General features: G+C 33.6%; 202 protein-coding genes and 4 tRNA genes (1 of these 206 running past the window's edge). 74 read left to right on the forward strand and 132 right to left on the reverse strand.

Annotated elements, in window-relative coordinates; genetic code table 11:
* The 3 genes from ACN0TY_RS00555 to ACN0TY_RS00565 form a co-directional block, all read right to left on the reverse strand.
* Positions 1 to 73, reverse strand: a tRNA-Asp gene (locus tag ACN0TY_RS00555).
* A 226-nt stretch (positions 74 to 299) separates the two neighbouring features.
* A tRNA-Asp gene (locus tag ACN0TY_RS00560) sits at positions 300 to 373 on the reverse strand.
* Between the two features lie 85 nt (positions 374 to 458).
* Positions 459 to 1,391 (reverse strand): DUF58 domain-containing protein, encoded by a 933-nt coding sequence (locus ACN0TY_RS00565; protein ID WP_417442960.1) that lies wholly within the window; start codon positions 1,389 to 1,391, stop codon positions 459 to 461.
* 147 nt (positions 1,392 to 1,538) lie between these two features.
* Between ACN0TY_RS00565 and ACN0TY_RS00570 the strand changes: the two genes are divergently transcribed.
* From ACN0TY_RS00570 to ACN0TY_RS00590, 5 genes are all read left to right on the forward strand, one after another.
* Positions 1,539 to 2,414: a cell division protein FtsX gene (locus ACN0TY_RS00570; RefSeq protein WP_417442961.1), complete on the forward strand. Its 876-nt coding sequence runs from the start codon at positions 1,539 to 1,541 to the stop codon at positions 2,412 to 2,414.
* A gap of 84 nt (positions 2,415 to 2,498) precedes the next feature.
* Positions 2,499 to 2,762: a DUF3098 domain-containing protein gene (locus ACN0TY_RS00575; protein ID WP_236959440.1), complete on the forward strand. Its 264-nt coding sequence runs from the start codon at positions 2,499 to 2,501 to the stop codon at positions 2,760 to 2,762.
* 25 nt (positions 2,763 to 2,787) lie between these two features.
* The gene (locus ACN0TY_RS00580; RefSeq protein WP_417442962.1) at positions 2,788 to 3,582 is read left to right on the forward strand and encodes an undecaprenyl-diphosphate phosphatase; all 795 of its coding nucleotides are present in this window, start codon (positions 2,788 to 2,790) and stop codon (positions 3,580 to 3,582) included.
* A gap of 16 nt (positions 3,583 to 3,598) precedes the next feature.
* Entirely contained in the window at positions 3,599 to 4,294 is a 696-nt protein-coding gene (truB, locus tag ACN0TY_RS00585) for a tRNA pseudouridine(55) synthase TruB (protein ID WP_417442963.1), read from the forward strand.
* A gap of 46 nt (positions 4,295 to 4,340) precedes the next feature.
* Positions 4,341 to 5,126 (forward strand): hypothetical protein, encoded by a 786-nt coding sequence (locus ACN0TY_RS00590; RefSeq protein WP_417442964.1) that lies wholly within the window; start codon positions 4,341 to 4,343, stop codon positions 5,124 to 5,126.
* Here the strand turns inward: ACN0TY_RS00590 and ACN0TY_RS00595 are convergent.
* Positions 5,109 to 5,720: a thioredoxin family protein gene (locus ACN0TY_RS00595; protein ID WP_417442965.1), complete on the reverse strand. Its 612-nt coding sequence runs from the start codon at positions 5,718 to 5,720 to the stop codon at positions 5,109 to 5,111. The two genes, ACN0TY_RS00590 and ACN0TY_RS00595, sit on opposite strands and share 18 nt — an antisense overlap.
* Before the next feature lie 91 nt (positions 5,721 to 5,811).
* On the opposite strand from ACN0TY_RS00595, the gene ACN0TY_RS00600 reads away from it, so the two are divergent.
* Complete coding sequence (locus ACN0TY_RS00600) at positions 5,812 to 6,396, forward strand: DNA-3-methyladenine glycosylase I (protein WP_417442966.1); 585 nt, start codon at positions 5,812 to 5,814, stop codon at positions 6,394 to 6,396.
* Positions 6,397 to 6,464: 68 nt separating this feature from the next.
* Here the strand turns inward: ACN0TY_RS00600 and aat are convergent, their stop codons facing one another.
* From aat to ACN0TY_RS00615, 3 genes are all read right to left on the reverse strand, one after another.
* Positions 6,465 to 7,094, reverse strand: a complete 630-nt coding sequence (aat, locus tag ACN0TY_RS00605; RefSeq protein WP_417442967.1) for a leucyl/phenylalanyl-tRNA--protein transferase — start codon at positions 7,092 to 7,094, stop codon at positions 6,465 to 6,467.
* A 255-nt stretch (positions 7,095 to 7,349) separates the two neighbouring features.
* A complete protein-coding gene (locus tag ACN0TY_RS00610; protein WP_236959447.1) occupies positions 7,350 to 7,730 on the reverse strand; it encodes a DUF3127 domain-containing protein in 381 nt (126 codons plus the stop codon).
* A 30-nt stretch (positions 7,731 to 7,760) separates the two neighbouring features.
* Positions 7,761 to 8,630, reverse strand: coding sequence for a flavin reductase family protein (locus ACN0TY_RS00615; RefSeq protein WP_417442968.1), 870 nt, complete (start codon positions 8,628 to 8,630; stop codon positions 7,761 to 7,763).
* A gap of 212 nt (positions 8,631 to 8,842) precedes the next feature.
* Between ACN0TY_RS00615 and ACN0TY_RS00620 the strand changes: the two genes are divergently transcribed.
* On the forward strand, positions 8,843 to 9,985 hold the full coding sequence (locus ACN0TY_RS00620) for a sensor histidine kinase (RefSeq protein ID WP_417442969.1): 1,143 nt from the start codon (positions 8,843 to 8,845) through the stop codon (positions 9,983 to 9,985).
* A 21-nt stretch (positions 9,986 to 10,006) separates the two neighbouring features.
* Positions 10,007 to 10,357, forward strand: a complete 351-nt coding sequence (locus tag ACN0TY_RS00625; RefSeq protein ID WP_417442970.1) for a hypothetical protein — start codon at positions 10,007 to 10,009, stop codon at positions 10,355 to 10,357.
* 6 nt (positions 10,358 to 10,363) lie between these two features.
* Here ACN0TY_RS00625 and ACN0TY_RS00630 read toward each other — a convergent pair whose 3' ends face one another.
* Together ACN0TY_RS00630 and trxA are read right to left on the reverse strand one after the other, a co-directional pair.
* Positions 10,364 to 10,753, reverse strand: coding sequence for an HIT family protein (locus ACN0TY_RS00630; protein WP_417442971.1), 390 nt, complete (start codon positions 10,751 to 10,753; stop codon positions 10,364 to 10,366).
* 88 nt (positions 10,754 to 10,841) lie between these two features.
* Positions 10,842 to 11,159, reverse strand: a complete 318-nt coding sequence (gene trxA, locus ACN0TY_RS00635) for a thioredoxin (RefSeq protein WP_236959452.1) — start codon at positions 11,157 to 11,159, stop codon at positions 10,842 to 10,844.
* A 173-nt stretch (positions 11,160 to 11,332) separates the two neighbouring features.
* On the opposite strand from trxA, the gene ACN0TY_RS00640 reads away from it, so the two are divergent.
* Complete coding sequence (locus tag ACN0TY_RS00640; RefSeq protein ID WP_417442972.1) at positions 11,333 to 11,740, forward strand: 3D domain-containing protein; 408 nt, start codon at positions 11,333 to 11,335, stop codon at positions 11,738 to 11,740.
* A gap of 42 nt (positions 11,741 to 11,782) precedes the next feature.
* On the opposite strand, the gene dnaE is transcribed toward ACN0TY_RS00640, so the two are convergent.
* On the reverse strand, positions 11,783 to 16,168 hold the full coding sequence (gene dnaE / locus ACN0TY_RS00645) for a DNA polymerase III subunit alpha (protein WP_417442973.1): 4,386 nt from the start codon (positions 16,166 to 16,168) through the stop codon (positions 11,783 to 11,785).
* Positions 16,169 to 16,339: 171 nt separating this feature from the next.
* Positions 16,340 to 16,789, reverse strand: coding sequence for a ferritin-like domain-containing protein (locus tag ACN0TY_RS00650; RefSeq protein ID WP_417442974.1), 450 nt, complete (start codon positions 16,787 to 16,789; stop codon positions 16,340 to 16,342).
* A 250-nt stretch (positions 16,790 to 17,039) separates the two neighbouring features.
* Between ACN0TY_RS00650 and ACN0TY_RS00655 the strand changes: the two genes are divergently transcribed.
* A complete protein-coding gene (locus ACN0TY_RS00655; RefSeq protein ID WP_417442975.1) occupies positions 17,040 to 17,471 on the forward strand; it encodes a TerB family tellurite resistance protein in 432 nt (143 codons plus the stop codon).
* A gap of 91 nt (positions 17,472 to 17,562) precedes the next feature.
* Here the strand turns inward: ACN0TY_RS00655 and fbp are convergent, their stop codons facing one another.
* A complete protein-coding gene (gene fbp, locus ACN0TY_RS00660) occupies positions 17,563 to 18,570 on the reverse strand; it encodes a class 1 fructose-bisphosphatase (RefSeq protein WP_236959457.1) in 1,008 nt (335 codons plus the stop codon).
* Between the two features lie 114 nt (positions 18,571 to 18,684).
* Here fbp and ACN0TY_RS00665 point away from each other — a divergent pair, with 114 nt between their 5' ends.
* The 3 genes from ACN0TY_RS00665 to ACN0TY_RS00675 are packed head-to-tail and all read left to right on the forward strand — an operon-like array spanning position 18,685 to position 22,296.
* Positions 18,685 to 19,170 (forward strand): GNAT family N-acetyltransferase, encoded by a 486-nt coding sequence (locus ACN0TY_RS00665; protein ID WP_417442976.1) that lies wholly within the window; start codon positions 18,685 to 18,687, stop codon positions 19,168 to 19,170.
* On the forward strand, positions 19,167 to 20,417 hold the full coding sequence (locus ACN0TY_RS00670) for an aspartate kinase (RefSeq protein WP_417442977.1): 1,251 nt from the start codon (positions 19,167 to 19,169) through the stop codon (positions 20,415 to 20,417). The genes ACN0TY_RS00665 and ACN0TY_RS00670 overlap by 4 nt, the downstream gene beginning before the upstream one ends.
* Positions 20,418 to 20,475: 58 nt before the next feature.
* On the forward strand, positions 20,476 to 22,296 hold the full coding sequence (locus ACN0TY_RS00675; RefSeq protein WP_417442978.1) for a GNAT family N-acyltransferase: 1,821 nt from the start codon (positions 20,476 to 20,478) through the stop codon (positions 22,294 to 22,296).
* Between the two features lie 51 nt (positions 22,297 to 22,347).
* On the opposite strand, the gene ACN0TY_RS00680 is transcribed toward ACN0TY_RS00675, so the two are convergent.
* The 12 genes from ACN0TY_RS00680 to ACN0TY_RS00735 form a co-directional block, all read right to left on the reverse strand.
* Positions 22,348 to 22,671: an ArsR/SmtB family transcription factor gene (locus tag ACN0TY_RS00680; RefSeq protein WP_417442979.1), complete on the reverse strand. Its 324-nt coding sequence runs from the start codon at positions 22,669 to 22,671 to the stop codon at positions 22,348 to 22,350.
* A 101-nt stretch (positions 22,672 to 22,772) separates the two neighbouring features.
* Positions 22,773 to 23,132, reverse strand: a complete 360-nt coding sequence (locus ACN0TY_RS00685) for a TM2 domain-containing protein (RefSeq protein ID WP_236959462.1) — start codon at positions 23,130 to 23,132, stop codon at positions 22,773 to 22,775.
* 99 nt (positions 23,133 to 23,231) lie between these two features.
* On the reverse strand, positions 23,232 to 23,681 hold the full coding sequence (locus tag ACN0TY_RS00690; RefSeq protein ID WP_417442980.1) for a DUF1801 domain-containing protein: 450 nt from the start codon (positions 23,679 to 23,681) through the stop codon (positions 23,232 to 23,234).
* A gap of 40 nt (positions 23,682 to 23,721) precedes the next feature.
* Positions 23,722 to 24,657 carry a 2-hydroxyacid dehydrogenase gene (locus tag ACN0TY_RS00695; RefSeq protein ID WP_417442981.1) on the reverse strand — a complete coding sequence of 312 codons (936 nt, stop codon included), beginning with the start codon at positions 24,655 to 24,657 and terminating at the stop codon, positions 23,722 to 23,724.
* 160 nt (positions 24,658 to 24,817) lie between these two features.
* A complete protein-coding gene (locus ACN0TY_RS00700; RefSeq protein WP_417442982.1) occupies positions 24,818 to 25,297 on the reverse strand; it encodes a hypothetical protein in 480 nt (159 codons plus the stop codon).
* A 141-nt stretch (positions 25,298 to 25,438) separates the two neighbouring features.
* Positions 25,439 to 26,794 carry a magnesium transporter gene (mgtE, locus tag ACN0TY_RS00705; RefSeq protein WP_236959466.1) on the reverse strand — a complete coding sequence of 452 codons (1,356 nt, stop codon included), beginning with the start codon at positions 26,792 to 26,794 and terminating at the stop codon, positions 25,439 to 25,441.
* 137 nt (positions 26,795 to 26,931) lie between these two features.
* The gene (rsmA, locus tag ACN0TY_RS00710; RefSeq protein ID WP_417442983.1) at positions 26,932 to 27,798 is read right to left on the reverse strand and encodes a 16S rRNA (adenine(1518)-N(6)/adenine(1519)-N(6))-dimethyltransferase RsmA; all 867 of its coding nucleotides are present in this window, start codon (positions 27,796 to 27,798) and stop codon (positions 26,932 to 26,934) included.
* 183 nt (positions 27,799 to 27,981) lie between these two features.
* Positions 27,982 to 28,293, reverse strand: a complete 312-nt coding sequence (locus tag ACN0TY_RS00715; RefSeq protein ID WP_236959468.1) for a DUF4286 family protein — start codon at positions 28,291 to 28,293, stop codon at positions 27,982 to 27,984.
* A gap of 132 nt (positions 28,294 to 28,425) precedes the next feature.
* Positions 28,426 to 30,213, reverse strand: coding sequence for a tetratricopeptide repeat protein (locus ACN0TY_RS00720; protein WP_417442984.1), 1,788 nt, complete (start codon positions 30,211 to 30,213; stop codon positions 28,426 to 28,428).
* 225 nt (positions 30,214 to 30,438) lie between these two features.
* On the reverse strand, positions 30,439 to 31,707 hold the full coding sequence (gene serS, locus ACN0TY_RS00725) for a serine--tRNA ligase (protein ID WP_417442985.1): 1,269 nt from the start codon (positions 31,705 to 31,707) through the stop codon (positions 30,439 to 30,441).
* A gap of 231 nt (positions 31,708 to 31,938) precedes the next feature.
* Positions 31,939 to 33,282 (reverse strand): HTTM domain-containing protein, encoded by a 1,344-nt coding sequence (locus tag ACN0TY_RS00730; RefSeq protein WP_417442986.1) that lies wholly within the window; start codon positions 33,280 to 33,282, stop codon positions 31,939 to 31,941.
* Positions 33,272 to 34,210 (reverse strand): bifunctional riboflavin kinase/FAD synthetase, encoded by a 939-nt coding sequence (locus ACN0TY_RS00735; RefSeq protein ID WP_236959472.1) that lies wholly within the window; start codon positions 34,208 to 34,210, stop codon positions 33,272 to 33,274. Before ACN0TY_RS00735 ends, ACN0TY_RS00730 begins: the two co-directional genes overlap by 11 nt.
* A gap of 146 nt (positions 34,211 to 34,356) precedes the next feature.
* On the opposite strand from ACN0TY_RS00735, the gene ACN0TY_RS00740 reads away from it, so the two are divergent.
* Positions 34,357 to 38,172: a reprolysin-like metallopeptidase gene (locus tag ACN0TY_RS00740; protein ID WP_417442987.1), complete on the forward strand. Its 3,816-nt coding sequence runs from the start codon at positions 34,357 to 34,359 to the stop codon at positions 38,170 to 38,172.
* A gap of 4 nt (positions 38,173 to 38,176) precedes the next feature.
* Positions 38,177 to 38,881, forward strand: a complete 705-nt coding sequence (locus tag ACN0TY_RS00745; protein WP_417442988.1) for a hypothetical protein — start codon at positions 38,177 to 38,179, stop codon at positions 38,879 to 38,881.
* Here the strand turns inward: ACN0TY_RS00745 and pth are convergent, their stop codons facing one another.
* From pth to ACN0TY_RS00760, 3 genes are all read right to left on the reverse strand, one after another.
* Positions 38,882 to 39,505 (reverse strand): aminoacyl-tRNA hydrolase, encoded by a 624-nt coding sequence (gene pth, locus ACN0TY_RS00750; RefSeq protein WP_417442989.1) that lies wholly within the window; start codon positions 39,503 to 39,505, stop codon positions 38,882 to 38,884.
* 78 nt (positions 39,506 to 39,583) lie between these two features.
* On the reverse strand, positions 39,584 to 40,195 hold the full coding sequence (locus ACN0TY_RS00755) for a 50S ribosomal protein L25/general stress protein Ctc (RefSeq protein ID WP_236959476.1): 612 nt from the start codon (positions 40,193 to 40,195) through the stop codon (positions 39,584 to 39,586).
* 24 nt (positions 40,196 to 40,219) lie between these two features.
* Positions 40,220 to 41,161 carry a ribose-phosphate pyrophosphokinase gene (locus ACN0TY_RS00760; RefSeq protein ID WP_236959477.1) on the reverse strand — a complete coding sequence of 314 codons (942 nt, stop codon included), beginning with the start codon at positions 41,159 to 41,161 and terminating at the stop codon, positions 40,220 to 40,222.
* 269 nt (positions 41,162 to 41,430) lie between these two features.
* Between ACN0TY_RS00760 and ACN0TY_RS00765 the strand changes: the two genes are divergently transcribed.
* The 3 genes from ACN0TY_RS00765 to ACN0TY_RS00775 all read left to right on the forward strand — a co-directional run bounded on the left by ACN0TY_RS00765 (position 41,431) and on the right by ACN0TY_RS00775 (position 43,236).
* Positions 41,431 to 41,676 (forward strand): GIY-YIG nuclease family protein, encoded by a 246-nt coding sequence (locus tag ACN0TY_RS00765; protein WP_417442990.1) that lies wholly within the window; start codon positions 41,431 to 41,433, stop codon positions 41,674 to 41,676.
* Between the two features lies 1 nt (position 41,677).
* Positions 41,678 to 41,759, forward strand: a tRNA-Leu gene (locus ACN0TY_RS00770).
* Between the two features lie 238 nt (positions 41,760 to 41,997).
* Positions 41,998 to 43,236: a site-specific integrase gene (locus ACN0TY_RS00775; protein ID WP_417442991.1), complete on the forward strand. Its 1,239-nt coding sequence runs from the start codon at positions 41,998 to 42,000 to the stop codon at positions 43,234 to 43,236.
* A gap of 270 nt (positions 43,237 to 43,506) precedes the next feature.
* Here ACN0TY_RS00775 and ACN0TY_RS00780 read toward each other — a convergent pair whose 3' ends face one another.
* Complete coding sequence (locus ACN0TY_RS00780; protein WP_417442992.1) at positions 43,507 to 45,156, reverse strand: S41 family peptidase; 1,650 nt, start codon at positions 45,154 to 45,156, stop codon at positions 43,507 to 43,509.
* Positions 45,157 to 45,603: 447 nt separating this feature from the next.
* On the opposite strand from ACN0TY_RS00780, the gene ACN0TY_RS00785 reads away from it, so the two are divergent.
* The 7 genes from ACN0TY_RS00785 to ACN0TY_RS00815 all read left to right on the forward strand — a co-directional run bounded on the left by ACN0TY_RS00785 (position 45,604) and on the right by ACN0TY_RS00815 (position 50,011).
* Positions 45,604 to 45,885 (forward strand): helix-turn-helix transcriptional regulator, encoded by a 282-nt coding sequence (locus tag ACN0TY_RS00785; protein WP_417442993.1) that lies wholly within the window; start codon positions 45,604 to 45,606, stop codon positions 45,883 to 45,885.
* 69 nt (positions 45,886 to 45,954) lie between these two features.
* Positions 45,955 to 47,160, forward strand: a complete 1,206-nt coding sequence (locus ACN0TY_RS00790) for a primase-helicase family protein (protein ID WP_417442994.1) — start codon at positions 45,955 to 45,957, stop codon at positions 47,158 to 47,160.
* 12 nt (positions 47,161 to 47,172) lie between these two features.
* Entirely contained in the window at positions 47,173 to 47,406 is a 234-nt protein-coding gene (locus ACN0TY_RS00795; protein WP_417442995.1) for a hypothetical protein, read from the forward strand.
* Positions 47,372 to 48,235 carry a toprim domain-containing protein gene (locus ACN0TY_RS00800; RefSeq protein ID WP_417442996.1) on the forward strand — a complete coding sequence of 288 codons (864 nt, stop codon included), beginning with the start codon at positions 47,372 to 47,374 and terminating at the stop codon, positions 48,233 to 48,235. The genes ACN0TY_RS00795 and ACN0TY_RS00800 overlap by 35 nt, the downstream gene beginning before the upstream one ends.
* Positions 48,236 to 48,366: 131 nt before the next feature.
* The gene (mbpA, locus tag ACN0TY_RS00805; protein WP_417442997.1) at positions 48,367 to 48,684 is read left to right on the forward strand and encodes a mobilization protein MbpA; all 318 of its coding nucleotides are present in this window, start codon (positions 48,367 to 48,369) and stop codon (positions 48,682 to 48,684) included.
* Positions 48,685 to 48,695: 11 nt separating this feature from the next.
* Positions 48,696 to 49,553: a relaxase/mobilization nuclease domain-containing protein gene (locus ACN0TY_RS00810; RefSeq protein ID WP_417443690.1), complete on the forward strand. Its 858-nt coding sequence runs from the start codon at positions 48,696 to 48,698 to the stop codon at positions 49,551 to 49,553.
* 11 nt (positions 49,554 to 49,564) lie between these two features.
* Complete coding sequence (locus ACN0TY_RS00815) at positions 49,565 to 50,011, forward strand: DUF6730 family protein (protein WP_417442998.1); 447 nt, start codon at positions 49,565 to 49,567, stop codon at positions 50,009 to 50,011.
* A gap of 174 nt (positions 50,012 to 50,185) precedes the next feature.
* On the opposite strand, the gene rhuM is transcribed toward ACN0TY_RS00815, so the two are convergent.
* The 7 genes from rhuM to ACN0TY_RS00850 all read right to left on the reverse strand — a co-directional run bounded on the left by rhuM (position 50,186) and on the right by ACN0TY_RS00850 (position 56,842).
* Positions 50,186 to 51,184, reverse strand: a complete 999-nt coding sequence (rhuM, locus tag ACN0TY_RS00820; protein ID WP_417442999.1) for a RhuM family protein — start codon at positions 51,182 to 51,184, stop codon at positions 50,186 to 50,188.
* A 753-nt stretch (positions 51,185 to 51,937) separates the two neighbouring features.
* Entirely contained in the window at positions 51,938 to 53,071 is a 1,134-nt protein-coding gene (locus ACN0TY_RS00825) for an ATP-binding protein (RefSeq protein WP_417443000.1), read from the reverse strand.
* A gap of 679 nt (positions 53,072 to 53,750) precedes the next feature.
* Positions 53,751 to 53,936 carry a hypothetical protein gene (locus ACN0TY_RS00830; RefSeq protein ID WP_236957175.1) on the reverse strand — a complete coding sequence of 62 codons (186 nt, stop codon included), beginning with the start codon at positions 53,934 to 53,936 and terminating at the stop codon, positions 53,751 to 53,753.
* Between the two features lie 43 nt (positions 53,937 to 53,979).
* Positions 53,980 to 54,141: a DUF1328 domain-containing protein gene (locus ACN0TY_RS00835; protein WP_236957177.1), complete on the reverse strand. Its 162-nt coding sequence runs from the start codon at positions 54,139 to 54,141 to the stop codon at positions 53,980 to 53,982.
* Between the two features lie 134 nt (positions 54,142 to 54,275).
* A complete protein-coding gene (gene fabD, locus ACN0TY_RS00840; protein ID WP_236957178.1) occupies positions 54,276 to 55,151 on the reverse strand; it encodes an ACP S-malonyltransferase in 876 nt (291 codons plus the stop codon).
* A 140-nt stretch (positions 55,152 to 55,291) separates the two neighbouring features.
* Entirely contained in the window at positions 55,292 to 55,807 is a 516-nt protein-coding gene (locus ACN0TY_RS00845) for a gamma carbonic anhydrase family protein (protein WP_236957180.1), read from the reverse strand.
* A 33-nt stretch (positions 55,808 to 55,840) separates the two neighbouring features.
* The gene (locus ACN0TY_RS00850; RefSeq protein WP_417443001.1) at positions 55,841 to 56,842 is read right to left on the reverse strand and encodes a type IX secretion system membrane protein PorP/SprF; all 1,002 of its coding nucleotides are present in this window, start codon (positions 56,840 to 56,842) and stop codon (positions 55,841 to 55,843) included.
* An 86-nt stretch (positions 56,843 to 56,928) separates the two neighbouring features.
* Between ACN0TY_RS00850 and ACN0TY_RS00855 the strand changes: the two genes are divergently transcribed.
* Complete coding sequence (locus ACN0TY_RS00855; protein WP_417443002.1) at positions 56,929 to 57,855, forward strand: NifU family protein; 927 nt, start codon at positions 56,929 to 56,931, stop codon at positions 57,853 to 57,855.
* A 115-nt stretch (positions 57,856 to 57,970) separates the two neighbouring features.
* Here ACN0TY_RS00855 and ACN0TY_RS00860 read toward each other — a convergent pair whose 3' ends face one another.
* Entirely contained in the window at positions 57,971 to 60,235 is a 2,265-nt protein-coding gene (locus ACN0TY_RS00860) for an inorganic phosphate transporter (RefSeq protein ID WP_417443003.1), read from the reverse strand.
* 190 nt (positions 60,236 to 60,425) lie between these two features.
* On the opposite strand from ACN0TY_RS00860, the gene ACN0TY_RS00865 reads away from it, so the two are divergent.
* Positions 60,426 to 60,626: a dodecin family protein gene (locus tag ACN0TY_RS00865; protein ID WP_236957185.1), complete on the forward strand. Its 201-nt coding sequence runs from the start codon at positions 60,426 to 60,428 to the stop codon at positions 60,624 to 60,626.
* Between the two features lie 159 nt (positions 60,627 to 60,785).
* Positions 60,786 to 61,598 (forward strand): mechanosensitive ion channel family protein, encoded by an 813-nt coding sequence (locus ACN0TY_RS00870; RefSeq protein WP_236957186.1) that lies wholly within the window; start codon positions 60,786 to 60,788, stop codon positions 61,596 to 61,598.
* Here the strand turns inward: ACN0TY_RS00870 and tsaB are convergent.
* The 24 genes from tsaB to ruvB form a co-directional block, all read right to left on the reverse strand.
* Complete coding sequence (gene tsaB / locus ACN0TY_RS00875) at positions 61,595 to 62,263, reverse strand: tRNA (adenosine(37)-N6)-threonylcarbamoyltransferase complex dimerization subunit type 1 TsaB (RefSeq protein ID WP_417443004.1); 669 nt, start codon at positions 62,261 to 62,263, stop codon at positions 61,595 to 61,597. The genes ACN0TY_RS00870 and tsaB overlap by 4 nt on opposite strands.
* 21 nt (positions 62,264 to 62,284) lie before the next feature.
* Positions 62,285 to 63,655 carry a TolC family protein gene (locus ACN0TY_RS00880; RefSeq protein ID WP_417443005.1) on the reverse strand — a complete coding sequence of 457 codons (1,371 nt, stop codon included), beginning with the start codon at positions 63,653 to 63,655 and terminating at the stop codon, positions 62,285 to 62,287.
* Positions 63,656 to 63,683: 28 nt separating this feature from the next.
* A complete protein-coding gene (locus ACN0TY_RS00885) occupies positions 63,684 to 64,805 on the reverse strand; it encodes an efflux RND transporter periplasmic adaptor subunit (RefSeq protein ID WP_236957189.1) in 1,122 nt (373 codons plus the stop codon).
* A 133-nt stretch (positions 64,806 to 64,938) separates the two neighbouring features.
* Positions 64,939 to 66,195, reverse strand: coding sequence for an ABC transporter permease (locus tag ACN0TY_RS00890; protein WP_236957190.1), 1,257 nt, complete (start codon positions 66,193 to 66,195; stop codon positions 64,939 to 64,941).
* 2 nt (positions 66,196 to 66,197) lie between these two features.
* Positions 66,198 to 67,427: an ABC transporter permease gene (locus ACN0TY_RS00895; RefSeq protein ID WP_417443006.1), complete on the reverse strand. Its 1,230-nt coding sequence runs from the start codon at positions 67,425 to 67,427 to the stop codon at positions 66,198 to 66,200.
* Positions 67,417 to 68,121 carry an ABC transporter ATP-binding protein gene (locus tag ACN0TY_RS00900; RefSeq protein ID WP_236957192.1) on the reverse strand — a complete coding sequence of 235 codons (705 nt, stop codon included), beginning with the start codon at positions 68,119 to 68,121 and terminating at the stop codon, positions 67,417 to 67,419. Before ACN0TY_RS00900 ends, ACN0TY_RS00895 begins: the two co-directional genes overlap by 11 nt.
* A 170-nt stretch (positions 68,122 to 68,291) precedes the next feature.
* Positions 68,292 to 68,504 (reverse strand): hypothetical protein, encoded by a 213-nt coding sequence (locus tag ACN0TY_RS00905; RefSeq protein WP_417443007.1) that lies wholly within the window; start codon positions 68,502 to 68,504, stop codon positions 68,292 to 68,294.
* A gap of 11 nt (positions 68,505 to 68,515) precedes the next feature.
* A complete protein-coding gene (locus tag ACN0TY_RS00910) occupies positions 68,516 to 69,046 on the reverse strand; it encodes a DUF420 domain-containing protein (RefSeq protein ID WP_417443008.1) in 531 nt (176 codons plus the stop codon).
* A gap of 5 nt (positions 69,047 to 69,051) precedes the next feature.
* Positions 69,052 to 69,729 carry an SCO family protein gene (locus ACN0TY_RS00915; RefSeq protein WP_417443009.1) on the reverse strand — a complete coding sequence of 226 codons (678 nt, stop codon included), beginning with the start codon at positions 69,727 to 69,729 and terminating at the stop codon, positions 69,052 to 69,054.
* A complete protein-coding gene (locus tag ACN0TY_RS00920; protein ID WP_417443010.1) occupies positions 69,719 to 70,396 on the reverse strand; it encodes a hypothetical protein in 678 nt (225 codons plus the stop codon). The genes ACN0TY_RS00915 and ACN0TY_RS00920 overlap by 11 nt, the downstream gene beginning before the upstream one ends.
* 73 nt (positions 70,397 to 70,469) lie before the next feature.
* The gene (locus tag ACN0TY_RS00925; RefSeq protein ID WP_236957197.1) at positions 70,470 to 70,817 is read right to left on the reverse strand and encodes a cytochrome C oxidase subunit IV family protein; all 348 of its coding nucleotides are present in this window, start codon (positions 70,815 to 70,817) and stop codon (positions 70,470 to 70,472) included.
* A gap of 19 nt (positions 70,818 to 70,836) precedes the next feature.
* Positions 70,837 to 71,814 (reverse strand): cytochrome c oxidase subunit 3, encoded by a 978-nt coding sequence (locus ACN0TY_RS00930; protein WP_236957198.1) that lies wholly within the window; start codon positions 71,812 to 71,814, stop codon positions 70,837 to 70,839.
* Positions 71,815 to 71,864: 50 nt separating this feature from the next.
* Positions 71,865 to 72,446 carry a cytochrome c oxidase subunit 3 gene (locus ACN0TY_RS00935; protein WP_236957199.1) on the reverse strand — a complete coding sequence of 194 codons (582 nt, stop codon included), beginning with the start codon at positions 72,444 to 72,446 and terminating at the stop codon, positions 71,865 to 71,867.
* Complete coding sequence (cyoE, locus tag ACN0TY_RS00940; RefSeq protein WP_417443011.1) at positions 72,446 to 73,351, reverse strand: heme o synthase; 906 nt, start codon at positions 73,349 to 73,351, stop codon at positions 72,446 to 72,448. The genes ACN0TY_RS00935 and cyoE overlap by 1 nt, the downstream gene beginning before the upstream one ends.
* A 64-nt stretch (positions 73,352 to 73,415) precedes the next feature.
* Positions 73,416 to 74,198: an energy transducer TonB gene (locus ACN0TY_RS00945; protein WP_417443012.1), complete on the reverse strand. Its 783-nt coding sequence runs from the start codon at positions 74,196 to 74,198 to the stop codon at positions 73,416 to 73,418.
* Positions 74,199 to 74,311: 113 nt separating this feature from the next.
* Positions 74,312 to 75,022: an energy transducer TonB gene (locus ACN0TY_RS00950; RefSeq protein WP_236957202.1), complete on the reverse strand. Its 711-nt coding sequence runs from the start codon at positions 75,020 to 75,022 to the stop codon at positions 74,312 to 74,314.
* A gap of 64 nt (positions 75,023 to 75,086) precedes the next feature.
* Positions 75,087 to 75,461 (reverse strand): VanZ family protein, encoded by a 375-nt coding sequence (locus ACN0TY_RS00955; protein WP_417443013.1) that lies wholly within the window; start codon positions 75,459 to 75,461, stop codon positions 75,087 to 75,089.
* Positions 75,451 to 75,831 carry a glycine cleavage system protein GcvH gene (gene gcvH, locus ACN0TY_RS00960; protein WP_236957204.1) on the reverse strand — a complete coding sequence of 127 codons (381 nt, stop codon included), beginning with the start codon at positions 75,829 to 75,831 and terminating at the stop codon, positions 75,451 to 75,453. Before gcvH ends, ACN0TY_RS00955 begins: the two co-directional genes overlap by 11 nt.
* 72 nt (positions 75,832 to 75,903) lie before the next feature.
* Positions 75,904 to 82,983, reverse strand: coding sequence for a cell surface protein SprA (gene sprA, locus ACN0TY_RS00965; protein ID WP_417443014.1), 7,080 nt, complete (start codon positions 82,981 to 82,983; stop codon positions 75,904 to 75,906).
* 32 nt (positions 82,984 to 83,015) lie between these two features.
* On the reverse strand, positions 83,016 to 83,597 hold the full coding sequence (gene ruvA / locus ACN0TY_RS00970) for a Holliday junction branch migration protein RuvA (RefSeq protein WP_236957206.1): 582 nt from the start codon (positions 83,595 to 83,597) through the stop codon (positions 83,016 to 83,018).
* Positions 83,598 to 83,681: 84 nt separating this feature from the next.
* A complete protein-coding gene (locus tag ACN0TY_RS00975; RefSeq protein WP_417443015.1) occupies positions 83,682 to 85,970 on the reverse strand; it encodes an NADP-dependent malic enzyme in 2,289 nt (762 codons plus the stop codon).
* 199 nt (positions 85,971 to 86,169) lie between these two features.
* Entirely contained in the window at positions 86,170 to 87,105 is a 936-nt protein-coding gene (queG, locus tag ACN0TY_RS00980; protein ID WP_236957208.1) for a tRNA epoxyqueuosine(34) reductase QueG, read from the reverse strand.
* Complete coding sequence (locus tag ACN0TY_RS00985) at positions 87,102 to 88,436, reverse strand: cytochrome P450 (RefSeq protein WP_417443016.1); 1,335 nt, start codon at positions 88,434 to 88,436, stop codon at positions 87,102 to 87,104. Before ACN0TY_RS00985 ends, queG begins: the two co-directional genes overlap by 4 nt.
* Positions 88,437 to 88,470: 34 nt before the next feature.
* Positions 88,471 to 89,493: a Holliday junction branch migration DNA helicase RuvB gene (gene ruvB, locus ACN0TY_RS00990; RefSeq protein ID WP_236957210.1), complete on the reverse strand. Its 1,023-nt coding sequence runs from the start codon at positions 89,491 to 89,493 to the stop codon at positions 88,471 to 88,473.
* Positions 89,494 to 89,598: 105 nt separating this feature from the next.
* Between ruvB and ACN0TY_RS00995 the strand changes: the two genes are divergently transcribed.
* Entirely contained in the window at positions 89,599 to 91,857 is a 2,259-nt protein-coding gene (locus tag ACN0TY_RS00995; protein WP_417443017.1) for an acyl-CoA dehydrogenase, read from the forward strand.
* An 82-nt stretch (positions 91,858 to 91,939) separates the two neighbouring features.
* Here the strand turns inward: ACN0TY_RS00995 and ACN0TY_RS01000 are convergent, their stop codons facing one another.
* The 7 genes from ACN0TY_RS01000 to ACN0TY_RS01030 all read right to left on the reverse strand — a co-directional run bounded on the left by ACN0TY_RS01000 (position 91,940) and on the right by ACN0TY_RS01030 (position 100,028).
* On the reverse strand, positions 91,940 to 92,527 hold the full coding sequence (locus ACN0TY_RS01000; protein WP_236957212.1) for a DUF3332 domain-containing protein: 588 nt from the start codon (positions 92,525 to 92,527) through the stop codon (positions 91,940 to 91,942).
* A 68-nt stretch (positions 92,528 to 92,595) separates the two neighbouring features.
* On the reverse strand, positions 92,596 to 93,603 hold the full coding sequence (locus tag ACN0TY_RS01005) for a phytase (protein ID WP_417443018.1): 1,008 nt from the start codon (positions 93,601 to 93,603) through the stop codon (positions 92,596 to 92,598).
* 95 nt (positions 93,604 to 93,698) lie between these two features.
* On the reverse strand, positions 93,699 to 96,572 hold the full coding sequence (locus tag ACN0TY_RS01010) for a TonB-dependent receptor (RefSeq protein ID WP_417443019.1): 2,874 nt from the start codon (positions 96,570 to 96,572) through the stop codon (positions 93,699 to 93,701).
* 166 nt (positions 96,573 to 96,738) lie between these two features.
* Positions 96,739 to 98,319 carry a tetratricopeptide repeat protein gene (locus tag ACN0TY_RS01015; protein ID WP_417443020.1) on the reverse strand — a complete coding sequence of 527 codons (1,581 nt, stop codon included), beginning with the start codon at positions 98,317 to 98,319 and terminating at the stop codon, positions 96,739 to 96,741.
* 153 nt (positions 98,320 to 98,472) lie between these two features.
* Positions 98,473 to 98,733: a 50S ribosomal protein L27 gene (rpmA, locus tag ACN0TY_RS01020; protein WP_236957216.1), complete on the reverse strand. Its 261-nt coding sequence runs from the start codon at positions 98,731 to 98,733 to the stop codon at positions 98,473 to 98,475.
* Between the two features lie 69 nt (positions 98,734 to 98,802).
* Positions 98,803 to 99,468, reverse strand: a complete 666-nt coding sequence (gene rplU, locus ACN0TY_RS01025; RefSeq protein ID WP_236957217.1) for a 50S ribosomal protein L21 — start codon at positions 99,466 to 99,468, stop codon at positions 98,803 to 98,805.
* 98 nt (positions 99,469 to 99,566) lie between these two features.
* Positions 99,567 to 100,028, reverse strand: coding sequence for a DUF4199 domain-containing protein (locus tag ACN0TY_RS01030; protein ID WP_236957218.1), 462 nt, complete (start codon positions 100,026 to 100,028; stop codon positions 99,567 to 99,569).
* 189 nt (positions 100,029 to 100,217) lie between these two features.
* Between ACN0TY_RS01030 and ACN0TY_RS01035 the strand changes: the two genes are divergently transcribed.
* Entirely contained in the window at positions 100,218 to 101,549 is a 1,332-nt protein-coding gene (locus tag ACN0TY_RS01035) for a M16 family metallopeptidase (RefSeq protein ID WP_417443021.1), read from the forward strand.
* Between the two features lie 9 nt (positions 101,550 to 101,558).
* Positions 101,559 to 103,622: a M16 family metallopeptidase gene (locus tag ACN0TY_RS01040; RefSeq protein ID WP_417443022.1), complete on the forward strand. Its 2,064-nt coding sequence runs from the start codon at positions 101,559 to 101,561 to the stop codon at positions 103,620 to 103,622.
* Between the two features lie 36 nt (positions 103,623 to 103,658).
* Here the strand turns inward: ACN0TY_RS01040 and ACN0TY_RS01045 are convergent, their stop codons facing one another.
* The gene (locus ACN0TY_RS01045; protein WP_417443023.1) at positions 103,659 to 104,558 is read right to left on the reverse strand and encodes a DMT family transporter; all 900 of its coding nucleotides are present in this window, start codon (positions 104,556 to 104,558) and stop codon (positions 103,659 to 103,661) included.
* Positions 104,559 to 104,722: 164 nt separating this feature from the next.
* Between ACN0TY_RS01045 and ACN0TY_RS01050 the strand changes: the two genes are divergently transcribed.
* The 5 genes from ACN0TY_RS01050 to ACN0TY_RS01070 all read left to right on the forward strand — a co-directional run bounded on the left by ACN0TY_RS01050 (position 104,723) and on the right by ACN0TY_RS01070 (position 110,320).
* The gene (locus tag ACN0TY_RS01050; RefSeq protein ID WP_236957222.1) at positions 104,723 to 105,031 is read left to right on the forward strand and encodes a hypothetical protein; all 309 of its coding nucleotides are present in this window, start codon (positions 104,723 to 104,725) and stop codon (positions 105,029 to 105,031) included.
* Between the two features lie 259 nt (positions 105,032 to 105,290).
* Positions 105,291 to 106,271 (forward strand): transporter, encoded by a 981-nt coding sequence (locus ACN0TY_RS01055; protein ID WP_417443024.1) that lies wholly within the window; start codon positions 105,291 to 105,293, stop codon positions 106,269 to 106,271.
* A 19-nt stretch (positions 106,272 to 106,290) separates the two neighbouring features.
* Positions 106,291 to 108,627: a TonB-dependent receptor domain-containing protein gene (locus ACN0TY_RS01060; RefSeq protein ID WP_417443025.1), complete on the forward strand. Its 2,337-nt coding sequence runs from the start codon at positions 106,291 to 106,293 to the stop codon at positions 108,625 to 108,627.
* Positions 108,628 to 108,632: 5 nt separating this feature from the next.
* Positions 108,633 to 109,886, forward strand: coding sequence for a PepSY-associated TM helix domain-containing protein (locus tag ACN0TY_RS01065; protein WP_417443026.1), 1,254 nt, complete (start codon positions 108,633 to 108,635; stop codon positions 109,884 to 109,886).
* Positions 109,887 to 109,897: 11 nt separating this feature from the next.
* Positions 109,898 to 110,320, forward strand: a complete 423-nt coding sequence (locus ACN0TY_RS01070; protein ID WP_236957226.1) for a hypothetical protein — start codon at positions 109,898 to 109,900, stop codon at positions 110,318 to 110,320.
* A gap of 74 nt (positions 110,321 to 110,394) precedes the next feature.
* On the opposite strand, the gene ACN0TY_RS01075 is transcribed toward ACN0TY_RS01070, so the two are convergent.
* The gene (locus tag ACN0TY_RS01075) at positions 110,395 to 111,264 is read right to left on the reverse strand and encodes a hypothetical protein (protein WP_417443027.1); all 870 of its coding nucleotides are present in this window, start codon (positions 111,262 to 111,264) and stop codon (positions 110,395 to 110,397) included.
* A gap of 287 nt (positions 111,265 to 111,551) precedes the next feature.
* Here ACN0TY_RS01075 and ACN0TY_RS01080 point away from each other — a divergent pair, with 287 nt between their 5' ends.
* On the forward strand, positions 111,552 to 113,441 hold the full coding sequence (locus ACN0TY_RS01080) for a PQQ-binding-like beta-propeller repeat protein (protein ID WP_417443028.1): 1,890 nt from the start codon (positions 111,552 to 111,554) through the stop codon (positions 113,439 to 113,441).
* A gap of 58 nt (positions 113,442 to 113,499) precedes the next feature.
* Here the strand turns inward: ACN0TY_RS01080 and ACN0TY_RS01085 are convergent, their stop codons facing one another.
* From ACN0TY_RS01085 to mutY, 5 genes are read right to left on the reverse strand one after another with little or no spacing between them, the layout of a single operon-like run.
* Entirely contained in the window at positions 113,500 to 115,068 is a 1,569-nt protein-coding gene (locus ACN0TY_RS01085) for a hypothetical protein (protein ID WP_417443029.1), read from the reverse strand.
* 24 nt (positions 115,069 to 115,092) lie between these two features.
* Positions 115,093 to 115,650 carry a gliding motility lipoprotein GldD gene (gldD, locus tag ACN0TY_RS01090; protein WP_417443030.1) on the reverse strand — a complete coding sequence of 186 codons (558 nt, stop codon included), beginning with the start codon at positions 115,648 to 115,650 and terminating at the stop codon, positions 115,093 to 115,095.
* The gene (locus tag ACN0TY_RS01095) at positions 115,647 to 116,966 is read right to left on the reverse strand and encodes a gliding motility-associated protein GldE (RefSeq protein ID WP_236957231.1); all 1,320 of its coding nucleotides are present in this window, start codon (positions 116,964 to 116,966) and stop codon (positions 115,647 to 115,649) included. Before ACN0TY_RS01095 ends, gldD begins: the two co-directional genes overlap by 4 nt.
* 25 nt (positions 116,967 to 116,991) lie before the next feature.
* On the reverse strand, positions 116,992 to 117,453 hold the full coding sequence (locus ACN0TY_RS01100) for a single-stranded DNA-binding protein (RefSeq protein WP_417443031.1): 462 nt from the start codon (positions 117,451 to 117,453) through the stop codon (positions 116,992 to 116,994).
* A gap of 58 nt (positions 117,454 to 117,511) precedes the next feature.
* A complete protein-coding gene (mutY, locus tag ACN0TY_RS01105; RefSeq protein ID WP_417443032.1) occupies positions 117,512 to 118,549 on the reverse strand; it encodes an A/G-specific adenine glycosylase in 1,038 nt (345 codons plus the stop codon).
* Positions 118,550 to 118,652: 103 nt separating this feature from the next.
* On the opposite strand from mutY, the gene ACN0TY_RS01110 reads away from it, so the two are divergent.
* From ACN0TY_RS01110 to ACN0TY_RS01120, 3 genes are all read left to right on the forward strand, one after another.
* Positions 118,653 to 118,973 (forward strand): HU family DNA-binding protein, encoded by a 321-nt coding sequence (locus ACN0TY_RS01110; RefSeq protein WP_280985323.1) that lies wholly within the window; start codon positions 118,653 to 118,655, stop codon positions 118,971 to 118,973.
* Between the two features lie 354 nt (positions 118,974 to 119,327).
* Complete coding sequence (locus ACN0TY_RS01115) at positions 119,328 to 120,881, forward strand: Rne/Rng family ribonuclease (RefSeq protein ID WP_236957234.1); 1,554 nt, start codon at positions 119,328 to 119,330, stop codon at positions 120,879 to 120,881.
* A 190-nt stretch (positions 120,882 to 121,071) separates the two neighbouring features.
* A complete protein-coding gene (locus ACN0TY_RS01120) occupies positions 121,072 to 122,124 on the forward strand; it encodes an NAD(P)-dependent alcohol dehydrogenase (protein ID WP_417443033.1) in 1,053 nt (350 codons plus the stop codon).
* A 56-nt stretch (positions 122,125 to 122,180) separates the two neighbouring features.
* Here the strand turns inward: ACN0TY_RS01120 and ACN0TY_RS01125 are convergent, their stop codons facing one another.
* The 4 genes from ACN0TY_RS01125 to ACN0TY_RS01140 are packed head-to-tail and all read right to left on the reverse strand — an operon-like array spanning position 122,181 to position 126,258.
* Positions 122,181 to 123,248 carry a dipeptidase gene (locus ACN0TY_RS01125; RefSeq protein ID WP_417443034.1) on the reverse strand — a complete coding sequence of 356 codons (1,068 nt, stop codon included), beginning with the start codon at positions 123,246 to 123,248 and terminating at the stop codon, positions 122,181 to 122,183.
* A 59-nt stretch (positions 123,249 to 123,307) separates the two neighbouring features.
* Positions 123,308 to 124,411, reverse strand: coding sequence for a D-TA family PLP-dependent enzyme (locus ACN0TY_RS01130; RefSeq protein ID WP_417443035.1), 1,104 nt, complete (start codon positions 124,409 to 124,411; stop codon positions 123,308 to 123,310).
* Between the two features lie 6 nt (positions 124,412 to 124,417).
* Positions 124,418 to 124,879 (reverse strand): RidA family protein, encoded by a 462-nt coding sequence (locus ACN0TY_RS01135; protein WP_417443036.1) that lies wholly within the window; start codon positions 124,877 to 124,879, stop codon positions 124,418 to 124,420.
* A gap of 56 nt (positions 124,880 to 124,935) precedes the next feature.
* Positions 124,936 to 126,258, reverse strand: coding sequence for a gluconate:H+ symporter (locus ACN0TY_RS01140; RefSeq protein ID WP_417443037.1), 1,323 nt, complete (start codon positions 126,256 to 126,258; stop codon positions 124,936 to 124,938).
* 166 nt (positions 126,259 to 126,424) lie between these two features.
* On the opposite strand from ACN0TY_RS01140, the gene ACN0TY_RS01145 reads away from it, so the two are divergent.
* The 4 genes from ACN0TY_RS01145 (at position 126,425) to ACN0TY_RS01160 (ending at position 129,242) form a co-directional block, all read left to right on the forward strand.
* Positions 126,425 to 127,051: a hypothetical protein gene (locus ACN0TY_RS01145; protein ID WP_236957240.1), complete on the forward strand. Its 627-nt coding sequence runs from the start codon at positions 126,425 to 126,427 to the stop codon at positions 127,049 to 127,051.
* Positions 127,035 to 127,322 carry a winged helix-turn-helix domain-containing protein gene (locus ACN0TY_RS01150; RefSeq protein ID WP_236957241.1) on the forward strand — a complete coding sequence of 96 codons (288 nt, stop codon included), beginning with the start codon at positions 127,035 to 127,037 and terminating at the stop codon, positions 127,320 to 127,322. Before ACN0TY_RS01145 ends, ACN0TY_RS01150 begins: the two co-directional genes overlap by 17 nt.
* A gap of 52 nt (positions 127,323 to 127,374) precedes the next feature.
* Positions 127,375 to 128,736 (forward strand): cell envelope integrity protein CreD, encoded by a 1,362-nt coding sequence (creD, locus tag ACN0TY_RS01155; protein WP_417443038.1) that lies wholly within the window; start codon positions 127,375 to 127,377, stop codon positions 128,734 to 128,736.
* An 86-nt stretch (positions 128,737 to 128,822) separates the two neighbouring features.
* On the forward strand, positions 128,823 to 129,242 hold the full coding sequence (locus ACN0TY_RS01160; RefSeq protein WP_417443039.1) for a DUF2809 domain-containing protein: 420 nt from the start codon (positions 128,823 to 128,825) through the stop codon (positions 129,240 to 129,242).
* On the opposite strand, the gene ACN0TY_RS01165 is transcribed toward ACN0TY_RS01160, so the two are convergent.
* Complete coding sequence (locus ACN0TY_RS01165) at positions 129,232 to 130,332, reverse strand: acyltransferase family protein (protein WP_417443040.1); 1,101 nt, start codon at positions 130,330 to 130,332, stop codon at positions 129,232 to 129,234. The genes ACN0TY_RS01160 and ACN0TY_RS01165 overlap by 11 nt on opposite strands.
* A 131-nt stretch (positions 130,333 to 130,463) precedes the next feature.
* Here ACN0TY_RS01165 and ACN0TY_RS01170 point away from each other — a divergent pair, with 131 nt between their 5' ends.
* Positions 130,464 to 130,937 carry a regulatory protein RecX gene (locus ACN0TY_RS01170; RefSeq protein ID WP_417443041.1) on the forward strand — a complete coding sequence of 158 codons (474 nt, stop codon included), beginning with the start codon at positions 130,464 to 130,466 and terminating at the stop codon, positions 130,935 to 130,937.
* A gap of 18 nt (positions 130,938 to 130,955) precedes the next feature.
* Here ACN0TY_RS01170 and ACN0TY_RS01175 read toward each other — a convergent pair whose 3' ends face one another.
* From ACN0TY_RS01175 to ACN0TY_RS01230, 12 genes are all read right to left on the reverse strand, one after another.
* Positions 130,956 to 131,243, reverse strand: a complete 288-nt coding sequence (locus tag ACN0TY_RS01175) for a YciI-like protein (protein ID WP_417443042.1) — start codon at positions 131,241 to 131,243, stop codon at positions 130,956 to 130,958.
* 8 nt (positions 131,244 to 131,251) lie between these two features.
* Positions 131,252 to 132,118 (reverse strand): cupin-like domain-containing protein, encoded by an 867-nt coding sequence (locus ACN0TY_RS01180; protein ID WP_417443043.1) that lies wholly within the window; start codon positions 132,116 to 132,118, stop codon positions 131,252 to 131,254.
* Positions 132,119 to 132,245: 127 nt separating this feature from the next.
* Complete coding sequence (bioB, locus tag ACN0TY_RS01185; RefSeq protein ID WP_417443044.1) at positions 132,246 to 133,346, reverse strand: biotin synthase BioB; 1,101 nt, start codon at positions 133,344 to 133,346, stop codon at positions 132,246 to 132,248.
* A 248-nt stretch (positions 133,347 to 133,594) separates the two neighbouring features.
* Complete coding sequence (locus ACN0TY_RS01190; protein WP_417443691.1) at positions 133,595 to 134,752, reverse strand: beta-ketoacyl synthase N-terminal-like domain-containing protein; 1,158 nt, start codon at positions 134,750 to 134,752, stop codon at positions 133,595 to 133,597.
* Positions 134,753 to 134,842: 90 nt separating this feature from the next.
* Positions 134,843 to 135,652, reverse strand: coding sequence for a hypothetical protein (locus tag ACN0TY_RS01195; protein ID WP_417443045.1), 810 nt, complete (start codon positions 135,650 to 135,652; stop codon positions 134,843 to 134,845).
* Between the two features lie 155 nt (positions 135,653 to 135,807).
* Positions 135,808 to 136,050, reverse strand: coding sequence for a VF530 family DNA-binding protein (locus tag ACN0TY_RS01200; protein ID WP_417443046.1), 243 nt, complete (start codon positions 136,048 to 136,050; stop codon positions 135,808 to 135,810).
* A 124-nt stretch (positions 136,051 to 136,174) separates the two neighbouring features.
* Positions 136,175 to 136,762, reverse strand: coding sequence for an SET domain-containing protein (locus ACN0TY_RS01205; protein WP_236957251.1), 588 nt, complete (start codon positions 136,760 to 136,762; stop codon positions 136,175 to 136,177).
* A 128-nt stretch (positions 136,763 to 136,890) separates the two neighbouring features.
* Entirely contained in the window at positions 136,891 to 138,159 is a 1,269-nt protein-coding gene (gene bioA, locus ACN0TY_RS01210; protein ID WP_417443047.1) for an adenosylmethionine--8-amino-7-oxononanoate transaminase, read from the reverse strand.
* An 82-nt stretch (positions 138,160 to 138,241) separates the two neighbouring features.
* Positions 138,242 to 138,634: a DUF1398 domain-containing protein gene (locus ACN0TY_RS01215; protein WP_417443048.1), complete on the reverse strand. Its 393-nt coding sequence runs from the start codon at positions 138,632 to 138,634 to the stop codon at positions 138,242 to 138,244.
* Positions 138,635 to 138,694: 60 nt separating this feature from the next.
* On the reverse strand, positions 138,695 to 139,315 hold the full coding sequence (bioD, locus tag ACN0TY_RS01220; RefSeq protein ID WP_417443049.1) for a dethiobiotin synthase: 621 nt from the start codon (positions 139,313 to 139,315) through the stop codon (positions 138,695 to 138,697).
* 29 nt (positions 139,316 to 139,344) lie between these two features.
* On the reverse strand, positions 139,345 to 140,538 hold the full coding sequence (locus tag ACN0TY_RS01225; RefSeq protein ID WP_417443050.1) for an aminotransferase class I/II-fold pyridoxal phosphate-dependent enzyme: 1,194 nt from the start codon (positions 140,536 to 140,538) through the stop codon (positions 139,345 to 139,347).
* Between the two features lie 43 nt (positions 140,539 to 140,581).
* Positions 140,582 to 140,998 (reverse strand): putative quinol monooxygenase, encoded by a 417-nt coding sequence (locus tag ACN0TY_RS01230; protein WP_417443051.1) that lies wholly within the window; start codon positions 140,996 to 140,998, stop codon positions 140,582 to 140,584.
* 183 nt (positions 140,999 to 141,181) lie between these two features.
* Between ACN0TY_RS01230 and ACN0TY_RS01235 the strand changes: the two genes are divergently transcribed.
* A complete protein-coding gene (locus tag ACN0TY_RS01235) occupies positions 141,182 to 142,933 on the forward strand; it encodes a M61 family metallopeptidase (protein WP_417443692.1) in 1,752 nt (583 codons plus the stop codon).
* A 100-nt stretch (positions 142,934 to 143,033) separates the two neighbouring features.
* Here ACN0TY_RS01235 and ACN0TY_RS01240 read toward each other — a convergent pair whose 3' ends face one another.
* The 3 genes from ACN0TY_RS01240 to ACN0TY_RS01250 form a co-directional block, all read right to left on the reverse strand.
* Positions 143,034 to 143,738 (reverse strand): SGNH/GDSL hydrolase family protein, encoded by a 705-nt coding sequence (locus ACN0TY_RS01240; RefSeq protein ID WP_417443052.1) that lies wholly within the window; start codon positions 143,736 to 143,738, stop codon positions 143,034 to 143,036.
* A 181-nt stretch (positions 143,739 to 143,919) separates the two neighbouring features.
* Positions 143,920 to 144,816, reverse strand: coding sequence for a metallophosphoesterase (locus tag ACN0TY_RS01245; RefSeq protein ID WP_417443053.1), 897 nt, complete (start codon positions 144,814 to 144,816; stop codon positions 143,920 to 143,922).
* An 18-nt stretch (positions 144,817 to 144,834) separates the two neighbouring features.
* Positions 144,835 to 145,611 (reverse strand): DUF3050 domain-containing protein, encoded by a 777-nt coding sequence (locus tag ACN0TY_RS01250; RefSeq protein WP_417443054.1) that lies wholly within the window; start codon positions 145,609 to 145,611, stop codon positions 144,835 to 144,837.
* A 99-nt stretch (positions 145,612 to 145,710) separates the two neighbouring features.
* Here ACN0TY_RS01250 and ACN0TY_RS01255 point away from each other — a divergent pair, with 99 nt between their 5' ends.
* The gene (locus ACN0TY_RS01255) at positions 145,711 to 148,071 is read left to right on the forward strand and encodes a GAF domain-containing protein (RefSeq protein ID WP_417443055.1); all 2,361 of its coding nucleotides are present in this window, start codon (positions 145,711 to 145,713) and stop codon (positions 148,069 to 148,071) included.
* On the opposite strand, the gene ACN0TY_RS01260 is transcribed toward ACN0TY_RS01255, so the two are convergent.
* Positions 148,064 to 149,236 (reverse strand): Pycsar system effector family protein, encoded by a 1,173-nt coding sequence (locus ACN0TY_RS01260; protein WP_417443056.1) that lies wholly within the window; start codon positions 149,234 to 149,236, stop codon positions 148,064 to 148,066. The genes ACN0TY_RS01255 and ACN0TY_RS01260 overlap by 8 nt on opposite strands.
* A gap of 64 nt (positions 149,237 to 149,300) precedes the next feature.
* Here ACN0TY_RS01260 and ACN0TY_RS01265 point away from each other — a divergent pair, with 64 nt between their 5' ends.
* Positions 149,301 to 153,002: a metallophosphoesterase gene (locus ACN0TY_RS01265; RefSeq protein ID WP_417443057.1), complete on the forward strand. Its 3,702-nt coding sequence runs from the start codon at positions 149,301 to 149,303 to the stop codon at positions 153,000 to 153,002.
* Between the two features lie 63 nt (positions 153,003 to 153,065).
* Positions 153,066 to 155,060 (forward strand): sensor histidine kinase, encoded by a 1,995-nt coding sequence (locus tag ACN0TY_RS01270; protein ID WP_417443058.1) that lies wholly within the window; start codon positions 153,066 to 153,068, stop codon positions 155,058 to 155,060.
* 79 nt (positions 155,061 to 155,139) lie between these two features.
* On the opposite strand, the gene ACN0TY_RS01275 is transcribed toward ACN0TY_RS01270, so the two are convergent.
* On the reverse strand, positions 155,140 to 156,528 hold the full coding sequence (locus tag ACN0TY_RS01275; protein WP_417443059.1) for a dipeptidase: 1,389 nt from the start codon (positions 156,526 to 156,528) through the stop codon (positions 155,140 to 155,142).
* Positions 156,529 to 156,632: 104 nt separating this feature from the next.
* Here ACN0TY_RS01275 and ACN0TY_RS01280 point away from each other — a divergent pair.
* The 5 genes from ACN0TY_RS01280 (at position 156,633) to ACN0TY_RS01300 (ending at position 163,321) form a co-directional block, all read left to right on the forward strand.
* A tRNA-Leu gene (locus tag ACN0TY_RS01280) sits at positions 156,633 to 156,714 on the forward strand.
* 316 nt (positions 156,715 to 157,030) lie between these two features.
* On the forward strand, positions 157,031 to 160,015 hold the full coding sequence (locus ACN0TY_RS01285; protein WP_417443060.1) for a SusC/RagA family TonB-linked outer membrane protein: 2,985 nt from the start codon (positions 157,031 to 157,033) through the stop codon (positions 160,013 to 160,015).
* Positions 160,016 to 160,041: 26 nt separating this feature from the next.
* Positions 160,042 to 161,631 (forward strand): RagB/SusD family nutrient uptake outer membrane protein, encoded by a 1,590-nt coding sequence (locus tag ACN0TY_RS01290; protein WP_417443061.1) that lies wholly within the window; start codon positions 160,042 to 160,044, stop codon positions 161,629 to 161,631.
* 21 nt (positions 161,632 to 161,652) lie between these two features.
* On the forward strand, positions 161,653 to 162,477 hold the full coding sequence (locus tag ACN0TY_RS01295; protein ID WP_417443062.1) for a glycerophosphodiester phosphodiesterase family protein: 825 nt from the start codon (positions 161,653 to 161,655) through the stop codon (positions 162,475 to 162,477).
* Positions 162,478 to 162,529: 52 nt separating this feature from the next.
* Positions 162,530 to 163,321 (forward strand): family 16 glycosylhydrolase, encoded by a 792-nt coding sequence (locus ACN0TY_RS01300; RefSeq protein ID WP_417443063.1) that lies wholly within the window; start codon positions 162,530 to 162,532, stop codon positions 163,319 to 163,321.
* A 63-nt stretch (positions 163,322 to 163,384) separates the two neighbouring features.
* On the opposite strand, the gene ACN0TY_RS01305 is transcribed toward ACN0TY_RS01300, so the two are convergent.
* A complete protein-coding gene (locus ACN0TY_RS01305) occupies positions 163,385 to 163,786 on the reverse strand; it encodes a hypothetical protein (RefSeq protein WP_417443064.1) in 402 nt (133 codons plus the stop codon).
* Between the two features lie 115 nt (positions 163,787 to 163,901).
* A complete protein-coding gene (locus ACN0TY_RS01310; RefSeq protein ID WP_417443065.1) occupies positions 163,902 to 165,146 on the reverse strand; it encodes a 3-deoxy-D-manno-octulosonic acid transferase in 1,245 nt (414 codons plus the stop codon).
* A gap of 97 nt (positions 165,147 to 165,243) precedes the next feature.
* On the opposite strand from ACN0TY_RS01310, the gene ACN0TY_RS01315 reads away from it, so the two are divergent.
* Both ACN0TY_RS01315 and galE read left to right on the forward strand, forming a co-directional pair.
* The gene (locus ACN0TY_RS01315; protein ID WP_417443066.1) at positions 165,244 to 166,389 is read left to right on the forward strand and encodes a DegT/DnrJ/EryC1/StrS family aminotransferase; all 1,146 of its coding nucleotides are present in this window, start codon (positions 165,244 to 165,246) and stop codon (positions 166,387 to 166,389) included.
* Positions 166,390 to 166,432: 43 nt separating this feature from the next.
* On the forward strand, positions 166,433 to 167,449 hold the full coding sequence (gene galE, locus ACN0TY_RS01320; RefSeq protein WP_417443067.1) for a UDP-glucose 4-epimerase GalE: 1,017 nt from the start codon (positions 166,433 to 166,435) through the stop codon (positions 167,447 to 167,449).
* Positions 167,450 to 167,539: 90 nt separating this feature from the next.
* Here galE and ACN0TY_RS01325 read toward each other — a convergent pair whose 3' ends face one another.
* Positions 167,540 to 168,322: an SDR family NAD(P)-dependent oxidoreductase gene (locus tag ACN0TY_RS01325; RefSeq protein WP_417443068.1), complete on the reverse strand. Its 783-nt coding sequence runs from the start codon at positions 168,320 to 168,322 to the stop codon at positions 167,540 to 167,542.
* Between the two features lie 223 nt (positions 168,323 to 168,545).
* Between ACN0TY_RS01325 and mfd the strand changes: the two genes are divergently transcribed.
* Together mfd and ACN0TY_RS01335 are read left to right on the forward strand one after the other, a co-directional pair.
* The gene (gene mfd, locus ACN0TY_RS01330) at positions 168,546 to 171,923 is read left to right on the forward strand and encodes a transcription-repair coupling factor (RefSeq protein WP_417443069.1); all 3,378 of its coding nucleotides are present in this window, start codon (positions 168,546 to 168,548) and stop codon (positions 171,921 to 171,923) included.
* A 42-nt stretch (positions 171,924 to 171,965) separates the two neighbouring features.
* On the forward strand, positions 171,966 to 173,264 hold the full coding sequence (locus ACN0TY_RS01335) for a thioredoxin-like domain-containing protein (protein WP_417443070.1): 1,299 nt from the start codon (positions 171,966 to 171,968) through the stop codon (positions 173,262 to 173,264).
* Positions 173,265 to 173,370: 106 nt separating this feature from the next.
* On the opposite strand, the gene ACN0TY_RS01340 is transcribed toward ACN0TY_RS01335, so the two are convergent.
* Together ACN0TY_RS01340 and ACN0TY_RS01345 are read right to left on the reverse strand one after the other, a co-directional pair.
* Positions 173,371 to 174,030, reverse strand: a complete 660-nt coding sequence (locus ACN0TY_RS01340; RefSeq protein WP_236957273.1) for an aspartate kinase — start codon at positions 174,028 to 174,030, stop codon at positions 173,371 to 173,373.
* 139 nt (positions 174,031 to 174,169) lie between these two features.
* Complete coding sequence (locus ACN0TY_RS01345; protein WP_417443071.1) at positions 174,170 to 174,529, reverse strand: YraN family protein; 360 nt, start codon at positions 174,527 to 174,529, stop codon at positions 174,170 to 174,172.
* A 168-nt stretch (positions 174,530 to 174,697) separates the two neighbouring features.
* On the opposite strand from ACN0TY_RS01345, the gene metG reads away from it, so the two are divergent.
* The 3 genes from metG to ACN0TY_RS01360 all read left to right on the forward strand — a co-directional run bounded on the left by metG (position 174,698) and on the right by ACN0TY_RS01360 (position 179,696).
* Positions 174,698 to 176,794, forward strand: a complete 2,097-nt coding sequence (gene metG / locus ACN0TY_RS01350; protein WP_417443072.1) for a methionine--tRNA ligase — start codon at positions 174,698 to 174,700, stop codon at positions 176,792 to 176,794.
* 70 nt (positions 176,795 to 176,864) lie between these two features.
* Positions 176,865 to 178,991 carry a Tex family protein gene (locus ACN0TY_RS01355; protein ID WP_417443073.1) on the forward strand — a complete coding sequence of 709 codons (2,127 nt, stop codon included), beginning with the start codon at positions 176,865 to 176,867 and terminating at the stop codon, positions 178,989 to 178,991.
* Positions 178,992 to 179,177: 186 nt separating this feature from the next.
* Positions 179,178 to 179,696 carry a ferritin gene (locus ACN0TY_RS01360; RefSeq protein WP_236957277.1) on the forward strand — a complete coding sequence of 173 codons (519 nt, stop codon included), beginning with the start codon at positions 179,178 to 179,180 and terminating at the stop codon, positions 179,694 to 179,696.
* Positions 179,697 to 180,012: 316 nt separating this feature from the next.
* Here the strand turns inward: ACN0TY_RS01360 and ACN0TY_RS01365 are convergent, their stop codons facing one another.
* On the reverse strand, positions 180,013 to 180,348 hold the full coding sequence (locus ACN0TY_RS01365; RefSeq protein WP_236957278.1) for a single-stranded DNA-binding protein: 336 nt from the start codon (positions 180,346 to 180,348) through the stop codon (positions 180,013 to 180,015).
* Positions 180,349 to 180,528: 180 nt separating this feature from the next.
* On the opposite strand from ACN0TY_RS01365, the gene ACN0TY_RS01370 reads away from it, so the two are divergent.
* On the forward strand, positions 180,529 to 182,049 hold the full coding sequence (locus ACN0TY_RS01370) for a GNAT family N-acetyltransferase (protein WP_417443074.1): 1,521 nt from the start codon (positions 180,529 to 180,531) through the stop codon (positions 182,047 to 182,049).
* 115 nt (positions 182,050 to 182,164) lie between these two features.
* Positions 182,165 to 182,515, forward strand: coding sequence for a hypothetical protein (locus ACN0TY_RS01375; protein WP_236957280.1), 351 nt, complete (start codon positions 182,165 to 182,167; stop codon positions 182,513 to 182,515).
* A gap of 22 nt (positions 182,516 to 182,537) precedes the next feature.
* On the opposite strand, the gene ACN0TY_RS01380 is transcribed toward ACN0TY_RS01375, so the two are convergent.
* Positions 182,538 to 182,999, reverse strand: a complete 462-nt coding sequence (locus ACN0TY_RS01380) for a CBS domain-containing protein (protein ID WP_236957281.1) — start codon at positions 182,997 to 182,999, stop codon at positions 182,538 to 182,540.
* A gap of 267 nt (positions 183,000 to 183,266) precedes the next feature.
* On the opposite strand from ACN0TY_RS01380, the gene ACN0TY_RS01385 reads away from it, so the two are divergent.
* From ACN0TY_RS01385 to ACN0TY_RS01395, 3 genes are all read left to right on the forward strand, one after another.
* On the forward strand, positions 183,267 to 185,534 hold the full coding sequence (locus ACN0TY_RS01385; protein ID WP_417443075.1) for a M20/M25/M40 family metallo-hydrolase: 2,268 nt from the start codon (positions 183,267 to 183,269) through the stop codon (positions 185,532 to 185,534).
* On the forward strand, positions 185,534 to 186,346 hold the full coding sequence (locus ACN0TY_RS01390) for an SDR family oxidoreductase (RefSeq protein ID WP_417443076.1): 813 nt from the start codon (positions 185,534 to 185,536) through the stop codon (positions 186,344 to 186,346). The genes ACN0TY_RS01385 and ACN0TY_RS01390 overlap by 1 nt, the downstream gene beginning before the upstream one ends.
* A gap of 415 nt (positions 186,347 to 186,761) precedes the next feature.
* Positions 186,762 to 187,493 (forward strand): hypothetical protein, encoded by a 732-nt coding sequence (locus ACN0TY_RS01395; RefSeq protein ID WP_417443077.1) that lies wholly within the window; start codon positions 186,762 to 186,764, stop codon positions 187,491 to 187,493.
* Positions 187,494 to 187,583: 90 nt separating this feature from the next.
* On the opposite strand, the gene ACN0TY_RS01400 is transcribed toward ACN0TY_RS01395, so the two are convergent.
* The 7 genes from ACN0TY_RS01400 to dinB form a co-directional block, all read right to left on the reverse strand.
* Positions 187,584 to 189,659: a M13 family metallopeptidase gene (locus tag ACN0TY_RS01400; RefSeq protein WP_417443078.1), complete on the reverse strand. Its 2,076-nt coding sequence runs from the start codon at positions 189,657 to 189,659 to the stop codon at positions 187,584 to 187,586.
* Positions 189,660 to 189,757: 98 nt separating this feature from the next.
* Positions 189,758 to 190,291 (reverse strand): hypothetical protein, encoded by a 534-nt coding sequence (locus tag ACN0TY_RS01405; protein WP_417443079.1) that lies wholly within the window; start codon positions 190,289 to 190,291, stop codon positions 189,758 to 189,760.
* A gap of 133 nt (positions 190,292 to 190,424) precedes the next feature.
* A complete protein-coding gene (locus ACN0TY_RS01410; protein ID WP_417443080.1) occupies positions 190,425 to 192,251 on the reverse strand; it encodes a family 43 glycosylhydrolase in 1,827 nt (608 codons plus the stop codon).
* 152 nt (positions 192,252 to 192,403) lie between these two features.
* Positions 192,404 to 193,600 carry an MFS transporter gene (locus tag ACN0TY_RS01415; protein WP_417443081.1) on the reverse strand — a complete coding sequence of 399 codons (1,197 nt, stop codon included), beginning with the start codon at positions 193,598 to 193,600 and terminating at the stop codon, positions 192,404 to 192,406.
* Positions 193,601 to 193,710: 110 nt separating this feature from the next.
* Positions 193,711 to 195,087 (reverse strand): exonuclease domain-containing protein, encoded by a 1,377-nt coding sequence (locus tag ACN0TY_RS01420; RefSeq protein ID WP_417443082.1) that lies wholly within the window; start codon positions 195,085 to 195,087, stop codon positions 193,711 to 193,713.
* Between the two features lie 176 nt (positions 195,088 to 195,263).
* Positions 195,264 to 199,922, reverse strand: a complete 4,659-nt coding sequence (locus tag ACN0TY_RS01425; protein ID WP_417443083.1) for a T9SS type A sorting domain-containing protein — start codon at positions 199,920 to 199,922, stop codon at positions 195,264 to 195,266.
* A gap of 137 nt (positions 199,923 to 200,059) precedes the next feature.
* Positions 200,060 to 201,163: a DNA polymerase IV gene (gene dinB / locus ACN0TY_RS01430; RefSeq protein WP_417443084.1), complete on the reverse strand. Its 1,104-nt coding sequence runs from the start codon at positions 201,161 to 201,163 to the stop codon at positions 200,060 to 200,062.
* 126 nt (positions 201,164 to 201,289) lie between these two features.
* Between dinB and ACN0TY_RS01435 the strand changes: the two genes are divergently transcribed.
* From ACN0TY_RS01435 to ACN0TY_RS01445, 3 genes are read left to right on the forward strand one after another with little or no spacing between them, the layout of a single operon-like run.
* Positions 201,290 to 201,958, forward strand: coding sequence for an NAD-dependent epimerase/dehydratase family protein (locus ACN0TY_RS01435; RefSeq protein WP_417443085.1), 669 nt, complete (start codon positions 201,290 to 201,292; stop codon positions 201,956 to 201,958).
* Positions 201,955 to 202,422 (forward strand): CYTH domain-containing protein, encoded by a 468-nt coding sequence (locus tag ACN0TY_RS01440; RefSeq protein WP_417443086.1) that lies wholly within the window; start codon positions 201,955 to 201,957, stop codon positions 202,420 to 202,422. Before ACN0TY_RS01435 ends, ACN0TY_RS01440 begins: the two co-directional genes overlap by 4 nt.
* 26 nt (positions 202,423 to 202,448) lie before the next feature.
* Entirely contained in the window at positions 202,449 to 202,937 is a 489-nt protein-coding gene (locus tag ACN0TY_RS01445) for a YciI family protein (protein ID WP_417443087.1), read from the forward strand.
* On the opposite strand, the gene ACN0TY_RS01450 is transcribed toward ACN0TY_RS01445, so the two are convergent.
* Genes ACN0TY_RS01450 through greA form a run of 4 tightly spaced genes read right to left on the reverse strand, consistent with a single transcriptional unit; the run spans position 202,929 to position 206,547 of the window.
* A complete protein-coding gene (locus ACN0TY_RS01450; RefSeq protein ID WP_417443088.1) occupies positions 202,929 to 204,212 on the reverse strand; it encodes an APC family permease in 1,284 nt (427 codons plus the stop codon). The two genes, ACN0TY_RS01445 and ACN0TY_RS01450, sit on opposite strands and share 9 nt — an antisense overlap.
* Positions 204,209 to 205,081, reverse strand: coding sequence for a polysaccharide deacetylase family protein (locus tag ACN0TY_RS01455; protein WP_417443089.1), 873 nt, complete (start codon positions 205,079 to 205,081; stop codon positions 204,209 to 204,211). The genes ACN0TY_RS01450 and ACN0TY_RS01455 overlap by 4 nt, the downstream gene beginning before the upstream one ends.
* Positions 205,082 to 205,089: 8 nt before the next feature.
* Entirely contained in the window at positions 205,090 to 206,010 is a 921-nt protein-coding gene (locus ACN0TY_RS01460; RefSeq protein ID WP_417443090.1) for a hydroxypyruvate isomerase family protein, read from the reverse strand.
* 60 nt (positions 206,011 to 206,070) lie between these two features.
* Positions 206,071 to 206,547, reverse strand: a complete 477-nt coding sequence (greA, locus tag ACN0TY_RS01465; protein ID WP_236957298.1) for a transcription elongation factor GreA — start codon at positions 206,545 to 206,547, stop codon at positions 206,071 to 206,073.
* Between the two features lie 215 nt (positions 206,548 to 206,762).
* Here greA and ACN0TY_RS01470 point away from each other — a divergent pair, with 215 nt between their 5' ends.
* Genes ACN0TY_RS01470 through ACN0TY_RS01480 form a run of 3 tightly spaced genes read left to right on the forward strand, consistent with a single transcriptional unit; the run spans position 206,763 to position 208,174 of the window.
* Entirely contained in the window at positions 206,763 to 207,203 is a 441-nt protein-coding gene (locus tag ACN0TY_RS01470; protein ID WP_236957299.1) for a hypothetical protein, read from the forward strand.
* Between the two features lie 11 nt (positions 207,204 to 207,214).
* Positions 207,215 to 207,655, forward strand: coding sequence for a cytochrome c oxidase assembly factor Coa1 family protein (locus ACN0TY_RS01475; protein WP_417443091.1), 441 nt, complete (start codon positions 207,215 to 207,217; stop codon positions 207,653 to 207,655).
* 3 nt (positions 207,656 to 207,658) lie between these two features.
* A complete protein-coding gene (locus ACN0TY_RS01480; RefSeq protein WP_417443092.1) occupies positions 207,659 to 208,174 on the forward strand; it encodes a 5' nucleotidase, NT5C type in 516 nt (171 codons plus the stop codon).
* A gap of 117 nt (positions 208,175 to 208,291) precedes the next feature.
* Here the strand turns inward: ACN0TY_RS01480 and ACN0TY_RS01485 are convergent, their stop codons facing one another.
* From ACN0TY_RS01485 to ACN0TY_RS01500, 4 genes are all read right to left on the reverse strand, one after another.
* Positions 208,292 to 209,047 (reverse strand): DJ-1/PfpI family protein, encoded by a 756-nt coding sequence (locus ACN0TY_RS01485; RefSeq protein WP_236957302.1) that lies wholly within the window; start codon positions 209,045 to 209,047, stop codon positions 208,292 to 208,294.
* A gap of 10 nt (positions 209,048 to 209,057) precedes the next feature.
* A complete protein-coding gene (locus tag ACN0TY_RS01490; protein WP_417443093.1) occupies positions 209,058 to 209,492 on the reverse strand; it encodes a carboxymuconolactone decarboxylase family protein in 435 nt (144 codons plus the stop codon).
* A gap of 71 nt (positions 209,493 to 209,563) precedes the next feature.
* A complete protein-coding gene (locus ACN0TY_RS01495) occupies positions 209,564 to 210,130 on the reverse strand; it encodes a Crp/Fnr family transcriptional regulator (protein WP_417443094.1) in 567 nt (188 codons plus the stop codon).
* Positions 210,131 to 210,246: 116 nt separating this feature from the next.
* Entirely contained in the window at positions 210,247 to 212,628 is a 2,382-nt protein-coding gene (locus ACN0TY_RS01500; protein ID WP_417443095.1) for a TonB-dependent receptor, read from the reverse strand.
* Positions 212,629 to 212,998: 370 nt separating this feature from the next.
* Between ACN0TY_RS01500 and ACN0TY_RS01505 the strand changes: the two genes are divergently transcribed.
* Entirely contained in the window at positions 212,999 to 215,479 is a 2,481-nt protein-coding gene (locus tag ACN0TY_RS01505) for a hybrid sensor histidine kinase/response regulator (protein ID WP_417443096.1), read from the forward strand.
* On the opposite strand, the gene ACN0TY_RS01510 is transcribed toward ACN0TY_RS01505, so the two are convergent.
* The 8 genes from ACN0TY_RS01510 to ACN0TY_RS01545 all read right to left on the reverse strand — a co-directional run bounded on the left by ACN0TY_RS01510 (position 215,476) and on the right by ACN0TY_RS01545 (position 222,039).
* Positions 215,476 to 216,843: a sigma-54-dependent transcriptional regulator gene (locus tag ACN0TY_RS01510; protein ID WP_236957307.1), complete on the reverse strand. Its 1,368-nt coding sequence runs from the start codon at positions 216,841 to 216,843 to the stop codon at positions 215,476 to 215,478. The two genes, ACN0TY_RS01505 and ACN0TY_RS01510, sit on opposite strands and share 4 nt — an antisense overlap.
* A 208-nt stretch (positions 216,844 to 217,051) precedes the next feature.
* The gene (locus ACN0TY_RS01515; RefSeq protein WP_417443097.1) at positions 217,052 to 217,348 is read right to left on the reverse strand and encodes a hypothetical protein; all 297 of its coding nucleotides are present in this window, start codon (positions 217,346 to 217,348) and stop codon (positions 217,052 to 217,054) included.
* Between the two features lie 368 nt (positions 217,349 to 217,716).
* Positions 217,717 to 218,019 (reverse strand): hypothetical protein, encoded by a 303-nt coding sequence (locus ACN0TY_RS01520; protein WP_417443098.1) that lies wholly within the window; start codon positions 218,017 to 218,019, stop codon positions 217,717 to 217,719.
* Between the two features lie 295 nt (positions 218,020 to 218,314).
* Positions 218,315 to 219,877 (reverse strand): DUF4301 family protein, encoded by a 1,563-nt coding sequence (locus ACN0TY_RS01525; protein ID WP_417443099.1) that lies wholly within the window; start codon positions 219,875 to 219,877, stop codon positions 218,315 to 218,317.
* Positions 219,852 to 220,439, reverse strand: coding sequence for an AAA family ATPase (locus ACN0TY_RS01530; RefSeq protein ID WP_417443100.1), 588 nt, complete (start codon positions 220,437 to 220,439; stop codon positions 219,852 to 219,854). The genes ACN0TY_RS01525 and ACN0TY_RS01530 overlap by 26 nt, the downstream gene beginning before the upstream one ends.
* Positions 220,394 to 221,032: a nicotinamide riboside transporter PnuC gene (gene pnuC / locus ACN0TY_RS01535; protein WP_417443101.1), complete on the reverse strand. Its 639-nt coding sequence runs from the start codon at positions 221,030 to 221,032 to the stop codon at positions 220,394 to 220,396. Before pnuC ends, ACN0TY_RS01530 begins: the two co-directional genes overlap by 46 nt.
* On the reverse strand, positions 221,016 to 221,276 hold the full coding sequence (locus ACN0TY_RS01540; RefSeq protein ID WP_417443102.1) for a thiamine-binding protein: 261 nt from the start codon (positions 221,274 to 221,276) through the stop codon (positions 221,016 to 221,018). Before ACN0TY_RS01540 ends, pnuC begins: the two co-directional genes overlap by 17 nt.
* A 127-nt stretch (positions 221,277 to 221,403) precedes the next feature.
* The gene (locus ACN0TY_RS01545; protein ID WP_236957314.1) at positions 221,404 to 222,039 is read right to left on the reverse strand and encodes a 4'-phosphopantetheinyl transferase superfamily protein; all 636 of its coding nucleotides are present in this window, start codon (positions 222,037 to 222,039) and stop codon (positions 221,404 to 221,406) included.
* A 242-nt stretch (positions 222,040 to 222,281) separates the two neighbouring features.
* Between ACN0TY_RS01545 and ahcY the strand changes: the two genes are divergently transcribed.
* Positions 222,282 to 223,598 (forward strand): adenosylhomocysteinase, encoded by a 1,317-nt coding sequence (gene ahcY, locus ACN0TY_RS01550; RefSeq protein ID WP_236957315.1) that lies wholly within the window; start codon positions 222,282 to 222,284, stop codon positions 223,596 to 223,598.
* Positions 223,599 to 224,269: 671 nt separating this feature from the next.
* On the opposite strand, the gene ACN0TY_RS01555 is transcribed toward ahcY, so the two are convergent.
* The 6 genes in view from ACN0TY_RS01555 to nrfD are tightly spaced (at most 46 nt apart) and all read right to left on the reverse strand, a layout consistent with a single transcriptional unit that may run on beyond the window.
* Positions 224,270 to 226,093: a cytochrome c oxidase subunit I gene (locus ACN0TY_RS01555; RefSeq protein ID WP_417443103.1), complete on the reverse strand. Its 1,824-nt coding sequence runs from the start codon at positions 226,091 to 226,093 to the stop codon at positions 224,270 to 224,272.
* A gap of 46 nt (positions 226,094 to 226,139) precedes the next feature.
* Complete coding sequence (locus ACN0TY_RS01560) at positions 226,140 to 227,204, reverse strand: cytochrome c oxidase subunit II (RefSeq protein ID WP_236957317.1); 1,065 nt, start codon at positions 227,202 to 227,204, stop codon at positions 226,140 to 226,142.
* 32 nt (positions 227,205 to 227,236) lie between these two features.
* Entirely contained in the window at positions 227,237 to 228,610 is a 1,374-nt protein-coding gene (locus ACN0TY_RS01565; protein ID WP_236957318.1) for a quinol:cytochrome C oxidoreductase, read from the reverse strand.
* Positions 228,611 to 228,643: 33 nt separating this feature from the next.
* The gene (locus ACN0TY_RS01570) at positions 228,644 to 229,234 is read right to left on the reverse strand and encodes a c-type cytochrome (protein ID WP_236957319.1); all 591 of its coding nucleotides are present in this window, start codon (positions 229,232 to 229,234) and stop codon (positions 228,644 to 228,646) included.
* A 9-nt stretch (positions 229,235 to 229,243) separates the two neighbouring features.
* A complete protein-coding gene (locus ACN0TY_RS01575; RefSeq protein ID WP_236957320.1) occupies positions 229,244 to 229,768 on the reverse strand; it encodes a DUF3341 domain-containing protein in 525 nt (174 codons plus the stop codon).
* A 3-nt stretch (positions 229,769 to 229,771) separates the two neighbouring features.
* Positions 229,772 to 230,686, reverse strand: the 3' portion of a protein-coding gene (gene nrfD / locus ACN0TY_RS01580) for an NrfD/PsrC family molybdoenzyme membrane anchor subunit (RefSeq protein ID WP_417443104.1). Its footprint extends 822 nt past the window's final position; only the last 915 of its 1,737 coding nucleotides appear in the window; its start codon lies off the right edge, out of view — the gene reads right to left on this strand; it ends in the stop codon at positions 229,772 to 229,774.

Genomic DNA, 230,686 nt, shown 5'->3' on the forward strand with positions numbered 1-230,686 from the left:
GGTCTGGACGGGATTCGAACCCGCGACCCCATGCGTGACAGGCATGTATTCTAACCAGCTGAACTACCAGACCTTTTTTAATGCGAGTGCAAATATACACTCTATTATTTATTATGCAAACCTTTTCTTTTAAATAATAGTAGAAACAAAAAAAGCCTTCAACAGCTCGAAAAAATCGAGAGGAAAGCCTTTCATTGGTTTAACTACTAAACCTCCGATAATATTCTCATATCATCGAACAACACAACTATTTTTATGCGAAAAAAGCTCCAATTCTCATTGAAGCTTTTTGCTTTTCGCGGTCTGGACGGGATTCGAACCCGCGACCCCATGCGTGACAGGCATGTATTCTAACCAGCTGAACTACCAGACCTTTTGTTATTGCGAGTGCAAATATACAACCTCTTTTTAACTACACAAGCCTTTTTCTATAAAAAAATAAAATTTTAAATCGGTAATCAAATAATCTTTTGACGTTCAGCAATATAAGTTTGCATGATTTTATTGAAATCTTTCTCAACATCGACCTCAACATACTTAATTCTATATTTTGCACACCTTAATTTGAGTTCTTCTTGAAATTTATGCATTAATTCTTCATAAGATTCCTTTACATTTTCTGCAAACAAGTCAAGATGAGCTCCAGTTTCTACATCTACAAACCTTGTTGGAGTGTTCTCAAACTCAAAGTTCACCTCTGTATTTTTATCCATCACATGAAAAAAAACAACTTCATGCTTGTTATATTTTAAATGCTGCAATGCTTTAAACAATTGCTCCTGATCTGTTTCTGTTTCAAAAAGATCCGTAAAAATAAAAATAAGACTCCTTCTATGTAACTTTTTTGCTATCTGATGCAAATATGTATATGTATTGGTCTTACGCGTAGAATCTTCTTTTTCATTTAAAAGATCTTCTAAAGTATTTAATAATAGATGATGGTGGCGTTCATTTCCTTTTTCTGGTGCATAGAATTCATAAATATCAGAATAAACACTTAACCCTACGGCATCACGCTGCTTCTTTAATAACTTCATTAAGACTGCACTCGCCAAGACGGAAAAACCCAATTTATTTAGATTACCAAGAACGTGCTTCTTTTTAAAAGGGTAATGCATAGAAGCAGAATTATCTATTATAATTTGACACCTCAAATTAGTCTCTTCATCATATTTCTTGGTATATAATTTATCTGTCTTTCCAAATAACTTCCAATCGATATGTTTTGTACTTTCCCCTTGATTGTAAATTTTATGTTCAGCAAATTCTGATGAAAACCCATGAAAAGGACTTTTATGCATTCCACTAATAAATCCTTCTACAACTTGACTGGCTAACAGATCTAAATTCCCTGCCAATTGTAAATTGTTAACTTCTTCTTGTAATTTCATATCAAAACCCTCCTCTTTTCATTATTCTTCTCTTCTTTTTTTAAAATCTACAGCAAACTTTATAATTTCTAACTGCTATTAGTCGTTTTAAATTATCGTGATTAAATTTACTTTATTACTTTTACACATCCAATTATATTATACAGTATGAGCAAATCTTTTGAGCGCTACCAGAAACGCAAACTTATATCATCTTACTTTTCTGTAATCTTAAGTATTGCGCTTGTTTTGTTTCTTTTAGGAGTTTTGGGCTTATTAGTTATAAACACTAAAAAGCTAGCAAATCACTTTAAAGAGCAAGTGGCAATTACTGTATTTTTAAAAGACAACGCTAAAGAGGTTGAAATAAATCAATTACAGAAAAGCTTAGCTATGACCGATTATACTAAATCGGCGGTTTTTGTCTCCAAAGAGGAAGCAGCAGAATCTCATAGTAAAGAAATAGGAGAAAATTTCTTAGATTTTTTAGGCTACAACCCCCTACAGAATTCAATAGATGTGCATTTAAATGCTGATTATGTTGCTACAGATAGTATTCAGAAAATAGCAGACAATCTCTCTAAAAAAGAATATGTTGCTGAAGTTTCTTATGATAAGCCATTAATATCATTACTGAATGAGAATGTGAAAAGAATGAGTTTTTGGATTCTTATTGCAAGTGGTGTTTTTACATTAATTGCCGTTTTATTAATAAACAGCTCTATAAGGTTATCTGTTTATTCCAAGCGCTTTATAATAAAAACCATGCAAATGGTTGGCGCAACAAAACGTTTTATAAGACGACCTTTTATATGGAATAGCATTAAATTGGGAATGGTAGGCGCACTTGTGGCAATCATCGCTATGATGGGACTCTTATATTATGTAGATATGAGAATGCCGCAATTAAACTTACTTTCAGACCCATTTATGTTAATTGGGTTATTTATAGGTATCTTTGTAACCGGTATAATTATCACTTGGATTAGCACTTATATTGCTACCCAGAGATTTTTAAATTTAAAAACTGACGATTTATATTAAAAAGGCTTCAGTTCTATTTAACCAGAATATAAGCGTAATATAATAAACTATTAAGCCCGGCTAGGGATTAAAATATATATTAAAGTGAAAAAAAACAATCAGAATAACACAACTGATAAAGAGTTTATCTTCCAGAAAAAGAATTATACTTTTATGTTCATTGGTTTAGCCTTCATTATTTTGGGCTTTATATTAATGAGTGGTGGTGGAAGTGACGACCCAAATGTTTTCAATCCAGACATATTTAGCTTCAGAAGAATACGTTTAGCGCCTACATTGGTTCTTATTGGTTTTGGAATCGAGGTATATGCCATTCTTTTAAACCCAAACAAGAAGAAAAATAACTAATTTCAATATAATTTAATCTATTTCTATGGATGTAATAGACGCTATTATTCTTGGAATTATTCAAGGTTTAACAGAGTTTCTTCCCGTATCTTCTAGTGGTCATTTAGAATTAGGAAAAGCCATTTTAGGAGACAATTCTCTTCCGCAAGAAAGTTTGCTATTTACTGTTGTACTACATTTTGCTACAGCACTAAGTACGATGGTTGTGTTCAGAAAAGACATCTTCGATATAATAAAAGGGATATTTAAGTTTGAATGGAATGAAGAGCTTAAATTTTCTATTAAGATTCTAATTTCCATGATACCAGCAGCATTAATTGGTTACTTTTTTGAAGAGCAATTAGGAATGCTTTTTAATGGAAACATACTTTTAGTAGGTTTTATGCTTATTGTTACAGCCCTTTTACTTTACCTAGCAGATAAAGCTAAAAATACTGGTAAGCCTGTTAGCAACACTAATGCATTTGTTATTGGAGTATCGCAAGCAATTGCCATGCTTCCAGGGATTTCGAGATCTGGAGCTACAATTTCAACATCAGTTTTATTAGGAAACGACAAAAGTAAAGCTGCTCGTTTTTCTTTTCTGATGGTTGTTCCATTAATTTTCGGGAAAATAGCTAAAGACATTTTAAGTGGAGAGCTTTCTTTTGAAGGACATAATGCACCTGCATTGGGAATTGGCTTTTTAGCGGCTTTTATTTCTGGAATTCTAGCCTGCACATGGATGATTAAATTAGTTAAAAACAGTAAGCTAATCTATTTTGCTATCTACTGCTTTGTCGTAGGACTAATCGCCATCGTTTTAGGATATTACTATTAACAGAAACACTTATTTTATGATATACACAGAAGAGAATATTAAAAGCGGACAAGTACTATTAATTGACAAGCCGCTTACATGGTCTTCTTTTCAGGCGGTGAATAAAATAAAATGGGCAATTAAAAAGAAGTTCGGATTCAAAAAAATTAAGGTAGGCCATGCAGGTACTTTAGACCCACTTGCTACTGGACTATTAATTATTTGCACTGGAAAGTTTACCAAAAAAATATCCGATCTCCAAGGTCAGATTAAAGAGTACACTGGAACCATTACTTTAGGCGCAACCCGTCCCTCTTATGATATGGAAACTGAAATTGATAACACTTTTTCTATAGACCATATCACTTCAGAAAAAATACAAGATGCTACAAAGCAATTTATAGGAGAAATAGACCAATATCCTCCAGTTTTTTCAGCATTAAAAAAAGATGGAAAGCGTTTATATGAATTTGCTCGTGAAGGTATTGAAGTTGAAATTAAATCGCGTAAAATATCCATTGAAACTTTCGAGATTACAGCTATAAACTTACCGGATGTAGAATTTAGAGTTGTGTGCAGCAAAGGGACTTATATACGCTCTTTAGCACACGATTTTGGGAAAGCTTTAGATTCTGGAGCATATCTTTCTACTTTACGAAGAACCAAAATAGGAGATTTCAACGTAGATAATGCAATCACACCAGATGCTTTTACAGATATGTTATTACCATAAAAGATATAATATTTTCTATCTTTAGCATCCAAGTCGATTTTCGATTATGAACCTGAAGCCATATATAAATAAGATAAACGCTATTAATGATACTATTATTAATAGATTAGATGAACTTAGCAATAAGCAGTTAGCGCTAATTATCACGTCTTGTATTATGGGGATTTTTCTATTGACACTACTCAATATTCAACTTTCAGGCCAACAAGAAGAAGAATTCTTATACGAGTTAAGCTTTGATGAAAAGCTTTTAGAAGAGGAGATTCCAGAGGAAAAAATGACGCTCACAGAGCTAGAAACACATAAAGCATATAACGAAGCTGAAAAAAGTGATTATGCTGATGAAATTGATAACTTTAAAACTTTAGAAGAATTAGAACAGGAAGCTCAAGAAGCTGCTAGTCAAAATCCAGATAATTCTGATACTCCTTCTAATAATCCTTCTTTAAATCAAAATAGTGCTTCCAGTAAATATGCAGAAAAGTTAAAAGAGCAACGAGAAAAAATCGAAGCTCTAAAACGACAAGGGGAAGCTCCAAAAATAAATATAAAACGTAGAACAACTATTACCTATTCTTTAATAGCACGTAGTGAAATTAGCTTACCAAATCCGGTATATACCTGCGAAAGTTTCGGGAAAGTTGTAATAAACATCAAAGTAGACGCCCAAGGCAACGTAACTGATGCCAACTTTAATAAGAGTAGCTCAACGACCTCTAATGGCTGTCTAGTTGATAATGCAATAAACTATGCTTTGAAATCAAAATTTACGAGTAAAAGCAATACAACAGATCAGCCAGGAACAATCACCTATTTATTTCAAGGAGAGTAACTCTAATAAATCTTCTATAGTATTTTCACCTTTATTTTTATTATACCACACTTGAAGACTCTCTTTAAATTCTGGAGACAAACCTCCATGCTTCTCTTTATATTCTTGAACTAAATTTGTTGCAACAGAAGGTCTTGGACCCCATACATCAAGAACTTTACAAAGACCTTTGTCAAGCATTATTAATTTAGGAATAGATCGAGATCCATTAGTTAGAAAGTTATCCATAAGCTCCTCATTCTCGTCCCTTAAAACTATTTTAAGATCAATTTTATCGGTAGCTTCTGCTAACTTATTAATTATAGGTAATGTTTGTGCAGCATCACCACACCAGCTTTCAGTAATAACAACCCAAGTAACTTGTTCTTTTAAAGATTGTAGTTTCGTAATCACATCTGGAGATAATTTAGTCGTCTTATCGAGACGTTTCATTCTTTTATGATTTAGCAAACTGTAATTTGTTAGCGCTTCTGTTTGCTCTTTCCCAGTAGACTCACCTTCTAAAACAAGCTGCTCAACTATAGCCCTATAATCTAAATAACTAAAGCCTTCATCTACAGCCTTTCTTATATGTTTTAAAATGTTTTGCTCCATAATTACCTCCATCGTATTAATTCTACAACTTAATTTTATATCTTGGTCGTAAACATAGCTAAAAATTACTAAAATTTAACTGATAAATATCATGCTTATGAAACGATGCGGATGGTGTGTTGGTGACCCTCTTTACGAAGCCTACCATGATAATGAGTGGGGAGTTCCTGTTTATGATGACAGTACTATATTTGAATTTCTAATCTTAGAAACTTTCCAAGCTGGATTAAGCTGGATAACTATCTTAAGAAAGCGTGAAAACTTCAGGAAGGCTCTAGATGATTTTGATTACAAAAAAATAGCTACATACGACGAAAGCAAATACAACTCTTTACTTTTAGATGAAGGGATTATCAGAAATAAATTAAAAATAAAGTCTACAATAACTAATGCTCAACTATTCATGTCTGTACAGAAAGAGTTTGGAAGTTTCAGTGAATATATATGGAGTTTTGTTGACGGAAAACCTCTTCAGAATAAAGTTAAAAATTACAAAGAAGCTCCCGCTAATACAGAAATTTCTGATGCAATTAGTAAAGACTTAAAAAAGAGAGGTTTTAAATTTGTTGGCTCCACAGTAATTTATGCACATATGCAAGCAACTGGAATGGTAAATGATCATGAAGTTAGCTGTTTTCGCTATAACGAAGTTCGCTCTTTATCTAAAAAAGATTAAAAGCTAGTTTTTAATTCTCTAAGTAAGCTAAATCTTGATTACACGATCGGTGTACATAACTTTTGCACTTATAAATAACTAATAAAAACTTCCCTCGGAATTTCTCTTGCCCCAAGAGAATGAAGATGGTCCGTATATAATTGGCAATCTATCAACTTATAATTCTCCTTCTCAAGTTTCTGAGCCAAATATATAAATGCAGCTTTAGACGCATTGCTCATCTTTGAAAACATACTTTCCCCACAAAATATATCACCCAAATCAACACCATATAACCCTCCCATAAGTTCACCATTATACCAAACCTCAACAGATTTAGCAATTCCTTTCCTATTTAATTCTGTATAAGCGGTAATCATATCTTGGTCAATCCATGTTCCTTCTTGTCCATCTCGTTTGATAGAAGCACAATTTTCTATCACTTCTTTAAAAGCTGTATTATATGTTATCTTAAAAACATCCTTCTTAAGAACAGACTTCATACTTTTAGATATTTTTACTTCTGAAGGAAATAAAACCATTCTTGGGTCTGGACTCCACCATAAAATTAAATCTCCTTGATCAAACCAAGGAAAAATACCTTTGGTATATGCCTCCATAAGTCTTTTGGTAGACAACTCTCCACCAACAGCGACCACTCCTTCTGAAGAAGCTAATGAAACTGGAGGAAAATCTATATTGTCAGTAAGAAAAATCAACTTTTCAATCGTTTATTTAACAAATTCAATGATTAAGCATAAAAAACACTCTTTTAACTTGTATATCAAAATTAAATATCACATTTTTGACACTTGCCAATGTAACCAATTATTTTCATCATTGCTTTTTGAGTTTAATGCATTGGCAAAACCTAAAACCACAATACTAAGCTCCGATAAAATCGGAGCTTTTTTGTTTCTTAAATATAAAAAAAGGGAAGCTATCAGCCTCCCTCTTTACATTTTATTTATACCTTAGAAAGGCAGATCATCGTGATCATCCTCTTTAAAATCTTTTGCTGGCTCGAAAGCATCTTCTGGCGGCATCGGTGGCATCTCTGGAGCCCCATTTCCTGCTGCTTGTAAGTTTTCTATTCTCCAACCTTGAATAGAATTGAAATACTTAGTCTCCCCTTGAGGGTTAACCCACTCTCTACCTCTCAGATTAATACTTACTTTTACTTGTTGCCCTACTTGATATGCATTTAAAATATCACATTTATCTTGCACAAATTCAACAAGTATATGCTGTGGATATTGCTCTTCTGTAGTTACAACCAATTCTCTTTTTCTAAAACCATTGTTTCCAAAAGTCTTAGTCTCATCAATCAACTTAATTTTTCCTTGTATTTCCATGCTTCAAAAATATTAAAATATATCTATATATTATGCTAATAATAACTTCCATGCAGAAAGAACGTCATTATTTGCTATCATTTCTTGTGCTTTCTTATGCACTTCCTCTTTATTATCAGTCTTTAATAGCGCTTTAATACTATTAGAACTTTCTGAAAATATTGTCACCTCCTCTTTGGAAGGTAAAGCTGCTACATTCCCTAGTATTCCCAAATCATTACCTGTTAACACCTTACTATATCTAATTTCAGAAGGAATCCCGTCTATTCCTATTCCAATAACGGATAAAGGTTTTGGGACCTCAAACATCCCAAGATTTGCACGACTGTACCAATTACCGCCCATTCTACTCACTAAATCAATCTTAAACTGATCTATAAGCTGATTCTCATCTAAAATAGCCTCAGAAACATGTAGTTTTAAAACTTCACAAACTATTAAATTACCAGCACCTCCTTCTTCTCCCAGAGCTATCACTTCATTTACCCTGCACTCAAATTGAACAGGAGATTCCCCAACACGAAACGGTTTTACTATATCCGATTTCAGCATAGTTAACCCTGTCTTTTCAAATTCATTTACACCTTTAGGATATTCCGTGCTACTTAGAGAGGTTTGCTGAACAATATCGTAGTTTACAACATTAATAACAACCTCTTTAGTTTCAATAACATTCTCTAATGTATGCTTTGTAGTATTATCTCTTACCCTCCTATTTGCTGAAAAAATCATGATAGGCGGATTAGAACTATATACATTAAAAAAACTAAATGGAGATAAATTTACATTCCCCTCTCCATCTATAGTACTCGCAAAAGCAATAGGCCGTGGACCTACAGCCCCTAAAAGATAACTATGGAGTTTTGATGTTGGTACTTCTTTAGGATCTATGGATAGCATTTAATCATTTTCAGCAAAAATAACGTAAATAAAAGAGCCACAAAAATGTTTCGATCGGAATCATAAACTCTATAAATATAAATTTTCAACATGTATTTAAACGTCCTTTTATCTATTTTGAAAATATTCAAATCCAATAGAACAATAAATATGATGCATTTGCTTTATATTTATAGATTCACTAGAAAATATAACCTTTTTCTTCATTTGAAATGAAAAAAACGACTCGTTGGATTTTAATAATATCCTCTATTGTAATTGTAACTTCTATTCTATGGAATACCTATGTGTTCTTTCAGAAGTTTAAAGAAGAGGAACGTACTAAAATGAAGATTTGGGCGGAAGCACTCGGGGAGTTTCTTCAAACCACAGACTTAGATCGTGATCTTGGAAATCTTACACTAGCCGTTATTAAAAACAATACAAGCACTCCTATGATTTATGTTGGTGAGAAAGGGGAAATAAGATCTAACAACTTACCAGAAAACAAAGCAGACGATTCTCTCTACATAGATTACAAAATCAAACAATTTATGAGTGAGAATGCGCCTATTGAAGTTAATTTTAGGACTGAAAAATATGGAACCCTTTACTACGGAAATTCTGATGTTCTAAACAACTTAAAATATTACCCCATTGCCTTAATTCTAATTATTCTATTCTTTGGAGGTAGCGTTTACTTTTTTTACCAAATTTCTAAGGCTGCAGATCAAAATAAATTATGGGCTGGAATGGCTAAAGAAACAGCTCACCAAATAGGAACACCACTTTCTTCACTTCTAGGATGGGCAGAACTATTAAAATCAGAAAACGTTAATCCTACAATCACAGAAGAGATAGAAAAGGATATCGACCGACTTTCCACAATAACCGAAAGATTCTCTAAAATAGGATCCATCCCAAAATTAGAGCGATTGGATGTTATTAATGAAACAAAAAATAGCTTTAATTATATACAAGCAAGAAGCTCCAAGCTCGTTACTTTTAATTTTAAGGCCCCTGACGGGGAGATATACAGTCTTATAAACCCACAATTGTATAGTTGGACTATAGAAAATCTAATTATAAACTCCATTGATGCCATGAAAGGCAAAGGGAATTTAACAATTGAGATCACTCAGGATAAGAAAACAATTAAAATAAACGTTATAGATACAGGAAAAGGTATTTTGAAAAGTGATTTTAATAGAATTTTCGAACCCGGTTACACCACAAAAAAGAGAGGCTGGGGATTAGGTTTATCTTTAGTAAGAAGAATTATTGAAGATTATCACAATGGAAAAGTAAAAGTATTAAGTTCCGTTTTAGGCAAAGGAAGCACCATCCAAATTGCACTTAAAGTTGAAGATTTATAAATTAGCAGAAAAATTAACCAATTGGAAATAAGTCAACATAAAATTAAAGAAGCCACCTTAACAAATAACTGCCCCGAATGTTTTTGTAACGAAGGACTTGTACTTACATTTTATCAAAAGCAAATTAAAAATGCATGGTATCACAATACTACCAAAGAGATTTCTGATAAAATTGAATGTGGAAATTGCAATACTATTATTTATCCCGTACGATGGACAGAAGATATTGAAAGAGTTAGAGAATTCTATTTTAAAACTATCGAACAACCTAAAAGTCGACTTAAACTTACGAGCCTTTCTATATTTACTTTAATTGGAATTGTAATTGTCGCAATTGCTGTTTTTATTGCAATCCAGAAAAATTACATATAAAAGGTATTATAATGCAGCACTTACTTTTGCTGCTATATCCTTAAATTCTTCTTCAGATAGTTTTACTTTCTGCTGAAAAGTCATTTCACTCATTGCATTCAAAGGGATTAAATGTACATGTGTATGCGGCACCTCTAAACCTACAACTGCAATTCCAACTCTTTTACAGTCTATTACCTTTTTGAGAGCCTTTGCTACATTTCGTGAAAAAGCCATTAACCCCATATATGTTTCTTCATCTAAATCAAAAATCTTATCAACTTCCTTCTTTGGCACACATAGAGTATGACCAACTGCATTGGGATTAATATCTAGAAAAGCATAGAAGTTTTCGTCCTCTGCAATCTTATAACTTGGGATCTCTCCACTTATGATTTTTGTAAAAACTGATGCCATATCTATTAGGGGATGTAATTTTTATAACTAAAATAAAAAAGGCTTGACCAACAGCCAAACCTTTTCTATATAAATGTTATAATATAGGTTATAATAACGTATCTATTGCTTCATTATAAGCAGTCTTTGGAGCAACTCCAACTTGACGTCCTACAACTTCTCCATTTTGAAAAACTAAAACTGTAGGTATGTTTCTAACGCCATACTTAGCTGCAAATTCTTGATTTGCATCTACATCTACTTTTCCTACTACTGCTTTTCCTTCATACTCTGTACTCAACTGATCGATAATTGGAGCTACCATTCTACAAGGTCCACACCATGCAGCCCAAAAATCTACCATTACAGGTTTATCACTTTTTAAAACTACTTCTTCAAAAGTAGCATCTGTTATTTCTAAAGCCATCTTATTTAATTTTAATGTTTATTCTACTCTATTGTGCAAATTTAGTCAAATATTTCTCTAAACCTTACAGCCGATATATTAGTTTTGACTATGGTAGCATTTGATTTTCTGATATTATTCTCTAATTTATCACTTTTAAATCAATATTCACTTACTTTTATTAACTTCATTGAATGAAAAAACGTTTTCTTTATCTATTTTTCTTACTTCTGAGTTATATAAATATTGCTCAAGAAATAGATTCTAATGATGATTTATACCAATGGGTGCCATTAGATGTAAAAGCATCTGCATATAATTCAATCCAAAATCAAACCAATAGAAATCCATCCATAGGGGCATGGGGAGATACCTTAGTACCAGGCATGAAAGCAGTTGCTATTTCTAGAGATTTAATGAAGCTCGGAATCACAAAAAACACACCGATTAAAATAGAAGGATACGATGGCATCTACCTAGTAAAAGATAAAATGAATGCGCGTTACCATAAAAAAATTGACATCTATATGGGACTAAAACTCCAAAAAGCTAAAAATTTTGGAATTCAACACCTTAAAATATGGTATGGAATTCCAAAATAAATTTCTTGTCATATAATTTTCAAGTAAAGATAAATTCTAGTTCTATTGATTCAGCTTATAAACAACTTGTTGCGAATCAAGCTCAAAAAGTAATTCATTAGAAATATTTACTTTTTGCTTCCTACTAGGCATATCCAATCTAATCTCATCCTCCATTGCATAAACCACAAAATTCAATAAGTGGTCACCACTATGCATAGAAATTAAATCTTTTAACGCATCAATACGTTGCTCTTCTATTTCTTCTAATTTTAAGTGAATAGTTAATTTCCGAGCATATCTATCCATCACATCTTGAAGCTGCTCCATAGAATTAAACTGAAGTCTAGGATCGCTCCTTTTTCCTGTCTCTCTATTTACCCATCCTTCGCGTACGAATGCTTTTATATATATAAAGGAGTTAATCATTAAAAAATGACGGAATTTAAGATATTCCTCTCCAAACATTCTAAATTCATAAGAATCAGAATAATCTTCAACAGTAAACAAAGCCCATCCTTTTCCATTCTTAGAAACACGATGCTGAACATCTGAAATAACACCAGCAAAAGAAACTTCTCTATTTACTATCTCTTCAAGATTAGAAAAAGCACCTACATTCCCATTACAAAAAACGTCAATCTCAGTCTTAAAATCATCCAAAGGATGCCCAGAAATATAAATCCCTACAACTTCCTTTTCACGCTTTAACTTCTCCATAGTTCCCCATGATTCGCATGGTGGAACTTGAGGTTCTGGAATCTGAACATCACTAGCCTCTCCAAAGAGACTCACTTGCGCAGAATTTTGATTCTCTTGAAATTTAGCTCCGTATTTAACAGCTTTCTCTAAAAAAGTAACTCCATCTCCTTCATCATAAAAATACTGAGCCCTATGTGTATCTCCAAAAGAATCAAAACCTCCTGCCAATGCTAAATTTTCAAAAGCTTTTTTATTTGCTGCTCTTAAATCTATACGCTTAGCTAAATCGAAAACTGACTTATATCTTCCATTTTCTCTACCATCAACAATTGTTGCTACGGCACCCTTTCCTACTCCTTTTACCGCTCCTATTCCAAAGCGAATTGCATTGTCTTTATTTACAGTAAACTTATAGTAAGATTCATTAACATCTGGCCCGAGCACTACAATTCCCATTCGCTTACACTCTTCTAAGAAGAAAGTAACTTGCTTAATATCGTTCATATTATTAGAAAGTACCGCAGCCATATATTCAGCAGGATAATTTGCTTTTAAATATGCCGTTTGGTAACCAATCCAAGCATAACACGTAGAGTGAGATTTATTAAAGGCATAACTTGCAAATGCCTCCCAGTCTTTCCATACTTTTCCTAAAACCTCTCTAGAATGACCTTTTTTCTCCCCTCCATCAAGGAATTTAGGTTTTAATTCTTCTAGTAATGAAAATATCTTTTTTCCCATTGCTTTACGGAGTACATCGGCTTCACCCTTTGTAAACCCAGCCAATTTCTGAGATAAAAGCATCACTTGCTCTTGATATACGGTAATTCCGTAGGTCTCTTGCAAGTATTCCTCCATAGCATCGAGATCATATTTAATCTCTTCATCACCATGCTTTCTTTTAATAAAACTAGGAATGTATTCTAGCGGCCCAGGACGATACAATGCATTCATTGCAATAAGATCGGCAAATACTGTAGGCTTTAAATCTTTCATGTGTTTCTGCATTCCTGTAGATTCATATTGAAAAACTCCTACTGTTTCTCCCTTCTGAAATAACTCATATGTTTTTTCATCATCCAAAGGAAATTTATCAGGATCTAAAGAAATCCCATGCTTATATTTCACCAATTTAACGGTGTCTTTAATAAGCGTTAAGGTCTTCAGTCCTAAGAAGTCCATTTTTAATAACCCTGCATTCTCTACAACCGAGTTATCAAATTGTGTAACATATAAATCGGAATCTTTAGCGATAGAAACTGGAACGAACTTGGTAATATCATCTGGAGTAATAATAACTCCACAAGCATGAATTCCCGTATTTCTCACTGAACCTTCTAAAATCCTAGCTTGATTTATAGTTAAGGCTTCTAAATCGTCTCCTTCAGAAATATTCTTAAGCTCATATACCTTCTCCAGTTCATCCGCCCTTAAACTCCCTTTTAACTTGGCATCATCTAACCCAAATATCTTTGCCAGTTTTAGGTTAGGAATTAACTTCGCTATCCTATCTGCTTCATGTAAAGGTAAATCTAAAACTCTGGCTGTATCTCGGATGGACGACTTTGCTGCCATCGTACCATATGTAATAATTTGCGCCACCTGATTGGCACCATATTTATCAATTACGTACTGCATTACGCGTCCACGACCTTCATCATCAAAGTCAATATCAATATCGGGAAGTGAAACACGATCTGGATTTAAAAAACGCTCAAAAAGTAAGTCGTAATGTATCGGATCGATGTTTGTAATTTCTAAGCAATAAGCAACTGCAGACCCAGCTGCGGATCCACGCCCCGGCCCTACCGAAACATCCATTTGCCTTGCTGCAGCAATAAAATCTTGTACAATTAAGAAATAACCAGGATATCCTGTATTTTCAATTACACTTAATTCAAAATCAAGACGCTCTTTAATATCGTCTGTAATTTCAGGATATCTCCTTTTGGCTCCTTCATAAGTAAGGTGACGTAAGTATTTATTTTCCCCGCGTTTTCCATTATCCTCTTTATCTTCTTCAAATTGAAACTCTTCAGGGATGTCGAAAGCAGGCAACAATACATCTCTAGCCAACTCAAAAGGCTCAATCTTATCTACCACCTCTTGAATATTAAAGATCGCTTCTGGTAGATCTTTAAAAATGGCCTTCATCTCATCGCCACTTTTAAAATAATATTCTTGGTTAGGTAAACCATATCGGTACCCACGCCCACGACCTATTGGAGTGTCTTTTTTCTCTCCGTCCTTTACACAAAGTAAAATATCGTGCGCATTTGCATTCTCTTTATTTATATAGTAACAGTTATTAGTAGCTAATATTTTTACTTGATGCTTATTTGCTAGCTTAACTAAATCACCATTTACTCTATTTTCATCCTCTTGATCGTGGCGCATCATCTCTACGTAAAGGTCTTCTCCAAACTGCTCTTTCCACCACAACAAAGCCTCTTCCGCCTGTACTTCTCCAATATTTAATAACTTACTAGGCACTTCTCCATATAAGTTTCCTGTAAGTACTATTATATCCTCTTTGTACTTTTCTACTACTTTTTTATCAATTCTAGGCACATAATAAAAACCTTCTGTGTATCCTATAGAAGACATTTTTGCCAAATTATGATACCCGCGTTTGTTCTTTGCTAGCATCACGATTTGGTAACCATTGTCTTTTACAGATTTATCCAAATGGTTTTCACACACATTTAAAGTACAACCAACTATTCCTTTTAATTCTATCTCTGTTGGTTCTTCTCCCTTTTCTAGCGCTTCTTTATTTCGAGCTTTTACCCCTTTATTATGGTTTCCTACTTCTTTTACAAAATGAAAAGCTCCCATCATATTTGCCAGATCTGTCAATGCTACTGCTGGCATTTTCTCTTTAGCAGCTGCAGCAACTAAATCTGGAATACTAGAGGTTGCTTGAAGGATAGAAAACTGAGAATAGTTATGAAGATGTGAGAAATGTACTTCTTCAAGTTCTTTTATATTCTGATGTAACTCTTCCTTAGAAATTTCTTCTGAAGGTGCTTCTTTTGCTAATTGCTCACGAATTTCATCTGAAGCCTTTTTTAGGTTAATATGCTTTAAACCTATTAATTCTATCGGCTGCGGATTAGCCTCAGAAAAATCTCTTAAATAAGTAGGAGAAACATCTAACTCTTCTTCTGTAAAAACTTCTTTTCTAATAAGCTCTAAAAAGCAACGTGTAGTTGCTTCCACATCGGCTGTTGCATTATGGGCTTCAGCAAAAGGTTCATCAAAAAGAAATTCATGTAATTCTGTTAGTGTCGGTAATTTAAATTTACCTCCTCTACCTCCTGGAATTTGACATAGCGATGCAGTAGTCTCCGTACAGGTATCTAAAACTGGAATTTCCGTCAAATTACTTTCTACTCCTGCTCTATAGAATTCAGCTCCCATAATATTAATATCGAAGCCTACATTTTGCCCAACAACATGTGTGGATTTACTTAAAGCTATTTGAAATTTCTCCAATACCTCCATTAGAGGCAATCCTTCTTCCGCTGCTAATTCTGTAGAAATTCCATGTATCTTTTCCGCATCAAAAGGAATATTAAAACCCTCTGGCTTAATTAGATAATCTTGATGCTCTACTAAATTCCCCATGTCGTCGTGCAACTGCCATGCAATTTGAATTGCACGTGGCCAATTGTCTACATCTGTAATAGGTGCATCCCAACGCTTAGGTAATCCAGTAGTTTCTGTATCAAAAATTAGGTACATAAAATTCTTATCTATTTAATGTTGAAGTAATTAGTCGTAAAGAGACCGAAAGCTTAAAATTAAGAATAATTTTTAGAGAAAAAAGCAGAAGTTCCTATGAGTTATCAACCATAAAAAAAGGGTCGTTCCGCAACATAAAACAACCCTTTTTCGAATTTAAATCTATCTTGTTTATGATACAATTTGCTCATACCTTTTTGCATTATCAACAGAATTCTTAATTGCATTCCGTTGTCTTGTAAGCATTGCTTTTGTAGAATCTGGCAGAGCAGTTTCTTTTAATACTTTATTATAATCTTCCAAACTAGCTTCTTCTCCTCTTTGAACCTCTTCTAAAACTGCTTCTTCATTGTTTTGAGAGACAGCAGATTTTATATCTATCCAAGCTCTATGCATATCACCAGTAAAACTACCTGAATCGACAGGCTTTTCTCCGAAAGAAATAATTTCTCTTTTTAATTCATCTGAAAAATGTTCTCTTTCTACAGCTTTACTCTTTAAATATGTTTTTAAATTAGTGCTTTTAACATGATCGACAGAATTCATAAAGCCTTTGTTGGCATCATAATTCTTTTCTAATAACTCATTTATTTTTTTCGCAACATCTTCTGTATAACTCATAATTTATTTTTTTAGTGATTCGTATTTCATTAAACTACTAAAAATAAGACCAGTAGGCAAAATTCATCATGCATTTATGTATAATTTAACTCCTTTTCTTAAAAGAAATACAAAACAAAATCAGTAGTAAAATTCCTCATTTAAAAGCATTATTTCACAATAATAAGTGTGAGTTAAAAAAATAGAATAATTTCATTAAAATAATTTAAGGGTTTAATTATCTTTGTGCCCACATTAAAAATATATATTGATGTCAATTTCAGATTTATATTCTTCAGGTTTTAGAGATAGAAACCGCGATCACTTTGCTGCTATTGTTAGAGTTGCTTTGTCTGATGGCGAAATTTCTCCTGAAGAGAAAGCATTTTTAGACCGTTTAGCAAGTAATTTAGACATTACTCCAGAGCTATACGAAAGCATATTAGAAAACCCATCTGCGTATCCAGTTAATCCACCTTCATTATATGTAGCTAGATTAGAACGCCTTTATGACATTGCAAGAATGATTTTTGCAGACCATATTGAAGATGAAGATGAGATGAAAATTATGAGACGCCTTGGTATCGGACTGGGTTTTAGCCCTGCCAATGTTGACCTTATTAATAAAAAAGCAATGGACCTTATTCATGATGGGGTAGATGTTGACACTTTTATTGAAGAAATAAGACACATGAACAGATAATCCTGTTTATACAAAATAATAAAAGGCTGCTTTTCTAAAAGCAGCCTTTTTTGTTTGGTTTACACATCAAGATGTAAACCCCCTCAGTTCGTTATTTATAAATATCTATAAACTCCTCAGCTTTTTCCACCATATTTTTACTTCCGCAGTAAAAAGGAACTCTTTGATGAAGTTCTGTAGGTTTGATATCCAATATAGATCTAAAACCATCACTAGCTTTTCCTCCAGCTTGTTCCGCTAAAAAAGCAATCGGATTACACTCATACAACAACCTCAACTTTCCATTTACAGCTTTACTACTGCTAGGATACAAGAAAATTCCACCTTTAATTAAATTTCTGTGAAAGTCAGACACCAAAGAACCTATATATCTTGATGTATAAGGCCTGTCATCTTCTTCCTCTTGACAATATTTAATAAACTTTTTAACGCCTTCTGGAAAATGAACATAATTACCTTCATTAACAGAATAGATACTTCCATCTTCAGGATATTGCATATTTGGATGTGATAAATAAAATGTACCTATCGCTGGATTTAACGTAAACCCATTAACACCATGCCCTGTCGTATAAACAAGCATTGTTGAGGTTCCATAAACAACATAACCTGCAGCAACTTGAGCACTTCCTGGCTGTAAAAAGTCTTCCATAGTAACCTCTGTTCCTATCGGTGTAACACGTCTATAAACAGAAAAAATTGTTCCTACAGACACATTTACATCAATGTTACTCGAACCATCTAACGGATCGAATAAAACGACATATTTATTCTGATTATTATTGTCATGACTATTTATTGCTACAAAATCATCTTCCTCCTCTGAAGCAATTCCACAAACAATCTCCCTATTCGTTAATGATTGGATAAACTTTTCATTAGCCAATACGTCTAATTTCTGCTGATCTTCACCTTGCGCATTAATATCTCCACTAGCCCCTAAGATATCTACTAATCCTGCTTTACTAACTTCGTGATTTACAACTTTTGCCGCCAACCGGATTGCATTTATCAATTTAGAAAGTTCCCCTGTGGAATAAGGGAAAGCACGTTGGTTTTCGATTATGAACTCACCAAGTGTCTTATTTTTTTTGGTCATAACAGTGATTTGTGTTTTTACGCTCACAAATATCGTGATTTTTGTGAAACTACAACGTTTTCGCTAAATTTCATTTTTATATATTTATAACTATAAGTTATATTTGTAACAGATATGAAGTACACAATTAGAGAAGCACAGAAAGAAGATATGAGTCAAGTTTTGGAACTTATCCAAGAACTTGCAGATTTTGAAAAAGAACCAGATGCTGTAGAAGTTACAGTTGAAGATCTTATAAATGACGGATTTGGAGAAAACCCGCTTTTTAACTGTTTTGTTGCTGAAGTAGGAAGCAGAATTGAAGGCATGGCTCTTTATTACAACCGTTATTCAACGTGGAAAGGCAAAACTATTCATCTTGAAGATCTGGTGGTAAGAAAAAGTATGCGCGGAACAGGATTAGGAAGTGCTTTATTTGAAAAAGTAATAACACAAGGACACCAAGAAGGTGTTAAACGCATTGAGTGGGTAGTTCTAGACTGGAACACTCCTGCTGTTGCATTCTATAAAAAGAATGGTGCAGCTATTTTAAGAGACTGGAATACGGTGCAATTGGACGAAAAAGGAATTAAGAATTTTATAGCAAATACTAATTCATGAGAATTTTTAAATTTGGAGGAGCATCTATTAAAGATGCTGAAGGAATAAGAAACGTAGTTGAAGTATTACAAAGTGTTGGTCATCAAAATACATTATTAGTGGTTTCTGCAATGGGAAAAACCACAAATGCCATGGAAGTGGTTGTAAAAAATTATTTCGAAGACAAGACAGCATTAGATGCTTCTTTTAATGAAATTATTGACTACCATAATGAAATATCATTAGCACTATTCAAAAATGACAAGCACCCTATTTTTGCTGAAGTAAAAGGGTTAATTGAACAAGTAAAAGGGTTCTTGGCTTGGAATAAATCTCCAAAATATGCGTTCGTATACGACCAAGTTGTTGGATATGGAGAACTTATATCTACAACTATTCTTAGTGCGTACTTTAAAGAAGTAGGCATTACAAACAAATGGTTGGATGTTAGAGATTATATTAAAACTAGCGATGATTATAGAGAGGGAAGTGTGAACTGGGAAAATACTCAAAAAAACATAGCCCAAAACATAGATCAAAGTTGCTTAAATATTACGCAAGGTTTCCTTGGAAGTGATGACAATAATTTCACCACTACTTTAGGAAGAGAAGGTTCGGATTATACCGCTGCTATATTTGCTTATTGCTTAAACGCAGATTCTGTTACCATATGGAAAGATGTCCCTGGGGTTTTAAATGCAGATCCTAGATATTTTGAAAATGCAGAGCTTTTAAATAGAATTTCCTACAGAGAGGCTATTGAGCTTGCTTTTTATGGTGCTTCTGTAATCCACCCTAAAACTTTGCAACCGCTACAAAGAAAAGAAATACCTTTACATGTTAAGTCCTTTATCAATCCAACAGAGGACGGAACTGTTGTTATGAAAGGAAAAGGAATCACTCCTAATGTTCCTTGCTTTATCGTTAAGAAAGATCAGATTTTAATGAAACTTTCTTCTTTAGATTTTTCTTTCATTGTAGAAGAAAATATCAGTGAAATCTTCAAATTATTTCATGATAATAAAATGAAAGTTGATCTTATTCAAAATTCTGCAATTAGTTTTTCTGTATGTGTAGAGAATAAATATAATAAACTTGAAGACCTACTAAAGGTATTAAAATCTAAGTTTAAAGTTACGCATTATGAAGACGTTGCATTGTATACAATAAGACATTTTGATGAAAATGCAATAGCTTCTTTACAAGAAGGAAAAGAAATTTTACTTGAACAACGTACGCAAGAAACAATCCAGTTGGTCGTAAAATAAACTAAGAGCTCGCTTTCTTTTTCTATATTTGTATTGATTTGACCTCAATAAGATTTAAATGGGATTAGTTACTGCGAAAGAAATTGCTCAAGTAATAAATGTAGATAAATATGGTTTTTTAGGGACTTTCAGCGGGTGGATCCTTATGAAAGTTCTTAACATATCTGCAATAAACAAGGTATACGACAAACACAAAGACAAAAAGGATTTAGACTTTTTAAATTCCATTTTAGAAGAGTTTGAGATAAATTTTGAAATCCATCAAGAAGACTTAAAAAGACTTCCTAAAGATGGTGCTTATGTAACAATATCCAATCACCCTCTTGGTGGAATTGATGGTGTTTTACTTTTAAAATTACTTTTAGAGCAAAGACCTGATTATAAAATAATTGCCAATTTTTTACTTCATCGTATAAAACCATTGGCTCCTTTTATAATGCCAGTAAATCCCTTTGAAGAACATAAAGATGCAAAAAGTAGTATCGCTGGCTTCAAGCAATCCCTTAAACATTTAAAGGACGGACATCCGTTGGGTGTTTTTCCTGCTGGGGAAGTATCAACGTATCGTGACGGAAAACTTATTGTAGATAGACCGTGGGAAGAGGCAGCTATGAAACTCATAAAAAGGGCTGAAGTTCCTGTTGTTCCTATTTATTTTCATGCTAAAAACAGCAAGTTATTCTATAGACTTTCTAAACTAAATGATACGCTAAGAACGGCAAAATTACCTTCTGAAGTTATTACACAACGCAACAGAGTTATCCGTGTAAGAATAGGGAGACCTATTAGCGTAGAAGCTCAAAAAGAACATGAAAGCTTAGAGGAATTTACTGATTTCCTTAGAAGAAAAACATATATGCTTTCTAATGCTTTTGAAGAAGATCGTTTGTTCGATAAAGTTCCTACGAGCTTTAAATTCCCTCGTTCCCCAAAAGAAATCATTACTCCAGTGAGTAAAGATCTTATGGATCAAGAGGTTTCTCAATTAAGAGAAAATGACTTACGATTGCTACAAAGTAAAAACTACGAAGTTTTCTTAGCTAAGGCCAATCAAATGCCTTACATACTTCGAGAAATAGGAAGACTCCGAGAAATTACATTTAGAGAAGTTGGAGAAGGAACAAATCAAGCAATTGATTTAGATGAATTCGATGAATTTTACCACCACCTCTTCCTTTGGGACAATCAAGAAAAAACACTTGTTGGAGCCTACAGAATGGGAATGGGAGCTGATATTTTTAAAGCTAAAGGAATTGATGGTTTTTACCTTCAAGACCTGTTTAAATTTGAACCCGAGCTATATAAAATGATGAGTGAATCGATTGAAATGGGACGTGCTTTTATAGTAAGCGATTACCAACAGAAACCGATGCCACTATTTTTATTATGGAAAGGAATTGTACATACTACTTTACGTCGCCCAGAACACAAATACCTAATTGGGGGAGTAAGCATTAGCAACCAATTTTCGAACTTCTCAAAATCTCTAATGATTGAGTTTATGAAGTCTCACTATTGGGATCCATACGTAGCACAATATATAAGTCCAAAGAAAGAATTTAAAGTAAAACTTAAAGACGCAGATAAAGAGTTTGTTTTTGATGAAACAGAAGCAGATCTTAATAAGTTTGATCGTTTAATTGATGAAGTAGAACCAGGAAACTTACGCCTTCCTGTTCTGATTAAAAAATACATCAAACAAAATGCAAAGGTTGTAGCTTTTAATGTTGATCCACTATTTAACAACTCTGTAGATGGACTTATGTATATAAAAATTGCTGACTTACCAGAGAGCACAGTTAAGCCTGTAATGGAAGAATTTCAGGAAGAATTGGAGCGCAAGCACATGGAAGATGCCAACGAAGAAAATTTAAAATAACTGATTACAGTTTTTCAAAATATAGTTAAACCGCTAGATAATTAACTTTGTCTAGCTGTTTCCTTGTTGAGTTTCATTAAAGAAAAATCCTACAGACTGCTTTACCTCGTAAAGCTTATCTATATTGATATTATAACAGGTTTTCTTACCTTTTGGAGTTCCTATAATCAAGTCTACCTTTTTTAACTCAATTAAATGTTGAGAAATAGTGGCTTGTGCCAAATCAATGTCTCTAACCATATCATTACAAATACAGTTTGGATTATTGCTTATATATTGAAGTATTGATATTCGAGCAGGATGCCCTAAGGCTTTAAAAGTTTTGGAGAGTTCATTTTGCTCCAGCGTATGCGCTAATATTTTAGTAAACCCCATAATTATAATTTTTTCTTTTTTGCTGTAACAATTTATGAAATGGGGGAAATGTAAATGCTAGTGTCTAGAAACAAACGCTTCTAGACACTAGTAATAATTATTTAGAACCAAGTCTTTTTACCAATTTGGTATGTTTGGAAAAACTCTTCATCAGACTTTGTTAGGTATATAATTCCTTCTATTAGTCCTATAATAGACATTACAGGCGCTAAAATCCCACAAGTAAGGATAGAACCTAATAACATAATTAACCCCTCTTTCTGATAACCTAAAACAAATTTATGGATTCCTAGAGCTCCTAATACTATTCCTAGTACTCCAGCCATTACTTTTTTATTATTCTGAGTTTCAAAAGATGTCTGAGCTTCTCTTGCTCCCTCTTTAAACTCATTTGCTGTTTTCTTAGCTTCTTCAGAAAAATCTTTTGCCTTATCCTCGAAGTTTTTCTCGTTATCGTTCATTTCCTCTTTTTTTAAATTGGTTTAAGCAGCTAAATTACTAAAAATAGTCCTAGCATACCAAAGGCTATCTTTTAATATTTAGGATATTTATTACATTTACTATTTTATTGTTTCTTCATAAAGACCTATCCAAGTTTCAACATCCATTTTACGCAATAATATTGCTATCAACTCATAAGGAATCTGATCCATTTTTCTAAAACGAACACAACTCTTTCCTATATCTAATTTTGACGATGTATACTTTGGATACTCATCAATAAACCATTTATAAATTTCTTTATCTGCATACAACCCAGAATGGTAGAGTGAAATGTAATTTTTCTGGGAAGCTAAATTTATAAAGGGAAGTGGAAGTTCTGGATTGCAGTGATATCCCTTTGGATAAATAGAATGTGGAACTACATAACCAATCATTCCATAACTCAATCTCTCCTCCAAACCTTTCGGTAAATTATCTAAAATTACAGCTCGCAATTTATTAAATGCTGGTCGTCTTTCTAAGGGGACTGTATTTAAATAATCTTCTACTGTATTTGCACTAGTCATAAATGGTGATAATTAAGACATTAGAAACTTTCCTATAAATTTAAGAAAAATCTGCCCTAATTTTATCTACAATTGTTTGTGCCAATTTTTCTTTGCTTTCTATGGTCCATCCTGCAACATGAGGTGTAAGAAGAACATTATCTGCTTCTATCAAATAATTCATGGCTGCTGGCATTTCATCAGTAAATAGATTTTCAAAAGATGATTTTTCATATTCTAAAACATCTAGGCCAGCACCTAAAACTTTTCCAGACTTTAAAGCAGCTACCAAGTCTTCAGTAACTACGCTTTTTCCTCGAGCTGTATTTATAAACCAAAAAGGGCGATCAAAAGAATCTATAAACTCTTTATTTATCATCCCCAATGTTTCAGGTGTTTGCGGGGTATGGATACTCACAACATCTACTCTTTTCTTAAACTCTAAAATTCCCACTTGCCGTGCGTTCTCATCTCCTACTCCTCCAACAATATCATAGCACAATACATCAACATCAAAACCTTTTAGCTTTTTAGAAAAGGCTTTTCCCATATTTCCATAACCAATTATTCCTACAGTCTTTCCTTCTAGCTCTAAGCCTCTATTTTCCTCTCGTTGCCATAAACCGCTACGAACCTCTTTATCTGATCTATTTAAATGATTAAATAAGGAAAGTAACATTCCTAAGGCATGCTCTCCAACAGCATTCCTATTTCCTTCAGGGGCATTATATAATTTTATTCCTTGCTCTTTAGCAACATCCATGTCGATATTTTCTAATCCTGCACCAACACGACCAATAAATTTTAAATTTGTAGCTGCTCTTAAAAACTGAGCATCTATCTTGATTCTACTTCTTATTATGAGTCCATCGTAATCTTTTATTTTCGCTTCCACCTCCTCTTTTGAGGAAGTATAATCTGTATCGTTATTAAATCCTAATGCAGCTAGTTGCTCCAAAAGAAGAGGATGGTTTGTATCTAAATGAAGTACGTTCATTATATATAATTTAAATGCTTTTAATTAAAAAACAGATAAGTTTTAAAGCATACAAATTGCTCAAGTCTTATCTTAATACAAAGATATTACCTTTAGATTTAATTATATAATAAAGAATACTTAAGAGAATGGTCAGTTTATAAAACCCAAGTACAACAGCTTAATTATTATGCAAAACATTACTGGTATGCCTAGCTATAATATTCTTAAGACTTTCAATTCTTTTTTCCTGTCCCAAAGAATGTTTTAGTAGTTTATGCCGTAATTCATCTGGTAGGTGCTCTTCCAATAATTTTAATAACAACTTATTGTTTTGCTCCTCCAAAGCCAAAGCATTCTCAAAAAGATAACCACAACCGTCTTTTTCGATAAATAGAAATAAAGTAATTTTCGTTACATAGAAAGAGTTTCGAAGTCGTGATTTAAAAAAAGAAACATTATGGTTTTTCTCTAAGTATAGACGTATGTCGTTACAGAAATTATATTTAGAAAAAAAGCTCTCCTCATAAAACATCTTTAACTCATCAGGAGTCATATAATATTGGCATTCATTATAGGTCTCCTTAAGTTTACAACTAACGTCGTATAACTTAACAAGTTCTCTCTGTATGTGGCTTTTAAAACTACTTTTTTTCGGCATAAGAAGTCCCTATGAAATTTTAAGGGGAGGGGGTGCTTTAATTTACGCAAAAATAATATAAGTATAGACAAGCAAGAGAATTTAGGCTAGATTTTAACATTAATATTCGTCAAAAGGCAATCTTTACCACACAAACTACACTTAGAAGCCCAATATGTACTTTGCAATTGTGAAATATATTAATATTCCGAAAACATCATTACTTGTTGTAATAAATGGCCCTGTTGCAACAGCTGGATCAATTCCTTTTTTATCTAAAAAGATTGGAACAAAGGTTCCTATTATTGCAGCAATGATAATTACCGTTATTAAAGCTATACCTATGGTTACAGAAACCAAATATGTAGTGTCGAATAAAAAATGACTTATTAAAAGTACTACAAAAGCAATTGCCATTCCGTTAATAAGACCTAACAAGAATTCTTTCCCGAGTCTATGAAGCATTTCTCCTTTTATAGTATCATTAGCAAGTCCTTGCACTACAATTGCAGAAGACTGAACACCCATATTTCCTGCGGTTGCTTGAATTAAGGGTACAAAACTCAATAAAATAGGAAATTTCGCCAATGCACCTTGGAAACTACCTATAATACTAGCTGCTCCTAATCCCCCAAGCATTCCAATTAACAACCATGGTAATCGCGCTTTTGTAAGCTCAACAATACTATCACTAGCCTCTACATCTTGGGTAATACCCGCAGCCATTTGGTAATCTTTTTCTGCTTCTTCACGGATAACATCCACAATATCATCAATCGTAATTCTACCTACCAAGCGCCCTAATTCATCAATCACAGGAATAGCTTCCAAATCGTATTTAGACATCAAACGAGCCACATCCTCACCTTTGTCATTAACGGTTACATAATCAACCTTTGGGATATAAACACTACTAATTTCTGCTTTAGTAGAAGTCGTCAACAAATCTTTCAGTGAAAGTCTACCTTTCAGCTTGTCGTCATTATCAACCACATATATAGAATGTACACGGGTTACATTTTCCGCTTGCTTTCTCATTTCTTTCACACAAGTGAGCACATTCCAGTTTTCATTAACTTTTACCAGCTCTTTCGCCATAAGTCCACCAGCAGAACTCTCATCATAACGTAAAAGTTCAACAATATCTCTCGCATGGTCTTTATCTCCAATCTGAGCTATAATCTCATTTACACGATCATCAGGAAGCTCCGCAATAATATCCGCTGCATCATCGGTATCTAGCTCGCTAATTTCTTCAGCTATCTCTTTAGCAGAGAGATTCCCTAGGATCTGTTCCCTTATGTCTTCATCTAACTCTGTAAGTATATCAGAAGTTTTTTCACTATCTAATAACTTAATAATATAAGTCGATTCTTCTAAATTAAGCTCATGGATAATCTCTGCAACGTCAGCATAATGAAAATCTTCCATCATATGCAATAACGTCGCATCACCGTTGCTCTCAATAAGTTGCTCTATTTGCTCTATGAGCTCCTCCGTAAGTTTAAATGGAACCATCTATCTTTTCTTGTTTTTTGGGCACATAACCATAAAAAATGGTTATCGGGCTATCTGCTATATCTTTTAGTATTACATCCACTTGCTACGCGCTGGATATCATACTAAAAGGATGCCGCTACTATCCCTTGCGCAGGTTACAATAAATCTTTCTCTATATTAACCGTAAGTGTTATAAAATCATCTACACTCATCTGTTCTGGCCTACGGTTAAATATAACATCTTCTCTTAAATTATCTGTTAACTCAAATGTTTTTAAACTGTTACGTAATGTTTTCCTACGTTGTCCAAAAGCGGCTTTTACAACCTTAAAGAACAATTTTTCATCGCAAGGCAACGAATAATCTTCTTTCCTTATTAATCGTAATACTCCAGATTCTACTTTTGGCGGTGGATTAAAAACTTCTGGTGGAACTGTAAAAAGATATTCTGCATCATAAAAAGCTTGCACCAATACAGATAATATTCCGTAAGTTTTATTACCCTCCTTTTCACAAATTCTTGCAGCTACTTCTTTTTGAAACATTCCAGTAAATTCTGGAATTTGATCTCTTAGTTCTAAAGTTTTAAAAACTATTTGAGTAGATATATTATAAGGAAAATTTCCTGTAATAGCAAATTGTTCCTCTCCAAATAATTGTGAAGTATCATATTTTAAAAAGTCAGCTTCTACAACCTTAAATTCACTTTTAGAATTTGCAAGTCCTGGATGTTCTAATAAAAAGTTTTGCTGTAAGTATAAAATAGATTCACTATCAAGATCCATAGCTATAAGATCTACATCCTTTTTAAGTATGTATTTTGTTAATACACCTGTCCCAGGACCAATCTCTAAAACTTTCTTGTAATTATTAAGCGTTAACGTATCTCCTATTCTCTCAGCTACTGCCTCGTCTTTTAAGAAATGCTGTCCCAAATGCTTCTTAGCCTTTACAGGAGAATCATTATCGGCACGTCCCTTTTTATAAGGAGTATGATCGTATTTCTTTTTTTTCTTACTCATAGCAATAGGTATATAATATGCTTAGAAAGCTTTAAGCTATTAATGAAATAGAAATCTTTCTGATCAGACGGGTTAAAATATATATTTCTGGCTTTCAAAAACAGCTGTAAGCAAAGCTAAAACCTCAACGTATATATTCTACAATCTAAACCTTTTCCAAAACTCTAATTCATAAAAATAGATTTAATGCTCGCTTATAATTTCTAACTCCGTTCTAAAAGAAACTAACTGACTCGCAAATTTCTTAAGTACTTTTCCTCTCAACTCTTCTGCGTTTTCTTTATAATAACGGTCTAACGTATCTTTATCTTTAGTAAAATACTGCACAGAATAGGTTATACCTCCCATTTCTTCCTCTACCAAAACACGCGTCATTGTTGCCTTTGTAAATTTTCCCGTTGCTAGCACTTCGGGAATATGAGTCTCTTTCATCCAAGCTACCCATGCTTCATGAGATTGCTCCTCTACATTTGTTGTAACACTATATATATACATACTTTCCGTATTCTTTTATCAATTTATAATCTAACACTTGCTCTTTTACTAAAGCACAAAAAATAATCGGTTCCAAAATTAACAATCTAGATCTTAACAACTCGTATCTATGTTAAAAAACTTCGGCAGTAATTAGTTTACAGCATCTCCACGAAGTTCACGATATTCTTTACGAGCATCAACAAAATAAATACTGTCTTGATGCTCAAATATTATACGCTCTAATAGTTTTTTTGCCTCTTCAGGTTTCGATAATTCATCACTATAAATAGCTGCTAATTTATACAAAGCATCATCCATTAGGATTCCTTCAGGGTAAAACTCAATTATCTTCTGATAATTATATGCTGCCTTCTCATAGGATCCTCCTTTTTCTAATAATTCGGCTTGCATTAATAATGCTTCGTCTTCAATTGGCTCTCCCTTATGATTCTCTAAAATTTCTTCTAATAATGAAATCGACTTTTCATTATTATGCTGATAAGCCATAAGATCTGCTTTCGCATAAAGTTTTAATGCAGTATGCGTTGAATCGTTTACTATATTATCAGAAATTAAAAGTTTTAACTCCAAAGCATCGTTGGCAATTAATTGAGAGGTTGATGACTTTAATACTTTGAGTTGTGTTTCTGCCCAATCAAAATCACCTTTATAAAAACTCGTCTGCGCTACTTTAAAACGCGCTTGCTGACCAACAACATGATTTTTCATGTCCTTTTGGACTTGTGAATAGTAAATTAGCGCCTGATTGAATTTTTCATCATAAACCAAAATATCTGCCATTGCCATTCGTACTTGAGCTATTGAAAATCTATTCAAAGGTAACTCCAACGCATCTTTTAATAGCTGAATTGCTTCTTCACTCCTATCGCGATTAAAAGCTAGAAATGAGGCATATTTTAACTGTACTTCGATCGTTTGTGAGGAAGTTCCGTACGTATCTAAAAGTATCTTAAAATCTTGCTCCACCTGATCATAATCTTTTTTAGTGGCTGTATCTAAAGAGATAGAAATTAATTCCAGATTTGCATATATTAATAATTCTGGATTCTGAGTTTCTGAAATAATAAACTCAAAAATTGACTTTGAAGTTTCTGTATCTCCACTCTCAGAAGCCATTCTAGCTACATTTAGAATAACATTAAATTTAGGTTCTAACGAGCGCTTGTATATTGCTTTCTCTTGAATAAAAGCACTTTTAAAATCTTGCTGCTGAATAAATAGCCAACTCAACAACTCGTTCCAAAGTAAATCTGGATTTGTTTGTGAGCGTCGCAGGAGAATCTTCTTGAATAAAACATTATTTTCACTCGCACTATCTTCACTAATAAAAGCGCTTAGATTTCTTTTTATATTCCCAATTAAATTCTCACGCTCTAACATCAAGTCACAGTACATCTCGTACATGTTTTCGATATCACCCTGCTCCCCGTAGATATACGCTAAGTCGTAGTTAAAATTTAGCTTAGGGTTTAAAGACATTCCTTTTTTATAGGTCTTTACTGCATAATCCAACAATGCTTTCTCCTTAAAAGCACCTCCTACTGCAAACGCAAAATTAGGATTACTATCAAGGCTCGCTACGGCTTTATCATAATATAGATTGGCTTTATCTTCTTGATTCATTAATTGATAATTGTAGCCTGTCTCTATAAAAAGAACTGGATAGATATTTTTATCTTCTAATTTTTTGAGCAAAATCTTTTCTGCCTCTTCCAACTGATTTGCCTGTTGGTAAGAAGCAACTAAACTCATAAAATAGTTTCTATTGTTTGGATTTTGATCATAAAGCTTCTGGAAGTATACAATGGCTTTTTCATAATCTCCCTTCTCAAAATACTGCTGTGCAATAGCTTGGTTCTGAGCAAAAAGATCAGAAAAACTTAATAAAGAAAAGAATATTATAAAAAAGTATTTCACAGATAGATATTATTTATTTTGAGTCGCTTTATAATGCTATCGCATAAATATAATGCTTAGTTCTCAAATATAATCGATTAATAATGAAGAACTAAATAGCTACTAACAAATAGATATATAAAAGCGGAGTCGAAAACACCTTCACCAAAATGATGAAATTTCTCGACTCCGCCCGAAAAGACACTCTTTGTATCTTTTAAAATATTTTAAATACTAATTATAGCATTACGAAATCATATCGAAACCTGTATATGGCACTAAAGCCTCAGGGATTTTAATTCCTTCTGGCGTCTGGTAATTCTCTAATATTCCTGCCAAAACTCTCGGCAATGCTAAAGAACTTCCGTTTAGAGTATGTGCTAAAACACTCTTTCCATTCTCATCTTTAAAACGAAGCTTTAAGCGGTTTGCCTGATATGTTTCAAAATTCGAAACTGAGCTAATTTCTAACCAACGCTCTTGAGCAGTAGAATACACTTCAAAATCGAATGTTAAAGCAGAAGTAAATCCTAAATCTCCACCACAAAGTCTTAAAATTCTATAAGGAAGTTTTAATTCTCTTAGAATTTCTTGAATGTGAGCAACCATTCCATCTAACGCTTTATAAGAATTATCTGGATGTTCTACTCGCACAATTTCCACTTTATCAAATTGATGAAGTCTATTTAATCCTCTAACATGTGCCCCATAACTCCCTGCCTCTCTTCTAAAGCATGGTGTATAACCAGTAATTTTAATTGGCAAACTACTTTCTGAAACTATCTCATCTCTAAAAATATTGGTAACAGGAACTTCCGCAGTTGGAATTAAATATAAGTCGTCTGCCCCAATATGATACATCTGCCCTTCTTTATCTGGCAACTGCCCAGTACCGAAACCTGAAGCTTCATTTACTAAATGTGGCACTTGGTATTCTGTATATCCTGCTGCTGTATTTTTATCTAAAAAATAAGCGATTAGCGCTCGTTGTAAACGCGCTCCTTTTCCTTTGTAAACAGGAAAACCAGCTCCTGTAATTTTTGCTCCTAAATCGAAATCAATGATATCGTATTTTTTAGCAAGCTCCCAATGTGGTAAAGCATCTCCTTCTAATTCTGGAACAGCTCCTTCTTTAAAAATCTCAACGTTATCCTCATCAGAATTCCCAGCAGGAACAGATGGATGCGGGATATTAGGAATTTTATATAATAAACTTGATAATTCTTCAGACTTCGCATTTAATTGCTCTCCTAAAGTTTTAGAAGTCTCCTTTAGCTCTCCTGTTTGTGCTTTTAAGGCATTTGCCTTTTCTACATCACCACTTTTAAAAAACCCACCAATCTCTTTGGACAATTTATTAGACTCGGCCAATATGTTATCTAATTGTGCCTGAAGTGCTCTACGCTCTTCATCCAAGGATATCACTTGCTCGATCATTGAAGCCTCTACATTTCTTACTTGTAGTAGCTTAATTACCTCCTCCTTGTTTTCTCTAATAAACTGTACTTGAAGCATGATTATACTTATTTAATTTATAAAAATGATTTTTTTGCTCAGTAATGCAATTTTCCAGCAAAACTGAAGCACAAATTTAAACGTTTACGGGTGATTAAGAAATGTATTTATGTTTTTTTAATTCACAAGTGAAGACATCTCATTTTTAATAAGAAAAACATAACTCATTCACTATAATACTTGCTCTTTTATTAATAAAAAGCATCGTAAAAGCAGCCACAAAAAAGTGTTTTAATCTTTAATTCGTTTCTCCTCTTTCTCTTTAGGATTATAAGGATAAATCCAATCTGCGTGCTTAAAGTAGTCCCAAGAAACAGTAGCAAGATCTACATCGGGTTTCACAAAAGACATCCATTCACTATTATTCACACTCACCTTACTCGAAGTAGCATACACACTAATTTCCTCTCCCTTTTCTTGATATTCTCTCTTTAAATGTTGAACAAATTGCCAAATAACATCTGGTTTAGTAGCTACAATACGGCGTTGCTTAGGAGATAAATAATCTTTTAGATTTACATAGTGAGTCCTTCCCGTTGTTTTATTAACCAATTTAAAGCTAATTACCCCAGATTTCCCTCTTAGCATCATTCGCCAACTTAATCGGTGTCCTTCTTCTGTCCATAGTACATTATCCTTAATTACCCAATGACGAAGTGGAAGTAGAATTTGAATCGTAAAATACAAACCTCCAAGAATCAGCAATGGCTTTCTGTAGCTAGGAACCACTATTTCATTAGCAGTATACAGCTCTTTTTTCTTCAGAAATAAATTACGAATCGTTTTAGGCTCAAAAAAGAATAAGCTAAATGCGAGCGACATATACGGGAAGATTCCGATCTGAAAAACAATAGAATTAAACAAATGGAAAAAAATCGAAGCAAAAAATGCCCATTTGCGGGTTCTTTTTATCAACAGTAAAGGAACTATTAGGAGATCGAATAGAATTCCGGTATATGTAATAAACACATGAACTGAATGTTGCTGTAAAATATCTCCTATCAAATAATAATGTGCACGAGATTTCATCAACATTTCAACAACAGAAAAATCTAACCAATCTGGGTATAACTTTGCAATAGCAGCATAAGTGTACACTATCCAAACTTGAAGAATTATTATTAGAGAACACCATCTGGGCATCCATATTCTTTTAAAAGAAGGATTCCGAGCATCCACAGAAAAATAACGACTTGCAGGCAATAAAATCATTATCAGGCAAAGTAATAATAGCAGATAATAATGGTTATTATAAGAGTTCTTTTGCATAAAATAAACGCCTGCCCACATAATAGTGAAAGCGCTCATACTATATCTATACTTATATCCCACCATTACTAAGAGCCCAAAAACACCCATAATAGCAAAATAGAAATACATTCCATTACCCTGTAATGGTTGCAAAAAATCTAATCCTATAAAATTAAATGTGAATTTAGGATCTATAAGTGCACGTTTTACCCAACCCGTAAAAATGGCGCCTATAGCTTCCATGAAAATTAAAAAACCAAAAATAACTCTAAACACTACAAGTGCAGAATTATCTATTCTCGTAAATAAAAGTTTATTGAGCATGGTTTTTAGCGATATAGGCTAAAGTAGCCTCTTTATCTTTAATAAGTTGTTCTTTTAGCTGAATTATAGAATCGAATTTAGTTTCATCGCGTAACCTTTCAAGCACTTCTACTCTTACTTCAGTACCATAAAGATCTTCATTGAAATCTATAAAGTGAACCTCTATTGTCTTCTTCTCGCCATTTACAGTAGGATTGAAGCCGATATTCATCATTCCAAATACCACTTTCCCATTGTAAACACTCTTAACAACATAAACTCCAATCTTAGGAATGAGTTTATATTTCTCTTTGATATAAATATTGGCAGTCGGAAAATCTATTTGCTTCCCTAAGCCTTTTCCTTGAGTAATTTCTCCTGTTAGCATATAAGAATACCCAAGAAAAGTATTTGCTGTCTTTACATCTCCCTCTTCGAGAGCCTTTCTAATTTTTGTAGAACTTACAGACACTTCATCAACCTCTTCCACAGAAATTTGTTCAACTTCAAAATCGTATTTTTCTCCAAAATCTATAAGATCATCAATAGTTGCTGTTCTATTTCTTCCGAAGCGATGATCGTAACCAATAATTACTTTCTTTGCATTTATATTATCTACAAGAACGTCTTTTACATATTCTTCCGCAGTAAGTCTAGAAAACTCTTTTGTAAATGGATGTATGATAAGCTGATCTAAGCCAGTTTCTTTTAATATGGAAATCTTCTCGTCTAAAGTATTTAATAATTTTAAATCCGTAGCTTGTTGCAATACCATACGAGGGTGTGGAAAGAACGTTAAGATTGTAGATTTTAAATCGTTTGCAATAGCATTTGCCACCAATTTATCTATAATTTTTCTGTGCCCCACATGAACTCCATCAAAGGTACCAACAGTTACCACCGTATAGTAATTCTCTTCTTTATCAAAAAGATTACGCTTTATAATCACTTAAAAGCATTTAAATTAAACATCATCAATCACAAAATAACGAATTTAAAAGTGAATATTTAATTAAATTAAATAAGTGATTTATTATTTTTTTCGCTGAACAAGGTCAAAAATTGATTATTTTTATTCCCAGCCTATACGTAAAAATGAAAAAAACCACCAGAATCACTCTCCTTTTTTGCATTTTAATATGCTCTGTTTCAGTTTTTTCACAGAACAAACCTCTTTGGTCTGCGACACAACTTAAGCAGAAAAATATTCCTAATCTTCAAGGAAAAGAAACACCAACCTTTACCCTTAATATTCAAGAATTAAAATCGCAATTAGAGAACACTCCTAAAAGAGGAGGTCAACTTTTTAAAAGAAGTGCGAATGTGGCGGTAACTTTTCCTGTTGATAAAAATAAATTCACGCAATTTGTTATAACTGAAAACAATGTTATGGCAGCGGAGCTTGCCGAGAAATTTCCAGATATAAAATCCTATGTAGGAACTTCCATAGAAAACCCTTTAGAAAGAATTTATTTTTCCGTTGACAATTCAGGCTTCCATGGAATGATTAGAAATAAAAACGAGATCACCTATATAAATCCATCTGAAGGTTCTAAAGGCGATTATTATCTAGCTAAAAAATCAGATTTTGATGCCACTGAATATGAATGTAAAGTAGAAGGAGCCAATACGGAAACTAGTTCTAAAAGTGATAGCAATTATGCGGCGCGCCCAGTAGATGACAGCATGTTAAGAACCTACAGAATGGCATTAGCATGTACCGCAGAATATGCTGCTTTTCATATTAATGCTGCAGGAGTAGCAACAGGAACAGAAGCAGACAAAAAATCGGCAGTTCTTGCTGCAATGAATACTTCCATCACAAGAATTAACAGCGTTTATGAAAATGATCTCGCCATACAATTACAGCTTATTGCTAATAATGACGATCTAATATTTTTAAATGAAGAAACTGATGGACTTACCAATGGCGACGGGGAAGCATTAATTAATGAGATTCAAAATGTAATTGATAACGCTTTAGGTTTTGGAAATTATGATATTGGACACGTATTTAGCGTTAGCTCTTCTGGAGGTGATGGGATAGCACAGTTAGCTTCGGTATGTACTTCAGGAAAAGCAAGAGGTGTAACAGGATTTGTTAACCCAACAGGAGATGCTTTTGACATAGATTTTGTAGCACATGAAATTGGACATCAATTTGGAGCTACACATACTTTTAACAACTCTTGTAATTCTAATAGAACTTCTGCTACCGCTGTAGAACCAGGAAGTGGAAGTACAATTATGGGGTACGCAGGAATATGCCCAAGTAACGTGCAAGGAAATAGCGATGCTTACTTCCATGCAATTAGTATTTCGCAAATCTGGGACAATATAACCTTAGGAAATAGCACTTGTGGAGCAACTACATCGATTAGCAACCAACCGCCTGTGGTTTCTCCAATTGTAAATTATAGCATCCCAGCAGGAACTGCTTTTGTTTTAGATGCTGAAGTAACAGACCCTAACGGAGATGTATTAACATACACATGGGAGCAGCAAAATAATGAAGCTTCCACACAACCTCCTGTTGCCAATGCAGAAGATGGACCTATGTTTAGATCTGTACCTCCATCTATTTCTTCAAAAAGATACTTCCCTGAAGAGAATGCCATTCTTAATAATAATTTATCACCAACTTGGGAAGTAATTCCTACAGTCTCTAGGAATCTTAATTTCTCACTTTTAGTAAGAGATAACAATTCTAATGGCGGACAAACAGCAAGAGAAGACCTTACCATTTCAACTATAGACACAGGAAATGCCTTTGCAGTCACCTCTCAAACAACAGAAGAAACCCTCCAAGGAGGCTCTGTATATCCTGTAACTTGGAATGTAGCAGCAACAGACAAGCTCCCTATTAACACCAGCTTTGTTAGTATTCTGCTTATTATCAACGATGATTTAGAAAATCCTATTGTTTTATCTGAAAGCACAAAAAATGATGGAACAAAACAGGTAGTTATTCCTGGAGACATCAATACAGAGAATGCTAGATTAATGGTAAAAGCAGTTGATAATATCTATTTTGCAATTAATGAGGCTACATTAAAAATAGAACCTTCGGACTATGCGTTAATATTTAACACCTTAGAACAAAGCGTTTGCCAACCAAATGACCTTACCATTCCTTTTAAATATAATAGCTATGGTACATTTAACGAAACAATCACACTTACTGCGGAAGATATTCCTACTGGAGCAACAGTTACCTTTAGTGCTACTGAAGTAACTACAGACGAAACCCCAATAAGCATTACCGTATCTGGAACTGCTAATTTAGCGCATGGAGCCAACACTTTTAATGTGGTAGCAACTTCTTCTGGCGGACAAATAAAAAAATACCCCATAGAATTATCGGTTTATTCAGAAACATTCGAAGAGATAAATCTAACGTCTCCTGAAAACACCGCTTTAGAAGTTCCGCTAACTCCAATTTTCAACTGGGAAGAATATACAAATGCAAAATCCTATGAAATTCAGATTTCAAAAACTTCAGATTTCAGTAATATCGCTTATTCAGAAATTACAAATACTAATGAATTTCAAGCTGAAGCATTAGATGAAACTACTACGTATTATTGGCGCGTAAAACCTATAAACACATGTAGTGAAGGAAATTATAGCGCTACCTTTTCTTTTACTACCTTAAATATATCTTGCAACTCCTACACCAATAATTCTACGATATACATTTCCAAAGCGGGAGCATCTACAAACACAGCCACTCTAGATATTCTTGAAGGTGGTACTTTAAATGATATAAATATAACGGTAGACATAACACACTCTTGGCTCGAAGATTTAACATTAAACCTTATCTCTCCATCTGGAACTATTGTTCCGCTACTAACACAGCAGTGTGGAGACGGTAACGATATGCTAGTTACTTTTAGCGACAGTGGCAATAACGTAACATGTACAGCAGCAAACCCAACACTCTCTGGCACTATAAAACCTCAACAACCACTTTCTACGTTATATGGAGAACCTTTAAAAGGAAGATGGAAACTTGAGGTAAACGATGCAAATAATGAAGATGGAGGAAGCATAAATTCTTTTAAAATAAGCTTTTGTATTGATGGAGACTTTGATCCAGACACCGATAGAGATGGTGTTTTAGACACGGAAGACCTTTGCCCAAACACTCCAATAGGATCTAAAGTAGATATAAATGGATGTGCTATTTTTAGTATTGCTGCCAACAACTATGAAATAACAATTACAGATGAAACCTGCTCCAATAGTAACAATGGAAGTATTGATATCACCGCGGAAGAAAACTACAACTATGATGCTACCTTGACTGGAAATGGTGTAAATACCAGCTCTCCTTTTAAAACTGACATAAGTTTTGAAAACCTAAGCGCTGGAAATTATCAATTGTGTTTCACTATAGATTCAAATAGCGGATACCAGCAATGTTTCGATATTAATATTGGCGAACCTGCGCCATTAGCCATTTCCTCCACAAGAAATTCAGCAGCAAACAAAGTAATGCTAGAACTTTCTGGAAGTGACATTTATACGATTGAATTAAATGGAGCTATTTCTAAAACAAACAGAGAATCCCTAGAACTATCCTTAGAAAAAGGAGTGAATAGACTGAAAATATATACTGATAAAGATTGCCAAGGTTTTCATGAAGAACTCATTATTAGTGCAGGAGAAATAGCCGCTTACCCTAATCCGTTTATTAATGAAGTTACCATCTATACAGCATTTCCAAATAGCAATTCGTTACTTACTCTTCATAATACCTCTGGAAAATTAATATTCAGTAGAAATGAAAATAGTGACGACTTAGGAAAAATTAAACTTCAACTAGCAGAACTCCCAAAGGGGATTTACATTTTGAATATAAATAATAAGGAATATACTAAAACCCTTAAATTAATTAAAGATTAATAATATGCAGAAACTACAATACATAACATATTTAAGCTGCTTATTATTATTCTTAAGCTGTGGAGGTGATAGTGATGAACCTGAAGAGCCTAAATCTCCAAGTGCGGCGACTTTAATTTTTCCTTTAGAAAATTCTGAATGCACAGAAGGAGTTATTTCCTCTCCCGATGCAGATATAAGTGTGGTTACTTTTGAATGGAATCCTTCAAACAATACAGATTCTTACCAATTAACCATTAAAGATCTTGGAACTACAAGAACGCAAACATTTGATACTCAATCTGCTTTTCAGGAAGTTACTTTAAACAGAGGGACTCCATATTCTTGGTATGTAGCTTCAGTAAATAGCACCACATTAGAATCTGTAGTCAGTGAAACTTGGAAGTTTTATAATGCCGATGAAGGCGCTATAAGTTACCCACCATTCCCCGCAGATTTAATAGAGCCTACTCCCGGAAGCACCCTGTACAGTAGTAATACAACTATAAGTTTTATTTGGGAAGCAGCAGATATCGATAATGATATTGTAGGATATAATGTGTTTATGGGAAGCAACAATCCTCCCACAACAAGTATTGCTGATAATACTTCTGAAGAAACACTTACGTATGCTACTCCAAGTGCAGGACTATATTATTGGCTAGTAAAAACAACAGATAGCAATGGAAATGTTTCAACCTCTGAAATTTCTCAATTTAAAGTAGAATAATCAGGTGTTATTAAAAGCATTCATTGTATTATTAAGACCTGCTGTTCCAAAAGATTTGATAACCTCTTTAGCTTTCTCCAAGCGCTCTTTCATTTTGCTAGACTCCTCCTCATTCCATTTCCCTAACACATAATCCACCTGTCTTCCTTTAGAAAATTCTGCACCAACTCCAAATCGGAAACGTGGATAATTGGTTGTCCCTAGTTGACCTTGGATATCTTTTAACCCATTATGACCACCATCACTACCTTTACCTTTTACTCTTATAGTTCCAAAAGGTAAGTTTAGATCGTCTGTTATAACAAGGATATTTCCTAATGGAATTTTCTCTTTCGTCATCCAATACTTAACAGCCTTCCCACTAAGATTCATATAAGTACTAGGCTTTAAAAAGACAAAAGTGCGTCCTTTAAACTTATAAGTAGTCGTAGCTCCCAATTTATTAGTCTCGAAAGCAACCGACTCTTCATCAGCAAAGAAATCGAGAATTTTAAATCCTATATTATGTCTCGTATTATCGTATTCGGCACCTATATTACCTAAACCTACTATTAAAAATTTTTTCATTGAATCTACTTCTTCTTCTACTTCCTTTAAAAAAAGTTTCTTTAAATACTGTATCATATCTCTATAACTAGCTGAGATACAAAAATAAAAAAGCACCTCGAAATAGAGGTGCTTTTAAATATATAAGTTGAATGCTTACTCAGCTTTCGCTTTACCAGCAGCTTTTTCTTCTTTAGCAGCCTCTTGAGCAGCTTTCATAGCAGCACGAGATACTCTAACTTGACATACTACTGTATTTTCTGGGTGCATGATTTTATAATCATCATTCCCTACAGCTGTAACGTATAATTTGTTACCAATTTCTAATTTAGATACATCTGCATCTATAAAATCAGGTAAGTTAGCAGGAAGTGCTTTTACCTTAAGTTTACGTTGGTTCATACGTAAAACTCCACCGGCGATAACCCCTGGAGAGTTTCCTACTTTTCTTACTGGAATATCCATTGTTACTTCTTTATCATCAAATATTTGATAAAAATCGATGTGTACAATAGCATCAGTCACTGGGTGAAACTGAATATCCTGTAAGATAGCATTGTATGTATTTCCTTTACCAAATGAAATAACTACTGTGTGTGCGTTTGGAGTGTACACCAAGTCTTTAAATGCTATTTCTTCAGCTGAAAAGTGTAATGGCTTATCCCCTCCGTATAATACGCAAGGTACCTGTCCAGCATTACGTAAGGCTTTAGTTGACTTCTTGCCCACGCTTTCTCTTTGAGATCCTTTAATTGTAATTGACTTCATTATATATGTATAAAATTAAATAATTTACATTAAAAATTTAGAACTGATAGAAGTATTATGATGTACTCTATGCATAACATCTGCAAATAAATCTCCACAACTTAATACTCTTACTTTATCACTCTTTTGCTTTGGCGGAATAGAATCTGTTACGATTAATTCTGTAAGCTTAGAGTTTTCAATTCTTTCGTATGCGTTCCCCGAAAGTAATGCATGCGTACAGATGGCTCTAACGCTTAAAGCGCCTTTTTCCATCATTAGATCCGCAGCTTTTGTTAATGTACCTGCAGTATCTACCATATCATCTACTAACACAACATTCTTTCCTTTAACATCTCCAATAAGCTCCATATGGTCTATTACATTCGCCTTTTTACGTTGCTTGTAACAGATTACCACATCCGAACTTAAAAACTTAGAATATGCATACGCTCTTTTCGAACCTCCCATATCTGGGGATGCTATTGTTAAATTATCCAACTCAAGACTCTTTAAATATGGCAAGAAGATCGTAGAAGCAAATAAATGATCTACTGGCTTCTCAAAGAACCCTTGAATTTGGTCTGCATGAAGATCCATAGTTATTATTCTAGTGGCTCCCGCAGACTCTAATAATTTGGCTACTAATTTTGCCCCTATCGGCACTCTAGGCTTGTCTTTTCTATCTTGTCTTGCCCAACCAAAATAAGGCATTACAGCAGTGATATGTCTTGCAGACGCTCTTTTAGCGGCATCCAACATAAGTAACATCTCCATTAAATTTTCTGAACTTGGATTTGTAGAACCTATTATAAAAACTCTAGCTCCACGTACAGATTCTTCAAATGAAGGCTGAAACTCACCATCACTATATCTAGTAAAAGATACACTCCCTAGCTCTGTCCCAAATGCTTTTGCTATTCTTTCAGCTAAATCTTGACTTTGCGTACAAGAAAAAATCTTTGGATCTGGCACCGAATATGGCATTGTAATATCTTGTTTAGTAGTTAATTATCGTTATGTCATGTAAAATGAGGTGCAAATTTAGAAATTTATTCCAACTCTTAAAGCATTTTGTCACTATTTTTAGTCGGAAGATTAAAAATATTTTATAGTTTTGCAGTCCAAAATTGATATAACGGTCATTATTTACCTGTATCAATTTAATAATAATGCTCGAGTGCCTGCCTACCGATAAGGTAGGGCGAAATTGGTAGACCTGTCTGCCGACAGGCAAGCGCGCTAAAAGAATGCTTATGATTACAGTATATGCTATTTCTAGTTTAAACCGTAATTATATTTATGTCGGAATGACATCCAATCTTGCAGAAAGAGTTAAAAGACATAATACAGGAAGAGAAAGAACCACAAAACCTTATCTTCCATATAAATTAATTTTTTCTGAAGTTTGCAACAACAGAAAAAATGGACGAGCCAGAGAAAAGTACTGGAAGTCTGGAATAGGAAAAGAAAAACTCAGAGTTCTAAGAAACTCTATATAATGCTCGAGTGGCGGAATTGGTAGACGCGCTGGATTCAAAATCCAGTTCTTTCGGGAGTGTGGGTTCGATTCCCACCTCGAGTACTTTTAACATATCAATTGATATTAAAACCCTGTAAAACACCAGATTTTACAGGGTTTTTTAATTCCTTATATTCCTTTAAATTCAATTGAAATCAACTAAAATGTGAATGATTCGGATGCACTTCGGGTCTCACTACAGGTGCGACCGAATAGATGTTAAATTGTTGAATATCAGTGTTTTGTGGTTTTAATATATGATTACTTTCTATTACTTTTGAAAGAGAAAAAGGTGTAACCTATGCAAGATTTATTATCCATCCTATTCTACATCAGAAAGAGTAAAGCAAAAGACTTAGAGCTTGGAACCATTTATTTACGTATTACTTATGGTGGAGAGCGTGCCGAACTAAGCACCTTTTTAAAGGTGAGTTTGGAGAAATGGAATGCTAAGGCCAATAAACTCACGGGCTCTTCTCCTACTGCTAAGGAGGTAAATAGAAACCTGGATATGATTAAAAAAAATGTATATCGGGCTTATCAGGAAATGATGGACAAGCAACAAGATATAACAGCCCTTAAACTTCGCAACCGATATTTAGGAAAAGATGATTCCAGAAAAGACATCCTTGATGTATTTGATGAACACAACTCAAAAATGGCAAAACTGGTCGGTAAAGATTATACTGCCAGAACCCTTCAGCGCTATAAAACAACAAAAAGTCATGTATCCAATTTCAACAAAGCTACTTATTCTTCCATAGATTATTTGGTAAAAGACATTGATGTGAAATATATCAACCACTTTATCTATTACTTAAAGACTACCGTCGACCTTTCCCATAACTCAGCTATGAAATATCTATCGTATTTCAAAAAAATAATTCGTATTTGTCATGCAAACGGATGGATAGAAAAAGATCCGTTTTATAATTTCAAACTACGAACGCATGAAATAGAGAAAGAGTTCTTAACTAAGCAAGAATTGAATAAACTTATTGATAAAGAATTATCAAATCAACGGCTAGAACAAGTTCGGGATGTATTCATTTTTTCTTGCTTTACCGGCCTCGCATATATTGATGTCACCAAATTGACTCATGATGATATTATTTTAGGAATTGATGGGGAACAATGGATTAAGGTGAAACGAACCAAAACCGGCACTATTAGTAATATCCCTTTGCTTCCAGCAGCCAGAAATATCATCGCTAAATATTACAGTGAAAAGCAAGTGGGATCACCTCTGCTTCCCATGTCAAGTAATCAAAAAACCAATAGTTACTTAAAAGAGATTGCAAATCTATGTGAAATCAACAAAAACCTTACCTTCCACATTGCTCGACATACCTTTGCCACTACAGTAACGCTTTCGAACGGAGTGCCTATTGAATCTGTCAGCAAAATGCTTGGGCATAAATCTTTAAAAACTACCCAGCACTATGCTAAAATCGTTGACCGTAAGCTAAGTGATGATGTTCAGAAATTAAAAAAGTTTTTTGGTGAAGGAGAAAATCTAAAGGGGACGAAATCTCTGTAAAAATTTCAATGATAGTTCTACAGGGTTTATATGAATCGAAAACTATCTCTTATTAATCATTTAATTCATTCTTACTCACGAAGAATTTAAATTCCGATTAGAAAATTTAATTATCAAAACCCAATGGAAGTCCTAAAAAACAAATGTTTTGCACTTATGGGTTGAACTCAGCCTTTTCTTAAATAGACTTTAAATGAATAAAATAATTTCATACCCTACAACCTAATATAGAGGACATCATTGTATTCTCCATTATTAATGGAAACGATTCTATTTATTAATAAACTCTATAGCTTTATCTAGAATTTCATCTTCACCATTAATTATTCCTTGAATTGTAGAATTTACTTGAATGTCAATTTTCACTCCTTTTCTTTGAGTTTCTGTATTATCCGGGTAGAAAATTCCAATTCCGCTAATCATCGTTTCGTACCCACCAACCATATTGAATCTGCTGATATTTCCATCTGCCCCAGAAGTTTGACTACCTATAGTAGTTACATTATCTCCAGTTTGTAGTCCCATGGTAACAAACTCCCCTGCACTTCGGGTTTGTCCATTAACTAGTAAAACAACTTTTCCTTTGTATTTTAAACTACCTTCATTACCACATTCCTTACCAGTTTTCCATACAAATTTTCCAGGATAGTTTAAATCAGGATAAATTTTTTTGTAAAAACTCTTCTTTTGAGAACTAATATAATCTGCAAATAAGAATACCACATCATTTGGATATTTTCTAAGGTCTAAAATAATCGCTCTTGTTTTTTTTAAATCTTTCATTACGGGAATTACTTCACTCTTATCTAACATCCCTACATCTACCAAACCTATATTACCATCTAGTATCGTATACTTCTCCTTAGGTGGCTGCCACTTGTAGTTGAATTCTGGAAACCTATAACGCTTAAACAACTTGGTATATGCTTGCCCATCTCTATGATATGTCAAAACTACATTATCTGTAGATCCGTTAAAGATGGCATCATAGGCATTGAATTTCTTTTTAGAGAGATTTGAGCCGCTAATATATTTTTCCCTTTCGTCAAAAACAGACTGAACAGATTGACCATTAACTTTAGTTATTACGTCTCCTTTCTTTAATGCATCCAACCTAGCTATTGAATCGTTGTAAAACCCTGTTACAATAGCTTTTCCTTCTATCAGCTTAAATTTTGCAGGTAGGTAGTAATAACCAAAAAAAGATCTCGTTTGATGCGTTTTAAATAAACCATGGCTATCATTAATACTTGCTATTAATTCTAGCATTGCCATATGAAACTCTATTTCTGTATCAGGATTTATGAATTTGGGTAGCATTTTATCAAGAACTTTGTCCCAAGAGAGGTCTGTTTGATATTTATAAGGAAAAAAATATTCTACTATGTTCCAATAACGGAATAAACTCAAAAGTCTCAAATTTTCATCCTTCCAATCAAAATCGTTGTAATCTATTTCGTTGGTCACTTGTATGTTTCCAATACCATCATAGGAATCAACATAATACTTCTTTCCTAGATGTCTATTTCGTTCAATATATTTTAGTTTCTTAGCTAGATTAGATGTATAGGTCTCACTATCATCCATCCAATTCAAGTTAAAGTTTTTTTCAAAATACTTTATAGTTGGATTCACTTGAACATTGCTGCGGTCCTTTATTTTCCCTAGACTATTAATCCAATTTAAATAAACCTGAGATAATTCTTCCTTTGTACAAGCACTTTTAACTTTTGGCAATACATTAAATAATTGTTCATCCCATTTATAATTTCCCGCTGCTACATCTGGATGATAATATTTAAGAAAACCCCAAATTCTACATAAACTTGATAGTTTTTTTGTTTCAGATAAATGAGTTTTCCCTAAAGATACTTTATGTATTAATATAACAACAAGGACGGTAAAGATTGTTTTTTTCATAATTTCTTAGTTCCTTTTTATAAACTAAAAAGTTAGTTTAAAATTCAAATATAACTAAATTTTTAGTTTATAAGAATTCGCCTTTATAATGATTGTGATATCCCATAACGGATAGGAATGAATCTTCCTAACACCAAGCCTTATGACATTTGATAGGCTATAACAGCTATTTTTTTATTCTTTATTGTTAATAACTCAATCTTTAATATGTTTTAAACAATTTAATTTGCCTACGATTCATATCCTCTAACATTAGATCTAATTAGCTCAATAAAAACTAAATTCACTTGCAATTAAATTGAATCAAATATCTGATAATCAATTATTTGTGAATAATATTTTTTTATTTTTTAAATTTACACCTTCCTTCTTTTTACTTTTATTTCAAGAATTCTACCAAAGAAAACAAAGCGCTTTGTTCATTATCAATCTTTTAAAACAGATACAATGGACAACATTAAATTACAAGAGAAACTAGACAGGATTGAAAGCCTTCTGTTAGGCTCTAAAAAAGTACTCACCTTGGAAGAGGCCTGTGATTATGCGGGTATATCAAGGAGCTATCTCTACAAACTGACCTCTGCAGGGCTCATTCCCCATAGCAAGCCCAATGGAAAAATGATATTCTTCGATATCGACCGTCTTAACGCATGGCTGTTAAGGAATGGCCGGAAATCACAATGTGAGATCAAAAACCAGGCACTGGATTATATACTGAAGAAACCATAAGCTTTGGTTTTATGGTTTAACAACTATTTCAAAGTTATATCCTATCTACAATTTCTAAATTATATTTTTATGAAAAAGATACCGTACAGACGCATCGGCACCACGTATTGGAAAGATATCGAGAGACCCCTTATATCTGGGGACTCCATCTCCATCATGGTCCGGTGGAACAAGGAAACGATCATTGCAGACCACGGAAAGTCCTATCTTTCAAAGATCCCAAAACTGGACGGATTCTGTTGTATCCCTGAGCATATAGGGTACGAGCAAGTGGTCGGTAATTCCTATAACACCTACCACGAGCTGCCCATGGCACCCAAGAAGGGAAAATGCCCTGTTTCCATGGGGTTTGTGAGGCACATCTTCGAGGAACAGGCCGAACTCGGGCTGGATTACCTAAAGATCATTTATGAGAACCCCTCACAGATACTGCCCATCCTATGTTTGGTCAGCAAAGAGCGCGGCACCGGGAAAAGCACCTTTATCAAATGGCTCAAGGCCATCTTTGGCCAGAACATGACCTATATCAAAGGGGACAGTTTTTCCTCACAGTTCAATGCCGATTGGGTTTCAAAGGTGATCGTTGCGGTGGACGAGGTGTTCTTCGATAAAAAAGAGATCACAGAAAGGCTTAAATATTTGAGTACCACCGATAAGGACAAAATGGAGGCCAAGGGCAAGGATCGGGAAGAGGTCGAATTTTTCGGGAAGTTCATTCTCTGTAGCAACAATGAGGATACGTTCATTCTGATAGATTCCAATGAAATCCGCTTTTGGGTAAGGAAGGTGCCCCCTTTCGATACCGAGGACACCGAATACCTGCACAAGCTCATTTCTGAAATACCCGCCTTTCTGCAGTTACTTCGGGACCGTCCCTTCGCCTCTGAAAAGAAAACACGGATGTGGTTCACCCCGGAACAGATCAAGACAAGAGCGCTAAAGAAACTGGTCTGGCTGAACAACAATGCGGTCGAGAGGGAAATGGTGCACCTGCTCTACGAAATGTTCGAGGCTACCGGTGTAGATGAGCTCAGGGTCACGCCAAGGGAAATCGTTTCGAACCTCGGCAAGGTACGCCGTAAAAACTTCGAACCGAACGACATCCGGAGAATACTGAAAAACAAATGGGGGCTTACCCCTTCAGACAATTCAAATTCCTATCAGGGGTACGAGTATACCAGTTATGGTGAGTTTGTCCAGATCAGCCGTGTCGGAAGATATTTTGCTGTTGAAAGAAAAAAGATTTATGGAATTTTTGATGAAATGATGAATTAAGAGTATAAATAATTGATTACCAATAAAATAATTCTTCATCAAAGTTTCATCAAACGTTCATCAAAATTAGATTCCATCAAAAATGATGAAGATCAGCAAAACAGTTTGATGAATGATGAAAAAATGATGAAGTGTGAAGTACCAGTAAATATAGGGGTTAAGAAGGATTCTTCATCATTTTATCAAAATTTTTCAGAAAACCATCCAGCCCATGAAAAAAGAGAAAACAAACAAACTGTCGTGTGAAAAAGCCCGTAGTGTTTGCACCGTGCAGGCACTCGCAAAACTAGGGCATTTCCCCACCCGACAAACGGAGAAAGAAGCTTGGTTTCTGAGCCCCTTCCGGTCAGAAACACAAGCCTCTTTCAAGGTATCCCTGACACTGAACCGATGGTACGACCATGGCGCCGGTATCGGGGGCAATGTGATCGACCTGGTCTGCCTTATAAAACAATGTCCGGTAAAAGAGGCCTTGATGTTTTTGGACAATGAAACTTTGGTTTTTTCTTTTCAGCAGCAGCCCCTTTCCAAAAAGGGACCAGGTATAGAGGTTATGGATGTAAGGCCTATCAGGCACCCTGCCCTGATCGGTTATTTAAGCTCACGAAAGATTAGACCCACTTTGGCAAGGCTTTATTGCAAAGAGGTACATTTCAGGTTGAACGGTAAAAACTATTTTGCCATCGGGCTTGAAAATATATCCGGGGGTCATGAGCTCAGGAACAAATTCTTTAAAGGTAGCGTTTCCCCAAAGGACATCACATTTTTAAGGAACCTATCCCCTAACCTGGTTGTGTGCGAGGGGATGTTCGATCTGCTCTCTTTTGTCAATTGCTACCCTACCCTATCCAAAGAAGCAGACTTCCTTGTTCTCAACTCTGTCGCATTTGTTAAAAGGGTCCCTGATTATTTTAAGAATTATAGTACGGTAGAACTTTATTTGGACAGGGACAGTGCGGGTAAAAAGGCTATGGAATTTTTATTGGGTTCCCATTCAAAAGCCGTGGATAGGTCGGTATTGTATTCAGGTTTTAAGGATATAAACGCATGGTGGACGGGAAAACCGGATGGGTAATTGCGCAGCAATTTCAAGATGTGTTTTTGTTGCCACAAAAACCATCTTGCTTTGCTCCCGGAGGTCGCAAAGGGTGCTGGGCACCTTTGGTACTAAAAATAGAAACACTTCCTAATTCAAACAATTGAACCATGGCCAAAGTCAGAGTCAACATAAAATCCACTTTTGTCAAATTCCGGTGTACCCGGTTTGAAAAAAGACTGTTGCAGGTCAAGGCAAAAAGGGCCAACCTCAGTTTGAGTTCCTATTGCCGCATGGCGGCCATGGATGATAAGATCATTGAACGGTTTACCGAGAAGCAGATCGAGGTCTATAAGGCCCTTGTTCAGTACCACCACCATTTTAAGCGCATTGGGAACATGTTCAAAAAAAGGGACCCAAAGCTGACCGAAGAAGTGTACCTACTTGCTGAAGAAATCAAAGACCACTTAAAAAACTTTAAAAAATGATAGGGAAAGGAATGGCCATAGCGCACACGAGGGCTTCCATGCAATATGGGATGGACCAGGAAAAGGATGCAGAAATTGTCTACAGGGCACACCTGGCCGGGGAAACCCCATCAGAAGTGACCAAGGAGTTCAAGATCGTACAGGATACCAATGCCCGTTGCCAGAAGAACACCCTGAGTTTCGTGCTCAGCCCTACCGTGGAAGATGGTAAGAAGTTAAGTGTAAAAAAGCTGGAAGAACTTACCGGTAGGTTCGTAAAACAGATGAAACTACAGGAGCACCAAGCGATGGCTTTTGTGCACCGGGACAAAAACCACCTCCATGTCCATTTGTACGTGAACCGGATTGGGTTTGATGGAAAGGCCTACAATGATAGTTATATCGGAAAGCACAGTCAATTGGCAGCAGAGAAAGTGGCTAAAGAAATGCATTTAACCACCACTAGAGAGGTGCAACAAGTAAAACAACAATCGCTATTACACATTCGGGCACTTATCAAACAACAACACTTAAAAACTTTACAAACCAGGCCCAAAACCGTAGATCAGTATATAAAACGCATGCAAAAACAGGGAGTTAAAGTGATTCCTGTGATTAATAAATCCAAGCAACTGCAGGGATTTCGATTTACCTATAAATCGCATAACCTAAAAGGAAGTGCTGTCCATAGAGAAATGTCAGGAGGTAAAATACTACAAGCGATTTCTTATAACAATGCAAAAGGATTAAAACTATCAAAAGATAATACACTTAAAATAGTAAATCAAGCAGTAACCCTTAATGCTAATCTAGCAGCATCCATCGCTAAAAAAGTAGCAAAACATGTTATTAAAAAAGCTATTGACACGGGGATTGGGATTGGTTATTAAAATAAAAAACAATGGCGAAATTAGAAGAGATAGCAGCTTTGCTGACGGAGGAAATCGAAGAATTTAATGTATCGGTAGCTAAATTAGAAGGGCTGTCAAAAAAACTTCGTGAAGTAAAAGTAAAAGCTGATACATCACAGATTGAAGATCTGTTGGAAACACATCTAAAAAGGCAAGCGCAATTTGAAAAGATACAGGCTACAAACACAAAAGACTTAATTCAAAGTATGAATAAGTCCAAGCTATTTCCGAAATGGATAGTGGTATGTAGTATTATATACATCGTGCTTTTATTAGTATTGGGTTTTAGCACACTAAGTTATCGACATACGAATCAGCAATTAAAAGATAAAAACGAACGTATAAAAAGACATTATCAAAGTTTTATAAAGGCATCACCTGAAATCGAAGCACACTATTTGAATTGGATGAACCCTCCTAAAAACCAAGCGAAATAGTATTAGTTATGGTAAGATTTGGGGGTATGATAGGTTTATTAATGATGCTATGTAATCTGTAGTTTTGAAATGAAAATAGGTGTACTCTTTTAAGGTAGCTATATGCAAATACATATAGATTTATTGCAATCGCCGTTATTATATGCTTATACATATACTATTAAAAATAAGCTCTTATTTGATATGTGTTCTGGATATGAGGTTGACGATAACTTTAATCATCATATCCTTTTCATTTGGGTTACTTTCCGCTATTAATAACGTTAATGCCACCAATGCATTATCGGGAATGATTTTGCTACCATATTTCGTAAATAACATATTGTTCCTATCCAAGAACCATACAAATAGATAGGCAGCAATTCTTTTATTACCATCGGAAAAAGAATGGTTTTTCACTACAAAATAGAGTAAGTGCGCAGCTTTTTCTTCAGTAGTTCGGTACAAATCTTCACCACCAAAGGTCTGATAAATATTTTCCAGGGAACCTTTGAAAGAGTCGTCTTTCTCCCTTCCAAAAAGTCCTTCGAACTTAGTTTGCCTTCCTAATTCATCAATTGCTTTTCGGGCTTCATCATAAGTAATCTTATACACCTCATAAGTTCCCTGTTCTGGCAAACTCAAGCGTTGATGGTCGTAATCATCCAACAAATCTAATGCCCTGGAATACTGCGCTATGATTTTTATAAGACCCGCTGATTCATCCGTATAAAGTGGATACTCTGAAATTACTTTCTCTTGCAGCTGAATCACATTCTTAAGTTCTTGTAACTGTTGGGTTCGCTCCTGAAGTAGTTTTTCATTGATGGCAAAGCCTTGTAACAAATACTCTTTTAATATTTTTGAAGCCCATTGTCTAAATAAAATTCCTCTTTTAGAATTGACTCTATAGCCTACGGATATAATCATATCAAGATTATAATGAAGCCTGCTTCTAGTTACTTCGCGATTCCCCTCTTTTTGAACTGTTCGGAATTTCCGAACAGTTGCCGCTTCCTCTAGTTCACTGGAACTTAAAATATGTTTAATATGCTCACTAATATTTGCTTTACTAGAGTCAAATAGTGTTATCATTTGTGCCTGAGTTAACCAAACTGTTTCCGCTTTTAACGTAACATCTATCTGTGTTCGACCATTTCCAGTCTCGTATATAAGTATTTGTTCTTTTGCCATCGTAAATACAATATTATAAAATATAAATAAGATATGGACTTATTTCATACCCCAGTAATTAAAGGTTATCAAATAAAAAAAACCCACGCCGTTGTATATGCTATAAGCATTTAGTGAGCGCTTTAGATAAACCTCACCGTACGGCTCAAAATCATATCACGAACAAGTAAAAAGCCTAGAACAAGAGGTGGAACATTTATCAATAAAATTATCAGAGCTATCCACAGCGAGATCAACGAAAAGTAACTTCAACGGTACTAAGGCAAGTTATCAATCCAATGTTCAAACTGAAGATACAGATTCAACTAAGGTTAGTCATTGGAAAAAAAATAAAAAAGAGGAATAGTGCATTAACTCATATCAAATGTAAAGATTTATTTCAACATATGATTAAACCATACATCCAAAAAGAAAGCAAAAAATAATGTTTCATTAAAATGTTAAAGAAATTAACAAAAAAGTTGCACCACCACCCCAAATTTTAAGGAGTGTAAAGTTAAAAAATAGTTAAAGTTTGTCATTCGGGTGCACTCCAAATCGGAAGGCTTCAAACCCTTATTTGGTGCTTGGTAAGCCAAATTTACCAAACTACCACCTCGAGTACTTAAAACCTCTGAAATCAATAGATTTCAGAGGTTTTTTTATTTTTAGGAATACAAATAGGAATACCTCTTTTAATTAAGCGTAAACTACAACTGATATAATTTTCCTAAAGCACATAACTATATGGAGATTAAAATTTGCTTAAATAGACTAAAGCTTTTCTACTTTAAAGTTTAAAAAATCTCTGAAATTATCTCGGCTAACAATTTTAATATCTGTATTGTAGGTTTCCATAAATTTCTTTGGTAATTTTACTTTCGCTTTTGAATTTAATTTTATTTCAAAGCCATAAACTTTTCCTGAATTTTCTTCTACATAATCAATCTCCTGCCGCTGTACCGTTCTCCAGAAATAAGGTTTTGCTAAACTGCTTTGATATTCTATTTGTTTAATTCGTTCAGCAATTAAAAAATTCTCCCATAGTCCGCCTTTATCCTGACGTACTTCTAAAGGATTAAAATCTCCTATTACCATGTTCCGGACCCCTGTATCATAGAAATATATTTTCTGGTTTGTTTTTATTTCATTCCGTAGATTTCTACTAAAACTCGGAAGTTTAAACACTACATATGCTTGAATAAGAATATCGATATAACTTGAAATAGTATTTTTATCAACGCCTATTAATTGAGCAAGTTCATTATAACTCACCTCACTTCCAATTTGGAAAGCTAACGCGCGCAACAATTTCTCCAGAACTTCAGGTTTTCTTACACCCCCAAAAGCAAGAATATCCTTATACAGATAACTATCAGTAAGTTGCTTTAAAACAGCCTGCTCTTCTCCGAAATTATTAATTATATCTGGATACATCCCATATAGAACCCTTAACTCCAATTGCTGTTCTGCCTTAAGATATCCTAAATGATTCTCAAATTCGCCCCATGAAATTGGGAACAACTTATACTCCCATTTTCTACCAGTTAATGGCTCTTGAGTTTGATAACTTAATTCAAAAGCAGATGAACCACTAATAAGAAGCTGAACCTCCTTTATTTGATCGGCAATTAATTTTAGGGTGAGACCTATGTTTTCAATCCGTTGTGCTTCATCAATAAATACTACATCATGCTTTCCGATTATATTTTTAAGCTGTTCGATATTAGGATTCGTTAGAACTCTTCTAACTGTTGGATCATCTCCATTTAAAAACAAAAAATTCCTTCCGTCTAATATCTGACTGAATAAAGTAGTCTTCCCTACTTGGCGAGGACCAATAAGAAATATTGCTTTCCCTCTCCCAAATCGTTTTTCTATAGTGCCTCTAATGGATCTTTCTATCATGTTTAGTGAATGTATTCACCAAATATAATGTTTTTCAGTGAATGTATTCACCAAATATTAAAATAACAATGAATAAAGGTAAGATAATTCCTTCTTTGAACCAATGCTATTAATTTTTGATAAAACATTAAAATAACTACTGATCCACAATCATAATCTCCAGCTTTATATAAGTTTGATAATTTATTGATTGAAAGTCTACCCTATAAATTTAAGTTTCATAATAAAAATCTAGTAAAACCACATAGGCCATGCCATATACCCTTTAACAGGCATATCACCCCTTATAGCGGCTATAGAAGACATTATTTGGGTCGTTTTATGGCCAATCACCCCTATTTTGCCACCCCGCCCCCCTATATGCACCCCCCTTTACCCCTCTCTTTAAGGGGGTCTTTCCCACCTTGAGACACCAAAAAGCGATAGCAAGTGGCAAAAAAAGCCTCATACTATCACTTATAAGTATTAATTTAATGGTTAGAACCCATCTCAACACCCCCTCTGGGGGTAGCTGTATGGGGTAAGACCCCTATGGCAAACCCCCTATTTTTTATTTTATGTATTAGCTTCAATGTCGGGCTAGCCTCGTAAATACCATAAAATAAGGCTGCCTGAAAAACTAAATCTTAATAGATTGAGAGTTTTCAGGCAGCCTTTATATAATTGCTATAACAGGATATTAGTTATCGTCTGTCATATCATCAATTTCATCTTCTACTTCTTCAGCACCTTCTTCAATTTTATCTCCAGCGTCATCTACAGCTTCTTCAACTTGTTCTGCTGGGGTGTCTTTTTTCTCTTTACAGCTTGTTGTGAAAGCTCCTAAAGTGAATACTAATGCAAGGGTTAAAAAAATCTTTTTCATGTTGTTTAGTTTTAATGGTTTATTATTATTGATTATTTGTTATTTACTTCTTCGCTATTCTACCTATTAAAGATATTAAGAATAATACCAAGAAAATAAAGAAAAGTATTTTAGCAATTCCCGCTGAAGCTTCAGAGATTCCTCCAAAACCAAATACACCGGCTATAACTGCTACTATTAAAAAAATGATTGTCCAACGTAACATATATTTAAGTTTTATGGTTATACTCTAATATACGATAATAATGTATTTTCCGACGTCTCTTTGGAGAAATTTAACGCAACTTGTTAAACCGCTGTTAACGCCAAAAAACACATTATTTATTGGATTTTAATAGGTTACGCAGAGGCTACTTCTGCTTCTCTATGGATTTTTTTCACCAAACCTTGCAACACTTTTCCTGGCCCTACTTCTGTAAATAGTAATGCACCATCTGCTACCATATTCTCTACACTTTGCGTCCATTTTACTGGAGCTGTAAGTTGTGCTATTAAGTTCTTTTTAATTTCCTCTGGATCTTCAACTGCTGTTGTAGATACGTTTTGGTAAACAGGACAGATTGGTTTATTAAATGTAGTTTGCTCTATTGCTGCTGCCAATTCTTCTTTTGCTGGATCCATTAAAGGTGAATGAAATGCACCTCCTACTGGCAATACCAATGCTCTACGTGCTCCCTTTTCTTTTAAGACCTCACATGCTTTATTTATAGCTTCCACTTCTCCAGAAATCACAAGTTGCCCTGGGCAGTTATAATTTGCAGGTACTACAACACCTTCAATTTCTTTACAAGCGTCTTCCACAACCTCATCTGCTAATCCTAAAACTGCAGCCATGGTTCCTGGTGTGATTTCACATGCTTTCTGCATTGCCAATGCTCTACGAGAAACAAGTTTTAATCCATCTTGAAAACTCAATACGCCATTTGCTACTAAAGCAGAAAGTTCTCCTAAAGAATGCCCTGCAACCATTGCTGGCTTAAAACTTTCTCCCAATACTTTACTTAATATTACAGAATGTAAAAAGATAGCTGGCTGTGTTACTTTTGTTTGTTTTAGATCTTCTGCTGTTCCTTGGAACATAATATCTGTAATTCTAAATCCTAAGATATCATTTGCCTCTTCAAACATTTGCTTTGCTAAATCGGAATTCTCGTATAAATCGAGTCCCATTCCTACAAATTGTGCCCCTTGACCAGGGAATATATATGCATTCATACTATTTTTTTATTTTATGGGTTGTCAGCAAAAATAGAAATTATATTTAAAGGAAGTAAATCTTAGAACGAAGTAAAAGATAGCCCTTGTAGATTCTCTATATTCTTACTGTATTAATAAACTTTATTTTTTTAAGCACTTTAATCTTCCTTATACCAAGAAGCATACTTCACATAGCTATTTGCAATTCTTTCTATCTCATTCTTACTTAAATCTTCGCTTATTTCTTTAACCTTTTTTGCAGGAACACCAGCATATATAGCATTAGCTTCTACATGAGTATGTTGCGTCACCACGGCTCCAGCTGCGATAATAGAGTTGCTTTCTACCACACAATTATCCATCACAATGCTCCCCATGCCTATAAGCACATTGTCTTTTATGGTACATCCGTGCACTATCGCATTATGACCAATGGAAACGTTATTTCCAATAATTGTAGGGTACTTTTGGTAGGTGCAATGAACTACTGCTCCGTCTTGAATATTTACTTTATCTCCTATTTTTATATAATTAACATCGCCTCTTAAAACAGCATTAAACCATACACTACAGTAATCTCCAAATACTACATCGCCAACAATAGTAGCATTTTCTGCTATAAAAATATCAGTTCCAAACACTGGACTTTTACCGTTTACTTCTTTAACAATCATCTCCTATATATTTTTTACAAAGGTAATTTTAGTTTAGTAATTAACGGCAGGGCACTTACAATTGTAACGCGATTTACCTTGTAAAAAGTTATAGCCAATTGTTATTTGATGAAAACCTCCATCGTCAAATCTTAAATCTCCCTTCTGATAAGAATAATTATATGAGAACATAAACTTATTAAGGTTCACACCAATAAAAGGAGTAAACAATTGAAGCCTCTGCGCCCCTGAAGCTCCTGGTATTTCATATTCTGCTCCATCAAAACTTCTTCTATAAGAAAGACCTCCCCAAATTTGCCCGAAATTCATTTCTCTATAAATCTTACCATTTAAATCTATGGTAGATTCTTCTGTATATTCTGAAAACTGAAATAAAAATGAAGGTTCAAATTGCCATTGTGATTTTCCAAAAACATACCCGGCAGAGAATAAATAACGTCTTAGATTATCAATTTCTTCTACGGAATAAAGATCTCTCCCACTTCCAAGCAGATTCTTAACCGTGAAATGAGCATAGAATTCAAGAAAATTATAAGACATTCCTGCATCTACATTAAAATAACTAACATTATTACTAGCCCCAGTAATTATTGGGTCTGAAGCTGATCCCCCTGATAAAAACTCGGATTCATCTAACCTACTCTGAAGAAAACCTACATTAATTCCAAAAGATAATTGATTAACGCCATCTCGATATTCCGAAAGTTTTATATGATGTGCATAGGTAAGCTTCATCCCCGATTGAGAGTGATACCCATTGCTGTCATTAAAGAGAATTGCACCTATCCCACTTTTTTCTCCCACACGAAGATGCGCACTTAGTGTTTGTAGTGCTGGAGCATTCTCCACATCAAACCATTGTTTTCTTGCTGTTAATCGCACTTTTCCTCCCTCACTAACACCAGCCATAGACGGATGGATTAGGTAATAATTATCTGACAAATAATCAAAATAAACAGGAATACCTTCTTGAGCATAAGAGGATAACGATATAAAGAATAACACAAAAGCAAATAAGCTCTTAAAATTACACATGGGGTTTGTTTAATATTAGTAGGTTATCAATCAAAGATATCGATAAATGACATATGTTTCGTAATTTTGCCTGAAATTAGATGAAAATGGAGCCTTATAAAATACATATACAGACAACAAACAAACCTGCTATAATAAAGTTTGAAGCCAATAAGTTTTTAACTCGTAAACAAAATTATGAGTTTAAAAATGTGGACGAAGCAAAAAACTCACCGCTTGCAAAACAACTTTTTTACCTGCCTTTTACAAAAACAGTATACATCTCTGGGAACTTTGTTGCCATAGAACGATACGATATTGTAGCATGGCCAGATGTGCAAGATGAAGTTGCAGCACAAATTGAAAACTATTTAAACTCTGGAGAGCCTATTATTATAGAAGATGACACAACACCTTCTAAAGTTCCAGTTACCGTTTATGCAGAAAGCACGCCAAACCCTGCTGCCTTAAAATTTGTTTCGAATAAAAAATTAGCATTAGCTACATACGAGTTTAAAAATATCGAAGAAGCTAAAGACTCTCCTCTAGCTACTGGACTTTTTCATTTTCCTTTTGTAAAAGAGGTTTTTATTGATGAAAACTATATCTCAGTTATAAAATATGATATTGCTGAATGGGATGATATTGTAATCGAATTAAGAGAATACATCCGTTTACATATTGAAGAAGGAAAAGAAATTATAGAGGAAGGAGCGCAACAGAAAACGAGTAACGCTACTACTGAAGCTACCCCACAGAACAATAACAAAGGAATAGACACTTCTAACCTTGATGATACTTCTAAGCAGATTATAGATATTCTTGAAGAATATGTTAAGCCTGCTGTAGCTAGTGACGGTGGTAATATTTTATTCCAATCTTATGAAGAAGATACAAAAACTGTAAATGTTATTTTACAAGGAGCTTGTAGCGGTTGTCCATCTTCTACATTTACATTAAAAAATGGAATCGAAACGATGCTTAAAAGCATGTTAGAAGGAAAAGTAAACGAAGTGGTTGCCATTAACGGATAAACCCATTCTCCAAATTGCTAGCAAAAGCTTTAGAGAGTAACAATAATAAGGAAGCTATCTATAAACAACATCACTTGTTTTTTAGATAGCTTCTCTCTTTCATAGCAACTTATTATTATTTTATTCGCTTAAAATCGTCGTGAAAATCTTTAAATAGAGTCAGCAGATTAATTGTGGCAGTTATAAGATCTTTTGTTTCTAGTAATAAACTAAAATATAATTTAGTATTCTTTGGACTCGTTTCCGTACTTCTAATTCTATCTATTTGCTTCTGAATTAATCCACTTACACTGTCTAATAATTCTTTCTGATCTTCAATAATAGCACCAATATCTTCAAAAGTACTGCCATCTAAGTCTACTTTAGTCCTTTCAAAAAGTACTGCTAACTTATCTGCAATCCTCTTTAAATCTCGAATCTGATTAAACTTTAAGTTTTTATGATTGTTATTAACATGAGAATAGCTGTTCTTAGCAATGTAACCAATAGACTGAACCATGTCTTGCAAGTAATCTAAGGTCAAAATATAAAACTTACTGGCTGCAACCGAGTTTTCATCTAAAGATTTAATAAAATAAAAGATATCACTCTTTAAAGTATCAACTTCTCCTTCTAACTTTACAAGTTGCTTCTTAGATTTTTTCAGTTTACTCAAGTCTTGAAGCCCTAAATTATCTACTACATCAGTATATACCTTGTCTGTTCTCCTTATAACCTTAGAAATTGTTTCCGAGCTATCTGTAATAATCTCATTAATAGTTATTAGTGATGTCCGATCTACTTTTACTAATTCTTCTTTTTCCTTTTCTGATTTACGATATGCCAAAAAGCTACGGATAAGTAACAAAGCAGCAATTATTAATAACGCCACCAAAGCAACACCCTTCCCGAAATAAATAATAGTAGCAAATAAGGCAGCTGCAATAAAAGCTACAATCGCTGTAATAAACCAACCGCCAATAACATTAAAAACACCAGCCACCCTATACACAGCGCTCTCTCTACCCCAAGCTTTGTCTGAAAGAGAAGACCCCATTGCTACCATAAAAGAAACATACGTAGTAGAAAGCGGCAACTTTAAAGACGTTGCTACAGAAATTAATATACTTGCAACCATCAAGTTTACAGACGCTCTAACCATATCAAAAGCAGGGTCGTTGTTACTATCTGAAGATCGCTTTTCTTGCGGCTTAGAAAACCTTCTTTCTATTCCCTCTTGAATACTTTCTGGCAATAAAGTTTTTAAAAACCTATTTGCGTTAACGGAAGACCTAACAATTAATCGGGATAGATAATTAGGCTGAAATCGTTCTGACCCCTCGTTACTTCTTGCTAAATTAATTTCTGTATACATTACAGAACGTGCCTTTTTAGAAAGCCATAAAGTAATTACCATAATTAATCCTGCTATAACCAACATATAAGCTGGTGTTGCAACTTTACCCGAAAGACTGCCCATAGCAAACTCACTTGGAAGAACCCCCGTTGCCTGGTATGCACCTTGCCATATTTCATAAGATTGATAGGCTGCAATAGGAACTCCAATAAAGTTTACTAAATCGTTCCCCGCAAAAGCTAGCGCCAGACCGAAAGTCCCAATCAGAATTATAATTTTCAAGAGATTAATTTTGGTATAATTAACAATCACCTGAGATAATACCGTGAAAAAAACCAAACATACCAATACAATAAGTGACTTATTACCATCTACAAAATCCATAAAAGATTGTGGTATCACAGCAACGCCCTTAATCCCTTTGATAAGAATAAAATATACAATGGATGTAATTGCAATTCCCCCAAAAATTCCTCCTACATATTTTATTCGCTTTTGATAATGGAAAGAAAAAATGAATCTCGCCAACCATTGTACAATCGCACCAACAGTAAAGGCTATCACTACGGAAAGTAGTATTCCAAAAATAATTTCCGTCGCCTTATCTCCATTTATATAATTGGCGATTTCTGAAATAGAATGGTCTGCTTTAAAAATTTTTATAAATGAAATTGCTACAGAAGCTCCAAGAAGTTCAAAAACTATAGATACTGTAGTAGAAGTTGGCAGTGCCAGCGAATTAAACAAATCTAAAAGTAATATATCTGTTATCATGACCGCCATAAAAATGATCATGATCTCATCAAAATAAAACTCCCCTGGATTAAATATCCCTTTCCTAGCAACTTCCATCAACCCAGAAGAAAAGATAGCACCCACCGCTACTCCAATGCTTGCTATAATAAGTATTGTTTTTAAAGAAGCTGCTTTAGAACCAACAGCAGAGTTTAAAAAATTGACTGCATCATTACTAACTCCTACCGTTAAATCTACTATAGCCAAAACAAAAAGGGCTCCCAACATTAAAATATAAAACTGCTCCATACGTACTGTTAACTAACAGCAAAAGTCTACTAAGAAATTAAAAACAAGGTTAATTTAAAGTTACCAAAATATTACTTTGAAATTAATAACTCTCTAAAATAGCAATAGTTAGAAGCGTATAAATTTCAAAATCGAATAAAAAAAGCTATCTTTAAGAAGATGAATTATTAATCATAAAAAACACAACATTATGTCAGTTTTAAAAGTAATAGAAGTACTAGCAAGTTCAGAGAAAAGCTGGGAAGATGCCGCAAGAAACGCAGTAAAAAAAGCATCTAAGTCGGTGAAAAATATTAAATCTGTTTATATAAACGAGCAAAGTGTTACCGTAAATAATGGTGATATTGCCAACTTTAGAGTAAACGTAAAAATTACATTCGAAATAGATTAAAAAACATTCTATAAAACATATAAAAGCTGTTTTTAATGATTAAACACCATTAAAACAGCTTTTTATTTGGAAAATTTTATGAGAAAATACGTAATAAAACTTGTAAAATTCTTTCGATTTAATTTTATAGGTTCTAATTTTGAAAAAAATTAAAATTATATGGAAACAGAAAAGTGGTTTGAACAAGGAATGGAAGTTGCAGTAGCATATGCGCCAAAAGTAATCATGGCTATTTTAATATGGATCATAGGTTCTTTTATATTTGGTCGTGTATTAAAGTTGATTAGAAAAATAATGGAGAGAAGAAATTACGACCTTAGCTTAAGGGAGTTTTTAGCTAATCTACTTTATTGGGCGTTTAAGATCTTATTAATAATAGTAATATTAGGAACTTTAGGGATCGAAACAACTTCTTTTGCCGCAATTATTGCCTCTGCTGGTTTAGCTGTTGGTTTAGCCCTTCAAGGTTCTCTATCTAATTTTGCTGGAGGTGTGCTTATACTAATCTTCAAACCTTTCAAAGTAGGAGATTTTATCGAAGCACAAGGACTTTCTGGTACGGTAAAAGAAATTGGTATTATCAATACTGTATTGAATACTTTCGGAAATCAACAAGCTATTATTCCTAATGGTAAATTATCTAACGAAAACATTGTTAACTACAGTGCAGAAAGTACACGTAGAGAGAACATCACCGCAGGAATAAGCTATGATTCTGATATCAAAAAGGCTAAAGAAATTCTATTAGATATTGTTAAATCTAATGATAAAGTATTAAAACACCCTGCACCAGAAGTAATGGTTGCCGAATTAGCAGATAGCTCTGTAAACTTATCATTAAGATATTGGGCTACAAATGGTGATTTCTGGGCTTGCCGTTGGTACGTTTTAGAAGAAATGAAAAATAGATTTGATGCTGAAGGTATTGAAATTCCTTACCCACATCAAGTAGAGATTCAGAAACAAGCTTAATTTTTAGGTTTTGTAGTTACAAAATCTTTCAAATAATAAGGTTCAAAATAGGCGACATCTTCAAAGTCGCCTTTTTTGTACTTTTCATTTGCAAAAAAAGCCAGCTCTTTAGCCGATGGAAAGTTTACATCTGTTGTAAATATGGCATTTACATTCTTAATAACATCTTTACATTTTGCAGCCCCATCACCAATAAAGCGAACCTCTCCTTCCGATAAATAATCGGAAAATGAATGTTCATCTATAATTTCAGCTTTGGTTTCTCTTATTTGTTGCTTCCCTTTAAAAACAGCTGCATAGACTTCCATTCTACGCGCATCTAAAAGAGATATAACACAACCATCTGTAGCAGCTTGCAGCGCTAATACAGACAATGTAGGTACAGCAATTAATGGTTTATCTAACGCATAACATAAGCCTTTGGCAGCAGAAACACCAATTCGTAATCCAGTGTAAGAACCTGGCCCCATACTTACGGCTATAGCATCGATATCTGAAAATGACAAAGAAGCGTCAAGTAACGCTTCTTTTATAAAAACATGTAAATTTTCAGCATGGGAATACCCCTTGTCGTTAATTTCTTTTAACGCTATTACTTTATCATCACTACTAATACTAACAGAGCAATTGGTAGTGGCTGTCTCTAAATTTAATATTATCGCCATAATGCAAAAGTACCTGCAATCTTACCATTCTTCCAAAGGAATTCCGTAATAAAATTTAAGCACCTTTAAACGGAAGATAAAATCATATTTTGCTTGAATAAGTGTTGCCTCAGAATCATCCAGCCTAGCTTGCGCCTGACTAAAATCAAAACTATTCATTAACCCAACGTTATAACGTTCTTTAGCATAATCGTAAGACAAACGTCTAGCCTCAACAGTTTTTCCAGCCGCCTCATAGTTTTTATAAGCACCTTTAACATCTACAAAAGCTTGGTTAACGTCTGTTTCTAAATTCAATTTATCTTGTTGGAGCTGTAATTCTGCTCTTTGAATGTCTATCTGACTTCTCTTTATATTATTCTTTACACTAAAGTTATTCAGAATAGGAATATTTAGTTGTAACCCATAAGAGAAACCATCTTGTAACCATAATTGGTCTTTAAAAGAAATAGAAGGCCCTGCAATAAAATCTCCTGTAACAGGATTTAAACTCGCTGGATATGTTGCATTATCAGAATACCTAGTGTTGTATTGAAAAAAAGCATTTAAAGAAGGATATCTTGATGCTTTAGCAATTTGTAAATCTTTAGTTGCTAAATCTACATTTGCTTCAGAAGCTTTTATATCATTTCTAAACGTAAGTGCTTTTTCATAAATCTCTTTTGGAGTAATTTTTAAAACAGCATCATCTGGAATCACATACCCTTCATCTACCACGTCAAAATTTTCATAATCGGTGATTTGAAGCAATTGTGCCAAACTAATTCTAGATATAAGCACACTATTTTCAGCATTTACAATTTGTTGTTCCTGCGTAGCTGCTGTAGCTTGAATTTCTAAAAGATCTCCTTTTGGCAGAACCCCATTTTCTACCAACTCATTCGTTCTTTCCAAATCCTGTTGAGTAGATCTATATTGTGCATTTAAAACATTAAGTGTTTCTCTATTAGATAGTATCTGAAGGTATGCATTTGCAACTGCTAGTCTAATATCATCTCTTATATCGTCAGATTGGTATTGCGTTGCTATAGCATTTAATTTCGCTCTGTTAAGCGTATGAAAGTTTCTTAAACCATCAAATAAAGTCAAGGAAGACGATACGGATGGCGTTACATTAAAGAACTTCTGGTTCACAAAACTATTTGTTGTTGGATCTACAGAATATCCTGTGCTTGAAGAAGCAGAGGCCTGAGCATTCAAACTCGGAATAAAATTCCCAATCGCATCAGATTTATCAATCTTTACACTTTCGATATTTAATTCTGCCTGTTGAATGCTTAAGTTATTCTCTTCAGCATATCTTACACATTCTTCAAGTGTCCAAATCTTCTTTTCTTGAGCAAACGCAAAAACCGAACATGTTAATGCTAAAATCAATAATTTTAATTTCATAAAGCGCATTTTTAATTTTCAGTATTAATTAGCTATCTCCCTTTTTCTCATCTTCCATAGGCTCTGTCTTATTCCAGACTTTAATCTTATCGTCTTTAGTAATTCCAGATAAAACCTCTACATTAATTCCATCTGAAACTCCCAATTCTAAATCGTGACGTTCATATTCATTCTCTCCAGTCACTACTTCTACATATGGCTTTTCTGTTTCTTTATCAAACTGAAGTAATGCCTCTTTTATAGCTAATACTTTTTCTTTTTTATCTAAAATGATAGACGCATTAGCACTATAACCAGCTCTTATGAATACATCTGACGGTAAAGATAAATCAGCTTTTATTGTAAACTGAACTGCTCCTTGATCTTCAACTCCTTTTGGAGCGATAAATTTTAATTTAGCATCGAACTCTTTGTCCTGAACAGCTCCTAAATTAATAGAGATTGGCATTCCCATTTCTAATTTATCAACTTCTGCTTCATCTACTTGTCCTTCAAAAATCATTTTCGACATATCTGCAATAGTTGCAATAGATGTACCGTCGTTGAAGTTATTAGCTTCAATAACCTGATCTCCTTCTTTTACTGGAATCTCTAAAACTGTACCTTCTACTGTAGCACGAATATTTGTATTTGCCGTAGCAGAACCCCCTGAAGAACCAACTTTAATAATTTGATAATCGTTTTTAGCATTTTGAAGATCTTGCTTAGCCTGATTGTATTGTAATTCTACAGCTAAGAAATCTTGACTAGCAACTACTCCTTTATCAAAAAGCTTTTTATTTCTATCATATTCTATTTTCGCATTATTCAAAGTGAACTCTGCATTACTAACACGCCCTCTAGCGCTCACTAAAGATTGCTCATTTGGAACAACTTTAATTTTAGCAATAAGATCTCCAGATTTAAGTTTATCACCCTCTTCCACATGAATAGATTCGATAATACCAGATATTTGTGGCTTTATCAATACTTCATCCTCTGGAATAACCTTTCCAGTAGCGACTACTCTATTTGTAATAGTCTCTTCGGTTGCCGTTGCGGTATCAAAAGTAACAGCAGGCTTGCTATTTGTTTTTAAAATTCTAGCAACTGCATATAGAACAAGAACCACTCCTATTCCAATTAAAACGTACTTTAAAATCTTTTTCATCTTATTAAAATTTTTAATTTACCTAAATTGAAAAAATCAAGATTCTCTCATATTTAGGAATTTACACAATAACCGAACTACTTCTTTTTACAGGCCGTACTTTGATTATTTATGCTCATTCATGGTTGTTTAGTTATTCTTCTCTTAATGCTTCTATTGGTTTTATCTTCACAGCTCTATTTGCCGGTATCAATCCTATTAACACACTTAATGAAATCATCAATATAAATGAAAATAGAATTTGTGGGATACTCACCGTTGGATTTACGAAAGGAAACTCATCTGAATTTCCAAACTTATAATCTAAAAAATGCAACGCTGCTACCGATATAACAAAACCTACTAAACCAGCAAAGGTTGTAAGTACAATAGATTCTAATATAATTTGTCTTTTTATAATCTTAGGAGTTGCCCCTAAAGCTCTCCTTACTCCAATCTCATTTGTTCGTTCTTTTACTGTAATCAACAGGATATTACTAACTGCGATTACTCCCGCTAGCAATGTGAATATTCCAACGAAAAAGGAAAACCCTTGCAATACAAATGTAAATGCACTAATCCCTTTAAATATCTCTGAGAAATCGAAAGATCCAATCGCTCTAATATCATCAGGATGAATACTATACTTTCTTTTTAAAATTGTTTTAATTTTATTTTCAGCTACAGCAACCTCTTTATCAGGATCTACCAAAATAGCCATCCAGCCTATTTTATTTCCGCTATTAAAAGCCTTTTGAAAAGTTGTGAACGGTACAAAAATTGAATTCTCGCCTTCGAAATTTATGTTATCGTTCTTCTTATAAATCCCAACAACAGAAAAGTATATTCCGTTTATTTTAACTGATTTCCCTATTGCTTTTTCCCCTTTATCGAACAGTAATTTATAGGCATCTACACCTATAACACAGACTTTTTTAGATTCTTCAATATCGTTATGGTTGATAAATCGACCTTCAACAATTCGCTTTTTTGAAACTAAATCTATACTAGGATAATCTCCATAAACTCCAGATCCACTAGTTCTACCGTTACGAATAACCGTTGCTGTACCACCAAAATCTCCAAGTTGAATTCTAGGCGCTATAATATCTACTTCGCTAACTTGCTTTTTAATAAGATCAACATCCTCTAAAGTAAAATCTATCGGTCTACCACGTTCAAACCCTTTGTATGCCATAGATGTGTTTTGAGTCCACATAAACATACTATTGGTAGCTGTACCAGCAAAAATCTTATTGAATCCATTAGACATTCCGTTGGTAGCACCCAATAAAAGAATTAAGATTACGATTGCAAAAATCACCCCAAGAGTGGTGAGAAATGTTCTCAACATATTCTTAGTTAGCGTACTAAAAACTTCTGTCCAAAGGTCTCTATCAAATATTCCCATAGTTAGTCGGCTCTTAGTGCTACAATTGGTTTTACACGTGCTGCATTTATTGCAGGTATTAATCCTGCTAATAATCCTGCCACAACTAATACAATTGTAGAAGTTACAACAGTTACAGTGTCTACTGATGGATTTGAAAAAGCAGGGGCATCTATTATTGGCGATATAACTCCAACAACTGCCATTGCAAACAACATCCCAATTAATCCAGAAATTGAAGTAATAAACACAGACTCCAGCAACACTAATTTAATAACATCAAATGGTTTTGCTCCCAGCGCCTTTCTTACCCCAATTTCTTTGGTACGTTCTTTAATAATAAAAACTAATATATTTCCTATCCCTACAATCCCGGCAATTAGAATCAACATTCCGATTCCGATACTTATTGCAGAAAGCATTGTTGTGAAGTTAGAAACATCAGAAAAACCTTCTGCATAATTATTCATATATAACGCGCCTTGATCTTCTGGATCTATAACTAATCTACGTTTTAATACGTGTTCTAAATTATCTGAGAAATTTATCGCTTCCGCAAAATTAAATTCAGGATTATACGTTAATGCGATTTGATCTATGTCTTGTGTATTGCTATAAAGCCTTTGCATGGTTGTAACAGGAGCATACATATTACGTTCCTCTCTTTCGTTCCCATCATCAGAAAAAATACCAATTACTTTATAAGCTAACTTATTAAGGATTATATTTTCGCCTATTGGATCGGTATCTTTAAATAACTCTTGCGCAATAACTTTACCTATCACCACAACCTTAAGCGTGTTGCGCATATCGTTATCATTAATATATCGCCCACGATCTATAACCGTTCTTTCTATTATTTGATGATCTGGATTTACCCCGCGAACAGAATAGGACCCTGTTTCTTTTCCGAACCTTGCTTCTACACCTTTAGAAAATCTAGGTGTAATATACTCGTAATACCCTTCGAAACTTTTAGCTATAAAATCTAAGTCTTCATTTTTAAACTGAATCCTTCTTCCTGCTTCAAACCCTTTGTAAGGTTTTGTTGTAGTCCCTGGATATATAAATATTGAATTTGTAGCATCGTCATTAAACTGCTTTGTAAAGCCATTTTTCATGCCATCTACAGAAGCTAGCAGTAGCACAAGAATAAAAATACCCCAAGCGACAGAAAAACCAGTTAAGAAAGTTCTAAGCTTGTTGCTTTTTATACTGTGGAATATTTCTGACCAAAGATCTCTACTGAACATACGGAGAAACTCTTACTTGTTCTACATAGGAGTCTTCAACTATAACACCATCTTTAAGATGAACAATACGCTTACACATATGTGCAATATCATCTTCGTGAGTTACTACCAAAATAGTCTTTCCTTCGTCATTAATTTTCTGGATAAGATCCATCACTTCATGAGAGGTTTTACTATCTAAAGCTCCCGTTGGCTCATCTGCTAACATTACTTTTGGCTCTGCCGCTAATGCTCTCGCTATGGCAACCCTTTGTTTTTGTCCTCCTGAAAGTTCACTTGGTAAATGATCTACCCAAGGTCCCAATCCAACCGATTCGAGGTGCTTTATGGCACGTTCTTTTCTAACTTTTCTATTTACTCCTTGGTAATAAAGTGGAAGTGCCACATTTTCCCAAGCAGATTTATAATTTATTAAATTGAAAGATTGGAAAATAAAACCTAAGAATTTGTTACGGTAATTGGCCGCTTTGGTTTCACTAAGGTCTCTAATTGTAACGCCATCCAAAAGATATTCTCCCTCATCCAGATTATCTAACATTCCTAAGATATTAAGTAACGTAGATTTTCCAGATCCAGAAGACCCCATTATAGCAACCAATTCTCCTTCTTTTACTGAAAAGTTAATTCCTTTAAGCACATGAAGGGAATTACTACCCATGTGGTACGACTTATGAAGGTCTTTTATTTCGATCATGATGGTTAGTTTTCTTAAATAACACACTAATATTATTAGTGAAAATACAAAAATATAAGCTTGGTTAAATCACTCTTACGATAATAAGACTTATATAAACGCTAATTGTTACAAAATAATTAACTTTTTTTTGAAAAAAATTAATCAACTAACTATCAGAATAAAATAATTTACTTCATTCTCTTAAAAATAAAGAAACCTATAACAGCTATTAATATGTATGGAACAGCCATAAGATAAACAATACCGTTATTAATACCTTCAGCAACTTCTTCGTTACCTCCAGTTTCTAGTACGGCACGACACATTGCACATTGCGCTTGAAGAAAGTCTGGCAACAGCACTAAAACTAAAATTATTAATATAACTTTTATGTTTTTCATTTTAATGACTTTTAACTGTAATAAGGAGAAATCATAAGGTAAACAACAACACCAGTAACGGCTACATATAACCACAGAGGGAATGTTATTCTAGCTATCTTTCTATGCTTATCGAAACGCTTAGATAATGCTCGTACAAATGTGATTAATACTAAAGGAATGATAGCAATAGAAAGTATTATGTGTGTTATTAAAATAAAATAATAAACATACTTTATAGCTCCTTCACCTCCAAACACTGTAGAGTCTGAAGTCATATGATATGCCACATACATAACTAAAAACGCAATGGAAAGACCAATACAGGTTTTCATTAAACGCTCATGCAAAACAACATTTTTGTTCTTAATTGCAATCACTGCAATTACCAATAATACTGCGGTTAAACCATTTACAGTAGCATATATTGGTGGTAAAAAAGATAAAGGCTCTACATTTGGTAGTTTTATCCCAAAAAGAGCTGCAACAGCAACAGGAATAGCTATCGACAAGATAACTATCCATTTATTATATTTTTTTTCAAGAGAAGTATTAGAATCCATTCTTATTATTTTAGAAGTATAGCAATATCCTGTTCTATCATTTTAACACCTTCATCCGTAGTGCCATCATAATACACTATCGGATTTCCGAAATCATCTGGTCTAGATCTAATATATCCATCTCTATCTATTAAAGCGAATAATCCTGAGTGCTCAAAACCTCCGTTAACATTTGCATTTTTACCTGCATATAAATTAAAACCAGTATTGGAGAGCTTATACACCTGATCTAAATCCCCTGTCATTAAATGCCAATTAGGATTGGTAATCTCATATTTATCTGCATATTCTTTTAAAACCTCTGGCGTATCATGATCTGGATTAATTGTAAAAGAAGCGATCGCGAAGTCATCATTTCTTTTAAATCGATTTTGAAGCTTCACCATATTTTCAGTCATAACTGGGCAGATTGATGGACAAGTCGTAAAGAAAAATTCAACTACATAGACTTTCCCTTCATAATCTTTATTAGTAATAGTAGTGCCATTTTGATCTACAAACTCAAAAGAAGGCACTTCTCCCATTTTGAGTAAGTCGGAAGCCTCCATTTTCTTTTCTCCAATAGCATGTCTATCTGTATCTACTACAGTTCCATTTTGGATACGTTCTATAATTTTAGGAATAAAAATAATTCCAAAAACCAATACTACAAACCCTACTACTATGTACGACTTATTCTTCATCTTTATTATACTTTAGGAAAGCGTCTTTTTCTGTAACCCCATTTTTCTTTACTGCTAGTCGATATTCTGCTAACAACACCTTTATATCGTCTATCATTTTATTATTCAACACTGCAACAGAAGTAGCATCATAACCATAGAGTTTTCTCCCTGTATGATCATCTTTTAATCTACCACGTAAACTAGCATCTTTATCAACAATAAAAACATAAGGACTATAAAGTTCTTCATTTAGAGAAAACGGCGTTTCAAGACTTTTAAAAACAGATTTTATTTTTTCTTCTGAAGTAAATACAAAATGCCAATTAGATATATCTGTAAGAGATTTAAGTTCTACTTTAAGATTCTCAACATCTTGCTCGCTTCCTTTCGGAGATAAAAAAACAAATTGAAAATCTGTAAAACCTCCAAAGCGTTTAAATATTTTCTGATTAAGGTTAAAAGCATTTAATTTATGAGCTTCTACATTATCACCTAAAAAACCTAATACGGTAATTTTATCTTTAAACTCAACTCCTAATCCATCGGCATCTACAAGTCCGCTAACTTCTTCTATTTCTGAATTAAGAATTGGTAGTTTACCAAAATTATTAACTCCAGAAGCAAAAAAAAGATACACAGCAATAGGAAGCACAAACAATACTGTAAGAACAATATACTTCTTCATTTAAGATATAATTAAAAACAGTGTAAAAATAAAAAAGACGGTTAAAAACCGCCTTATGAATATTGTTAAAGTATTAAAAATCCCAACTTACAAAGCCATCTTGATAGACATCATGAATGTAATTTCCCTCTACTAATAATATAAACATTAGATAAGGAATTAAGATTAATAACGGTAATACTATAGACCATCTAAAGCTTCCTTTCTCTCCTTCTAAGTGCATAAATGCCCAAGCAATATAATATGCTTTAACAAGTGTAAGAATAATAAAGATCCAGTTAAGCAACTTCATCCCTACAACATATGTATCTAGAGCAGCAGGTCTTATAATACCTAATATAACTTCTACGATAGTAATTACGGACATGATTCCAAAAACTACCCAAATTCTTTTTGTATTTGATTCGTGTGCGTGTGCCATTTTTTTCTAAATATATAATTTATACAAGGTAAAAGAAGGTAAATACGAATACCCAAACAAGATCTACAAAGTGCCAGTAAAGACCAACCTTTTCTACCATTTCGTAATTCTTTCTTCTTTCGTAAGTTCCTAAAATAACGTTTATAAAAATAATGATATTGATAACAACTCCAGATAATACGTGGAAACCGTGGAATCCAGTAATAAAGAAGAAGAAATCTGCAAACAATCTATTTCCATATTCGTTGTGAACTAAGTTAGCTCCCTCAACTACCATTGCAGCTTGCCCAAGGCGCTCCGCAGTTTCATCACGAGAAAGAACAATTTTCTTACCGTTCTCGTCAGAAACTTCAGTTCTTGCTACTATATTTTTATTCGCTTCGAAACCTGCTTTTACTTCAGCAACAGAGAAAGATGGTAATGCTGTTTCCGACATAAACCAAATCCCCTCATTAGATTCTTGCGTTTTACGCTCTCCATGTAATGGCTTTGCAAAATCTGCTAATGCAACACGTTCTCCAGTAGTAGCATCTAAAAACTGAAGTATTCTTCCAGATCTAAGCTCTACTGCTCCATATTCCCCTTTGATAAAGTTTTTCCACTCCCATGCTTGAGAACCAAGAAATATTGCTCCCCCGATGATGGTAAAAAACATATACCATATAACTTTAGTCTTTTTAAGTTGGTGTCCTGCATCTACTGCCAACACCATGGTTACAGAAGAAAATATAAGGATAAATGTCATTAATGCCACATAATACATAGGTGCATCTACACCATGTAAAAATGGGAAGTGAGTAAACACTTCATCGGCGATTGGCCATGTTTCGATAAACTTGTATCGAGAAAAACCGTAAGCGGCTAAAAATCCAGAAAAAGTTAATGCATCTGATACGATGAAAAACCACATCATCATCTTACCATAACTAGCGTTAAGAGGTTTGTTGCCTCCGCCCCAAACTTTTTCTTCAGAACCTGTTGTAACAGTAGCTTCCATAAATGTTAAAGTATTCTTATTTTAAAATTTTTCAAATTTACGTTTTTTATTTATCTAAAGAAATAGAAAAATAAAATCAAATATACCCACAAAAAGTCTAGAAAGTGCCAAAACATCGCACCAAGCTCTAAACCAAGTGTTTGACCGGGTTTGTATTTTTCTTTAAAATGATTATAAATTACTACAATCAACACCAATAAACCACCAAAAACGTGCACTAAATGCGAAAATACGATCGCATAAAGGAAAGATGTTGTTATTGTACTCTCTACACCAGTGAAATAAAATCCTGCTTCTACGATTTCTGCAAAACCACGAAATTGGAATATTACAAACACTATTCCTAGCCCTAAAGTAGTCAATAAAAGTCCTGTTGCAGCACTTCTTTTATTATCGTTGACTGCTTTTTTTGCCAAGAAGAAAGTCACACTACTTAATACAATCGCTATTGTACTAATAACAAAAGCAACTGGAATATCTATAGCTGACACCCAGTCTGGCCTTGATTTACTTACAACATAAGCACTGGTTAACCCAGCAAACATCATTGCAATACTTATCATTCCAAACCAAAGCATCATTTTCTTAGCTCTAGCATTCTTTAATTCGCTACTCCCTTGAGTTAAATCCATCAACTTAAAAATTTATCTACTACATATACAATTTGCATTAATGTGATATAGCTAACACTAGCTAACATCAATGCTCTTGCCGATTTATTGTCTCTTCTCTGATATAACCTGAATGCAAAAGTAAGCATTCCTATTCCTAGTAAAAAAATAATTATTGCTGCAGGAACAGAAAGCACCAATCTACCCGTTAATCCTGTAACTGGAAAAACAGAAGCCAAGATCATCCATATAGTATACATAATTATCTGTATAGCCGTAGCTTTATCTTTCTTTCCTGTTGGAAGCATTTTAAATCCTGCACGCTTGTAATCATCATCCAACATCCAACCAATAGCCCAAAAATGAGGAAACTGCCAAAAAAATTGAATCATAAATAACGTTCCTGGCTCTATACCAAAATCGTTAGTAGCAGCAACCCAACCTAACATAAAAGGGATCGCCCCAGGAAAAGCACCTACAAAAACAGCCAATGGCGTTTTAGTTTTTAAAGGCGTATATATACATGTGTATAAAAATATTGAAATCGCACCAAACATTGCCGTTTTAGGATTTACTACATACAAAGCAGTAACTCCAACAATGGTAAATACAATTGCAATAGTAAAAGCTACGGAAGTAGACATCCTTCCTGAAGGAATTGGTCTATTTTGAGTACGCTTCATAAGCGCATCAAGATCTTTCTCTATGAGTTGATTGAAGGCATTGGAAGCTCCTACCATACAATAACCACCAAAGGACAATAGTAAAAGTATCTTCCAGCTAAAAACCTCCGCTCCTAGCAAATAACCTGCTATGGAGGAGAAAACCACACTAAAAGATAGTCCTGCTTTCGTGATTTGTTTAAAATCATCAAAAATCAGGGAAAGTGAATTTGTATTCGTAGCTGTATCCAACGTAGTTTTCATCAATCCATTCTAAATCGGCTGCAAAGATAACTCACAAAAGGTTTTTATGCAATGATTTAGATGATTACTCTACTACAAAGATAATTGGCTTTGTAAACAACACCTCAACTTCTCGATTCCCTTGTATACCGGGCTTCATCTGAGGAATCAATCTAGTTACACGAGCCGCTTCTTTCTCTAAAGATTTATGTGGAGCACGAACTTTAACATCTGATACTTGCCCTTGTTTGTCAATTTTAAACTGAACATCAATTCTAAGTCGACCTGTCAAACCATAATCGGAAGCGATTGAAGCATCAAAATTTCTTTTAACAATTTCATTAATTTCCATACTCATACATTCTCTACGCTCAACATTTGTTTCTAGAGATTCACATCCTGGAAATACAGGCACAAACTCAACATTATTAACAGAAATAGGACCTACATCTTCCACTAGTTCTGGAACTACAATATCATCTACGGAAACCTCCACAACATCTTTAGTAGTATTTAAAAACTCATCTTTAACTTCCAATTTAGCATCATCTTCCACAACGCTAATCTCTTCTGTGATTTTTGTTTTCTGAGGCGTATTGTTTTCCTTAGGTTCGGTCTTTACTTTTTCAGTTTCAAAGTTTGGCATTACAAACACCTCATCTTCATTCAAAACTAAGGAGGCTACCGATTCTTGGGGACTTGGAACAGCAAAGGCTGTTTCAATCAAAAAATAACATACTGCTAAAGCCAATAATAAGCCCAATTGGAAACGAAGAACCCCACCTTTAATCCTAAAATCCTTTTTTGAGGCTACAGAATCATGCTCAGCCCTAACTTGTTCTAACTTTGTTTTCTCAAATACTTTCATAATGCTTTGGTTTTAAATTAATTACTAACAAAAAAGTATTCAACAAACGTACCAAAAACAAAAAAGCCCGAGTAAAAATACTCAGGCTTTGAAAATATATTGTATTAAACGTATTAGTTTAATTTAAATACAATTGGATAAGCAAACGTTACTGGTGTTGGTCTTCCTCTTTGTTTACCAGGAATCAACTTAGGTAACTTATTAATAATTCTTCTTGCTTCAGCATCTAAACTTTTGTCTGGAGCTCTTGTATTAAGGATAGTAATAGAACCATCTTTATTAATACGGAAGTTTACATACACTCTACCTTGAATACCCATTTCTTGAGCCATATCAGGATATTGGAATGTTTTTCTTACGTGCTTATCTAAGTTCTCTTTAAAACATGCAAACTGCTCTGCTTTTGGAACTCCTTTACAGTTCTCAAACATTGGTTTATCTTCAATAACTGTAAAAGGTACATCTACATCAACTACTTCTTCTACCTCAACAATCTCTTCAACTTCAACAATCTCTTCTTCTTGAGACGTTTCTGTAGACTCAATAACTGTCTCCTCTACTTCTTCCTCATCTTCAACAACCTCAATTACTTCAGGTGCTGCTGGTGGCGGTGGAGGTGGTGGAGTTTTTATTTGTTCAGTTAAAGGCACTTCTTCCTCCAACTGCTCATCTACATCCATTGTATAATTAAAAGCTTCTACCTTATCATATTTCTTCCACTCGATAGCTCTCCAAGTAAGGAATGAAATTATAGCCAACCCGATAGCGAAATATAGTCCACTATTACGAGTTAAATCAGCTTTAGGATTCTTTTTAGGTTCCATAATCTATTTATTTGTTTGCTAATTTAATTATTTATTTGCATTATTTCCAATAAAATTTCCCTTTTTAACGCAATCTAGATGCTAAACAAAAGCTTATCAAAAAGATAGCTGTTAAAATTCCTATAGAATTCGCAAGAATATCTTTCAAATCAAAGGATCTCTCATAAGGTAACACATATTGTAATACTTCAATAAGTATACCATAAATAAAAGAAAATAAAGAAATTTTAATAACTGTATTTCTTAATCCTGCTTTTTTAAAATAACAATAAAACAAAATTGTATTGACAAAATAAAATATACCGTGAACTAATTTGTCTGAAACTTCGATTCCTGATTCAACTTCTTTGACTAAATCTACAGAAATCAAGCTTGCTATCGTTATTAAAACCAACCAAGAAATAGCAAAAAAAAGGTAATACTCCTTTTTAAGCTCCAATAAGTTCTTTATAATCAGCATCACTCATTAAGTCTGCAACTTCAGAAGGGTCAGATATTTTTAATTTTATCATCCATCCTTCTCCATAAGGATCTGTATTTACTTTTTCTGGCTCATCTTCAAGAGACTCATTAAATTCTATAATCTCTCCTGAAAGTGGTAAAAATAGATCAGAAACAGTCTTTACAGCTTCTACTGTACCAAAAATCTCTTCTCTCTCTAGTGTTTCATCAACAGTTTCTACCTCCACATAAACGATGTCTCCTAGTTCACCTTGTGCGAAATCTGTAACTCCAATTGTTGCTACATCACCTTCGATCTTAACCCATTCGTGGTCTTTTGTGTATTTTAATTCTGCAGGAATATTCATAAAAAATAAAATATTAGTTTATTAGCTGGACAAATGTAATTCTTTATACTATTGATTTCAAACAGAAAGTTGTTAATTTCCGAAATTATATCGCAATGTAAACCCAGTACGGATAGTTGTTTGCGGGAATGCCGTGGAAACTTTAAATTCTGAGAATGTATGATCGTAGAAAAACAAGGTCGTTAAATTCTTCGTTAAAGCATAATCTGCAGTAAACTTAAGAGCCCAAATATTCTGCCCCGCCGTTACTTGATTCGTATTGATATCTAAATTTCTAATTACCGTTATATTGTCTCGTAGAGATAAATCTGCTTTTAAATTTAAATCTCCTTTTAATACATTTCTTCGTCCTCCAATATTGGTAACAAATCTAAGGTCTGAAATTCGGTATCCTAATCCAACCACATATTCATTTCCTGCCATTTCTGTAAGCAAGTTATTATCGAAACTCATAGAAAGAGCTCTATCTTTTCTCATTTCAGCTAAAACACTTACAGAGTTATTCATTTCGAAATCTACTCGCATCAAAGGATTAAACTGCTCCACCAAAGTAGCATTTGTATACAGGATAGGGTTTTTATAATCTCCCGATTGATCAAACTCACTTCCATTTCCAAAATCTAAATTCGACCTAAAACTATTAATACTATAACTAGAGCGATACCCGTGCGCTAAAGAGAAACGTCTAAAATTATCTTTAAACCATTGTACTCTCATTAAGCCCGTGTACTTCATTGTCCAATTAGGAATTGGTGTATCTCTAAATGCACCAAGAGAAACAGAACTTGCACTCTTACCAGTATACGCAGCTATAAATGCTGGTAATAATACCGCTTGATTTGTAGGACCATATCCTTCTGGATATTCTGTAGCCTCAGGATCCTGCGGAACTCCAGCTAAACGCTGTGCTATTAAAATTCTATTTTTACTGAACTGATTAAATGTCTCCGAAGTTTCCTCTTTAGAACTATCAAATGCAGTTCCGAGCATAATAGTGGAAATTGAAAAATCTCCATATTTATTTTGAATAAGCGGATTGTAATCTATAATACCATCTCCGTTAATATCTTCAATTCTATAATTCTCAGCATACGACTCCGAATATTGCCTATCTGCCACTAAATCTATAGTGAAATCTTTAAAAGGCTGAATATTTGCAGAGATATTAAGCTGATTGGCTTCTCTAGACATATATTGCTCATTAAACTCCGGGAAAGTAGTAAGCCATCCTTTCTGTGCAGCCTCGTAGCGAACATCAGATTGACTTCCAAAAACAAATCCCCATGAAGGCCTTAAAGTTCCAATAAACCCAACGGATTCTGTATATCCTGGAAGAACTTTACCACTATTTCTAGTATAACTTACATTGATCCTTTTTACCATAGTCACCAAATCGATCATGGTATTGTATCCTCCATATTTTTTACCTTCTACAACTTCAGGCACCTCTTCTTGATTAGCATCTGCAATTGGCAACGAGCCTCTTGAAGTTTGGGTGGCTGTGGTTCCGCTTTTCCTTCTTATTCCAAGCGAAGAATACAGCTTATCCATCCCAAAAGAACCATTAAAATTATGCGTGCTCGCATTTTGTATTGTATTAAGATCTTCTCCAGCTACATCATTTAAAACATCACTCCCTCTTTGCCAATCAAAATCCCCAGTATAAGCATAGGTTGCAGTAACAAAATCTAAAAACGGAATTTTATCTAACGGAATATCATAATTAAGCTGAAGTTGCTGCGTATGTCTATTTGGATCTCCTACGTTCCAAAATCCATCCCACAAGGCCAACTCTCTATTTACTATCTGATCTCCGTTCTCATCGTACTCAAAATAATTCTTTACAATATGATTATTCGCTGCGATAAAATTAAACTGCAATGACTTTGTTAAATTATAGTTTACCGCATATTGCCAATCGAATAAATAGTTTCGTTGTTGCACTTCTGGCAATCCTAATAGATTAGATGAAGTACCCGCTTCTAAAACCTGCCTAAAAGATTGTCTATTTAATGTTCTTGTTATATTTGAATTTAAAGAAATACTTGTAGGCAATAAATTAAAGTTGAAATCTTTCAACCAATTCCAATATTTACTCTTAAGAATCGAATCAGCATTTTTTAAAGGAACAACTTCTTTCGGTCTAAAATTATGGTTATACAAGAAACCAGTTCTTACGTTTTGATCCTTTAAGTCTTCAATTTCATAATCTCTATGATCTACTTGATTGTATGCAAAATTAAAAGTGAAGTTTTCAATACCATAAACAGTTGGCTTTTGCTCAGGCCCAATATTTTTTCTAACTCCGATAAAGTTTATACTTTTTCGCTTGGTATAATCTTCAGCCTGTTTTCTAATCTGATCTTCCTCCTGAGAACTTCCAGCAGCATCCAAACGATCTTCTAATTTTATATCTTGGTATAATGGATCGAATTCTGGAGTAATTAACTCTTCCGAAACACTATAATTCATTGGCACTTGCACCCCCCACTTATTAGGAAGTAACTGCCCAAGATTTACATTACTATTCAAAGAATAACCCATAAAATCCTCTCGACTTCTCTCATTTGGAGTTTGATCTATGCTTCCAAAACCAGAAGTACTCATATTTCCTGTTGCTGAAATATTTGCGAAATCAGCAAAATTCAAGTCTACCTGTGCAATAGCAGCCCAACCACCTTGATTATCTAATTCTGCCAAACGAAGTTCATTAAACCATACTTCTCCACAAACATTATCTCCAACCGTAGTACTCGGGTTTTTCACCCCAACCATTGCAGATCGGATATTCCCCAAACTAGGATTTCCTTTCACAGCAACCCTCATATCGCCAAGCTCTCTTGGAGCAAATTCATCAATAGGATTTCCTTCTGAATCGTAATAGGTTAGATCCTGAAGAGATCCATTTGCAATACCTTGAGCTTTTATTTTAGAAAGTAAAGACAAAGGCAAATCAATACTATTGATGTCTGGCCAAATAGTAGCAGCATCTGTAGTTCCTGGCGGAGTAATCTGTAAAGGCACCTCTACTTGGTAATAATTTTCAGTGAAATCTGTACCTAATCTAAGAAAAGCCACTAAATCTCCATCTGCCACAGGAGTATTTTTATACTGCTCAGCATGAACAAACATTTTTATACGTTTATACTGCCTAATATCTATATCTATATTCTTAAAAACACCTCGAGAATCTTCAGGCTCTAAATCACAAACTGCAAAAGAAAGCGACTGCTCATTCTGTCTTATAATAGTGTTATTATTATTTAACTGCTCACGAACTACTCCAGGAGGTAATCTATATGGAATTGGCTCTCGTTGCTCGTTTTCTTGTATATTAACTGTATTTACATCCACAAAAGTACCGTCATCATTTGGATCAGGATCATCATCTGGCTGTAAACTTTGAGAGTAGTTTCTCCAATCTCCACGCACAAGATCTAGCGTTCCAAATCGTAATACAACAGGATCATTAAAACCAGTTAAGAACATTCTCATAAAACTTATCGAACGGATATCTGTAATTCCACCCACAGCCTCATCATATTCATCAATAGGAACTTTAAACTGAATCCAACGTACTCGATAGCTATCATTATTAGGAGTTTCAACTTCAACTTCTCGGATATCTGATACAAAAGGATCTGCTCGTTGAATATTTGGCCCAATCGGAATTCTATATTGGAAGTAACTATCTACCGTATTCATAGTTAAATCTCGGTCGATATCTTCTACATCTGGTAAAGTAGTTGATCCTCTATTTGTATCTCCAACTTGAACTGGAGAATTCCCTTGAGGGTTATTATAATTGTAATACCTATCTAAAATATCACCAGCAGCATCTAAGTAAAATTGGTAGTTATCTAATGCAGGATCCGGCCCAGGATTGCTATAAAAATTAGCCTCATCACCATCTAAAAGACCATCAAAACCAGCATCTTGAATATTTCTATTCCCAGTATCAGCATTAAAAGCATACACTAGAGACTGCGTAGAAGGCACACGACCAAAACTCGTAGTGTTCACTAACGCAGGATTATTCTCTACTGGCAACCCATTTTCGTATTGCTTTCTACCGTCTTTTAAAATATCCTCATTAATATTACCTAAGTTAAAAACAAGTTCTCCATTTTGTCCTGCTGTTGGCCCATCTTCATAATAAGGATCTAGCAACCAAAACTGAATGTATTCCACATTTGCCTGCTCAAAGTTTGTGCTGCTCACCGATCTCATAATTCCACCCCAACGCTCTTGAGCAGGTAAGGTTTCAAAACTTCCATTATCATTATACGGCCCTTTTTCTTCTGGATAATAAGCAATATCTAACGTAGACTGAACTAGCGTTTGCCCTTGTGCCACATCTTGCTGCGGAAAAATTTCATCTATAAAAACACGTCTCGTTTGATTTGTAGAAATATCATCATCTGTAATAGAACCTGGCCGCTGGTTTGTATAAAATATAGGATCGATAGTATACCAAGCCATTTTCGCTCTTTTTGCTCTTGAAGCTACATTATCATTTTCAATTTCTCCACCATAACCAATTGGAGCACTTGCAAGCGTCCATGCTAATGAAGAACGGATATCTATAAAAGCTTGCGCTCCTTCAAAATCATCTAAATAAGACGTCGTTTCCCCATCAAAATCTGATGTTTTTGGAGAACCTGGAATTAAATAGGCAAAATCTCCACGAACAGATAAATTAGAAGGAGCATCTGTATCTATATTTGGTAATTTATTTACCATTCTCGTCAAGAAAGGAATCTCTTTAGAATAGTTTCCATTTAACCCTAAAATCGTATTATTTACGGGTTCTATTCCGAAATTAGCTTTTTGTGTTAGTGGGCGTTCACTCATATTTAAGAATGTTCCTCCTAACATAAAATTCTCATTAAACTGATGCTCGACATGAATCCCTGAGAACCTTCGTGTTTGCTGACCAAAAACAGCATTATTCTCTACTGAAACTTCAATAGGAGTATTAGAAGCTCTTAAACCTTCGTCTAGAATCTGCACAGTCCCTGCTTGATAATTTACAGTATAATCGATTCCCTCTTGAAGCACTCTTCCGCCAGCAGTAACACGTACAGATCCACGAGGCACATTAAATGCCCCTAGCGGAATTCCGCCAGAACTCTCTGCCTTATATCTTCCTTTAAGCATAAACTTATTTTTTTCAGCATTCTCTAAAGAAGCTGTTTTTGTAAGTTTATACATATTACGATACACATATTGCGCTTGGTTATCGTTATTGGGAGTAAAATTTGGATCGTCATAATTATTACCACCACCCAATACATCATATAAATACTCACCAAAAGGCTCTACTTTCGTGAATTTTATTAATCCATTTTGAACATCTACAGTAACTCCAGGTAAAAAGTCAAAGAAACCATCTCCTCCATTCTGCGGATCATTATATACATTCAATCGGTCAAAATTAAACACATCCAACAAGATCCTTTCTTCTAGTCCTTGCGGCCAAGTAGCATCATCTACAGGAGTGATATAATTTATTGGTGACGGATCTGTGTACAATATATTCATTCTGAAATCTTCCTGAGAAAGCTGATACGCCCCCGTAGAATAGAAGTTTTTCATCATTAAGTCCCACACAGGATCTGTAATATTCGTAATATTACTCTTTAACATTTTAAGTACTAAAGCCTGCGGATTAACTTGGGTAACCACACCATTAGTTTCTTCGAATTCTGTAGCATTCACACCATCATTTGCAAATTCTCCAACTTGATAAACCTGCCCTTGATAGGTATATTGATAAGCCACCGCCAAAACCTCATCGTTACTTAAACGCTGATTCAAAGAGATATACCCCAATTGTGTATCTACAGTATATTCTCTATTTGGTTCTAGTTTTCTAGCATTCTCTAAAATCGAATAATCAAATCCCTGACTCGGATTATAACCAGCTGTATTAAAACCTTGCTGTACAGTTGCGATATCTCTAATAGACTCTGTTAATGCAGAACCTGCGCCTCCTATATTAAAAGGGTCATAACCGTTGGAACCATTTCGCGGAAGTGTACTTACAGTATTAAAAAAGCCTCCTGGCGCATTCTGATTAATACGCGTATTATCTGGCACTGGTTCCCCTAAATCTTGAAGCGCTACTAAGTTTCTAACATTATCTGTACGCTGCGCTCTATTTGTTACCCAAACTTCAATTCTGGTAATCTGAACCTGACTTCGGATATAAGGATAGTTTTCTAGCGCTTGGTCATATTGATCTCTAAAATATTGTGAAAGAAAGAAATGTCGATCTTCATCATAATCTAAGGCTAAGATTTCAAATTCATTAACCGTTCCACCGCCTTGAGCTGTTACACTTCTACTTTGAGAACGTTGTTCAGAAAAAACACCTGTAACGGTTGTTCTTCCAAATTGTAATTCTGTTTTAACCCCAAAAAGACTTTGAGCTCCATTTATAAGGGAGCTATTTAGTGGCATACTCACATTACCAACTTCTATTTTTTGGATGATATCGTCTTCGTCTGGAGTATATTCTAATTTTATAAGATTCTGAAAATCGAATGTCGCTTCGGTGTCGTAGTTTGCATTTATAGACAATCGTGTTCCTACTTTACCTAGTAAGCTTAAACTAATACGTTGATCGAAATCAAAAGAAATATTGCTTCTATTTCTAGGAGATAGCGCTGGGTTATCATTCTTCTGAAAACGCACCCCTAAATCCATCGCCACAGAACCTTGTGGAATTACTTCTATAGTATTCCCTCCAAAAACACTTTCAAAAAAGTTAGAGTTGACGTAAAAATTTGGCAGAAGATTCTTTTGAGCCTCTTCCGTTCCTTCTTTTCCGGAGATAGCATCAATCTTCTCTTTAAAGTACCCCTTCATCTCCTCATTAAGAATTAACCGCTCATATTCTTCAGGCGTTAAAATAACAGGATATGAAATATCATAATTACCTACAGATTCAGTAAAAATGTATTTATCTGTAACGGGGTCGTATCTATATTTTGAGGAAATACTTTCAGGCTGCTGTAATTTAATTCTACCCAAAGAGACACCTACCTGAGTAGAATCCTGATCTTGTTCAGGCTCTTCCTGGGAAAAAACTGCAGTCGATATAAACAGACAGCAAATAACAATAAGTGTTTTTAACTGTCTCTTCATTAATATGGGGCTAATTAAGGTTTTCAAGCCAGTTATAAGTTTTTAAGCGCATTCTTTATTATGTTTTCAACACTTAAATCAGGGTCAGTTTTCACTATCTTCTCCACCACCTTTTCTGCTTGCTTTTTAGCAAATCCCAATACTTCTAAAGCAGATAACGCTTCTTCTTTATTTGTATTGCCTTGCTGAATAAAAACTTCATCCATATCATAAATTTTAAGTATCTTATCTTTCAAATCTATAATAACACGTTGTGCAGTTTTCGCACCAATTCCTTTCACAGATTGTATGGTTGCTACATCACTAGAAGCAATTGCATCTCTAATTTGAATAGGATCCAAAGAGCTTAACATTGTTCTGGCTATGCTAGCACCAATTCCAGAAACTGAAATTAACAATCTAAAAACCTCTCTTTCACCCTTATCGGCAAAACCATAAAGTGTATGAGAATCTTCTTTAACCTGTAAATGGGTATATAGCTGTAGGTTTTCATCGGAAGAGATCTTTGAATAGGTGTTTAAAGATATATTTATCATATACCCAACACCATTACACTCAATAACAACATCGGTTGGATTCTTTTCTACAAGTTTTCCTTTGATCTGTGTAATCATTCTTAATAAAACGTTAATGCTCCAAATGTAACAAATTTAATTACATTTAGAGCATTTATTCTTACAATGAATTTATCTTCTTATTTACATTGCTGCCTTTTGACGTTTTTCTTTTTCTTGAGCATCAACAACGGCAACCGCTGTCATATTCACTATTTCCTCAACTCCAGCACCTAATTGAAGAATATGTACTGGCTTTTTCATCCCTAATAAAATTGGCCCAATAGAATCCGCTTTATTTAACTCTTTCATTAACTTATAAGTAATGTTTGCTGAGTCTAGGTTTGGAAAAATTAAAGTATTAACTTTTTTACCTGCTAATTTTGAAAAAGGAAATTTACTTTGAAGCAATTCTTTATTTAAAGCGAAATCTGACTGTAATTCTCCATCAACCAAAATATCTGGATAATGGCGATGTAAATATGCTACAGCATCACCTACTTTATTAGCTTTTTCATCTTTTGAAGATCCGAAGTTAGCATAAGAAAGCATTGCAATAACTGGCTCTATACCGAACATTCTTGCCGCAGTAGCTGTCATTTGTGCTATTTTCGCTAATTCTTTTGCTGTAGGATCTATATTTATAGACGTATCAGATAAGAACATTGGTCCGCGTTCTGTAATCATAAGATTCACTGCAGCAACCTTACTAACTCCATTTGCCTTCCCGATAAGCTCAAGCATTGGACGTACAACTGTTGGATAAGCTCTAGAGTAACCAGAAATTAAACAATCCGCATCGCCTTCATTTACCATCATCGCAGCAAAATAGTTGCGATCACGCATTTTCTTTTCGGCATCGTAGAATGTTACTCCATGGCGTTTTCTAGCCTCCCAATATTTCTTAGCGTATTTCTTCTTAGCATCATTACATTCATCAGTCTTATTATCGATAATTAATACATCAGCATCAAAATCGATTTCTTTCATCAACTCAAGAATTGTCTCTTTATTACCCAATAAAATCGGCTCTGCAATCCCTTCATCTAAAACAATCTGAGCTGCTTTTAGAATATCCAAATGGTCTGCTTCTGCAAAAACCACTTTCTTAGGATTTGTTTTAGCTCTATTATGTAATAGCCTTACTATTTTATTATCGTTTCCTAAACGCTGTAACAACTCCTCTTCATATTTAGCCCAATCTTCAATCGGTTCTTTTGCTACACCGCTATCCATAGCTGCTTTTGCTACAGCAGGAGGCACAGAAGCTATAAGTCTAGGATCAAAAGGTTTTGGAATTATATAATCTCTTCCAAAATTTAATCGTGTTTCTCCATAAGCAATATTTACCTGCTCTGGAACTGGCTCTTTTGCTAATTCTGCTAATGCTTTTACAGCAGCCATCTTCATTTCTTCATTAATCTTTGTAGCGCGAACATCTAAAGCTCCTCTAAAAATAAAAGGAAAACCAAGAACATTATTCACCTGATTAGGATGGTCTGATCTTCCTGTAGCCATGATAATATCCTCACGAGCATTCATCGCTACTTGGTAATCTATTTCTGGATCTGGATTCGCCATAGCAAAAACTATAGGGTCTTTTGCCATAGAATTTAGCATTTCTGGAGTCACAATATTTGCTATCGAAAGTCCGATAAAAACATCTGCATCAACTAAGGCCTCGTCTAAAGTATCTATCTTTCTATCGCAAGCAAACTCTAGCTTCTCTACGGATAATGAATCTCTATCACTTCTAATCACCCCTTTACTATCTAGCATTACGATGTTCTTAGGAGAAGCACCAAAGGCTTTATATAGACGCGTACAAGAAACCGCTGCAGCTCCCGCTCCACTAATTACGATTCTAACATCTTCTATTTTCTTTTCTGCAAGCTCTAATGCATTTAACAATGCAGCAGCAGAAATAATTGCCGTTCCATGTTGATCATCGTGCATTACAGGAATATCTAACTCCTCTTTTAAACGACGTTCTATCTCAAAAGCTTCAGGAGCTTTAATATCTTCTAAATTAATCCCTCCAAAAGTAGGCGCTATTGTTTTTACAGTTTCGATAAATTTATCGACATCTTTCGTATCGAGTTCAATATCCATCCCATCAATATCAGCAAAGATTTTAAAAAGTAAACCTTTACCTTCCATAACTGGTTTCGAAGCTTCAGGACCTATATCTCCAAGTCCTAAAACTGCCGTTCCATTTGAGATTATGGCTACTAAATTCCCTTTAGCCGTATATTTATAAACATTGTCTTTATCTTTTGCTATTTCCAAGCAAGGCTCTGCAACACCTGGAGAATACGCTAATGCTAGATCTCTTTGTGTGGAATATTTCTTTGTTGGTACTATTTTAATCTTTCCTGGCTGTGGTTTCGCATGATATACCAAAGCCTCTCTTCTTCTGCTTTCTTTGCTCATAATTGCTATTTTGTCCTACTAAATAGGTTAGTCTGTGTTAGTATTAATAAGCTACAAAGAGCTTTATACAATTAAACGTTTACTATTAAAATGTATTTCCTCTAAAAAATAATTTATTATAACTAAGAGTTTATTTCTCTACACAAAGGTATAAGAATTATAATCTATTTATTGTAACTAAAAGTGAAATGTTTTTCACTTAATTTTTCTTACCATTTAAGAACTCTATATTCCTTTTTAAGCCTTCATATTTTGTACGTTTTACTGGAGATTTTCTAAAAATTTCCTGAAAAACATCTTTTGTTATCTCTTGCCATTCTTTTTTTGACATTGATAAAAGCTCGGGATTTGGATTAAATAACGGCTCATTATGTGGCTTTGAAAAGCGATTCCAAGGGCATACATCCTGACAGACATCACATCCAAACATCCAATCATCAAACTTTCCTGAAAAATCATTTGGAATCTCATCTTTTAACTCGATCGTAAAATAAGAAATACATTTACTCCCATCTACCACATACGGATTTGTAATCGCTTCCGTAGGACAAGCATCGATGCAAGCCGTGCAGCTCCCGCAATGATCGGTAACTGCCGTATCATATTCTAAATCTAAATCTACGATTAATTCAGCAATAAAAAAGAAAGAACCTACTTGCTTAGATAGCAAATTACTGTTTTTTCCGATCCATCCTAAACCACTTTTTGCAGCCCATGCTTTATCGAGTACAGGTGCGGAGTCTACAAAAGCCCTTCCGCCAACATCACCAATTTCTTCTTGAATAAAATTTAATAACTGCTTTAATTTATCCTTTATTACAAAATGATAATCTGTTCCATAAGCGTACTTAGATATTTTTGGCGCCGTTGGATCTTTCTGAACTTCAGAGGGAAAATAATTCAGCAATAAAGATATTACAGATTTTGAGCCTTCAACCAAAATCCTAGGATCTAATCGCTTATCGAAATTATTCTCCATGTAGTGCATTTCCCCATTCATTCCTTTACGCAACCACTTCTCTAATCTTGGAGCTTCTTCTTCCAAGAAATCCGCTTTAGAAATTCCACATGACAAAAAGCCGAGGCGTTTTGCTTCAGCTTTTATAAGTGCGGTATGTTTTTCTGTGGAAGTCAATTATCAATTCTTTCTTTAAAATAAATTGGGACTTTTATAGGTTTTAAGGAAATAAGCGGATTAATATCTATGTTTTCTATCGTTGTTGAAATTTCATATTTCTTAAAAATCTCTACTAAAACGAGGATCATCTCATACATCGCAAAGTTATTTCCAACACACATTCGTGGACCAGCCCCAAAGGGATAGTGATATTCTGAATAGTCTTTTTTGTCCATCTCTAAAAAGCGCTCAGGAATATAGGAATCTGGATCCTCCCAAAACTCTTCATTTCGTTGTAACTCATAAATAGACAACAAAACTAATGAGTTCTTTTTAAAAGAATGCCCTTCAATCTCATCATTTTCTTTTGCCACCCGATCAATAATATAAACTGGAGGATACAAACGCATTGCTTCCTCTATGCAAGCTTTTGCATAGGTAAGCTCCCCAAATACATCCCCTATATTATCATCGTTAATAGTAACTTTTTTTATCTCGTTATATAATTTCTCTTGAACTTGAGGATTTTTAGCTAAAAGATATAATGTAAAACTGAGCGCATTCGCTGTAGTTTCATGCCCAGCCGTAAATAAAATTAAAACCTCATCTATTAATTGCCTCCTTGGCATAGAAGTTCCATCTTCATATTTAGCATTTAATAGCATATCCAAAAGATCATTTTCTTCCTGATTAGATGCTATTCTTTCTTCAATAATAGTATTTAGAATCTCCCTTCCTTGCGCCGCATAGCTTAAGTGTCTCTTTTTCATTCCTGAAATTGAAAACCACCATTGCAAGTATGGTTGTCGCATTTCTCTAATAACCATCTGCTGATTCACCTCCGTAATATCTTGCAGCTTCGCCATTGGCTCACGGATATCTGATCTGCTAAAAAGTGATTTTGCTACCACCTGAAAAGCGAGATCTCCCATAAGAGGATAGATATCTGTAGTTGTATTTTTCTTTATCTGAAGTAATTCTTCAGAAATAGCTTGCTTTATAATATGTAGCAAACCTATGATCTTCTTTTTATGAAATGCTGGCTGAATCATTCTACGATGAACCAACCAATGATCACCTTCGGAAGTTAATAATCCGTGACCTATATAATTTGCTAGATCGACTGTCTGTAAAGTGGACTTTTTATAATTGCTATGATTTTTCTGAAGTATATGTCGAATTATCTTTGCATTCTTAGTGAATATTACTGGAGCTCCATTTGGTGTTTTTACTAAGAATATGTCTCCTAATTCCTCAAAAATCTCTTCATGGAATGAGATTGGATTCTTTAGAATCCTTCGGGCATTTAATAACACCCGCCATTGTGGAACTTTAGGTAACTTATACATCAAACTAATTTATTAAGGTTAATACCTTCAGTTTCTAGAACAAACCGCCTTGAATTCCTCCTTTTACTCTCCCCAAATGTTTATAGGCTAACTCTGTAACTTCTCTTCCTCTTGGCGTTCTATGGATAAACCCTTGTTGTATTAAAAAAGGTTCATATACCTCTTCAATAGTTTCTGCACTTTCAGAAACTGCGGTAGCAAGAGTTGTAATTCCTACAGGGCCGCCCTTAAATTTATCAATAATAGTGATTAGAATCTTATTATCCATTTCATCTAAACCAAAAGCATCTACATTAAGTGCTTTAAGTCCAAACTTAGAAATTTCAATATCTATTTTCCCATTTCCTTTAATCTGAGCAAAATCGCGAATTCTACGTAGTAATGCATTTGCAATACGCGGAGTTCCTCGGCTACGTCCAGCTATTTCTATAGCTGCTTCCATGGAAATAGGAACTTTTAAAATCTGCGCACTCCTTTGCACAATATCAGCTAATAATTCGGTAGAATAATATTGAAGACGACTACTAATTCCAAATCTAGCTCGCATTGGAGCTGTTAACAACCCAGAACGTGTAGTAGCTCCAATAAGCGTAAAAGGATTAAGATTTATCTGTACAGTCCTAGCATTAGGACCGCTTTCAATCATAATATCAATCTTATAATCTTCCATTGCAGAATACAAATACTCCTCTACAATAGGACTCAATCTATGAATTTCATCTATAAAAAGCACATCACGCTCTTCAAGATTTGTAAGCAACCCTGCCAAGTCTCCAGGCTTATCTAAAACTGGTCCAGAAGTAACTTTAATTCCCACTCCAAGCTCATTTGCCAATATATGTGCCAATGTAGTTTTCCCCAATCCAGGAGGTCCATGAAATAAGGTGTGATCTAAAGCTTCTGATCTTAAATTTGCAGCTTGCACAAAAACCGTTAAGTTTTCTAACACTTGGTCTTGACCTGCAAAATCATCAAAACTGAGAGGTCTTAATGCCTTTTCAATATCAACTTCTTCTGGAGAAAGATGGTCGTCTGTAGGGTCTAAATATTCATTCATAGATTACAAAGATAAAACAAAAGGAGCTACTATCTACCAACTCGATATCAAGTTATAAATAGGTTAAATTTTATTTTCCCGATATAGAAATTTGTAATTTTAAGTATGAAAAAAACCGAATACACCGCCGCGATTATAAAATACATCCCATTTTTATATGTTATCTGGTCTGATGAATTATTATCGCCTTCTGAAATTTCAATTTTCAAAAAAGCGATTTCCTCAGACACAATTTCTGAAGATGATAAATCTTTACTTGAAAAGTGGATTGATCCTAACAATGAACCTCCATCTGATATTATTAGATCTTGGAAAACCATGATTGATGAATCGGGGTTGAAATTAGTAGAAAGTGATCCTTATCCATTAACTTATTTCAGCATGCGATTTGCTAATAACAATCAGGATACAAATATTGCTGATGAGAGTCTAAAATATATCGAGATAAACTTAGGGATTCAACCAAATCACTATCATCATCTTTTTGATATAAAAATTGAAGCTGCTAGCGGAGCTACTTTTTATTCAGCAGAAAAAATAGACGATCTATTAAAAGGAGATCATGCGGCAGATATAGACACTTTCAGAAATATTTTAAACGACCCTATTTTCGACTTTAAAATTATTCGTGATAAAGAGAAGTTTAGGAATAATGTTTTAGAACAAGTAAAATATCTTGCAGAAAAGGGATATGGAGCCATGGCATATGGTAAAGAATACGGTGGAATTGACGATATGCCTACCTACGCTAATATTTTTGAGAACCTTATGTTCGTAGATGGAAGTCTTACCATAAAATTTGGAGTTCAATTTGGGCTGTTTGGTGGTAGCGTACAAAACCTAGGTACAAAAAAGCATCACGATAAATATTTAAAAGATATAGGAACGGCAGATCTATTAGGCTGTTTTGCTATGACTGAAACCAGACACGGTTCGAATGTAAGAGGTGTAAAAACCACTGCCACTTACATAAAAGAAAAAGATGTTATTGTTATTGATACTCCTGGAGAAAATGACAACAAAGAATACATTGGAAACGCATTGCATTCTGAAATGGCAACTGTATTTGCCCAACTTATTGTAAACGGAAAAAATGAAGGAGTACATGCTATCTTAGTTAGAGTTAGAGATACTAACGGAAATCTAGAACCAGGAGTTCGGATTGAAGATAATGGCTATAAACTAGGATTAAATGGCGTTGATAATGGAAAGATTTGGTTTTCTAATGTAGAAGTTCCTAGAGAAAACCTATTGAATAAATATGGTGACATTGATAATGACGGAAACTACACTTCCCCTATTGAAAATCCAAACAAGCGATTTTTTACCATGCTTGGAACATTAGTAGGCGGTAGAATATGCGTTGCCAAAAGTGGATTAAGCGGTGCGAAAAAAGCACTTGCTATTGCTGTAAAATATGCGCTACAAAGAAGACAATTTAATAGCAGTGAAAAAATCCAAGAGGATTTAATAATGGATTACCCTACACATCAGCTTAGACTCATTAAACCTCTTGCTAAAACTTATGTTTACCATACTGTTTTAGAAAAACTCATTAAAGAGTATGCTAATTCTAAAGACAATGAACGAAGAGAAATAGAAACTAAGGCAGCAGCTTTAAAATCCTCTATTACATGGTTTGCAAATAATACTATCCAAGAATGTAGAGAAGCTTGTGGCGGGAAAGGGTATTTAATAGAAAACAAAATCCCTCATATAAAAGGAGATGTTGATATTTTTACCACTTTTGAAGGTGACAATACAGTTTTGATTCAATTAGCAGCTAAAGGAATTCTAACCAATTTTAAAACAGAATTTAATAGTGATAACTTTATGGATGTGTTAAAATATCTAGGCACTAATGTCTCCGATAAATTAATAACTATAAATCCTATTTTTACTAATAAAACAGATAAAGAACATCTTTACGACATCGAATTTCACAAAGAAGCCCTAGCGTATAGAACTCGAAGGCTTACATTTTCTGCCGCATCGAGAATTCAAAAATACCTAAAGAAAGGCATACCTTCTTATCAAGCATTTTTAAAAACACAAACACATCTTGTAGCATTAGGAAGTTCCTACAGTGAAGAGTTATCTTATAATGAGTTTTTAAACTTTACGGATACCATAAAAGATGAAGAAATGAAATTCCTTTTTAGAAAACTAGGATCCTTGTTTGCGCTAAGTGAAATAAACGAACATGCAGCTTGGTATTTAGAACATGGATATATAAGCGCCAATAAATCTAAAGCAATAAGGAAACAAGTGGAGCGATTGTGTTCTGAACTAAGGCCACATGTAAACACGTTAGTGGACGGTTTCGGAATCCCTAAGAATTGTATCGCTACTCCGATAACATAAACAAAAAATGAGGTTTTGGAATTCAAAACCTCATTTTATATAATTGTACTTTATAGGGATAAACCCAATTAGTACTTATAATTTAGTCTTCTAAAGAAGCAACCATTGCATCACTATAGTTACAAGCAACTTTTTCTTGTAAATAAGCTACAGCTTCTGCTCTTGGAGTAGCTGGATCTATTTTAACTTCTTCTCCATTAGGAAGATTTACAATGTATAAACCATCTTTGAAAGAAGAAAGTTCGATCACCTCTCCATCAGCTTTAATTGCATTCCATGATTTCTCAGAAGGCTTGTAAACTAAATCTACATTTTCTCCCTTTTTAGGACCTTCAATAACAGAAACCTGCATTCTATTTTTAGTCGCTGTCAATTCGTAAGTATTACCGTCTCTTTCAACAATCTGAGTTTCTGACTCTCCCTCTTGCATCGCGATAGGGTTAGAACCTGTCCAGAATTCGATTACGTTAAAGATAATTGCATCACCTAAAAAGAATAAACCGTAAACTGGAATAATGTTAAGTCCCCAAAAGATAAGGTTATTTACAAATTTATTCCCTGTTACTCCTTGATTCCAATCTTTCAAGTTATTAAAAGCACTAAAAGACCCTAAACAACTTGAACATAAAATAGTAAGTGCTAATGCACCAGAAATGACAACTTTTTTCATGATAAAAAAATTTTTGATTATTAGTTATATCTAATTTATTAATAAAATTATAAATAACCCTATTTTTTTTATAGTAATTTTCCTAAGTCAAAAAAGAAAAAATTCTGTTCATCATTCATTGCTACAAATAATCCACTTTTAAAAGTATCATTTAAAGGTGTTGTTACCGCTTCACACCCATCAGTCTCTTTAGTACTTAAATTCAATTCTTTAACAAACTCCAACGTGTTTTTATCGAAAAACACAAAACTATGTTTTTGTTGATTTGAAGCAATTATATAATCCTTCCCGCTCACACCATTTACAAGGCAAAGTCCCTCTATATCATCTAGAAAATATTCACCTCCAAAAGCTGCTAATTCCTCATTTCCATTTTTTGGTTCTGCATGATACTTACGGATTCCGAAGCCTTCATCAGAATAATAAACTACTCCTTCTTTATCATCCACAACAATAGCTTCAATTTCTTTCTTTCCACTAAATTTCCCGAACTTTCTAACAAGCTCCGTTTTTACTCCATTTTTATCAGCTTTAAGCAAATATTGATATAAATAACCTTCCAACGGTCCAGTTTTTCTACCTACAATGGCATACATATTACCATTAACAGCCGAATGATAAAGACTAATTCCCATTGGTAAGTTTTGCTCAGGCTCTTTAGCATCCGTAAATACTGGAAAACCTCCACCGTCTAGCGGCTTCATATCTGGAACTGAAAACAATCTTATTTGCTGACGCTCTCGTTCAGTAAAAGCTATAATATCTACCGTTGTAGAATCGTTTAGCTTAAAATCGTAACGCACATCTACATTATTTGGACGCTTAAGACCTCTTATTGTTTTATTTTCTATCACCTTCCCTTGTAAATCGAAAGCATAAATTGCACCGTCCGTATCTTTATCCGTGCCTAAAACAATACTTTCAGAAGGATTCTTTTTATTTACCCATATTGCAGGATCATCGGTATCGTGCAATGTGTTCTCTGTTACTACATCTGGAGATATAGGAGGTAAGTTATTTTTCTTGCATGCTGAAATTGTAACAGCCAATACTGCTAGATATTTATATAGTTTCATATAATAGTTTTTTATAATTCAGAAGGAAGCAATCTTTAGAAGTAGTTTGGAATTAAAATCAAAAAGACTGCTCCTATCTGAAAATTTGTTCTTAATTATTTCTTGAATAAATCGTACTTAATTCCGAAGGTTAGTCGCTTTTCATAATATTCCATTTGCATGGTTCTATCTTTTTGTCCTTGATAGTATCTTAAAGGCTGATTGGTAATATTATTTAAATCTGCGTAGACTCTTAAGTTATTTGTGATTGCATAACTGATATTAAAATCTAAGAAGAACTGCTCATCATAATAACGATCCTCAAAAGGGTTCCCTCCAATTTCATCTATATATGAATCTGAATAATTAGCTGATAACCTAACGCTAAGTTTTTTGCTATTATATCCTAAAGACCCATTAAACATATTAGGAGACGTATTAGGTAAATCTAAATCATCTCTTTCTTCACCATCTTCATTTTTAATTCCTTCTGCATCCGAAGACAAATAGGTATAATTAAAATAGACATTAAAATTCTTTGCAAATCCAGGAAGGAAATCTAATTTACGTTGGAAAGAGATTTCAGCTCCAAAAATAGAAGCATTATCTCCATTCTGCGGTTGGTAGACATCAAAATCTGTAGTTCCCACTCCATAAAAATCGTCTGTAGTTTCAAAAACAGAAGTATATATAAACTTATCTATCTTTTTATAGAAAACCCCTCCGGAAAGAATCCCTACTGATTTAAAATAATGCTCTGCCATTAAATCGAAGTTCATAGATGTTGTAGGGTCTAAATCGGCATTTCCTAAATAAAGCTCTTCATCTTCAGTAACAACATCTACATAAGGCACAAGATCCACGTAATTAGGTCTAGAAAGTGTATTTGTCCAAGCGAATCTTAAGATTGTTTTATCTGATAAATCATACTTAAAATGTACGCCAGGTAATATATTTGTGTAAGAACTTTTATCAGTAACCTCTCCAACAAGGTCTTCTTCATCTAAAATACGATTTCCTGTTGCGGAAACCTGCGTATTCTCTATTCTTAATCCCGCTAAAAGCGTTAGTTTATCCGTTAATTTTTGTGTAGTCATAATATAACCTGCATACACATCTTCATCAACATCAAAATTTGCTCTTAAATATTCATCTGGAACCGACTCCTTCTTAAATTCATCTCCATTTTCAAGATCTAAGTCTCCTAAAAACTCTGGCGTTACAAAATAACCAGCTTGATACTGACTTCCTGCAAGGAAATCTTCATCACTATAATCTCTAGTATCCACTAAATCCATTGTATCATACTGACTACTTAGTGGGGAATACTCAAAAAAGTTATTATCTCTATTTTTACTTTTTAGACGAGTACGTGCTCCAAATTTTATGATTCCATTTCCATTCCCAAAGAAATCTGCTGGAAGTTCAAAATTTAAAAATGCATTGATATCTTCCTCTTCAGTATATTGATATTCTTCTGTGATTTCGTCTAACTCATAATTATCTAACGCAGTATCTTCTATATTCTGAGGTGTGAAGTAAGGTTTTTTAGTATCTAAACTTCTATCTATTCCAAACTCACTTTCATAAGTTATATAACGCTCATTTGGACGCTCTTCTGAAGCTTTAGCATAAGACCCCATCCAATCAAATTTTAGTTTCCCAAATAAGTGATCTCCCCCAATGCTATAATTCTGCATCCGTTGATCTTCTAATCTAGCATTTTGATTTCTCCCTCCAGGAATTCCTCCTTTAGTTTCTCTTTTTGCTTCCACAGGAAAGCCTATAAGGTTATTATTAGCATCAATTGTAAAGTCATCTGAAGAAATATCTTCACCATCTAGAATCTTATTACTGTATGCAAGTCTATTCTCACGATCATCTCTCCAGTTATACATCGTTTTTAAATAAACGCTGTTATTATCATCCAACTTATAATCTAAATTGGCAGAGAAACTCCTTCTTATACGTTGCACTAAGTAAGTACGAATCTCATATTCTGTAGCATATGGATTAACCCCCATTTCTTCAATAATATCCTCTCCTTCGGAATCTTGAATCCCTGTATTGTATTCAAATTCATCACTCCATTCTGCTTCAACATTATCAGAACCAAAGTCATTATCGTTAACTGACGCTGATAACATCCAACCAAACTTCCCATCGTTTGTTCTATCACCTACTAAAAAAGAACCATTTAAAATCCTCTTATTAGTGATAAAATTAATCCCAGAACCTGCGGTTGCAGAAACACGAAATCCTTGAGGAGCTGTTCTAGTAATTAAATTTACAGAACCTCCAATTGCATCTCCGTCCATGTCTGGTGTTACCGCTTTATTAACTTCAATAGTCTGGATCATATCAGAAGGAATCAAATCCATCTGCACGTTTCTATTATCTCCTTCTGCTGAAGGAATCCTGCTCCCATTTAATGTTACAGAATTAAGTTGCGGAGAAAGTCCACGAACAATAATATTTCTTGCTTCCCCTTGATCCACTTGCATCGTAATACCAGGAATACGTTTTATAGCGTCTCCTATATTGGCATCTGGAAATTTCCCTATTTGATCCGTTGAAACAACATTGGTAATATTTGTATTATTCTTCTGTGTATTTAACGCTCTTGCTTGCCCACTTAACCCATAAGCAGAAACTTCTACCCCTTCAAGCTCTAGGCTTTCAGAATTTAGATTGATTGCTATTGATATCGTTTTTCCTGCAGTAACTTCAATCTCTCTAGATACATCAGAAAAACCTAGGTATTTTATTAGCAATTGATGTGTTCCTTCGGGTACGGATATAAATGTAAACTTACCATCGTTATCAGAAACAACTCCCATATTGAGGTCTTCGATTATTACCGTTGCTCCAGGCACATAAATTCCATTCTCATCGGATATTGAACCTTGAATATTTCCGTTTTGAGCACTCATACTACTCGTAAAAAAGGCAACAATTAAGGTTACAAAAATTAGTTTAAAAGATTTCATAAAATTATGTTTGATTTTTTCACAAATCTATATACTGCAAGCCTTTAGAAGATAAAATTGATGAGAACAAAACGTAATTAAAATGTATATACATAGGAAATATAGAGGCAACATTTATAATCTGGTAACATGAGGTTAACATAAAGCTTAATTATGCAATTTTCTTTTATAGCTGATGTAAAAATCTAGTTAACTTCTCTCCAGAATCTATCTTCAATTTTTTACGTAATCTATATCTAGCTACCCGAATACTATCTGGAGTAATTCTTAAAATTGAAGCCACTTCTTTGGAGGATAGATTTAATTTTAGCAACATACACAATCTTAATTCTGAAGGTGATAATTCTTCTATTGTGTACTCCTTTAACCTATCAAAAAAGCTTGGATGAATCTGTTGAAAGTATCCCATGAATTGTTCCCATTCTTGCTTCTCCGAAAGTCCGCTATTAATTTCAGTAACAATTGCTGTCAACTTACTTTGAACATCCATTTGCTTTCGCCCTTTTAAATTTGAAAGTGTATTTGCTACCTGCGTTAATATTTTATTTTTATGCGCTAAATGAAGACTGTATTGCGACAAAGAAGTCGTTTTTAAAGCTATTTCACGCTGTAAATTTTCTTCTTGTATTTTCTTCTTCTCCAAATCAGCTTCCAGTATTTGCTGCTTATACCTTTGCGATATTAACTCATTCTCTTTTTTCTTTTTATGATAAATAAACACAATAACAGCTACTACAATCAGAATTATAATAACTAATAAAAGTAGCAGCTCTTCTACTTTAGCCACTTCTTTCTCCTTTGTTAATAATTCTATTTTAGCCTGCTTATTTTTAGCATCATAAAGCGCTTGAAGAGAGTTTACTTGCTGTATGTTTTGTGACTTTAAAATCTGATCTCTTATAGAATCTGAAATCTGCAAACTACGATATGCCTTTTCAAAATCATTTATAAGATTATAATGCTTGGATAAATCTTTATAAGAGCTCTCTAATTGATGACTATTATTAGTTTCTAATGCAAGGTCTTTTGCTTTTAAGGTATAAACTAGAGCTTCGCTAAAATCACCTACTTTCCGTTTAGAATCTCCTAAATTATTAAGAATATTTATTTGTCTGTCAAGGTCTTCAGTTAAAACTACGTACGTTAATGCTTTTTTAAAATATTGATACGCTAATTTAAAATCTAGCTTATCCTCATAAATACTCCCTATGTTTTCGTTAACTAAGGCCAATCCATTGTAATCCTCAAGCTTCTCGAAAAGCTTTAAGCTTTTGTTCTGATGAAGTAATGCCTTTTCATAATTCTGTTGTTTTTCAAAGCAACTTCCGAGAGCACTTTCTGCCAAAGCATTTCCTTTTATATAATTTATAGATTCAGAAATATGAAGTGCTTCGAAATAATATGTCTTTGCTGCCGAAAATTGTTTTACAGAAAAATTAATAGCTCCTAATTGCAAATTGAGATACACAACCAAAGTATCTGCCTTTGGAGATGGGTAAGATAATGCCTTTTGGTAATTGAGGATGGCTTCATTTACTGCGCCATTATTCTTATAGAAATCTGCAAACTCAATATATTTGATTACTGCAAGAGAGTCATTATTATTCTCTAGCGCGGTAGAAAGCTCTTTCTTCAGTTTAAAGAAAACACTATCTACATTAGAAGTGGCTATATTTTCATCTTGCTGACCATAAAATCTGGATACATTTAGAAGAAAAAAAATAAAAAAGCAGCAATACCTCATCATTATTAAAAACACATTTAAAATCTAGAAATGTACTTTTAAATAAAAACTGAAGGATTAAAAAACGGTTAAGAAATAGTTGTTATTACTGTATATAAACAGAAAACCCACCTTGTTTAGAACAAGATGGGTTTGATATCATAAATAATATGTTTATTAAGCTTCGAAAGGCTCTATAGAAACATAAGATCTGTTATCTCTTTTCTTCTGGAATTTTACCACTCCGTCAACCTTAGCATGTAAAGTATGGTCTTTCCCCATATATACATTTTCACCGGGATTGTGAGAGGTACCTCTTTGTCTTACGATGATATTTCCAGCAATAGCAGCTTGACCACCAAATATCTTAACACCTAAGCGTTTCGATTCTGATTCTCTACCATTCTTAGAACTACCAACACCTTTTTTATGTGCCATTTGTTTCGGTTTTAATGCTCTTGATTAAAAATCAAGAAAATTATACTTTATTTTAAAACTCAAGATGGATTATTTCCCACCGTTTAACTCGTCTTGCCATTTCTGTAGCTCATCCCATTTACCGTCAGCAGCAAGTTTTGCTTGATCTGCCCATGTACCTGGATCTAAGTGAGCTAAAGTAGAACTAGCTTCAGTTAAGATTTCTCTAACATCATCAGCAGATTTCTTCGCTAACTTAGCATAAGTATCAACTCCTGCTTTTGTTAGAGCTTCAGCCGCTTTAGGACCAATTCCTTCGATTTTTTTCAAATCATCTCCTTTTTTAGAAGCAGCTTTTTTAGGAGCAGCTTTCTTTGCAGGCTTAGCTTCTTCTTTAGCTTTTGGCGCTGCTTTTTTCTTAGGAGCAGCTTTTTTAGTAGCTCCACTAGCTACGATGCTTTCAATAACGATTTGAGTTAAAGATTGTCTGTGTCCGTTTTTCTTACGGTAACCTTTACGTCTTTTCTTTTTGAAAACAATAACTTTGTCACCCTTAAGGTGCTTAATGACTTTAGCCTCAACAGCGGCTCCGTCTATAGCCGGGGCGCCAACAGTAACTTCTCCATCATTATCTAATAAAAGAACGTTATCAAACGATACTTTATCACCTTCTTCCGAAGCTAAACGATGAACAAACACTTTTTGGTCTTTCGCAACCTTAAATTGCTGCCCTGCTATCTCTACAATTGCGTACATAGCGTTATAATTATATAAAATTAACTAATATAAACTGTGCTTAAAATAAATTTAAGTGGGTGCAAATATACTCCTAAATCATTAAAGAACAAATGTTTTTATGCCTTTTGGACACTTTTTTTAGTATTCCAACTAGGCTTAAACTTCTGCATGAATGTAAAAGTAAGGATAACTGTAGACGCAAACCCTTCTATTAATAAGATAAATACAAGTATTCCAGGACCTTGGTTGTAATCTCGAATCCAAGATTCCATAATAGAATTAGGGAAATTTTTATCTAAATGGAACATATAAATCGCCATGAAAGCAGTAAAAATAAGCGTGGCAAAAAAACCAGCGTATATCCCTGATTTAAATCCTTTAAAATAATCAAACTTATCTCCTTCCAGAATCCTACGCATTCTTATAACTGCATAAATTCCATAACCTACAATCAGTCCATTTATGAGACGTAACCAAATTTGTTCATGTAATCCCACTAATTTTAAGATTAAAAAATATGCAATAAGACCTACTGCAATTAAAAATCCATATCGTAAAAATAACTTGTCTGGTTTCATATGCTATCTATTTGATTATACAAGACTTAAGTTACGAAAAAATATTTTCAAGAAAGTTAAAGTCTCCTAAATTTTTAATTGACCTAACAACCGTATAGTAAATAATTGCTATTTTTCTAACATCTATTGGAAGAAATTGTAACATTTCTTCTAAATGACTGACTAATTATATACAAATAATCAAATATTATGAGAAAAAAATTACTCTCTTTAGCAATATTGGCTTCATTAGGTTCGACAGCCATTGCTCAAGAAATTAAATTCCAAGAATACGATCTTGCAAATGGCATGCACGTTATTCTACACCAAGACAATACTGCACCAGTAGTAACAACCTCTGTAATGTATCATGTTGGATCTAAAGACGAAAACCCTGAGCGTACAGGATTCGCTCACTTCTTTGAACATTTACTTTTTGAAGGAACAGAAAATATAGAACGAGGAGAATGGTTTAAAATAGTAAGTTCCAACGGAGGGAGCAACAATGCAAATACCACTGCAGACAGAACGTATTACTACGAAGTTTTCCCATCTAATAAAGTTGAGTTGGGACTTTGGATGGAATCAGAGCGTTTAATGCACCCTATAATCAATGAAATAGGTGTTGAAACACAAAATGAAGTTGTAAAAGAAGAAAAAAGACAACGTGTAGATAACGCACCTTATGGTGGCTTAAGCTATGGTACTGCAATCCAACCACATTTATTTACAAAACATCCTTACAGATGGAGTGTAATTGGTTCTATGGACCACTTGGATGCTGCAACCCTAGAAGAATTTCAAGCTTTTAATGAAAAATTCTACGTGCCAAATAATGCTGTCTTAGTAGTAGCTGGAGATATAAATATCTCTGAGACTCAAAAAATGATTAAAGACTATTTTGGTCCTATTCCAAAAGGAAAAGATATTGTTAGAAATCATCCTAAAGAAGATGCTATCACTCAAGAAATGAAGGCTACAGAATACGATAGTAATATTCAAATTCCAGCCTTAGCACTTGCGTACCGCACACCTTCAATGAAAGAAAAAGATGCCTATGTATTAAATATGATCTCTACCTATTTAAGTGATGGTAAAACATCTAAACTTTACAAAAAAATGGTAGATGAAAACAAATCGGCATTACAAGTTTTTGCTTTTAATAGAGCTCAAGAAGACTATAGCATGTATAATATTTTTGCACTTCCATTAGGAGATGTTCCTCTTACGCAATTAGAAAATGAAATTGATGAAGAGATTAAAAAGCTACAAACTTCTTTAATTTCTGAAAACGATTATCAGAAGCTTCAGAATAAAATGGAAAACGATTTTGTAAATTCTAATGCTAGCGTTTCTGGAATTGCAAATTCATTGGCAAGATATTATATGCTTTATGGAGACACTAATTTAATTAATTCTGAAATAGAAATCTACAGAAACATTTCTAGAGAAGACATTAAAAAAGTAGCTACTAAGTACTTAAACAAAAATCAACGTTTACGTGTTGAATATTTACCAAAATCTGCTCAAGAAGAAAAATAAAATATATTTATGAAGACTAAATTTTTATCCATCATATTATTACTCAGTGTAGGTTTTACATTTGCACAAGTAGATCGATCTAAACAACCTAAACCAGGTCCTGCACCTACAATAAACATTGCAGAGCCTGAAACTTTCACCCTAAAAAACGGACTTACAGTTATGGTTGTAGAAAACCATAAACTGCCAAGAGTTTCTATGACATTATCCATAGATAATTCTCCAATTGTAGAAGGTGATAAAGCAGGAATTTCCCAACTTACAGGAGATGTTCTTGGAAGTGGAACTACTTCTATGGGAAAAGATGAATTTAACGAGAAAATAGATTTCTTAGGAGCCAATATTAGCTACGGATCGCAAAGTGCTTTTGCTAGCTCGCTTTCTAAATATTTCCCTGAGATATTAAAATTAATGGCAGATGGCGCTATCAATCCTGTATTTCCTCAAGAAGAATTCGATAAGAAAAAAGCACAGGCTAAAGAAGGCTTAAAGGCTTCAGAAAAAGATGTCTCTTCAATCGCTTCTAGAGTTACAAATGCATTATCTTATGGAAAAGACCATCCTTACGGAGAATTTATTTCAGAAGAAACATTAGAAAATGTTACCCTAGCAGACGTTAAGAGTTTTTACAACACTTATTTCAAACCAGGGAAAGCATATTTAGTAATTGTTGGAGATGTAAAAATAAGAGAAGTAGAGAAATTAGTTAAAGAGAACTTCTCTTCTTGGAAAAAAGACACAACTCCTGGAGTAACTTATTCAGCTCCTAAAGATGTACAATACACGCAAATCGATTTTGTAGATATGCCAAATGCTGTACAGTCTGAAATAGGTGTTGTAAACATGATCGACTTAAAAATGTCTGATCCAGATTACCACGCTGCATTAATCGCGAACTATATTTATGGAGGAAGCTTTTCTAGTTACCTAAATATGAATTTACGTGAGGAGCACGGATTTACATACGGAGCAAGATCTTCCATTAGAACAGACCAATACAATGCTTCTAAGTTTTCTGCTTCTTCTAGCGTTAGAAATGCAGTTACCGATAGCGCTGTTGTTGAGTTCATGAAAGAAATGAAACGTATAAGACTTGAGCCTGTTTCTGGAGAAGACTTAGTAAATGCGAAAGCTAAATATGTAGGGAATTTTGTTTTGGCTCTAGAAAACCCAAGAACAATAGCAAGATATGCGCTAGATATTAAGACTAAAAACTTGCCAGATGATTTTTACATTAACTACTTAGAAAAAATAAATGCGGTTACCGTTGCTGATGTTCAAAGAGTAGCTAATAAATATTTCAAATTAGATAACTCAAGAATCGTAATTGTTGGTAAAGGAAGTGAAGTTGCTGATAAACTAGAGGCGCTAGATTATCCTGTTAATTATTACGACACAAAGGCTAATAAAATTGAAAAGCCTAATTATAATGTTGCTATCCCAACAGATGTAACTGCAAAAAGTGTTTTAAACAACTACTTAAATGCTATTGGAGGAAAAGATAAGGTTGCTGCTATTAAATCTTTAGCACTTACTTATGAAGGAAGTTTTAATGGTGCCTCTATCAAATCTGAAGAGAAAAGAACAGCAGATAAGTATGCACAAGTAACTTATATGAATAACAATCCTATGATGGCTGTAATTGCAAATGGAGAAGAGTTTCTTATGAAACAGGGTGGAAATACGGTTCCGCTTCCTCCAAATATGGTTAAAGACATGAAGGATAACGTAGGAACTTTTGCAGAACTTATCTTACTTAACAATGACAGTATAAAACTAACTGGAATAGAAAAAGTAGAAGGAAAGGATGCTTATAAAATTGAAGCTCCAGGAGAAGTAGTTCAGATGCATTATTTTTATGATGTTGAAACTGGACTAAAAGTAAAAGAAGTTTCTGTTATAAGCATGGGTGGTCAAACTCAAAACCAAGAAGCTTTATTAAAAGATTACAAAGAGTATGACGGAATTAAATTTCCAGCTACTAAAGAAGCTGCTCTTGGCGGACAAGCTGTAGAAACTAAACTTACAGACGCTAAGATCAATCCAACGTTTACAGAAGCAGATTTTCAATAATCTAGATTCCTAAAACAAATTTACGACCCCGAAAGTTTATGTAGCTTTCGGGGTTTCTTTTTTCCTCCCTCTATTCACAATATAAACTCCTAATAATATAATAGCGGATGCCAATAAATGGATCAGTGTAAACTTCTCTCCATCTAATATTCCCCAGAAAATACCTACTATAGGAATTATATAAGTTACCGAAGTCGCAAATACAGCATTGGAAATCTGAATAAGTTTATTGAATACTATTTTTGCTAATCCTGTTCCGAAAACAGCTAATACTAGAATGTATATTAAGGAAGTTCTAAAAGAAGGCTCTTGCCATAAATCTTTTGTAAAAACACCAGAAAATAGCAATACTATAATAGCAGGAATAATCATCACTGCAAAAATCCCAACAGAAATAGCCATTACAGGCACGTCTTGTAGTTTCGATTTAACAATATTAGCATTCAAAGCATAACACATCGCTGCTATAATCACTAAAACAGCAAAGAAATAATTCTGATCTGGGTTTACATTAGCACCTTGAAAAACAAGAATTAAAGCTCCTACAAACCCTATAACAACACCAATTAACTGATTCTTTGTGAAAGACACTTTAAATATCAAGAAACCAAAAAATATAGTAAAAAGCGGCACCAAAGAATTTAAAATCGCAGCGATGCTACTATCTATTTCTGTTTCGGCATAAGCAAACAAAAAAACAGGAACAAACGTTCCACTCATAGCAGAAGCTGCAACCCATTTCCATTTATCCTTTTCTACTTTTTTTAACCATTTGAAACCGATTATAAATAAAAATATAGATGAAAAAATAATTCTAATAGCTCCCAGTTGAATAGGCGTTAGACCTACTAATCCCTTTTTTATTAAAATATAAGAACTCCCCCAAATTAAAGAAAGCACTATTAAATAAATCCATTTTTTATTTCCACTATCCATCAATTGCATTTTAAAGGCGCAAAATTCAGCTTTTTAAAATTGAATCTATCCCTTTTTTATATATTTTTGTAATCGCTTAATTACAAAAACTAATAGCTTTAATGCTAAGAATTTATCCCATAGTTTTCACTTTACTATACATGCTGGCCATGTTAAAACCGGTTATGCCGGTTTTCGACTATGTGATAAATCAAGATTACATCGCAGAATATCTTTGTATAAATAAAGATAAACCAGAAATGCATTGTGATGGTAAATGTTATTTAATGCAGATGCTAGAAGAACAAAGCAACGAGAAAAAACAAAATTTACCATCGATAGACTTAAGGGAATATCCAATTGGATTTGTAAATCTCTTAGAACTAGAAAATGTAAATACTACGCTATCAGAAGCTAAAAAAACTACACTTTATAATAATGAATATAGCTTTTCTTTAAGCTATCAACATTTCCACCCTCCAATTTTTTCTTGATAATTACTTTTATTCAGAATCTATAATTTTTACTGGGCGTTCCGTCGGGCAGGTTCACGCTACACGCTAGCTTGCTTCTATCCCTAACGCAAATAAAGAACTTCAATCAAAACTATTATAAGAAATAATAGTTCCCAGTTTTAAGTTTCAGAATAAAAGCTATTACTAAAAACTTAAATATCGATCAGGATAAAAATTCTGATGACTAACTTATTAAGTATCAAGAAAAATGAAGAATTATATGTTTGCCATATTTTTTATGGCAATTACAATAGCACAAGCACAAGAAAAAACAAGTAAATGGACTTCTGGGCGGCCAGACGGACATGCTCCAATATCTGTAATGGGAGACCACACACATTCTAAAGGAGAATGGATGTTTTCTTACAGATACATGTACATGGACATGGAAGATTTAAATCGCGGCAGTAGTGATGCCCAATATAGCGATGCCTTGTCTCAATACATGATCACTCCTAAAAGTATGCCTATGAATATGCATATGTTGGGAGTAATGTATGCGCCAAGTAATAAATTAACCTTAATGGCGATGATTAATCATACTTCTCAAGAAATGACGCTAGGCAATAGAATGGGAGGCGAATTTAATACAGAATCATCAGGATTTGGAGATCTTAAATTATCGGCATTGTATACTTTTTTCAATAAAAATAGTCAGCAATTACATGCTCAAGTTGGTATTTCTTTCCCAACAGGAAGTATAGACGAAACAGACGTAACTCCAATGTCTACTCCTAATGAAACGATTTTACCTTATCCTATGCAAATTGGTAGCGGCACATACGACGCCAATCTTGGATTAACCTATTTAAAACAATGGGAATATTTATCATTTGGATCACAGATAAAAGGAGTTTTCAGATTTGGAGAAAATGACAATGAATATCGTTTAGGAAATGAGTATAGTATTAATAATTGGGTAGCAATGCCAGTTAATGAGTGGTTTAGTTTCTCTGGAAGGGTGAAATGGGCAGCTATTGAAAAAATAGATGGCACTAACCCTGATTTAAACCCGATGATGGTTGTTACAGCTGATACTGCAAATAGCGGAAAAACATACGCTGAGGCAGGAATCGGATTTAACCTTTATGCTTTTAAAGGAAGCTTAAAAAACCTACGTTTTGGTTTCGAAGCAGCACTTCCGTTGTATCAAAACATGAATGGGATTCAACTAAAAAATCAAGAAACACTAACCTTAGGACTTCAATATTCGCTATAAGATAAGCTAACATAATCAAATGAAAAATATATTTCTAGCAACCATCATATTTATGATGGGATACACTCTTAGTGCCCAAAATGCACTTAAAGGGCAAGTAAAAAACACTCAAAATACTCCTTTAGCTGGAGTTACAATTATATCAACAACCAATTCAAGCACAGGCGTTTCTACAGACGAAAATGGTAATTTCTCCATCTCACTTAACAATCCTAAAGTGATTGTAAAGTACATGGGATTTGAATCAAAAACAGTAATTTTAAAAGAAGAATTTAATACAATCATCCTCCAAGAGAACACAGAAGATTTAGAAGAAATTATAGTTTCTGCGAGTAGAGAGGAACAAAAGCGCTCTGAAGTTCCTGGTGCAATTTCTGTTATCAGTGCGAAAACAATTGAAGAAACTAAAGCTTTCGGGATTGAACAGATTGTAAACCAAGCGCCAGGCGTGTATATGTCTAGCTCAAAAGCTTCAGGTAATGAACAACACATGATGGCGGTACGTTCTCCTATTTCTACAAAATCTTTGTTTTTGTATCTGGAAGATGGACTTCCAATAAGACCTACAGCTGTTTTTAACCACAATGCTTTATTAGAAATGAATGATGTTTCTTTTGGAAGAGTAGAGATTTTAAAAGGACCTGCATCTAGTATTTATGGAAGTGAAGCAATTGGAGGAAGTTTTAACTTTATTTCTAAAAATCCAACTCCAGAATTACAAGGAAGTTTAGGATTTGAAATTAACGATTTAGGACTTTCAAAATACTCTTTAGAAGCTTCAAAATATACAAGTGAGAAATTTGGAATCTATCTAGGAACACAATACATCCAACGTAACAATGGTCCTATTGAGCATAGTGATTATGAGAAATTTGCTGTTACCTTTAAAACTGTATATCACATTTCTCCGTCGTTGACATGGACAAATGTAATAGATTTAGTAGACTATCGATCTGATATGTCTGGATCTCTTACACAGGAAGATTACGAGGCAGGAAATTATGAAAGTGATCAAACTTTTACTGAAAGAGAAGCTAAAGCTTTTCGTTTTAGATCTACGTTAGATAAAGTATGGAATGAGCAAAACAAAACGTCTTTTAACTTTGTTTTCAGAAACAATGAAATGGATCAGATTCCTTCGTATCGTATCAAACAATTCAGAATAAACGGACAACTTACTGGCGAAGGGGCAGGAGAAATAAACGCTAATAGCTACAATAGCTTTGTTGGTCTGATTCAGCATAAAAAAGATTTTAATTTTGCAAACTCATCATTAATTGCTGGAGCTACAGTAGACTTTTCTCCACAATCTTATGTTGCAGAATCTATAGCTGTTACTGTCGATCCAAATACAGGAATAAATACTGGGTACACATTAAATAACGGAGATTACATCCTTAACTATGATGCTGATATTTTAAATTATGCAGGATTTCTTCAGTATGAAATTACGCCCATAGAAAACCTAAAAATTACGACAGCATTACGTTATGACCGCTTTGAGTATGATTATAATAATCTGTTAGACGGACAAGCTGGGCCGAAGGATTCAGAAAATAATTATGATAATTTTGCTCCAAAAATTGGCTTCAACTACAACTTTACAAACCGATCTGGTATTTATGCAAATTATTCAAATGGATTTACACCACCTCAAACCTCTACACTTTATAGAAATAGTTATGTAGGTGTTGGCGGAGAGGTTTTTGATCTTGAGCCTAGCAATTACGATAATTATGAGGTTGGAGGATATTTTGTTTCTGAAAAATGGAAGCTAGATGCAGAATTATATATTCTAAATGGAAAAAATACTTTGGTAACTCTTAGAGATGAAAATGATGAATATTACAATGCCAATGCTGGAAAAACTCGTTCCTATGGAATTGAATATGGTATTACATTTAAGCCAGTGCCAGAACTAAGTTTAACACATAACGGAAGTTTTGCAAAACATCGTTACATAAAGTTTTATGAAGGTGGTATTGACTATTCAGGAACAGACCAACAAACTGCTCCAAGCCTTTTAGGTAATACCCAAATTAATTACCACCCTCAATTCATAAAGAATTTTTCTATTGGCTTAGAATATGAGTTGGTTGGAAAGTATGACACCAGTTTTGAGAATCAAGTCGACAACGGTGATGGAACATTCAGCACAGCAACTTATGACGGACATAATATTTTTAATTTAAGAGCTAGCTATGCATTAAAACATTTTGAAATCTGGGCACATGCATTAAATATTTTTGATACGCTCTATTCAACAAGAGCTTCTTATAATCAATATAGCAAAGAAAATAATTATAGTGTTGGAAATCCAAGAGCTTTCCACGCAGGAATCCGTTATAAATTTTAACACTGATGAAAAAAAATTCAAAATTAAATAAATGGCTATGGAAGTGGCATTTTATAGCTGGACTTATCTCGCTCCCTTTTATTCTACTGCTATCTGCAACAGGAGTTATTTATTTATTCAAAGCACAATACGAAGCTCCAATATATAAACCTGTAAAAGAAGTTACGGTAGAAGGAAAAGCTATTTCATACCAAAAACAATGGGAAATAGCTAATGCCAATGCTATAAGAAAGCCTAATGGAATAATAATTCCAAAAGAGAAAAAAGAAGCCACAGAATTCACTTCTGGAAGATTTGGAGGCGCTACCAGCCTATTTGTAAACCCATATAAAGGAGATGTTTCTGGAGAAATTCTACCACAGAAATCCTTTATGTTTAAAGTCAGAAAACTCCATGGAGAACTGCTAATGGGGAAATACGGCACCAAAATAGTAGAATTAGTTGCTTGTTGGATGGTAGTTCTCATTTTTACAGGTCTTTTTATTTGGTGGCCAGAAAGAGGCTGGAAGCTAAAAGGCTACTTTATTCCGAGAACGAAATTAGGAAAGCGTACTTTCTTTAGAGATACTCATGCTATAACTGGTTTTTGGATGTCTATTCTATTTTTAATAATTCTCGCTGGAGGTTTGCCATGGACAGATGTTTTTGGTAGCGGATTCAAATGGGTTCAAGATACTACTAATACAGGATACCCAAGTACTTGGAATCGATTCAGCTTAAATCAAGAAAATCCTAAAACATCGATGATTTCATTAGATGAAATGGTTACAAAAGCAAATGTACTTTCACTCCCTGGAGAGGTTAAAATTAGTTTCCCGCAAGGAAAAAATGGAGTATACAGTGTTTCTAATACCAATCACAAAGACCTTGCTAGTCAAAAAATGCTTCATTTTAATCCATATACAGGAGAACAAGTATTAAAACATAATTGGGAGGATGTTGGTTTTTTAATGCGAGGAAGAATGTGGGTAATGGCATTTCATCAAGGACAATTTGGACAATGGAATTTTATACTTATGATTTTTGCTGGAAGTATCTTATTTTTAATGAGTCTCTCTGCAGTAATATCATATCTTCTGAGAAAAAGAAAGGGAGATTGGGGGATTCCTAAAGTTCCCGCCTCGTTTAAAGCAAGCTATGGGGTTATTACAATCCTCATCATTCTATGCATTCTACTTCCTCTATTTGGAATCAGTATTATATTAATATGTATTTTTGAATATCTAAATAGAAGAAAATTACAATTAAAAAATTCATAAAAAAGATAGACATGAAAAAAGCAATTTTTATTATCGCAATCGCTCTATTCACCTTTGCAGCTTGTAAGCAAGAGAAAAAAGAAGATAACAAACCTTCTAAAATGGAAATGGTAATGGCAGTTCATGACAGCCTAATGCCAAAAATGAGTACCATTAGCAAATTAGTTGGCGAATTGAATGCTAAAGTTGACACTACAGAAACAGGGATGAAGTATGAGGCTGCAAAAAAAGATTTACAAGCGGCTCATGAATCTATGATGGATTGGATGCAAGGCTTCGGAGAGCGTTTTGACCATGAAGAAATCCTTAATGGAAAAGAACTCACTGATGAGAAAAAAGCACTTCTTACTGAGGAAGAAACTAAAGTGAAAGCTTTAAAAGAAGAGATAAATACAAGTATTAAAAACGCTGAGGATCTTTTAAATCAGCAATAAAAACAAATTTAACAATGAAAAGAGCGCCTTTGATGTAATTTTCAAAGGCGCTCTTTTTTCATAAAAAAAATAAATTACTTCTTGTACTTTACACCAAAAGGAGATCTCTTTAGCATATATTTTAACCCTGAATGATACGCTTCTATTCCTCCTAGACCAAATGGGTGTCTTGTTTCTGCATATATATTTTCCCCCTGGTCATTAAATATTTTTAAATCCAATTTCACATCATAAGTAACTGTTGTCGTTGTACTCGAAGAAGAGTAAGAAGTTCCTTTAGATTCTTTTTTATTCCTATCTTTATTGGTATCCTTTTCTTTGTATACCGTTGAGCCGCTTCCATAACTTGTAGTTCCTTCGTTTATGACTTCTGCTCCTCCATATAAAACAAATTCCACACCCAGTAAATTAGCTAATTCTGCTGGCAACTTAGTACTGATATTTGAAGCATCTAAATTATTTTTTGACAATAATGCATTCGTAGTCATTGCATCTTGGACTTTTACTCCGTGTATCGCTTCTTCCCTTAAAACATTTGCACAATCATTTTGCACCTGTACACTAAAAACATCTGGCTGAATAGTATCATCATTAGAAACTATTGCAAATGGAAGAATAGCAATACTATTTTTTGAACTTCCACTATTAGACCTACTTGCTATAGCTTTTACTTGTTGTTTTACCGTAGTAAAAGCTTCTACTCTTCCACTAGAAAATTTAATCTGACTAATTTCCTTCTTTGCTATTTCATACTCTAAATCTTCGCCTTCATATTTAAACTTAATTGTTTCGGTAGAGATACTAGTTACTTTCCCTTTCTTAACATCACCGTTTAACATAGTCACTTCATCATTTTTATCTTGAGCAAAAACACTGCTACAGAAAAAGGTGAAAAGAAATAGTAGAGAGATTAAGCGCTTTATATTTAAATCTAAAACTTTCATAAAGATTATGAATTTAGCTGTTGTCTTATAAAGATAATACTTACAAAAAAGATTTCATAATAAAATAATTAATAAGAAAACACATAGAATAATTATCGTTTCGCATAAAATAAACCAACCCAATAAATAACTTTTAATACAAAATCAAAGCTAAGAGAAATATCTCCTTGATTAAAAATAAAACAACTTACCATTAAACCTTCACTACACATTTCATCCAATTCACATCAAAAAATAAATACCTTCCAATCTTTTCCCTATATTAGGCGTCGAATATAATCTAAACAATGATGAAAAAAACACTACTATTGCTCTGTTGTATATGCTTTATACAATTAATTCATGCCCAACGAGAAGCCACTAAAACACTAGAATTCGAAAACTCAGTAGATGATTTATTAGTTGTTCCTTTTAATGGAATAACTGTGATATCTGATGGTGATAAAGTTTACGGATATGATCTGGAACTAGAAAAAATTATATGGGAAAAAGAAGCTCCAAAACGTTCGGGTATCGATATTGCAGCTAATATTCTTCAAGCAGGACCTGCAGGAATAGATATAACAAAATTTAACGTTATAGAATCTACGCCATTTGTGGAGAAATTTTTTGATGATCGTCTTTTCGTTATTAACAGCTATGACGGAAAAGTACTTTTTTCTGCTGAAGGAAAAGCTAAATACTTCCAAGCTGAATACCTATTTGATGAAAACTCTTTTCTATTAAGAGGTATCAACGAAGATGAACTTATTATTGCAAAGTATAACATTGCAGAGCAAGAGTTTACATGGCAAACAACAGTCTCTACTACTTATGGAGAATTTTTACAAGGCTTAGGAAAACTTGCTGGATTTAATCAATCTTCACTTAGAGATAAGATGAATCATACGGAAGATAAAGTTTTCGCCTTAATAAAGAAACAATTCTTCGTACTTAATAAAGAGGATGGAACGCTTTTATGGAAAGTTGATGAAGGAGATATCGCTGACTTCAAAAGGTCTCTTGATGGCACAAAATTAGTTACTATAAAAGACGTAGGTACTTTCTCTTCCAGAAATGAAATAATGCTTTATGATGGAGATACAGGAAAGGAAATATGGAAAAGACCACTAACTACTAAGAATATTGTTCTTTTTGAAGACTGGCAGGATAAAATGTTACTAGCTCATGAAAAAGGTTTTAATTTTTATGATTATTCAACAGGAGAAAAAGTATGGAAAAAAGATCCTAAAGGAAAAGGTATTAAAAATGTAATTCCAATTGGAACTGATTTCCTTTATGTATATGATGATGAGATGATGCTAATCGATAAGGATGGGCAAAAAATGTGGAAAAAGGATGTTAAAATATCTGATGATGAAGAAGATCCTGTTTACTTTCTTGAAAAAACCAAGAACGGACGTGTATTATACATAACAGCTACCTATGCCAACATGGTAGATTACAAAACTGGAGAAAAAATTTGGAGAAAAAATCTAAAACTAAACGAAAGAAGACCTACAGTTGCAAAATACGACGAAAACTCTGGGAATTTTGTAGTTTATAATGATGAAGAACTATATAAGTTTAATGAAAACAGCACAGAACGTCCAGAACCTTATGCTGAAATGAAGCTTAAGAATGAAAAAGAGATTACCAATATGGATATTTTTGCTAATAATGTTACTATCACTGGACATACTGATATAATTGGTATTGACAACGATGGAAAAACTATATTTCAACATAAATATACACAACCAGGTGAGGTTGGAAGATTCTTTAAAAAAGTAGGAGTTTCTGCAATGTCTTTTGCTGCAAGTGTAGCTACTGCAGAATATTCTCAAACAACTTCTTACAGAGACCCTTCTGGACAAATTGTCACCGATAGAAAAACACAACCTGTTTTTAATGACAAGGTAAATGCATTAGGAGTAATGGGATATATTAGCTCAGCTCTACTATATGATAAAATTAAAAGTAGACATAATGCCCTTACAGAAACGGCTGAATATGCTTTAATTTTTGCTAAAGGAGATAATGGTGAGAAACTTCTTTATAAAGTTGATAAGCAAACTGGAGAGGAGATTGACAAAATTATAATGGATAATTCCAATCCTGTTTATGATGTAGATTATGTAAACGAAGACATTTACTACAGTAGAGGCAAAGAAGTGAAGATATTTAAGTCTAAATAAATTCACTATTATATTATATATAAATCGGAGGCCAAATGGCCTCCGATTTTATTTTTTACTATTCACAGTAAACTACATCTTCAATAAAACTTCGGAGACTTGCTGGATTGTTTTTATAATAGTTCTTATCAATTAACTCATTCACTTTAGAACAAGAGCCTGTAAACTTCTTAAGCTCATTCTTAAAACCCATTAAAAACTTATAAGAACGATTGGAAAACCCGACTTCTTGATCATCAATAAAGAAAACAACTTCATCGTTCTCAAAAATATACAAAGAAAGCGCGTCGGTTTCAAATTCTTTTCTAACTAAATACTTCTCTGGAGATTTTGCTCTCGGGTTATTCTTATAAGAAATAAATTCTTTTTGAACATAAATATTGTTTTCATCAAAAACTAGCTCTTTTAAATCTGAAGCATCAAAGATATTTTGCTTTAAATTACCATTTACATCTGGTAAATAGACTTTCGCCTCCGCTCCTACATTCTCCAAATCATCATAATTCATATTTGCAATTAAAGTATCGTTTTTAGCAGTAACTAAATAAGCAAAACCGCCAGAATCACGAACTTCAACTTCAGAAAACTTCTCATCTATCTGAACTTCCATTCTCCTACTATCTACCATATTTACAGATAGAATTTCCTTTAAATCTAATGCTTTCTCTCTTAAATTCTCTGCATCTCTTTCTCCATACTCCAACGGATAAATCATCTCTGCATACTTTATAGCCTCCTCTGGTAAATCCATATAATATGACAATACTGAAGCATTATAATAACATGCATACATCACTTTGCGTTCTCTTCTTGAATCTCCTTCTACTTGCCCAGCCATCTGCACAAAATCCTCCACAATTGGCTTCAAAGCATTTCTAGTCTGCTCAATAGGCATATCGTGAGTTACGTTCTCCATAGCAGCTATTGTTTTTTCAAAAGCAGCTTTTTGTCGAACTGTTAATGGGTTTTTCTTAGAGTCTAAAATCCATAAATAAGTATTGGTTTTATATGGCTGATAACCAAAAGTAGAATTTATTAATCCCTCTACTCTGTAACTCACTTTTTCTATAAAATTATAAAGTATATTTTCTTTTATATCCTCTTTATTTACCTCATAATGAGCAAAAGCTTCCCTTTTTGAATTAAAAAAATCTGATACATAAGGCTCTACTCTAGCTATGTTATTGCCCATTTCCAAATCAAAAGGGTTCTCAATAGTATACTCAGCAGCAATCTCATATTTAAATCCATAACGATATATACGATAAGACTTTGTTATATTACCGTCATCATCTTTCTCTTCTACAAGTTTATCTTCTACCTTAAAAGATGCAGCATCGATTAAAAAATTCTTTAAATTTAGTTTAACAAAAACTTTAGGAGCAGCTTCATCTCTTACAAATCCTTGAATCTGTAAGTCATTAGAAATAGCTGTTTCTGAAATAAAACTATTAATATCTTCATCTGAAATCACAGAAACATTATAAGTTCTTTCGTTTTCATTTAGAATTGGGTTTGTAGGAAGTTTTACATAAGCAACAGGAAAATATTGTTTGTCAATATCTGCTGCTTGCCCAAAAGACTTCCAAGCAAATAATAAAATTAGGGGCAAAATTAATAATCGCATAGTTATTGGTCGTTTAAATTAAATTTATTTCCAACGGATCGTTTCCATTATCTTTCTAATATCTTTTTCTATATATTGTGCAGCAGGTAACACAGAATCGTAATTAGGTTTGGTATTGAAATATAATGAGCCTGTTAAAAAATGTGAAGTGCTATCTGTAACATAAAATTGAGATGCTGAAGCCGCATTTCCTGTAACTAAATAAAACATCCCATATACTTTATTATCAACATTAATAAAAGGCTGTTCTTGGATGTTATCTGCTTTAGCAACATGCTCGTAGGTTAATTTTTGAGCATCTCTAAGTAACTTATTTAAATCATCATTTACAGGTTTGTAAGTAATGAATATACTAGCATTCATTTTAGGATAATTAACTGTAATTGCACAATTATCGCTCACTGATATTTCTGCTTCTTTATTTTTACTGAAAAAATAAGGACACGTATCCTTGATAGAAGTATAGGAAGCTTCTGGATATTCTAAACGAAGCATTCCCTTGGGTTTTGGAAGTGTTTCATCTCCGCAAGAGTACAACAAAACACTACTTATTAATAAACTGAGAAATATTTTTATTTTCAATTAAGTGTAACTTTTATCTGTTTGATTCGCTTTTTATCTAAAGCCTCAATAACAAATGTAATGTTATCAAAGACTATATTCTCACCTTTTTTAGGAAACCCCTTAGAAATCTCTAGCACAAAACCTGCAATAGTTTCCGACTCCCCTTTATTCTCTTCAAAAAGCGTTTCGTTATCTATATCTATTACTCTATAAAAATCTTTTAAAGCCGTTTTCCCTTCAAAAACATAATTATTCTCATCTAACTTAGAATACACAAGATTCTCATCATCAAATTCATCACTAATATCTCCTACAATCTCTTCTATAATGTCTTCTAAAGTTACCAATCCAGAAGTTCCCCCATATTCATCTACAACAATAGCTAAATGATTTTTCATGTCCTGAAACTCCTTTAATAAATCATCCAGCTTTTTATTCTCAGGAACAAAGTAAGGCTCTCTTTTTAAAGAAGCCCAATCGAAATCCTTTTTATCTAAATATGGAAGCAAGTCTTTTACATACAAAACCCCTGTGAAATTATCCATATTATCCTTATAAACAGGAATTCTAGAATATCCATTCTTTATAATTTCATCTACCACCTCTTGGAACTTCATTTCTTCATTCAATGCGAAAACATCAATTCTAGGCTGCATTACTTGGCGAGTATCTGTATTTCCAAAAGAAACTATTCCTTGTAAAATTTTCTGCTCCTCTACTGTAGTATCTTCTTCAGAAGTCAACTCTAATGCATGTGATAACTGGTCTACAGAAAAATTTGATTTTTGTTTCCCTAATTTTTCCTGTAAGAAAATAGTTATAGATCGCATCGGCATACTAAGCGGATAGAAAAGCGTATCCAAAACGCTTAAAGGATATGCCATAAAAGAGGCAAATTTCACTCGGTTTCTATTAGCATACACTTTTGGGAGAATCTCTCCAAATAGTAATATTAAAAATGTAGCTGCTACAACTTCTACAATAAAACGGATGTCTATTACACCAAGAATAGTTCCTTTTAAAGATCCAAAAAAGAAGGTTCCCAAGGAACTGAAGAGTAAAACAACAGCTATATTTATAAAATTATTTGCTACTAGAATGGTTGCCAATAGCTTCTTTGGCTTGTCGAGAAGTTTAACTATAATCTTTCCAACCGCTGTTTTACTATCTTCTGCCTCATTTACATCCGTTTGAGAAAGTGAGAAGAAAGCTACTTCTGCTCCAGATATAAGAGCAGAACATATGAGTAAAACAACTAAAACAATTAACTTAATAATTGACGTTGTGTCTATAATGAGAAAAAATGAAATTAAACTCGCGGGCTCCGGGTCCAATGCGTTGTGTTTTAGTTAATTTTAATTAAAATGGCAAATCATCCTCTTCGTTTGAAGGTGATGGTTGCTCAACTTGCTGTTTATTCTGTGGAGTTGAACTACTTTGATTACTTCCTGAGGAAGCTTGAGAAGCTCCTCCAGCAGCGTCTCCTTTATTTGTTAAAAATGTGAAATCTGTTACCTGAATTTCCGTTGTGTAACGCATATTTCCATCTTCTCCCTGCCATTGTCTTGTTTTTAAACGACCTTCTACATAAACTTTATCACCTTTACTAAGGTATTTTTCACATACTTCTGCTGCTTTATTTCGAACAACTACATTATGCCATTCTGTATTAGAAACTCGTTCTCCAGTTTGTCTATTTGTGTAGGTTTCATTGGTCGCCAAAGGAAAACGTCCAATACTTCCTCCTCCTTCGAAATAATTCATTTTTACGTCATCTCCAAGGTGACCTATCAGCATTACTTTGTTTAACGTTCCACTCATCTTATTATTTCTTAAAATCTAATTCGTTAATTTATAAATGTATTAAAAATAACTAAATCTAAAAACCAAAATCTTCAACAAAATTAGCAATTAACACAGGAACAGGATAATTCGTGACTTTATTGACAGAAATACCCTCTTCTAATACACTCTGCAAAGTTACAATCCAAAAACGAGTATATATATGCTGATGTGATAATTTATGAACTTTAGAGGTTTCATTAAACAAGCTAACCTCATAAGAGTGACCTTTTGTTATTTTCAAAAAAGCGTCATTAGTTTCCAATTCCTCAATATTTATTTCTGCTGAAGTTTCAATTAAAGGAAATTCATAAAGATTACGCCAAATATCCTTTTTTACTCGCTGCTGAAGTATTGTTTTTTTATCATCAGTAATAACTAAGTAATTAAAGAAACGCTTTTTAAGTTTTCCCTTTTTAAGTTTTACAGGAAGTTCCGACACTCTATCTTCTAAAAAGGCAACACATTTCTGCTGAAGATTACAAATCTCACAATTAGGAGATTGTGGCTTGCATTGTTTTGCTCCAAACTCCATAATCGCTTGATTATAGGTGCCTGGATCTTTAACATCTAAAAGTTCTGCGGCTAAAGATTTAAAATATTTTATTCCTTCGGTGCTATTTATTGGCGTATCAACCCCAAAATATCTTGCCAGAACACGGTTTACATTTCCATCTACCACAGGTTCGGGTTCATTAAAGCAAATTGAAGCTATTGCGCTTGCAGTATAATCTCCAATTCCTTTAAGTTTTTTTAGCTCTTTATAGTTATTTGGAAAGTCACCATTTAAGTCAAATGCGACTTTTTTTGCTGTTTCATGTAGATTTCTAGCTCTAGAATAGTACCCTAAACCCTGCCATAATTTTAAAATTTCTTCTTCTGAAGCATTTGCAAGGTCAAAAACTGAAGGATATTTTTCAACAAATTTCAAATAATAAGGCAAACCTTGCTCAACTCTTGTCTGTTGAAGCATAATTTCTGAAAGCCAGATATAGTATGGATTTTGAGTTGCTCGCCATGGCAAATCCCTTTTATTTTGACCATACCAAGTGATGATCACGCCTTTAAAATTCATACATTTTCGTATCAGATTCAAAAATAATAGCTTTATTCAGTTAAATTTTAATTATTTACACTTTATTTATTGGGTAATTAATTTATATATTTGCATCCCCTAAATTTATAACACTGTAAACAAATATAAAAAAATGACTAAAGCAGACATTGTAGCTAAGATTTCAGAGAAACTTGGCATGGAAAAGGGAGATGTACAGGCAACTGTAGAATCCTTTATGGAAGAGGTGAAAAACTCATTAGAAAGCGGTGATAATGTTTACCTAAGAGGTTTTGGTAGTTTTATCATCAAAACTAGAGCAGAAAAAACAGGAAGAAACATTTCTAAGAACACAACTATCAAGATTCCTGCTCACAATATCCCAGCTTTCAAACCCGCAAAAGTATTTGTAGAGGGTGTTAAAACAAGCGTAGAAGTAAAATAATTATTAATATAAAAAATTTAAGTCGATGCCAAGCGGTAAAAAAAGAAAAAGACATAAGGTAGCTACGCATAAGCGTAAGAAGAGAAGAAGAGCTAACCGTCACAAGAAAAAGTAGTTAGATAACTACTTTTTCTTTTTTAAGTGATTGTATACTCATTATACTAAACGTTCATTGAAAAAGAAATTAAATCTTAGCAAAAGCTAGGGTTAATTTCGTTGGGTTTATTCAAAAAAACCTGTAGTAAAAATTTATCTCACCATTAACTTGGTGAGACAAATTTATTGTTTAATCCATCGGTTTTATAGTTTTTAGTTAATTCTAGAAGCTCTATGACAGATAAAAATTCATTCAGAGTGAATAAAGAATTAATCGTAAGATCTAGTTCCTCTGACGTTGATTTTGCCATATTAAAGGATGGAAAACTTGTTGAATTACACAAGGAAGAAGAAAGCAGTGACTTTTCCGTGGGGGATATTATGCTTGCAAAGGTGCGAAAGCCGGTTACCGGTTTAAATGCTGCTTTTGTAAATGTAGGGTACGAAAAAGATGCATTTTTGCATTACCACGATTTAGGTCCTCAATTGAGCTCCTTGTTGAAATTCATTAAACGTGTAAGCACAGGTAAACTAAAAGATTTCTCTTTAAGAGATTTCCCATTTGAAAAAGATATAGACAAGAATGGCATTATAAACAATGTTTTAAAAGCCAATCAATCTATACTAGTACAAATTGTAAAAGAGCCTATTTCCACTAAAGGACCAAGAATAAGTTCCGAGCTATCTATAGCTGGAAGGTATTTAGTACTGGTTCCTTTTTCTGATCGAGTTTCTGTTTCTCAAAAAATAGAAAGTAAGGAAGAAAAAGATCGTTTAAAAAGGCTTGTACAGAGCATCCGCCCAAAAGGGTTTGGTGTGATTGTACGTACAGTGGCAGAAGGCAAAAAAGTCGCCGAACTAGACAAAGATCTAAACAACCTGTTGACTAAGTGGACAGCGTTGTGCAAAAAAATTTATAAAGCGAACTATCCGTCTAAAGTTTTAAGTGAAATGAATCGTGCAGCCTCTATTTTAAGAGATGTATTTAACGATGACTTTACTGGAATCCATGTAGATGACGAAACGCTTTATTACCAAATTAAAGATTACTTGCATGAAATTGCGCCAGAAAAGGAATCTATTGTAAAATTGTATGATTCTTCTGTTCCTATTTTTGAAAAACATGGAATAGAAAGACAAATTAAAACTTCTTTTGGCCGAACCGTATCCTCAAGCAAAGGAGCTTATTTAGTAATAGAACACACAGAAGCATTACATGTTATTGATGTAAATAGCGGAAACCGTTCTAACAAAGCTAAATCTCAAGAAGACACAGCTCTAGAGGTTAATTTAATTGCAGCTACAGAAGTAGCTAGACAGTTAAGATTAAGAGATATGGGAGGTATTATTGTAGTCGATTTTATAGATATGTCTAATGCAGACAATCGAAGAAAATTATATGACCACCTAAGAGACGAAATGAAAGATGATAGAGCCAAACACAAAATCTTACCTCCAAGTAAGTTTGGCCTCATACAAATTACAAGGCAACGCGTAAGACCAGAAATGAATATTAAAACCCGTGAGGAAAATCCTAACGGAAATGGTGGAGAAATTGAAGCTCCTATCGTTTTAATAAATAAAATAAATTTCGATCTAGAACGCATCATTCAAAGTAATAATGGAAATAATGGAATTGTATTAAATATACATCCCTTTATTGCCGCATATTTAACAAAAGGATTTCCATCCGCACGTTCTAAATGGTTTTTAGAACATAAAAAATGGGTTAAAATTTTACCAAGAGATGCTTACACATATCTAGAATACCGTTTTAAAGATAAAGACGGAAAAATTTTAAAGTTAAATTAACTTATTAAAACCACGCCAAGGCGTGGTTTTTTTGTTTACAATAAATTCTCTTAACAACTCAAAAAACATCTTCTTAAAAACATTTCCTATATTATTATTTTAACATTCATGTAGCAGAACTTAACATGGGTTAATTATATTCTCATCAATATTAAATAAATTGCATAAACTAACATAAAATCAAATTGTTATGAGTCAAGTTAAAGCATATGCTGCACTTACAAATGATGCAGATTTAGTTCCACATAAAATAGAACGTAGAAATATAAAAGATACAGATGTAAAAATTGAAATCGATTTCTGTGGCGTTTGTCATAGTGATATTCATCAAGTAAGAAACGATTGGAAGAACTCAAAATACCCAGTTGTTCCTGGACATGAGATTATAGGTAGAGTAACAGAAGTCGGATCTAAAGCAAACAACTTTAAAGTTGGTGATTTAGTAGGTGTAGGCTGCATGGTAGATTCTTGTAGAGAATGTGATTCCTGCAAAGAAAACCTAGAGCAATATTGCGAAAATGGAGCTACATTTACATACAATGGAGTCGATAAAGATTTAGGAGGCCATACCTTTGGAGGTTATTCTGAACAAATTATAGTAGATAAAGATTTTGTACTTAAAGTTCCTGAAAATTTAGACACAAAAGCTGTAGCTCCCCTGCTTTGTGCCGGTATTACAACATGGTCTCCTTTAAGAGAATGGAATGTCAAAAAAGGAGATAAAGTAGGTGTTGTTGGTTTAGGCGGATTAGGACACATGGGAATAAAGTTTGCACACGCTCTAGGCGCCAAAGTTATTATGATTACAACGTCTCCATCTAAAGCAGAAGATGCCAAATCTCTAGGAGCAGATGACGTCCTAATTTCTAAAGATACAGAAGAGATGAAATCTCACGCTAATAGCTTTGACTTCATTCTAAATACTATCCCTGTAGGACATGATATAAATCCATATTTAGGACTTTTAAAACGAGATGGAACAATGGTGTTGGTTGGAGCTATTGAACCAATAGACCCTGTTCACGGTGGCGCTTTGGTTACCGGAAGAAAACGTGTAGCTGGATCTCTAATTGGAGGTATTAAAGAAACCCAAGAGATGTTGGATTTCTGTGGAGAGCATAATATTGTTTCTGATGTAGAAATGATCGACATCCAAAATATCAATAAAGCTTTTGACCGTGTTGTAAAATCAGATGTGAAATACCGCTTTGTAATTGATATGAAATCTTTAAAAGAAGCTTAAGCTTCATAGACATTCAAACTACCAAAAGCCTTGCTAAAAAAGTAAGGCTTTTGTTTTTAGCTCCAAACGTTTCTAATAAACCTTAAAAAATTACCATTCATAATTCCTTCAATGTCTTTTTCTGAATATCCTCTAGCTTCTAACATTTTTGGTATTTTTTGAAGATCTGCAATAGTATCTAAATCGTGTGGTGATTGTTCTAAACCAAAACCTCCATCAAGATCAGAGCCAATTCCAACCTGAGTTGCATTTCCTGCTAGCTGACAAATATGATCAATATTATCTATAATTTGCTTTAAAGAAGCATCCATACTTTTAGGAGTAGATTTACCACGCACCCAATTCGGAACCATCATCCAAGTATCCATTACCACTCCAATTACAGCGTTTCTTCCTAACAATTCCTTGATTTGTTCATCCGAAAACTGTCGGTTATGGTCTACCAAAGCTCTACAGTTATTATGACTCGCCCAAACAGATCCGTTATAAACTTCCATAGCCTCCCAAAAACTTTGATCGCATAAATGCGTAGCATCTAAAATAAGGTTTAATTTTTCTATTTCTCTAAGCAATTCCTTTCCATTCTCTCCAATTCCTCCAACAGAATCTGTACCAAATGCATAAGTTCCTGGTCCATAATGAGCCGGACCAATAGCTCGCAATCCATAAGCATGAGCCTTATGTAAATGTTCCATAGAAGCTATGGAATCTGCTCCTTCTAGACTTAAAATATAACCAATTGTCTTTTTATAATCATCTGTAGTATTCCAATATTCCAAATGAGCATCCAACCCATTAATTTCTGTAATCTGCTTCATTTCCCCCAAAGCTTCCATTTCCTTATACCACGCTAATTGTGCTTGCGTATGCGCCCATGCCTGTTGTGGAGAATTCCATCCCGGTAAAGGATTTTCCTTTTTTACATAACGCGCAATTTGCGTGGCTACACACAACCCTACATTTCCTTTTCTCATAGCATCCAAAGAAACCGTATTTTGACCTCTCCCCGGTAAGTCTGTCATCCCTTTTTCGTAATCACGAATTTCTTCGACAGACCATCTTAAATCTCGGTTCCAATCTATAGAATTCATAGAAAGATCTAGGTGTGCATCAAGTATAAACATATTTTTATTTTGAATATTGAATTATAAATATTGCCCTTAAAAAGGCTTTTAAAAAATGGTTAGATAGTTATTTTCTGATTCCTCGCTACAACTTCCCAGGTTTTAGCAGCAACATTATTTTCGACCACTTGAAGCTCTTGATATTTAGCAACTGTAGGGCAAATATGCATCGGAAGTGCATAAAAAACATCTCCCACTTTATAAGCATCCGAATTATTGGTGTGAACTACAAAATGCTCTTCACTCTGACCAACCTGCTCAAAATCGTCAGTGTTTAAAAACTTTACTCTTGGAAAATTCATCTCTGAAGCCAAAGATTTGTGCCCTAAATCTAAACAAAGAACTCCATCAGAAGGCTTACTTATTATACGAGTAACTAAAACTGCTGCGTGAAGCATTTCCATATCTGGAAATAAATCTCCGTAACCAGCATCCCAAAGCAATGTCGTTCCGGGACTTAAATCAACTTCTTCTCTTAATGCATGCACAGGAAATGTTGGCGATCCGCCAGCAATAATATTCTTCACATGCAAACCTTCCCCTTCTAACTTTTCTTTCAACAATAAAACTTTTTCAAAAGCCACGTCACAAGTATCCTTTCTAACTTGAAATTCAGAATCCCTGATATGTCCATCATACACATGAAATCCTTCAGTAATAATATTATCAGCTTCAAGAAGCAATTTAAAGAGCTTACATGCGTTTTCATCTGGCTTTACTCCTGTTCTATTCATCCCTACATTTACATCCAACCAGAGAGAAACTTTTATACCTTTTTCAATTGCGATTTTATTTATTTTCTGAATAATAACATCATCATCTACAATCGTTGAAAACTGTGAATTCGGATACTTTTCCTTCAGTTGAAAAAACCGATTTATATTTTCAGCAACAGGTTGCATTGCTAAAAGCACTTCCTTAGCATTACATTTTGCTAATAATTCTGCTTCAGCAATAGTGGCACATTTAAATTTATTAATCCCAACTTGCTGCTGAAGCTTAATAATTTCTGCTGTTTTATGAGTTTTTATATGAGGTCGTAATCGATTAACATCACCAGAAATATCAATCATTCGTTGAATGTTCAATTTAATTCGCTCTGGATACACTAATAAAGCTGGTGTTGCAATATTATCAATATTAGAAATTTCGTACCAATTCATAATTTTCTATTTATGAAGTTCGAACATTGCTTCTATTTCTGCAGGAATATTATCTGGGAGCATCATTCCTACAGCACTTCTTACACCAATTCCGTGCTCTGTACCAAAGATTTCTGCCATTAACTCACTAAATCCATTAATCACCAAAGGGTGTTTTCTAAACTCAGGTGTACAATTTACCATTCCTAATACTTTTACAACGCGTTTTATACGATCAATATCACCAAAATGCGTTTGAATTGTAGAGAGCATTGTAAGCGCAACTTGTCTAGCAGCGGCATAACCATCTTCTAAATCAATATCATCTCCCACTCTTCCAAACATCAAACTCCCATCGGTATTTACTGGGCCTTGTCCCGAAACATATAAAAAGTTATCTACCACTAAAATCGGTCGATATACACCCGCTGGTTTTGGTGCTGGAGGAAGTATTAATCCTAATTCTTTTATCTTTTCTGAAGGTTTCATTTATGTTATTTTATAACATCACACAGACTATTTATGCGACTAATTATACATTTCATTTAAACAAACATATTCAATACTAAAACACCAATTAATCCCATTACTCCAACGGTAGTTTCCATGACCGTCCATGAGGAAAGTGTCTCTTTTACTGAAAGATTAAAATATTCTTTAAATAGCCAAAAACCGCTATCATTTACATGAGAAAGCATTAAACTCCCTGAGCCTATTGCTAGCACCATTAATTCTGCATTTACACCATCTGCTTGTGCTAAGGTAGATACAATTCCTGCAGTTGTTAAACCAGCCACAGTAGCAGAACCTACACAAACGCGAATCACAGTAGCAATAAGCCACGCTAACAATAAAGGTGATAAACTTGAATCTTTTATTAGGTCGGCTATATAATCGCTTACACCACTATCTACAAGAATTTGCTTTAACGCACCCGCACCTGCAATAATTAAAAGCACCATTGTAATACTAGAAATTGAAGCCGTTAGCGAATCCATTACCTCTGGCATTTTCTTCCCTCTAGCAAGTCCCAACGTATAAATTGCAGTTAACACAGCAATTAACATCGCAATAACAGGGTTTCCTAAAAAAGCTAAAATCTTAGAAATAAGAAGATCTTCATCCAAAAAATGATTCGCAATTGTAGAAGTCCCTATTAAAATAACAGGTAATAAGGCTGTAAGAATACTCACACTCATACTCGGCATTTGATCTTCCTTTAAAATCACAGGATTATAAAATTCTTTAAGCGGAGTAGCATTTATATTTCTTATAAGTTTTGTCCTAGAAAGTAGTGGTCCAGCCACAATAATTGCAGGAATAGCGATAATAATTCCATACAATAAAGTCTTACCTATATCTGCATTAAACTGATTAGCTATCGCAGTTGGCGCAGGATGTGGCGGTAAATAACCATGTGTTACAGATAAGGACGCCAACATTGGCAACCCAACATAAAGCAAAGGCACTCCTGTAGAAACAGCAACTGTAAAAACTAATGGAATCAAAATCACAAAACCAACAGAATAAAACATCGGGATTCCAACAATAAAACCTGTTAGCATTACAGCCCACTGGATATTTTTACGACCAAATTTATCAACTAGCTTCGCTGTTATTTGTTGTGCTGCGCCACTATCGGCAACTAGTTTTCCAAGCATTGCGCCAAGGCCTAGAATAAGCACTAAAAACCCTAGCGTATTACCAATTCCATTCTGTATGGAATCTACTACAGTTAAAAGATCCATTCCTCCTGCGATTCCTACAAATAAGGAAACGATTATAAAAGAAAGAAAAGCATTGAGTTTAAATTTGACAATCAGTAAAAGGAGTAGCAGTATTCCTAATAGAACAATTAATAATGGCATTGGTTGGCGGTAATTTAGTGGTTGTTAATCGGTTCAAAAAAATTAAACCTTCCGAAGATAATAAAAATATTAAAGCCTCCACTTTAAGTTTTAAAAATCATTTTTTATCATTTGTCTTTGAAAATAGAAAATTTTATATTTACTTTGTTTTTCAAAGTACTTTAAAATGAATAAAAAAGATTACTTAAAAGATATCACCGAAATTAAAGACATGATGAATCGCTCTTCACGATTTATCTCTCTGAGCGGTTTATCAGGAATATTTGCTGGACTTTATGCTATCATCGGCGCGTTTATTGGTTATTACTTCCTATTCCCTGCTCCTGGTGAAAAACTATATGTATATAGCAAAAATTTTAACTGGTTAATCATTTTACTTGCAGCTATTGCTATTTTAAGCTTTGTAACAGCCTTATTATTAACCACTAGAAAAGCTAAAAAGAATGACGAAAAAATTTGGGATCCAACGACCCGAAGATTGCTAATTAATTTTCTAATCCCATTAGTAACTGGGGGTATTTATATTTTAATTAAGCTAAATAGTCAGCATTACGGATTAACGGCATCACTCATGCTTATTTTTTACGGCCTCGCTTTGGTTAATGCTTCAAAGTATACGGTTGGAAATATAAAATACTTAGGTTATGCAGAAATTATAGCAGGATTACTTTGCGCTGCTTTACCAGGATATGGATTATGGTTTTGGATTATAGGCTTTGGATTTTTTCACATTATCTACGGAAGTATTATGTTTGTTGAGGAAAAAAAGAATCGCATTGGGAATAATAGATAATATAAATAAGCTTTTTGATCATCGTGTGCGACTAGGTATTATGTCTATCTTAGTTGTGAACGATAATGCCGATTTTAACCGATTAAAAGAGCTTTTAGGTGTTACCGATGGAAATTTAGCTAGCCATCTTAAAGCGCTTGAAAAAGCTGAGTATATTTCCGTAGAAAAAACTTTTGTAGGTAGAAAACCCCATACTAATTATAATGCTACTAAAATTGGGAAACTTGAATTTAAAAAACACATCGAAGCGCTCGAGAAATTAATCAATTAATATTTTTTTAATCATTTACTTTGAAATTCAAAGTACTTTAATAAATACAAAAATGGAACAAAAAAGAAATAGAATAACAACATGGTTACGAGAATCAATAACAGCTAGAATGGGAGTTGTAGGCTTTTTATTATTGATATTACTAATCCCTTTATCTTTTGTGCAAAATCTCATCGAAGAACGAGGTTACAGACAAGAAAATGTGGTACGAGAAATTAATAGCAAATGGGGAGATGAAGTATTATTATCTGGAGCAATTTTAAAAGTACCTTATAAAAAAATCTCTAAGGTTACCTTCTTCAATGAAAAAACAAATCAGAACGAGCAACAAATAAATGAGCGCATAACATATGCTTATTTCTTTCCAGACGATTTGAATATAAACTCTAAAGTAACAACAAAACCTCTCAATCGGAGTATTTATAAATCTGTGGTTTATACTACTGATATTAATGTAGATGGAAGTTTTCCTAAGATCGATTTTTCAAAAGAAAGTATTTCAGAAGAAAACATTCTTTGGGACAAAATAACATTACTTATTCAAACTTCAAACCTAAAAGGAATAAGGAATTCAGCAGTTATAAAATTAGAAAATGATGAACTTGCTATGACCCCTATTTACAAACCCAATACTCAAAATACACTTCAGCTAAATAGTATTGAAAGTGAACCTCTAAAAAATGCAAAAGCTATTATTGAAAAGGATACAAATTTCAAGTTTAATCTAACTGTTAATGGGAGTCAGTCTTTAAAATTTATTCCAATTGGCAAGAATACTAACGCTAAAATGGAATCTAACTGGGCTTCACCGAGTTTTGACGGCATGTTCTTACCAGAAGATGGATCGAGAGAAATATCTGAAAATGGGTTTAAAGCTTCTTGGAAAGTTCTTCAAATAAACAGACAATTTGAACAGGAATTTTACGGAAACTTGCCTGATCTGAGAGAATTTGCATTCGGAACAAATTTGATTATTCCTGTTAGCGAATATGCTAAAAGTGAACGTGCTTCAAAATATGGAATCTTAGTAATAGGACTAACATTATTGGTGTTTCTACTAATACAATTGGTTAGCAAAATATACATTCATCCGTTTCAATATGTCATGATAGGTTTAGCATTAATAATGTTTTATACATTATTAATTTCCATTTCAGAACATAGTAGTTTCCTTAAAGCATATATAATTGCGGCGGCTTCAGTTTTAGCACTTATTACGCTCTATTCTAAAACAATACTGAACGGATATAAATTTGCCTTAATGATTGGAGGCTCGCTTTTGTGCCTTTATGGATTTATCTATGTAATTATACAATTAGAAGACTATGCATTACTCGTAGGTAGTATCGGGTTGTTTTTAATTCTAGCTTTCGTAATGTTCTTTTCAAAAAAAATTGACTGGAATAACAGCTAAAAATAATCAATAGCATCTAGCGAAATTACTCCGCTAGATGCTATAACTTTTTAAATGGATAATTTTAAATAGCACACTTGGCAACCATGAAGATTTTTAAATTCAATTCAAAACATCTTCTTATATTTCTCTTACTATTTCAGATTGAGGTATGCATTGCTTTATACATTCAGCAAGAATTCATTAGAGGTTTTCTAGGCGATGTACTTGTAATCCCACTCCTATATTCTTTTTTTAAAATGTTTATAAACACCAAAAACAATGAACCTGAAGTAAGTCTAGAACCATCAGAAAAATATAATAAAACCAATTATAAAATAGCTGCCATTGTATTATTAATAGCCTTTTTGGTAGAATTTCTTCAGCTTATAAAAATCATAGATTTACTAGAAATCCAAAATAAAATTGCAAGAATTATAATTGGTTCTACTTTCGATATCCTTGATCTCATTGCCTATTTAATAGGTTATATAATCATCTTAATAGCTATAAGGTTTAAACTTTAATATAAATCTTCTTTTTATCCATAAAATAGGCGATTCCCCAAAGTATCATTGCAAAAACTAATGCAAACACTAGAGACCCAAAACGATTCCCCATCCAAGACATAAATAGATTTTGTGCAATCCACCCATAAGCAGAAGTACCATCTATAGAAAAAGTAAGAAGCAATGTTGCAAATACTCCTGAAAGGATGTAAATAAAGAGTGGATTTTTACCTAAAACCTCAAAGAAAGATGTCCAACTTCTTTTATTCAAAATTTCAATAATGTACACTAAAACAGCTATCACCATTAAGTCAATTCCAACCGTTAATAAAACATAAGAGCTGGTCCATAGTTTTTTATTTATAGGTAATAATAAATCCCATCCCAATGCTATAAATATTAATAATGCACCAACCATCATTAACTTTGCAATGGTTTCAAAATTCTTACCATTTTTTTGAAGAAAAGCACCAGCAAAATAACCTGCAATTACATTCACAATAGCTGGTAATGTACTTAAAACACCTTCTGGATCAAATGGAAAACCTTCTCCTTTATACATATGAGAAGGACCAATAAGCCATAAATCTGCCTTTATAGCTGCATTCCCTTCCATAGTAAGATCACCAAACAAAAGCAAAATTACATGGTATCCCACCAAGGCTATAATACTAAATATAAATGCTCCTTTTGCCTTCCAATAATGTAGAATCAAAGCAGCAAAACAATAACATAAAGCAATCCGTTGGAGAACACCAAAGATTCTAGTTTCAGAAATTGGTTTTAACTCGCCATCTTTAAAAAATGGGAACCAATACAGTAAAAAACCTATTAAAAATATAAGAAGCGTTCGTTTAAAAACTTTCTTTAAAAAAGCAGAATCTCCAATCTCTTCAAACTTTTTCAAACTAAAACTCATAGCATTTCCTACTACAAATAAAAAGGTTGGAAAAACTAAATCTGTCAGTGTAAATCCATTCCAGTGTGCATGGTGTAATGGCTTGTAGATATAACTCCAAGAACCTGGAGTATTAACTATTATCATTAAAAAAAGAGTGAGTCCTCTAAATACATCTAACGATAAATAGCGTTCTTTAATTTGTTTCAAAATTGGTTGGTTTAAGAATAGGGTACTAAAGGTAAAATATTTTTTTAACTATAAAACATTAGTTTTCAAGATGATTTCTACAATTCATAATTACACACATTTAAGTTTATGTTTTTTCGTTACTTTACACCATGGATAACGCTAAATCATATACCGTAGAAGAAGCCATGCGAAAGCTAGAGAGCTACTGTGCTTACCAAGAGCGTTGCCATTATGAGGTAAATCAAAAATTGCGACAAATGAATATGATTCCTATTGCGATAGATACAATTATATCTCATCTTATTGAACATAACTTTTTAAATGAAGAGCGCTTTGCTAAAAGTTTTACAAGAGGAAAATTCAAAATAAAAAAATGGGGTAAAAATAGAATCCTACGAGAATTAAAATACCGTCAAATTTCGAGGTTTAATATTCAAACTGCCTTGAAGGAGATTTCTGATGATGAATATTACGAAACTTTCAATGCCCTTGCAGAAAAAAAAGCTGCACAGGTAACAGAGAAAAATCCTTTTAAGAAAAAGAAAAAAATTGCTGATTACCTCTTATATCGCGGTTGGGAATCACATTTAGTTTACGAAAAGGTCAATGAATTGATTTCTTAGATTCGGCTATTAAAACAATTAACCCTCCATACTATTTACAACCACATTCCATTTTCTAACTGTCCATTCTTCAATCAGTCCATTTTTCACATACGGATCGTTTTCGGCAAAGTTTCTGGCTACCTCATCACTTTCAGACTTAAAAACTAATAATGCCTCATCTGCGGGATTATCCATAGCTCCAGCCAATACTAATTGTCCGTTTTCAGCATATTCTTTGGCCAATAACAAATGTTCAGCCCTATATTTTGGACGCTCTTCTAGGTAGTTTTTTACGGTCCTGTAAGAAAGTATATAATAATTCATATTAAAAGTTAAGAATCTATTCCCAATTCTTGGTGTGTTTTGGTTATCGCACGCTCATTCTTTTCATCAATCCAATCCTGACCTTTAATCTTACGCATCATATTATCGTAATTACGCATTACAAAAACGTTATACGTTGCTTTAAAAAGATTAGATGCCTTTTTAGGAAGTGAGCGTAAACTCATAGAAAAACCAGGAGTTTCATATTTCATATAATGCCAATATCCTTCAGGCATATATAACATTTCTCCATGATTTAAATGTGTAATATAACCTTCAGCCGACTTCAACGCTGGCCATTTTTCGTAATCTGGATTATCAAAATCTATATCCTCACGAGAAATTAAAGAGTGAGGTACTTTATACATATATTTAGTTTGATCTGGCGGAAATATCATACATTGCTTCTTTCCGTGGAAATGGAAATGTAGAATATTAGAATAGTCAATATCAAAATGCATAAACACCTTACTATTTTCACCACCAAAGAATAACATTGGGAGTTGCTTCACTAATTTTATACCAATGTCTGGCCACTTAAAATCTTTCTGTAAAGCTGGTACTTCCTTCATAAGGTTATAAAGAAAAATACGATAATTTGTAGGTTTAGATTCCAGCAACTTTATATACTCACTCATCTTCATTTTTGCATGAGGCTCATTAAAACCATCTTCATGCGTAACGGGACGATCATCATATAAAGGAACAGTTTTATCTCCCGCTACTTCATCTATGTAATTAAGATGCCACTTTTTATATGCAGGCCAATCTTCTGTTAATTGCTCAATTACTACAGGCTTTTGTGGCTTTACATAATTTTTTATAAAGTCGTCCTTTGTGATCGTTTTTAAACGAGGAATTTCTTTTAAGTGCATAAAAATAACTTGAAATAAACTGTATAAAAGTACGAATTGTTTGTAATTATAGCATAAAAAATACCATATTTACAAACAATTCGTATAATTTACATCATTACGATGCTCTCCTTCAATATCTTAAAAACTATACGGTCTTAGCTTTTTTTGCTAGTTCCTTTGCAGATTCATTTTTCTCAATGGTATGCCCAGGACGTGACCACTTTGGCTTTTCTCCTAAAGGCTTAAATTTTGACTTTTCTGCATCTACAGAATCTGGTTGTGCCTTTTTCACAAAAGGCTTTTGTGGATTTAAACCTAACATTTTAAACATTTCCATATCCTCATTTACATCAGGATTTGGTGTAGTTAGTAATTTATCTCCAGCAAAAATAGAATTCGCACCAGCAAAGAAGCACATTGCTTGTCCCTCTCTACTCATTTGCGTTCTTCCAGCAGATAAACGTACCTGTGTTTGTGGCATTATAATTCGAGTTGTTGCCACCATTCTAATCATATCCCAAATTTCTACAGGCTTCTCCTCTTCCATTGGAGTACCTTCTACAGCTACCAATGCATTTATTGGAACTGATTCTGGTTGCGGACTCAAAGTAGAAAGTGCAACTAACATCCCTGCACGGTCTTCTAATTTCTCTCCCATTCCAATAATTCCACCGCTACAAACTGTAACATTCGTTTTTCTAACGTTGTCTATAGTTTGCAATCTATCTTCATAACCTCTCGTAGAAATCACCTCTTTATAATACTCCTCAGAAGTATCTAAATTATGATTGTAAGCGTAAAGCCCTGCTTCTGCCAAACGTTGTGCTTGGTTTTCGGTAATCATTCCTAGCGTACAACAAACCTCCATTTCAAGTTTATTAATGGTACGAACCATTTCTAAAACTTGATCAAATTCTGGTCCATCTTTTACATTTCTCCACGCTGCTCCCATACAAACGCGTGAACTTCCAGACGCTTTTGCTCGTAAAGCTTGTGCTTTTACATGCGGTACCGTCATCAAATCGTTCCCCTCAATATCTGTATGGTAACGGGCTGCTTGCGGGCAATACCCACAATCTTCTGGGCAACCTCCCGTTTTTATAGACAACAAAGTAGACACCTGTACCATATTTGGATCATGGTGTTCTCTATGCACAGTTGCTGCCTCATACAACAACTCCATTAATGGCTTGTTGTAAATCTCTAAAATCTCTTCTTTTGTCCAGTTATGTCTTATCTCAGTCATAAAAAATATATTTGGGGCTTCTCCAGACATGCTATGTCTAGAGCCGGGCTTTCGTTACTCGCTTCCCAATAATAAAAATTGGGAGAGCTCAAACATACCTCTCAATCCCTAAGCCAACAATCATTTATAATTCAAAAATAGTAATTACAATTGGGTTTCGCCGTGTTCAAAACCCATTTTTATGTAACAATAGGCAATACTTTTTTTGCTATTTATTATCAGTATCTCAAAAAAACCGACTTTACAAACTAATTTGACAATAATACACTTACTGCATTACCTCCAAATCCAACGGCATTTATCAGTACTTTATTAATTTGTTTTGGTTTAATCTTATGTTCAATATAAGGAACTTCTATAAACTTTTGATGTTGCATCATTAAAACACCTAATTCTAAACTCAATAAACCTGAAGCTCCAAACGTATGTCCAATCTTCCATTTATTAGTGGTTAGTGCAGGCTTGTGCTCACCAAAAACCTTTTCTATAGCTTTTAATTCTGTACTATCACCTTTTATAGTTCCGGGAGCATGCATTACAATAACATCAACATCTTCTAACTTAGTATCTTTCAACGCCATTTTCATTGACTTCTGAAAACACACAGCATCTTCAGAAATAGAAATATTATGTTTTAAAACTTCCGTAGCATATCCAACACCATCAACATACGCCAACACCTCTTTTTCTGGTGATGTTTCCATACAAATAACAGCAGCTCCTTCTCCTAAAACCATTGCATTTCTTTTCTTCTCTAAATCTAATGCTCTACAAGGATACGCAGCCTCTTTGTCTTCGGCGTAGATTTTTAATGCCTTCATTTGAGCAATCGTAAAAGGAGTTAAACTAGCTTCACTTCCTCCTATTAAAAACTTATTACTCATTCCACTTTTTATCCATGCCACACCATTTACTAAGGCATGCAATGCTGTAGAACAGGTTATAGAGTGTGAAAGTTCTGGTCCTTCCGACTGTAAATCGTGTGCCAACCAAGAAGAAATATTCCCCAAAGTTGTGGTAGGAGAAGCCAAAGTACTAGAACGTCCCTCTTTTAAAAATTCTTCATGGTATTTTTCGAATAAAGAAGTAGCGCCACGAGAAGAACCAATATTGATTCCGAAATCGTCACCTGCTTTCCATCCCGCCTGCTTTACCGCCGCTCGAGAAGCTAACATTGCGTATAAAACAGAGTTATCTAAACTTTTATATTTTATATCTGAAGCCCTTAAAGCTTCTATCTTTTCGATACTTGCCTCCGGCAAAGCTGCAACTAATGCAGTATCTGAATCGAAATTCTTATTGTTTAAAAAGTGTTTATCCTTTAAATAATTACTCCATATTTCTTCTGAAGTATCCCCCAAAGCAGAAATCGAAGAAAGTGCTGTAATAGCAATTTTAGTATCCATTGGTAATTCATCTACATTTTTCGATTGCAAAGCTAGTGTTTAATAGTGAAAAGTTAATGGGAAACACCATTTGAAATACCAGTATAAAATTTAGGAGAAGTTGACTCCATTCGGAATGTAAAAATCTTCTTTTTTAAGTTGACATTCATCAGCAATTCGTTTACAATAAGCGAGCCTTCCAGCATTAGAATTTCTGGTATCAGAACCAAAAGTAAATTTCAGCCCTTCTGCTTTTGCCATTAATATAAATTCTTGATGTGGGGTTTGTGCCATATCATTTATTTCAATCGCAATATTTCTAGATTTTGCAGCCTCTATTATACTTAACATCCTCTCTTCAGTCCAAATCTCATAATAGTCCTTTGCAATACAGACAGGTAGAAAGAGTGGCCACCCAAGTATACTCATGGGTGCAGTATGTAAAATATTAAGTGTGTGTTTGAGGTATTTAGCCATAAAGGCATCGATGTCTTCAACATAGGTTTCTAACTTATAAATCAATTGATATTCTCCATCGCCTAACGGAATCGCTTGAGGATCCATTAAAATATAATCCAACTTATTTAATAATTCAGAAGAAAAATTCTTACTCCAATCGGTAAGCATAGGCTGCAAACCAACATAAACAGGATACTTTTTAAGTAGATTTATATATGCTGCGAGGTCTTTATCATCTTTAAGTTCAAAGTCATGCGGATGGGCTACAATACCAAATTTCACATTTCTCTCCTTAGCTAGCTCCATCGCCATATCGATAGTAAAATCTTTTGTGGTATGAACATGTAAATCCATTAACGGATAATCTTCATCCTCTAAAACACCTACTCCTCCATATAAATTGGGGATCATTAAAGCGCTACTTGCTACTCCAACATTTCTAACGAAAGTTCTTCTTTTCATGCGTATCTATATTATTTACAAGTTACTATAAATAAAAAAATAGCATAAAAACCTCCAGAAAAACAACAAAAAATACGGCTCACAACAAACCTATAACAACATAGCTGTCAATAAAATAAATAAAATTAAAATTAATTTTTCAGCAATATCAATAACTACTTACGCCCATTCATATAAAGATACATCCTTTCCACTTTTTCTCTTGCCCAAGGAGTTCTCCTTAAAAACTTAAGACTAGATTTTATAGAAGGGTCACTCTTAAAACAATTAATATTTACACGTTCAGACATTTCCTTCCATCCGTAATTTTCTACAAGTTGCTCGAGGATATCCGCTAACTTTACACCGTGAAGAGGATTATTGGGTTGCTCATTATTTTTTTTCGGACTATCGCTCATGGAGTGTTTTTTAATTCTAGATTAGGAAGTCCCAAAGATAGGCATTCAATTTAAAAGCACTTTATCAAAAAAACAAAACCTCTAAACCAATATATAGATCTCGAGGTTTTGCTAATCATCACATTTATTTAGCTTTATAATAGCAGTTAATAATAGAGTCTAGAACAGCTTCTCCTTTATTTATCTTGTCAACCTTAGTTAATACTTCCTTGCTTAAGAACTTATATAATGGTTGCTCTACATCTTTTATATCATAAAAAGCATTCTGTAGCGATTTATCCCAAATAGGATGGTATTTCAATAAATCGTTTGGGTATACCGTTTTTCTTCTTGTTCCTTCATTTTTTGCTTTAAAAGGCTTAGCAATATTTAGGTATCCATAATCATCAGTAAGTTCTTCCCCAGGATAAATATCTCGGATTGCGATTTCAAAATCGTAAGGAGTAGTTAAGCAGTTACTTTTAAAACTATGATTTACATATTTCCCTAAATCCCAACAAAGCACAAATTCCCCTTTACTATTTCTAAAAGTAAAATAATCTAATATCTGTTGGTAATCGCTAGTCATTTCCGAAACTTGAGATGGAGAAAAAACTAAATCCAATTGGTCTTGAACCCATGTAATTGTTCCTTTAGGAATCAATTTAGTAGCCACAACGCCATGACCTATTTCTTCAGAAATAAATCGTAGCTCAGTATGCGGATGTATCATTATATGATATCCGAATAAATTTTAATTCTACAATACAGAAGGAGCATGAAAATACTTTTCATATAAATATATTTTTTGTTTTTATACCTCATGGACATGCCCTAAGGTTATTAATTTCTAATGCTAATTTATAGTATTTTTTGAATCAGAAATTCAATTTTATCATAAATTTTTTGCAATTGCTCATCACTGATTACATAAGGTGCTGCGATATAAACAGTACTCCCTAGCGGTCTCATAAACAACTCATTATCCAAGAAAAAGCTTAATAATTTATCGCGTAGATTCCCATAACGCTCCATCTCTACATCTAAATCTATTGCATAGATAATTCCACACTGCCTAGTTCTAGCTATTTTTGGATGATTCTTTATACGCTCATCAAATTTCTGATGTGATGCAATTACCCGTTGGATATTATCTTGCATCTCTTTTGTTTGAAGTAACTCTACACCAGCAAGTGCAGCTGCACAAGCAATCGGATTGGCGCTATATGTATGCCCATGAAAGAGTCCTTTTCCAATATCGTCGCTATAAAATGCTTGATATACCTCCTCAGAGCAACTTGTAATTGCCATCGGAACCATCCCAGCTGTTAGCGCTTTACTCATACAAATAATATCTGGATAGCTATCTAAATGAAGAGATGCAAAATTCTTTCCTGTTTTACCAAAACCTGTCATCACCTCATCGGCAATAGTAACAACTCCACTATTTTTACACTCCTTAATAAGAAACTCTAAACCTTCAGCATCATGCATTTTCATAGCTGCAGCTCCTTGAACTAAAGGTTCATAGATAAAACTAGCCACTTCATTTTCAGCAATAATAGCTTTTAATTGATTTAAAACCTCTTGATTGTTATCTCCATTTGGCACTGGAATCCTCTTTACAGAAAGAAAAAACTCTTCAAAAGGACCGTTATAAACCGACAAACCAGAAACCGACATGGCGCCAAAAGTATCGCCATGGAAACCTTCTTCAAAAGCAATAAGTGTATTTCTCTTTTCCCCTTTATTAAAATGGTATTGTAACGACATTTTTATAGCTACTTCTACGGAAGTAGAACCGTTATCGGAAAAGAAAAGTTTGTTCTGATTGTTAGGAAGGATCTTAATTAATTCTTCTGAAAGCCTCACAACAGGCTCATGCGTAAGTCCTGTGAAAACTACTTGATCTAAAGTTTCTACTTGCTTTTTTACACATGAAACAATATAAGGATGGCAATGTCCGTAAGCAGAAGTATACCACGAAGCAATCCCATCTATATATTCTTTACCATCCTCGCCGTATAAAACAGCTCCTTTTGCATGCGTAATTGCAATAGCTTCAGGGTGTAACTTGTGCTGTGTTAATGGATGCCAAAGATGTTTTTTATCTCTTTCAGAAAGTGTCATAAAACAGTGTTTTTGTAAATAAACAATTACACTGCAAAGATGCAGATTCTTTTAGATTTTAAAATGAAAAAGAAGCTACTTTTTAGACTCCAGGAATTTTTTCAACAAGGATTTCATTTGCTCCCTTGTCGTAGTAAATGCATGTCATTTTATGAAGATCTACAACCCATTTTTCTATACCATTCTCGGCACAATCCTTACAAAAAGTCATATAATCGGTTTCTCCTTTTTGATGTGCTTTTAAACGTACAGTAAACTTCTCTTTATTACTTTTTTCAGCAATAGTCAAAGCATCATAAACAGCATCAGAGCTTGTTTTATAGCCATTCGCTCCAAAATAATCGGTATGACTATCTTCAACAAATGTTTCAAAACCTTCTACTCCCAATGCTTTTATCTCTTGAATATACCCTGGAAAATCAGCTCCACTTTTAACCTTATCGTGTGCTTTATGGATTTGCGCAACTGTAAACATAATTGTACGATTTTAAAAAGATAAATCTTTATTTAGAGTCACAAAATTACAGTAAAAATTCTATAGTTTTTCTAAAGCAGTCTTAAACTTTTTAGCATACTTCTGAATCACTTCTTTAGTGAATTCTTTTTCTTCATCAATACGACCAATTACAGGAACATTGGTCATTTTCTGAATAATCTGCTCTGTTGTAGGATGCTCTTTTCCGCTAAATAGAATAGAAACTTCAAAACCATGCTCTTTAAGTAAGTTTACTGTAAGCAACGTATGATTTATGCTCCCTAAATAATGCCTAGAAACCACAATAATTTTATACTTAGGACTGATAATATCCATAATAGTATTCTTATCATTTAGTGGTACCAAAATCCCGCCAGCACCTTCTATCACCAGATTGTTATCAGTCTCTGGAAGTTTTATTTTATCAATTTCTATTTCTACATTATCAATAGCAGCAGCTGCGTGCGGACTAATCGGAACTTTTAACGCATAGCTATTTGGGTGAAACTTAGTTTCTGTATTAGAGATTAAAGTATGTACTTTCTGCGTGTCAGAATTATTTAAATCTCCAGATTGAATAGGTTTCCAATAATCTGCTTGTAAGGCCTCTACAATAATTGCCGAAGCAATAGTTTTTCCGACTTCTGTAGAAATCCCTGTTACAAAATAACAAGACTTCATAGGTTAGTATTTATTATTAGTATAGGTCTCTAATTTACAAAATCACTTTTTATATACCTCGAAAGTAGGTTTAAAACTTCAGAAATTTCGCTAAAAGAATTAAAACTATGGATACAAAAGCGAAGACGCTCTTCTCCCTTCCGAACTGTAGGTGACAAAATGGGCTTTACATCAATGCCTTCTTCTTTAATTTTCTTAGCTATTAATTTCACCGCTTCATTCCCTGGAATTACACAACATTGAATAGGGGAATCGCTTGGTATATATCTTAAATTTCCATGGAGAGAAATCTTATTAATAGCAGCTTTAAAGTAATCGATATTTACCTTTAACTTATCCGAGTTATTTTTAAAAAGTGAAGCTTCCTTTTTGCTTTTCAATTCATTATACACACTTAAAATAGTAGCTAAAGAATGCGGCGGTAAACCTGTAGTATAAATAAAGCTTCTTGCATAATTCACTAGATAATCCACTAAAATATTTGATCCTAAAACTGCCGCACCATGACAACCAAAAGCCTTTCCAAACGTAATAATTCTTGCAAAAACCTCATCTTGAAGCTTTAAATTATGAACTAAGCCTTCCCCTCGAACTCCAAAAACTCCTACCGCATGCGCTTCATCTACAACTAACTTTATATTGTATTCATTGGTGATTGCTACTAAAGTCACTAAATCTGGGCTATCGCCATCCATAGAAAAAACAGACTCGGTAATCACATAAATTTCAGAATCTGAAGCTTTTGAGGCTATTTGAGTTGCTATTCGCTTTTCTAAATCTTGAAGGTCATTATGCTTAAACTTATATGCCTTGGCATTACTCAACTGCACACCATCTCTTATACTTGCATGAATATACTCATCGTATAAAATAATATCTCCGCGTTGAGGAACAGAAGAGAAGAACCCAAGATTAGCATCGTATCCTGAATTGAAAACCAATGCTGCTTCGCTTTTATGGAAAGAACGTATTTCTTTTTCTACTTCAGAATACAAAAGAGAGTTTCCACTAATTAATCGTGAACCTGTAGCTCCATTAGCATGAATATGACGATCTTTTAGGATTTGTTGCGTTTCAGAAAAAATTAATTCAGAATTGGAAAACCCTAAATAATCATTAGAAGAAAAATCAACCAAATTAGATGCTTCAGGTAACACCCGATATGCATTTTCTAGCCTTCTATCCTCTAGCTTTTTTAATAGTTTCTTCGGAAAATTAATCATTCAACTATCGCTTTTAAAGATTTCCATTTTAGGTCTTACTGCGTTATTTTATCTTCTTAAAAATTATTGGCATGGTCTGCTCATCAATTGCATTCATATCAACCAATTTTAATGATTTCACCATTTTGAGCGTTGTTTCTTTATAATGCTTAAAGTGCGACGTCTCTAAATGTGACTCATATGCTTTTTTATCAGCATAAATTTCTAAGATTCTAATTTCGTTAGGTTTTTCTTGCTGATACATTGGATAAATAGAAATCACACCTGATTCTAGTTTCACGGATGCTCTAGATTCTTCTTGCAATATTGCTAAATATTCATCGAGATATTCGGGTTCTATTTCTATCTCCGATAATCTTATCATCATTTCTTCTGAACTAAAACCTACACTTGCTTCATTTTCTTGCTTACAAGAAACACAAAGAACTATGGTAAAAAATAATAAGCTTAGCTTTTTCATATCATAGAATTTAAAATATCAGTAAAAGTACATAAAGACTAAAGTAGCTACAAACACTTCGATAGAAAAGAAAATACATTAACCTTTTAGCTCAAAAATTAAAATTGGTATCTTGTCGCTTCAACAAAATTAACATTAAACCTAAATACGTTGAAAAATACACTTCTTATTACAAGCTTTTTGATGCTTTCCCTCATATTAAAAGCTCAAACTCCCGTAAATTATACTATTTCATTTGAAAATGCAGTTCACCATGAGGCGGAAATCACGGCTGTTTTTCCAAATACAACTAGCGATTCACTACACATCAGAATGAGTAGGAGTTCTCCTGGGAGATATGCATTACATGAATTTGCTAAAAATGTTTATGGCGTAACCGCAGTAAATAAAGATGGTGAAGCTCTAAAAATTATTCGTCAGAATCCTTACGAATGGATTATTGCTAATCCAAAAGGAGAAACTACCGTAACTTATACCCTATTTGCCAATCGTGGTGATGGAACGTATAGCCAAGTAGACGAAACACATGCTCACCTGAATATGCCCGCTACTTTTATGTACGCCGTAGAAATGCTAAACAATCCAGCTGAAGTAACTTTTAATACTCGAAAAGACCTCGATTGGAAAGTAGCTACACAGTTAAAACACAAAAGCGGAACTACATACTACGCTCCCAATTATCAATATTTTTTTGATAGTCCTACCGAAATCAGCAATCATAGAACACGTAGCTTTGAAGTAAATTCTAATGGAAAAGATTACACCATAGAATTTGTTTTACACGACAATGCTTCTGATGATTTATTCGATCAATATTTTGAAAAAGTAAAACGTATTGTTTTAGCTGAAAAGAAAGTTTTTGGAGAGCTTCCAGACTTTGATTATGGGAAGTACACCTTCTTAGCTTGCTACATTGGAAATGCTAGTGGCGACGGAATGGAACATAGAAACTCCACTATTTTGACAGGCACAGAAGGTCTTGCTGATGGAGGAATGAAAAATAATATCGGAACCGTTTCTCATGAGTTTTTCCACTCTTGGAATGTAGAACGTCTTCGTCCAGAAGCTTTAGAGCCTTTTGATTTCTCGAAAGCTAATATGACTGGTGCTTTGTGGTTTGCAGAAGGTTTTACAAGTTATTACACCAATCTTATTTTATGCAGAGCGGGTATAATAACTCCTGAAGAATATGCCAAGAGTATAAACGGCACTTTTAATTACGTTTGGAACTCTCCAGCTAGAGAATATTTCAATCCAATAGAAATGAGTTACCAAGCGCCGTTTGTAGATGCTGCTACTTCTGTAGACCCTGTAAATAGAGAAAACACTTTTATTTCTTATTATTCCTACGGAAGTGTACTCGGATTGGCATTGGATTTATCGCTCCGTCAAAATGGACTTAATCTTGATGATTATATGAAGAAACTTTGGCAAGAGCAGGGTAAAAAAGAAGATCCTTATTCTATAGACGACTTACATTTTACATTAAGCTTATATGCCGGAAAACCATTTGCTGATGATTTCTTTAATAAATACATCTATAAAAGTGAAATACCAGATTATGCAACACTTTTTGAAAGTGTAGGTTTTAACTACACACAAGATCAAGAAAAGGCATTTACTGGGTTTACTGCAAACACTCACAATATCATTACTAGAAATATTAAAAAGGGAACCCCTGCTTATGAAGCTGGACTTGATACAGGAGACAAAATTATAGCTATCAATAATAAAAATTTAGATAACGAACATACCGCAGAAAAGGCGATTGCCGATTATAAAGTTGGAGATGTTGTGACCATAAAATACAGCAGATATGGAACTGAAAGAGAAACTAAACTAACGCTAACCAGCGATCCTACTTACGCTATTTCACTTGACGAAAAAGCAAGAAGAAAGATTGAAAAACATAGAAATGCGTGGTTACATCAGTAACCTCAACATCACATTAAACAAAAAGCCTTCCATCTAATAATAAGACGGAAGGCTTTTCTATTTTGAATAAAACTGGTTTATTAATTATATATAAACCCTCTTATTTTATAAAGTTCTTCTTTCTGATCTCAAATAAAATCTGAGTCACAAAACTACTATATGCCTCTTTTGAAGGGTGTAAACCATCTGAAGCGACTAAAGAAGTATTATTTAATCCCTCTTTTGTAATATTAGTGATGTTTACAAAGCTTACTCCCATAATACCTGCAGTACGCTTAGCAAAAGCATTATACTCTTCTATTTCTTTAGAGATTTGTTCTGTATTACCCTTTTTCTGACCATAAGGAGTATATGCATAGTCTGGAATAGAAACTACAAATACATGATCTTTATTTCCTTTTGCCAACTGAATTGCTTTTGCTACCAATGTAGGAAAATCTTCTTGATATAATGAAAAGTCTTTCCCCTGATATTGATTATTAACACCAATTAATAACGTTACAATATCTTGATCTGGAGTTGGCTGCGCATCATTAATTCCCTTAATAAGATCTGAAGTTGTCCAACCTGTTTCAGCAATAATTTGTAGCCCTATCTTTTCATCTGTATCTTCTGCTAAATCGGAGATTAATTGAATAGGAAACTTACATCCTTCACAAACACTCTCCCCAATAGTATAGCTATCTCCTAATGCTAAATATTTTAAATCTTTTGCTGGAACAGAATCGTTAGTGCTTACAACAGTTTGTTGAGTACTACACCCCACAATTCCAATAATGATAACTAATAATATGTATTTTTTCATCTTATTCATTTTCTATAACAAAAGTAAATGATTTACTTTCAACACTATTAAAGAATCTACTTTACATACTATATACGAGAAATAAATCGTAACAGATGTTGTAGTCGATTTCTTATACAGTGGCAAATTTACTACTATTTCTAGTAAAAAACTTTTACTTACTAATAAGTTCTTTAACTATTTATGATGTTTTATAATCTATGAGTTTCTTTGGGCCTTCTAAAACCGACCTTACCACATGCAAAAAACCTTCTTCGGTGGTGTCTAAATTCCATTTTATAAGAGTAATAGCGCCATTTTCAATCTCAATTCCTGTTATACTCCGAGGATGCACACAACTCCCATCATTAAAATAAGCCAAATCACCAGGTTCAGGAAATCTAGGTCTGTGCGTATGTCCTGTAATCGTAAACTGATTATTTTTATTTGCAATCCATTTTTTGGTACGTCTTTCAACTTTAATAAGCTCTGTATTATTCTTTGCTGGACTCGTAGGGTCTGAAATTCCAACAACCTGCAAAGGTCTCCATACTACGCGAACCATAAATCGGCTCCATTTCCAAAAAATATAATTCCACCAATCTGCTTGATGACCATGAGCTATAAATATTTTCTGACCTGTATTTTTATGTTTTAAAATAATACTTTCGTGGTATGCTAATCCAGGCATAAAGAGAACTTTCTCTCCTAAATTAGGATCTAACCAAGTATCATAATCCTTTTTTACCACTTTCGGGTCACTGTAAACCATATCGTGATTACCATATATTAAATACAGTCTATTATCATCGTAGAATTGTTTCAGCAATAAGAAGATATTTTTATGAGCTTCGAATACAGTTTTAAATTGGGTGTTTTCCCACAACTCATTCCCATCGCCTAATTCGCAATAGGTAAAACCTCCTTTATAATATTGCTTAAGCGCATGAAAATAAGTATTTCGATTATTGGCAAAATCGTCTGCAAAAGTATTATCTCCCCTGTGGCAATCACTAAAAAAGATAAATTTAGATGAATCATCAAAATCGATCACCTTCGCATTTTCATACGCTTTATCAAAATGTTTTTGTGTAAACATCTATTAAAATTAGTGAATTTACACCAACGCTGCTTCAAAAATTTCCTTTTCTATTCCGTTCCACAGTATAATTCGCTTTTGGAGGGAAGTAATGGCTACCTCTTTTACTTCTTCCCATTTTTTATTGTCATCACCACAAAGCTCTGCAATCATTTTATGAGCTAACGGACCATGAGTATCTCCATCAACTTCAATATGTTTTTCAAAATAATAAATTAATTGCTGTAGCTCTAAATTTGGAAAATCACTTTGCATATTTCTCAAGATCGCTGTAAACATATCTGGAATAAGATCTTCTCGCCCAAAAGTAAAAGCTGATGCTATCTTATGAGGTTTTCCTTCTACTATCAATTCAAATGAAAAACTTAAAAACTCTTTAATGCTAGTATGTAGTTCTGAGTTATCAATAGCTTCGAGAATGGTATCCACTTCCCTGATATTATCAACAAAATCTATAATCTCTTTTGTATCTGCATTGCAAGCCTCCATTGCTTCTAGGTACATCTCGTAATGACTTTTATAAACTCCATTCTCATCAATATCTGTTTCTTCGCCTAAAACAATTTCATTAATTAAATAACGAGTCTGAGGATTTCCTTTTGGTCTCCATGGAAGCTCTGTACAAGTTAAATTATTTTGAAGTGCTTTTAATAGCGACATAAAATCCCAAACAGCATACACATGGTGCTTTAAAAAAATTTGTAAATGCTCAGGGCGCTCAATTTGAGCATACAAATTATGATCTAAGAGCATTTGTCGCTCCTCTTTAATCGCTTCTTTTATAACTTCTATCATATCTTTTTTTTGGTAAAAGTATTTCAAGATCATTATAGTTGCAAGTTTTATCACTTTTGTACGACTAGTAAATAGTAATATATTCAGTATCTTTATAATATGAAAAACTACACATACGATTCTCCATTCCAATTAAAAGTAAGCTTTAATAAGCTTCTTGGAATGTATGACGAGTTAGCAAATAGTGAAGATGAAGCAGTTGCCGATAAAGCTAAAAAAATATTGGCAGTAGCAGATCAATATCCAGAATTAAGAGCTGGATTTTCTGACATAGAAAAAATAAACGATTACAAAGAGCCGATAAATACAATATTAGGAGATATATTTAACCCTGTTCTCTCCAATAATGAGATAAAAACTGCTGGACTCGCCTATGATGATGCTGTTTTTAAATCTTCAGAACGGTTTAAAAAAATTATAAAAGATGCAGGAAAAGATTTTTCTTTAGAATTAAGAAATATTCCTGAAAACCAAATGTACATTATACAATGCGCAGCCATTCTATCGCTTAATTATAAAAAAGATCTTTCATTTAAAATGCCTCTCTTTTATGATATTCCAGACAGCGAAGGAATAAATCGTCATTATAGAATATTATATAATGCCGACTTCATGGAACTTAAGCCAACTAAAGATGCTCCTACAATTACGCAAGAAGATATAGATCAACTTTTAGATGGTTTTGACAATCTTGACCTATGGAAAGAAAAATTCCCTCCTAATAGTTGGGAAGCAAATGGTTTTATAATTTCTAACATTTTTGATGTTACAATAGACGACTCCATTTCTTCTCTAAAAACAGCTTTATTAGAACAATCTTTAAGCGATGGTGTATTACTAGACCGCTTTCAGGATATTTTTAGATCTATTTTCGGAATTAAAGACCTACACACAGGATATTCATCTTACGACGAAAACACATTGAGTTTTGAAAAACTCACTACCAGTATGCCTAGCTATCTTTTAAATGAAAATGCTGAGGAAAACTGCATGGATGTGTTGTGTGAAAATTCTTATAAAGCCATTTTGGATGATAAAAAGTACTTCACAATTTCTGATGTAGAAAAATACTACGATCTAAGTGAAGGCGCTATGCCGTATAGAGCATTACATAACCAAGGGTTTAAAAGTGCCATTCTGATTCCTATTGCAAATGACAAACAATTACTAGGTGTTTTAGAATTAGTTTCTGAAAGAAAGCATGACCTCAACAGCATTAATGCAAACAAACTAAATGAAGTTATGCCTTATATTATTTCTGCAGTAGTGAGAAATAAAATAGAACACATAAACTCCATCGAAGCTATTATTCAGAATGAATATACTTCTCTTCATGAGAGTGTAAAATGGAAGTTTGTAAATGAAGCCAAAAAGTATATAAAAGAAAAAAGTAAAGGGAACAACCCTTCATTTAGTGATATTTCATTTAAAAATGTATATCCTCTTTATGGACAAATAGATATCAAAGATTCATCTCGAGCTAGAAATGACGCCACACAAAAGGATCTAATCATTCAACTTGAAATGATTAACAATATCTTTAACAGCGCCACTAAAATAGGTAAAATGCCTATTTATGAAGAATATAGCTTTCGGATAAATTCTTTTTTAAAGGAAGTTAAAGAAACATTTCAAACAAGTTCAGAACAGAATATTATAGACTTTCTTTTTGAAGAAATCCATCCAGCATTAAAACAGGTAAGCAATATAAATCCTGACTTAAAAAAGCTTGTTGAAGAATATGAAAATGCACTAAACACAGGCACAAATATGATCTATCATCACAGACGTGAATATGATGATACGATTATGTTGATCAATAAAAAAATGTCTAAAATTATTGATCATGAACAAAAAGATGCTCAGAAAATGTTTCCACATTTCTTTGAAAGATATAAAACCGATGGTGTAGAGCATACCATGTATATCGGAAAATCTATAAACCCTTCTAATAATTTCAGTGAAGTGTTTTTACAAAACCTTAAGTTATGGCAACTAGAGGTTATGTGTGAAATGGAGAATGAGTATTATGACCTAAGACCAAACTTAGAAATATCTTTGGATGTTGCCTCATTAATTTTAGTTCACAGCTCTCCCCTCTCTATAAAATTTAGAATGGATGAGAAACATTTTGATGTAGACGGAACATACAATGCCCGCTATGAAGTGATTAAAAAACGAATTGATAAAGCTTTTATAAAAGGTACAAATGAGCGTGTTACAAAACCTGGAAATATTACAATTATATATTCTCAGAAAAAGGATGAAAACGAGTACCTACGCTATGTAAGACTTCTACAGGCAAAGAAAGTGTTGCATAACGATTTAGAGATCTTAGACCTTGAAGAATTACAAGGTGTAAGCGGACTAAAGGCAATTAGAGTTGGTGTTTTATATAAAAATGAAAACAATAAAAGCCCTCTTACTTTTGATGATCTAGCAAAAGTAATTGCTAAATAGACATAAAAGCAATAATAAAAGAAAGTACTGAACATATAATCCCTATCATAAAAACGGTATAAGTGGTTCTTAATAATCGGTACTTTCTAGCCAATACGATTCCCAAATAGTAAAGATCCTTTGTTAAAGAGTCGTATATATATTGCTTGTCGTTTGTCATCTCTCTAAGAGCACGTTCATATCTGTCATAAGGTACTTTATGAAAGTTTCCGAAGAATAGTAAGTTCACTTTTCGAGCTTTTACATCTTCATCTGTAAACTCTCCACTAGTAACATTGGGTTTTGTAGATAAAATGGCAAAAACAATCGAAGCAACACTAAAGACAACTAATATTAAGGTTGGAATTATTAAATGATGATTAGAAGGACTATCAAGCTTCGGAATCAAACTAGAAAGTGCTAGAGAAATAATAATAGCATTTACAGAGAGTAAAATATTTGCTTTTGTATCTGCTATATCACTAAGTTTTATATGATTTCGAAGTGCTACTCTATATAAGGTTTGCACCCCTCTCTCCGGACTCTCTCCTTTTATTTGAGCCTTTAATTGTTCTTTCTTTACTCGACGTTTTTCTTTTTTATCTTTTTCCACAAGTAACGCTAAATTATCACTTTTACCTTGTTGCCAATTCTCTTTAGCATAGGTGGTATAATATTGATGTTCAGTAGTAAAAAGAATGATATTAAGCTTACGCCATTCTTCAATAGTATATTCTTTAACACCTGTAAGTGCAAGCTCTTGTCTTAGAATTTCTGACGTATTAATATAACTGTCTTTGGATAAATGGGAGCTATCTGCATCTTTAATTATCATTTCTAGCTCGTTATTAGGCTTAACACCCATTCCAGTAGCCATAATAATACTGGAGACTTCTTTGATTTTATTTTCTCCGTACCCTTGCTCTTTCAAATAAGCAGCAGCAATTTTACAACTTTCGCCTTCATGTCCGTCTATCCTAGCTGTATATCCAGTATCATGAAACCAGGCTGCCAACATTACCAACTCTCTTTCCTCTTCAGAAACGTTTAAAGCCTCACAAAGTTTTTCTACACCTGCTACCACCCTTAATGTATGAGTTGTATTGTGATATATATGACGTTTATCTAACTTTGATGCTAGTAAATCTTTCACATAACTAGAAGATTTATCGATAATTTCGCTCATAGACTTTTTACTATTATATATTATGCATAATATTACAATAAATATTTTATTTATACCGCAGATAATGAAAAATCGCCTTTTACCTTTCTTAGTAATATTCTTATTTATTAGTGCATGTGCTACCTATAAAACTAAATATAAAGAAGGTTCCTATTCCGAGTCATACCCCGACAAAGAGCTAGACAGAAGGTTTTTCCTGATTGGAGATGCTGGAAATTCCCCCGCAGATGCTAAGGCTGATGGGCTAGCGCTTCTAGAGAACTCAGTACAGAAAAGTACTTCAAAAGATTATATGATTTTCTTAGGAGATAATATCTACCCTAATGGAATGCCAAAAAAAGGAGCTAAGAATAGAGAAAATGCAGAACATCAATTAAAATCACAAATTGACGCTGTAAAAAACTTCAAGGGAACAACTTTCTTCATCCCTGGAAATCACGATTGGTATAATGGCGGAATTGACGGTATAGAAAGACAAGAAGATTTTATTGAAAATATAATACAAGAAAAAAAAGTATTACTTCCCAGTGATGCTTGTGGTATAGATGAAATAGAGATCTCTGACTCTGTACATTTAATTACTATAGACTCACAATGGTTTTTAGAAGACTGGGATAGACACCCAACCATAAATGATGATTGTGAAATAAAGACAAGAAAAAAATTCTTTATAGAATTTGAAGGGATGCTTAAAAAGAATGAAGGGAAAACGGTTATTGTTGCCATTCACCATCCTCTATTTACATATGGCTCTCACGGAGGGCATTTCCCTGCTAAAAGTCAGCTTTTCCCTTTTCAGAATTACATCCCGTTACCAGGAATTGCTACTGTAATCGACCATGTAAGAAAATCTGGAGGTGTTTCTATCCAAGATATACAAAACGAACGTTATAAAGAGTTATCCAATAAACTCCAGTCTTTAGCTATTGATGCTCCTGCAAATGTAATATTTACGAGCGGACACGAGCATAATCAACAATATATAGAATCTAATACTATAAAACAGATTATTGCAGGTGCTGGCTCTAAAAATGGAGCTGCAAAGCTTACTGATTATGCCCTTTTTACCTCTGGAAAACAAGGATATGCTACACTTGACATTTTTAAAGATGGATCTTCATGGGTTCGTTTTTACACAACAGATGAGAATGGAAATGAAGAAATAGCTTTTCAGAAAGAAATTTATCCTCCTACACCTGCACCAAAAACATTAGATTTCCCAGAAACATATCCAGAATATATAGCTACAACTGCTTACCCAAAGGAAAAAACAGAAGTTAGCAATGCATATGCTGGTTTTTGGGGAGATCATTATCGCGATATCTATGGTACAGAAATAAATGCTAAAGTTGCAATTTTAGACACTCTTTACGGCGGATTAAAACCTTCTAGAATGGGTGGCGGACACCAAACTAAAACATTGCGTTTAGTAGATAAAGAAGGGAGAGAATTTAATATGAGGGCAGTAAAGAAAAGTGCTGTACAATTTTTGCAGACTGTTGTTTTAAAAGACAAAATACTCTCTAATGAAGATTTATCTTCGACACTTCCAGAAGATATCCTTTTGGATTTTTACACCACAGCGCATCCATACGCAGCATACACAATCCCTACTCTTTCTAAAGCTATTGGAGTATACCATACAAACCCTAAATTATACTACGTTCCAAAACAAAAAGCACTAGGAAAGTATAATGATAATTATGGGGATGAATTGTATATGATTGAAGAGCGCCCTTCTGATGAACATAAAAATGTTGCGAATTTCGGTTATACAGAAAAAATTGAAAGTACAGATGATTTCTTTGATAATTTAAGAGATGATGAAAAATATATACTTGATGAAAATGCATACATAAGAGCTCGCCTTTTTGATATGCTTATTGGAGATTGGGACAGACATACTGACCAATGGAGATGGGCAGAATTCGATCAAGATAGTACCGTTTTATACAGACCTATCCCTAGAGATCGTGATCAAGCATATTCCGATTTTGACGGTGCTTTTTTAGGCTCCATAAGAACATTAGCTGCTCCTGCTAAAATGATGCAAAAATATGAACCTGAATTAAAAAATTTAGAGTGGTTCAATACCGAGCCTTTTCCTATGGATAGAATTCTTTTACAGAATACAACTGAAGAGAATTGGGTAACACAAGCAAAATATATTCAAGATAATCTTAGTAATAAAATTATAGAGGAGGCTTTTGAGAACTTCCCTAAAGAGGTTCAAAATGAATCAGCAGAAGAAATCAAATCTATTCTAAAAGGAAGAAAAAATTTACTTACTGATATTGCTAAAGACTACTATAAGATATTAAACGAAGTTGTAATTCTTAGAGGTACAGATAAAGATGATTATATTGAAGTTATACGTACCGATAACAACGAAACTAGAGTGATTATTCATCGTATTAAAGGCGGAGAAAAAGCAGATCTTATAGTTGACAAGACATATAATAAAAAACAAACCAAAGAAATCTGGATTTATGGACTTGATGACAAAGATATCTTTGAAGTTACTGGAAACGGTAAAAAGAGAATATTAGTACGCCTTATTGGTGGACAGAATAATGACACCTTCAAAATCGTTAACGGAAAACGTGTTCGATTTTACGATTATAAGACTAAAAAGAATACTATCGCTGTAAATAATGGAGGAACAAAACGATTTACAGATATTTACGAGAATAATATCTTTACTTATAATAAAAATAAATATTCGTCTAGAATTATAATCCCTGGACTAGGTTTTAATCCTGATGCTGGAATTATTGCTGGTTTAAACTATAGTATCACAAATTTCGGTTTCGAGAAAAATCCTTTCTCTACCAGACATTCTGTAAGTGCTCGTTACCATTTTGCAACTCAAGGTGTAGAACTTAAATATGACGGAGAAGCTGGTGGTCTTTTCAAGAAATTAAATCTAACCTATGGCGCAAGATATAACAGTGCTACTTATGCTAGGAATTTTTATGGCTATGGAAATGAAACTGAAAATAATGAAGATGAATTGGGGATGGATTATTACAGAACAAACCTTAGCAATTTTTCTACCCATTTAGGAGTTGTTAGAAGATCTTTCTACGGAAGTACTTTTAATGCTAGATTCATTTTTGAAGGTGCAGAAGTTGATCAAATAGACGATCGTTTTGTAGGAGGCCTAAGCAACAATGCGCTTTTTTACGATTGGAAATATTTTGCTACTCTAGAAGCTAAATACACTTATAAAAGTTATGATTTAGATATTAATCCTAGCCGAGGAATGTATTTTGATATAGAAACTGGATATACTTTTTATCTTTCAGATTCTGATAAAAATGGTTTCGGATACTTAAAGCCAAAGTTGACTTTTTATAATAGATTAACTAAAAACAAAAAATTAGTTTTAAAATCTAACGTACAAAGTAATTTGACTTTTGGAAATGACTATGAATTTTATCAGGCGCCATTCCTAGGAGGTAATAGTGGTTTAAGAGGATACCGTATCAATAGGTTTACAGGGAAAAATAGTCTTGTTTTTAATGGTGATGTAAGGTATACATTCAATTCTTTTAAAACTAGAATACTCCCAATGCAATTAGGGATATACGGAGGTGTTGATTATGGACGTGTATGGGTAAGAAATGACGACTCCAACGTTTGGCACAATTCTTTTGGTGGTGGACTCTATATTATTGCAAGTAAATTAATTAACTTAGACCTTTCTTTCTTTAACTCAAAAGAAGGAAACAGATTCGCTTTTAAATTTGGCGTTAGTTTATAATATTAGTTAATTAGTTTTAGACATATGGTAAAAAAATTATTTCTATCCATATCATTATTTCTTATGACGCAACTTTGCTTTTCTCAATATGAGCTGAGCAAAGAGTTTTATAATGTTATACAAGATACTCTTAAACCTACCGATAGAAAAGACATTAAGTTAATGGAGTTATTGCGTGTATTAGATCATAACTCATTAGCATACTCAGAGTTTGAAAATGAAAAAGATTCTTTAATAGAAATTGTTAAACAAAACGCCTATAAACTTAAAGGCAAGGATAGGATTGACGCATCTTTTATGTTGATGCTATACAATTTTAATCACAATCATAAAGATAGCTTACAAACATTTAGATACGGTGACACCCTAAAGTCTTTAATCGGAAATAACAAAGAGGGTCATTATTATCAACTTTTTATGAGAGGCTCCCTAAACGCAACCTATCTAATTGAAAATAATCAATATGGAAAAGCTATTGATAAACTAAACGAAATTATAAGTTATAGTGATAAAGTAGAGGATTTAGCTTATCTCCCCAATGCATATATCACAATGGGGTATGCCAATTTTCAAACTTTTCAATTCGATAAAGCACTTAAAAACTGTGTAAAAGCAGATTCAATAGCTTCTATTTATTCTACAATACAGTTTAAATCATATATCAACCGTGTAAAAAAAGATATAAAAGTTGAAATACCCACATTACAATTTATTGATTCTAACAATGATGCCTATCTAGAATTAGCACAACAAAATTTAGACACTATTATATCTCAGCAAGTTCCAGGCTCCGATCCTTCACATATAAATTCTAACACTACCTTTCATCAGAGCTTCATCTATTACTTAAAAGGAGACTTTGAAAATGCTAAAAAAGAATTTGAAGAAATAAACTTAGAAAGTGTTTTAACTAACACCTATTTTTCATCATCATATCGTATAAAAACTTTAAATGCATTATTACAAATAAAAGATAATAAACAAGAAGAAGCCTTTAATTTTTATGATACAGTAGAAGTTAAAGCTCCTACAGACTATTTATACAAAGAACTTTTAGGAGAGACTCTCTACAAGTATTATCTCGATAAAGGAAATACGGAAAGGTCTAACAATTTGTATTCTCAAATTAGAGAGACTAATATTTCTCAAAGTATATACAGATATCAAGGTTTAATTGCTGAAGCCAATAAAAAATATAATGTGGGTGAAAAGGAGATGAAAATAATGGAACTCGAAAATGAGATTCAACAAAAAAAGAATAGAGATTTACTGTTATATTCGTCTACTACCTTATTATTAATCCTTCTTCTTGGAATAGGAATTTTAAAGTCCAAACAAAATAAAATAAAAGCATTAATAAGTGAAGAAACCTACAATAAAAAGGTTAGACTTCTAGAAGAATCACTCCAAGAAGTAGACAGAAAAGTTACAGACAACAGAAAAGAAATAGGACAGAAAATTCATAATGAATATCTAAGTAGTTTGCTCGCCCTTAAATATCTAGTTACTGATTATACCCAAAAAGCAACATCAAAAAAAGCAGCAGATAAATTAAATATTATTATTGACGAGTTAGATGATCTTTATCAAGAGTCTCGAAACTATTCACATCAATTAATTCATGATAACGAGGACCAAAAAAGTCTTAATATCATAGAATATACTGAAAGTTTACAAGCCCGATTTACGGAGGTTGGTTTATTAGATATAGAAACTAACATTCCAGAAAACATTTCAGACATTCTAAACAAAAAAGAACAGCAAGCAATTTATCATTTAATAAAAGAGTCTATAACCAACACAATAAAGCATGCAGATGCAAAAAAAGTAATGATTGAGATCAGCATAAAAGATAAAGTTTGCACTGTTTTAATTACAGATAATGGGCAGAAAAAATCAAAAATCAATCATAATATTAAAATGAAAACAAAATCTGGAGTTGGGTTAGAATCATTGCAGCAACTAATAAAAAAACTTAATGGAAATATAGACTTTATTAACGAAAGCAATGGATTTAAAACAATAGCTTCCTTTCCTTTAAATCCTAAATCGATTTAATCAAATTTATAATAACATATACCAAAAAAGGAGAACGACAATTATATCGTTCCCCTTTTGCGTTATTAACGCTATATTTTTATTTACTCAGTTCTACAAAGTATTTATAAAAATAAGGTATTGTTTCAATCCCTTTTAAGTAGTTCCAAACTCCATAATGTTCGTTTGGAGAGTGAATCGCGTCACTATTCAAACCAAATCCCATTAAAATAGTTTTGCTTTTTAATTCTTTTTCAAAAAGAGAAACAATTGGGATACTACCTCCACTACGCTGCGGAATAGGTGTTTTACCAAAAGTTTCCTCATAAGCTTTACTAGCCGCTTGATATCCTAAACTATCTATTGGAGTAACATAAGGATAGCCCCCGTGATGTGGTTTCACTTTTACACGAACTCCACTCGGCGCTAGACTCTCAAAATAGGCCTGAAAAAGTTCTGTTATTTCTTTCCAATCTTGATCTGGCACCAATCGCATAGATATTTTTGCATAGGCAGTACTTGCAATAACAGTTTTGGCACCTTCACCAATATAACCTCCCCAAATACCATTAACATCTAGAGTTGGTCTTATACTTGCACGTTCGTTCGTACTGTATCCTTTCTCACCATAAACATCGTTCAATTTTAAAGCATCTTTATACTCTTCTAAAGAAAAGGGAGCCTTTGCCATTTCAGCACGCTCTTCAACAGAAAGCTCAGCTACTTTATCATAAAACCCAGGAACCGTAATATGATTGTTCTCATCATGCAAGCCAGCAATCATCTTACTAAGTACATTGATAGGATTTGCTACAGCACCTCCATACAAACCACTATGCAAATCTCTGTTAGGCCCTGTAACCTCGACCTCAACATAACTTAGCCCACGAAGACCAGTAGTTACAGAAGGAACCTCTTTAGAGATCATTCCAGTGTCTGAGATTAGAATAACGTCATTAGAAAGCTTTTCACGGTTATTTTGAACAAACCATTCTAAACTTTCAGAACCTACCTCTTCCTCTCCTTCAATCATGAATTTCACGTTACAAGGAAGATTTCCAGTTTGGGTCATGTACTCCAATGCCTTAACGTGCATATACATTTGCCCCTTATCATCACATGCGCCACGAGCAAAAATTGCACCCTCTGGATGAATCTCTGTTTCTTTAATAACAGGCTCAAAAGGTGGCGAATTCCATAATTCTATAGGATCTGCTGGTTGCACATCGTAATGTCCATAAACCAAAACAGTAGGTAATGTCTTATCTATAATTTTTTCTCCAAAAACAATAGGATATCCTGGAGTCTCGCAAACTTCAACATATTCACATCCTGCCTTTTCTAAAGCCTCCTTTACCGCTTCCGCTGTGTTTAGTACATCTTGAGAAAATGCAGGGTCTGCACTAACGGAAGGTAACTTTAATAATTCTATGAGTTCTGCTATAAATCGATCTTTATGCGTATCGATATACGACTTAATATTTTCCATGAAGTATATTGTTATGAACTCAAATGTACAAAAAAAGATTTTTTTTTGTGTATAAACTTTGATTATTGGAAAAATGACTTATATTTGCACCCACAAAATCACATGCGGGTGTGGTGGAATTGGTAGACACGCTAGACTTAGGATCTAGTGCCGCAAGGTGTGAAGGTTCGAGTCCTTTCACCCGCACAAAGAAAAAGCTTCTCAAACGAGAGGCTTTTTTTATGCACTAAAGCGAACACTTTTCCAACAAAGAATATAGGTTCTGACTGCAAAAACTTCTTTTTAATCAGCTCCCACTAATATTATAGCACTTCTATTTAGCTACTAAGGTAGTGAAACACTTTTATCTCTTTATCCAAAATCAATTAGAAACAAAAAATTAACATTGGAGAAAACAAGTCACGCATGGTTAACATAAAAATTATATTCATCTAACACCAACCCATCCTATAAATAGTACGTTCGCCAAATTGTTATTAGATAATCAATTTAAAAATCAAAAATGATATTCAAATCAATTAACGGACGCAAGACTGCATTCCTTTTTACAGTATTCTTACTGTTCTTCTATTCTTCATTTGGTCAAGATAATGATGTTATTAAAGGAATAGTATATGATTCAAACGGAGTTCCTTTACCTGGAGCTACAGTATTAATAAAAAATACGTCTAATGGAACTACAACAAATTTTGAGGGAGAATTTGAGATAAAGCCTAATGGAAATAACAAAACAATTGAAGTTTCTTATTTAGGCTTTAAAACTCAAGAAATTACAGACACTCAAAAAGATCTTATTATAAAGTTACAGCCAGAAAACAATCAGCTAGATGAAGTTGTTGTAGTTGGTTATGGGAGTTTAAAACGCAGCGATGTTGTAGGTGCAGTATCGAGTGTAAATGTAGATGAAGCCACTGTTATTCCTACAACAAATGTTGCTGAAATGATTAGAGGACGTGCAGCTGGAGTTCAAGTTAATCTTGCCGATGCCAGGCCTGGAGGGAATTCCAATATTTTAATCCGGGGAAAAGTTTCCTTGGAAGGGAATGATCCATTAATAATTGTAGATGGAGTTCCTTACGACAACATTAATGATATCGCTCCTGATGATATTACTTCTATTGAGATATTAAAAGATGCTTCTTCACAAGCTATATATGGCTCGAGAGCAGCAAATGGCGTAATACTTATCTCCACAAGAAGAGGAGAGAAAGGAAAATTCAAAATAAACTATCACGGCTTTACAACTATGCAAAGCCTTAATAAAAATTTTGATTTGTATTCCGCAGAAGAATTTGCCCAATTAAGAAGAGAAGCAAATCGTACAGATAATGACGAAATGTATCTTGATGATGCTACTATTTTTGAACCCTTTGAATTAGAAGCTATTGAAAATGAGGACTATGTCGACTGGGAAGATCTTATATTAGAGGATGCTGTTATTCAAAGTCACTCACTATCTTTATCTGGAGGAGGAGAAAACACGAAGGTTTTTAGTAGTCTAAGTTATTATGATCAAGATGGATTAATTCCTACTTCTGGGTATGAAAGAGGTACGTTTAGAATAAATATAGATCAGAGAATAAGTGATAAATTCAGCTTACAATCTAATATAAATCTGCAAACAAGTACTCAAAATGCTGAAAGCACATCTTTAAATTTTATTAATATTTCACCACTAGCAAAACCTTTTGATGAAGATGGAGCATTAGTAAAATTTCCATTAGGTGAAGGGAATAGAACTGTAAATCCATTATGGAATATTCGTGAAGCAGATAACGAAATAAAAACAATACTTACAGACCTTAATCTTGTGGGAAAATATCAATTCACCCCTTCCTTTTCATATAAGTTAAACGCTTTTTCAAGATCAAGAAATACACAAGACAATAGATATCGCTCTAGCCTTCATTCAGAGGCTGATGATATTAGTGGAAGTGCAGTATTGAGAGATGTATCTTATCGAGAATATTTAATTGAAAATATATTTGATTACAATTGGACTATCAACTCTAGCAACAAACTAGATTTCACAGCAGTACAATCTGTAAACCAACGAAAAACATCCTCTAATTTCATTGAAAAATCTAATTTTGCTAACGACTTAAATAGCTTTAATGGAGATGCTAGCGTTTTACGAGATTCTTCAAGAGATCTAGATCAACGTAGACTCGTTTCTTTTATGGGAAGAGTACGTTATAATCTATTAGACCGTTATTTATTAACTTTAACCGCTCGTGTTGATGGCTCTACTGTATTTGCTGAAGATGAAAAATATGGGACTTTCCCTGCTGCTGCATTTGCTTGGAAAATCCATGAAGAAAAGTTTTTAAAATCTTCTAACGTACTCAATCAATTAAAATTTAGAATAAGCTACGGTCAAACAGGAAACGATGGGATTCCTTTAAAAGAAGCTGTTGGAGTTGCAGACTACATACCTTATGTTTTCGGTGGAGAAACTGCTAGTGGCTTTTCACCACTTACTAGAATACCAAATCCGAATTTAAAATGGGAAACTACCACTACTCTAAATACAGGTATAGATTTTGGTCTTTTTAGAAATAGAATAATTGGTAGCTTAGAAATATACGATTCAAACACTTCTGACTTTTTATTAAATAGAGTTGTCCCTGGAACCACAGGGTTCCAAGAAACTAGATTTAATATAGGAGAAGTATCCAATAAAGGTGTTGAATTAACCCTAAGCGGAGACATTATTAGAAATAAAAATTTACGATGGAATACAGGAATCACTTACTCACACAATAAAAATGAAATTACATCATTAGCTGGAGAAAAAGACCCTGAAGGTAATTTAATCGACTACCCTTCCCAAGGGTTATTCATTGGGGCTCCTATAAACAATATATACCAATATGTATTTGATGGTATTTTCCAAGAGGGAGATGACCTTGAAAATAGTCCACAAACTACAGATAGTTTTATGCCTATAGCTGGAGATGTTAAGGTAAAAGACCTTAATGAAGACGGAGTAATAGATGACGATGATAGAAAAGTAATTAGTGAAGATCCAAAATGGTTTGGGGCTTTCAATACTACGTTTGAATATAAAGGGTTCGAATTGTTTGCAGATTTATATGTTGTTGAAGGAGCTCAAAGACTTAACCAATTTTTAGCAGACAATGCAAAAGGGGGAACTCTACAAGGAAGGCTAAACGGAATTAAAGTAGACTATTATCTCCCTGAAAGCCCTTCTAACCGCTTTCCAAGACCAAGAACAACAAATCCTTCATATTTATACTCCCAAGCTATTCAAGATGCATCCTATGTAAGACTTAGAACACTTTCAATTGGATATAATTTTACTCCAGATCTATTATCAAAAATGGGAATCTCATCGATGAAGTTATATGCTACAGCAACAAATCTATTTACAATAACCGATTATAAATCTTGGAGTCCTGAAATTAACCCAGATTCTTTCCCAGATACCAAAGGTCTTACAATTGGCTTCAAAATAGGAATTTAACAAGCCATTAATCTAAAGAAATAATTATGACATTTTTCAACAAAACACTGACACGTATAATTTTAATAACTTCTTTATTTGCTAATATTTCTTGTGAAGAATATTTAGAAGACGAACTTTTATCAGATACATCAGTAGACTTCTTGTATAACACTAAAGAAGGATTAGAGTCCGCAGTTGTAGGACTATATAGCTTAAATAGAAATATCTACAATGAATCGGAATGGAATAATGCAAGCATATTGATTCCAATCGCAAAATCTGACTTAGTAGTTCCGAGAACTGGAGAAATAGCATTTTATTCTCGTTTAGGATGGGGAATAGATTTAAACAATATCGGAACAAAAAGGTATTCTAAACATTGGAGACATGGTTACAGAATCATAGATAGAGCAAACGCCATTATCATTTCTACTGAAAAAATGACCGACATAGATGAAGGATTTAAAAATAAAATAATAGCAGAAGCAAAAGCATTTAGAGCTAATGCCTATTTTACTCTTTTTAGGCAGTTCAATAATATATTTATAACTACTACACCTACAAGTCCTGAAAATGTTTTCGAAAGAGCTGAAAATAAATCTTCTGAAGAGGAGATATTCGAATTGATAAATAACGATTTAGAATTTGCTATTCAACATTTGGATTGGACTACCCAAGAATTTGGAAGATGGACTCAGGCCTCTACGAGACATTTAAAGGCTAAAGTTGCAGCTTGGCAAAAAGACTGGAAAGAAGCTGCTTATCAAACTGATGCAATTATAAATCAAGGGAGCTATAAACTAGTTAACAACACAAAAGATGTTTTTTTGGGAGATATGAATCATACAGAAACCTTATTTGCAATTCAAATGGAAGACGCTATCATCGGTGGTGGAAATAGAAATAATATTCATTTTAATTTTATTGCTCAATACAATGATATCCCTGGAGCAGATTTTTCCACTTCAAATGGAGCAAGAGGTTTTGGTTCTCTACTAATGAATGATTACTTGCGAAACCTACTCAATGAAGACCCTAATGATGATCGAAATGATGGATCATATTACATTACTAAATATATCTATAACGATCCTGCCAATCTTCCTGAAGGAAAAAAAATAGGAGATACGATAGCCCTATATAATCAATATAGTAGTGATAACAATCAAGTAAAAAACTATTACAAGACCATGAACCCTGGCTGCTTAAAATACCTACAAGAAGATGCTGTACCCAATGAAGTTTCTCAAATATCAAACATAATGGTTTATCGTCTTGCGGAGACATTTCTTATTGGAGCAGAAGCACATATGATGAATGGCAACACGAGCAAGGCATTAGAATATATAAATACTGTTCGTAAACGTGCTCGTGCAAAAAGCATTAACTCAATAAATCAAAAGGTTATTCTTGAGGAAAGAGCTCGTGAGCTCGCTTTTGAAGGACAACGATTCTACACATTAAAACGGATGGGGTTATTAGTAGATTACATAAGAGATCACGCAAGTAATGAAGGCTTTTTTGATCAAGCTAGAACGCGTATGCAACCGTACATGGAAAATTGGGCTATTCCTACTGCTGAGCTAGAATTACTAGGTCCTAATTATCCACAAAACGAAGGCTATCCCAACTAATTTAACTTAGACATATTTAAAATGAAAAAAACATTATTCATAGGTATTTTATGTGCCATTTTTTTCTCTAATTGTAACAATAAAAAGGAACCAGACTCGGTATCAAAAAAAACTATCGCTGTAGCACATCGCGGAGCTTGGAAAGGAAAAAAATTACCAGGGAATTCTATAGCAGCCTTTAGAGAAGCTGTCAATTTAGAATGTGCAGGCTCAGAGTTTGATGTTAACATGACTATTGATGATTCCTTGGTAATTACTCATGGTCCTTTCTATAATAAAATTCAGATAGAAAAAGCTACATATGCAGAATTACAAGAATTTAAGCTCAAAAATGGAGAGAAACTACCAACCTTGAATGAGTTTATAAAAGCAGGAATGTATAATAATAAAACTACATTGTTTTTTTGCGAGATTAAACCTTCTATAATAAGTAAGGAAAGAGGACAAATCATTTCCAAAAAAATATGGAATGTATTCAAGAAAAATAAAGCTTTGAAAAGAGTTGTGTTTATTAGTTTTGATTATGAAATTCTAAAAACAATTGTCAACTTAGACCCTAATGCAAAAACACAATATTTAAACAATGATAGAACACCAGACGATTTAGAATCTGACGGAATATCTGGAGCTAATTTTAGATATCCTGTTTGGCAAAAAAATCCAGATTTTATAAAAAAAGCTAAAGAGAAAGGAATTACACTTAATTCTGGAACGGTTAACGATACCATTATAATGGATTGGCTCCTAAAAAATGATTTCGATTATATATCTTCGGATGAGCCTGCCTTGGTAATTAGAAAAGCTGCTGAATATAACAAACCACAAGATCTGAATAAAAAAAATTAGTTATATATTAGTCATAACTAATCCTTTTTAAATAGTATTAAACCAACCAAAAATGAAACTACTAACACTCTTTAGCATATCAATGCTATTCTTTTCCTGTTCTGAAGACAGTAATGCGCAAGATCTTAATCCTTCCTTAGATGATAACCTTGTATGGGAGGAAAACTTTAACGGTTCATCATTAAACGAATCAGATTGGAATATAGAGCTTGGAAATGGTTGTCCTAATAATTGTGGATGGGGAAATAATGAACGTCAAATATATACAGAGAATAACCATAAAGTAAAAGATGGTCATCTTATAATCACTGCTATAAAAAACGAAAATACTTATACTTCAACACGAATTACCACTAAAGATAAACATGAATTCCAATATGGAACTATCGAAGCAAGAGCTAAACTTCCTATCGGACAAGGAATATGGCCGGCATTCTGGATGCTTGGAGCCAATATAAACGAGGTTGGCTGGCCAAAATGTGGCGAAATTGATATTTTAGAATATGTTGGAAAAGAACCAGAAACCGTATACACAACCATCCATACCACAGATACACATGGTGCAAATGCAAGTTCCCAAAAAACAACTTTTAAAAATATAGAAGATGGATTTCACATTTTTAAAGCTGAATGGACTCCCAACAGCATAAAATTCTTTGTAGACGAGGAATTAGTTTATACATATTCTCCTGAAAATAAAACGGAAGATAATTGGTCTTTTAATAAACCACAGTTTATAATTGTAAATATGGCTGTAGGAGGTAATTTCGGCGGGCCAGAGGTAGATGATACTATTTTCCCTCAACAATATATTGTAGACTATATAAAAGTCTATAAAAATTAAAAGCCCGATATACATGTATCGGGCTCTAACTTATTTATACTTTAGGATTTTACTCCAAGTATATTATAATTTTGCGTTTTCAATTGCTTTATTAGCAGATTTTTTAGCATCTGTAGCAGCTTTGTCAGCATCAGCAGCAACTTTATCAGCAGCAGCTTTAGTATCTTCAACCGCTTTGTTAGCAGCATCAGTTACATCTGTAGCAGCTTTGTCTAAAGAAGTTTGTGCATCATCTGCAGCCTCATCAATTGCTTCTCCAGCTTCATCAACTTTCTCGTCGATTGCATTCCCAGCATCATTAGCAGCTTTTTCGATAGCAGCTCCAGTGTCTTCAGCAGCTTCTTCAACATCATCAGCAGCACTTTCGATTGTATCTTCTGCTTTCTCCTTAGTTGTTTCTTTACAAGAAACAGCTGTAAATCCTATTGCTAATACTACAGCTAAACTTAAAATTACTTTTTTCATGTTCTTTTTGTTTAATTTTTTTAGTTAAATTTTGCGATGCGAATTTAGAATATAATCCGTTCGCTAACAAATAATTTTCACATAATTTTAACAATACATAGATTCCTGTGAAAAATCATTTAATTAATTTACGTATGAAGTGTCCTATTTGGATCTTAGCACCCTTATTTTTATTTATAAAATTGCTATTAATCGCTCCAACATCATTCATGGCAGATTTATTATCAACCAAATAACTTAACTTATCACTAAATTCTTTTTTATTAGACACAGATAAAACACCTCCTAATTCTACTAAATTTTCAGCCTCCAAAAATCCTTTATACTCCTTCCCTATAATCACTGGAATTCCAAAAACGGCGGGTTCTAATGTATTATGAAGCCCAGTAGACCCCATTCCACCACCTACATATGCAATATCTGCATAACTATAGGCTCTTGTTAACAGTCCAACTGTATCTAAAATAAAAACTTCATATTCCGATAGGTGCTTCCCTTCCATTTCAGAATATAGAATACTTTTCTTATTTAAATCTGATAATAGCTTTCTTATCTCTCCTCCTTTAATATTATGTGGTGCAATAATATATTTTACTTCCCCTGAGCTATCATTATTTATATAATCTACAAATAAATTATTATCTTCTGGCCAAGTACTTCCGGCAATAACACATAGTTTATCTTGTTTAAACTCCTCTATAAACGCTAAATTATTATCACGCTCTAAAATTTCTGCTACACGATCAAAACGAGTATCTCCACTTACGGTAACATTCGTAATTCCAATACCTGAAAGTAATTCTTTCGAGTTTTCATCTTGAACAAAAAAGTGATTGAATGTTTTCAAAGGTTTTCGCATAAAACTCCCATACCAATGAAAAAAAGCTTGTTCCTCTCTAAAAATACCTGATATTAATAAAGTAGGGATGCTATCTTTTTTTAATGCTGAAAGGAAATTTGGCCAAAATTCATACTTCACGAAAATAGCAAGTTCAGGTTTTACAATATCGAGAAACTGATTTACATTATATTTTGTATCCAAAGGAAGGTAACAAACAACATCTGCAATATCCGTATTCTTTTTCACTTCATAACCTGAAGGCGAGAAAAAAGTAACTAGAATTTTATGAGATGGATATGCTTTTTTTGTAGCTTCAATAACGGGTAGTCCTTGTTCAAATTCTCCTAAAGAAGCAGTATGAAACCAAATAACCCTATCGTTTTTAGAAATAGTCCCTTTCAGAAAATCAAACAATCCTTTACGTCCACTTACAAAAAGCCCTAGCTTTTTATTAAAAAGTGCAGCTATATTCAGAAAAAAACTGACGATGTAAACTAAAATATTATATAAAAAAAACACTTTATTTCTTTTATGGCTAAAATACGTTACTTTATGTTAATACATTGTCTATGGTTACTAATTTTTGTAATTTCGTAGCTACTTAAGATCGATCTCCATGAGGAAAATACAGATGGTTGACTTACAAAGTCAATATAGTTTCATAAAAGAACAAGTAAACAATTCCATAACCGAAGTTTTAGAATCTGCTGCATTTATAAATGGGCCAGAAGTGCAAAATTTCCAAAAAGAATTAGAGACATATTTAGATGTAAAACATGTAATCCCGTGTGCTAACGGTACAGACGCATTGCAAATTGCAATGATGGGATTAAATTTAAAGCCAGGAGACGAAGTTATAACTGTAGACTTCACCTTTGCAGCTACTGTAGAAGTGATTGCGTTATTACAGTTAACTCCAGTTTTGGTAGATGTAGAGGCTGATACTTTTAATATAGACATTGAAGCTATTAAAAAGGCAATTACTCCAAAAACAAAAGCTATTGTTCCAGTTCATCTTTTTGGACAGTGTGCCAATATGGAAGCTATTATGGAAATAGCGAAAGAACATAACTTATATGTAATTGAAGATAATGCTCAAGGAATTGGTGCAGATTACACTTATAAAGACGGAACTACCAAGAAATCTGGTACTATTGGTCACGTTGCAGCAACTTCTTTCTTTCCTTCTAAAAATTTAGGATGTTATGGTGACGGTGGTGCAATTTTCACTAATGATGATGAATTAGCGCACACGCTTCGTGGTGTTGTAAACCACGGAATGTACGAACGCTACCATCATGATGTTGTTGGTGTAAACTCTCGCTTAGACTCTATTCAAGCTGCAGTTTTACGTGCTAAACTTCCATTGTTAGACACTTATAATACGAAAAGAAGAGAAGCTGCCGTAAAATATACCCAAGCATTAAAAGGGCATAACCATATTATAACTCCTGTGTTAGCTGAAGGTGAACTTGAAGCTAGCAATAATCACCACGTTTTTCATCAATATACCTTAAGAATTACAAACGGTAAACGTGATGAATTAGTGAAATTCTTAAACGAAAATGGAGTTCCTTGCGGAGTATATTATCCAATTCCATTACACAGTCAGAAAGCATATATGGATTCTCGTTACAATGAAAGCGATTTTGAAGTAACAAATCAGTTGGTAAAAGAGGTTATTTCTTTACCTATGCATACAGAGCTGGATGATGATCAGATTGTATTTATCACCGATAAAATAAAAGAATTTATTAACTAACCGAGTTATAGCTTTTGCCTAACTCACACCAATAATATTATAAATGAAAATATTAGTAACCGGAGGACTGGGTTTTATAGGGTCTCATACTGTTGTAGAGCTTCAAAATAAAGGTTTTGAAGTTATCATTATAGACAACCTATCTAATTCTTCTCTTGATGTTTTGGATGCTATCACCAAAATAACAGGCAAGAAACCTGAATTCGAGAAACTCGATTTGAGAGAAAAAGATGCTGTTGCTGCTTTCTTTAAAAAACACACAGATATAGCAGGAGTTATACATTTTGCTGCCTCTATTTTTGTGAATGAAAGTGTAGAAAACCCATTACTATATTATGAAAACAACTTAAATTCATTAATCTATCTTCTGAAAGAAGTTTCTGCAAGAAAGGAAATGTCGATGATTTTTAGTTCATCTTGTACTGTTTATGGCGAAACAGATAAATTGCCTATAACGGAAGAAGCCCCTGTAAAAAAAGCAGAAGCTCCTTACGGTAACACAAAACAAATAGGAGAAGAAATAATCCAAGACACTTGTAAAGTTAATCAGCATATTAAAGCTATTTCTTTACGTTATTTCAATCCAATTGGAGCACATCCAAGTGCTAACATTGGAGAAACTCCTCAAGGAAAGCCACATCACTTGGTTCCTTATATCACGCAAACAGCAATCGGAATCAGAGAACAATTACTAGTTTTCGGTGGAGATTATCCTACTGAAGACGGAACTTGTGTTCGAGATTATATCCATGTGGTAGATTTAGGAAAAGCACATGTTACCGCTTTAGAACGATTACTTGAAAACAAAAACAAATCTAATTACGAAGTTTTTAATATCGGAACAGGAAAAGGAAGTTCTATTTTTGAGGTAATTCAAAGTTTTGAAAAAGTAAGCGGACAAAAACTCAACTATAAAGTTGTAGACAGACGTCCTGGAGATGTTACTGCTATTTATGCAGACACTAAAAAAGCAAATGAAGAATTAGGATGGCAAGCTAAGTCTACTTTAGATGAAGCAATGGATTCTGCCTGGAAATGGGAACAAAAAGTAAGAAGTTAATATTTCCGACATATAATTATAAAATAGAGCGTAGCCGAAAAATTAATCCGACTACGCTCAATTTTTTATAAAAACTTTCCTTTTAATAATTTAATATGCAGTTTTAACAACTCCTCCATCTACGCGGAGCGCTGCCCCATTAGTTGCTGCAGATAGTGGACTAGCAATATAAACTACCATATTTGCTATTTCCTGAGGATTTGCAAATCGCTGCAATAAAGAAGTAGGACGCTCGGTTTTAAAAAACTGCTTTTCAACCTCTTCCCTTTTTCCTTCCTCTACGCCTGCAAACTCTTTAACTCCTTCTGAAAGTGTTGGCCCGGGCAAAACAGCATTAACAGTAACATTTGTACCTTTTGTTGTTTCTGCAATTCCACGAGAGACTGCAAGTTGTGCCGTCTTCGTCATCCCATAATGCACCATTTCTTCAGGAATATTAATACCACTTTCACTAGAAATAAATATAATACGACCCCAATCGCGTTTCTTCATTCCTGGTAATAAAGCACGCGATAAACGAACGCCACTCATTACATTGATATCATAAAACCGCTGCCATTCATTATCTGATATTTCTTCAAAAGGCTTCGGTTCAAAAACCCCTACATTATTAATTAAAATATCTACTTCTCCTAAAGCACTGATTAAGGATTTTATTTCCTCAGGACTCGAAAAATCACAAACATATCCTGTTATATTTGCATTATCTATTTCCTTAGAAATACTCTTTATAGCATCATCAATCGAGCTTTGAGTTCTTCCGTTTATAACAACTTCAGCTCCTTCTTTAGCAAGTGTTTTTGCTATTGCATATCCAATTCCCTTCGTTGAACCAGAAATAAATGCTCGTTTTCCTTTTAATTCTAAATCCATATCTATTTTTATTTACACTCAAATTATTCAATAAGTGTTACATAAAAAAGTTTCATCCTGGTTTTAAGTTTAATTTAGCTTTTCTATTGTAAAGACATTCATTTATCTTTGTAGCTAACTCCCCTACAGTTTTACTGATAAGGAAGTTAGTCCAAAGCAATTAATCTTTTCCACGTGTTACGTTGGGAAATTAAGCCCACTTAGTGGGGTAAAATAAGTTTCAGTGAGTAAAAAAATCACGCTACCTGGTCTCAAACAGGTTATAACTACGTATAAAGAATCTCTGCAACAACAGAAATTAGGGAATTCTATTGCCAATTCTCAAAATAACATTCATTTAAAAGGCCTTGTAGGATCGTCACTTTCATTTGTAATTGCAAATGCATTTGAAGATGCTGAATTACCTTTTTTATTTATTCTGAATGATAAAGAAGAAGCCGCCTATTATCTAAATGATTTAGAGCAACTCATAAACGAAAAGGATGTTCTTTTTTATCCTGGAAGTTATCGTAGACCTTATCAGATTGAAGAAACAGACAATGCAAATGTTCTCTTAAGAGCAGAAGTATTGAACCGTATTAATTCTCGAAAAAAGCCTGCAATAATTGTTACCTACCCTGAGGCGCTTTTTGAAAAGGTTGTCACCAAAAAAGAATTAGAACGAAGCACGTTAAAAATAAATCTTAATGATAAGCTTTCTATAGATTTTATAAATGAAACGCTATTTGAGTATAAATTTAAAAGAGTAGATTTTGTAACTGAGCCTGGAGAGTTTTCAGTTCGTGGTGGTATTGTAGATGTATTCTCTTTTTCTAATGATGAACCATATCGAATAGAGTTTTTTGGTGATGAAGTAGATAGCATCCGTACTTTTGATGTGGAAACTCAGCTATCAACTGATAAACTCAAGAAAATTTCTATTATTCCGAATGTTGAAAATAAACTGCTGGAAGAAGATCGTGAAAGTTTCTTAAAATATATTTCAGCAAAAACAGTTGTCTTTATTAAGAACAACGAGCTTCTTTTTTCAAGAATAGATAGTCTATTCACTAAAGCCGAAGAAGCTTTTGATAAGCTATCTAAAGATATAAAACACGCACCTCCAAAAGAACTTTTTTCTACAGGCGCACTTCTTAAAGATCAGCTTAAAACATATATAACCGTAGATTTAAGTACACCTAAAGACAACGATACTTACTACGAAACAATAACCTTTAATATAGCTCCTCAACCTTCTTTTAATAAACAATTTGATTTATTAATTGAAGATTTAGATGAAAATCATGAAAAGGGATATACAAACTATATCCTTTGTGTAAGTGATCAGCAGGCAAAACGCTTTCACGATATTTTTGACGACATGGAAGTCGACGTTCATTATCAAACAGTCGTTTTTTCTATGTTTCAAGGGTTTATTGACAAGGAGCATAAAATTGCGTGCTATACCGATCATCAAATTTTTGAACGCTATCATAAGTTTCATTTAAAAAATGGATATTCTAAAAAACAAGCCATTACTTTAAAGGAACTCACCAATTTGGAAATTGGAGATTATGTAACTCATATCGATCATGGAATTGGTACGTTTGGTGGTTTACAAAAAATCCAAGTTGAGGGGAAATTACAAGAAGCTATTAAACTTATTTATGGAGAGCGAGATATCCTATATGTAAGTATCCATTCGCTTCATAAAATAACTAAGTATAACGGGAAAGACGGAAAAACTCCTAAAATATATAAACTAGGTTCTACCGCTTGGAAAAATCTTAAAAAGAAAACAAAGAGTAAGGTTAAAGAGATTGCTTTTAACCTTATTAAACTATACGCTAAAAGAAAAACAGAAAAAGGTTTTCAATATGGCCCTGATAGTTATCTCCAAAATGAACTTGAAGCTTCCTTTATTTATGAAGATACTCCAGATCAAAGTACAGCTACCGAAGATGTAAAACGAGATATGGAGAAGGAGCAACCCATGGATAGACTTGTTTGTGGGGATGTTGGTTTTGGTAAAACAGAGGTTGCCATTCGAGCAGCTTTTAAAGCAGTTGATAATGGTAAGCAAGTTGCTGTTTTAGTACCTACAACCATTTTAGCTTTTCAGCATCAGAAAACATTTAGCGAACGTCTATCTGATATGCCAGTAACCATAGAATATCTAAATCGCTTTAGAACCGCTAAAGAGAAAAAGGAAACGCTAGAAAAGCTTGCTGAAGGGAAAGTTGATATTATTATAGGAACCCACCAATTGGTAAATAAAAATGTAAAATTTAAAGACCTCGGCCTTCTTATTGTTGATGAGGAGCAGAAGTTTGGTGTTGCCGTAAAAGACAAACTGAAAACAATTAAAGAAAATGTAGACGTACTTACACTTACCGCTACTCCGATTCCGAGAACGCTACAATTTAGCTTAATGGCAGCAAGAGATCTTTCTGTTATTACTACACCTCCGCCAAATAGATACCCAATTGAAAGTAACGTAATTCAACTTAATGAAGAAGTTATTCGAGATGCTATTTCTTATGAAATTCAACGTGGCGGACAGGTTTTCTTTATCAATAATAGAATTGAAAACATTAAAGAAGTAGCAGGAATGATACAACGTTTGGTTCCTGATGCTAAAATTGGAATCGGACACGGCCAGATGGACGGAAAGAAACTAGAGCAATTAATGCTGAGTTTTATGGCTGGAGATTTTGATGTCCTAGTAGCTACTTCTATTATAGAAAGTGGACTTGATGTTCCGAATGCAAACACAATATTTATTAATAACGCCAATAACTTTGGCCTTTCAGACCTGCATCAAATGCGAGGACGTGTTGGAAGAAGTAATAAGAAGGCATTTTGCTATTTTATAACACCTCCATATTCTGTAATGACGGAAGATGCCAGAAAAAGGATTCAGGCATTGGAGCAATTTACAGAACTGGGAAGCGGATTTAATATTGCAATGAAAGATTTAGAAATTCGTGGTGCTGGAGATATTCTCGGTGGTGAGCAGAGTGGATTTATGAATGAAATAGGTTTTGATACGTATCAAAAAATACTGCAAGAGGCTATTGAAGAACTAAAAGAGAATGAATTCGCCGATCTTTACGATACTCCAAAAGAAGACAAGGTATATGTAAAAGACACACAATTGGATACCGATTTCCAATTGCTTTTCCCAGATGATTATATCAACGCAATAACAGAACGTTTAAAATTGTACAGCGAATTAAGCAATATTAAAACGGAAAAAGAGTTAGAAACATTTGAAAGTCAGCTTATAGATCGTTTTGGAGAACTTCCAGAAGAAGCTATAGATTTACTAAATAGTGTAAGAATTAAGTGGATTGCTACTCAATTAGGTCTTGAAAGAATTATTTTAAAACAAGGTAAAATGATAGGTTACTTTATTGCTGACCAACAAAGTAGTTTTTATCAAAGTGATAGATTTAGAAGTATTTTACAATACATTCAAGCACATCCTAAGGTTGGAAAGATTAAGGAGAAAGAGACTCGCAACGGTCTACGTTTACTTATAACTTTCGAGCAGATAAAATCTATTCACAAAGCTCTAAATACGATAAAACCAATTTTAGAGCCTGCTTACAGCGAATAACCTTTGGCTTGATAATTGTAATTTAATATTAAAAAAACAACGATGAAAAAGTTTATATTTTTACTAATACTAATTCCTTTTTTGGGATTAGCACAACATAGCATCTCTGGTACTTTTACGCCTAATGATCAGTTTAGCAAGGTGTTTTTATATCGAGTAACACCAAACTATCCTACCTATATTTCGAATAGCAATATTGCTGCTGATGGAAATGCAACTGTTCCACTGGAGAGCACATTAGAGACCGGAATGTATCGTTTGGTCTTTGGAGTTCCTCAAGATGAATATTATTTTGATTTTATTTACAACGGAAAGGAAGATATTACTTTTGAATACAGTAGTACTGGAGGCGTTACCTTTTTAACTTCTGACGAGAATCTTATCCTTCAAGAATACAATGCAAATGCAGATGAGGCCAAGCACTTACTTAGTGCTACTTTTGAACCAGATGTTAAGAAAAGTACTTTCTTTAATGTATTTAAAGCCATCGATGGGATTCAGAATCAATACGAGACTCAAAGCGAAGGCATGCTGGCCAATCATTTTATAAAAACTGGAAGGCTTCCTATTCCTCAGAAACAAATATCAATAGAAGAATATTTAAGTCTTGAAAAGAATGAGTTTTTTAAACATATCGATTTTAACGATCCAATTCTTCAGAATTCTAACTACTTAGAAAATGCCTCTAAAATTTATGTTTTTAGATTCGCAAACAAAGACACACCTTCTCAATATGTTCAAAATATAGACTATGTAGCAACAAAGATTGGAGCTAATAATGAATTGAAAAAATCAATTTTAGAAGGTCTATGGTATGATTTTTCTGATATAGATAATATGGAAATCGCCAACTATATATCGGACACCTATCTTGAGGAATTGGCTCAAGAATTTGGAGATAAAAAACTAGTAGCAGACATACATAAATATAAAAAGACTGGTGTTGGAGCAAAAGCCCCTAATTTTAATCTAGGAAACTCTAAGAGTTTATATGATTTAAATGATGCTGAAAACTACCTCATTATTTTTTGGAGTAGTACTTGTTCTCATTGCTTGAAAGAGATTCCAGAAGTAAATAAGTTTTTAGAAAATACTTCTAGTAATAAACTTAAAGTTATTGCCTTCGGATTAGAGGAAAGTGAGCATCCTTGGAAAGACACTATTAAAGAATTTCCTAGTTTCACACATGTATACGGAGCTGGAAAATGGGAGAATAAAACTTCTAATGACTATAATGTAGTTGCAACTCCAACTTATTTCCTTCTAAATGCTGATAAAAAAATCATTGCAAAGCCAGATTCTTTAGAAGAACTTGAAGAAACTATAAATACGATTCAGTAATTAACCCCGAAGGAAACCTACGAGGTTGAGAATTACAATCAATTATAAATAAAATAATTATAGAGTATTCTAAAACTTAATTGTGAGTTTTTAGAGTACTCTTTTTTTATAGCGCTTTAAGGTCTTTTATAACTTTAAATGCAATATCTATTTGATCTTCCCCTACTATAATCGTAAACTCATTTGTTGTAGAAATTACTTCGTGAAGTATAATTCCTTCCCACGCTAAACGCTGAAAAATAAAATAATAAATCCCAGGAATCACTACATTCTCTTCAGGCAACTTAACGCTAATCGAAGAAAGCTTATCTACTTTCTGAGTTAGCTTTTCATCTTTAAATATTGTTTCAACAACAGCATTCATTGAGTCGCTAACAACAATATTCGTTTCATTAACCCCACGAGATGAAGTATAAAAAACATCTTTATTATCATTTATCTCTTGTAATAAGCGTGCTTGCTTATTAAGAATAGTGTCAGAAATTAAAAAGGTATAGTCTGTGAGAGACGATCGGACAGTAATTTCTCCAATGTTCTTTAATACTTTTAAAATTCTGTGAGTTGCTCTAAATTCTAACTCTGAAGAAAGTCTTTTTAAAGCCATTACAATCGCTCCATTACGAACTTCTTTCCCTAATTGCTCTTCGATATCTGGCTTTATATTCCTAGAAAGCGAAGTTAGATTAATAATTCCCTGAGCTAATGCACTTTGTAAAAAAGGCTTTGATTTAATGTAATTTTCTACAATTGACGATATTGTTTTCATTTTCGTGGTTTGGTTTGGTATTTTAAGAGGCTGTAAATTTAAGCGAACTTTTCTTAAAAACAAAAAATTAAACGAATTGTTTTATTTATAACAAATTGTTTTTATTCGGATAAGCCGTCAATAGCAGAACTTTAGAAGCTTAAAAATGATAAAAAGCATCTTCAAAATGCTCAATTGTGTACTTTTCTTTGTTTTTAAAAACGGCCACGATATCAAAACGTACTTCCAGATTAATATTATTATCTATCATATAATAATCCATCACTTTTACCATAAGTCGTATTTTTTTGTTGTTCACAAAGCTTTGGGGATCTCCAAAAAAGATAGAACTTCTAGCTTTTACCTCCACACAAACCACTTGGTTATTAATTTGAGCTATAATATCTACTTCAGCACGATCGTATCTATAATTTTTTTCTTTGATCTCATATCCCTTTTTTAAAAGCAATGCTTCGGCCATTTCTTCCGCCTTTTTACCAAACTCATTATGTGTTGCCATAGTTATAAATATCTCATTTTCTTAGATGAAATAAGACCATAAATAACCTAGAAAGAATTATTTCAATTTAAAAAGTACGAATTATTAAATTAAGAAAATTAGTATCCCATATTTATCTGCAAACTCCCTTGAAAATTCTTATTTTTGTGACTTCAATAAATTTTGAGAATGTCAGAGAAATACAACGATACACCCAAAAATAAAAATAGATTTACAATCACAGCGGCCTTACCCTACACTAACGGCCCAATACATATTGGGCATTTAGCAGGAGTTTATGTGCCAGCAGATATTTACGCGCGTTATTTGAGATTAAAAGGAAAAGACGTTGCCTTTATCTGCGGAAGTGATGAACATGGTGCAGCAATTCCTATGAAAGCTAAAAAGGAAGGAGTTACGCCACAAGAAATTATTGATAAGTACAATGGTGTCATCAAAAAATCTTTTGAAGATTTTGGTATCTCCTTTGATAATTATTCTCGTACATCTGCAAAAATTCACCATGATACAGCTTCAGATTTTTTTAAGAAAATGTACGAAGATGGTAAATTTATAGAAGAAGTAACTGAGCAACTTTTCGACGAAGAGGCACAACAGTTTCTAGCAGATAGATTTGTAGTGGGAACATGCCCAAAATGTAATCATGATGGAGCCTATGGCGATCAATGTGAAAACTGCGGAAGTTCTCTAAATGCAACAGATCTTATAAACCCTAAGTCTACAATTACAGGTTCTGTTCCTGTTTTGAGAGAAACAAAACATTGGTTTTTACCTTTAGATCAATATGATTCTTTCTTAAGAGAATGGGTTATAAAAGGACATAAAAAAGACTGGAAGTCTAATGTATACGGACAAGTAAAAAGTTGGATCGATGAAGGTCTAAAGCCTCGTGCTGTAACTAGAGATTTGGATTGGGGAATCCCTGTTCCTGTGGAAGGTGCGGAAGGAAAAGTTCTTTACGTTTGGTTTGATGCTCCAATTGGATACATTTCATCTACAAAAGAATGGGCAGAACGCGAAGGAAAAGATTGGGAACCTTATTGGAAAGATTCTAGACTGATTCATTTTATCGGAAAAGACAATATTGTTTTCCACTGTATTATTTTTCCTGCAATGCTTCAAGGACACGGAGATTATATATTACCTGAGAATGTTCCAGCAAACGAATTTTTGAACCTAGAAGGTAACAAACTTTCTACTTCAAAAAATTGGGCAGTATGGCTACATGAATATTTAGAAGATTTCCCAGAAAAGCAAGATGTATTGCGCTATACATTAACAGCGAATGCTCCAGAAAATAAAGACAACGATTTTACATGGAAAGATTTCCAAGCTAGAAATAACAACGAATTGGTTGCTATCTTCGGAAATTTCATCAACAGAGTTATTGTGCTTACGCATAAGTATTACGAAGGTATTATTCCTGAGCCAAATACTTTTAGTGATATTGATAAGGAGACATTAGTAGAACTAAGAAAGTATCCTGAAATCATTTCTAATTCAATTGAAAAATATCGTTTTAGAGAAGCTTCTCAAGAATTAATGAATGTTGCGAGGCTTGGAAATAAGTATCTTGCAGATGAAGAACCTTGGAAAGTTATAAAACAAGATGAAGAGCGCGTAAAAACAGTGATGTATGTAGCTTTACAAATTGCTAGTGCTTTAGCAGTTTTAAGTGAACCATTTTTACCGTTCACCTCTAATAAACTTAAAGAAATGCTCGCTTTCAATTCTTTAGATGAAAATTTACAATGGAATGATATTACCAATAAGGAAGTTTTACTTCCAGCTGGACATACCGTTGAAAAAGCATCTTTATTATTTACGAAGGTTGAAGATGAAGAAATTCAAAAACAATTAGAAAAATTGGAAGCAACTAAAAAAGCAAATCAAGAAAGTCTAGCAGAAGAAAATGCTACTGTAGAACCACAAAAGGATATTATTACTTTTGATGATTTTACAAAATTAGACATGCGTGTAGGAACAATTTTAGAGGCAGAGAAAATGCCAAAAGCAGACAAGCTCCTTGTTTTAAAAGTAGACACAGGAATTGATGTAAGAACTATTGTTTCTGGAATTGCAAAAAGCTTTAATCCTGAAGATATTGTTGGAAAAAAAGTTACTGTTTTAGTAAACCTAGCTCCTCGAAAATTGAGAGGCGTTGAAAGTGAAGGAATGATATTAATGACAGAGGATAAATCTGGAAAAATAGTTTTTATAAATCCTGATGAAGCGGGAATTCCAAGCGGGAAAACGATTAATTAAATACAACAACATTACAATTATAGAAACCCCAAAAGTTTAAAAAGCCTTTGGGGTTTTAAAATTAGCCACTATGCAAACACTCATTCAATACATAGTAAATAAAACTTCTATTGCTGAAAAAAGCATCGAAAGCACTGTAAATCTTATTGATCAAGATTGTACAATCCCCTTTATTGCTCGCTATCGTAAAGAAGCTACTGGAAATTTAGACGAAATTCAGATTGGAGATATTGTTACTCTAAAAAAGGATTTCGAAGCTTTACAAAAACGAAAAGAGCGAATTTTAAAATCTCTAGAGGAACAAGAAGTACTTTCTGATGAATTAAAACAAAAAATAGAGCACACAGATAATTTAGTTGCATTAGAAGATTTATACCTCCCCTATAAAAAGTCTAGAAAAACAAAAGCAGATACAGCTAGAGAAAATGGATTGGAGCCACTTGCAAAAATAATCATGGCTCAGAATGCAAACGACATAGATGCTATTGCCACTAGATATACAAATAAAAATGTAGCTTCAGAGGAGGAAGCTTTAGAAGGTGCGCGACATATTAATGCTGAATGGATTAATGAACGTCTGGATATTCGTAATGCCATCAGAAATCAATATGAACGCTATGCAGAGATTAATACCAAGGTAGTAAAGACGAAATCGAAAGATGAAAATGCTCAAAAATATAGAGATTATTTTGAATGGAATGAGCCGTTAAAGCGTTGCCCTTCTCACAGATTGTTAGCAATTTTAAGAGCAGAGAATGAAGGCTTTATTAAAGTTAAAATTACAATAGATCAAGACAAAGCTTTGGATTTTATTGAAAGTAGAATCATAAAATCAAACAACGCCTGTGGAGCGCAAATAGAACTTGCGGCTACAGATGCTTTTAAAAGACTGCTTGCTCCTGCACTTAGCAACGAGGCCTTAACTAATGCCAAAGAAAAGGCAGATGCTACAGCAATCTCAGTTTTCGCAAAGAATCTAAAACAACTCCTTTTGAGTCCGCCATTAGGTGAAAAAAGAGTGTTGGCTATCGATCCTGGGTTTAGAACTGGATGTAAAGTGGTGTGTTTAGATAAACAAGGAGGATTACTTCACAACGAAACGATCTATCCGCATGAACCAAGAAAAGAAGCTACACAAGCTATAAAGAAGATTAGCACTTTAGTAAATGCTTATAAAATTGAAGCCATTGCTATTGGTAACGGTACTGCATCACGAGAAACAGAAACGCTCATTAAAAGAATTCGTTTTGATAGTGATGTGCAAGTTTTTGTTGTTAGTGAAGCTGGAGCATCTATTTATTCAGCATCAAAAATAGCCCGAGAAGAATTCCCAAATTATGATATTACGGTACGAGGTTCTGTTTCTATTGGAAGACGACTTTCAGACCCTTTAGCGGAGCTTGTTAAAATCGAAGCTAAATCTATTGGCGTTGGGCAATATCAACATGATGTAGACCAAGCAAAACTAAAAGATGAACTTGATAGAGTTGTTGCGAGTTGTGTAAATAAAGTAGGTGTAAATATTAACACAGCCAGCAAATCGTTATTGAGTTATGTTTCTGGAATTGGCGATAAACTAGCCGAAAATATTGTTTCTCATAGAAATGAAAATGGTCCTTTTACATCTCGTGAAGCTATAAAAGAAGTTTCGAGGTTAGGAAATAAAGCTTTTGAACAAAGTGCAGCCTTCCTCCGTATTAAGAGCCCAACAAACCCTTTAGATGATTCTGCTGTTCATCCAGAAAGCTATTCTGTAGTGAATAAAATGGCTGTAGATTTAAAATTGAAAATTAAAGATTTGGTTGGTAACAAAGAGCTGATTAAGAAGATTCCGCTTGAAAAATACTGTACCAAAAATATCGGTTTACTGACTCTTACAGATATTGTCAAAGAATTAGAAAAACCTGGAATCGACCCTAGAGAAAAGGCAAAAATCTTTGAATTCGATCCAAATATTAAAACCATCAACGATTTAAACCCTGGACAAATACTTCCTGGGATTGTAAATAACATCACTAATTTTGGTTGTTTTGTAGATATCGGAATTAAAGAAAGTGGACTTGTACATATTTCTAAACTAACCGATGGTTTTGTCTCAGACGTTAACGAAGTAGTTACATTGCAACAACATGTAAAAGTTAAGGTTACAGAAGTTGATATTGACAGAAAACGCATCCAATTATCAATGTCCTTTTAAAATCACAACTATATAAAACACATTGATTTAATTAAAACATAAGCCTAACATAACTTATTGACACCGACAGATATTGCCTTTTGATATTATTGAATTTACATAGACTATTTAAAAATTAGTAGATGAATCCCAAAAGATGTTTAGGTATAGAATAATTTCATTAAATTTAAAAAAAATAGAATCACAATGTTAAAAAAGAAAATAGAAGACGCATTAAATAAGCAAATAAGAGTTGAAGCTGAGTCTTCACAAATATATCTTGCAATGGCATGCTGGGCAGAAGTAAAAGGCTTAGAAGGTGTTGCTCAATTTATGTATGATCAATCTGATGAAGAGCGTGAGCATATGCTAAAGCTAGTAAAATTTATAAATGAACGTGGTGGGCATGCAAAAATTTCTGCTCTAAAAGAACCTAATGTTACTTTTGAGAGTTTTAAAGAAATGTTTGAAAAACTATTTGACCACGAAGTTTTTGTTTCTGAAAGCATCAACAATCTTGTACATATCACTTTAGAAGAAAAAGACTACGCAACTCATAACTTTTTACAATGGTATGTTGCTGAGCAAATAGAAGAAGAGGCTATGGCAAGAACGATACTAGATAAGATTAATTTAATTGGCGATGACAAAGGAGGTCTTTACTTGTTTGATCGTGACATCCAACAATTAACTGTAACTAGCTCTGCTTCTACTCCATTAGAGTAAATGAAAAGTGTTAAAGTTTATTTAGATTAAGTTTAAATAGATATATTTGTCCAAGGTAATCAAATGTATTTCCGTTGGGCAAAAAGAAAAAAGATAAAGAGAAGAAAAAAGACAAAAAGGTTAAAGAACTTAAAACTAAGGGCTTAAAATCTAAGTGTTGTAAAAAGTTTCAGAAAAGCGAATCTAAACGTTGTAAAAAATGTCCATGCTTCGATTTAATGAAAGAGAAAGCAGCATAAACTTTTTCTTAAGAATATTTATACTATTTGTGAGCGTATTAATAATGATTTAATACGCTCTACAGATAGCCTACTAACTATTCTTTTCCAAGCATTAATATCTCATTACAGTTAATCTCTGTTACATAACGCTTCACTCCTTCTTTGTCATCATAATTTCTAGAAGTAAGTTTGCCTTCAATAGCAACCTCTTTTCCTTTTACTAAATACTTCTCTACAATATCCGCAGTTTTACCCCACGCAATTATATTATGCCACTGAGTATCTTTAACCACATTTCCCTTTTGATCCTTGTAATTTTCATTTGTAGCGATAGAGAATTTTGCTAACTTTTTACCGCTATCTAGATTGATAACTTCAGGGTCATTTCCCAAATTCCCTATTAACCGTACACTGTTTCTTAAGCTGTTCATAATTGAAAAAATTTAAAAGATTAATATTATAATTAATTGTAAATTCGATATGCTCAAATCGACAATGCAAAGATTGTTCAGAACCAAATATATACTCGGTTCTTACTTAGTTACTTTCGTTTAAATACGGTTGTAATCATTTGTAGTCGTTTGAAAATTGTTTTTAAAGAAGAAAAAAATATGGAAACTATAAATAAAATAGAGCTTAGAAATCTTCATATTGAAGATTACTTAGAATTAAAATCTTCCATGACTGAGGCATATAGCGAGATTGAGGGCGCTGCATGGAAAGAGCAAGAAATAAAAAAGCTACTCTCCATTTTTCCAAAGGGACAGTTAGTAGTTTTAGCAGATGATAAAGTTGTTGGGTGTGCTTTATCTTTAGTTATTGATGAAAAAGATATAGACGACAATCATACCTACGAAGAAATAACTGGAAATTATACTTTTTCCACGCATAATTCTTTAGGTAATATTTTATACGGAATCGATGTTTTTATTCATCCAAAGTATAGAGGTTTACGACTTGGAAGACGTTTGTATGACAAACGAAAAGAACTTACCGAGCAATTAAATTTAAAGGCTATTATGTTTGCTGGCCGTATTCCTAATTACAGCAAACATTCTAATGAAATAACTCCTAAGCAGTATATTGATAAGGTGAAAATGAAGGAATTATTTGATCCTGTTCTTGCTTTCCAATTAAGTAATGATTTCCATGTTAAGAAGATCATGAAAAATTATCTGGAAGGAGATGCAAACTCATTAGATTATGCAGTTTTAATGGAGTGGAATAATATCTATTATGATAAAAGTCCAAAGCTCATAAATTCTGAGAAGTCTATTGTAAGATTGGGGCTTATACAATGGCAAATGCGTCCATTAAAAAACTTAGATGCTTTATTTGAACAAGCTGAATTTTTTATTGATGCTGTTTCTGGTTACGGAAGTGATTTTGCTCTCTTTCCGGAATTATTCACTGCTCCTTTAATGGCAGATTACAATCACTTAAACGAAGCAGATGCCATTCGGGAATTAGCAAAATATACAGAACCAATTCATCAAAAGTTTCAAGAGTTTGCAATCTCCTATAACATAAATATTATTACAGGAAGTATGCCTCACATTATTGATGGGAACTTATACAATTCTGGGTTTTTATGTAAAAGAGATGGTACTTCAGAAATGTATACGAAAATCCATATTACTCCAAACGAAGTTTCCCATTGGGGAATGAAAGGTGGCGATGCAATTCAAACCTTTGATACCGATTGTGGTAAAATTGGAATTATAATATGTTATGATGTTGAGTTTCCTGAATTAAGTAGACTTTTAGCAGATGAAGGAATGCAATTATTGTTTGTTCCCTTTTTAACAGACACTCAAAATGGTTACACACGTGTTAAAAGTTGCGCCCAAGCTCGTGCTATCGAAAACGAATGCTACGTTGCAATTGCTGGTTGTGTTGGAAACCTCCCAAAAGTTAATAATATGGACATCCAATATGCGCAGGCTGCAGTTTTAACACCTTCAGATTTTGCTTTTCCTAATAATGGAATCAAAGCTGAAGCAACTCCAAACACAGAAATGACTCTTTTAGTAGATGTAAATATCGATTTATTAAAAGAACTTCATGAACATGGAAGTGTCCGAATTTTAAAAGACCGAAGAAACGATCTTTATGAAGTAAGAAAAAAATAGTACCTTATATACTTATAAAACTACCTCAGTATATTTCTGGGGTAGTTAAATTACTTCTTTTAAAAAGGTACATCACTAAATTAAGCCTACTTGAAGAATTAACATCTTATAAAACATGGAAAAAGTTTGTCTTGAATGTGGTGAAAAATTAATTGGTCGAGCCGATAAGAAATTCTGTAGTGATTATTGTAGAAATGCTTTCAATAATAAACTGAATAAAGACAGTAAAAATCTTATCAGAAATATTAATAATAGACTTCGGAAAAATTATAGGATTTTGGAGGAACTAAATCCAGAAAGCAAAACCAAAACTACTAAAACCCGACTTTTAGATAAAGGTTTTGATTTTGAACATTTCACAAGTACATATACCACAAAAAAAGGAACTACATATTACTTTTTATATGATATAGGATACCTGCCACTGGAAAATGACTATTACATGATTGTTAGAAGAGAACGCTAGTTTTCTCCTAAAAAAGTAGTTATTAATAATTATGACTATTTAATTTCAAAGCAGCCACAACAATATCCTTTCTACTTATTTGACCCACTAGCTTTCCATGATCCATTACCGGAAGTCTTCTTCTATGGCCTTCATAAAACCGCGATGCAGCATCAAAAATGTTCATATCATGAGGAATCGTCTCGACATCTACAGTCATAAAATTCTCTACATTCTTTTCTAAAATCGGCATATTAAAATAGCGACTTTCAGAAATTTGCTTCATACAATCTGCTTCAGAAATAATCCCAACAAGCTTCCCATGATCATCACATACTGGACCACCAGAAATACGATGCTTTAAAAAGAGCTCCATAACTTCTAAAATAGATTGATCTGGCTTAAAAATCACTAGATTTTTAGTCATATAATCTTCAACCAGAATTGGCGCATCATATTGCTTCTTCTGTTCTTCCCTTGCTCCTTGAAAACTTTTAATCCCCATATTCTTGTAGTTTTTTAAGATTGGTGTTAATTATAAATATAACTAATTATAACGAAATAATATAAATTATTAGTAATCTTATAGTTAATTTTTTAAGTCATTGTTAAATCTAAGGATGTGAATGGTAGATTCTAAACAAAAAAGAACCTGAATAATGGATAGAAACTATTTTTTTAGGAGAAAAAACAAGTTAGATGGGAAACATGAGAAACCCTTAATTTAAAAATCCTTATTATTATATTTATGCTTTGAACTAAACCTTTTCTTGTGAAAAAATATTCCCTAATACTATCATTTCTTGTTATCGTTGGAATTACCGCTTGGAGATTCTATGATTTAATGCCTCAAACGGATTCATTTACTGGTAAGTTTTCAGTAGAAAACACATTAAATCATATTAAGAGAATATCTAAAAAACCTCATTTTGTAGGTTCAGATGCTCATAAAGAAGTTGAAGAATACATAATTTCTGAACTAGAAAAACTAGGTCTAAAAACTGAGACTCAAGAAGGTTATACTACTGGAGATTGGGGAAACCTAAGTAAAGCTAAAAATATAATAGCTAAAATAAAAGGAACAGAAAACGGTAAAGCTCTTGTTCTTATGTCTCATTATGACAGCAGCCCTCACAGCTCATTAGGAGCAAGCGACGATGCTGTGGGCGTGGGTGTAATCTTAGAAGGAGTAAGAACATTTCTAGCTGATAATAAACAGCCAAAGAATGACATTATCATTTTATTTACAGATGCTGAAGAGCTAGGACTCAATGGTGCGCAACTTTTTGTTGATAAACACCAATTAAAAAAAGACATTGGATTAATCCTAAATTTTGAAGCTAGAGGGAGCGGCGGACCTAGTTATATGCTTATTGAAACAAATGGCGGGAATAAAAATATGATTGAGTCTTTTGCTGAAGCGAATCCACAATTTCCAGTAGCAAATTCTTTAGCTTATAGTATTTATAAAATGCTTCCTAACGATACAGATCTTACTGTTTTTAGAGAGAATGCTAATATCGATGGCTTTAATTTTGCTTTTATAGACGATCATTATGATTACCATACTGTTCGTGATAGTTTTGAAAATGTTGACAGGAATACATTAAGGCATCAAATTTCTTATCTTATCCCTCTGCTGAACTTTTATGCTGATTACGATCTCTCTAAAATAAAATCGGAGGTTGATTATATTTACTTCGACGTTCCTGTTTTTAACTTTGTTTATTATCCCTTTAGTTGGATAATTCCGATGTTGGCAATTGCTATTGCTTTATTTTTAATTATTATCATAATAGGATTCAAAAGAGCAAAGCTAAATGTAAGAGGTGTTTTAAAAGGATTTGCAGCTTTTATACTTTCGTTAGCCTTAGCAGGTATAATCGGCTACTTCAGTTGGACTACATTACTAAAAATCTATCCACAATACCAAGATATTTTACATGGATTTACATATAACGGTCATTTTTATATTGCTGGCTTTACAGCCTTAAGCTTTGGAATATGTTTCTTTATCTATGCTAGATTCAAAAAAGTTGAAACTCAAAATCTAATCATAGCACCAATATTCTTCTGGATCATAATCTGTGCAGCAATAGCCACTTATTTAAAAGGAGCTAGTTTTTTTATAATCCCTTTATTTGGTGCCTTAGGAGCACTATATATGTTGCTCCATCAGAAAAATAAAAAACCTCAATTATTATTTCTAATAATATTATGTATCCCCGCAATATGGATCCTAGCACCTTTAATCCAAATGTTCCCCGTAGGTTTAGGGTTAAAAGTACTTGTAGGTTCTTGCATATTAAGTGTGCTTCTTTTTGGATTATTGCTTCCTATTTTTGGATTATATCCGAATAAAAAATCTTACGCTTATTTAGGGTTTTTAATAGCTTTACTGTTTTTAATCTCAGCCCATTTTCAAGCGGAATTCAGTAAAGAAAATCCACATCCAACCAGTTTGGTATATATATTAGATGCAGACACTAATACTGCAAAATGGGCTACCTATAATAATGTTTTAGACCCTTGGACATCACAATATGTAAAAACAAAAGATTCTATAACAGATAAAAACTCAAATTTTAGCAGTAAATATGGTACTGGGTTTACGCATATAGCAACGGCTCCAATTAAAAATATTCCAATTCCAGCTATAGAAATTTTAAAAGATACTGTCATTGGTAATAAGCGGGAAGTTACAATCTGCATTACACCCCATAGAAATGTAAATCGGTTAGAGATAACTACAGATAGTACACCGCTATTTGGTTGTAAAATAAATGGAATTAGTCTTACCGATAATTATTTAAAAAATCGAGACAGTAGACTTTTAACACATTACATTAGTAATAATGATTATTCTGAATTAAATTTAGTTTTTAAGGCTAATGATAAACCTGTTCTAACTTTTTATGAAGCTTCAAACGATCTTCTAGAGCATCCTTTATTTAGTATTCCTCCTCGTCCTAAAAATGCAATCCCCATGCCTTTTGTTTTAAATGATGCTATATTGATTAAAAAAACTATAAAACTATAATGTCAAAAAAAATTGCAGTACTAGGTTGTGGATGGTTAGGCTTGCCGCTTGCCAAATCATTTGTAAAGAATAATTATCAGGTAAATGGGGCGACAACCTCTGTAGATAAAATTCTGCACATAGCGCAACATAAAATAAATCCATTTTTAATTGCTGTACATAAGCATCATATAGAGGGTAATATTAGTTATTTCCTTCAGGATGTAGACATCCTATTTATAAATATTCCTCCACGTATCAGAAGAAATTCTAACGCTAATTATATTTCAAAAATTAAAACCCTTTCAGAAAAAATAGAAGAGTCCAATATTAAGAAGGTTATTTTTATAAGTAGTTCTTCCGTTTATGCTAATAATAATGATATTGTAGATGAAAACACACCTCCTAAACCGGAGACGGAAAGTGGCAAACAAATTTTAGCTTCTGAAGAGTTATTAAAGAGCAATCCTAACTTTAAAACCACTGTAATCCGCTTTTCTGGGCTTTATGGAGATAAAAGGCACCCAATAACCACATTATCTGGAAAGAAAGATGTATCGAATCCAGAGGCGCCAGTAAACCTGATTCACCTAGAAGATTGCATCGGAATTATAAATGCCATTATCGATAAAGATGTTTGGGGAATAACTTTAAATGCATCTGCACCAAAACATCCTTCTAGAGAAGAATATTACACAAGTCAAGCAGAAAAAATGGGACTTGAACCACCTACATTTGACAGGTCCAAAAAAACACAGGGAAAAACGATTACCTCAACATTAATTAACACACATTTATCATATAATTTTACCTATCCTAACTTAGAATATTGAACCTAGTTAAAAACCTTAACATAGCGACTATTTTCTAGTTAAATATAGGTTAAACACTAAAATAGCTTAAGTTCAAATTGAACCTTATTTGTAATTTTACAGTGTAAAAGAAATTAAATATTTGTTTTTCATTATACATAAAACCAAGAATTAGGTTAGGTTTTTAAGTTAGTTTAGATTAGTTTATAAAAAGGAGGGTTGCTTATCCATAAGAGCAGTTCTCCTTTTTTTTATGCATAAAAATGTCTGAAATGCTAAATTCGTAATTAATAAAATAGGTTTTCTTTTACAGCTATAAAGCGGAATAAGCCTCATATTATGGGATTTATTGAAATATTTTAATAGATTTGGCGCATTAAGAAAAGCTTATCTTATAATAAGTCACCTTAAAGTTTTTAAATATAATTTTTCAACTATGAAACAGACAGCAATATTAATGATGTTCTTCGCATCATTTTTTGGGTTTTCTCAAAACGATGCTACACTTACCAAACATTACGAAGCTTTCTATAAACAAATGAAAGAACAAGGAGATGTTAGAGGAGTTATTAATGCCTTAACGCACTTAAATGTAATTAGCCCAAATCAGGCTAGAATAGATACATTAGCTTTTTTTTATAGCAATTCTGGGCAACACGTTCAAGCAATTAATCTTTTAGGAACTGAAAAAGATACAAAAGCTTCTAATCTTGCTGTTGAAGTAAAAGCTAGATCTTTAAAAGCTGTAAATCAACCGCAATTAGCAGTACAGCAATTCGATATAATGTTCAGTAGAAAACCAGATATCTATATTGCATACGATTTAGTAGATCTTAATTTACAAATCGGAAAAATTGTAGAAGCGCAAACTTACATTAAATACGGATTAGAAAATGCTAAAGATGAAGACATGCTTCCTTTTTATGAAGCTAATCCACCTTACCAAGTGCCTTTAAAAGCAGCTTTTAAATACCAAGAAGGGCTTTTAAAATATAATGAAGACAAAACAAATATAGATGCTGCAATAAGTACTATTGATGAAGCTATTGTGATGGCTCCAAATTTTACTCTTGCTAAAAATATAAGACAACTTTTATTGAATCAGAAACAAGAAGGAACTGCTGAAAAAATAAACCCAGCAACAACTCCTAAAGCTGAAGGAGAATAACAAACCCTTTCTGAATAAAAAAGCGCTTTAAGAATTTCATTCTTAAAGCGCTTTTTTTTGAATTAACATTCGTTAATTAGGTTTTATAAATTACCAAATCTTAATACGTTCTTCTGGAGTTAAATACATAGCATCTCCTTCTCTAATATCAAAAGCATCATAAAATGCATCTATATTAAGTAAAGGCTGTGTTGCTCTGTACATTCCTGGAGAATGTGGATCTGTTTTGATTCTATTTTTAAGCGCCTCATCACGCATTTTTGTTCTCCAAACAGTTGCCCAAGACATAAAGAAACGTTGCTCTGGTGTAAATCCATCTATCTTCCCAGGATTACCATGCTCTTTTAAATGCATTTGCAGACCATCGTAAGCAGCATTTACTCCTCCTAAATCTCCAATATTCTCTCCTAAAGTAAACTTACCATTAATAAATACATCTGGAAGCACTTCAATTCTGCTGTATTGAGAAGCTAAAGAATCTCCTAAAGCATTAAACTGTGTAAGATCTTTCTCTGTCCACCAGTTTACTAAGTTTCCATCAGCATCAAAATCTGCTCCGCTATCATCAAAACCATGAGAAATTTCATGTCCAATTACAGATCCCATTCCTCCATAATTCACAGCAGCATCTGCAGTAAAATTAAAGAATGGTGGCTGTAGAATTGCAGCTGGGAAAACAATCTCATTATAAGATGGATTGTAATATGCGTTTACAGTTTGTGGAGACATAAACCACTCTGTTTTATCTACAGGCTTCCCTAATTTATCAATAGTTTTCGCGAAGTTCCATTTAGAAACATTCAATCTATTTTGATAGAAAGAACCTCCATCTTTAGCTGTTTTTATTTCTAAAGAGCTATAATCTTTCCACTCATCAGGATATCCAACTTTAATAGTAGTTTTATCAAGCTTCTCGATTGCTTTCTTCTTAGTTTCCTCGTTCATCCATGGCAAAGCATTAATACGCACTTCATACGCCTTAATTATATTTGCTATCATATCTTTAGCTTGCGCTTTTGCTTCTGGCGGGAATTTCTCATCTACATAAAGCTTCCCTAAAGCCTCACCTATAGAACCATTTACAGTTTGTAAAGCTCTTTTACTTAAAGGCTCCTGCTCTTTTGCTCCTCTAAGTTCTTTGCTATAAAACTCCCAATCTGCTCTATCCATTTCTTTTGTAAGCGCATTAGAAGCACTGTTTACAAGCCCCCAACGTAAATACGCTTTCCAGTCTTCAACATCTCCAGAACTAAAAACAGTCTCTAAAGATTTTGTATAAGCAACTTGACTAATATCTATTGTATCAACACTAGCAGCTCCAATACCTTCAAGATATTCTTTCCAATCTAAAGAAGGAACCATTTTCTGAAGATCAGAAATAGCAGTTGGATTGTATGTTGTTTTAGGATCACGTCTTGCAACTTTATCTAGCATTTTTTCAGCCAATTCCGTTTCTAATGCTAAGATGTTATCAGCCTGAGTAGCAGCTGCCTCTTCATCATAACCTACAAACTGAAGCATACGTGTTATGTGAGCCACATATTTATCGCGAAGCTCTTTAGACTCATCATCTTCGTCTAAATAGTAGTCTCTATCTGGTAAACCTAATCTACCTGCTCCTAAAGAAGCAACATTCTTATTACTATCTTTTGCATCAGATCCTACATTAAATCTAAAGAAACCAGCCCCTGTTGTAGGTGTCATTTCTATAAAATATGCTTGAAGGTCCTCTTTATTTTTAATAGCTTCGATTTTCTCTAGATATGGTTTTAATGGAGCTACTCCTTGCTCCTCTCTAGAAACTGTATCCATAATAGACTCAAACATTCTTACAGCTTTCGCTTGATCAGAATTTTGATCTAATTCAGAATTATCTTTCGCACTATTAAGAATCGCAAGCGCATCGTCATCTGTATTCACTCGTAGTTCATTGAAACTCCCCCAAGTAGTTTTATCATCTGGGATTTCTGTTTCATCTAACCATTTCCCATTAACAAACCTAAAAAAGTCATCTTTAGGACTGGAAGTGGTATCCATGTATTCAAGGTTTATACCAGGTATCGTCTCTACCTCAGCAACCTCTTTTTTTTCTTCAGTCTTACAAGAAGCAAGAAAAACAACTGAAGCAAGCCCATATATAATAGGCTGATTAAAAGTTAATTTCATATGTGAATTAGTTTTGTTAAGAATCCTTGCAATTTAAAGGAAATTGTTATTCTTAATAAACTTGCACTACTTAATTAACATTTCTTTAAGAAAACTGTTTAAGGCTTTTCTTTTGAAGGAGGTGTGTTGTTTATAAAATCCTCGTAGATCTTACTTTTCAAAGACTCAGATAATTGATCGCGCAACGCATTATAAGACATCATTACACGCTTTCTGGTGATGTTTATGGAATCTATCGGTGCATTTTCTTCTAATCGCACCTTTAACTGATTGCTAAACGTATTAAACACAATAAGCCTGCTTTTTACGTCTGGAATTTCAAACTTAGCAGGAAATAAAGTGTCTTTTTCTATATCCTTATCTAAACGGATAAACTCTTCAGCATAATAAGTAAGATCTCCCGTATTCTGACGCTGAAACTTCTCCATCAAACTACTAAGTTCCTTGAACTTTTTCCACTTATTTATTTCTGCCAACTTTTCTTTACTGATACTCGTTATTGCTGGCAGCTGACTATAAGAAACTTGAGCGTTTTCATCAGAAACGACTACCTCTTCTTTATTCTCATCGTTTCCACAACTGAAAATAAATAGACTTAAGCTGAATGATAATATGTATATAGATTTCTTCATTTCAAGTTTCAAAGATAAGAGAATAGTTTTATTTATTCTGAATAACTACTGAAGAGAAAACACAAAATAATACAAACGCAGGAATTGAAAATATTAATTTCAACTCCTGCGTTATATATTGACAAACTTTTTATTACTCGGTATACAAAACCTCACTTTTCTGAGAGATTCCATTTTCATTAAATGCTTCTACTTGGTAATAATACCCTTGATCTGTGTTTAAAGCTCTCAATTCGTAATTTGGATCATCGTACATCAATGCTGAAAGATTTAATTTATCTTTTTCAATTCCCCAATAAATTACATATCCAGTAGCATCTTTTACAGCGTCCCAAGTCAACATTGTATTCCTTCTATCTCCTTGTCTTTCAGCTTTAAAATGTTTAGGTATTTTAGGAGCTTTCTCTTTCCCTTTACCAAATACTCTAAACTCAGAAATTGCTAAATATTTATTAGTACAATACACATGATTATATCTAATATATCTTGCTTCCGCATCTTTAGCCAATTCTATATATGCGTGGGGTATATCTTTATTATTTTTGCTATAATCAGCGATCGTGTTCCATTTCTTACCATCTAAAGAACCTTCAATTGTAAATTGTTGTCTCAACGTATCTGGGCGACCAAAAACAGTACTTTTATAATCTTGAAAATTAATCTGAATGGCTTTTACATCCATAGGCTTCTGTAAATCTACTTGTACATAAATAGAATCGTTATTTTCTTCAGAAACCCAATACGAGCGAATCTCTTCATCATTAATTTTATCAATTTCAAAACCTTTTATTTGCTCTTGCATATAACCTTTATCACTTTCATCGACTACCCTATTTTCACCTTTTACTAAGGGAGAATTTGTAGTGACTGGTTTATTATAAGAAAGCAACATCCAACCTGTAAAACGCTCTTTATGATCTGCCACTTTTGTTCCTGGAAGGTAATGCGGATAATCTCCATATGCAGTATTTACAAACATCTGTCCATCATCTTCAAATCCTGCAGGATACATTCCCAACCTTCTTTCAAATTTAAAATTCACCGAGATTGCCATCGTAGAGTAATGCCAATAATTTCCATTATTATCTTGTACTGTACTTCCGTGTCCGGCACCTTTTAAAAACCCTCCAGGCTTGTATGAAATAGGATTATAAGGCGCGTATGTAAATGGTCCTAATGGACTCTTACTAGTATAAACACCATCGGCATAAACATTCCATTGTGTTCCTGGCGCTCCATATTCTAAATAATAAGTGTCATCATGTTTCACCATCCAAGGTCCTTCTATAAAAGGTTTTATATCCGACTTATGGTCTTGACCAAAACGTTCCCAACCATGAGCTTCTGGATGCAAATTGAAAAGGTCTTTTTGATCTCCCATAGGAATATAATAATTCGCCGTATCCAATTCTACCCCACGAATAGGCCATTTATTAGAAGACTCTTCATATAAATAAACCTTATTATCATCATCCACAAAAAGATCAGGGTCTTGAACTCCATGTGGAACATTTATAACTGCATAATTTGTTTTCCAATCTCCAACATCAGGGTTATCGGTTTCTATAACAGCACCGCGTCCAGAAGGGTCTCCTAATACAAGAATTTTTCCATTTCTAACGGCTGCCGCTGGGGCATTACTCCCATTAAAATACCATCCCTGTGGTTTTATAAACTTCCAATTACTCATATCATCAGATGTCCAATAACCATGAGAACGAGTTACGAATAAGTAATATTTCCCTTTAAAATTAACAATCGCAGGATCTGCACCAGAACGATAAGACACATCACTTGTTCCTCTGTAATGGGACATATAAGTATAATCTATATCAATAGGATTGCAATACGTTTTATAATCTTCTTTAGCTAAAGTTTCTTGCGCTTGAGTGTTTATAAATAATCCTAAAAAAATGAAAACGAAGCATGTTTTTACTGATCTTGAACAACTGAAAATCATATAATGGCGGTATTTAATATGTGAAATTCGAAACTAGGTAAAACCTGTATTCGTCTCCAAAGAATACACTACATCAATAATACATCAACAGGGATTATGCTTAAATTTTAACTTTATAAAAGCTTTTTCTACTGAAGGAAGGGCACTAATTTTTATACATTTCTAATACGTTGTGCATTTAATTGCGCAAAAGCCATTAATAAAAATAAAGAGAAGATTACCCAGCTAAAATGAATATTCATATCTAACATCCAACCTACAATAAGAGGCCCTAAAGCTGTGCTTAACACCATAAACATGGTAAATAAACTTCTTATAGTTCCCATTTGCTGGGTTCCATATATTTCTGCTATTACTGCAGTCTTTACCGTTCCTGCAACACCAACAGTGATCCCTGAAAGGATTAAAAAAATTAAAGCTCCAATAATACTATCTATAAATGCTAAGGCAAGCAATCCAAAACACATTGGAATTAAGTACACTCTAAATACTTTTTTTGCGGTATACTTATCTACCCAAAAACCGCCCGCTATAGAAAGTACAAACCGAGTAATAGCATACGCTGTAAAAAAAGAAGCATATAAAGTGAGCGACCACCCCTTTTCTTCCACAAAAAGATATTGATAAAAGAATATTGCTGTAGATATAAATCCTGTTGAAAAACTAGCAGGCATCATAATAAAAAACCGTTTATCACTAATTACCTCTTTAAACTGTTTTATCAGAAACCCCGCTGATGCTTTTTTTGTAACATCGAGATCAGCATCAAAGTGATCTAATTTCACGAAATACAGCCTTATTAGGTATAAAAGTAGAAAAACTCCACTTGCAATTGCTGCTATTTCGTAATCATACCATAAAATTATTGAAGCTATAGCTATAGGAAAAACAGCTTCTCCAACAGAATATCCTAAAGATGAAATACTAAGTGCTTTTCCTCTATCCGCAGTAAAATATTTTGACATTACCGTAAAACTAATGTGACTTAATAAACCTTGACCGCAAAGACGAAGTCCTGTAAAAGCAATAAATAATAAAGCAATATGATAATGAGAAACCCCTAATATAAAACACGAAATTGCCAAACCGAGAACTGTAAATGCTGTGACCTTTTTTATAGGTTTATGGTCCACAGTATGACCAACCGTAAGCATTATTACCGAAGAGATAACTGTACAAATTGCATATATACTTCCAAACCCTCCTTTAGATAAATCAAATGTTTTTAATATTTCGGGAACATATAATGAGATCAAAAATGTTTGTCCGAAACTAGATAGAAAAGTTAATACCCAGCCGAAGCTAATTTCTTTTGCATTGTTCTTTAAAAAAAGGAAGAAATTCTTCAAGAGTTAGTCGTTTTAGCTTTAAAAAAACAAAACTAAGAACATTATTTTAGTTTATAGACTAATACATATTAACTAACAATAAAACACTAGAACCTTAAAAATTAAATCCCTCAAGGTCTAATAATCGTAGTGTTTTCATTTTGGAGAATATGCTGCTGTATAATTCTCATCACATCACTGTCGCTATTTTGTAACTTAATATGATCTTTAAAATCTTCAAAATTATTAATTACTATTGACTCATCTATAAAACCGTAGCCTTTATAAATTCCATCTTCAACAAGTGCTATTCCTTTTTCATCAAAGGTTTTTCCTTTGGTCACAATAACAAAACTTTTCGCCTCAATTTTCACTGATTTTATAGCAGTTTCAACTCTCTTATTATAATCGGCTGGGCTTTCTTCGTCAACACAAATTCCCATACAATCGTTAATCTTAAAATGATTACATTTCCCAGTAATACTTCCAGCAGGAAGAAGTTGAGTGTATTTCGGACATAGTTTAAAAGCCTCTGTTAACGACTCTAAGAAATGAATACACTCGTTTATATTAAAAAATATTGCAATTGGATTTGGTACTAATTTTATTTTATTATACCCCAATTGTATAATCCCTTTTCTATTGGTGTACGCTAAAATTCCATATCCTTTATTACTGAGTTTTTGAGCACTATTATACTTTGGGAAATGGTGTTTTATAGCTACCGATTCCATCAATAAAGCCAATAATTCTGACCCTGACTCCTCAAAATCTATATGTGAGGTTTCTCTACAAAGCTCAATTTCTTTAGCTTTTTTATCATAAAAATGACTCAACACCCTCTTTTTAATATTGATAGCTTTCCCTACATAAATAATCTTTCCGCTGCTATCTTTAAAATAATAAACCCCTGGATTTTCTGGCAACCCATCATATGTTTCCTTTGCTAACAATGCAGGCAATGCTGCTTCTCCATTTTTAGGATTTAGTTGTTTTTTAACCTCATCATTAGCATCATTTTTAAGTAATTTTTCAAAGAGAATAACGGTAGCATCAGTATCTCCCTTTGCTCGGTGGCGATCGTATAAAGGAATCTCTAAAGAGCTACATAACTTCCCTAAACTATAAGAACGTAAGCCTGGAAATATCTTTTTAGAAAGTCGAACTGTACATAGTTTCTTCCTGCTGAAATCGATCCCCAGCTCTTTAAACTCATTTCTAATAACATTATAATCGAAATTCACATTATGAGCTACAAAAACCTTCCCATCTGTAAAGTCCAATACTTCTGAAGCAATCTCCTTAAAAGTTGGAGCGCTAGCAACCATATCATTATCTATACCAGTAAGCCTAACTACATGACTTGTAATTAATGCCTGCGGATTTACCAAAGTATGATATTCATCGATCACCTTTTCTCCATCATAAATAGCGATAGCTATCTCCGTTATTTTATTTCCACTCCCACTTAAACCCGTGGTTTCAACATCTATTATTGCGTAATTCATTTTTGGGATTTGGTATATTGTTTCGTTTTATAGCAGCAGAGATAATCAACTTCCTTAATAACTACAAGCAATTTTTATGCCTAGAAATATAGTTTTAATATAATCGAAAAGCAACATTAAAAAAGCCCCTTGGAGTATCAAGGGGCTTTACAATAATTGTATAAATGATAAATTTATTACCTCTTTACCATTCTGATATCTTTAACTTCATGTCCGTTTTCTATAACTTTCAATATATAAATCCCTCTTGAAAGTCTAGAAAAATTAATAGGCTTTAAATTATACCCAACTTTAATTTTTACATTTTTTTCATGCTGTTTTAATTGCCCATTTAAATCATATACTTGCAACTCTAGCTTTGTTTTACTATTACTGTTTACCACTAAAGCCGCAGCATGCCGAACAGGATTCGGAATTAAATAAACACTAGCGATTGAAGTTTCATTAACATCATCTGAGCAGCTTCCTAAAACAGCTCCCAAATTCAATAAATGAGGAACAGCATACTTAGATACACATAAAGAACGTCCTCTGTAACAAACAGCCACTTTTTCAATCCATGGGTTATTTCCACAACTTACATCTTCAACTATTACAGTAATACTCTCAGATTTAGAGCATCCATTAGCGTCTGTTACCGTTAATGTGTACGTAGTTGTTTCCTCTGGACAAACTGAAATTGTCTCTGTAATTTCCTCCGTATTCCAATGAAATGAATATTCCCCTTCTCCACCGGAAATCATTTCAGCAGCAAGAGTAATACAATTGGTTTCTCCATATCCAGTAACTATTTTATCTACTTCTGGCATGAGTATCTCTATTCCTTCGGGCTCAGTAATTGTAAAATATTCTGTTACAGAATTTCCATTAACATCATACACTATAACATCATAATCTCCTGGGATTAAATCTGAAACACTTTGCGTTATTTCACCATTACTCCATAAATATTCATAAGGAGCTACTCCTCCGCTAACTTCAACAGAAGCCATTCCATTATCAGCTTCAGCACAGCTAATATTATTCACTATAACATTTTCTATAACTAGCGGTTCGATATTATCTAATGACAATCGGATCGAAACAGCATAGTGATCTGAAACTGTACTAGTATAATCATTATCATAGAACTCGTAATGTACCGTCGCAGAATTGTCAATGAAGTTATCTTTAAGTTCATTAGAAAGCGAAATATGGTCTATCATATTCTCTCTAAATGCATAAGATCGTTTTCCTGCTTCACTCAAAGAAAGTGTTGCCAAAAAGTACTCATCAGGATCGTTAATAAATGCTTCAAACGAAGAAACTGTAGTGTTTATACCATCAGCAACCGTTTCATCCAAATCATCGTTATAATCTCCTGCTAAAATAAGATTCGATTCTGGGAACATAACATCCAGACTATCTTTAAGCACTTCCATATCGTATTTACGCATATCATATCTAAGCTGAGGCCCATTACTACTATTAGCACGCGCATGCAATGCTACAATATTTATTTCTTCGGAAGCTCCATTGATATTCACATCAGCTGTCATTAAAAAAGGAAGTCGACCACTAGCATAAAAACGATCTGCTTCAGAAGGATAATCTAATAAATATGAAGTATCTCCTCCGTTATAATAAGGATGTATTGACTTTAAGAGCGCCTGTGTTTTCTTTGGAGTTACTGTTGCAGTTTTATATATAAATCCAATTTTTTGCTTTGTTCCTGAATCATTTGGATACGAAGTAGCATCAGATAAAATAAAATCATATCCATCCAACTCACTTACAGCCTGTGCAAAAAGCTCATCATCAGAAATCTCTACTACAGTATAAATGTCTGCATTTAATTTCTTTAAAATAGTGACAACACTATCTTTTTGAATTGCATCAGAATTTTGATTTCCAGCAGCTGGCGAATTCCCTTCATCTCCAAACCACTCTATATTCCATGTAACAATATCAAGTGTATTCTCTTTAGGAATATCAATTCCGTTATTCGGATCGAATGGTTCTGCACAAGCTAAATCTGCCTTCATTCTTGGCAACAACTGAGCAAACTCATTGAAAGTTCCTACCACTCCAATGATTTCATTACAGGTTTCTGGTTGCGCTAGTCCAGATAAACCTGCTACGTTTCCATCTATTCTAAGTTCCCCCGTTCCTGATGCATCTGTAATTATTGTATTGGAGTCTCCAAAAAGTAGATCTCCAGGTGTTGGAAACGTTGCATCAGTAATTCTTACAAGTTGCCCACGATAATCTCCTAATTCAACTAGAATAATATCCTTTGGCAATATAGGCTCATTAGGCACACCGTTACTTTCTACCGAAGAGACATTCCCTAATTGAATCTGATTATTAAATGACGAACGACTAGCAGTTACAGTTATAGAATCTCCGATTGCAAAATTTCCTCCAAAAATTTGTTCATCAAAAATTGCTATTCCTCCTGTATTATCTTGAAGATATGCAGGTCCCGCAAAATTATCGGCTACTGTTAAAACTCCAGTTATAGTTACTGTAGTTCCATCTGGAAGCGCTCTTGCATCTACAATAGGAATAGTTTCTGTTGGCACAATCACTATCCCTGCATTTTGAACTCCAGGAGTAGGGGTTTTTGCTACGTAGCTACTTGTATTTAAAAAACCACCACTTCCATTAGGAATACGTTGTAACGAATGGTTGTCTTTATCTCCTTCTAGGTCTTCATTTAGCTGAGGTTCTCCAGCATTAAGTAACGTTAAAAGCTCAACATCGTCATCATCATTAGTATCGTAAACCACAGCATCGATCAATCCGCTTGTTGTTAAAACAGCTCCATTTTGAAAATCGTTTATTGAACCTTGATATAGCGCAACAGCATCAGCCCCATTTTGAAGTCCGTTAGTCCCAAATACAAGAGAAACATTTGCTACTCCCTCATTTCCTAACACAAAATATCCATCAGCATTAGTAACATATCCGCTTAAATCAAACGCATTATAAACAGCATCTCCATTTCCATTATAAAGAACCAACACAAACCCATCTAGAGCAACATTACCAATACCTCCATCGTATAGTTCAATAAACTCAGCTACATCACTTCCAGGAGTATCCACGTCTATTTCGTTAATCAACAAGTTAATCTGCTCTAAAGCATTGGTATTACTTGTTCCAGGTGTAGGAATGGCTGCAACATAAGTTTCTGTATTTCTAAGTCCGCCGCTACCATTTGCATAACGCTGTAAAGAATGAAAATCTTTATTACTATTAAAGTCCTCGTTTACTTGAGGCTGATTGTCATTCAATAATACAAGTAATTCAGCATCATCACTATCGTTAGTGTCATATACAATAGCATCAATAAGGTTTGTTGTTTCAACTTCCGTCCCATTAAGAAAATCTGTAGCATCTGCTTGGTATAGTGCCACAGCATCAGCTCCATTTTGAAGTCCGTTACTATTGAAAACAAGAGAAACATTTGACACTCCCTCATTTCCTAATACAAAATATCCGTTTGCATTTGTAGTGTATCCATCTAGGTCGTATGCATTATAACTCAAATTATTCGATCCATTATAAAGAACAAGTGTAAGTCCATCCAAAGAAGAATTCCCTACTCCGCCATCATACAACTCAATAAATTCAGCTATATCTGTACCTTCTGTATCTGCATCGATTTCATTGATGTGTACAATTGCATCTGTTCCCCCGTCATTATCTTCAAAAATTTTATTTGCTGAATTTGGAGTATTTATTGCTTCTCCATCTTCAGAAGTTGCATCAGGGTAATCTGGCAATCCTTCGCCATTAAAACCATTACGTACCCAATCTGAAATTGCATTAGAATCAATACTATTAGGTATTCTTGATGCACCACCTACAGTAAATGTGCTTCCATCAAAAGCAGGGGTTAAAACTGTTTCTGCATAAGTAATATCTTCAGTATCATTATCTTTAACTGCTACTGCATCAACAAGAGTTTCCCACGGAAAGTTATCAATCGTTCCATCTGCATCCGAATCTATTTGATCGCCAACACTTCCAGTAAAGTTCTCCACCAGAAGTAAAGTCAATGATCCATTTTCAAATTCATTAGAAAAAAAAGGAGTGGTATAATATCCCTCGATATTAGTAGTTCCTAATTGAAAAGCTCCATCTATAGTTCCCGCTGAAGAAATATCTCCTTCAATTTCAAGAATCCAATACAATGATAAATCGGTTTCTGCCTTACCAAAAACCTCAACAAACTCATTCGTATCGCTACCAGTGTGATTAAAAACAAACTCATTAATAACAGGAGTAATTTCTAATACTCCAAAATTCTGATTTGTATTAATACCTCCAAATGTTGAAGTATCTTGAGCTTCCCAAGAGAATTCTGAATAATCTGTACCTGTTCCTATCAAAGCTAATGAGGCGCCTTCTGAAGTACTACTATTGCTCTGTGCAACACCGATATCTTCACTAAGCATTCCGCTAGCAGGGCCTTCAGATGCTACAAAAGTTCCTTCATAGCTTAAAAATTGAATAACAGTATTACTTCCATCCACAAGAGCAATACCATCAGGGCTTCCATTTTGGATACCATTTGATGGCAATGTAATATGGGCTACCCCATAACCATTACTCAAATCTGCAATAACAGTGTTAATTGTAACTGTATTATAAACTGTCCCATTAGAGCCGTTATAGAGCACAATGTTATAGAGTGAAAGATCTGTTCCTTGCGGGGCAGCAATCTCGATGCTTTCCCCCACATCAGATCCTGCATTATCATAATGAAGTTCATTTATAAATACACTTTGAGAAAAAGTATAAAATGAAGATAATGCAATAAATAAAGAGAGTAGAAATCTTTTCATATATTATTTTTTATAGGTTAACTATAACAAAAATAACATCTATTTCTATTCAATACTGAATGTCAATGTTATATAATTGTTAGTCAAAAACAATATGTGAATTATTTTCTACAAAAATAAATTCTTACAGGAGTTCCCTAAAAATCAAATTTCAGTTGTACGGTCACTTTTTTTTGTTCTTGTGGCTCTTTTTTCTTTTTTTCAGTATTTAAGTTAGCTAAAGATATTCCTAGTAGACGAACCGAGTTCTCTAACTTCTCTTGATAAAGCAACTCTTTTGCTGCTTCTAAAATCAAATTTTTATCAGCAATAAAATAATTGAGCGTTTTACTTCTTGTTTGCAACTTAAAATCACTGTATTTTATTTTTAGAGTTACTGTTTTCCCTGCTATTTTACTTTTTTTGAGTCGGCGTTCTAATTCGTTAGCTATATTCTCTAAGCGCTCCAGCATAAATACTTCGCTACTTAAATTTTCACTAAAAGTACGCTCTGCTCCTACAGATTTTGGAATCCTATTTGGCTTCACTTCACTTAAATGAATTCCTCGAACTACGTGATAATAAAAAGCACCACTTTTTCCGAAATGCTCTGTTAAAAACTCAACTGATTTTTCTTTTAAATCCTTCCCAGTAAAAATTCCTAATTGATACATTTTTTGTGTAGTCACTTTCCCTACACCATATAATTTCCTAATCTCTAATGCCTCTAAAAAAGGAATCACCTCATGGGGTTCTACCGTTTTCTGTCCATTGGGTTTATTATAATCACTTGCTATTTTAGCGACGAATTTATTTATTGATATCCCTGCGGAAGCTGTTAATCCAACTTCATTTAAAATACGTTCACGGATTTCGATAGCGATATTGCTTGCCGAGGGATTCCCTTTTTTATTTTCGGTTACATCTAAATAAGCTTCATCTAAAGAAAGTGGTTCTACAAGATCCGTATAGTCTAAAAAGATCTTCCGTATTTTAGAGGATATCTCTTTATAACGATCAAATCGAGGGCGAACAAATATAATGTCAGGGCAATTTTTCTTTGCCATATATCCACTCATTGCACTTCTAACTCCAAACTTACGTGCTTCGTAACTCGCTGCAGAAACAACGCCTCGCTTTTCGCTTCCTCCAACGGCAAGTGGCTTTCCCTTTAAACTAGGATCATCCATTTGCTCTACAGATGCGTAAAATGCATCCATATCTACATGAATTATCTTTCGTAAAGGGAGCTTTTCTTCCATATGCAAATTTAACCTAAAATCAACTCTTCAATTTACAATAACAACAAATATTAACTAACTTTATAAATCTACTTTACTGGGTTTTCGCAAAAGCTATAAAACCCTATAAATTATAATAAATGAATTATGGAAGAGGGAAAAACAGCAATTATTTTAGGAGCAACTGGACTTACTGGCTCTACATTATTAAAGCAACTTCTTAACGATGACCGCTATAAAACGATTAAACTCTTTTCTAGAAGTTCTATAAACAAAGAAAACCCGAAAATTAAAGAATATATAGTAGATATGTTTGATCTTATGCTTCATCATGATGATTTTACTGCTGATGAGGTTTTCTGTTGCATCGGAACCACAAAATCTAAAACCCCTGATAAAGCTAAATATAAAGCCATAGATTATGGAATTCCAGTTGCTGCAGCAATGTTGTGTAAAAAGAATAATATCAACACATACGCAGTGATCTCTTCTATGGGAGCTGACTCAGAAAGTGCTATTTTTTATAATCGCATTAAAGGAAAAATGGAAGATGAAGTTATGAGCCTCCATATTCCAAAAACATTTATCTTGCAGCCTTCCTTAATCGCTGGTAAAAGAGATGAAAGTAGACCTGCAGAGTGGTTTTTTAAGCAACTGATGAAGGGGCTTAATTATATTATGGTAGGTCCACTAAAAAAATACCAATCTATAACACCAGATAAAATAGCTAAAAGCATGGTTTATCTAGCTAATAGTAATAGAGGAACTGCAGTTATTAAAAATGATGAAATTCAACAAATTGCTAAAAACTTATGATAGAAATAGAACGTAAATTCTTAGTTACATCTGGTGATTATAAGAAAGACTCCAAAAATAAAACTAGAATTGTTCAAGGGTTTTTAAATAAAGATCCTGAACGTACAGTTCGAGTTAGGATAAAAGGAAATCAAGGGTTTCTAACTATAAAAGGAATTTCTAACGAAAGTGGAACTAGTAGGTTCGAATGGGAAAAAGAAATCTCAATAGAAGAGGCAGAGACGCTATTAAAGATATGCGAAAAAGGTGTTATTGATAAATACCGATATGAAATACCTTCAGGAAAACATACTTATGAGGTCGATGAGTTTTTTGGAGATAATGAAGGACTCACAATTGCAGAAATAGAACTATCTAATGAGAATGAAAATTTTGATAAGCAAACGTGGCTTGGTAAGGAGGTAACTGGAGATATAAAATACTACAACTCGCAACTGAGCACTAATCCTTTTAAAAATTGGTAGCTTGTAACAAAAACCTCTATTTACTTATGAAACTATTTTTGTTTACTTTAATAATTATCACCACTATTTCTTGTGAAGAACCAGCGCCTAAAAAAGTGCTTACTTCCGAAGAAAAGACACCTTCATTAACAACGCTACAACTAAAAGAGCAGCTTACAGAAAAGGGCTTTGAAATCTTTGATTATGTGGATGAAAAAACTGGAGACACTATTTTAATGCAACAATATTTCATTGCTTTTTTAAAACGTGGAAAAAATCGTTCTCAAAGTAAAGCAACAGCAGATAGCTTGCAGAAACTCCATTTATCCCACCTTGGAAAAATGTATGAAAAAGGATATGCAGATATCTCTGGCCCGTTTGGTGATGATGGTGAGATTAGAGGAATTACTATTTACAATGTTCCTACGTTAAAAATGGCCGATAGCTTAGCTAATTCTGATCCTATGGTAAAAGCTGGAAGACTAGAAATCGAAATCCATCCATGGTGGGCTGCCAAAGGATTCCCGTTACGATGAGGTGTCGAAATAACGCTTATACACAAATTCCATTATAAAACATACAAGAACAATTCCTAGGGAGATGCTTATTCCTAATGGGTTTGTTCCGTATTGCTGAATTATAAGCGCTAAAGAGGCAATCACGCACAATAGAAATCCAATAAGGGTAATCCATTTCTTAGCTTTTACTTCTGATGATTTTTTAAAACCTACATAATTTACGGTTGCAAAAATGAGTAAAAATCCAACACTTCCAGCCGTAGAAATACTCTCTAGTTTAAGTAAATTAACGATTACTAAAGTTAGTATTGCTGTAATTAATAATCCTATCGGTTGATTCCAAAACATACTTGTTAATTCATGTGGCAACTCATCATCCTTAGCAATCTCATAGCTCACTCTACTCCCGCCATACAAAGTGGCATTAATGGCAGAAAAAGTAGAAATTAATGCTGCTACAGTAATAATTGTAAATCCAACCTGGCCAAGCATAGGTTTTGCAGCTTCTGCCAATACATAATCTTCTGCATCTGCAATCTCCGAAAAAGGCAACGAGCCAACGGTTACTACCGCTATAATTACATATAGAAAGATCACAAAAAGTACGGCATAGAAATATGCTTTAGGCACATTCTTCTCTGGGTCTTTTAAATCTGAAACAGAATTAGCAATTAACTCAAAACCTTCATAGGCTACAAAAATCACCATTCCTCCAGTAAGTAATTGGATTGGTGGCTCCCAGTTAGAAAATGCCAATTGATCTAAACTAGAACTATCTTTTAGTCCGTAGAGGCCAATAATAACGAAGCCTATCAGAATAACCAATTTTATAATTACAGCATAATCTTCTATTTTACCGACTACTTTGATGCTATAATAGTTAATCGCAGTCGCAAATATTACAATGACACTAGAATAAATATGAGAGTCTAAAGCATTATCTCCAGTAATTTCCCACAAGTTTGGAGCGTAAGAACCAAAGGCGGAAGCGTATAAAGCAAGCATAATAATATAACTCACCCAGAGTAAATTATTAATCCCTCCACTAAAGATATTCTTTCCAAAACCTTCGTTAATAAACCTAACAGTACCTCCACGATCTGGATAAGCAAGTGATAATTTTACATAACTATAGGAAGTAAATAAAGCAATGATTCCAGCAATTAGAAAAGCAACAGGAGTACCTCCTTTTGCTAATGATACTGCAAGGCCAAGTACAGCAAAGATTCCTCCACCGACCATTCCTCCTATTCCGATTGAAATTGCCTCCTTTAATCCTATTTTATCACTCATAGATCTTGTAACGCATTATTAATATCCTTCCAGTTAACTAATTTAACGTTTTTTTTCTCTAATAATGCTCTTGTTTTCTCTTTTGTAAAATAATCAAAATCCTCTTGCCGCCATTCAGCACCAAAATTGGGATGCTCAAAAGCCACTCCTTGCATTTCAGAATCATTAAAAGCCGGGTGAATTAATATTATATTAAATCCAAGCTGTAAACTATTAATTGCGTGGTCATAATATGCTTTCAATCCTTCTCCCTCAAACCAACTCCATGTTCCTGTAAATACATTCTCAATGGTAAAGTCAGATTCCAAAACATACTTTTCTGTATTCATATTAAAATCTCCCAAGAGTTGTTTACTAAGAAAAACAGGGATATTATACTCCTTTCCTAATTCTCGATATACATTTATAATCGCTTCTGTTAACCCCAAGCAAAACATGTGAGAGTCTAAATGTGTAGGCTTTATTCCCAAAGAAATCGCTAATTCTATTTGAGCCTTTAATTCTTTTTTTACTTCTGAAGGAACTGCATTTTGTTTTACCATTGCCCTTTTAGGATAAAAATATCCATTCTCATCTACAAGACTAGGAACTTCTTTAGGTGATAAAACAGGTCCGAACTTATAATTTTTCCATTCGCAGGTAAGCGTCAAATGGATTCCATAATCAAATTGTGGATTCTCTTTCGCGTACATTACCATTTCATATGCCCAAGGGCATGGCATCATAATACTAGTAGAATTTACAATTCCCTTTTCTAACGCTAATTTTGTAGCTTGATTTTCAGCAAAACACAAACCCGCATCATCAGCATGGATTATTAGGAGTTTATCTGTTTCTGAAAAACCTAATGCTTCAATTATCTTTTTCATATTCCTTACTAAAAATTATCCATTTCTTTATAGGCATCAATAACTGCTTGCTCTCCTATTTTTCCATCTTTTGAATTTCCATGTTCCATTCCTAGAACACCATCAAAGCCTTTATTATGAATATATTTAAAGATATTTTTATAGTTAATTTCCCCCGTAGTCGGTTCATTTCTCCCTGGGTTGTCTCCCATTTGGAAGTATGCAATCTCATTCCAAGAAGCTTCAATATTAGGAATTAAATTTCCCTCTGTTATTTGCTGATGATATACATCAAATAATATTTTACATGATGGGGAATTAACAGCTTTACAAATTTCATAAGCCTGCGCAGATTTCTTTAAAAATAGTCCTGGATGGTCTCTAAAGTTTAAAGGTTCCAAAACCATTACAATTCCGTGAGGTTCTAAAATTTTTGATGCTTGTTTTAGTGATTCTACAACATTAGCTGTTTGGTAACCATGTTCTAATTTTAAATCTACATGGCCAGGAACAACAGTAATCCACTTAGCTTTTACTCTTTTGGCAACAGCTACAGAATCTTTTATTTCTTCTAAAAATTCCTGCCGAAGTTTTTCATCACCACTGGTTAGATTTGGCTTTGTCCAATAAATAGTATGTGCCACAAAAACTCCCATTGTAATGCCTCTTTCTTGCATCACTTTGGCCATAGCTTCTTGTTCTGCAATTGGTCGCTGGCGCATATTATTATCTTCAAAAGCAGTAAAACCTTGATCTGCCATGAAGTTTAGCTGATCGATAACATCATCTCCCGCTAGATTTTTAAACATTCCTAAATGGGGAGCATATTTTAATTTGAAGTTGTGTTTTTCTAAATTGGATGGTTTTGAAAAAGCAAAGGCTCCAGTAGTTAATACTGAAGCCCCAACACTTGTTGCTATTGTATGATTAAGAAATTTCCTTCTATGCATCGGTTTTGGTTTTTGTAATGAAATCTAAATATACAAAAAACCAAAAACTGAAATTTAGTTTTAGTCTCTAGAAATTTCTAATATTTCAAATTCCAAAATTCCATTAGGAACTTTCACCTGAGCGATGTCTCCAACAGACTTTCCTAGAAGTCCTTTCCCTATTGGAGAATTTACAGATATCTTTCCTGTTTTTAAATCGGCCTCACTTTCTGCTACCAATTTATAAGTCATTTCCATACCATTTGCATGGTTCTTTATCTTAACATTAGAAAGCGCCAATACTTTAGAGGTATCTAATTGTGATTCATCTATAACACGAGCTCCAGACAGAGTTTCTTCTAATTTAGAAATACGCATTTCTAATAATCCTTGTGCCTCTTTTGCTGCGTCATATTCTGCATTCTCAGACAAATCTCCTTTATCTCTTGCTTCTGCTATTGCTTGTGATGCTTTTGGGCGTTCTATGCTCTTTAGCCTGTCTAATTCAGCTCTTAATTTCTTTATTCCTTCTTCTGTGTAATATGATACGTTACTCATAACTTCATCGTTTATAAATACAAAAAATCCCCTTTATCAAAAGAGAATTCTCACAAATATACAAAATTTTAATCAACGTTTATACTGAAATAATCATAGAAAATATATTATACTACAATATTTATCCTTCTTAATTATTTAAGCAATATCACCCCTTAGAAAAAGTCTTTAGATTTTGAATTTATTGTAAATTGCCGAAATATATTTATTTAAAAATGAAACACATATTATACAGCTTATTCACACTATTTATATTTAGCGCATGTAGTGGCGATGATTCTTCTTTTGATAATCCTAATCTTATAGAACCAGGGTTTAGCTATTCCATAAACCTAAATTTACCTTTGTATGCTGGTCTAGCAACTCCAGGAACCGCGGTTTATGTTAACGATTCTAATGTAGGGATTAGAGGGATCTTTGTTATCAATCTTTTTGGAAGTTATAGAGCTTGGGAAGCTAGTTGCCCAAACCATCCTCCAAACAATTGTTCTACAATGACTTTGAGCGGTGTAACTTGTAAATGTAGCTGTGAAGAATATGAATATGAGCTGGCTGGAGGAAGTTTAATTTCTGAACCTACAGGAGAAACAAGTACATATCCATTACAAGAATATAATGTAACTGCAAACGGGAGCATTATTAAAATTTCAAATTAAAAACTTAGGTGATGAATAACGAATTGCTACCACAAAAAAGCTGGTGGGAGAAAAACAAGAAATGGTTTTTCCCTACATTGGTTATTATCACTGCTTTGTTTATTTTATATTATCAATCGGGATCTAATAAACATCTTACAAATTACGTACAAGGTTATAATGAAACCGCTTTATATGAAAATGCCTTAGAAAAAGCACAAGCAAATGAGCGTGTAAAAACTGTTTTAGGAACATTAGATCCTATAAATAAACTCTCTCTAGTAGAAGGAGAAATTCAATATACCAATAACAACAATTCTGTATCTTATACCATTAAAATTAATGGAGAAAACGGAAAAGGACTTATGGATGTTTCTGCTGATAAAATTGAAGACCAATGGAACTATACCTCCATAAAAGTGAGAATCAAGAATCCGCCAGAAAATAAAGAAACAATAGTTATACTAGAATAAATAATGAAAAGATTACTTGTAGATATGGATGGTGTTTTAGCAGACACCTACGAACAATTTATTCGTTTAGAATTTGAAGAAACAGCGAATAGGATTACTAAAGAAGAAATTTCTGGAATCTCTGAAGACAAAGCTTTTCCTAATTTTGAAAAGCATGTTAGGCAAGAAGGTTTTTTTAGAAATCCACCTGTTATGAAAGATGCTGTTTCAGTGATGGAAAAACTAAATAAAGCATATGAGATTTTTATCGTTTCTTCTGCTATGGAATTTCCAAATAGTTTACGAGAAAAATACGATTGGTTGGAAGAGCATTTCCCATTTTTATCATGGAAACAAATAATTTTATGTGGATCGAAAGTGGCTGTAAAAGGAGATTTCTTAATCGATGATCATTTTAAAAACCTTGACCCTTTTGAAGGGAAATCCATCCTCTTTACACAACCTCACAATAACAAATCTGGTGACAACGGTCATCAACGTGTTGGAAGCTGGAAAGAAATTGAAAAAATGCTATTATAAATCGGTTACGATTATACAATTAGAGCTTTAAACTAAATTTAGAGCCTCCAAAAAAATAAAAATGGCGTTAAGGTTTTTTCTCTTAACGCCATTTTTTTTTATGTTCTTAGGGAATTATTATTCCTCATCATCAAAATTCCAGTCTTTCAGTCTATCTAAATACAAATACGATTCTACAAACAGTCGTTGTTCTTTACTACTCATTTTTTCTAAAAGCTCCAAAGAAGAAATATAACTCGCTAAATTTCCATTTGAAGAAAGGAATTTTCCGTCTTCCATATAACTCACTTTAGCATCATCTTGTACCAATAAATCTGGGTAGTCCTTTTGAAGCTGCTCTCCACCGCCAATCCATGTTACGATTTTCTTCCCACTAGCAATTCCAGATTTACCGATAAGTTGCGCACCACCACAATTGCTAACAGTATATTTAGTTTCTTTATTTTTTTCAATAATAAAATTAACTAGCTTTTCATTTCTAACAGCTGTCCACATATCATATGCACTAGGCACAAAAAGTACAGTTAGCTTTGGCGCATTTTCAAAAGTATTGTCTGGTACGATAACAAGTCCTTCTTCTGTGGTTACAGGGTCTAAAGTCTCGGCAATTGTAACTACATTAAACAGTTTCTCTCCTGCTTCCGTATGCTTAGAAAATACATCTATTGCAGCAGTAACTTCGGTCATTAAAACCTGATCATACATTAACAATCCAATAGTGGGCAGGTTCTCATCAATCTCTTTTGTTGGGGCAGCTACACTTTTCTCTTCTGGAGCGGCTACAACCTCAGCATTTTCCTTTTTAGGATTTTCTGTATTACAGCTTGCAAAAGCTAATACAAAAAGCATTAAAATCTTACTTATTAATTTCATTGTTCTTTTTTTAAAATGGTTTGTGTGTACTTACAGCAATTCTATTCCATGCATTTATGGTAGTAATTGCCATAATAATCTGTGCTAAATAATTTTCATCAAAAAATTGAAGTGCCTTTTTATACACCTCCGACGATAATCCTTTTTGATGAATTAAAGTCACTTCTTCTGTTATTTGTAAAATCACCTTTTCTTCTTCCGAAAATAAATCAGTTTCTCTCCAAGCGCTTATTAAAAAAATACGTTGTTGTGTTTCGCCGTACTTTAAAGCATCTTTAGTATGCATATCAATACAAAATGCACAACTATTTATCTGTGAAGCTCTAATCTTAATAAGTTCTTTATGGGTATTAGTCAATTTTGTTGTTCCTAAATATTTTTCTAGCGCATACATTGCCTTATAAGCTTCAGGTTCTAACGCATCTATTTGAATTCTTTTCTCCATAATTAACAATCTATATTTTCAACAAAAATATAGACTATAAGTTATAAAAAAATTAATCTAGATTAAGAAAATTATTTAGCGCGTAATTTACTTAGGTATTCTGGAGTCAATCCTAAAAAAGTAGCTATTAAATATTGAGGAACGCGATTTACAAACTCGGGGAATTCATCTCTAAATCGGAAGAAAATTTCTTCTTTTGAAAAGCTAAAAATGTATTGCATCCGTTTTAAAGCTGCACCGTATGCAATTTGATAAATACTTCTAAAATATACCTCCAGTTTTGGGAAACGCTCTAATAACTCCTTTTCTTTATTTGCTTTTATAACTAATACTTCTGAAGCTTCAATTGCCTGAATATTAAATTCTGTTTCCTTCTGATGATAAAGTGCCTGTGCATCAGAAATCCACCAATTTTCAATAGCAAATTGCAAGGTTTTTTCTACTCCCTTTTCATCAGTAAAAAACATATGAAGGCAGCCGCTTAAAACAAAATAATTAGCATCACATATTTTCCCTGCTGACATAATACATTCCTTCTTACGTAATGTAATTACCTCAACATAATTGGTAATCTCTTGAAACTCTTCTTCGGTTACCTCAACAAATTTGTTTAAATGCTGAAAAAAACGATCTACCATTGATGCATATTTTATAAAGTATTTCAAAGTTAATGTAAATAATAGCATCAAAAAAGCACCATCAAAAACATAAGAGTTTTGAATGGTGCTTTAATTATTTCTTTGATGTTTTAAATCTAAAATGTAATAGTAGCGCCTACTAAAAAGTTAATTCCTGCTTGTGGATAATATCCAGTTCCATCATACGTAGTGGTCGAACCATCGTCATTACCAACATCGTAAGTATAATAATATCCATTAGAAATGTATTCAGCATCAAAAATATTATTTACCAAACCACTTAACACAATCGACTTAAAGAAACTATCTGTTTCTATGGTGTATTGCACATTAAAGTCGTTTACAAAATAACTCTTCAACTTAGAATTTTCTACATCAGAATTTCCTAAATACTGCTCAGAAACATACTTAGAAAGCAACGATAGTTGAAGATTATCTATCGGCAAATATGTAAACGTATTTCCTGCTACAAAGTTAGGAGAGTACGAAATATTTGTGTCGCCTAAATCTGTTACTTGCCCATCTATTTGAGTATAAAAATCTAAATTCTTATTTGTACTCAATGCAAAATTGGGTTTCAGTAAAAATTTATCAGCAAAAAAGAAGGTTGCATCAACTTCCAGCCCTAAACGATAGCTATCTCCAACATTCTCACGAAGTGGCGCTCCAACATCATTAAGCGCTCCTGTAAGCACCAATTGGTTTTTGTAACGCATATAATAGGTATTTGCATTCACTTTAATTTTAGCACTTGAATAACGCCAACCTAATTCAAAATCGTTTAATTCTTCTGGCTCAGGATCGCCACTTTCATAATCGTTCCTATTTGGTTCTCTATTAGCGCGAGCATAAGAAAAATAAAGGTTATTAGCATTATTAATAGTGTAAGTAAGTCCCGCTTTCGGATTGAAAAAATTAAAGTCATCATCTACCAAACCGGTATCGTCTCCGTTAGCTTGATAGGAAACATAACGGTATTGCAAATCTCCATACAAGCTTAAATCGTCTGTTAATTTATAATTCAGCTTAGCATACGCATTAAAGTCAGTTTTCACAGAATTATCATTGTAATATCGATCGCGAATTTCACTGTCTGCAGCATAACGAGCCCAAATAATTTCTCCGTAATGGTCGCCTTCATATTTATTCCAAGCTCCACCAGCAATAAATTCTACTTTCTCATTCTCATATTTAGCAGAAAATGTAGTTCCATAAAACTGATTACTCAGCCATCTTCTACGAATTAAATCGGTTGTATTTACCAGATCTCCATCTACAGTAATAGGATCGAAACCGTATGTATCAAAATCATCATCTTGGCGGTATTGCTCAAAAAAACCTCTCCCTCGCGTATAATGAATAGCTAGGTTTGTATTCCAATTTTCTGAGATTTGCTCATTCCAATGTAATTGAAAATGGTCTTGTTTATAGTCGTCAACCTCATTGTCATAATAATCAACTACATTTCCATTCTCATCATAAATTGCACCCGCACTATTAAAAGTTCTTCCATACGCATCGATTTGATATTGCTCAATACCATTCCACGATTGATAAGTAATTTGGTGTCCTCCAAAAACCAATGCTTTTATCAATGTATTATCATCAACATAAGCTCCTTGTAAAAAGTAAGATTCTAAATCTGAAGATGCTCTATCTATATACCCATCGGATTTAATTCTTGAAAGTCTTCCTGAAACTTCAAAATGATCATTTAATTTCCCAGAACTGAACTTTATATTTGCTTTACGAGTATCGAAACTTCCTATAGACCCAGAGATCTCAGCATAGGGATTCTCTGCAACAGCATCTGTTAATAAATTCAGACTTGCTCCAAAGGCACCCGCTCCATTTGTAGATGTCCCTACACCACGTTGCAATTGTAAATTTTCTACTGAAGAGGAAAAATCGGGCATATTCACCCAAAAACTACCATGAGATTCAGAGTCGTTATATGGAATCCCGTTGATGGTTACATTTACACGTGTAGCATCACTTCCACGGACGCGAATCCCTGTATATCCAACTCCAGCACCAGCATCGGAAGTAGTAACAACGGAAGGCAAATACCCCATTAAAACAGGAATATCTTGACCTAGATTTCTAGGCTCGATATCTTCTGCTGAAAGATTAGAAAAAGTTACTGGAGAATCTGCAGTAACACGAATAGCAGATACTAAAACCTCATCCAACATAACATTATCTTCCGCAATCTGAATATCTAATTGTGTGTTTTCTGTTACTTCGATTGTCTTTTTAATTGGATGTTGAGCAGAAAAAGTAAAAATAATAGTGTGTGTTCCTGCTGGAATTTCTAGCTCATAATAGCCATTTGCATCGGTTTGTGTACCAGTATTACTGTTCTCTAATAATACGGTTGCTCCCGGAACTCCAATACCTTCTTGATCTGTAAAAGTTCCTGAAACCTTAAATTCTTGGGCAGTACTAACGCCTACCGCTAAAAATAAAAAACTGAAAAATGTGAATAAAAACTTCATTCGTAATTTGTTTACGAATAAAAGGGGTAATTATTCTTCGTTTGATTAAAATTAAATTATTACCTGTAAAAAAGCTTTGTAGAAATATTTGTTTCTCGACTCCGCTCGAAAAGACAGTTACTTATATCTTTTCAAATTTACATTTAAAACCGCTTTTAAGCTCGGTCTCCCTAAACAGCATTACCTGTTCTAGGTTCCATGGGTATAATCTCAGCCTTTTTAGATTATAAATGAATAATTTCATATATCCGCTATAATTAAAAAGCACCCCTTTTGAGATGCCGCAAATCTACAAAACAGATTGCTCTATACAGAAATATTTTGAGAAAACTTTTAGAAGCTTTTAACAAGGTTTATTTACCTTTAAAAAATGGAAAAATCGAAGAGCAGAATTCCTTTAAAGGTGTTACTAAGTTACCTCGCTTTAGTCTCATTGGTTGTTGTGGTTGGATGGTTGGTTTCTAAAGAGCTAAGCTCTTTTACACAGGCGCAGCAAGATGAGACCAAAGAGAAGAACAAAATACTCCGCATAGGCAAGCTTCTTACTTTAATGTATGAAAGTGAAAGTTTTGCACGCTCTGCCATTCAATCTAATTACAGGCAACCATATCTCGATTTCTTAGAAAAAAACGACTCTATTTCCATACAGATAGATTCTATAAAGCAGCTTATTAATCAACCGTATCAATCTAAGTTACTAGACAGTGTTAATTTTTTACTTCAGCAGAAAATAAAAAACATTAAAGACCTCAGAAAACTCCGAATAAATGACACTTCAGAAAAAACTATAGAAAGTACTATTGAAAAACTTTCTAATATTGAAGATCAATTGGGAAGGTTATCTTTAAAAGATTTTGTTGAAGATCCTGATAATTTAGATCCTGAAACTAAGGAGAAACTATTAGAATATATCGATATTAATAACCGTTATATTCCAAGAGATGCTAGTAATTCTGTAGATCAGAAGACATTAGACTCTATTGTAACTGCCTCTAGAGAAATGCTTCAGAATGTAAAAAAAGAGACTTCTTCTCAGAAATTATCATTAGCAATAAAAGAGCGACAGTTATTAAGAAACGATCTTAACACCTCTCAACAATTAAGGCAAATTCTAGCAGCTTTCGAAAATGAATTTGTAAACAATGCGAGAGCTTTAAACATAGAAAGAGAACGTGTACTCCAGAGAAGTATTCGAGTAATCACAATCGCCGCCATTATTGGAGCTATTTTAGTGGTTTTATTTTCAATCATCATATTAAGAGACTCATGGCGGAGTCAACAATATAAAAAGCAAATTGAAGATTCTAACGAGCACAATAAGCTTTTATTAAAAAGTCGAGAGCAACTTATATCTATGGTAAGTCACGACCTTAGAACGCCATTGAGTACAATTTTAGGCTACACAGAATTACTTAAAGATGGTAACTTAAATGAAAAAGAATCGCATTATACAGACCGCATAAAAAATGCCTCTTCTTATGTAACACAATTGGTAGACGACTTGCTTGATTTTACGAAGCTGGAAGCTGGAAAAATTAATATCGAGCGAATTTCTTATGATCTAAATACATTGATTACTGAAACTGCTGAAAGTGTGCAATCTATTTATGCTACGCGAGACATCAAATTGATTATTGATATTGATGAGGCTATCGATAAGCTTTTATTAGGAGACCCTTTTCGGGTGAAACAGATATTATCTAACCTAATTGGAAACGCCTATAAATTTACAGAAAAGGGAAGTATTACCGTGAAAGCACGCTTAAAGAAAACGAGCGACCATAAAGAATTATTGTCAATATCTGTTATCGATACTGGAATAGGAATCAAGAAAGAGAAACAAAAAATTATATTCGAAGAGTTTACGCAGGCCGAAGGTGATACCGAGAAAAAATATGGAGGAAGCGGACTTGGACTTACTATTTCTAGGAAGTTAAGTAATCTGTTGGACGGGAACTTATATTTAGAAAGTAAAGAAGGAAAAGGGAGTTCTTTTTCTTTTGTTTTTCCTGTTGAATTTAGCACGCAAGAACCTGTATTAAAAAAAGAACTTCAAGATAATATCGTTGATGAAGAGAATCCGTTAACAATGGCTGATAAAAAGTACACAGCAATTGTTATTGATGATGATGAAACGCTTCTTAGATTAAATAAAGAAATCTTAGAGAATAATAACATCAAAGTTTTTGCTTTTAACAGTGGGAAAAAGGCTTTAGAAAAGATTACAACTATAGCATATGATTTTATTATAACAGATATTCAGCTTCCGTCTTTTAATGGATTTTATTTTGCTGAAACACTTCGTTCGGAAGCTCAGTATAATTACAACAATCAACCAATAATTGCAGTAACTGGAAGGAAAGATCTCAATAAAGAAAGTTATATAGAAGCAGGATTTGCAGAGTTTCTGTTTAAACCCTACGAGCCTAAAGCACTTCTTAATAAAGTTTCTATTGTACTTAATGAGTCGGAAACCCCAATTGAAAACAAAGAGGTTTCTACAAAAGCGAATAATGAAGATAGGCTTTACGACCTCTCTTCTTTAAGTTCTTTTTTAAGCGACGAAGAAGCAATGCTTCATATTTTGAGTGTTTTTAAAGAAAATACTAAAAAAGATCTCAAAGATTTAAAAGTTCATATCGACAATGAAAATCTTGAGGAAATCAGAAAAATTGGCCATAAAATGCAGACTATGTTCAAGCAAATAGATGCTCAAACCGTAGTTCCAATTCTTAACTTTTTAGAACATTTTAAAGACGAAGATAAAAAGCAATTACGTGCCAACTATAAAGCGCTTAAGAAAAATATAAAACTAACATTTGCAGCTATAGATAAGCACATAGAAAATTAAGCTTCTATCTCGTACTCTTTTATCTTATTGTAAAGTGTTTTTCTGGTGATATTAAGTAACCTTGCAGCTTTAGATTTATTATTTCCCACTTCATTTAAAGCATTTATAATAAGATCGCGCTCATTGTCTTTAGTGGAAAAAGATTTCACTTGACTGCGTTCTTTTGGTGGCGCAGTTATTTCCATAGGTAATACATTCTTTTCGATAAGTCCCCCTTGGGTTAATAAAGCAGAGCGCTTTATAACATTAGACATCTCTCGTAAGTTCCCTGGCCATTTGTACTGCTGAAAAATGGCTATTACTTCATCAGAAAAACCTACCACATCTTTATCAAGCTGCTCATTTGCCATATTTAAAAAATGATCGGCAAAAATTAAAAGGTCTTCTTTCCTTTCATATAAATTAGGCACTTTTATAGAAAACTCATTTAATCGGTGGTAAAGATCTTCTCGAAACTGACCCGTTTCCACAGCTTTTAATAAGTCTTCATTGGTAGCTGTAATCAATCGGATATCTACCTCTATTTCTTGGTTACTTCCTATTGGTTTTATTTTACGCTCTTGAAGCGCTCTTAGGAGTTGTATCTGATTTTCATAAGAAAGATTTCCTACTTCATCTAAAAAAATGGTTCCGCCGTTAGCAGCTTCAAAATGACCAATTTTATTATTTACAGCACCTGTAAAAGAACCTTTAACATGCCCAAAAAATTCGCTGGCAGCGATTTCTTTAGGAATAGCTCCACAATCTACAGCAATAAAACTAAAATCTTTTCTGCTACTATTATCATGAATTCTCTTAGCAACCACTTCTTTCCCTGTACCGCTATCTCCAGTAATTAAGACAGACATACTTGTGGGTGCTACCAATTTTATATACTCATTTAACTTTGTGGAAGCAGCGCTTATTCCTGCTACCGTTTTTTTAGGAAGTGCATTTTTATTTTTACCTGACTTATTTTGCTTAGTACTTGTTGCTTTTTCTGATGAAAGTCCACTTGATTGTTGATCGCTTTTTAAAGCATTTTGAATAACTATTAAAACTTCATCTTGATTAAAAGGCTTTGAGATATAATCAAAAGCTCCTTTTTTCATTGCTTTTACCGCAGTAGATACCTCTGCATATCCTGTCATTAAAATTACAGGTGTATCTGGATGCTTTTCTTTTACTTTAATTAAAACCGCAATCCCATCATCATCAGGAAGTCTCAAATCTGTAAAAACTAGGTCGTAAGTATTGTTGGAAAGCTTTTTCCCTGCTTCTTCTGATGAATACGTAGCGTCTACCGTAAAGCCATTCTTCTTTAAGAATCGCTCCAGCATTGCTGAAAAAGTAACATCATCTTCTATCAATAAGATTTTTGGCATTCTATAGTGGGTTTCTACAAAAATAGGAAGTTATTACACGGCATTTTTAAAAAAAATCATAAAAAAAGGATGGCTTTCACCATCCCTTAAACAAAATATGACTTTGTTTTGCACTTTTATGTGCTTTGCTATTATCTAATTAAGATTCTTAATTTCTTATAAATGTTCTAACGTTAATCTATAAAATCAGAAAAACACGTTTATATGATTATTTCTGAATCCATTCTCCATCTTCTGTAGCATATAAATTTGAAGTTTGATCTCCTACAACTACTTGTATTTTATATTCTCCTTCATCATTTTTAAATGCTTTTGAAACTTCAATTCCTGGGAAGTCGGCTTCTAATGCATCTGTAATTGCTGATGGAAGTTCTGAAGTATCTATCGGAGTATATTCATCTTGAACTACATGAATTTCTGTTTCATTATTTAAAACTACTGGTGCAGCTGCGAAAGATGCAAAACTACTTAATGCTATAACTGATGCTAATACTAACTTTTTCATATCTATATTTTTTTTGATTAAACTATTATTTAAATACTTACTTTATTAAAAGCTATTTCTATACCAGAATCTTAAAAAACCAAATAAACAGCTATATAACAGTCGTTTACATTAGAAACGTCTTTTTGGGAATTGAACAAAACAGTTTAAAAGTGTGTAAATAGAACACAAAACTGAGTAATTCCTACACGGAGGCAATAACGCAATTCAAAACAAAGCTTTTAAAAATCGATAAAATCATATTGTATTAATTCGATTTGATATATTTCTATCTTCTGAAATTAGTAGGATGCAAACAAAAAAAGGTTTGCCAATTGGCAAACCTTTTTAATCAAACGTAATTAAAATAAACGAAGCTTACTCGTCATTTACTTTTGAATCCACTCTCCGCTTTCACTAGCATAAAGTGTTGCTGTTTCTTCTCCTACTGCAACTTCTATTTTGTACTCAGAAGCTTCATTTTTGTATGCTTTTGAAATCGTAGCTCCTGGGAAATCTGCTGCAAGTGCATCTGTAATGGCTTGAGGAACCTCTGCTACTTCAATTTCTTGATACTCATCTTGGTTCACATATATTTCTTCTGCGATTCCGTCGTGAAAAATTACTGGTGTTGCTGCAAACGATGCGAAACTTCCTAATGCTAATGCTGATGCTAATACTATCTTTTTCATAATATGTTGAATTTTATGTTATTAAATAATTTCTTTCTGATTAGTATATAGCTATATCTATACCGCAGAATAATTAAAACCCAAATAAATATGTAAGTATTTGAAAATCAAAGTTAAGTAGTGGTTTCATGAATTTTAAAAATATTTAGAAGTGTGTAAAAAAGTGTATCGTTGGAGTTTATATGGGTAATTAATACACAAATTGTTATAATTAAAGAAGCTTTCTAAGTTTTATGATAAAACCTAGAAAGCTTCTTTAAACATCTACCTTTTAAATAAGGTAATATATATTCTTCTATTTATCTTTTACCTGATGTGCAGGCTTTAAAAGATCGACAACAGTTTTTACTGGGTTAAAAGTAGTTAAAGGGACTTCTATAAATATAGTATTCCAAAAAGCCATTCCACCATTCCATAATCCTGGAAGTTCTAATGCTTTTAATTCTTTTCCTTCTTTTGTTTTTGTAGTTATAAACGCATGTTGCTTATTTACAAAATCCAATAAATTATACTTCTCCCCTTTATAATTTTTTATACTACAAACTATGTCTACAGGATTAAAGTGTGTTGAAGCTTTTAAAATATCTTCTTGGAACTTATTATTACTATCTATTTGCGGAGATTCTACAATTTGTAATGAGATATTTCCATCTTCATCTTTTATCCAAAATGGTCCCCCTCCAGGCTCCCCTTCATTTTTCACCATTCCGCAAATTCGGATTGGAGCATTTAATTTTTCCTTTAAAAATTCAATTTGATAAATCTCTTTATATTTATCGAAATCAAATTTTACATGAACATTTAGTTCTGTTTTTAAGAAGTCTTTTATTTCAGCTATCTTTTTCTCGTCTGGAGATGTTTCGTCTAATAGTTTTGCATATTCAAACGACTTATGCTGCACTTCTAAAAGTTTCCCTGCTAATACTTTTTTATACTGCGCTACTTCTTGCTTGTATTTATAAACCACTACATTATCAATATTCTTAATAAAGATAATATCAGCATCTTGATCGTTTAGATTTTCTATCAATGCTCCATGGCCTCCAGGTCTAAATAATAAATTTCCATCCTCTAAACGGAAAGGCTTATTATCCATATCTACTGCAATGGTATCTGTAGTCCCTTTTTGAAAAGAAAAAGAAGTATCAAAAGAAACACCAGTCTTCTCTTTTACACGATTTTGAATCTTATCCATTTCTTCATCAAAATCGTTATTATGCTCTTTAGAAATTGTAAAGTGAAGCTTAGCTACGCCATTAGATTCGTCATACAACGCTGCTTCATACATATGTTCCTCAAAAGCTGTTGCTGGATGCGTTTTATATTTATGAAATGGCAATAATCCCTTCGGACTAGAACCATAATCAAACTCATCTTTATCTAATAAGATTTTTATAAAATAGTATTTCTGAAAATGATCTGGTAGATTAAGGAAATCAGGATGCTTCTCTACGAACCTTTTAATTACAGGCTCATAAAATGGAAACTTCTCTACGCCAATAAAAAATGTACGGATAAGCTCTGCTTTCTCTCTATTTACATATGCGTTTATCGTTTCATTGGCAGGATTGTATGTATTTAGAAACTGAAATAACGCTTTAAACATTCTAGACGCAGCACCAGAAGCAGGAACAAATTTCAATAAATTTAAATCATCCTTTTCGGCTTCAAAAAGCGCCACATATTTCTTCTTATCTTCATCAGAAAATTTATGAATTCCATGCCCAATAGTAGCAGCTGCAATTAGGTTTACAAATGGGATTCCCTTTTTAAAAATCTCAATCTGCTCTGTTACTTGCTTTTTCGGTATTCCTTTTTGCTTTAACTGATCTTTATCTGCTTCGGTTAGTGTAATCATTATCCTTAATAAGTTTATCTACGTGTTTAATGGCTATTTTTAAGCGGGTTTCTAAATCCCCTTTTAGCAGCACATAGTTTCTATCATAAGTATCTAGTGCATCTTTAAAATAGGAGAACATTTCTTCGCGAGCATCAGGTTTGTCTCGAAGATCGTCTTTTACCCATGGAATATCAATATACGTTAAAAAATACAAATCATACTTATTTTCTAATGCATATTTTTCAAGAATTGGATCACAAGTTCCAGTATAGTATGCTTCAGAATAAACTTTAGTTTCTAAAATATCGGTATCACAGAACAAAACTTTTGTTGCCTTTTTTGAAAGTCTATTTTCTAGCTCCATTTGTCCTTCAGCAATAGGAATCAAATCTTTAGGCTCACAAGTTTTTCGTTCTCTATCCCATTTTTCTTGTAGATATTCTCGTGCATATTCTGCAACCCATTCTGTATTATAATGAGCCGCCAATGCTTTTGCTAATGTTGTTTTCCCAGTAGATTCTGGGCCGAACATTACTACTTTAATAATGTCTGAGGATTCTTGTTTAAGTTTTTCTTCCATGCTATATAACCATAAATGGCAATTACGGTAAATATTAAATATTGTAAACTAGTAAATGCTAACCCTTTATAAAGGTATAAGGGAACAGAAATAATATCTCCAATAATCCAATAAATCCAATTCTCTAATTTCTTTTTTGCCATCAGCCACATTCCAACAAAAAATATGGCAGTGGTTAATATATCTACATAAGACAACCACGAATCCCATTTATCAAAAAGTGCATAAATCACATATACAAAAATCATGGTTCCAATAAATAATAATACCGAGATTGTCTTTTCTTTCTTTGTTGTTTTGGTAACGGCAATAAAATGAGTCTCATCTACTTTTCTCGTCCACACATACCAGCCATAAATACTCATGGAAAAATAATATGCATTAATCATCATATCTCCCAACAAACCATATTGCAACAATAAATAGACAAAAATAGCTGTACTTATAATCCCCGTTGGATAAACAAGAATGTTTTCCTTTTTAGAATACAACACACTTAAGAAACCAAAAAAGACACCTATAATTTCTAAAACTATAAAATGCGTTGGAACACCGTCGTATTGTGAAAATAGCCAATCAAAAATGTGGTTCATACTCGCTTCGATCAGATTTTACTATTTTCATATATAACAATCCTTTATCGATCATTTCAAAGGCTTCTTTTATTTCTGTAGTGAGCACTTTCATCACTTCGTCATATTCTCCATATACTTGCGTACTTAATGGATTTTCTAATACTGTGAGTCCGCTAGCTCTCATTTTTTTTATAAAGTGAATAATAGAAGGTTCAAAATTATCTTGAATTGGTGTTAGCGTTAATTCTACTGATATATCCATTTATGTTGATTTTTAATTTTTAGTTCTTTGAAAAGTGATATTATACTTATTTGCTTAATATTTTGTTGTCGCAACTTTAATATGCTTCCTTGTTTATCTTCTTTTATTTTCAAGATTTGCTCCCTTATTAACTTAAGCTATCCATTTCTAATGCATAGGCACATGTAAACCCATCAAACTCTAAAAAAGCTACATTATATTTCTTAATAATACCCTTGTAATAAACCCAACCTATTGTCTTTCCTTCTTCAAGTTCAAAAGAAATCACTTTAGTATGTTGCTTAAAACTCATTCCTTCCGTAGCAAAAACTTTGTATAAACTCTCTTTTATACACCATACCACGGTAAGCTTTCTTACATCTTCATCAGTTAGAAAATTATATTCGTAGTTAATAAATTTATTAGCAATCACACTAATTTTATCACGCTGCTTTTCAATATCAATTCCAATATTAGTATCGCTACTAATTATAATTCCAGAGAAAATAAAAGAATGCGTTATCGATATATAATTTCCATCTTTTAGATGTGGCTTCCCATTATCATCATAATACAAATCTGCTGCACTATACCCTGCTACTTTAAGTAACTGCCTAACGCTTAAAAATCCACGTTGATGAATTTCCGATTTCATATGAGACAATCGATCTATACAATTAGCTGTAAGTGTGATTCCCTCCTTCATTTCAAGATAAGATTCTTCTATCTTCCAAATCAGCACTTTAGTATTAGCAGATGGCGTTATAGTTTTGTAAAGAGGCATGAATAATACAAGTTATTTATGTAACTTTGCACCGAATTTTTACAGTGGAAATTACTATTACAAAGCAATATTTATTGCTTAATGATTGTAAAAATAAGAAATGAGAAGGAACTATATTAATTATTTACTATTCATCCGTTATAATTAAATTCTAGATGTTAGTAAAACGGTTCTTCGAAGACTATTAATTTCCACGTTCTTATTCAGAAACAAATAAAAAAATTTAAACAGAAAAAAGTAATATGAGTACCAAAACAGTTCCTTTTGTAGCCTATAAAGTAAAAGATATCTCTTTAGCTGATTGGGGGAGAAAAGAAATAGAATTAGCAGAAGCAGAAATGCCAGGACTAATGTCTCTTAGAGAAGAATATAAAGATGAGCAACCCTTAAAAGGATCTCGTATTGCAGGGTGTCTACACATGACCATCCAAACGGCGGTTTTAATTGAAACATTGGTTGCTTTGGGTGCAGAAGTTACTTGGAGTTCTTGTAACATCTACTCTACGCAAGATCAGGCTGCTGCTGCAATTGCTGCCGCAGGAGTATCTGTTTATGCATGGAAAGATATGACAGAAGAAGAATTTGACTGGTGTATCGAGCAAACACTTTTCTTTGGAGAAGATAGAAAACCATTGAACCTTATTTTAGATGATGGTGGAGATCTTACCAATATGGTTATAGATAAATATCCTGAGCTTGCAGCAGATGTAAAAGGACTTTCTGAAGAAACTACTACTGGAGTTCACCGTTTATACGAGCGTGTAAAGAACGGAACGCTTCCTATGCCTGCTATTAACGTAAACGATTCTGTAACGAAGTCTAAATTTGACAATAAATACGGATGTCGTGAGAGCGCTGTAGATGCTATTAGAAGAGCTACAGACGTTATGCTTGCTGGGAAACGCGTAGTTGTTTGTGGTTATGGAGATGTTGGTAAAGGTACTGCTGCCTCTTTTAAAGGTGCTGGTTCTATCGTTACTGTTACAGAAATAGATCCTATCTGTGCGCTTCAAGCAGCTATGGATGGTTTTGAGGTTAAGAAGCTAGAAAATGTTGTTGAAAAAGCAGATATCGTTATTACAACTACAGGAAATAAAGATATTGTTACTAGCAAGCATTTTGAGCAGATGAAAGACAAGACTATTGTTTGTAATATTGGTCATTTTGATAACGAGATTGATGTAGCTTGGCTAAATAAAAATCATGGTGCTAGTAAAGTAAATATCAAACCACAAGTAGATAAATATACTGTAAACGGTAATGATATTATTCTTTTAGCACAAGGTAGATTGGTAAACTTAGGTTGTGCAACAGGGCATCCTAGTTTTGTAATGAGTAACTCTTTTACAAACCAAACGCTAGCTCAAATAGAGCTTTGGAAACATTCTGATAAGTATGAAAACGATGTTTATATGCTTCCTAAGCACTTAGATGAGAAAGTAGCAAAGCTTCACTTAGAAAAAATTGGAGTAGAGCTTACAGAGCTTAATCAAGAGCAAGCAGAATACATTGGAGTAGAAGTAAAAGGACCTTTTAAGCCTGAGTATTACAGATACTAAAAATTAATAGCGCTCAAAAATATAGATCGCTTTAATATATAACGATAGAAATCCCAAGCAGTAATGTTTGGGATTTTTTTATTGAAAATCTTCAAAGCCAATACAACTAAAGTGTTACTGAGTTTATATAATATGGGCAATTGCTTCGCACCGCGCTTTACGCTACTAGTTTTGGTAAAAGTAAAAACGTTTACCAAAAGCTAACCGCTACAATCCCTATCGCAAAATAATTAAGGCCTAAAATAAAGTTGCTTAAAATAAATAAACGTATGAATTGGAACAACAAACTTCCAAATATCCTTTTTAGTCACTGTTCCCTGCATTTCTAGTTTAATATAATCCAAAATACATCTGTAGAGATAATAGAACAGGAGTGAGATGCTGAAACCATAATGAATATCTAAATGTAATAGAAAGTAAACAACTGTAAAGGGTAAGAAGGCAGCTAAATAATAATCTAAGAGACTCATAATATTTATAGAGTTAATTTCCTACATAATATATTATTTATATAATATAAAATAGAATATTAACTACAAAATGCATATATAAAGGATAAAGAGTAACTAATTAGAATATAAACATTGATTAATACATATAATAAAAACAGGCACAAAAAAAGGCCTTCTGTAAAAGAAGACCTTTAAATATATATTATTAAGTAAACCTTATTAGTGATTCATTTCCTCTTCACCTTCTTGTAAAGGAACAGTTTGAGGTACAAAGTCTTGACCAGGTATTACATACTCACCATTTTCATTAGTTTTACTGTAATCGTAAGCCCATCTGTGAACTTCTGGAATTTCTCCAGGCCAGTTACCATGAATAGCTTCAACAGGAGTAGTCCATTCTAAAGTTGTAGATCTCCATGGGTTTTGAACCGCTTTCTCTCCATAAAACATACTGTAAAAGAAGTTCCAAAGGAATATTAACTGAGCAAGTCCAGCGATTAAAGCAAATACAGTCATTACCACTTGGATATTCGATAAATCATCAAACATAGGGAAGTTTGTATTTGTATAGTAACGTCTTGGTACACCAGCCATTCCTACAAAGTGCATTGGGAAGAAAACTCCATAAGCACAAATTGCAGTAATCCAGAAATGTACATATCCTAAGTTTTTATTAATCATTCTTCCGAACATTTTAGGATACCAATGGTAAATACCAGCAAACATTCCGTAAAGAGCAGAAATACCCATTACTAAGTGGAAGTGAGCAATAACAAAATATGTATCGTGAACATTAATATCTAATGCACTATCTCCTAAAATAATTCCTGTTAATCCTCCAGTAATAAATGTAGATACAAATCCGATAGAGAATAACATCCCTGGGTTCATTTGTATGTTCCCCTTCCAGATTGTTGTAATCCAGTTAAAGGCTTTTACTGCAGAAGGAATTGCAATTAATAACGTTGTAAATGTAAATACAGATCCTAAGAAAGGATTCATCCCTGAAATAAACATATGGTGACCCCAAACGATTGTTGATAAGAAAGCAATTGCTAATATCGAAGCAATCATCGCACGGTAACCAAAGATTGGTTTACGTGAATTGGCAGCCATAATTTCAGAAACAATTCCCATCGCTGGTAAGATTACAATATATACCTCTGGGTGACCTAAGAACCAGAAAAGGTGCTCAAATAATACAGGTGATCCTCCTTGGTAATGTAATACTTCTCCTTGGATAAATATATCTGATAAAAAGAATGAAGTTCCAAAACTTCTATCCATTATAAGCAATAAAGCTGCTGATAAAAGAACTGGGAAAGATACAATCCCGATGATAGCTGTAACAAAGAAAGCCCAAATAGTAAGTGGCAATCTTGTCATAGACATTCCTTTTGTTCTTAAGTTAATAACGGTAACCACATAATTTAAAGATCCTAATAAAGAAGATGCAATAAAGATAGCCATAGAAACTAACCATAAAGTCATCCCTAATCCAGATCCACCCATTGCTTGTGGCAATGCACTTAATGGAGGATAAATTGTCCATCCAGCAGCAGCAGGTCCAGCTTCAATAAATAAAGAAGAAACCATAATGATACTAGATAAAAAGAACAACCAGTAAGAAAGCATGTTCATAAATCCAGATGCCATATCTCTGGCTCCAATTTGAAGTGGAATTAATAAGTTACTAAAAGTACCACTAAGTCCTTGTGTAAGTACAAAGAATACCATGATAGTACCATGAATGGTAACTAATGCCAAATATATATTAGGATCCATTACACCGTCTGGTGCCCAATCTCCTAATAAAATTTCGAATATTTTAAAAGATTCTCCTGGCCATGCAATTTGCATTCTAAAAAGTAATGACATTGCAATTCCTATAACCCCCATTAATAAACCGGTGATTAGGTATTGCTTAGAGATCATTTTATGGTCTTGACTGAATATATACTTCGTTATAAACGTCTCTTTATGATGATGTCCATGATCATGTGCATGATCTTCTAAGTGCCCCTGTTCTGCTGTTGCTGACATAATCTTGTTTCCTTTTATTATTTTTAAATAAACTTAGTTGTTAGTTTTAGTTTGCTGCTGCCATAGCTTTCTTGAAGGTATCTTGTCCTTCTAACCAAGCATCAAACTCTTCTTGTGTTTCTACTACAATTTTCATTTGCATATTGTAGTGAGAAGATCCACAAATTTTGTTACATAATAATACATAATCAAATTCCCAAGCATCAGCATTATCATCACCATTAGCTCTTCTTTCTGCTCTGATTTTATTAATATGTTGAACTTTTTCTACCATATCTGGATCCATTCTCATTTCTTCAGTAGTAACAGTAGGAGTAAATGCAAACTGAGTAATCATACCAGGCACACAGTTCATTTGCGCTCTAAAGTGAGGCATATAAGCAGAGTGAAGTACATCTTGAGAACGCATTTTGAAAATAACTTTTCTACCTACAGGTAAATGTAGTTCTGATTGAGATACGATATCATCTTCTCCATAAGGATCTGATTCGTCTATCCCAAGTACATTATTTTTATTGATATCTATTAAACGAACATTAGCTTGCCCTAAAACATTATCGTTACCTGCGTAACGTGCTTTCCAGTTAAACTGTTGTGCATAAAGCTCTACAATAATAGGGTCTCCCTCTTTATCGTTTACATCCATCAAACTTGTCCAAGTAAAAAGTCCGTAGATAATTAAACCAGCTAAAGTAATAACAGGAATAATAGTCCAAATGAACTCAAGCTTATCATTATCTGCATAAAATAAAGCTTTTTTACCTTTCTGACCTTTGTATTTAAATGCAAACCAATGTAATAATGCTTGCGTGATTATCTGTACAAAGAAAATCAAAGCCATGGAGATAAACATAAGGTTATCAATTCCTTCACCATGTTCAGATGCAGGAGTTCCTAATATAACATCACCCCATGCCCAGAATGAATAGATAGTAATAAGGTAGATGAAGATTAAAAATCCGAACATCAAATACCCATTTAGCTTGTTGTCTTTGTCGTTAGCAATTTGAGAGTTATCTGAATTGACTTGCGACAATTCAAAAATCTTTGTCATCTGCCAGATGGCAATGGCAACAAGTAGTAGAACAATAATAGTTAATAAAGCAGTCATCGTATATATCCTGTTTACTTTTTAAAATTCAATTAATAATGAAAATGTTTACTTTCTTCAACAAACGGATTACGTTTAGCTAGGAAAGATGGTGTTTTTGCAAGTGCATTGAACACTACAAAAATAAACAATCCTAAGAAGAAAAGTATACTTCCAATTTCTGGTATTCCAAAGCTCCAATGCTCTCCAACTGTAGAAGGCATAACGATTTGGAATATATCCATATAATGACCTACAAGGATACTGATTCCTGCAATCATTACGAACCAATTTACACGTTTAAAGTCACTATTCATAAGAACTAAGAATGGGAACACAAAGTTAAACAATAACATTCCGAAGAATACAAAGTTATAATGTTCTATTCTAGTCATAAAGTAACCAACTTCCTCAGGAATATTAGCATACCATATTAACATAAACTGACCAAACCAAAGGTATGTCCAGAAAATACTTAATCCAAACATGAACTTAGCCAAATCGTGTAAGTGACTATCGTTTACAAACTCTAATAATCCTTTAGATTTAAGGTACATAGTAATCATTGCTATTACAGAAACAGCAGATACAAACATACTTGCAAAAATATACCATGCAAATAAAGTACTATACCAGTGTGGCTCTAGCCCCATAAACCAATCCCAAGCCATTATAGACTCTGTTACAAAGAAGAACAATAAGAAAAATACAGAGATTTTAAAATTCTTCTTGTAATATGTGTTGTCTTTTGCCTCATCCTGTGCTAATGAATTTTTAACAGCAAAATGTCTGTAAAGAACCCAACCTGCTAAAAAGATAAAAGATCTTATAAGGAAGAATGGTATGTTTAAATAACCAGACTTTAATTGTAAAATTTCATCGTGCGCCATTACATTAGGATCCATCCATATATATAAATGGTTTAAATGGAATGCTGATGTAAGTACAAAGAATACATAAAGTATTATTGCACCTGGAAATAAGTAAGCACTAATAGCTTCCATTACTCTAAATAGTACTGGCGACCAACCTACTTGTGCAACTTGCTGAATAGCAAAGAATACTAAAGCACCTAAGGCTAACATGAAAAAGAAAAACCCTGCTATAAAGAAAGCTGCCCAAGGGCGGTTTTGCAATTTACTTAGTGTATGCTCGTCATGAGATTGATGCGCTGCTGCCTCATCTCCATGCCCAGCTTCTGTTTTGTGATGTTCTCCTTTACTAGCTTCTTCGTGGTGATTAACTGCTGCAGCCTCGTGTGAATTATCTTCATGTGAAGCAGCACCATGATGTGCATTATTGGAGACAAGAGCTTTTGCCTCTTCTACCGTTGAGGGAGAAGTAAAAAAACCGTATCCTATCCCAAGAACGCCAACTATCATTAAAATGAAAGATGCTATTCTTAATTTATTTGAAAACGTGTACATATCCTGAATCTTCTTTTGAATAGTTGATTTTGATTATTTATTCTCTAAGTCTTGTTTTAGGGACATTACATATTCAGTAACTTCCCAACGCTCCTCTTCATTAAGCTGGTTAGCATAAGACCCCATTCCGTTTAACCCATAACGGATAACATGGTAAACACTACCTTCTGTTATGGCACGTCCTGCGTCATCGTAACTAGGTATACCTAGTATTTTTTCACGCTTAACCAAAATACCTTTTCCATCCCCTTTTGCACCATGACAAACAGCACAATAGATATTAAAAAGATCTCCACCCTTCTGTAAATACGAATCTGTAACAGTAGAATCAGCATTTCTAAAAGCTTCAAACGGTAACGGATTTTTAAGATTTGCTTTTGCCGCATTATATCCCTCTAATGTGTTAGGATAATCATATGGCATATGCCCTCTTGCAATTGTTCCTTCTACAGGTAATTGCCCTTCTTTACCATTCCTAAAAGCAGCAGTCTCTTGGTAGGTTTCGTAACCTACAGACTTATACATATTAGGCATGTATTGATAATTTCTTGATGATTTATTTTGACATGATGCTACCAAAGTAACAACACCTAAAACAATCCCTATTTTTACAAAAACTCTCATTTCGAATTATTAATGCTTATCTGAAACTTTAACTTCTACTGCTCCTGTATCTACCAAGAGTCTTGTTAACTCGTCTTCATTACCATTCAAAGACACTTCCATTAAAAAATGGTCATCTGTAGTTCTAACATCAGGATTCTCAGCTTTCTTGAAAGGCCATAATCTACTTCTCATATAAAAAGTAATAACCATTAAGTGGGCTGCAAAGAAAACTGTTAATTCGAACATAATCGGTATAAAGGCCGGCATATTCTGAATGAAACTAAAACTAGGCTTAGCTCCGATATTCTGAGGCCAATCTTCTATCATAATAAAGTTCATCATTGTAACAGCTACAGTAAGACCAATACAACCATATATAAATGCTGTGATTGCTAATCTTGTTGGAGCTAATCCCATCGCTTTGTCTAGTCCATGGACTGGAAAAGGCGTATAAACTTCTTCTATATGATGATGCGCTTCTTTAACACGTTTTACGGCTAACATCAAAACGTCGTCATCATTGTACATTGCTTGTATAACTTTTGAAGCCATAGATTAATTTATTAGATTTTTAGCTTGACCTGCCCAATCATCTCTTTGTGCTCTTCCTGGGAATTTTCCAGTAATTGAGTCTAAAAGATTATATTCTTTCTCGGACATTTTACTTACTTGTTCATATTTATAAATCCCAATCTGATTTAATGTCTGTTCCATAACTGGACCAACACCATCAATCTTCTTAAGATCGTCTGCTTTATCTTCTTCAGGATTAAACGCTCCTAAAGCACTTATTAACTGAGCTTGCTTTTCAGCATCTATAGTTACACTAGCTGTAGAAGTTTCATTACTTACTTCAGCAATATCTGAAGTTCTGTTATCCGCTCCTGTACCTACTAAACTATTTCCATCTTCACGAAGACGTTTGTAACGCTCTCCTGATGATTTCAATATAGTTTTAACCTCTGCCTGCGCAATTACAGGGAATGTTCTAGCATATAAAAGGAATAATACAAAAAAGAATCCTATTGTTCCTAAGAAGATACCAACATCTACAAAAGTAGGAGAGAACATTGTCCATGAAGATGGTAAATGACCTTTACTTAAGTTGATCACGATAATATCGAAACGCTCAAACCACATTCCTATATTAATTATAATAGAACATATAAATGACCAAATATAGTTTCTTCTTAATTTTTTAATCCAAAGTGTTTGTGGCACTATAAAGTTACAAATAATAAGTGCCCAGAAAGCCCACCAATATGGTCCTGTAGCTGCACCTATAGATAAGTATGTATAATCTTCATAGTTACTACCAGAATACCATGCAATAAAGAACTCTGTAATATAAGCAACACTTACAATACCTCCAGTAAGCAAGATTACTTTATTCATATTCTCGATATGAACTCTAGTAATATAAGCTTCTAGGTTAGATACTTTACGCATTATAATAAGTAACGTTAATAC

It is taken from the genome of Joostella sp., from assembly GCF_048266025.1.
In the GTDB taxonomy this organism is placed as follows: Bacteria; Bacteroidota; Bacteroidia; order Flavobacteriales; family Flavobacteriaceae; genus Galbibacter; species Galbibacter atrarenae.

Excerpts from the sequence above, each read along its gene's own strand:
- cyoE (WP_417443011.1), bottom strand. The coding sequence starts at position 73,351 with ATGAAAACTACGTTGGATACAGCTACGAATACAAATTCACTTTCCCTG.
- ACN0TY_RS00780 (WP_417442992.1), bottom strand. The coding sequence starts at position 45,156 with ATGAAAAAAACAATCTTTACCGTCCTTGTTGTTATATTAATACATAAA.
- rpmA (WP_236957216.1), bottom strand. The coding sequence starts at position 98,733 with ATGGCACATAAAAAAGGTGTTGGTAGTTCTAAGAATGGTAGAGAATCA.
- ACN0TY_RS01260 (WP_417443056.1), bottom strand. The coding sequence starts at position 149,236 with ATGAGCGAAATTATCGATAAATCTTCTAGTTATGTGAAAGATTTACTA.
- ACN0TY_RS01100 (WP_417443031.1), bottom strand. The coding sequence starts at position 117,453 with ATGAGTGGAACGTTAAACAAAGTAATGCTGATAGGTCACCTTGGAGAT.
- ACN0TY_RS01140 (WP_417443037.1), bottom strand. The coding sequence starts at position 126,258 with ATGCCATTATTAATTGTTCTATTAGGAATACTGCTACTCCTTTTACTG.
- ACN0TY_RS01070 (WP_236957226.1), top strand. The coding sequence starts at position 109,898 with ATGAAAAAAGCAATTTTTATTATCGCAATCGCTCTATTCACCTTTGCA.
- ACN0TY_RS00855 (WP_417443002.1), top strand. The coding sequence starts at position 56,929 with ATGGAGCCTTATAAAATACATATACAGACAACAAACAAACCTGCTATA.
- ACN0TY_RS01195 (WP_417443045.1), bottom strand. The coding sequence starts at position 135,652 with ATGAAAAGAAGAACTTTCGTTAGAAATGTTGGAGTAGCAAGTAGCGCT.
- dinB (WP_417443084.1), bottom strand. The coding sequence starts at position 201,163 with ATGGAAGAAAAGCTCCCTTTACGAAAGATAATTCATGTAGATATGGAT.
- ACN0TY_RS01205 (WP_236957251.1), bottom strand. The coding sequence starts at position 136,762 with ATGATACATCCGCATACTGAGCTACGATTTATTTCTGAAGAAATAGGT.
- rhuM (WP_417442999.1), bottom strand. The coding sequence starts at position 51,184 with ATGGCAAAAGAACAAATACTTATATACGAGACTGGAAATGGTCGAACA.
- ACN0TY_RS00655 (WP_417442975.1), top strand. The coding sequence starts at position 17,040 with ATGTCAATTTCAGATTTATATTCTTCAGGTTTTAGAGATAGAAACCGC.
- ACN0TY_RS01490 (WP_417443093.1), bottom strand. The coding sequence starts at position 209,492 with ATGGAGAAAAGAATTCAAATAGATGCGTTAGAACCTGAAGCTTATAAG.
- ACN0TY_RS01235 (WP_417443692.1), top strand. The coding sequence starts at position 141,182 with ATGCTTTCCCTCATATTAAAAGCTCAAACTCCCGTAAATTATACTATT.
- mbpA (WP_417442997.1), top strand. The coding sequence starts at position 48,367 with ATGGCCAAAGTCAGAGTCAACATAAAATCCACTTTTGTCAAATTCCGG.
- ACN0TY_RS01455 (WP_417443089.1), bottom strand. The coding sequence starts at position 205,081 with ATGAAAAAGATAATTGAAGCATTAGGTTTTTCAGAAACAGATAAACTC.
- ACN0TY_RS00985 (WP_417443016.1), bottom strand. The coding sequence starts at position 88,436 with ATGTATAAGTTACCTAAAGTTCCACAATGGCGGGTGTTATTAAATGCC.
- ACN0TY_RS00755 (WP_236959476.1), bottom strand. The coding sequence starts at position 40,195 with ATGAAGTCAATTACAATTAAAGGATCTCAAAGAGAAAGCGTGGGCAAG.
- ACN0TY_RS00640 (WP_417442972.1), top strand. The coding sequence starts at position 11,333 with ATGAAAAAACGTTTTCTTTATCTATTTTTCTTACTTCTGAGTTATATA.
- ACN0TY_RS00895 (WP_417443006.1), bottom strand. The coding sequence starts at position 67,427 with ATGTTCAGTAGAGATCTTTGGTCAGAAATATTCCACAGTATAAAAAGC.
- ACN0TY_RS00935 (WP_236957199.1), bottom strand. The coding sequence starts at position 72,446 with ATGGATTTAACTCAAGGGAGTAGCGAATTAAAGAATGCTAGAGCTAAG.
- ACN0TY_RS00910 (WP_417443008.1), bottom strand. The coding sequence starts at position 69,046 with ATGGATTCTAATACTTCTCTTGAAAAAAAATATAATAAATGGATAGTT.
- ACN0TY_RS01450 (WP_417443088.1), bottom strand. The coding sequence starts at position 204,212 with ATGAGTGATAAAATAGGATTAAAGGAGGCAATTTCAATCGGAATAGGA.
- ACN0TY_RS00945 (WP_417443012.1), bottom strand. The coding sequence starts at position 74,198 with ATGAAAGTATTTGAGAAAACAAAGTTAGAACAAGTTAGGGCTGAGCAT.
- ACN0TY_RS01390 (WP_417443076.1), top strand. The coding sequence starts at position 185,534 with ATGTCAAAAAAAATTGCAGTACTAGGTTGTGGATGGTTAGGCTTGCCG.
- ACN0TY_RS00650 (WP_417442974.1), bottom strand. The coding sequence starts at position 16,789 with ATGAGTTATACAGAAGATGTTGCGAAAAAAATAAATGAGTTATTAGAA.
- ACN0TY_RS00950 (WP_236957202.1), bottom strand. The coding sequence starts at position 75,022 with ATGGAACCTAAAAAGAATCCTAAAGCTGATTTAACTCGTAATAGTGGA.
- ACN0TY_RS00835 (WP_236957177.1), bottom strand. The coding sequence starts at position 54,141 with ATGTTACGTTGGACAATCATTTTTTTAATAGTAGCAGTTATAGCCGGT.
- ACN0TY_RS01500 (WP_417443095.1), bottom strand. The coding sequence starts at position 212,628 with ATGAAGTTTTTATTCACATTTTTCAGTTTTTTATTTTTAGCGGTAGGC.
- ACN0TY_RS01475 (WP_417443091.1), top strand. The coding sequence starts at position 207,215 with ATGAATAACGAATTGCTACCACAAAAAAGCTGGTGGGAGAAAAACAAG.
- ACN0TY_RS01230 (WP_417443051.1), bottom strand. The coding sequence starts at position 140,998 with ATGAAAAAGCTAAGCTTATTATTTTTTACCATAGTTCTTTGTGTTTCT.
- mutY (WP_417443032.1), bottom strand. The coding sequence starts at position 118,549 with ATGAATTTTAAAGGCGTGATCATCACTTGGTATGGTCAAAATAAAAGG.
- trxA (WP_236959452.1), bottom strand. The coding sequence starts at position 11,159 with ATGGCTTTAGAAATAACAGATGCTACTTTTGAAGAAGTAGTTTTAAAA.
- ACN0TY_RS01420 (WP_417443082.1), bottom strand. The coding sequence starts at position 195,087 with ATGAATTACGCAATAATAGATGTTGAAACCACGGGTTTAAGTGGGAGT.
- ACN0TY_RS00730 (WP_417442986.1), bottom strand. The coding sequence starts at position 33,282 with ATGCTCAATAAACTTTTATTTACGAGAATAGATAATTCTGCACTTGTA.
- ACN0TY_RS00865 (WP_236957185.1), top strand. The coding sequence starts at position 60,426 with ATGTCAGTTTTAAAAGTAATAGAAGTACTAGCAAGTTCAGAGAAAAGC.
- ACN0TY_RS00810 (WP_417443690.1), top strand. The coding sequence starts at position 48,696 with ATGGCCATAGCGCACACGAGGGCTTCCATGCAATATGGGATGGACCAG.
- rplU (WP_236957217.1), bottom strand. The coding sequence starts at position 99,468 with ATGTACGCAATTGTAGAGATAGCAGGGCAGCAATTTAAGGTTGCGAAA.
- ruvB (WP_236957210.1), bottom strand. The coding sequence starts at position 89,493 with ATGAATGAATATTTAGACCCTACAGACGACCATCTTTCTCCAGAAGAA.
- ACN0TY_RS00845 (WP_236957180.1), bottom strand. The coding sequence starts at position 55,807 with ATGATTGTTAAAGAAGTAAACGGTAAAAGTCCAGTGTTTGGAACTGAT.
- ACN0TY_RS00600 (WP_417442966.1), top strand. The coding sequence starts at position 5,812 with ATGCTTATGAAACGATGCGGATGGTGTGTTGGTGACCCTCTTTACGAA.
- ACN0TY_RS01085 (WP_417443029.1), bottom strand. The coding sequence starts at position 115,068 with ATGCGATTATTAATTTTGCCCCTAATTTTATTATTTGCTTGGAAGTCT.
- bioD (WP_417443049.1), bottom strand. The coding sequence starts at position 139,315 with ATGAAGTCTTGTTATTTTGTAACAGGGATTTCTACAGAAGTCGGAAAA.
- greA (WP_236957298.1), bottom strand. The coding sequence starts at position 206,547 with ATGAGTAACGTATCATATTACACAGAAGAAGGAATAAAGAAATTAAGA.
- ACN0TY_RS01425 (WP_417443083.1), bottom strand. The coding sequence starts at position 199,922 with ATGAAAAGATTTCTACTCTCTTTATTTATTGCATTATCTTCATTTTAT.
- serS (WP_417442985.1), bottom strand. The coding sequence starts at position 31,707 with ATGCTTCAAGTACAGTTTATTAGAGAAAACAAGGAGGAGGTAATTAAG.
- ACN0TY_RS00925 (WP_236957197.1), bottom strand. The coding sequence starts at position 70,817 with ATGGCACACGCACACGAATCAAATACAAAAAGAATTTGGGTAGTTTTT.
- ACN0TY_RS01135 (WP_417443036.1), bottom strand. The coding sequence starts at position 124,879 with ATGAAACCTTCAGAAAAGATAAAAGAATTAGGATTAATACTTCCTCCA.
- ACN0TY_RS00615 (WP_417442968.1), bottom strand. The coding sequence starts at position 8,630 with ATGCTATCCATAGATCCTAAAGAAGTACCAACATCAAAACTCCATAGT.
- sprA (WP_417443014.1), bottom strand. The coding sequence starts at position 82,983 with ATGAAGAGACAGTTAAAAACACTTATTGTTATTTGCTGTCTGTTTATA.
- ACN0TY_RS01295 (WP_417443062.1), top strand. The coding sequence starts at position 161,653 with ATGAAAAAAACATTATTCATAGGTATTTTATGTGCCATTTTTTTCTCT.
- ACN0TY_RS01565 (WP_236957318.1), bottom strand. The coding sequence starts at position 228,610 with ATGTACACGTTTTCAAATAAATTAAGAATAGCATCTTTCATTTTAATG.
- ACN0TY_RS01225 (WP_417443050.1), bottom strand. The coding sequence starts at position 140,538 with ATGATTAATTTTCCGAAGAAACTATTAAAAAAGCTAGAGGATAGAAGG.
- ACN0TY_RS01340 (WP_236957273.1), bottom strand. The coding sequence starts at position 174,030 with ATGAAAACAATATCGTCAATTGTAGAAAATTACATTAAATCAAAGCCT.
- ACN0TY_RS01120 (WP_417443033.1), top strand. The coding sequence starts at position 121,072 with ATGAGTCAAGTTAAAGCATATGCTGCACTTACAAATGATGCAGATTTA.
- ACN0TY_RS01010 (WP_417443019.1), bottom strand. The coding sequence starts at position 96,572 with ATGAAATCTTTTAAACTAATTTTTGTAACCTTAATTGTTGCCTTTTTT.
- ACN0TY_RS01530 (WP_417443100.1), bottom strand. The coding sequence starts at position 220,439 with ATGGAAGAAAAACTTAAACAAGAATCCTCAGACATTATTAAAGTAGTA.
- ACN0TY_RS01520 (WP_417443098.1), bottom strand. The coding sequence starts at position 218,019 with ATGAAAAAGATAGTATTAGCATCAGCATTAGCATTAGGAAGTTTCGCA.
- ACN0TY_RS00700 (WP_417442982.1), bottom strand. The coding sequence starts at position 25,297 with ATGCCGAAAAAAAGTAGTTTTAAAAGCCACATACAGAGAGAACTTGTT.
- ACN0TY_RS01400 (WP_417443078.1), bottom strand. The coding sequence starts at position 189,659 with ATGAAATTAACTTTTAATCAGCCTATTATATATGGGCTTGCTTCAGTT.
- ACN0TY_RS01215 (WP_417443048.1), bottom strand. The coding sequence starts at position 138,634 with ATGTTTACAGTTGCGCAAATCCATAAAGCACACGATAAGGTTAAAAGT.
- ACN0TY_RS00565 (WP_417442960.1), bottom strand. The coding sequence starts at position 1,391 with ATGAAATTACAAGAAGAAGTTAACAATTTACAATTGGCAGGGAATTTA.
- ACN0TY_RS01370 (WP_417443074.1), top strand. The coding sequence starts at position 180,529 with ATGGAAACTATAAATAAAATAGAGCTTAGAAATCTTCATATTGAAGAT.
- ACN0TY_RS00995 (WP_417443017.1), top strand. The coding sequence starts at position 89,599 with ATGAAAAAAACCGAATACACCGCCGCGATTATAAAATACATCCCATTT.
- ACN0TY_RS01560 (WP_236957317.1), bottom strand. The coding sequence starts at position 227,204 with ATGACTGCTTTATTAACTATTATTGTTCTACTACTTGTTGCCATTGCC.
- ahcY (WP_236957315.1), top strand. The coding sequence starts at position 222,282 with ATGAGTACCAAAACAGTTCCTTTTGTAGCCTATAAAGTAAAAGATATC.
- ACN0TY_RS01275 (WP_417443059.1), bottom strand. The coding sequence starts at position 156,528 with ATGGAAAATATTAAGTCGTATATCGATACGCATAAAGATCGATTTATA.
- ACN0TY_RS01405 (WP_417443079.1), bottom strand. The coding sequence starts at position 190,291 with ATGAAGAAATCTATATACATATTATCATTCAGCTTAAGTCTATTTATT.
- ACN0TY_RS01035 (WP_417443021.1), top strand. The coding sequence starts at position 100,218 with ATGAGAAAAAAATTACTCTCTTTAGCAATATTGGCTTCATTAGGTTCG.
- ACN0TY_RS00885 (WP_236957189.1), bottom strand. The coding sequence starts at position 64,805 with ATGAAAAAGATTTTAAAGTACGTTTTAATTGGAATAGGAGTGGTTCTT.
- bioB (WP_417443044.1), bottom strand. The coding sequence starts at position 133,346 with ATGACTGAGATAAGACATAACTGGACAAAAGAAGAGATTTTAGAGATT.
- ACN0TY_RS01480 (WP_417443092.1), top strand. The coding sequence starts at position 207,659 with ATGAAAAGATTACTTGTAGATATGGATGGTGTTTTAGCAGACACCTAC.
- ACN0TY_RS01055 (WP_417443024.1), top strand. The coding sequence starts at position 105,291 with ATGGCAATTACAATAGCACAAGCACAAGAAAAAACAAGTAAATGGACT.
- ACN0TY_RS01080 (WP_417443028.1), top strand. The coding sequence starts at position 111,552 with ATGATGAAAAAAACACTACTATTGCTCTGTTGTATATGCTTTATACAA.
- ACN0TY_RS01380 (WP_236957281.1), bottom strand. The coding sequence starts at position 182,999 with ATGGGGATTAAAAGTTTTCAAGGAGCAAGGGAAGAACAGAAGAAGCAA.
- ACN0TY_RS01290 (WP_417443061.1), top strand. The coding sequence starts at position 160,042 with ATGACATTTTTCAACAAAACACTGACACGTATAATTTTAATAACTTCT.
- ACN0TY_RS00785 (WP_417442993.1), top strand. The coding sequence starts at position 45,604 with ATGGACAACATTAAATTACAAGAGAAACTAGACAGGATTGAAAGCCTT.
- ACN0TY_RS00620 (WP_417442969.1), top strand. The coding sequence starts at position 8,843 with ATGAAAAAAACGACTCGTTGGATTTTAATAATATCCTCTATTGTAATT.
- ACN0TY_RS01065 (WP_417443026.1), top strand. The coding sequence starts at position 108,633 with ATGAAAAAAAATTCAAAATTAAATAAATGGCTATGGAAGTGGCATTTT.
- ACN0TY_RS00930 (WP_236957198.1), bottom strand. The coding sequence starts at position 71,814 with ATGGAAGCTACTGTTACAACAGGTTCTGAAGAAAAAGTTTGGGGCGGA.
- ACN0TY_RS01495 (WP_417443094.1), bottom strand. The coding sequence starts at position 210,130 with ATGGTAGATCGTTTTTTTCAGCATTTAAACAAATTTGTTGAGGTAACC.
- ruvA (WP_236957206.1), bottom strand. The coding sequence starts at position 83,597 with ATGATTACACAGATCAAAGGAAAACTTGTAGAAAAGAATCCAACCGAT.
- ACN0TY_RS00825 (WP_417443000.1), bottom strand. The coding sequence starts at position 53,071 with ATGATAGAAAGATCCATTAGAGGCACTATAGAAAAACGATTTGGGAGA.
- ACN0TY_RS00890 (WP_236957190.1), bottom strand. The coding sequence starts at position 66,195 with ATGGGAATATTTGATAGAGACCTTTGGACAGAAGTTTTTAGTACGCTA.
- creD (WP_417443038.1), top strand. The coding sequence starts at position 127,375 with ATGGAACAAAAAAGAAATAGAATAACAACATGGTTACGAGAATCAATA.
- ACN0TY_RS00975 (WP_417443015.1), bottom strand. The coding sequence starts at position 85,970 with ATGAGCAAAGAAAGCAGAAGAAGAGAGGCTTTGGTATATCATGCGAAA.
- ACN0TY_RS01045 (WP_417443023.1), bottom strand. The coding sequence starts at position 104,558 with ATGGATAGTGGAAATAAAAAATGGATTTATTTAATAGTGCTTTCTTTA.
- ACN0TY_RS00880 (WP_417443005.1), bottom strand. The coding sequence starts at position 63,655 with ATGAAATTAAAATTATTGATTTTAGCATTAACATGTTCGGTTTTTGCG.
- ACN0TY_RS01440 (WP_417443086.1), top strand. The coding sequence starts at position 201,955 with ATGATAGAAATAGAACGTAAATTCTTAGTTACATCTGGTGATTATAAG.
- ACN0TY_RS01315 (WP_417443066.1), top strand. The coding sequence starts at position 165,244 with ATGAGGAAAATACAGATGGTTGACTTACAAAGTCAATATAGTTTCATA.
- ACN0TY_RS01000 (WP_236957212.1), bottom strand. The coding sequence starts at position 92,527 with ATGAAAAAAGTTGTCATTTCTGGTGCATTAGCACTTACTATTTTATGT.
- ACN0TY_RS00870 (WP_236957186.1), top strand. The coding sequence starts at position 60,786 with ATGGAAACAGAAAAGTGGTTTGAACAAGGAATGGAAGTTGCAGTAGCA.
- ACN0TY_RS00690 (WP_417442980.1), bottom strand. The coding sequence starts at position 23,681 with ATGACTAGTGCAAATACAGTAGAAGATTATTTAAATACAGTCCCCTTA.
- ACN0TY_RS00790 (WP_417442994.1), top strand. The coding sequence starts at position 45,955 with ATGAAAAAGATACCGTACAGACGCATCGGCACCACGTATTGGAAAGAT.
- ACN0TY_RS01555 (WP_417443103.1), bottom strand. The coding sequence starts at position 226,093 with ATGTCAGCAACAGCAGAACAGGGGCACTTAGAAGATCATGCACATGAT.
- ACN0TY_RS01270 (WP_417443058.1), top strand. The coding sequence starts at position 153,066 with ATGACGCAACTTTGCTTTTCTCAATATGAGCTGAGCAAAGAGTTTTAT.
- ACN0TY_RS01060 (WP_417443025.1), top strand. The coding sequence starts at position 106,291 with ATGAAAAATATATTTCTAGCAACCATCATATTTATGATGGGATACACT.
- bioA (WP_417443047.1), bottom strand. The coding sequence starts at position 138,159 with ATGACACTTTCTGAAAGAGATAAAAAACATCTTTGGCATCCATTAACA.
- ACN0TY_RS01545 (WP_236957314.1), bottom strand. The coding sequence starts at position 222,039 with ATGCCTCTTTACAAAACTATAACGCCATCTGCTAATACTAAAGTGCTG.
- ACN0TY_RS00665 (WP_417442976.1), top strand. The coding sequence starts at position 18,685 with ATGAAGTACACAATTAGAGAAGCACAGAAAGAAGATATGAGTCAAGTT.
- ACN0TY_RS01365 (WP_236957278.1), bottom strand. The coding sequence starts at position 180,348 with ATGAACAGCTTAAGAAACAGTGTACGGTTAATAGGGAATTTGGGAAAT.
- ACN0TY_RS00760 (WP_236959477.1), bottom strand. The coding sequence starts at position 41,161 with ATGCCATATTCGGTGCCAGATCCAAAGATTTTTTCTTGTACGCAAAGT.
- ACN0TY_RS01325 (WP_417443068.1), bottom strand. The coding sequence starts at position 168,322 with ATGGATTTAGAATTAAAAGGAAAACGAGCATTTATTTCTGGTTCAACG.
- ACN0TY_RS00610 (WP_236959447.1), bottom strand. The coding sequence starts at position 7,730 with ATGGAAATACAAGGAAAAATTAAGTTGATTGATGAGACTAAGACTTTT.
- ACN0TY_RS00800 (WP_417442996.1), top strand. The coding sequence starts at position 47,372 with ATGAAAAAAGAGAAAACAAACAAACTGTCGTGTGAAAAAGCCCGTAGT.
- ACN0TY_RS00670 (WP_417442977.1), top strand. The coding sequence starts at position 19,167 with ATGAGAATTTTTAAATTTGGAGGAGCATCTATTAAAGATGCTGAAGGA.
- ACN0TY_RS01335 (WP_417443070.1), top strand. The coding sequence starts at position 171,966 with ATGAAAAAGTTTATATTTTTACTAATACTAATTCCTTTTTTGGGATTA.
- ACN0TY_RS01040 (WP_417443022.1), top strand. The coding sequence starts at position 101,559 with ATGAAGACTAAATTTTTATCCATCATATTATTACTCAGTGTAGGTTTT.
- ACN0TY_RS00850 (WP_417443001.1), bottom strand. The coding sequence starts at position 56,842 with ATGTGTAATTTTAAGAGCTTATTTGCTTTTGTGTTATTCTTTATATCG.
- ACN0TY_RS01570 (WP_236957319.1), bottom strand. The coding sequence starts at position 229,234 with ATGAGAGTTTTTGTAAAAATAGGGATTGTTTTAGGTGTTGTTACTTTG.
- ACN0TY_RS00675 (WP_417442978.1), top strand. The coding sequence starts at position 20,476 with ATGGGATTAGTTACTGCGAAAGAAATTGCTCAAGTAATAAATGTAGAT.
- pth (WP_417442989.1), bottom strand. The coding sequence starts at position 39,505 with ATGATACAGTATTTAAAGAAACTTTTTTTAAAGGAAGTAGAAGAAGAA.
- ACN0TY_RS01255 (WP_417443055.1), top strand. The coding sequence starts at position 145,711 with ATGAAAAACTACACATACGATTCTCCATTCCAATTAAAAGTAAGCTTT.
- ACN0TY_RS01445 (WP_417443087.1), top strand. The coding sequence starts at position 202,449 with ATGAAACTATTTTTGTTTACTTTAATAATTATCACCACTATTTCTTGT.
- ACN0TY_RS01050 (WP_236957222.1), top strand. The coding sequence starts at position 104,723 with ATGCCGGTTTTCGACTATGTGATAAATCAAGATTACATCGCAGAATAT.
- ACN0TY_RS01190 (WP_417443691.1), bottom strand. The coding sequence starts at position 134,752 with ATGGATACTAAAATTGCTATTACAGCACTTTCTTCGATTTCTGCTTTG.
- pnuC (WP_417443101.1), bottom strand. The coding sequence starts at position 221,032 with ATGAACCACATTTTTGATTGGCTATTTTCACAATACGACGGTGTTCCA.
- ACN0TY_RS01525 (WP_417443099.1), bottom strand. The coding sequence starts at position 219,877 with ATGATTACACTAACCGAAGCAGATAAAGATCAGTTAAAGCAAAAAGGA.
- ACN0TY_RS00920 (WP_417443010.1), bottom strand. The coding sequence starts at position 70,396 with ATGAAGAAGTATATTGTTCTTACAGTATTGTTTGTGCTTCCTATTGCT.
- ACN0TY_RS01300 (WP_417443063.1), top strand. The coding sequence starts at position 162,530 with ATGAAACTACTAACACTCTTTAGCATATCAATGCTATTCTTTTCCTGT.
- ACN0TY_RS00685 (WP_236959462.1), bottom strand. The coding sequence starts at position 23,132 with ATGAACGATAACGAGAAAAACTTCGAGGATAAGGCAAAAGATTTTTCT.
- ACN0TY_RS00715 (WP_236959468.1), bottom strand. The coding sequence starts at position 28,293 with ATGTATATATATAGTGTTACAACAAATGTAGAGGAGCAATCTCATGAA.
- ACN0TY_RS01240 (WP_417443052.1), bottom strand. The coding sequence starts at position 143,738 with ATGAAAAAATACATATTATTAGTTATCATTATTGGAATTGTGGGGTGT.
- ACN0TY_RS00905 (WP_417443007.1), bottom strand. The coding sequence starts at position 68,504 with ATGAAAAACATAAAAGTTATATTAATAATTTTAGTTTTAGTGCTGTTG.
- ACN0TY_RS01395 (WP_417443077.1), top strand. The coding sequence starts at position 186,762 with ATGAAACAGACAGCAATATTAATGATGTTCTTCGCATCATTTTTTGGG.
- ACN0TY_RS01245 (WP_417443053.1), bottom strand. The coding sequence starts at position 144,816 with ATGTTTACACAAAAACATTTTGATAAAGCGTATGAAAATGCGAAGGTG.
- ACN0TY_RS01250 (WP_417443054.1), bottom strand. The coding sequence starts at position 145,611 with ATGATAGAAGTTATAAAAGAAGCGATTAAAGAGGAGCGACAAATGCTC.
- truB (WP_417442963.1), top strand. The coding sequence starts at position 3,599 with ATGATATACACAGAAGAGAATATTAAAAGCGGACAAGTACTATTAATT.
- ACN0TY_RS01175 (WP_417443042.1), bottom strand. The coding sequence starts at position 131,243 with ATGAATTATTATATACTTTCTTACAGGACCGTAAAAAACTACCTAGAA.
- ACN0TY_RS00900 (WP_236957192.1), bottom strand. The coding sequence starts at position 68,121 with ATGATCGAAATAAAAGACCTTCATAAGTCGTACCACATGGGTAGTAAT.
- ACN0TY_RS01360 (WP_236957277.1), top strand. The coding sequence starts at position 179,178 with ATGTTAAAAAAGAAAATAGAAGACGCATTAAATAAGCAAATAAGAGTT.
- ACN0TY_RS01015 (WP_417443020.1), bottom strand. The coding sequence starts at position 98,319 with ATGATGAGGTATTGCTGCTTTTTTATTTTTTTTCTTCTAAATGTATCC.
- ACN0TY_RS01130 (WP_417443035.1), bottom strand. The coding sequence starts at position 124,411 with ATGAATTGGTACGAAATTTCTAATATTGATAATATTGCAACACCAGCT.
- ACN0TY_RS00630 (WP_417442971.1), bottom strand. The coding sequence starts at position 10,753 with ATGGCATCAGTTTTTACAAAAATCATAAGTGGAGAGATCCCAAGTTAT.
- galE (WP_417443067.1), top strand. The coding sequence starts at position 166,433 with ATGAAAATATTAGTAACCGGAGGACTGGGTTTTATAGGGTCTCATACT.
- ACN0TY_RS00740 (WP_417442987.1), top strand. The coding sequence starts at position 34,357 with ATGAAAAAAACCACCAGAATCACTCTCCTTTTTTGCATTTTAATATGC.
- rsmA (WP_417442983.1), bottom strand. The coding sequence starts at position 27,798 with ATGAGTAAGAAAAAAAAGAAATACGATCATACTCCTTATAAAAAGGGA.
- metG (WP_417443072.1), top strand. The coding sequence starts at position 174,698 with ATGTCAGAGAAATACAACGATACACCCAAAAATAAAAATAGATTTACA.
- ACN0TY_RS00765 (WP_417442990.1), top strand. The coding sequence starts at position 41,431 with ATGATTACAGTATATGCTATTTCTAGTTTAAACCGTAATTATATTTAT.
- ACN0TY_RS01285 (WP_417443060.1), top strand. The coding sequence starts at position 157,031 with ATGATATTCAAATCAATTAACGGACGCAAGACTGCATTCCTTTTTACA.
- ACN0TY_RS00590 (WP_417442964.1), top strand. The coding sequence starts at position 4,341 with ATGAACCTGAAGCCATATATAAATAAGATAAACGCTATTAATGATACT.
- ACN0TY_RS00595 (WP_417442965.1), bottom strand. The coding sequence starts at position 5,720 with ATGGAGCAAAACATTTTAAAACATATAAGAAAGGCTGTAGATGAAGGC.
- ACN0TY_RS01485 (WP_236957302.1), bottom strand. The coding sequence starts at position 209,047 with ATGAAATTAATAAGTAAGATTTTAATGCTTTTTGTATTAGCTTTTGCA.
- ACN0TY_RS01345 (WP_417443071.1), bottom strand. The coding sequence starts at position 174,529 with ATGGCAACACATAATGAGTTTGGTAAAAAGGCGGAAGAAATGGCCGAA.
- ACN0TY_RS01265 (WP_417443057.1), top strand. The coding sequence starts at position 149,301 with ATGAAAAATCGCCTTTTACCTTTCTTAGTAATATTCTTATTTATTAGT.
- ACN0TY_RS00580 (WP_417442962.1), top strand. The coding sequence starts at position 2,788 with ATGGATGTAATAGACGCTATTATTCTTGGAATTATTCAAGGTTTAACA.
- ACN0TY_RS01180 (WP_417443043.1), bottom strand. The coding sequence starts at position 132,118 with ATGCACTTAAAAGAAATTCCTCGTTTAAAAACGATCACAAAGGACGAC.
- ACN0TY_RS01575 (WP_236957320.1), bottom strand. The coding sequence starts at position 229,768 with ATGGCTTCAAAAGTTATACAAGCAATGTACAATGATGACGACGTTTTG.
- ACN0TY_RS01005 (WP_417443018.1), bottom strand. The coding sequence starts at position 93,603 with ATGAAACTATATAAATATCTAGCAGTATTGGCTGTTACAATTTCAGCA.
- ACN0TY_RS01200 (WP_417443046.1), bottom strand. The coding sequence starts at position 136,050 with ATGAGCGATAGTCCGAAAAAAAATAATGAGCAACCCAATAATCCTCTT.
- ACN0TY_RS00695 (WP_417442981.1), bottom strand. The coding sequence starts at position 24,657 with ATGAACGTACTTCATTTAGATACAAACCATCCTCTTCTTTTGGAGCAA.
- ACN0TY_RS00570 (WP_417442961.1), top strand. The coding sequence starts at position 1,539 with ATGAGCAAATCTTTTGAGCGCTACCAGAAACGCAAACTTATATCATCT.
- ACN0TY_RS01170 (WP_417443041.1), top strand. The coding sequence starts at position 130,464 with ATGGATAACGCTAAATCATATACCGTAGAAGAAGCCATGCGAAAGCTA.
- ACN0TY_RS01435 (WP_417443085.1), top strand. The coding sequence starts at position 201,290 with ATGGAAGAGGGAAAAACAGCAATTATTTTAGGAGCAACTGGACTTACT.
- ACN0TY_RS01125 (WP_417443034.1), bottom strand. The coding sequence starts at position 123,248 with ATGTTTATACTTGATGCACACCTAGATCTTTCTATGAATTCTATAGAT.
- gcvH (WP_236957204.1), bottom strand. The coding sequence starts at position 75,831 with ATGAATATTCCTGCAGAATTAAAATACACAAAAGACCACGAATGGGTT.
- tsaB (WP_417443004.1), bottom strand. The coding sequence starts at position 62,263 with ATGGCGATAATATTAAATTTAGAGACAGCCACTACCAATTGCTCTGTT.
- ACN0TY_RS01410 (WP_417443080.1), bottom strand. The coding sequence starts at position 192,251 with ATGATTTTCAGTTGTTCAAGATCAGTAAAAACATGCTTCGTTTTCATT.
- ACN0TY_RS00860 (WP_417443003.1), bottom strand. The coding sequence starts at position 60,235 with ATGGAGCAGTTTTATATTTTAATGTTGGGAGCCCTTTTTGTTTTGGCT.
- ACN0TY_RS01470 (WP_236957299.1), top strand. The coding sequence starts at position 206,763 with ATGAAACACATATTATACAGCTTATTCACACTATTTATATTTAGCGCA.
- ACN0TY_RS00745 (WP_417442988.1), top strand. The coding sequence starts at position 38,177 with ATGCAGAAACTACAATACATAACATATTTAAGCTGCTTATTATTATTC.
- ACN0TY_RS01540 (WP_417443102.1), bottom strand. The coding sequence starts at position 221,276 with ATGGATATATCAGTAGAATTAACGCTAACACCAATTCAAGATAATTTT.
- ACN0TY_RS01030 (WP_236957218.1), bottom strand. The coding sequence starts at position 100,028 with ATGAAACCAGACAAGTTATTTTTACGATATGGATTTTTAATTGCAGTA.
- ACN0TY_RS01145 (WP_236957240.1), top strand. The coding sequence starts at position 126,425 with ATGAATAAAAAAGATTACTTAAAAGATATCACCGAAATTAAAGACATG.
- ACN0TY_RS01505 (WP_417443096.1), top strand. The coding sequence starts at position 212,999 with ATGGAAAAATCGAAGAGCAGAATTCCTTTAAAGGTGTTACTAAGTTAC.
- ACN0TY_RS00815 (WP_417442998.1), top strand. The coding sequence starts at position 49,565 with ATGGCGAAATTAGAAGAGATAGCAGCTTTGCTGACGGAGGAAATCGAA.
- ACN0TY_RS01510 (WP_236957307.1), bottom strand. The coding sequence starts at position 216,843 with ATGCCAAAAATCTTATTGATAGAAGATGATGTTACTTTTTCAGCAATG.
- ACN0TY_RS00915 (WP_417443009.1), bottom strand. The coding sequence starts at position 69,729 with ATGAAGAATAAGTCGTACATAGTAGTAGGGTTTGTAGTATTGGTTTTT.
- ACN0TY_RS01160 (WP_417443039.1), top strand. The coding sequence starts at position 128,823 with ATGAAGATTTTTAAATTCAATTCAAAACATCTTCTTATATTTCTCTTA.
- ACN0TY_RS01305 (WP_417443064.1), bottom strand. The coding sequence starts at position 163,786 with ATGAAAAAAGTAATTTTAAGTTTAGCTGTAGTATTAGCAATAGGATTT.
- ACN0TY_RS00775 (WP_417442991.1), top strand. The coding sequence starts at position 41,998 with ATGCAAGATTTATTATCCATCCTATTCTACATCAGAAAGAGTAAAGCA.
- ACN0TY_RS01460 (WP_417443090.1), bottom strand. The coding sequence starts at position 206,010 with ATGCATAGAAGGAAATTTCTTAATCATACAATAGCAACAAGTGTTGGG.
- ACN0TY_RS00680 (WP_417442979.1), bottom strand. The coding sequence starts at position 22,671 with ATGGGGTTTACTAAAATATTAGCGCATACGCTGGAGCAAAATGAACTC.
- ACN0TY_RS01355 (WP_417443073.1), top strand. The coding sequence starts at position 176,865 with ATGCAAACACTCATTCAATACATAGTAAATAAAACTTCTATTGCTGAA.
- ACN0TY_RS00830 (WP_236957175.1), bottom strand. The coding sequence starts at position 53,936 with ATGAAAAAGATTTTTTTAACCCTTGCATTAGTATTCACTTTAGGAGCT.
- ACN0TY_RS01515 (WP_417443097.1), bottom strand. The coding sequence starts at position 217,348 with ATGAAAAAGTTAGTATTAGCATCAGTTATAGCATTAAGTAGTTTTGCA.
- fabD (WP_236957178.1), bottom strand. The coding sequence starts at position 55,151 with ATGAATGCATATATATTCCCTGGTCAAGGGGCACAATTTGTAGGAATG.
- dnaE (WP_417442973.1), bottom strand. The coding sequence starts at position 16,168 with ATGTACCTAATTTTTGATACAGAAACTACTGGATTACCTAAGCGTTGG.
- ACN0TY_RS01375 (WP_236957280.1), top strand. The coding sequence starts at position 182,165 with ATGGAAAAAGTTTGTCTTGAATGTGGTGAAAAATTAATTGGTCGAGCC.
- mgtE (WP_236959466.1), bottom strand. The coding sequence starts at position 26,794 with ATGGTTCCATTTAAACTTACGGAGGAGCTCATAGAGCAAATAGAGCAA.
- fbp (WP_236959457.1), bottom strand. The coding sequence starts at position 18,570 with ATGACCAAAAAAAATAAGACACTTGGTGAGTTCATAATCGAAAACCAA.
- ACN0TY_RS01075 (WP_417443027.1), bottom strand. The coding sequence starts at position 111,264 with ATGAAAGTTTTAGATTTAAATATAAAGCGCTTAATCTCTCTACTATTT.